Genomic DNA, 230,686 nt, shown 5'->3' on the forward strand with positions numbered 1-230,686 from the left:
CGATCCGGCCGACGTCGGGACGTGACCCGGCGCCGAGACCTTCGGTGACGTCTGCGCCAAGCTGCACGCGGCGGTCCGTCTTGGCCCGGACCAAAGCTTGCGCATCGGTGTTGGCAACGACGAAATCGACGCCCTGCAGTTCCTTGGCGATCATGTTATTGACGGCATTGCCGCCGGCGCCGCCAACACCGAGTACGGTGATGCGCGGCTTCAGTTCCGAGGTATCTCCGCCCCCGGGGACGCTAATATTGATACTCATGTCAACCTCCGCTCCTATCGGTTTGATGTGACCTGGTGACCTCGTTTCCCCGCGTGAATATGCGGGGACGCCGGAATTCCTTGTTGTTAATACTCATGTTAAAAATTCTCCCTTAACCAATGCCCGATGCGGCCCAGCAACCCGGACGGCGGCTGCGCCATGTTCATGTCCGTCTCCATTGGCACTTCGGCGACGGCGACGGCGTACTGCAAAAGCCCCGAAGCGGCCGAGAACGCCGGCCCGGCGACAGCTTCGGCCAGTCCCTCGATAGGGCGCGGACAGGCCAGCCGGACGTGATGCGAAAACGTCTGTGAGGCCATTTCCACCATGCCGGTCAGCTGCGACGTCCCGCCGGTCAGCACGACACGCCCGGCAAGCTGGGCGAACCCGGCTTTCTCCAGACGCTCGTGCGCCAGATCGAGAATTTCCTCGACGCGCGGACGGATGATGCCGACCAGCATTGAGCGTGGCACTTGCACGGTGCCGGTCTCGTCGTCTTCGCCGACCAGCGGCACCTGGATCACCTCGGCGTCGTCGGATGCCGACGCCAGGCATGTGCCGTAAAGATTTTTCATGCGCTCGGCGTGACCGAACGGGGTCGACAGGCCGCGCGCGATATCGTTGGTGATGTGATTGCCGCCGACGGGAATGATGTCGGTGTGCACAAGCTCGCCATCGAAGAACAGCGCGATGCCGGTGGTGCCGCCGCCGATATCGATACACGCCGCACCCATTTTCTTTTCATCGTCGACAAGGCACGCCAGCGCCGAAGCGAACGGCGAGACGACCATTGCATCGACATGCAGATGACAACGCTCGACAACTGCATGCAGATTTCTGAGCGGCGCCGTCTGCGCCGTGACCACGTGAACGTTGACGCCCAGCGTTTCGCCGAACATGCCGATCGGGTCGCGGACGCCGCGATTGCCGTCAACGCTGAAGCCGACCGGCAGTTTGTGGACGATTTCGCGGTCTTCGGGCATGTCCTTCAAAAGCACCGCCGGATCCAACAGCCGGCGCATGTCGTGTTCGGTAATTCCGTGGCCGCCGATGGAAACATCGCACGCCACCAGCTTCGATTTCGGCTTACCGACGGAAACATTGATGACGACACGCTCGATGTTGTCACCGGCCATCTGTTCGGCGCGTTCGACGGCGGCGCGAATGGCGTGCTCGGCGGCGTCCATATCGACGATGGCGCCATTGCGAATGCCGTGTGCCTGGTGCGTGCCGATGCCGACGATCTTCGGCCCGCCCGTGCCATAGGGACCGCGTTCCACGTTTGGCTTGGCAATCAGGCAACAGATCTTCGTGGTGCCGATATCAAGCGCGGCGACAAACCCCGATCTCGGTTTCAGCGTTGCGCCGTTTCGTTTCATTCGTGTCACTCTCTCGTTCCCAACTCAAAACACCGGGTTCTTCCCGGATAATTGCCCCGTTATGTTTCCTGGCCGCTACCCTTGGGCCCGGTCTTGACAATCAGCCGGTCCGGGATTCGCAAATCCAGAACCGTCACGTTCTTGTCCAGAACCCGGTGATTGCGGTGATATGTCGCCAGCCGCGCCCATGCCCCCTGGGCGTCGTCTTCGGGCAGACGCACGTCGATGCCACCCTTGAGATGCAGGTTCCAGCGCCGTTCGCCGACCCATGTCGCGGCCTTGACCTGCGTCATCAGCGTCGGTTCGGAGCCGATCATCGCGATCAGGGCAGAGGCCTGCGCCTCGGCCCCCGCGCCGACGACGACCAGCAGGTCGGCATAAGGCTCAAGGTTTTCGGTCTCGATCACCGCGCCTTCGGCATCGATCAGATGCAACTTCTCGTCTTTCTGCCACAGTGCCAGCGGTTCGCGCTCGACGATGCTGACAAGAATGGTATCGGGCAGCATGCGCTCGATGGTCGAGGCGCGAACCCACGGCAGCGCCTCCAGGCGTCCCTTCGCTTCGAGAATGTCGAAAGCCAGGATCGGGGCGCCGCGTGAAACGTTCAGCGCCTTGATCAGCACGTCGCGTTTCGTCTGCTGACGGCCGCTGACCATGACTTCCTGCACCCTAAAGCCCATTGAAGCCGTCGCCGAAATCGCCGACCAGCGCGCGCTGTCATAAAGCCGTTCGGCGCTGCCCGACGAAATCGCCCACCAACCCGCGCCCGAAGCGGTCCCCATGATCACGGCACCGATTAAAGGAATAAACCAAGTGCGGCGCCATAACGGGCGGACGCGCGGACGCGGCTGCGAGCGAGTTCCCTGCGCTTCGGCTTTCTTCTTTTGCTTACGCGCAAAAATCATGCATCGCACTCCGCGTTATCGACCATCCAGGTCACCAGTTCGGGGAAGGATATGCCCACGTACTCTGCTTGCTCGGGCACCAGCGACGTCGCCGTCATCCCGGGTTGCGTATTGACTTCCAGGAGATACAGCCGTTCCCCGTCGTATCGGAAGTCGGCCCTGGAAACACCCCGGCATCCGAGGGCCCGATGCGCCTGCAATGCATAGTCAAGACAGGCATCTGTGGTCCCCTGATCGATGTCGGCGGGAATCACATGTTTCGATCCCCCCGTTACATATTTAGCCTCGTAATCGTAAAAATTTCGTTCCGTTGAAATATCGGTGACGGCGAGCGGCCGATCGCCCATCACGGCAACGGTGAATTCACGGCCTTCGATGAACTCTTCGACCATGACCCGATCACCGTGCGGCCAGCCGGTGCCTTCGAAGCTGAGCGCATTGTCGCCCTGACGAACGATATGAACGCCGACGCTGGAGCCCTCGTTACAGGGCTTGATGACATACGGGCGCGGCATCGGATCGGCGGCACGGATATCCTCTTCGCTGGCGACCACGTGTTTCGCGACCGGCAGCCCGGCATCCTCGAACAACTGCTTGGCCATCGGCTTGTCCATGGCCAGCGCCGAGGCCATCAACCCCGAGTGCGTGTACGGAATATTCAAAATGTTCAGCAATCCCTGTACGCAGCCGTCTTCGCCCCAGCGGCCGTGGAGCGCGTTGAAAACGGCGTCCGGCTTGGGATACAGCCGCGTAATCAGTGCCCCCATATCGCGTTGCACGTCGATCGGCGTGACATCGAAACCGGCTTCCTTGAGCGCCTTGGCGCAGGCAGCGCCGCTCGCCAGCGAGACCTCGCGTTCCGCCGACCAGCCGCCCATCAGTACCGCTACGTGTCTCGTCATCGCTCAACCTCCCGGGGGCCGTTGTTGCCGGGAACGCCCAACCGGCGGATTTCCCATTTCAGTTCGACACCTGAATTTTTCATCACGCGGCGGCGCACTTCCTCGCCCAGGCTTTCCAGGTCGCCCGCCGTCGCATCGCCGGTATTGATCAGGAAATTGGTGTGCGCCTCCGACACCTGCGCGCCGCCGACCCTGAGCCCCCGGCAGCCGGCGGCGTCGATCAGCTCCCAGGCCTTGTTCCCCCAGGGGTTGGCGAAAGTCGATCCGCCGGTTTTTTCACGGACCGGCTGCGAGCGTTCGCGCTGATCCTGGATTTCCTTCATACGCGCCTGAATAATTTCGGCGTCGCCGGGTGTCGCGTTGAACACCGCACCAGTGAAGATCAAGTCTTCGGGCACATCGGCATGGCGGTAGGTAAAGCCCATTGCCGCCGCATCCAGAGTTCGGATCCTGCCGTCGGCATCCAGCGCCGTCGCAGTTTCAAAGACATCGCAGATTTCGACGCCGTACGCGCCTGCGTTCATGCGCAGTGCACCGCCGACGGTGCCGGGAATGCCGACCAGGAACTCCAGCCCGGTCAGGCCGGCCTCGGCGGCGCGGCGCGCGACATTCATATCCGCCGCCGCGGCCCCGGCGTGGATGCGGTTCCCCTCGATTTCGATGCTGGCAAAGGCCTTGCCGAGACGAATGACGATGCCCGGAATACCGCCGTCGCGAACGAGAATGTTCGATGTGCCGCCGATCACGGTCAGCGGGCAATCCGCAGGCTTATGCGACAGGAAGGTTTCCAGATCGGCGAAATCAGCCGGCTCGAACAGTACCTCGGCCGGGCCGCCGACCCTGAACCAGGTATAGCGCGCCATCGGCTCGTTGGCGCGCAGCCGTCCGCGCACGACGGGCATGCGATCGATCAGATGCGGGGTATTGCGCTCAGCCGCCATCATTCGCCGCCTCCCGCCCCTTGCCGCGCAGATGTTCCAGTTCTTCCGGCAGCGCATTGGCCCACGCCGAAATACTGCCCGCCCCCAGGCACACCACGTAATCACCGGCACCGGCGATGGCATTTACGGTCTCGGCCAGCGAGCTTGAATTTTCCAGTGCGATCACGGTCCGGTGCCCGCGTTCACGCAGACCGGCGACGAGTGAATCCCGGTTGACGCCCTCGATCGGCGATTCGCCCGCCGGATAGACTTCGGTCACGATCACCGCATCGGCGGCGTTGAAGCAGGTGCAGAAATCCTCGAACAGATCGCGGAGCCGTGTATAGCGGTGCGGCTGCACAACGGCGATGACCTGGTTTTCGGCGACTTCGCGGGCCGCTTTCAGAACCGCGGCAATCTCGACCGGGTGATGGCCGTAATCGTCGATGATGGTGATGCCGTCGACGGTGCCGGTATGCGTGAAGCGGCGTTTGACGCCCTCGAAACCGCTCAGCGCCTTGTTCAGCACATCGTCGGCGAGCCCCATTTCCGAGCCGATGGCCACTGCCGCCAGCGCATTCAGCACGTTGTGCAGCCCGTGCATGGCGAGATTGAGGCTTTTGATTTCCCGGCTTTCCCCGGTTTTACGATCCGAAATCGTCACGTCGAAGGTGGTGCCGTCGGGATCGATCGTGACGTTGGCGGCGCGAACATCGGCCTGCGGGCTGAAACCGTAGGTGACGATGCGGCGGTCCGATACGCGCGGGATCATCGCCTGGACTTCGGCGTGGTCGATACACAGCGCCGCGAACCCGTAAAACGGAATGTTCTCGACGAAATCGACGAACGCCTTTCTCAGCGCATCGAAGCTGCCGTAATGGTCCAAGTGCTCGGGGTCGATGTTGGTGACGACGGCAATCGCAGCGGGCAGTTTCAGGAACGTGCCGTCGGACTCGTCGGCCTCGCAGACCATCCATTCGCCGTCGCCGAGCCGGGCATTGCTGCCCCATGCATTGATGATACCGCCGTTGATCACGGTCGGGTCCATGTCTGCGGCTTCCAGCACTGCGGCGATCAGGGATGTGGTCGTTGTCTTGCCGTGCGTACCGCCGATGGCGATCGACCATTTGAGCCGCATCAACTCGCCCAGCATTTCCGCACGGCGCACCACCGGGATCAGTTTTTCCCGTGCGGCACGAACTTCCGGGTTGTCGGCCTTGACCGCCGACGAAATGACGACGACCGAGGCGTCGGCAATGTTTTCCGCCGCGTGGCCGATGGCGACATGAATACCCAGATCGCGCAGCCGCTTGACGTTGGCGCTCTCGGCGATGTCGGAACCCTGCACGGTGTAGCCGAGATTCTTGAGGATTTCGGCGATTCCGCTCATGCCGATGCCGCCGATGCCGACGAAATGAAGCGTGCCGATGTTCAGGGGGATCGATCTCATGCCGCGGCCCTTTCGTCTCTGCCGTTTTCGCCGCGCAATGTTTCTTCGACCAGTGTCGCCAGCCGTTCCGTGGCATCGGGGCGCCCGGCCTGGCGTGCCGCCGCGGCGGCTTTTTCCAGAACCATCGGCATGCCGAACATGGATTGCAGTCTTGAAGCCAGGCTGTCTTCGGTAAAGTCGGTCTCGGGGATCAGCCAGCCCGCGCCGATCTCGTCGACCGCGTGCGCATTCAAGGACTGATGATCGTCGATGGCATAGCGGTACGGCACCAACAGCGCCGGCCTGCCGACCGCCAGCAGTTCGGCGACCGTAGAGGCGCCGGACCGCGCGATCACCAGATGCGCCGCCGCCAGCCGTTCCGGCACGTCGTCGAAGAAACTGTCCAGCACGGCATCGATCCCGAGCCGCTTGTAAGTACCGCGCACTTCTTCAAGGTCTTCGGGGCGGCACTGCTGGGTAATATGCAGGCGGCCCTTGAGTTGGTCCGTCAGCTTGGAGACGGCCTGCGGAATCACCTCGCTCAGGATGCGCGCGCCCTGCGAGCCGCCCAGCACCAGAATGTTGAACGGCCGGCCGTCGGTGAAACTCGGATACGGCGTGTCACGCACCGCCAGCACACGGCTGCGGACCGGCATGCCGGTATGCGTCACCTTGCCGTGCGATCTTTGCGGAATGCCCCGGCTTTCCGGGAACGATACGGCGATGGCCTTGGCGCGATCGGCAAGCAGCCGGTTGGCGCGGCCGAGAATGGCGTTCTGTTCGTGCAGGACCGTCGGCATCCCGGCCAGGCTTGCCGCCATCATGGTCGGGATCGAAGCATAGCCGCCGAAACCGACGACGGCGCTTGGCTGCATCTGTTTCAAAAGCCCGCGCGCCTGCAACGTCCCCAGGCCAAGCTCGGCGATGCTGCGGATTTTCGCCAGCGGTCCCTTGCCGGCAATGCCGCCGGCCCGTATCTGATGCGTCTCGATTTCGCCCAGCGCGCCGCCATAGGCATCGCCCCGGCGGTCGGTCAGCAGCGCCAGACGATGGCCGCGCCCGATCAGTTCGCGCGCCAGTGCTTCCGCCGGGAAGACATGCCCGCCGGTACCGCCGGCGGCGAGAACGATCAGGCGATCAGCGGTCATATCCGCCACCTCCCGTCTCTGGCCGTTCGCGGGTCAGCGCCAGCACCATCCCCATGCCGACGGCGAGCGCCAGCGTCGACGAGCCGCCGTAGGAAATGAACGGCAGCGTCATGCCCTTCGGCGGGATCAGGCTAACACTCGATGCCATGTTGATCAGCGCCTGCACGGCGAACTGCGACAGCAGGCCGGTGACGGCAAGCAGAACGAACAGGTCGTCGCGTTTCATGACCCGCCCGAAACCGCGCAGCACGACGAAGGCGAACAGGCCGACCAGGATCAGGCAGGCCAGCAGACCGAATTCCTCGCCGGTCACGGCAAAGATGAAGTCGGCATGCGCATCGGGCAGCACTTCCTTGACCCGGCCCTCGCCCGGTCCGCGGCCGGCGATACCGCCGCGCTGAAAAGCCTCGATCGCGCGCGAAGCCTGATAGCCGATATCCGCATCCGGACCGAAAAACCTGTCCACACGAAGCTGCACGTGATCGAAAGTAAAGTACGCGCCGATCCCGGCGCCGATAAACAGAACGGCAATCATAGCGACGAAAATCAGCGGCAGGCCTGCAACGAAGAACTGCGTGCCCCAGACCACGGAAACGACGATGGTCATGCCGACATCCGGCTGCATCAAAAGGATCGCCACCGTCACCAGATAGACGGCGATGGACATCTGGAAACCGGGGAAGCGTTCATCCATGCGCTGGCGCGCGAACAGCCAGGCAGCCACCACGGCAATCCCCGGCTTGACGAATTCCGACGGCTGCAGCGAAAACCCGGCAATCGACAGCCAGCGCGTCGCGCCCTTGATCTCGGCGCCGAAGAAAAGCGTCAGCAGCATCAGGAACAGCGAAGACAGCGTACACAGGATGGCGAGCCTGCGAACCCCCTTCAGCGACATCAGCGAAACACCAAAGATGGTTAATGCGGCAAGGCTTAAAAAAACCGCCTGGCGCTTGATAAAATGAAACGATCCGACGTCGATGCGCTCGGCCACGGCGGGCGAAGCGGCGAGCGTCATCACCGCGCCGAACGCCAACAGCAGCGCGACGGCGGCAAGGGTCCAGCGGTCGACGGTCCACCACCATTTGCCGAGCAGACTGGTATCGGTACGATGCAGCGCACTCATGCGGCACCCCGCGATCCCGGGAACACGCCCGGTTCCTCGAACGGATCCATGTGTTCGCCGGGCAGCGCCTCGACGACGTCCTTGAACGCGTCGCCGCGCGCTTCGAAATCGGAGAACTGGTCGAACGAGGCACATGCCGGCGACAGCAGCACCACGGCGCCCGGCAGGCCCGATTTCCTGGCTTCCTGAAATGCATCGCGGGTCGCGGTTTCGATGTCACCGGACATGACGAACGGCACCTTGCCGTCGAGTTCCTGGGAAAACTGCAATGCGGCCTCGCCGACGAGAAACGCCTTGCGGACCCGATCGAGATACGGGGCGCAAGCCATGAGCCCGCCTTCCTTGGGCCGGCCACCGGCGATCCAGTAAATATCGTCGTAACACGCCAACGCGCGGGCAGCCGCATCGCCATTGGTGGCCTTGGAATCGTTGACGAAGCCGACGCCGTCGACGATCTGGACCGGCTCCTGGCGGTGCACGAGGCCCGGATAGCTGTTGATGCAGGCCATCACCGCGTGCGGCGCAATCCCGGTCATCTTGCACGCTGCATAGGCGGCGGCCGCGTTCTGCCAGTTGTGCACGCCTTGCAGACTGGCCACCGTCTTCAGGTCCATGACCGGCGTTTCCTTGCCTTCGGTGTCGTCATGCAGGATGCCGTCGATGACATAAACGCCGCCGTGCACCCGCTCCTTGGCGGAAATACCGACGACGAGCTGCTCGTCGGCCTCGTAAAGCTCTTCGTAGATTCTCCGGCTGAAATCGTCATCGATACCGATGACCGCTGTTCGCGGCTTGGTCTGACGATGGAAAATCTGCCGCTTGGCGGCGATGTAACCGTCCATCCCGCCGTGCCGCTCCAGATGATCGGCACTGATGTTCAGCAAAACGCCAACATCGAAGGTGATCGAGAACGTCAGTTCCAGCTGATACGACGACATCTCGAGGATATAGGTCCCGTCCGGTCCCAACGGTTCCAGCGCGCAGGCCGGCATCCCGAGGTTGCCGCCGATTTCCGCTTCCCGGCCGGAAACCTGAAAGATATGCCCGATCAGTGCCGTCGTCGTCGACTTGCCGTTGGTGCCGGTGATGCCGACATAGGCGGCGTCACGCTGCGTGCGCGCCAGCAGTTCAACGTCGCCGATGATCTCGCAGCCCGCGTCTCGCGCCATGCGGACAATCGGGTGCGGTTTCGGATGGGTATGCGGAATGCCGGGACTGAGGATCAGAGACGTCACCTCGCGCCAGTCGATGGTCGCAAGATCGACGATCTCGATGCCTTCTTCCTCGGCGGCACGGTTGCGAGAGTCCTCGTTGTCGTCCCAGGCCCAGACCTCGGCGCCGCCGCGATAAAGCGCACGCGCCGCCGCCAGGCCACTGCGGCCCAGCCCCAGAACCGGGGTCGGCAAACCATCGAACGGGAACACTTCAATCATGTACGGCTTACCTCAACTTCAGTGTGGCCAGACCGGCCAGCGCCAGGATTGAGGCGATGATCCAGAAGCGGATAACGATGGTCGATTCCGCCCAGCCCTTTTTTTCGAAATGATGATGCAGCGGCGCCATCGCAAAGACCCGCTTGCCGGTCAGCTTGAATGACACCACCTGTACGATCACGGAAACCGTCTCGAGCACGAAAAGACCGCCGACAATGGCCAGCACCAGTTCATGCTTGGTGACGACGCTGACCGCGCCAAGCGCGCCGCCAAGCGCCAACGATCCTGTGTCGCCCATGAAGACCTTGGCCGGTGGCGCATTGAACCACAGAAACCCGAGCGCACTGCCGACCAGCCCGCCGCACAATACGGCAAGCTCGCCGGCGCCCGGCACATAATGAATTTGCAGATAGTTCGAGAAGATGGTGTTGCCCGACAGATACGCGATCATGCCGAACACCGCGGCGGCAATCATCACCGGCACGATGGCGAGGCCGTCCAGCCCGTCCGTCAGGTTGACCGCATTCGACGAGCCGACCATGACGAAAATCGCGAACATAACGAACATCCAGCTGAGATTGATCAGCAGGTCCTTGAAGAACGGCACGGCGAGGGTCGTCTGCAATCCGGCCGGAAGATGGCTCAGCACCCAGAACGCGGCGACCGCCGAAATCGCCAGCTGCATGGCCAGCTTGAGCTTGCCGGACAGACCCTTGGTGTTGCGCTTCGAGACCTTGAGAAAATCGTCGAGGAATCCGATCACGCCGAAACCGACGGTCACGCCCAGCACTGCCCAGATATAGGGATTGGTCAGGTCGGCCCACAGCAGCGTCGCGCTGCAAACCGCAAACAGAATCAGCACGCCGCCCATGGTCGGCGTACCCTTCTTGGTCAGCAAATGGCTTTCCGGCCCGTCGTCGCGGATCGGCTGGCCCTGTCCCTGACGCGCGCGCAACAACTCGATCATCACCGGCCCGAACAGGAAGCTGACGATCAGTGCCGTCATCATCGCGCCGCCGGTACGGAACGTGATGTAGCGGAATACATTCAGGGCGCTGAATTGTTCGGCAAGCGGGTAAAGAATATGAAACAGCACGCTCAGGCACCCCCTTCGCCGGAGGTGACGTCACCCATGGCACGGATTTCATCGATGACTTTCGACATGTGTGCGCCCGCCGATCCCTTGACCAGAACAAGGTCTCCGGCGCGGATTTTGGCAGTGACCATTTTCGCCAGTTGCGCCGATGTGCCGGCACGGCCGCCGTGCAGGTCCTTGGGCAGTTCGTCGAGGATGTCGGACATATACTGTCCGCAGGCGAAAACCAGATCGAAGTCGAGCTTTTTGATATCCTCGACCAGCCCCATGTGCGCTTCGATAGCATGCGGGCCCAGTTCCAGCATGTCCCCCAGCACCACGACGCGGCGTCCACCCCGGCCGGGCCTTGTCGCCGCCAGCACATCGAATGCGGCGCGCACGGCGACCGGGCTTGCATTGTATGTTTCGTCGATGACGCCGAGCGTGCCGTCCGCAAGGGCGACCTGGAAAAACTGTCCGCGCCCGCGGCTCGGCAAGACACCGGCCAAAGCCCCGGCGGCAATGTCCAGATCCGCGCCGAGCGAGCTTGCCGCCGCCAGCACGGCGATCGAATTCAACGCCCAGTGCTTGCCGCGCATGGCGATGCGGTACTTCATATGCTGCGAGCCGACGGTCGCCTCGACCCGGGCGCCGTTGGCATCCGGTTCATACGCCAGAAGCCGGGCGTTGGAGAACGAATGTATACCGAAGCCCCAGACCATCTTGGCGCCGGCGTCACGTGCCTTTTCCGCAAGCTGATCGAAATGCGGATTATCGCGGCTCAATACCGCGGCGCCGCCTTCGACCAGACCGTCGAACACTTCCGCCTTGGCCTCGGCGATGCCTTCGACGTTTTCGAAATATTCAATATGCACCGGCGCCACGGTGGTGATGATTGCCACGTGCGGCCGGGCGATCTTCGACAGCGGCGAGATTTCACCGGCATGGTTCATGCCCATTTCGAAGACGCCGTAATTGCTGTCGAGCGGCATACGCGCCAGCGACAACGGCAGGCCGTAATGATTGTTGAGGTTGCCCGCCGTCGCCGTGACCTTGCCCTGCGCGGCAAGGGCGGCGGCGAGCATTTCCTTGGTGCCGGTCTTGCCGACACTGCCGGTGATGGCACAGATTTTGGCGCCGCTGCGATTGCGCGCCGCCGCTGCCAGATCGCGCAATCCCTGCGCCGTGTCCCTGACCGACAAAAGCTGCTTGCCCGGCAGATCTGATTCGAAGCGATGTTCGACCATGGCCGCCGCCGCCCCTTTGGCGAGCGCGTCGGCGACATGATCATGTCCATCGTGATTCGGCCCCTTGAGGGCAGTGAAAAGGTCGCCCGGCTCCAAAGACCGGGAATCGATGGACACGCCGTTTGCGACCCAATCGAATTCCACCTTGCCACCGGTTGCCTCGGCAGCGTCCTTGGCCGTCCACAGCGGGTCGCGGGCGTTGTCTGCCATGTTCATACGCCTCTCTCGCCGGTTCCGAGCGCGCTCTGCACTTCCTTGACGTCATCGAACGGCAGTACCTGATCGCCGACGATCTGGCCCTGCTCGTGTCCCTTGCCCGCGACGACCAAAACGTCGCCCTTCTGCAGATTGGAAACGGCCGCGCGAATGGCTTCGTGGCGGTCACCGATTTCCGTCGCCCCGGCCGCGCCGGCTATTGCCTGTCTGCGGATTTCCGCTGCATCTTCGCTGCGCGGATTGTCGTCGGTGACGATCACCACGTCGGCATAGCGCAACGCGGCACTGCCCATCTCGGGGCGCTTGCCGGGATCACGGTCACCGCCGCAGCCGAACACCAAATGCACGCGACCAGAGGCATGCGGGCGCACCGCCTTGAGGACCGTTTCCAGCGCATCCGGGGTATGTGCGTAATCGACATAAACACCGGCACCGCTGTCATGCGCACCACAGAACTGCATGCGCCCGGGGGCTGCCTGCAGATGCGCCAGCCCCGCCACCGTGCGCGACGGATCGACACCCAACGCAGATACCAACGCCAGCGCCACGAGGGCGTTGGAGGCCTGGAAAGCCCCGATCAGCGGCAACTGCATGTCGTAACGCACGCCTTCGATTTGAAAATCAAGATCGAGACCCGTCGCCGCCGGCCGCACATCGAGAATGCGGAACGGACAGGTTTCTGCCGTGCCGACACCGATCACTTCAAGACCGCGGCGTTGCGCGGCACTGGCGAATGCCTCGGCAAAGCGGGCATCCATGTTGACCACGGCCTGTCCGCCTTCGACGGTCAGGGTGTCGAACAGGCGCAGCTTGGCGGTCAGATAGGCGTCCTCGGTGCGGTGATAATCCAGATGATCGCGACTCAGATTGGTAAACGCCGAGGCGCGAACGCGGACCCCGTCCAATCTGCGTTGATCGAGACCGTGGCTCGATGCTTCGAGCACCAGATGATCGACGCCCGATTGTTTCAGCGTTTTCAGATCGCGATGCAGGTCCGACGGGTCCGGCGTCGTCAACGCGCCCGGCACTTCGGCCAGCACATCCCCGTTGGCGGACGTCCCCAGCATGCCGAGCGTCCCGGCGCTGGCAGCCGGCAGACCGGCGGCATTCAGCAGCTGACGCGCAAACCAGGCGACGGAAGTCTTGCCGTTGGTGCCGGTCACGGCGGCGATATGCCCTGGCTGTGCGCCATGGAACGCGGCCGCCAGCTGTGCATAACGGCGGCGCGGGTCGAACGCGCGAACAACGGGAATATCAAGTGACGGCAACGCGCTCTCGCCCATCGGCACGATGATCGCGGCGGCGCCGCGCTGCACCGCTTCGTCGATGAACCGCAGACCGTCGGTTTTCGATCCCGGCAGGGCGGCGAACACGAAGCCCGGCTCGACACGCCGCGAATCGCAGGTCACGCCTGTGATCTCGATACGGCTGAGTGCGTCGTCCATGGCGTTCAAAGTGTCTTCATCCCAATTGTCATTCGGCCATAAATCATTGAGCCGCAAAGGCCTGCTCCAGCGCTTCACGGGTCTTTCGGGCAATTCGTTCGTCCGGCGTTTCGTCCGGTGGCGGTTCGGCACGTTGCTTCGGCACAGACCCCGCCGGGACCTGCTTCGGTGTCTGGGTCGGCGTCGACGCCGGCGGCTTCAACGCCCCGGACGGCCGGATCACGCCCGACGAGACGGAAGCCTTTTTAACCAGCCCGGTTCTCGCCGCGATCTTCGGTGCCTTGCGCCGTTCATCATCGATCAGCGGCAGGTGCAGCGGTTCGTCGCCGGTCATATCAGGCGCGATTCCCAGAAGCGGCCCGATTTGCGAAACGACCCGCCCGACCACGGGCGCCGCGACCCAGCCGCCGGTGGCGTAATTGAAGGTACGCTTGTTGCCGACCGGCTCATCGAGCATGACGAACACCACATAGCGCGGATCCTGTATGGGAAATGCACCGACGAACGACGACATCAGCGCCTTCTTGCGATAGCGTCCGCCGAACTGTTTCTCCGCCGTGCCGGTCTTGCCGCCGACGAAATAACCCGGCGCCTCGGCCTTGCGGCCCGTCCCCTTGGCCACGACCAGACGCATCAGTTGACGCATCTTGTCGGATGTTTCGTGCGACAGAATAGTCTCGCCGGCGACCGGCACCGTATCGTCATGGCGCAAAAGCGTCGCCGGGCGCAGCACGCCGCCGTTGACCAGCGAGCCGATGGCCGCCGTCAATTGCACCGGGCTGACGGCAATCCCGTGCCCGTATGAAATCGTCATGGTGTTGATCTCGCGCCACGTGCCGGGCACCAGCGGGCGGCCGATCTCGGGAAGCTCTAGTGCTGCTTCGCGCAGCAGGCCGAATTTGCGCAAATACGCCTGCTGCCCAGCACCGCCGACGTCGACGGCCATCTTGGCGGCACCGATGTTCGACGAGTGCACAATGATCTCGGGCACGCTGAGCCAGCGCTTCTCGGCGTGGAAATCGGAAATGGTGAAGCGTGCGATCTTGATCGGCTGGGTCGCGTCATAGCCGCCCTTCATATCGACGGTGCCGCTGTCCAGCGCCATCGCCGCGGTGAACAGCTTGAAGGTCGAGCCCATTTCATAGACGCCCTTGGTGGCGCGGTTGAAACGCGCCTCGCCCTGATAGGTCGAACGGTCGTTGGGATCGAAATCGGGCAGCGATACCAGCGCCACGGTTTCGCCGGTCCGCACGTCATAGACGACACCGGCACCGCCGAGCGCCTTGAATTCGGACACTGCCGCCGAAAGCTCGGCGCGCAGGATCGACTGCACACGAACATCGAGCGACAACGCCAGCGGCTTTTCGCTCTGGCGCAGGCGCTGATCGAAATAGGCTTCGATGCCGGCAATTCCGTTGCCGTCGATATCGGTGGCGCCCAGCACATGTGCGCTCAAAGGTCCATGCGGATAGATGCGGCGCTCTTCGGCGATAAAGTCGAAACCCGGAAGACCGAGGCGGTTGGCGGCGAGTTGCTGTTCCGGCGACAGGTTGCGCTTGATCCACACGAAGCGGCCCTTGCCGGCAAGTTGTTTGGCCAGCTTCTCTGTTTCGATTTCAGGAAATACGGAAGCGATCTTTTTCGCCGCTTCCTCGGGATCGATCACATCCTTCGGATCGGCATAAAGCGATGCCGTCGGCAGGCTGGATGCCAGCACCACGCCGTTCCGGTCGACGATGTCGGCCCGGCTGACGAGCGGCGGCGGCTGTGTCGTCAGGGTCGCGCGGTCATCGCGTTCGTTTCCGCCGATCACCGCGAGATCGATCAGGCGCGCGCCGATGCCGCCAAACGCCAGCGCGATTACGGCGGCGGTCACCAGAAGCCGGTTGCGGCCGGTCTCGATCGCCTGTTTACCGAAACCTTCGATGCGGCGGTGTTCACTCGCGGGTGGCAGTTGGCGGGTGGTCATTGCACGCCCTCCACCTTGGTGATTTCCCCATCTTTGGCAGCCTCTTCGGCGCGTTCGGGCAGCGTATCCAGAAGGCGCTCGGCACCGCCGATGCGTTCCGCATCCAGCGGCCCGACTTCCAGATATTTGCCGGCCAGCAGACGCAGCCGCGCCGGCTGATTGAGGTGCGCCCACTCGGATTTGAGGACGTGAATGTTTTCCTGCGTCGAGACGATTTCACGGCTGAGATCGCGCATCTGGTCGTCCAGGTCCTGGACCCGGTACTTGATGACGAACAGCGACACGCTGGCCGCGGCGGCCAGCAACAGCAACATAAGCGTGGAGCGTTTGATGATCATGTCTGCCCCCTCATGCCGCTTCCGAAAGCGGCGCCGATGTGCGGACACCCCAGCGCAACCGCGCCGAACGGGCGCGCGGATTGCGCCGAATCTCGTCGTCCGACGGCACCCTGCCGCGGCGTTCCGGCACATCGAAAACGTTGTCGCCCGCGTCGCTGCTCATCGGCATGTGACGGGACGGCTGCGGGCCAGAACCGCTCCGCTCCTGAAAGAACGTCTTCAGACGCCGATCCTCCAGCGAGTGGAACGAGACCGCGGCCAGACGGCCACCCTCGCGCAACAGCGCGGCGGCGGCAGCCAGGCCGCGGTCCAGCTCGGCCAGCTCCTCGTTGACGTAGATCCGGAGCGCCTGAAACGTGCGCGTGGCCGGATCGATGCCATCCTTTGAACGCCGGACCACACGGCGCACCAGTTCGGCCAACTGGCCGGTGCGGGTGATCGGCGATTGTTCGCGTAGTTCGACGATGGCGCGGGCGATCTTCCTGGATGCGCGCTCTTCGCCGTAGCGATAGATAATGTCCGCCAGTTCCTTCTCGGCGAGGCGGTTGACGGCGTCCGCCGCGCTCAGGCCTTCCTTTTCCATGCGCATGTCGAGTGGCCCGTCGAAGCGGAACGAAAAGCCCCGGCCCGGTTCGTCGATCTGCATGGAGGAAACACCAAGGTCGAGCGCGATGCCGTCGACCTGCGTGACGCCGACACCGGCCAGCAGTTCACGCATGTCGCCGAAACGCCCCTTCAGGACCGTCAGGCGCTGGCCGTAATTTGCCGCCATCTCGTTGCCGGCGGCAGCCGCTTCGGGATCGCGATCGATACCCCAGACGGTGCAGTCGGCGGCTTCCAGTAATGCACGCGAGTAACCGCCGGCACCAAATGTCGCATCCACGTAAACGGCCCCGTCGCGCGGTGCCAGAACGTCGACCACGTCATCCAGCAGGACGGGGATATGTTTTTCCGTCATCGCTCAGCCCTCCCCGCCGTTACCGGCTTGCGAAGGACGGCGCAGTTTGAGGGTGAGGCCGCACGTCCGCGCGCGCTCGAAAGCGGGCTTGCGGGTGTCCTTATAGGTCCCGGGCGCCCACATCTGGAACGTGCGGCCGCGACCGACAAAGGTGATCTCGTCCTTGATCCCGACCTCGCCCAGGAAGTCCTCGGGAATGATGATCCGCCCTTCGGTGTCGAAGGACAGGCGCTGTGCGCTTTCGACGATGATCGACAGGTCGTCCTGCTCGTCGGAGAACATCGGCAGGTCTTCCAGACTGTCGACGATTCGCTCCATGAAGCTCTCGGCGCAGGCCTCGAGCGCAGGCTGACGAAACGACGGAAACACGAAAACGCCCTGAAAGCCTTCGCCCTCGAAAAGCGCGCGAAAAGTCTTCGGCACCGAAACCCGGCCCTTTTTATCGACTTTATTCGTCTGTGTTCCCGTAAAGACGCCCATTTAGGGCTCCTTAATTCCAACGCGTTATAAACGGCTTCTGCCGTCACCCCCCGGGACGCGCCGCCTATTTGGCCGCACTTACCCTTTATGGGATAATTTGGGATATCATGGGTTTTTATGGGCGTCAATGGGTTCTGTTGCCTTATGGTTAACGCAACGCAAGGATTTCCGCGCTTTCCAGCGTGTCTTTGTCGCAACCTTCGGTGTCAAAATGATGGGTGGATTTGGGTCTTTTCGGGGCGGCTTTAGCGCGCGGATAAAAATTCGTCATTCCCTCGCACGAAGTCTGCCTGTCTGGACCCCGGCCTTCGCCGGGGTGACGAGAACCAAACATCGTCTGTCATTCCGGCGCAGGCCGGAATCCAGAAACTGACAAACATGGTGCTGGCAGGATCTATGGCCTGATATCGCTGGGTCCCCGCTTTCGCGGGGATGACGATATAAATATTCAAAGTGTTTCGTCATTCCCGCACATGCGGAAACTCAAGATAAAAAAAGAAATAGCCAGACGGTCTGTAAGCCGGGTTCTGTCCGCGCCCGAAGGCGTTGGATGACCATTCATCTGGGACGCCCGTTGCCGGACGCCTCGCGCAACCTACCCGGACGATAGCGCGGGGATGCGCCTGTGCCGAAGCACCATCGTCCCTATTCGGTTTTGCTCCCGGTGGGGTTTACCATGCCTCGCGCGTTGCCGAACGAGCGGTGCGCTCTTACCGCACCCTTTCACCCTTACCCGCATAAATGCGGGCGGTTTGCTTTCTGTGGCACTTTCCCTAAGGTCGCCCTCGCCGGGCGTTACCCGGCACCGTATCCCCGTGGAGCCCGGACTTTCCTCCCTCCGCACCTTTCGGACAGCGAAGAGCGGTCATCCAACCGTCTGGCCCGCGGACATTATATAAGTGCATGCACGGCGGCAAGTGCGCGCAGGGTTTCCCGGTCCGGCTCACCGTCGAGGCGATGCGGGGCGAAGTGCCGCTGGAACGCCGTGAGCGCGGCGGTTTCATCGGCGGTATCGTAGCCGATCTCGGTCAGCAGGGCCGGTGCCGCTGCTGCGTCGCACGGGTCGGCGGTCATATCCGGCCACAGCCCGATGCCTTCGGCCGCCAGCCTTGCCCAGTCGAACAGCTCACCGGGATCGGTTTTGCGCAACGGCGCGACGTCGGAATGACCGACGACATTGCGGGCCGCAATAGCGTGGCGCGCGACGATGTCGCGGCATAGCGGCATAAGGGCCTGCATCTGTGCTTCGGGGAAGGCGCGGTAGCCGAATTCATGGCCCGGGTTAACCAGTTCGATGCCGATCGAACGGCTGTTGATATTGCTGCCGCCGCGCCACGATGCGACACCGGCATGCCAGGCGCGCGCGGCTTCGTCGACCAGTTGATACACCGTGCCGTCTTCGTCGATCAGGTAATGCGCGCTGACCTCGGCTTCGGGATCGCAGAGCTTTTCCAGCGCATCCCCACAGTTCTTCATACCGGTGTAGTGCAATACCAGCATGTCGGGCGCGACACCGTCGCGGCTGTTGTAATTCGGCGATGCGTAATCCTGCCTCATGCCGGCGGCCCCTCAAGGCTTGCCGTCATCCGCCGGCGGCGCGCCAGCACGATCTGGCGGACCGTGATCAACGCCACCCCGCCGAGGATCATGCCGCCGCCGATCAGCTTGGTCAGCGTCAGTTCGTCACCCATGATCGTCACGCCGCTGGCGACCGCGATCAGCGGCACCAGCAGATTATAAGGCGCCACCGCCGTCACGTCATAGCGGTTCAACAGCCAGTACCACAGGCCATACCCGGCGATCGAGCTGGCCAGCGTCATGTATGCCAGACCGTACCAGAACGCAGGCGGCGCCGCTGTCAGGCGAGCGACCTGATCGGCCTCGAAGGCAAAGGAGAGACCGAGCGCCACCGGCGCGACGATCAGCCCCATCCAGGCAATCAGACTGAACGTCGACACGCCGGTGATCTGCTTGGCGCGGATCGAGCCGTAGGCCCACATAAAGGCGGCGACGACCAGAACCAGCAGCGACGGCACATCGACACCGGCCGTCGGCACCCCGATCAGGATGACGATCCCGGTGAACGCCAGCGCCATGCCCCCCATGCGCCAGACGCCGAACGTCTCGCCCAGCATCAGCCACGCCAGCAGCACGACGAACGGCGTCCCCAACTGCAACACGATCCCGGTCGTCGAGATATCGAGAAACTGGATCGCATAGAACATGATCGAAAAGTGGCCGACCCCCATGATCAGCGCATACCCGGCGATATCCCTGGCGCGCGCCTTCGGCACGCGAAGAAACGGCGCCAGCAGGATCGCCAGCAGGGCGAACCGCATGGACGTGACGAAATAGGGCGGCACCGCCGTCACCGCGATTTTGACGGCAACGAAATTGCAGCCCCACAAGGTCACGGTCGCAAGCGCGGCGAGGACGCCGATCAGCGGCATGGGCTTTCCTTCTTAGTCACCACCTCGCCCTTCGGGACAGAAGCTTTGTTGAATCTCAGTTGAACCCGCGCGCTTTCTTGATGCGGTCATAGGCATCGTTGATCTTGGCCAGTTTCTCGTTGGCCAGCTCGATGAATTCCTCGGGCATGCCCTTGGCCATCAGCGTGTCCGGATGGTTCTCACGGACCAGATTGCGGTACGCTTTTTTAATGTCTGCGTCGCTGGCATCCTTGGAAACGTTGAGGATCTCAAAGGCGTCGTCGGCCCGGACCGAGCGCCCACCCTCGCCCTTCCAGCCGCCGAGGTAAATCGTCTGAAGGCGGTCGAAATCGCGATCGGAAAATCCGAACAGCAGGGCCACCTGGCGTAGATACTGCACTTCGCCGGGATGGATTTTGCCGTCGGCCTTGGCGATATGGAACAGCGCGCCGATGATCTCTTCGAGCACCCGCCAGTCGCCCCGGAACATCTCACCGATCTGCTCAGCGAACGGCTCGAACCCTTCCGACGTGCCTTTCGCCTCGTCGAAGATGCTGGCGACCGTCGGCATGTCCTCGGGCTCGATATGAAACAGCTGCTTGAAGGCGTTGACCTCGTCACGGGTGACATGGCCATCGGCCTTGGCCATCTTTGCCGACAGCACAATTACCGCAGTCGTGAAGGCGACCTGCTTGTCATCCTGGTTGAGCGAACCGGATTGCTTTTTCTTGTCGACGACATGATGCCCCGCGACGGCACCGATCACGGCACCGATCGGACCGCCGACGGCAAACCCGGCGACGCCCCCGATAACCTTGCCCCATACACTCATGATAAGCGCTTATCCCCCGCTCATGTTGTTGTTGCCGATACGCCCGGCCAGCGGCAGCTTGAGCGCCGGTTCGGCCAGATCGACACCGAAGGTAAGGCCGAGAATATTCACCTCGAAGCCCTCTTCCCTGGCGGCGAGCACACCCAGCAGGCCGAACAGGGACACCTGATAGCCGGTGCCGCTCGGTGCTTCGGCGAACAGTTTGCCGCCCGGAATGTAATCCTTGCCGATGGCGGTCGGCGGCAGATCGAGCCGCAGTTCCGGCACCGCGCGCGCAACGTGCGCAACGAAGGTGTTGGAATTCGGGCCCGGCCAGATGGTGTAGGTCCCGTTATACGGATAGGTCTTCACCGCCGCTTCGATTTTGCCGATCAGGGCATCGACGTCGCTGCCGCGAATATCGGCCAGGATCGATGGCGCGGCGCCGAACCAGCGGCCATCGGGGGCGCGTTCGGAAACCGCCACCGCATCGCCACCCCGGCGCGCCCGCCAGCCCATGACCTCGTAAACCGTGAAGCGTTCGGCATCGGTCCGTTTCACGGCGATCCACGTGTGAATACCGAAATAGCCGCGCCAGTTATAAGCCCTGGCGCCATACACCTGAATGATGGCCTCGCGCTGGATCGCGGGGTCGGGCGCGATGCCGGTCGGCTCGCGCGAAGCGGTGCGCCAGTCGGCGTGCACGCTATGCCGGTCCAACGCCGTCAGGGCGGAACCCGCCACGACGAGAACGAAAATCAAAGCCACCCGGCGCCAGAATTTCCAAGTTCGCAACATCCTCTCTCCGTGTCCTGTGCCTGAAGCGTTTCGTCTCAGCGCAGCAACCGCCGGAATACCGGCTTTAGAATAATCGGCATTATGTAGATAGGAAACTGTCCGACCGCAAAAAAGAGCGGCAGGTCGGAATCCACACTGGCCGGCAAAACCGCCAGAATTATGGCAAGATTACGTGTTCCCGATATAAACCCGGCACTAAGTGCGCCGCGCCGTCCGGCAGCCGGTATGGCAATCAGGAATACCACCGAGCCCAGCACCATCATACCGATATAAACCGCGAACGACAGCGCCGCGACATAGGCGATGTCCGCCGGATCGCCGATCAGCCTTTCGGTGACGCCGGCCATGATGCCGACGGCAAAACCGATCAGCAAAAGCACCGACAGTCCGTCCATCAGCGGTGCGGCTCGCGCGACACGTCCCTCGCCGATCACCTTGCGCGTGATGCCGGCCATGACGGCCGCGGAAATCACCAGCACGACCATCCGCACCATCATCATCATCGGGTCGGCACCCATGTCGAATCCCATAAGAGTCAGCGCCGCAATCGGCAGGGTAATCGGCACAAGCAGGGTCGCGGCGACTAGAACCAGCAGAAGCAGCGCTCCGTCGAGACCGAACATCACGCCGAGCGCCGGGGTCGAGAACAGCGACGACGATGCCGCCGTCAAAATCATCGCCGCTTCCAGGCCGGGACGCAGTTCGACCGTCATCAGGATCAGCGCCATTGCCACCGGCGAGATCACCAGCATCCACACCAGCAGGGCCAGAACCATCATTGGGCGGCGCATCCGCTCGACCAGGGCCAGCCATTCGATCCTGAGCATCGCCAGATACAGCAATCCCCACACGGCAGCAGCCAAAAGCGGGCGCAGGGTGTGTGCAAGATCGGGCAGCAGCAGACCGACGAACACCCCTGCCGCCATCGCCTGGGGCGCATAGCGTCCCAGAAACGCCAATACCGAATTCAGTAACCCCAAAACCTCTCCCCCACCTTGCCGTCACAGACGATTTCGTGCATCGATTGCAGATCGCGCAGATACGCCGTTCTCAACGCCGCCGCAAGTGGAGACCGTCCCGGCCCATGGATCAAGCCCCGGAGAATCAATTCAAGAAGGTTCACGACCCGGCCGATGCGGAAACGCACGCGTTCGCTTTCAACGGCACGCGGCCTGCGTTCGCAAGGCTGCTGGCGATCAATACACTGCTGACACTGCTGACAATCGGTATCTACCGGTTCTGGGCGAAAACCAAAATCCGCCGTTTTTTCTGGCGCAATGTAACCTTCCTCGACGACCCGCTGGAATACACCGGCACCGGCGGCGAGCTTTTCGTCGGCTTTCTGATCGTCATCGCCGTGCTGTTTCCGCTGGGTCTGATCTACAGCGCCATCGGCGCCGTGGTGCCGCCCGCGCATCCGGAACTGGAGATCGCCCTCGAGGTCGCCTATTACATCGTCCTCTTTGCCCTGCTGCAGATCGGCTTTTACCGCATGTGGCGCTATCGCATGAGCCGCACGATGTGGCGCGGGGTCAGGTTCGGCCTCGACGGATCGACCTGGGCATATCTCAAGCTTTCGGCGGGCTGGTCGGTCCTGACGGCGCTGACGCTGGGCGCCGCGTATCCGTGGATGAAAATAGATTTGTGGCGCTATCAGATACGCCATACCCGGCTCGGCGATCAGGCGTTCCGCTTCGAGGGGAATGCCAAGGCCCTGTTTGCTGCGTGGTCGCCGGTGTTCGTCATCGGCCTGCTCTACATCGCCACGCTTATAACGTTCTTATACAATTTCGGCTTCGAGCCGGCCGAAATCGCCCGCGCGCTCAGGGAAGATCAAAACGGGCTTTTTAAAACGATCATGTTTGTCTTTGCCGGCCTCGGGCTGCTGTCGATAATAGCGTATTTCCATTACGCCATCCGCCAGGCCAGATTCCAGATTTCCGGGATACGCCTGGGTGAGGCCCGCTTTCATTCCGGCTTGCCGTTCAAACGGCTTTTCTGGTTTGCCGCTCTGACCATCTTGATATTCGTGCTCGCACTGGCAGCGGTTTCAGGCACTTTCGGTATAACCATTTACAGCGGCATCAGCCATTTGCCGGGGGACGGGCTGCAAGCATCAGCGGCTTCAGCCGTGGTTGGCTTGTATGTCATTGTATTCGTGATGCTGCTGCTGATCGCGCCCTTCGTCTGGGCGCTGGTTTTCAAGTTCGAGCTCATCAAGCAGACCGTGAAGACCACCGCCGTAACCGATCCGCATGTGCTTGAGAACGCTGCACAGATAGCGGACCGGGGCCCGCGCACCGGCGAGGGGCTGGCCGATGCGCTGGACATCGGGGGATTCTGATTTTGACCCACGCCATTTCATTCAACGACGGCAAGACGGCGCAGCGACACAAGGCCGCCGCCAGGATCGACGCCGACACGCTCGTCATCGCCAACGAAGCCGGCGGTGAACTCGCGCGCTGGTCGCTCACGGATATCCGCTATGCCGACCCGGCGCACCGCACGCCGCCGCTCCGGCTCAGAAATGCCGGCACCGATGCCCGCATCACCCTGCCCGCCGATGACGACGGTGCATGGCTGACGGCGCATTGCGCAAACCTGACCAGGCGCGATGCCGGCGCCGTCAAATGGCCGACGTGGGTGGCGGCGGGCATTCTCGCGCTTGCCTCGATTACCGGGATATTTATCTATCTGCTGCCGGCCGCGTCGAGCGCCATTGTCCGGATTGTCCCAGCCGCACTGGAACAGCGCATCGGCGCCGAGGCCCGCGATCATCTTCTGAATATATTCGGCCAGTTGCGAGAGAACGGCACGCCGCTTGTCTGCCACCACCCCGATGCGCAAGCGATCCTCGACACCCGCGCCAACGAACTGGCGACCTTGATGGAAAGCCCGTTCCCGGTCCGTGTCACGGTGGTGCGCTTTCCCGTCGTCAATGCCCTGACCCTGCCCGGCGGTGAGGTCATTATCCTTTCGGGGCTTCTGGACAAGGCCGAAAACGCGGACGCTGTAATCGGCGTGCTGGCGCATGAAATCGCCCACGTCGTGCGCCGTGACCCGCTGCAGGTATCGATCAAGCAGACCGGGGCGGCGCTGATGATCAGCCTTGTCGTCGGCGATGTCTTCGGCGGCGCCGCACTGGGCGGGCTGGCATCGGGGCTGATCGAAAACGGCTACAGCCGCGATGCCGAGGCGGCGTCGGATTTCCTCGCCGTCACCGCGCTCAATCAGCTCGGCCTGACGGCGCTGCCACTGGCCGACTTCGTCGCCGGGATGGGCAAGGAAGACCCCATGGCCGGGGTGGTGCCGTCGTTTCTGAATACGCATCCGGGCGGCGATGAGCGTCGGCGCGACATCACCCGCCTTTCGCAAGGCATGGGCCGGGCAATGAGCAGTTACGAGTGGAAGACCGTCAAGAACATGTGCCGCTGACAAGGTTAATTTTTATATCCGGACCCTGTGCGGTTGGTCACAGACAGCAGGCCCGCCTTCACCTTTAATGGTTAACGTCCAGATAGAGATCGTGTTCAGAACGAGCACGGCTCCAAGATACAGGAGGCAATTATGAAGTTACGAATGAAAGAAATCATAAACGAAACTGTCGGTGCCGCCCTTGGCACGAGTGTCGGCGTCTGTGTTATCGGCTACGGTATCCTGAGCCTGGTCACGAACAGCCTCGAAGTTCTTTTCTAAATTCCCGCGAGAGCCGGATAGGCGTTGCCCGCGTGGCATCTGTCCGGCCGATCGCTCACCCCTGCAAGCCGCGCGGCCCCAGGACACGAAGCATTTCCGCGACCTCGCGTTCACGTTTTTCATCGTCCTGGTTCGCGTCGAACTGCAAAGCGAACCCATCCGGGATACGGCGCCTTACATAGCCGCACTGCTGGCCCATGCCGGCCATGTGCAGTTGCACGAACTGATCGTTCTCGAAGACGACATCCGCAACGCCGGTAATGGCGGCGCCGGTGGATGAGATATCATGGAGCCGGCCGACGAACGGCTGCTCGCCGACACGGCCCTCAATCGGGGCGTCGACGAAATAACGTTCCGCTGCACGTTTATCGGCGTCGCTATCGGCCAACGCTGCCTTCCCCCTCAGGCCCCGCATCATCCCACGGGCGCATGCCCGCATTCATCCCACGGGCGCATGCCCGCATTCATCCCACGGGCGCATGCCCGCATTCATCCCACGGGCGCATGCCCGATGATCCGCGTGTGCCGCTCGACATACGCATCCCAGCATGACGGATTGACGAGACGCGGCGCGCGCTTGCCGCCCAGAACTTCGACCCACTGCTCGGCCCCCCACTTCGCCATCTTGTAATTGCAGACGTCGGTGATCCCCGCCGCATGCGGTGTCATCAGGACGTTTTCGAACTGCATCAGCGGGTGGCCGGGGCCTGGCGGCTCGTCATCGAACACATCGACGCCGGCGCCGTTCATCTGCCCCTTGGCGAGGGCTTCGACCAATGCCGCCTCGTCATGCACGAAATGCCTGGCCGTGGTGATGAAATACGCCTCCGGCTTCATCATCGCGAAGGCTTCGGCGCCGATCATCCCGCGCGTTTCAGCGGTCAGCGGGCAGTGCACGGAGATAAAGTCGGACGTCCTGAAAACGGTTTCGAAATCGGCCTTTTCGGCGTTTCGCTCGGTAAAGTCGGCATCGGAAATATACGGATCATAGGCAATGACGTTCATATCCAGCGCGTGGCGGGCGATCTTCGCCGTGCGCCGGCCGATGTTACCGAGACCGATGATCCCCAGCGTCTTGCCGGTCGCTTCGAGGCCCGGATAGGCCATGCGGTCGAGACCCGGGGCCTTACGCATCATGCGGTCATGGCGGATCATGTTCTTGCCGAGCGCCAGCAGCATGCCGATGGCGTGCTGTGCGACGCTGTCGGAATTGGCACCCGAATTGTTCATCACCATGATGCCCATGTCCGTCGCCGCCGCATCGTCGCAGGCATCGTAACCGGCACCGAGGGACGAGATCGCCAGCAGGTTCGGACACTTTTCCATGAACGCCCGGTCCGGCCGCCAGCGCGGCTGCATTTCCGTCTTGGCCAGCATCTGATAGCCGTGTGCGCCCTGCATGACCTCGAAGACCCTGGCCTCGTCTTCATCCTGATCGAGACGGATCAATTCGATTCCGGGCGCGTTTTCCAGGATTTCCACGGCGACCGGATGCGCCCAGGTATCGAAATAGACAAGACGGCGGGTATTGGCGTTCATTGATAAATATCTCCCTCGTGAGGGCGATAAAGTGAAACCGCGCCGCCGTTGCGTCAAGCCTGTGCCGTGCCGGCAGCCGAAATCGTCTGCGCCATCTCGGCAACACGGGCCAGGATTGGACGCGAGGGGTCAGCGATATAGGATGCCGTGAAGTTCAGCGCCGTCGGATACCAGTCGCTCTCTATCTCGATCAGGCGCCCGTCATTCAGGGCGTTCTCAGCAAACACCCGGGGCAGCGAGCCGATACCGACGCCGCGCTCGACCATGCGCTGGCATGCCGACAGCGAGGTTGAGGGAAACAGCCGCGGCACTTCGCCGGTTCTGGCCCGCATCGCTTCGGATATTTCGAAATACGGCCGGGTGTTTCTGGGGAACGTCAGGATCGGGTATTCCCGCATTTCCTTGAGCGTCATGCGCAGTTTGCCTTTACGGCCCGGTTTCATATCGCTCGGCGGGCGCATCGCCCAGATCAGCGGAAAACTGTTCAGCGGCGTGTTGGTCACGGTGTATTCCGAAACCGGCCCCATCAGCAGCGCGACGTCGATGGCGTGTTCGACCAGTTCGTTGCGGAGGGTCGCCGTCACATCGACGGAAATCTCGACGTCCAGCCCGGGGTAATTTTCGCGCAACTCCGCCAGCAGATCGGACAGCCAGGTCTGAACAATGGTCTCCGAAACGCCGAGGCGCAGGATCCCGCTGATCTCCGCCGGCACGCCGGCAAGATCGCGCATCGCCTGCACAGCGCCAAGGGCATCCTCGGCCAGTCCGAGCATCTCGAAACCCTTTGCGCTGAGACGCACTTCTCCGCCTTCCCGATCGAATAATTGCACAAGAAGCTCGGCCTCGAGATTTGCGATCCGGCTTGAGATGGCGGGTTGTGTCGTAAACAACCGTTCTGCCGTTTTCGAGAAACTTCCCAGCTTCGCTACCCAGAGAAAAGCTTCCAACTGTTTGAGATTCATAATTGTTTTACCCTGGATTTCGATTTTATTAGCTTATAAATTTTTTTTATAACTTTCATTAAAAAATATAAATTCGACTTTTTCCACTCTTTTTTGCATAGATTACTATCGACAGGGACTGCCAGATCGGTTGCCATAGCGCCAACTAATTATCCGGCGAGCTCAAAGCCGGATACACGGGGGATAAATGGGAAGCGTTGCCGAAGCCCACGGGTTAAATCAGGGCACTCACACGTACATGGATTATACGGACTTTGACGGCCTGAGCGCAGCCGAAGCCCGCAAACATTTCCGCGCCGGCGAATACATCGGACATACCGCCGGGATCGCGCCGGGCATGCTGCAGGGCAACGTCGTCATCCTGCCGGCCGAATATGCCCTCGATTTTGCGCGTTACTGCCAGCGCAATCCGCAACCTTGTCCGCTGATCGGAGTTTCCGATACCGGCGACGCGATGATGCGCACACTTGGGAACGATATCGACATCCGCTCGGACGTGCCCGCCTACCGGATTTATGAAGACGGTGAGCTGAAGGACGAGGTTGCCGACATCCGCCACATGTGGCGTGACGATTACGTGGCGTTCGCCATCGGCTGCTCGTTCTCTTTTGAAGATGCGCTGATCGCCGACGGAATCCGGCTGCGTCATATCGAAGAGAACAGGACCGTCGGTATGTACGTCACCAACATCGAAACGGAGCGGGCGGGTCCGTTTTCCGGCGGCACCGTGGTTTCCATGCGTCCGCTGAAAATCAAGGATGCCATCCGTGCAAGCGCGATCTGCTCAAGATTCCCGCATGCACACGGCCAGCCCGTGCACATGGGCGACCCGGCCGAGATCGGCATTGGCGATATCGACGCCCCCGACTGGGGCGACAAGACTGAATTCAGAGACGGTGAAATTCCCGTCTTCTGGGCCTGCGGTGTAACGCCGCAAAATGCTGTCAGATCGGCACGTCCGTCGATCTGCATTACCCATGCCCCTGGCAGAATGCTGGTAACAGATGTTCCGGCCTGGGCCACGGATTCGAAAATACCAAATTCTTCAAACTAAGGGAGACTTATAGTCATGAGACGTCTTACATCAATTGGACTTGCCTGTGCATTCGGCATTGCGGCCATGTCGGCCTCGACGCCCGCATCGGCTGCCGACGTGACCATCAAGGCCGTCGGCACCTGGGGCAATCTGACCAACTACCAAAAACACGAAGGCCCGTTCTGGAGCGACGTCATCGGCAAAGCGTCCGGCGGCTCCATCAAGGGCGAAATCAAGCCGCAGACCGACCTTGGCCTTAAGGGCTTTGAAATCATGCGCCTTCTGAAGCAGGGTGTGTTCAACTATGCGCACGGCGTCATGGGTTACGTGTCGGCTGAAAACGCCATGTTCGACGGTGTCGATCTGTCGTCGCTGGCGCAGGATATCAAAACCGAGCGCAAGGTCGTCGATGCCTACATGCCGATCATGGCCAAGAAGTTCGAGGAAATCTACGACTCGAAGCTGATGCAGCTGTACCCGTTCCCGAGCCAGAACCTGTGGTGCAACGCCGAGATTAATTCGATTGACGATCTCAAAGGCAAGAAGGTCCGTACCTACACCGCCTCGCTTGCCGACTTCGTGCAGGGCGTCGGTGGCACGCCTGTCACCGTGGCGTTCGCGGAAGTCATCCCGGCGCTGCAGAAAGGCGTCGTCGATTGCGGCATCACCGGCACCATGCCGGCCTATAACGCCAAGTGGTACCAGGCCGCAACGCACGCCTACACCATGCGCGTGGGTTGGGGCATCGCGTTCGGCGCCATCAGCCTGAAGACGTGGAACAGTCTGTCTGCCGATCAGCAGAAAACCCTGCAGAGCGAAATCGACAAGCTGACCGACCGCATGTGGACGGAAACCGCCCAGGAAGACGCGCTTGCCATTCAGTGCCTGACCGGCAAGGAATGCCCGCTGGGTCCAGTCGGCGGCATGAAGCTGGTAGAGCCGTCCGCCGAAGACATCAAGAAGCAGAAGAAAATCGCTCAGGATGTCGTCGTCAAGAACTGGGCGGACCGTTGCGACGCCGAATGTGTCACGACCTGGAACAAGGTCGTCGGCCCGATTGTCGGCATCACCGCCAAGAAATAAGAAACGCTTTATCGGGGCCGGGGAGATTTCAGTCTCCCCGGCCACGGTTTTTCAGGGAGCTCACTGATGAATTTTCTCGATAAGACCTTAAAGGGCCTGGACGGGATAGCCTTACGCCTCGTGTGGTTTGGCGGTGCGCTTCTGATCCTGGCCGCGTTGATCGTCACCGTCGATGTCATCCTGCGGAAACTGTTCGGCATCTCAATGGCCGGTTCGGATGAACTCAGCGGCTACGCCTTCGGCATCGCCACCAGCCTCTCGCTGACCTATGCCCTATTACACCGCTCCAATATCCGCGTCGATGCACTGTACCAGCACCTGCCCGAGTGGCTGCGCTGTACGCTCGATATCGTCGGCAATATTTTATTGATCTCTTTCATCGGCTATGTGTCCTGGCGCGCCTCTCTGCTGCTCGCCGACACCTACGCCAACCAGTCGCGGTCGATTTCACCGCTGCAAACCCCGCTCGCCATTCCGCAGACGGCCTGGTTCGTCGGCCTTCTACTGTTCGTCGTCACCGGGATCGTCATGATCATTTCGTCGCTGATCTCGTTTTTCAAACGGGACTGGACCGCCATTCAGCAGATGTTCGGCATCAAGTCCCTCGACGAACAAATTGAAGAAGAAAGCTGAACCCCCGCCATGATGATACAAGCAATCCTGTTTCTGATGGCGCTGGTCATTATCAGCGTACCGATTGCCGCCGTTCTCGGCTGGCTCGGCCTGTTCATGTCGAATTTCCATTCGTTCATGCCCCTGCATCTCGCGATCGGCGACATCTTCTGGCAGAACAGCATTGAATTCCTGCTTGTCGCCATTCCGATGTTCGTCCTGATGGGCGAGATCCTGCTGCGTTCCGGTATCACGGCGCGCATGTACGAAGGCATGGTGCAATGGCTCGGCTGGCTCCCCGGCGGCCTGATGCATTCCAACATCGGCGCCTGCGCGCTGTTCGCGGCAACCTCCGGTTCCAGCGTCGCGACGGCGGCGACCATCGGCACCGTGGCGCTGCCGGAAGTGGAAAAGCACAACTACAACGAACGCCTGTTCCTCGGCACAATCGCAGCGGGCGGCACGCTCGGTATCCTGATCCCGCCGTCGATCAACCTGATCATCTACGGCCTGCTGACCGACACCTCGGTGCCGGAGCTGTATCTGGCGGGATTCCTGCCGGGTCTGTTGCTGGCCGGCCTGTTCATGACGACGATCGCCATCGCATGTTTCTTCAAACCCGAATGGGACGGCGATCCGGTGCCGCAGGATTGGTCGGCGAAGGTTCGTTCCCTTTCCGGTCTGTTGCCGCCGCTCGGTATTTTCGTCGTCGTCGTCGGCTCGATCTATGCTGGCGTCGCGACACCGACCGAAGGCGCATCGCTCGGTGTGATTGCGTCGCTCGGCCTGGCCGCGCAGAACCGCACGCTGACCGTCGAAATGCTGAAGCGCGCCATCGAAGGCACCATGCGCACGACCGCAATGATCATGCTGATTATTCTGGCGGCGATCTTCCTCAACTTCATTCTGGCCGCAGTCGGCCTGACGCAGGCATTGGCGGATTTCGTCACCGGCCTCGGCCTGACGCCGATGCAGACCATGTTCATGATCGTGTTGTTCTACATCATCCTCGGGTGCTTCATGGAGACGCTGTCGATGCTGCTGACCACGGCGCCGCTGATTGCACCGGTTGTCGTGCAGCTCGGCTTCGATCCGGTGTGGTTCGGCGTTCTGCTGATGGTACTGCTGGAGGCGGCACTTATCACACCGCCGATCGGCATCAACCTGTATGTCGTGCAGGGCATCCGCAAGCAGGGCGGCCTCAACGACGTGATGATCGGCACGCTGCCGTTTGTACTCGCCATGTTTGCGATGGTCGGCCTGTTATTGGCCTTCCCTGAAATCGCACTCTGGTTACCGCAACTGTTCTACTGACTTTAAACCTATTAAGGGGAAAGCACGCCCGAAGTGCGCCCCGAACTCAAGGAGAGACTTGCCATGTGGCAGATCTGGATCGACCGGGGCGGCACCTTTACCGACCTCGTAGCCCGCAAACCGAACGGTGAACTGCTGACCCACAAGCTGCTCTCGGAAAACCCGGAACAGTACGAAGACGCGGCCCTGCAGGGCATCCGCGATCTGCTGGGGATCCCCAAGGGCGAACCGATCCCGGCGGGTAAGGTCGAGGCGGTCAAGATGGGCACCACGGTTGCCACCAATGCGCTTCTCGAGCGCAAGGGCGACCGCACGGCGCTGGTCATCACAAAGGGCTTCGGCGATGCGCTCAGGATCGGTTATCAGAACCGCCCGCGCCTGTTCGACATGAACATCAAACTGCCGGAACTCGTCTATGAGCAGGTTCTCGAAGCGGACGAACGGGTCGCGGTCGACGGCGAGATTCTGGCGCCGCTCGACGAGGATGCGTTGCGCGACGGCCTGCAGAAGGTTTTCGAAAGCGGTATCCGATCCGTCGCCATCGCCTTCCTGCACGGATACAAACACAACGATCACGAAATCCGCGCCGGCGAGATCGCACGAGACGTCGGGTTCACCCAGATTTCAGTGTCGCATCAGGTCAGCCCGTTGATCAAACTGGTGTCGCGCGGCGATACCACGGTGGTCGATGCCTATCTGTCGCCGATTTTGCGGCGCTACGTCGACCGCGTCGCGGCGGATCTGGAAGCCGAAGGCGGCGACGGCCCGCGCCTGATGTTCATGCAATCGAACGGCGGGCTGACCGACGCCAAGCTGTTTCAGGGCAAGGATTCCATTCTGTCTGGACCTGCGGGTGGTGTTGTCGGCATGGTCCGCACGGCGCAGATCGCCGGCTTCGACAACATCATCGGCTTCGACATGGGCGGCACATCGACCGATGTCGCGCACTTCGACGGAGAATACGAACGCTCGCTCGAAAGCGTCGTCGCCGGGGTGCGCATGCGGGCACCGATGATGAATATCCATACCGTTGCCGCGGGCGGCGGGTCGATCCTGATGTTCGACGGCGCGCGGTTCCGCGTCGGGCCGGAAAGCGCCGGCGCCAATCCAGGACCTGCGTCCTATCGCCGCGGCGGCCCGTTGGCCGTCACCGATTGCAACGTCATGCTCGGCAAAATTCAACCGCAGTACTTCCCAAGCGTGTTCGGCCCGAATGCCGACGAACGCCTTGATGGTGACGTGGTAAAGGCGAAATTCGAAGAGCTGGCCGACCGTATCGCAGCGGAAACCGGCGAAGCCCGGCGCACGCCCGAAGACATCGCCGAAGGGTTCCTGACAATCGCCGTCGAAAACATGGCCAATGCGATCAAGCAGATTTCCGTACAGCGCGGCTACGACATCACCCATTACGTACTCAACTGCTTTGGCGGTGCCGGCGGACAGCACGCGTGTCTGGTCGCCGATGCGCTCGGCATGAAGACCGTCTTCGTACACCCGTTCGCCGGTGTGCTGTCGGCATACGGCATGGGTCTCGCCGATATCCGTGCGCTTCGTGAACGCTCGGTCAACGAGCCGGTCGACGACGACGCGATCGGGCGCCTGCAAACGTTGCTCGACAACATGGCCGCCGATGCCCGCGCCGAAGTCAGGTCCCAGGGGATCGAGGAAAAGCAGATAACGGACCATCGCCGCGCGCACTTGCGCTACGAAGGCACCGACAGCGCCCTCGTCGTCAACGTCGCCGACGCGGTGACGATGACAAAGGAATTCGAAGAACTGCACCGCCAGCGCTTCGGCTTCGTACCCGAAGGCCGCAAGTTGGTCATCGAGGCGCTCGACGTCGAGGCTGTCGGCGCCACGGAAGGCATGATCGATCCGGAAATCGACGCCATGCCCGATGCGGCTGCGATGCGCCCGCGCGACACCGTGCGGATGTATTCCGGCGGCGAAAACCACGACACACCGATCTACGCGCGTGAAGCGTTCCTGCCCGGGGATACTGTCGAAGGCCCGGCGATCATCACCGAAGACACGGCGACCACGGTCGTCGAACCCGGCTGGCAGGCGTATCTGAACACACGCGGCCATCTGATCTTGAAGCGCGTCAAGGAACGCCCGCAAACCTATGCTGTCGGCACCGAAGCCGACCCGGTGATGCTGGAGATCTTCAACAACCTGTTCATGTCCATCGCCGAGCAGATGGGTGCGACGCTGGCCAATACGGCGTATTCCGTGAACATCAAGGAACGTCTCGATTTCTCGTGCGCGATCTTTGACATCGAAGGCAATCTGGTCGCCAACGCACCGCACATGCCGATCCATCTGGGATCCATGGGCGAAAGCATCAAGACCGTGATCCGCGAGAACGCAGGTACGATCAAACCGGGCAACGTCTATGCGTTGAACGCACCGTACAACGGCGGCACGCACCTGCCCGACGTCACCGTCATCACGCCGGTGTTCGACGACAACGGCAAGGACATCCTGTTCTATGTCGGCTCGCGCGGTCATCAGGCCGACATCGGCGGGCGCACACCGGGCTCCGCACCCCCGGATTCGACGCATATCGAGGATGAAGGTGTGCTGATCGATAACTTCCTTCTCGTCGAGGAAGGCCGGCTCCGCGAGAAGGAAACCTATGAACTGCTGAAGTCCGGCAAGTATCCGTGCCGCAATCCGATGCAGAACATGGCCGACCTGACGGCGCAGATCGCCGCCAACGAAACCGGCGTACGCGAGCTGCGCAAGATGATCACGCATTTCGGTCTCGACGTTGTGCATGCCTATATGGGCCATGTGCAGGACAACGCCGAGGAATCCGTCCGCCGTGTCCTCGATGTGCTGGCCGACTGCGAATTCAACTATCCGATGGACAACGGCGATCAGATTCAGGTCAAGATCACCGTCGACCGCAAGGCGCGCGAGGCACTGATCGACTTCACCGGCACCTCGCCACAAGGCAATCACAACTACAATGCACCGCTCGCGGTCTGCAAAGCGGCGGTGTTGTATGTGTTCCGTACGATGGTGGATGACGAGATCCCCTTGAACGAAGGCTGCCTGAAACCGCTCAAGATCAAGGTGCCGAAAAAATCGATCATCAGCCCGGAATACCCGGCGGCCGTGATCGCCGGCAACACCGAGGTCTCGCAGTGCATCACCGATACGCTATACGGCGCACTCGGCGTATTGGCATCGTCGCAAGGCACGATGAACAACTTTGTCTACGGCAACGACGTCCATCAGAACTATGAAACCATCTGCGGCGGCACCGGCGCGGGTGACGGTTTCGACGGCTGCGATGCCGTGCACTCGCACATGACCAATACGCGGATGACCGACACGGAAGTGCTGGAAAACCGCTTCCCGGTCCGGGTCGAGGAATTCTCGATTCGCAAGGGGTCGGGTGGTGACGGCAAGAATCACGGTGGCAACGGCGTGATCCGCAGCATGCGGTTCCTGGAAAAAATGACCGCCACCGTGCTGTCCAGCCACCGACATACAGACCCGTTCGGTCTTAAAGGCGGCAAGGCCGGCGAGCGCGGCGAGAATTTCGTGGTCCGCGCCGACGGCAGCATCGACAAATTGCGCGGTAACGACGAGACGGAAATGAATCCGGGCGACACCTTCGTTCTGAAAACGCCGGGCGGCGGGGGGTACGGGACGCCGGATTGACCGGCGGAAAGGCAGACCGGGCCAACCGGGCCGGATAGAATTTGTGATGATTTAGGTGATTTTAACGCAAAATCTTGTATGCAGAACGCCAAACCGGTATTTTTGAGGCGAATCGCTTTGCAGGCGAACAGTCTTTCAACAAGACCCGGCTGTTCGATGCAGGCCTGTAACGGTCGGGATACTCTGGGAGCGTGGCATTGCCATTTAAACGGCTGACAATTTGCCTATCCGTTGCCGCCGCTTGTCTGGCGGCGGTTCCGGTACCGGGCATGGCCAATCCCATCGAGATTGAACTGACCGGCTTGATTACCCAGCATCCGCAGATCAAGGCCGCCGAAAAATCCCTGCAGTCATCCCGTCAGGGTGTGAAGTCAGCGATCGCCAATTTCTATCCGACGGTTTCGCTAACGGGCGATGCCGGTTACGAACATATCGACAGCCCGTCCGCGCGAAGCGACAATGCACCGGAAGGCGACGCATACGGTCGCACGCGCAATACCGCATCGCTGACCGTGACGCAGAATCTGTTCAACGGCTATGCTAACGCCTCGGCGGTAAGAACGGCGCGGCTCAACCGGGAATTGGCACAGATTTCCTTCGAAGGCACACGGCAGAACACCATATTCGAAGGCATCCAGGTCTATATAGATGTGCTGCGCCAACGCCGCCTGATCGAACTCGCCCGCGAAAATGAAGCGACCATCCAGCGCCAGCTCAATCTCGAAGACGAACGCGTGCAGCGCGGCTCCGGTGTGGCGGTCGATGTGCTGCAGGCCAAGTCCCGGCTGCAGATCGCCAAGGAACGGCGCGTCAATTTCGAAGGCGCGCTGGAAGACGCCATCAGCCGCTATACACAGGTCTTTGCCCATCCGCCGGATATCGAAGCAATGCTCGATCCCGAACCGCCGATCGACCTGATCCCGAGCGAACTGTCCAAATCGATCGATATCGCCATCGTCGAAAATCCTGCCGTCGGTAACTCCGGGACCACCGTCGAAGTCGCCCGAGAGCGCCGTCGCACAGTCCGTGCCGAGCTGTTCCCGACGGTCGATCTGGAAGGCACCTATAACTACGAGAAGCACAACAACGCGACGCTCGGCACCCGGCGCGATTACTCGCTCGTTGTCTCCAGCACGTGGGAGCTTTTCTCCGGGTTCTCGACCCGCGCCTCGATGGCGCAGGCGGCTTACGATTATCATGCCAGTAAGGACCAGCACGAGTACACGGTCCGCAAGGTGGTCGAGCAGAGCAAGCTCGCCTGGCAATCGCTTCTGACCGCACGCGAACGCCTTGAACTGCTTGAAAACGCCGTCAATATCGCATCGGAAGTATTCGAAAGCCGCAAGAAACTGCGCGAGGCCGGGAAAGAAACCGTGATCAACGTTCTCGACGCCGAGAACGAGGTCAACAACGCGCAGATCAACTACACCTCAGCCTTCTATGACGAACGCCTCGCCGTCTATCAGCTTCTCCTCGCCATGGGCCGGCTCGACAGCAAGAACCTCGCGCTCGGTTTCTAGCCCGAAAGACCTTAAATCCATGTCCCTTCTCGTCAGCTTCGAAGATATTCAGGATGCCCGCGCGCGGCTGCACCCTTCCGTCCGCCGTACGCCGATCCTTCCCGTAGCCCGTGACAGTCGCGAAATCGGCGCAGAGAAACTCTCTGTCAAATGCGAGAACCTGCAGGTCACCGGGGCCTATAAAATACGCGCCGCTTTCACCATGCTCGACCGGCTTTCAGCCGCTGAGAAAGCGAAAGGCGTCGTTCTGACCTCAAGCGGTAATTTCGCCCAGGCTTTCGCATTCGCCGGCCGACTTCTCGGCGTACCGATCTGTGTCGTCATGCTGAACGAAACCAGCGCCTACAAGGTGGATGCGACCCGTGATCACGGCGCCGATGTCGTCTTCTGCGACGATGCCCTGGCCCGTCAGCCGATGGTCGGACAAGTTGCCAACGAGCGCGGCATGACCGCCATCGACACCTGGGAAGAATACTGGATTACCGCCGGTCATGCCTCACTCGGCATGGAAATCTGCGAGGACGCGCCGGATGTGCAGCAGGTTCTGGTCCCGGTCTCGTCCGGCGGCGTCGCCGGCGGCACCGCCGCCGCGGTCAAGCACATACGCCCGGACGTCAAGGTCATCGGCGTGCAGCCCGAACGCGCCAATGCGGCTTATGTCTCGCGGGCGGCCGGCGAACCGACGGCCATCGATTACTGGGACAGCATCGCCGACGGCCTGTCGGCACGGCGTCCTGGCGAACGGCCGTTCGCGCATCTCGAAGCCTATATGGACGATATCGTTTTGGTGTCGGAAAACGATATCGGCCGCGCCTTCGTCACGCTGCTGACCCGCGCCAAGCTGCTGGGTGAAGCCGCCGGTGTCGTTGCCTCGGCGGCGTTTCTGGCGGGCAAGGTCGATACCTCTTTGAATACCGTCGCCGCGCTGACCGGCGGCAATCTGACCCGCGAAAGCATGGACAAGCTTTACGCCCTCGCCGAGGGCTGAAACCCTTTACCCGCCCCCGGACGCAGAAAGACCCGGCCGAAGCCGGGCCTTTCCTCGGGAACGCCGGGTTAGCTCCGACGCCCTGGGGGAAATCAGGAACCCCCGTTGAGCGCAGAACCGGCGAGGGTCTCTCCCGAAACCCGGTTGGTCGCATCGGCACAGGTCAGGGATTCGGCCGCCCTCACCCGTCCGTCGATATCGCTGGCATTGAAATATATGATCATCGTCACGGCACTCACTTGCAGGCGACTTCGGCGTCGTACTGGAACGGCCGGTTATACCAGGATGGCTCCACGAACAGGCCGATGTGTGCCGCACCGATATTTTTCATGCGGAAAGACGCTTTCTGGCCGCGCGCAAAACGCATCTGACGTGCGGAGACCTCCTTCGTCTGTCCCTCAAGGATGTGGTAAACCTTGAGCTTGCCAAGTTGTGGCCACTTGTCGCCGAGATTGACAATCTTGAAGGTGGCAGTGCCCTGCACGCAGGCGCTGACGATTTCCAGATTGACGTTATCACCGCTCGACTGGGTCAGGTTGAGGATATTGACCTCGGCCCCCTGACGCTTTTCCAAAGGCAGCGGGACCGCGCGCTGTTGCGCCGCGGCCAAACCGGCAATACCGGTGACAAACGTAAACACTGAAATGATCGCAAGCCGTCTTAGAATCACGGTTCCACCCTCAAGCTTTATTCGACAAGCCCCGCCCGTCGTTGGCTTAAGGTATAAAACCGCTTTGTAAGCGTCGTATGTCGCCGCTGTTAGAGAATGTTACAAAATGTGAATGCCAACTTAGTTGTCGAGCGATGCCATGACACGGCCCAGCAGCCCGTTGATCTCGCTCTGCTCGATCCAGCGGAATACACCGACAATATCCAGTTCCTGATCGATCCAGATCAGGTTCGATCCGGCGCCGAGCGCGAAAAAGCTCGATGCCGGCGCATCCGGATAATACGCACGGTCCGTATTCAGCCACCACAGGAAGCCGTAGACCTTGTAGATGTCGATGGCGGTGTGCATCTGCCGCACCCACCCCGCGTCGAGGATCTGCTTGCCTGCCCATGCGCCGTTGCGCGCGATCAACAGACCGAAACGCGCATGATCGAACGTATCGATCCACATGCCGCCGCCCCAATGCGTGCCGCCGGGGACGGAAATCATCGGCTTGTCGTCGACCAGAACGCCGGAATTTTCATAGCCGTGCCACGTCCAGCCGTCGGATGCGCCGATCGGATCCATGACCCGTTCCTTCAATACCTCCGGCAAGGGGCGCTTGAAGACATGCAACAGCGCCAATGAGAACACGTTGACCCGGACATCGTTGTATTCCCAGAACGTTCCCGGGTTCTGCAACGGCCGCGCCTGGCCTTTGCGCTCGTTGGTCGATCCGGCGCCGACCTCGCGGTAATGATCGACCTGGTCGGGTTTGTCGAACAGGGTGCCGGACCATTCACTGGTCTGTGTCAGCAGATGGCGCCAGGTGATGGCGGCATTATGAGCGCCCTGAAATTCCGGAATATCGATATCGCCCGAGACAGGTGCATCGATGTCCTTGATCAGGCCGTCGCCGACGGCGATGCCGCAAAGCACGCTCAGATAACTCTTGGCGATGGAAAACGTCATGTCGACCCGCCCGGGATCGCCCCAGCTCGCGGCGATCTCTCCGTGCCGCAGGATCAATCCGGCCGGACCGCCGCGCGGTTTCAGGGGGCCCAGGAACTGGTTCCACGGTTCCGGTTCGATCTGCGTCAGCCCGGGGACGCTGCCGGCATCCTCCAGGTCGCGTGGCCACGAGCTTTCGCTGGCTTCGGCGAACGCAATGGCTGCCTTCATTTTTACTGTATCAAAGCCCAGTTCCCGTGGCTCGCGCTTGCTCCATTCGCCGGCACCGGATGCGGGCGGCACGTATGTCGAGGCTGTCACGTCAATTCTCTCCCGGAAGTAAATCAGGCATGAAATCTAGCACAGCGGTCCGGCCAACCAAGGGCGGAGTTTTGTATTCCGAAGATCAACATGTTTGCCTATGATGACATAATAAAATCAGGGAGGCTTATATGCAGTGGATCACAAGGCTGGGTTTGTCGGCATTAATACTGTGTCTTTGCGGCTTGGGCCCCCCTCCTGCGCAAGCCAAGGATTTGCGCTTCTTCAAGATCGCATCGGGGTCGAGGGGCGGCACATACTTCCCGATCGCATCCGCCCTGGCCAAGGTCATATCAAACCCGCCGGGCTCCAAATCTTGTGAGAACGGCGGCAATTGCGGCATCCCGGACGTGACAGCCACGGCCCAAAGTACCGGCGGTTCCGTCGCCAACGTCGATGCCCTGTTGGCCAGGAAGTTTCCCTCTGCCATTGCCCAATCGGACGTCACGTACTGGTCCTATAGCGGCACCGGCCCGTTCCGGACGCGCAAACCGAATACCAGCCTTTGCGTGATCACCAGCCTGTATCCGGAAGACGTGCATCTGGTCGCTGCCAAATCGGCGGGGATCGGTAAAATGGAAGACCTGTCCGGCAAGCGCGTCGCACTGGGCGAGCGGGATTCCGGCGCGTTGCTGGGCGCACAGCTTCTTGTCCGCGCCTACGGTCTGCAGGAAGGCAAGGATTTCACCCCGTCATTCGTTAATTTCTCCGGCGCAGTGGATGCGCTGAAGGCCGGAAACGTAGATGCCTTCATCACCGTCGCCGGCCATCCGAGCAGCAGCATCACGAAGATATTGAAATCGGGACAAGCGCAACTGGTGCCGATCGTCGGCAAAGGCCGCGAGGTTCTGGCGGAAAAATCGCCTTTCTATGCACTCTCGGAAATACCGGCCGGCGTTTATCCGGGGCAAAGAAATGTCGTCGAAACGGTCGCCGTAACCGCGCTCTGGCTGGCGAGGACCGATCTTGATCAGAATTTCGTCTACAAACTGACCAAGGCGTTCTGGAGCAACAAATTCGCCCGCTCGATCCTCGATGGCGCGCATCCCAAGGGGAAATCCATCACCATGGACTCATCCTTCGACGGCGTACCGATCCCGTTATGCGTCGGTACACAGAATTACTACAAGGAAATCGGCCGACTTAAATGACATCACCAAACCTGCTCAATGCCACCGATGCCCGCGCGGCCATACGGTCCGGGAATATGTCTTCACGTGATCTGGTCGACGCGTGCCTGGCCCGTGCCGAAGCCCGCGAAGCCGATGTCGGGGCTTGGACCTACCTGAACCCCTGCCTTGCCCGCGAACAGGCCGATGCCTGCGACGAAGCCATGGCCGCCGGGCGCAATCTGGGTCCGCTGCACGGCATTCCGGTCGGGCTCAAGGACATCATCGACACCGCCGACATGCCGACGGAAAACGGCTCGGCGCTTTTCGAAGGCCGCCGCCCGGTCACCGACAGCACCATCGCCCGTCTGCTGCGCGCCGCTGGTGCCGTGGTCATGGGCAAGACCGTCACCACGGAGTTTGCGCTGACCGCGCCCGGCAAGACGAAAAATCCGCATAATCCGGCTCATACGCCGGGTGGATCGTCATCGGGGTCCGCCGCCGCCGTCGCCGATCACCAGATACCGCTTTCCGTCGGGACACAAACCGGCGGCTCGATGATCCGGCCCGCATCTTTTTGCGGGGTCCATGGCTTCAAACCGACCTTCGGATCGATCTCTCGCGCCGGCATGTCGCCGCTGGCCCGGCCTCTGGACCACCCCGGCATTTACGCCCGCTCGCTGGCGGATATCGCGCTTGCCGGCGATGTCCTGATGGTCAAGGACCCGGCGGATTTGGACATGCGCGGCCACCCGCGCGGCAAGCTTGTCGACGCGCTTTCATCGCCGTCCGTGACGCCGCCGCGCATCGCCTTCGTCAAGGGGCCGATGTGGGCTGACGCCGAACCGTACATGGACGGCCTGTTCGCCGACGTTATGGACAAGCTGGGCAATCACGCGCGCGAAGTTGAAATGACCGGTGTGTTCGACCAGGCGCTGGCATGCCATTCGACCGTAATGATGGCGAATGTGCGCGCCAATATCGGCGATTACTGCCGTGACCATGCGGACAAGGTGCGCGACGAAACGATACGCCGAAATGCCCAGGGCGCGGGAATCGCCGCGGAAGCCTATGTGCAGGCAATCGAATTCAGGGATACCCTTGCCGGCGCACTGGACAGGATGTTTGAAAATTACGATGTGTTGATCACCGCAGGTGCCCCCGGCGAAGCGCCGCGCGATCTGAGCAACACGGGGAATGCCGTTTTCCAGAAGATCTGGACCCTGACCGGTGTACCGACCGTCACGTTGCCGAAACTGACGGGGCCGACGGGACTGCCTGTCGGGCTTCAAGTCATCGGCCGGTTTGCCCACGATGGTGAACTTCTGCGCCACGCACAGTGGATCGAGGATGCGTTTTGACGACTATTGTGAACAAAGACCGGTTATGGGATTCCCTCATGCAGCTTGCCAAGATCGGTGCCACGTCCAAGGGTGGCGTATGCCGGATCGCGCTCAGTGAGGAAGACCGGCGCGGGCGCGATCTTTTCTGCAGTTGGGCACGCGATGCCGGATGCGATATCCGCATCGATGCGATCGGCAATATTTTCGCCCGCCGTCCGGGCCTGGATGCAGGTGCCGCCCCGGTCGTAACCGGCAGTCATATCGACAGCCAGCCGCTGGGCGGCAAATTCGACGGTGCCTTTGGCGTCATGGCCGGGCTTGAGGTGATCCGCGCACTGAACGATGCAGGTATTGAAACCCGCGCCCCGATCGAAGTCGTCGACTGGACCGATGAAGAAGGTGCCCGCTTTGCCGCCGGATGTATCGGTTCCGGCACCTTCGCCGGACATCGCGAACTGGATCAGGCGCTGGCGCTCAGGGATGCCGACGGCATCAGCGTCGCCGACGCCCTGCAGAGCATCGGCTATGCCGGTTCGTCCCCTGTCGGCGGCAGCCCGATCAAGGCTTATTTCGAGGCCCACATCGAGCAAGGGCCGATACTTGAACAGGCAGGGCTTGCTGTCGGCGCCGTCGTCGGCGCGCAGGGACAGCGCTGCTTCATCATCACGGTGACGGGGACGGATGGCCATGCCGGCACATTGCCCATGAACAAGCGCCAGGATGCCTTTGTCGGCACCGCGAAAATGACCGTTGCATTAAACGAACTGGCGGCGACCTACGAGCCGGCGGCGGTGATCACCGTCGGCTATGTTCGCGTGCAGCCGAATTCCCGAAATACCGTCCCCGGAAAAACCGTCTTCACTATCGACAGCCGGCATCCCGATCTGGATATCCTGGCGCGGATGGAAACGGACATGATGCGCATCTGCCAGGACATCGCCGATGCATCCGGATTGAAGCTGGAAGTCGAAGCCATTACCCGCGCCGAACCGGTTGTCTTCGACCCTGATTGTGTCGATGCCATACGCAACGCGTGCACGGACAGGCAGATCCGCTATATCGACATGCACTCGGGCGCAGGACACGATGCCTGCAAGCTCGCCGCCGTGTGTCCCGTCGGCATGATTTTCGTACCGTGCGAAGGCGGCATCAGCCACAACGAGCTGGAAAGTGCCAGCGCCGGGGACCTGGCCACCGGCACACAGGTGCTGTTGGATGCGATGCTGAAGGCTGCGGGCTAATACCGGTCCTTCGAGACAACGTTTAGAGCACTCAGGAATCCGGCTGGGACTTTTCCGTTACATCGGTCATTTTCTTGGCGATCTGTTCGTATTGATAATCCGGAATGATGTAGGCCCAGCCCTGAGTGCGCGCGGCAATGGCATTGGCCTGCTTGGCGGCGTCGGAATTCGCGTCATCGCCGATATATGCCGCCGCGACGGTCATGTAGTGCGTCTTGTCTTGCTGCCACATGCGCGTCGTCACATGAATGGCGTCGACACTGAAGAATTCGGTGACATAGGCATCTTCGGGGGCGAGCGCGACATCGGCCGCCGGACGAACGTCATTCAGCACGAAACCGTTCAGGACCGCGGCAATGTTGCGCGGCGCAAACTCGCTCTTGAGCTTCATGCCTTCGGGCATGTTTTCAAAAGCGAAACTGCCCGTGACACCCTCTTTCGGAATAACGATCAGCTTCTCGCCGTCCGGCTGCGTTACTTCGGCGCGGACAATGCGCTCCGGTTTGATATCGACGATATCGCGAATCAGCCAGTCGCGCGGCTCAACGCCGATATCGACGAGGCCTCGCACCAGCCAGGTCTGATCCTCGCCCGGACGGCGCACGTACATGCCGCCGGTCGTCGTTTCCGGCAGGAAGAAGTTAGCTCTGCCGATGACCAGATCCGCGATCATCTCACCGCTGCTGCTTTTCAGGGTAACCTGCTGGGCGCTCGACTTTTTCTTGGACGGATCGCCGAGATTCAGTTCAGCGAAAAGCTCGGGCTTCCTGGTTCGCGGTTCCAGCAATTCCATGTTGGACAGGCCGAAAATCACCTTGTTGACCAGATTGGCATGCACCGGATAGCCACCGCTCTGCTTGAGCGTCCAGATATCGTCCTTGCGGATGAACGTCATGGTGTCGCCATTCTGCAGAAGTGTCACTTCGCCGACGTTCCCGGCATTCTCAAGAAGTCCCGGGAACAGCCGCTCGCCCCTGAAATCGGTGCTCTGATAATCGACCCGCGTCGACACACCATAGGTGGCGGCCGCAACACTGATGATCGCGGTCAAAAGCAGAATGCTGACGGTTCTGGGTGTCATGCTCGCCCCCTATCCTTCGTGCTTCGCCAGAGTGTAGCGGCGCGCGCGTCTGGCCCGCCCGATCAGCAGCCAGACCAGTGCAATAGCGCCCAGCAACAGCGGGATCGCCGCGATATTGATGAATTTCAACAGCGCATCCAGATCGTCGATGTCCTTCCTGAGTTCGTACTGCACATCGCGCAATTCCTTGCGCAGGCGGACCATCTCGTGGCGGTATTCCTCGGCCTTCGCCTTGTCGGCCGGGCCGATGACAAGCTCGCCGCCGGCCTGTTCGCGGTTCAGAAGCTCGGCCAGCTCGGTCTTGATGTTGTCGATCTGCGTTGCCAGTTGCTGTTCCTTGTCGCGGAACTGGCGCTCGGCGTTCTTGCGCACATCGTCGACATAGGTAAACGAACGCACCGCTTCGGTGCGTGCGCGCAGGCTCATCAGCGCCGTCCCGCCGCTCAGGTTTTCCAGCGAATTGACGGCGAAATCGGCGTTGTTGGCGAACGGTACATTGAAGGTCTGACCGAAAAGCTGGCGCGACTGCATCCAGAACTGCTCATGCAGCATGTCGACATCGGAAACGACAATCACGCTGATGTCCTTGTCGGCCTTGGCCAGATGATCTTCGGCTTTCGGCATGTCCGGGAGCGCGGTTTCGCCTTCCTTCAACGCAGGCGGACCGTCCGGGAACGCCGTCGACGGCGTCCCCAGCACACGCGCGGCAACGATTTCACGTTTGCCGGACGGCTTGAAGTCGCGGAACAGGGAAACCACGTCGGGGTTGGCGCGAACCTTGGCGACATCGATTTCCATCGACTGCGGAGACGACTGGATCAGCGGCACCAGCGTCGTCCCCTTGCCGTCGAGCGGCTTGAGAATGCCTGCGTTGGCCAATGTGATCCGTTGCAGATCGGCGGTGATGGCATCGTCGCTCTTAAAATTCCTGGGCAGATACGACAGCCAGGTCACGTAATCCGTAACCGCCGTCTGGCCACGAAGGTTGACGTTGACGCGGCGCGCCCCCTCCAGATCGCCGAGCACCTTGCCCTCGACCAGTTCAACACCCCAGGCATTGAGCATCTTGTCGAAATCCGACGGACCCGCATCGCCCCGGCCGCGCGCCATGGCAACATCGATTTCCGAGTTCTCATCGACATAGACCAGCGCTTTGCCGCCCTTCAGTACGAACTGATCGATCCCGTACATCAGATGCTCGCTAAGACCCTTCGGGTGCACGATGAGCAAGGCATCGATGTTGCCGGGAATCACTCTGTCCGTGGGATTGAGAATGGTGACGTCGAAGAATTCACGGACCTGCTCGACGAACGCCCACGCCTGGCCGCCCTGCACGCGCGGCCCACCGGCAATCGGCAGACCGGCAATCAGACCGACCAGCGGTTTCTTATTCTGCGACAGCTTGAAGATCATCTTCGACAGATCGTATTCAAGGAAGCTTTCGCGCTCAGGGCTCAGGTACGCAATGCGTTCCATCTTGTCGACGCTGTTGGTCGCAACGAGACCGAAATACCCGAGATCACCGGTGTTATCGAGCGGCACACCCTGCAACCCGAAAGCGACGGCCAGATCCTCCTCGTCGGTGAACGGTTCCGGGCTGTACAGCTCGAGCTTTATCTTGCCGCCGGAGATGTCGACATAGCGTTCCAGCAACTGGCGGATGCGGTCGGCATACGTGGCGTGCCCGGAATTCAGCTCGACCAGCCGTTTCGAGACGAACAGCCGGACGGTAATCGGCTCGTCGATGCTTTTAAGGATATCGCGCGTGCCATCGGACAGCGTAAACAGCTTCTCTTCGGTCAGGTCGACCTCGAGCCCACGGAACGTCGTGTTGGCGAAAATATTGACGGAAAGAAAAATGACCACTGCCAGCACAGCCGACAGCCCGGCCAGTTTTCCGCGATCGATGTTGGCGAAGAAATTCATGGTGCGCCCCTCATCGTCCCTTGTTGATCTCGACCGCGAGGATGTTCAGAAACAGCCACATCACGATCAACGACCCGAAGAAAATCACGTCCTTGAGATCGATCACGCCACGCGTGACCGCATCGAAGTGGGTCAGGAAGCTCATCGAGCGCAAGGCCTCGACGAGCACATCCGGCGCCCACGCCTGGAAGAAGTTCAGAACCAGTTGCGCGCCGGACATGGTGAACAGGAAACACACCGTCGCGGCGATGATGAAGGCGATCACCTGGTTCTTGGTCATCGCCGAAATGCAGGCGCTGATCGCCAGGAACGCGCCGGCCATAACGAAGCTGCCGATGTAGCTTGTGAAAATCACGCCGTTATCCGGGCTGCCGAGCACATTGACCGTGATCCACATCGGGAACGTCAGCGCCAATGCCACGCCGCAGAACGCCCACGCCGCCAGATACTTGCCGAGCACCGCATCCAGGGTCGAAACCGGCAGGGTCATCAAAAGCTCGATGGTGCCGGATTTGCGTTCCTCGGCCCACAACCGCATGCCGATGGCCGGCACCAGAAGCAGGAACAGCCACGGATGATAGGCGAAGAACGACGTCAGGTCGGCATTGCCGCGGCTGAAAAAGCCGCCGACGTAAAACGCGAAGGCGCCGGTCAGGGCCAGAAAGATAACAATGAAGACAAGCGCCAGCGGGGTCGCGAAATAGCCCTTGAACTCGCGCTTGGCAATGATCGCGATATTACGCATGGCTCGCCTCCGCCGGTTTTTTCTCTGGCCCGCGCGTGATGTCGCGGAACACGGCATCGAGGGCGCCCTTCTCGGTCTTGAAGTCGCTGACCGGGTGTCCCTTGTCCTTGAGCATCGCCGCCACGTCGGGCGCAATCGGCGCGCCGGATTTCGAGGTGACGCTGAATTCGCAATAGCCGTCGAAATCGTTGCCCCTTGTTACGTCGCCGACCATCGCCAGTGCGCGCAGATCGCCGGCAACGGCTTCCGCCTGCGCCACCTGGACACGCACGTGCACGGCGTTATGCAGTGGCGAGCGTTTCAGCAGATCGTCCGGCGTGCCGTCGGCAAGAATTTTGCCGCGCGCGATAACAACGGCGCGGGTACAGACGGCTTCGACTTCTTCAAGGATGTGTGTCGAGATGATGACGGCCTTATCGGCGGCCATTTGCTGAATCAGATTTCGAACCTGATGCTTCTGGTTCGGGTCCAGCCCGTCCGTCGGCTCATCGAGGATCAGCACCGGCGGATTGTGCAGGATCGACTGGGCCAAGCCGACGCGGCGTTTGAAGCCCTTGGAAAGCGTTTCGATGGGCTGATCCATCACGCCGGCGATTTCGACCCGCTCGACGGTCTGCTGGATGGCGTGCTCACGCGCCTTGCCGGACAACGCCCGCACATCGGCAATAAAATCGAGAAAACTTGTCGGCGTCATGTCACCGTAACACGGTGCGCCTTCGGGCAGATAACCGATGCGCTGTTTGACGCCAACCGGATCCTTCGTCACGTCGATCCCGTTGACCAGAGCGCTGCCTTCGGTCGGTGTCAGAAAGCCGGTGACCATTTTCATCGTCGTCGACTTGCCCGCGCCGTTCGGCCCGAGAAACCCAAGAACCTCGCCACGGCTGACGGTCATGTCGATCCCGTCTACGGCCGTTAAAGGTCCAAACCGCTTTGTTAAGCGCGAAAGGGCGATCATTTCCGCCATGCCTTCGAACTCCCTGCGTTTTGTTTTCGGACAAGAGATATCTTGCCAAATGCGCGTTTCAAGCCCCTTTGCGGAGCCCATGCAATTGCGCGGTGAATGGACTTAACATATTGACCCGAAAAGAAAAGACCGGACTTTCAATCTAAACAAATTGTAATCCCCGGACCGCCCTTCCCTAAAGGATGGACTGGCCGGTCTTTTCCCAGTCGGCAAGAAACGCCGCAAGCCCCTTATCGGTCAGCGGGTGCTTGAACATCTGCCTCAAAACCCCCGGCGGCACGGTCGCAACGTCTGCCCCCATGCGCGCCGCGTCAACGACATGCATCGGATGGCGGATCGAGGCCACCAGCACTTCGGTGGCGAAATCGTAATTGCTGTAGATCTCGCAGATTTCCTCGATCAGGCCCATGCCGTCCTGACCGATATCATCAAGCCGGCCGACAAACGGCGATATGAAGGCGGCACCGGCCTTGGCCGCCAGGATTGCCTGCGCCGACGAGAAACACAGCGTCACGTTGACCGAGGCGCCGTCGTCCGACAGCGCCTTGCAGGCCTGTATGCCCGCTTCGGTCATCGGCACCTTGATCGTCACGTTATCGGCGATGGCACGCAGCTTGGCGGCTTCGGCCAACATACCGCTGACATCCGTCGCCGTGACTTCGGCGGATACCGGGCCCGCGACCATGTCGCAGATTTCCTTGATCGCTTCGGACATGTCGCGGCCCGATTTTGCGATCAGCGACGGGTTCGTGGTCACGCCGTCGACGAGGCCCAGCTCGTTCAGGGCGCTGATTTCCGCAACATCGGCGGTATCGACGAAAAATTTCATTTTATTGGTTCCTCCCAGTGCCACGCATCATCCGGAATGGCGGGCCGGAAATCAAGCCCAAGCACAGACCGGACCGCCTAGTCGGTTTTCGCGGGTTTCAGCCACGGCTGCGTCTCGCAGCCGGTCATATCGGCATCCGGCCACAGGCTTTTCAGGGCGCAGGTAAAGCGGTCCCCCTCTTCGCTGGAAGACAGGAAGGCGAACACGCCCAGCCAGACGAAAAACGTCGCCACCACCACCGCCTTGAAGACAGAGGCGACTTTCTCGCGCGCCAGAAAAACCGCCAGCCGCTTGCGGTTCTTGGCAAACGTCTCCATCACCCACACAATCATGTTGAACGGTTGGCGCAGATACGCGATCAGCCAGGATTTCAATTTGCTTTTGTTCATGATCGGTTATCCGGTCATTCGATAACGGGAGACGGCCCTTGCTGACGATCCAACGCCTGTCCTATGACGACGCGGCCATTCTTATAAGCGGTGCCGAGGCGAAAGCCCAGGAAATCGGTATCCCGATGTGTATCGCCGTGGTTGACGACGGCGGGTACCTGATCGCCTTCAAGCGCATGGACCATGCCAAGGAATTGTCGACGACACTGGCGCAGGACAAGGCCTTCACGTCGGCAATCTCCAAAAAAACGACCGCCGACTACAACGAGGCGGCGGTCCCGGGCAGTCTTGTGAACGGCATCCAGAGCGCGGCGGGCGGGCGTTTCTCGACCGTGGGCGGCGGCGTGCCGGTGCTCATCGATGGGGCGGTTGTCGGGGCGATCGGGTTGTCGGGCGGCGCTGCGGAGCAAGACATGGCCTGTGCCGATGCCGGCCTGCGGGCATTCCTCAAAACACAGGGTTGAGCGTCATTCCTGCTTGTTGGACTGTTCCGACTTGATGTCTTCGTAAAGACCATAGAGAGCCGCGGCGCAGACGATCACAACGATGATGATAAACGGTGGCGCACCGATCGATTCCGCCAGACCACCGACGAAAAGCAGGAAGATTGCCACCCCGATAATGCCGCTGATGATGCTATCCATGTGTTTCACCCTTTTCCTTCGTCATATTGTGACATAACCGCCGCATGCTGTCGTCTTTCAATTGCCGGGCGGTTTGAAATCAAGCCTCGTCCGCCGCGTCGACACGACGCGTCAGCCATGCCGCGGTCCTGAGCAGGCGCTCGTCGTCGCCTTTTTTGCCGACAAGCTGCACACCCAAGGGCATGCCCGCCTCGCCGCTCATCAGCGGCAGGGTGATCGCCGGCATGCCGGTATAGGTCCATAGCGTGCAGAATGCCGGATTGCCGGTCGCATCAAGCCCGGGCGGCGCCTCGCCCGGGGTCGACGGCGTGATGATGGCATCGAAATGTTCGAACACCACGTCCAGGCCGTCGGCAAACAGCTTCTGGCGTTCGATCGCGATATTGTAGTCGACGGCCAGAACCTTGCGGCCGCGCTCGACCATCTCGGTCAGTTGCGGGCTGATCTTTTCTGGTGCGCGCAGGAAATCGGCCGCGAAATTCTTCGCCAGATCGGCCTCCATGACGCGGCGCTGCAGCTCGAAGATCTCGTCATAAACCTCGGCCAGCGGCACGTCCTCGCAACGCTCGCCCAGAAATTCCGTCAGCTCGGCGAACGCCGCTTTGGTCCCTTCCTCGGCCTGATCCCAGGCCGGCGTCTTCAGAAAAGCGAGACGGGGTTCGATCTGCGGATCATCGGCCTGTGCCGCCACCAGACGCGGTTTCGCCTGTGGGCGCATATACCCGTCTTCGGCGTCGAAACCGATGATGGTCTCGGCCAGCAATGCCGCATCCTCTATCGAGCGTGCGAATACGCCGACCTGATCCAAGGGCGGGGACTGACGCAGGATACCGCTTCGGGAAATCAGGCCGAACGTCGGCTTGTAGCCGACGACGCCGCAGAACGACGCCGGGCGAATGGTCGAACCGTTGGTCTGCGTCCCCACGGCCCCCGGCACCATCATCGCCGCGACAGCAGCCGCCGAGCCGCTGGACGAGCCGCCTGGCGTCCGCGTCGGGTCATGCGGGTTGGTGGTCTTGCCGGGTGCATAGACGGCGAATTCGGTGGTTACCGTCTTGCCCATGATCACGGCGCCGGCTTCACGCAGCTTTGAGACGACGAAGGCCTCGCTCATCGTGTTGCGGCCGGCGTGAATGGGCGAACCCAGTTCCGTCGGGTAATCGATGGTGTCGATGATGTCCTTGATGCCGAGCGGCACGCCGTTCAGCGGCCCCGTCGGCTTGCCCTCGTAACGCAGCTTGTCGCAGACCTGGGCCTGCTCGAGCGCGTGCTCCTCGTTCAGGTTTACCCATGCCTGAACCGTGGGCTCGAACTCGCGTGTCCGGTCAAGGCACGCCTTGACCAGTTCTTCCGACTTCAATTCACCATCGCGGATGGCGCGCGCGGCCTCGGCGACGCCTAAGGTGGATGCTCCTTGCATGACAGCGTTACCCCGTACCCCGGATCAGCCCGGACCGAACAGGTATTCGGGCAGCCACAGTGCAATCCCCGGGAAGTTATAGAGCAGCACCATCGAGAAGATGACGATCAGCAGATACGGCATGATACCGGCAAAGATGTCCATCAACTGAACGTGCGGTGGCGCGACCCCCTTCAGGTAGTACGCCGCCATTGCCATCGGCGGTGTCAGGAACGAGGTCTGCAGGTTCAACGCCACCAGCATGCCGAAGAACAGCGGATCGACCTGGAAATGCTCTAGCAGCGGCAGGAAGATCGGCACGAAGATGATGATGATCTCGGTCCATTCCAGCGGCCATCCCAACAGGAAGATGATGGTCTGCGCCAAAATCAGGAAGCCGACGGTGCCGACTTCGAGATGCAGGAACCAGTCCTTGATGATGTCGTGACCGCCAAGATAAGAGAACACGGACGCGAACGTCCACGAGCCGACGAACAACCAGCACACCATGGCCGATGTCTTGGCCGTCAAATACACCGCTTCCTTGAGCCGCTCCCACGTCAGCGAGCGATACAGAACGGCCAGCACCAGCCCGCCGGCAGCACCCACGGCTGCCGCTTCGGCCGGTGTCGCAAGCCCCATCAGGATCGCCCCCAGCACCGACATGATCAGCACCGCGAGCGGGATGAACGAGGTCAGCAGCTCATAAGCGACCCTGCCGATGGTGACGTCGACGTCTTTTGGCTTCGGCGCCAGCTTCGGGTTGATGGTGGCGCGCGTCACCACATAGATCATGTAGAAACCGGCCAGCATCATCCCCGGGAACAGGGCGCCCGCATACAGGCGCAGCGGCGAGATCTCGGCAATCGCCGCGTAGACGATCAGCATGATCGAAGGCGGGATCAGAATACCGAGGCAGCCGCCGGCGCAGATCACACCGGAGGCGAACTTGACGTCGTACCTGGCTTCGAGCATCGCTGGAAAAGCCAGCATGCCCATCAGGGTCACAACGGCGCCGATAATCCCGGTCGCCGTCGCGAACACTGCACAGGTCGCGAGTGCCGCCACCGCCATCGACCCCGGCAGGTGACGCGCCGCAAGCTGGAAGCTGAAGAACAGCCGGTTGACGATATTCGCGCGTTCGACCACGTACCCCATAAACAAGAATAGCGGCACCGCGACCAAAACATCGTTAGACATCACCGAGAATGTGTTTTGTACGAACAGATCGAAAATGCGGTTGTCCAACAGACCTTTCATCCGCAGCGGATCGAAGTACGCGTAATAGCCGAAGCCCAGGCCCATGGCGATCAGTGTGAATGCAATCGGGAATCCCAGCAGCACCACGAGAATAAACAAGCCAAGCATCATGATGGCAATTTGGGGATCGGTCATTGCGGCATCTCCGGATGGGCCTTGAGGTCTTCTTTTTCATGCAGAAGCATGGCTTCGGTTTCCTGCACATCATGCAGCCGTGGCGGCCATTTCCCGTCGCGCATGCACTGCACGCAGCGGACAGTTTCGGCGATGCCTTGCAAAAGCAGCAGCAAGCCGGAAATCGGGATCAGGGTCTTGAAGAAGTAAATCTGAATACGCGACGGGCTGGACCAGCTGACTTCCTTGTAGAACCAGGATTCAGCCGCTTGGTCATAGCCATAATAGACAAGGCATATGGCGCCCGGGATCAGGAACGTCAGGTACAGGACGAAATCAACGCCGGCCTGCCACTTCAATGGCATCAGACGATACACGACGTCGCCACGGACATGGGCATCCTGCGACAGGGCATAGGCGCCAGCCATCATGAACAGCGCGCCGTACATCTGCACGCTCATATCGAAAGCCCATACCGTCGGGTTGTTCAGCACATAGCGAACGAACACCTCGTAGCAGGTCGAAAGCGTCAGGATCATGATGCACCAGGCGAACGTCTTGCCGCTCCAGGCGCTCAGGCTGTCGATAAAATGAAGGATACGGGTCATGTCACCCAACCTCGGTCTATTACGATTAAATATTCAGGTGGAAGGGCGGCGCCGAAACCGGCACCGCCCCAACCATCTTGCACTCTGATCACTTGGCTCAGAAAGCCTTACCGAAGTAATGCTCGTAAGCCGCCTGATAATCCGGCGCGTTCGTCAGCGAGTAGGCACCATGGCGCTTCGCCCATGCTTTCTGGGAATCGATGACCTTGGCGAAGAACGGATCGCTCTTGGAGATGCGGTCGACAACGACGTCCCATGCCTTGAGCTGGTCTTTCATGACCGACGTCGGCGTGCGGTAAACGTTGACGCCGAACTTCTCTTTGAGGACCACGAGGTCTGCCGAGTAGCGCTCCATCGCCTTCCATGCCATGTCCTGAGACGCGGCTTCGGAAGCGTATTCGAGGATCGAACGCTGCTCTTCGCCGAGATTGTCGAAAAGCGTCTTGTTGAAGATGATTTCGAAGCATTCCTGCGACTGGTGGAAGCTCGCAAGGTGATAGTGCTTGGAAACATCCTGCATACCGAAGTCCTTATCGGACGTCGGGTTGTTGAATTCGGCCGCATCGATGAGGCCCGACTTCATGGCCGGCTGAATTTCACCGCCCGGAAGCTGAACGACGGACATGCCCATTTCCTGCAGGACGTCGGCGGCAAGACCGACGGTGCGGTACTTGAGGCCCTTCATCTGCGAGGAGTCCTTGATCTGCTCCTTGAACCAACCCAGAGGCTGTGCCGGCATCGGGCCGGTGAAGAAGCCGACGAGGTCGAGGCGCAGTTTGTCGTGCATCAGTTCGTAGTAGAGTTCCTTACCGCCGCCATAAGCGATCCAGCCCATCAGTTCGTTGGCCGACCAGCCGAAGCACGGACCGGTACCGAACAGCGAGGCAACCGGTGATTTCGAATACCAGTAAGCCGTCACCATGTGCGCACCGTCGAGCACACCCTTGTGCACGGCGGTCTGCATTTCTGCGGTTTTCACGACCGCGCCGACACCGAGCAGGTCGATTTTCATGGCGCCGCCCGACATCTTGTTGACGCGATTGACGTAGTCCTGAGCCATTTCGAGGAAGATACCACCACCCCACGCGGCCTGAACTTTCAGGGTCGTCGCGGCTTTGGCGATATGCGGTGCCGCAACGGTCGCTGCGGCTGCGCCGGTCGCGGCAAGGGCGGAACCCTTGAGAAACTTCCGGCGTGAGACGGTTTCGGTTTTCTTGGACATTGATGTTCTCCCAAAGTTTCGTTAGCCCCGTATTTAAGTCCGGTCGAAAACCGGGATTCACACGGAACCTTTTTTCATGAAGAGAGCCGAAAGTGTTCAACCCTCCTGCTACGGGCCTTTTACAAGCATCCGCAAGTTTTCGGATAATTGACGGGGGCCCAACCCAGTTTTCAACGCGCTTACTGTTGATTCAGTACTATCTCATTATTGTTACATAACCTACGTCTGTTGCTCACAAGCGTCAACGCCAAGTGGTATACCACCGACCATGTCAGGCAACCCTGTCGCCAGGTTCGCGGCCGGCAAAAATGGCATCCAGATTGTCGAGGGCCCGGAATCCCATACCGTCACGGGTTTCCCTGGTGGCGCTGCCGATATGCGGCAACAGGAACACGTTTTCGAGAGCACGGTAGCCCGGATGAATATCCGCCGGCTCGCCATTGAACACATCGAGCCCGGCAGCCGCCAGTTTCCCGGATTTGAGGGCGGCGATAAGCGCATCGTCATCGATCACCGCGCCACGGCTGGTATTCACGACAATGGCGCCGTCCGGCATCAACGCGATTTTTTCGGCGTTCAGCAATCCCTTGGTTTCCGGAGTCGCCGGGCAGTGGATCGACAACACGTCGGCGTGCGCCAGCAGCGCATCGACATCGGCGTGAAACACGGCACCCTTCTCCAACTCCGGATCAAGGCGCTTGCGGTTGTAATAATGAATTTCCATGTCGAAGCCGCGCGCACGCTCGGCGGCAACGCGGCCGACCCGGCCCATGCCGATGACGCCAAAGCGTTTGCCGGTGACCTGTGTGCCGACCATGAACGACGGCGACCAGTCTTTCCATTGCTTCGAACGCACCAGCCGTTCGCCTTCCGACGCACGCCGCGCAGCAGCCAGCATCAAAAGGATGGCGATCTCGGCGGTGGCGTCGGACAGCACATCGGGCGTGTTGGTGACGATAATACCGCGTTTTTTTGCGGCTTCGGTATCGACGTGATCGTACCCGACCGAAAAATTGGCGATGGCTTTGATACGATCCGGCAGCCGGGCGATAACATCCGCCGTGAAATGCTCGGAATGGCAGGGCAGAATTGCATCGGCCTGCTGGCAAAGCTCGATCAACTCATCGGATGAATAGAGCTTGTCGTCGGGATTGAGGATCGGATTGTAGTCTCGCTTGAGCCGTGCTTCGACAGCTTCCGGCAGCTTGCGTCCGACAAGTATGGTCGGCTTATCCGGCATTATCCCCCCGATCTGTTCAACGACACGTTATACGCATGTCTTGGCTGGTTTGTGCTTTTTAAACGCCTTACCCCATATGTTGTCGCCCCGCCCTGCAGGGTCAATGATTTTTTTACGCCGTACGGCCGCTTTTAAGGGCCGTTACAAATAGCGGCCGCGTTCGAGGATTTCGAGCGTGTATTCGTGGTAACTCATGCCCAGTTCCCGGGCCCGTTTCAGGCGCCTGAGGACGATTTCACGGGGCGGCGATTTCCAGGCCTTCTTATGCGCACGCGCCCAGCACCAGCGCCGCCAGCTACGGCCTGGAACGGCTTCCAGCAACGGTCCGCCATTGTGTCCGACACCGGCCGGGGTCAGCATGGAAGACGCACCATCGGGCGCCAAAACGGGATATGGAATTGGCATGGTCATACCTGGATAATTCCATTAAGATCACTACATGTCTACTATAATAGAAAACACATCAACCCCGTCCGAAGAAGACCGGTTAAGCCTACGCCTGGCGGCGCGTATCCGCCATGAACGCAATGTGCGCGGCTGGTCAATCAATGAACTGGCGGCGGTATCGGGGGTATCGCGGGCGATGATCTCGCGCATCGAAAGGGCCGAGGCCAGTCCGACGGCCGCTTTGCTGGGCAAGCTTTCCGGTGCGTTCGGCCTGACCATGTCGACGTTGCTGGCGCGGGCCGAAGCCGATGACGGCGATGACCGGGACGGCCGGGTATCGCGTGCCGGCGATCAGACGCGTTGGAACGATCCGGAAACCGGCTTTACCCGCCAGACTTTGACGCCGCCGGGTGCCGACCCGGAAATGGTTTTGGGCAATCTGCCGGCGGGGGCGCGCATTGCCTATCCGGCATCGGCATATACCTTCATGCGCGGCCAGTGCGTTTGGGTGATGCGTGGACGGCTTGCGATCCGTGAGGACGAAGAGGTTTCGATACTCAGCGCCGGCGACTGTCTGGCCTTCGACCTTGCAACGCCGAAGAACTGTGCCTTCGAGAACCCGTCAAAAACCGAACCCGCTACATATGTGGTGAGCCTGGTCCGACGCTGAGCCGTGCTGCGCGCCTTGGTAACGAAGACGAATGTCGCCCTTCAGCCGAGCGCGGCGACAAGATCGCGGAGTTGATGGATCGTACTTTCATTGAGCGAGTTGGCCAGGGCATCGCGCCGGACCTTGTTGACCATCGTCGTCCTGATCCCCGCAAACAGATCGCGCAGCAGGTTCCGCGCGGCGGTTTCCGAAAACGACCAATCGGCCCCGGGTCGTGTACTGCCGATGGTTATGAGGTTACCGTTGATGAAGGCGATCAGCCAATCTATCCGCTTCTCAACATCCTTGAAATTACGTGCCATCAGTATTTCTGCGCGCAACGCGATGCGGCGGCCCTCCTTGCTCGCATAGACCTCGGCCCAATCGAATTTATCGCCCAGTTCGCTGCGAAGGCGCGCCGCCAGCGCATCGGCCTCGCGATGGCATTTGGCAAGATTATCCTGCCCGATCATCAGGGAAAGCATACTGAAAAAGCCCGGCAGCATGCGCCGCGACAGACGGTCCGGGGTTTTGTCGAGCGCCGTATCCGGTGCCAGCCGGCCTTCAAAACGGTGAACCATCAAACGATGAAAGGCGCCCTTTCTGTGTTCATCGTTCATGCTGCGCTGGCTTGCGTTCGCATAACTTTTGACCGCTTCCATGAAAATCGTTCTGATCTCGCCCATCTGCGCATGGAATTCCGTGTGCATTTCCGCAAGATCGTCTTCGTTCAGGCGACCGTCACCGTCCGCCAGCCGTTGCCTGAGCAATCCCATGAATTTTTGCTCGATCAGATCGGCAATATCCTCGGCATAGTCTTCCGCCGATGCATCAGAACCGGTGGCCGGGCGCTCGCTCGATGAACTTTCGTTCTCCGTTGTGGCAGCATCACCTGTTTCGTGCGGCGCCTTCGCCGGGTCGATGTCAGTCTGCCTGCACTGAATTTTGCCGTTATCGTCATAGAAAATCGCCAGCGCGTCATCCGCACCGAGATCGTTAGCGCGGCCACCCCTAGCCTGCGCTTCGTCTTTGTTCGCATTCATCACATTTGCTCCTGCGGGTGAGAACAGCTTTTCCCAGCCGCACCTGATTTCCCCGAGGGCATAAAACGTAACATATGCATTAAAAAAATGCATCCGGGCAGCGCCGCAATCAAGTCGCACCCTTGAACCTGTATTTATAATTAAGTCGCATGACCAGCCCGGTTCGCATTGCGCGCGCCCCTGCGCGGTGGGGTCTTCCGCAAGCGGGTGGACAAGTCCGCCCGGCATGCCGTCCTTAGCATCCAGGATGACAACGCCGGCATCCGATGCCCGGGCATTTTCCAGCGGCAGCAACGCAACAACAACGGACACCAGCAGGGCTACGCAGATGGCCGGGTTTGATCATCATAAGTGCTCGCAACTCGCACACGCGACACGCAACCTGAACCGCATAGCCGGCTTATTCATACGTTTAGGTGCATCCGGCAACATTCTTAACAAAACTCAGCAGTGGAAATAAACTGACTTGCTGAAGCGGACGATTGAAGATGCCCAAACCGTGATGCGACAGATTAAGGTCGTCAGGATTGAATTGATGGCGCACGTCAAAACTATGTCCCATGTGATCCTGGATGGGCGTGAAACGCTTTCGGATCGGCTTGACAATCCATTCGCATGACAGTCGGTTAGTTACAAATGTACAACATCAATGACCCGTTCCGGTTTTCCGACCTTCCCATCTTCCGCGTGGCGGCGATCGTGGCATTGTTGTTATTGATGTCGATGCCCTCCGTCGCCAGCGACTTGAGCGGGCGGCTGATTATCGTCACGTCGTTCCCGGAGCACATGTTCGAAAGATTCATTTCAGCTTTCCAGTCACAACACCCGAAGTTGAAGACCTTTGTTCGATCGAAAAAGACCTCCGCCGCGATTTCTTTTATCCAGGAGAGGGAAAGCGATCCGGTAGACATCATCTGGGCATCGGCACCCGATGCCTTCGAAGTCCTTAAGAAATCCGGACACTTGGCGCAAGCGTTCCCCGCACCTCAGGGAGAAAATCACCGCATTGGCGGATATCCGTTGGACGACCTTGGCGGTTACTACCGCGGGTTCGCCGTATCAGGGTATGGGATCATGTGGAATACGCCCTATCTAGAGCAATCGGGCCTTCCCGTGCCACGAACATGGGACGATCTGCGAAATCCGGTTTACGCGGGACACCTGGGAATCTCGGCGCCATCACGCTCCGGCACCATGCACCTGATTATCGAGACAATCCTGCAAGGCAAGGGCTGGGATGATGGATGGGCTGCGCTGCTCGAGATTGGCGGCAATCTGGCAACGGTGACAGCGAGAAGCTTCGGCGTTCTTGACGGAGTAAGGCGCGGACGTTTCGGCGCCGGTCCCGTGATTGATTTCTTCGGCCTGTCCGCGATTGCGACCGGGGCGCCGGTCGGTTTCGTATACCCGGATGCGACGGTGTTCCTCCCCGCCAACATCGCCCTGGTCACAGGCGGCGAGAACCCCGAAGCAGCGAAGGCTTTTGTACAATTCATACTCTCGCCGGCAGGACAGGAGATCCTGCTTGAGCCCGAGATCAGCCGTCTCCCCGTTCTGCGCGATACTTACAAGAATGCGCGCCCCGGATTCCCCAACCCGTATGACGACGATCTGACCCGAAAAGGCATTCCCTTCAACACGGAACTTTCCAGAACTCGATACCACCTCGTCAACGCGTTGTTCGACGCGATGATCACATACCGCTTACGTGGGCTGACGCAGGCCTGGAACGCGCTGCACGAAGCCGAAGCAGCCTCGGCGAACGTGAGCGATGAAAACATTGCCCGTCGCCTTGCCGAGGCACGCCATCTGCTCACGCGTGTGCCCGTGAGCAGTCAGGAGGCATCGGACCTGAAGTTTGCGTCCGGTTTCGTTCACCGTCGGTCGGGCCTGCCTGTACCGTCACTCCAGGTCAAGCTGGAGGCCGAATGGGAACGCATGGTTCAAGGCAATCACGAGCAAGCGATCAAGCTATCGCGCGAAATCCTTGGTGTCGTGGAATCAACACCCGTGACGCGCCCATGAGTACGTTTCGTCTTGCCGGTATCCGTGGGCGACTGTTTCTTGCCTTCGGAAGTGTGACGGCAATGACAGTCGCGGCGACGGTCGTTGCCTGGATTTCATTTGGCGGCGTAGGGGACAGCCTCAATCGATTGGTTACAGACAATATCCCGACAATCGTGCTGGCGGCACGCCTGGCGGAGAAAGGTGGCGTTATCAGCGCAACCGCACCTGCACTGGCGTCTGCTGAGAGCGAGCAGGCCCGCGAACGCGCATGGTCGACACTGACCAGCAACCTGCAAAGCATGAACAGAATACTCAGTCAGGTAGAAGCGCCACTGATCGACGATGCCGCCAAAACGTCCTTGCACGGGATCATCGATACGCTGCAGGCGAACCTGCGGTCACTGGGGACGAATGTCCGCCGGCGTTTCTGGTTCCAAGACCGCAATGCCGAACTTGTCGGTCGACTGCGCTGGGCACATGCCGATTTTCTCGATGAAGTCGAACCCATGATTGCCGATGCCCGTTTCCGGATCGATATCGCTGTGGAACAAGCTTCCGAAGCAAACACGTCACCGGATCAGCAAAAGATTTTGCAGTTGGAGACGCGCCGCCAGACCGCGCTATTGCGTCTGAATGCAGCTGGCAACCTGGCCGTCGGCTTGATCGCCCGCGCCGCAAGTCTGCCCGATGAGTCATCTCTCAACGACACTGAACTTTTCCTCAGCGAGGTCCAAGGGAATATCAACAATGATATAGATGTGCTCGAAGCATTGCCCGAAGCTCTCTCACTGCGTCAGTCTCTGCAGGACGTCATGGCTTTTGCGTCCGGCGACGATGATCTGTTTCAGCTCCGTCGTGACGAGCTGAAGACGCTTTCCGACGGGCAGAAGTTGGTGGCAGCGAACCGGGATCTGGTTGAGCAACTGCAGGCGCTTATCACCAGACGTGTCGAAGCCGGCAACGTCACATCACAGGAAGCCGCGCGTCAGTCCGGTATTTCCATCGAGCGTGGAAAGTTCCTGCTTCTTGCCGCCGCCGGATTCAGCATTGTTGTGGCGATCCTCGTAGTATGGCTTTATGTCGGTCGCAATCTTGTGCGCCGGATTACATCTCTGGATCAATCGATGCGTGCCATAGCCGATGGCAAACTGAATACGCACGTCGTTACAGATGGCGATGACGAGATTTCAGATATGGCGACCTCATTACGAACATTCCGTGACACACTGGCCGAAACCCAGGCAGAACTCGTGCAGGCGGGAAAACTGGCGGCCCTGGGACAGCTGTCAGCAGGTGTCGCACACGAACTGAACCAGCCGCTCGCTGCCATTCGGTCCTATGCGCACAACGCCCATCGGCTAATGGAGAAAGGGAACGCTGATGCGGCCACGGACACGATCGGGCGGATATCGAAACTCGTAGATCGAATGGCCGGCACAGTCGATCACCTCCGAAATCTTGCCCGACGCCCCTCGCCCGACATCGAGACCGTTAACCTCTCGAAGGTAACCAATGACGCGCTACAATTGATGGACAGCCGAATTCGTGACGCGGGGATCGACGTTGTGAACAGGCTCATGACGGATGCCATCCAGGTGCGCGCTGAAACCATCCGCCTGGAGCAGGTTCTCATCAACCTGATCGGCAACGCCATCGACGCAATGGAGGAACAACCGGTCAGACGACTTGTGATCTCAGCCGAGGAAAGTGGAAACACGGTCACGTTAATGCTGGAGGACAGCGGCGCCGGAATCGCGGAAGAGACACTCGAGAAGATTTTCGAACCATTTTTCACGACCAAGGAACAAGGTCAGGGCGTCGGACTCGGGCTTGCTATCTCGTACAACATTATCAAGGATTTCGGGGGATCGGTACGGGCCAGCAGCGCACGCGGCGGCCCGACCGTTTTCAGGATCGCACTCAACCGGGCCATGACGGACGAGGAATAACCGATGGGTATCAGCGAATGGGGCAAGGTCCTCTTCATCGACGACGAGGAAGATGTCCGGATTTCCGGTGCTCAGACACTGGAGATAGAGGGCTTCGAGGTGCTGACGCTGGATAACGCCCAGGCGGCGCTGGACGAACTGTCGGCCTCGTCCCCGGCGATGGTCGTCACCGACGTCAAAATGCCCGGGATGAACGGGATGGAACTGCTCAACCGTATCGTTGCCGTCGACCCCGATCTGCCTGTGGTCCTGATCACAGGACACGGCGATGTGCATCTTGCGGTCGAGGCGATACGTGCCGGCGCATACGACTTCATCGAGAAACCGGCCGATCCGGAACGTCTGATCGACGTCGTACGCCGTGCGCTGGAAAAACGTCGCCTGGTCATCGAGAACCGGAGTTTGCGCCTGGCGCACGATTCACAAGGAGAGATGGAACGCCGGATCATCGGCTCGACGCCGGTCATGGCCGAACTGCGACATACGATTGCCGATCTCGCGAATACGGACGTCGATGTACTGATTCACGGTGAAACCGGGACAGGCAAGGAACTGGTGGCAAGGTGTCTGCACGATTTCGGCATGCGCCGCGACAGGCGGTTTGTCGCATTGAACTGCGGTGCGCTGCCCGACTCCGTTATCGAAAGTGAGTTGTTCGGCCACGAGGCCGGTGCCTTCACCGGCGCGAACAAACGACGGATCGGCAAGATCGAATATGCCGAAGGGGGTACTCTTTTCCTCGACGAGATCGAGAGCATGCCGCCCGCGGTACAGGTTCGTCTGTTGCGCGTTTTGCAGGAACGCACGATCGAGCGACTTGGCGGGAACGATCCTATTGCCGTCGACATCCGCGTCATTACCGCCGCCAAACTGGATTTGCGTGAGGCTGCAAACGACGGGACGTTTCGCGAGGACTTGTACTACCGGCTTCATGTCGCCAGCGTGGATCTCCCCGCTTTGCGCGATCGACGTGAAGACATCCCCCTTCTATTCGGGCAATTCGCCGAGGCGGCAGGGGCACGATTCCACCGTCCGGTACCGGCCATCGACAGTACCAAAATAAACGAACTACTGTCTCGGTCATGGCCCGGCAACGTGCGCGAATTGAGAAATGCCGCGGAACGCTTTGTACTCGGGATGGCGGCATCGCAAGGGAACGGCCGTAACCCCGGCGGTCCGCACGCCGTCGGCGCAAGCGAAGCGAATACACTTGAGCAGCGTATGGCGGATTTTGAACGCGATACCATCAAGGTTGCACTGCGTGACAGCCAAGGACGCGTCGGCAAGGCGGCGGAAGCTCTGGGCATCCCCCGAAAACGGCTTTACCTGCGCATGCAGAAGTACGGTTTGAATGCGGATGCGTTCAAGGCCTGAATGTGTCAAGCCTAACTCAATCCTTCCAAGACCTGGGTCACCAACGTCTCAAATTCTCCTGATGCCGAAATTTTAAAACTCCCGGAAAGCCCTGCTTTCTATGGGTTTTCTCCATCTTCTCCGTGTTGGCACAGAGCTTGCTCTTACCAACGTCGATAGCCCGCTCGCATTAACGGGGCGGGATAATTGTTGGGAGAGAAACTATGAGACGTTCTACTGCGTTCGGCACTGCCGCGCTTTTGATTACCCTAGCCTCCAGCCCGGCCTCGGCCCTCGAGGGCAGCCTGACGATCGTCACATCGTATCCGCCGGATACGACGACGACCTTCGAAGAAGCGTTCGAGAAAAAATACCCCGGCGTCAATGTGGAGATGCTCAAAAAGAAAACCTCAGCCGGGATCAAGTACCTGCAAGAAACGGCAGGTAACAACAAGGCCGACATGTTCTGGGCGTCCGCGCCTGATGCTTTCGAAGTTCTCAAGAGCGACAACCTTCTGCAGAAGTACTCGGTGAAGGTCGGCGGCATTCCTGAAAAGGTGGGAGCCTTCCCGATCAACGACCCGGACGGTTACTACAAGGGGTTTGCCGCATCGGGATACGGGATCATGTGGAATACCCGCTACATGAAGGCCAAGGACTTGCCTGCGCCGAAAGAATGGTCTGACCTCAAGAAAGCCGTCTATTTCGGTCACACCGGAATGAGCGCACCGTCACGTTCCGGGACCACGCACCTGACCGTCGAAACCCTTCTGCAGGGCCTCGGATGGGAAAAAGGCTGGGCCGAATGGAAGGCAATTGCCGGTAACTTCAAGACTGTCACCGAGCGCAGCTTCGGCGTACCGGACGGTGTCAATTCCGGGGCTTTCGGTGCGGGGATCGTGATCGACTTCTTCGGTCTGTCGTCGCAGGCCTCTGGGTTCCCGGTCGAATTCGCCTATCCGACGGTAACGACGCTGGTGCCCGCCAACATCGCGATCGTCAAGAACGCGCCGAACCAGGAAGCCGCAGCCGCATTCATCGAGTTTCTGCTCTCGACCGAAGGTCAGGAACTTCTTCTCGATCCGAAAATCCGCCGCCTGCCTGTTAACCCGGCGACTTATGCCAAGGCACCGGCAGACTTCCCGAACCCGTTCAAGGACAAGTCGATCGGCGCTGCTGTGAAGTTCGACCTGGATCTGTCGAAAAGCCGCTACAACGTGATCAACTCGCTTTTTGACGTGATGATCACGTACCGTCTCGACGATCTGGTTGCCGCCACCAAGGCCATCCAGAAAGCCGAAGCCAAACTCGCCGGCAACAACAATGCCGAGGCCGCCAAGCTGATTGCGGAAGCGCATGCACTCGTCAACGCCGTACCGGTTACCGCCGCACAAGCGAGTGAGAAGGACTTCAACAAGATCTTCAAGAAGAAACGGAAGAAGGCCGACACGAAGGTCACGGGCCGCCAGGCCGAGATCGAGCGTGAATGGGACACCGTTACCAAAGCGAATTACGAGAAGGCTAAGGAGTTGGCCGAGAAAGCAGTCTCCCTGCTGTAACGATCTCCTACCTCGGGAGCCGCCTTCTGCGTCGGCGGCTCCCTACTTTTTCTTCAATTCGTTTTATGGCGAGGCTGATCATGGCTCTACCCCTCTCATCCGTACAACGGGGCCCCGCGGCTGCCGGCGTGCTGATCACGCTCTTCTTGCTGCTATTCCTTGTGGTGCCGGTTGCCAAGGTCGTCTTCGTGGCGTTCCAGGATCCTAATACCGGTGCGTTCACCCTCATCAACTTTGCCGATTTCTTCCGGAACTCGCTGTTTCAGGAATCGTTCTTTAACTCGTTTTACGTGTCTGCGATGTCGGTGCTTCTTTCGACGATCATCGCGATGCCACTCGCCTATTTCACGACGCGCTTCAACTTCGGCGGTGCGATACTCATTCAAACGCTTGGGGTGATCCCCTTGATCATGCCACCTTTTGTCGGCGCCGTTGCCATGCAGTTGCTGTTCGGCGCCAACGGGTCGGTCAACCTGCTTCTCGATGAACACCTTGGTATTACCATTCCGTTCATGAGAGGTCTGAACGGCGTCATCCTGGTCGAAAGCATCCACTACTTTCCGTTTATCCTCATCAACCTGTCCGCAGCACTCAACAACATCGACCGCGCGATGGAAGAGTCAGCGCAGAACCTCGGCGCGAGCGGGCTTCGCTTGTTCCGCAGGATCGTATTCCCGCTTTCAATGCCCGGCTATGTCGCCGGCGCGGCGCTGGTCTTTATCAAGGTCTTCGACGATCTCGGCACGCCTTTATTGCTGAACGTTAACAACATGCTTGCGCCGCAGGCTTACCTCAGGGTGTCGTCGATCGGCATATCCGATCCCATGGGGTACGTCATTTCCGTGATCCTCGTCGGATTTTCACTGCTCTCACTCTGGGTGTCGTTGCTGGCCCTGAAAAACAAGGATTACGCAACCGTGCAGAAAGGGGGCGGCGGACTAATGCGCCGTGACCTCAGAACATGGGAGAAGGTCGGCTGCTATGCGGTTGTGATCGTCATTCTGCTATTCGTGCTATCACCGCATTTCGGACTGGCCCTGCTTTCTTTCGGTACGGTGTGGTCCTACGCCGTCCTGCCGGATGCTTACACTTTCGATCACTACCGGGAGGTCTTCGGGAGTGCGTCGCAGTACATCTCGAATACACTGCTTTACGCCGGGATCGCCGCATTACTGGACGTCATCTTGGCAACGGGGATAGCCTACATCGTCTGGCGGACCAAGCTGATCGGCCGAAAGTGGCTCGATTACGTGGCCTCGGCGGCGTTGGCCGTGCCGGGTGTGGTTCTGGGTATAGGTTATCTGCGAACCTATCACAGCTTCGACATTCCGATCATCGACGAGCCGCTGGCATCATGGTGGGTCATCATCGTCATCGCCATGACGATCCGCCGGCTGCCATATGCCCTGCGTGCATGCGTTGCCGCCATTCAGCAAGTCAGCGTCATGCTTGAGGAAGCGGCGGAAAACCTGGGAGCTACAAAGGGCCGGACCGTCTGGCGCATTGTCATTCCCTTGATGTCAGGCGGAATCCTGGCCGGTTTCGTCACCAGCTTTGCAACCGCGTCGGTAGAGTTGTCGGCAACCATCATGCTGGTCGCCAAGAATTCCGATGCACCACTGGCGTTCGGCATTTACGAATTCATGCAATCGGCCGCAGGCCGTGGACCGGGTGCGGCGCTGGGGATCATCGCCGTTCTATTCGTCGGCATCGGCACTTACATCTCACATGTCATCATCGAGCGCAGCAATAAGGCGCGCGAGCAAAGCACCAACGTTGCGGAAGGAGCCGCCCAATGAACCCGAACACTGGTAAATCCGCCGGCGTCGTCATCGAACAACTGAACCTATCGTTCGGCGATGTCCACGTTCTGAAAGGCGTCGACCTTTCTATCGAGTCTGGAGAGTTTTTTGCCTTCCTCGGGCCGTCCGGTTCCGGGAAATCAACGCTCCTGAGATGCATCGCCGGGTTCGGGCCGACGCCGACGGGGCGTATCCTGATCGATGACAACGATGTCGCCGGACGTCCGCCATGGCAACGCGATGTCGGCATGGTTTTCCAAAGCTACGCGCTGTGGCCGCACATGACGGTACGCAAGAATGTCGCTTTCGGCCTCGAAGAGCGCCGGATAGCAGCATCGGAAATCCGCGACCGCGTCGATGCCGCGTTGGATCTCGTGGGGCTGCGGAACCTTGCGGAACGCCGGCCCTCGCAGCTTTCGGGCGGCCAGCAGCAACGCATCGCACTGGCGCGGACGATCGTCGTCGAACCCAAGGTCCTGCTTCTCGATGAACCGTTATCCAATCTGGATTCGAACCTGCGGGTTCAGATGCGTCGGGAAATCCGTGAACTTCAGCAGAAACTCAAACTGACGACAATCTTCGTTACCCATGACCAGGAGGAAGCGAATACCACATGCGACCGAATGGCAGTGCTCGAAAATGGGGTCATCCAGCAGATCGGCTCGCCCGTGGAACTTTACGACAACCCCTCCAACCTGTTCGTCGCCAAGTTCCTGGGAACGGCAAACATCATCAACGGCACCATTCATGTATCGAACGGAGGGAAGGTCTTCCACACGTCATCCGGCGCGACAATACCGCTCGGCGACGATGCAGGGGATGGACAATCCGTTGTCTTCCGGCCACAGAATGTCGACATCGTGGAGCCCGGTCACAAACCGAGCGGCGAGTGCGCCTCCATCTCAGGAACGGTTGAATACACCGAGTTTCTGGGTTCAACGGTGCGATATGGCGTCGATGTCGCAGGCGACATGATTATGGTCGACCATCCGCATCGCAGCAACGAACGTGTTTTCACTGGCGGCGACAAGGTCGATCTGATGATCGACCGGAAGAGCATTCTAGTGCTAGCGGCATAGCCGGAAAGATCGTCGATGGATACACATTCACCCGGGCGTGAGGACGGTAAATCTCAGGTCAGTCGCAGAACGAAAATCGTTGCGACTCTGGGACCGTCCTCATCGTCACCTCAGATGATAGAGGCAATTTTCAAAGCCGGGGTCGAGGTTTTTCGTCTGAATTTCAGTCACGGTAGTCATGACGATCACGCCGAGCGCGTGGCGATTATCCGGGATCTTGAGAAATCCACGGGAAGGCTGACCTGTATTCTGGCCGACCTGCAGGGGCCCAAGTTCCGTATCGGCAATTTCATGAACGGTCGGGCAAAACTGGAACCGGGCGCATCGTTCCGTTTTGATTTGTCAGACGCTCCCGGCGATACCACTCGCGTCCAGTTGCCTCACCCCGAGATATTGAAAGTCGTGCAGCCAGGCCATCATGTTCTACTGGATGATGGCAAGGTCCGGGTGCGAATAGAGGAGGCCGGCGCGGACTATGCACTCGGGCATGTGTTGGTCGGTGGCATTCTTTCAGATCACAAAGGCTTTAACGTCCCCGATACAAGTGTCGACGTCCCCGCGTTAACAGCCAAAGATAAAATTGATCTCGCTTTCGCATTGTCACTGGGTGTCGACTGGATTGCACTATCGTTTGTTCAGTCTGCGCAGGATGTTCAGCAAGCCAGGCTTCTTGTCGGCGACCGTGCCGGCATCATGGTGAAACTTGAAAAACCAAGTGCGGTACATGATCTGGCGAAGATTCTGGATGTTGCCGATGCTGTGATGATCGCACGTGGCGACCTGGGCGTGGAAATGTCGGCGGAAGAACTCCCCGCCATTCAGAAGCGCATCATCATGGCGGCGCGGCAGATGGGGAAACCCGTGGTCGTCGCGACGCAAATGCTGGAATCAATGGTCAACGCCCCGGTTCCAACGCGCGCGGAAACGTCGGACGTCGCGAACGCGGTATATGACGGAACCGATGCCGTGATGCTGTCCGCGGAAAGTGCTGCAGGCCAGTTCCCCCTTGAAGCCGTTCAGACCATGGCCCGTATTCTTAAAATGGCGGAGCGCGATGCCTCCGGTTTTGCCATTGACCCGCTGCTTCTTGAGGATGCTGCCATGCGCCGGGCAGCAGTCGTAACACGCGCAGCCTGTGCATCCGCGACCGTGCTGCAGGCGGTGGGCCTGGTCACTTTCACGACATCCGGATCGACCACCCTGTGCGCCGCACGAGAGCGAGTGCCGCTTCGGCTGCTTTCGTTGTCACCCAGGCTCGAAACCGCGCGCCGCCTGGTGATTTGCTACGGGGTAACAAGCGTGAGCTGCCCAGACGCCCAGTCGTTCGGCGACATGGTGGATATCAGCTGCAAGATGGCCACAAGCACAGGGATAGCAAAACCCGGCGACGAGCTCGCCATCATTGCCGGCGTGCCATTCGGCACACCAGGGACGACGAATGTCATGCGCGTGTTTGTCGTGCCACCGGCAAAAGAGTCGAACAGGATTTAAATCCTTACACCCAGGCCCGCATCGCTGCAGCCGAATGCATGCAGCGCATCCGGGTCTGCAGCAAATGTTCTCGTCGTCCCGTTTTCGAGAAAATAGATCGTGGATTGCGGATCGTTACAGGCGAAGATTTCGTCTGTTCCCATCCCGGCATAAATGCCACGCAGAACACGCCCCGAACCACCATGCGCCATCACGATGAGCGGCTGGTCCGCCGCACGCTCTTCCAGCCAGCGTCCTAAGCGGCTAGCAACGTCGGCGAAACTCTCACCGCCCTCCGGGATGGCAAACCCCCATCGGTCCTGGTGCTCGCGGGCCAGATCGTCCGCGTAACCCGCGGTGATATCGTCTCGGGTCAGACCTTCCCATCGGCCGTAGTTCCTTTCTTTCAGCCGGTCGTCGAAGTGCACCGCCCCATAGGTCACGCCCAGCTCATCACAAAGGATCGAGACCGATTGGCGGGTCCTTGCAAGCGGGCTCGCCCAGACTTGATACATGCTAAGATCGCCAAACTGCGCCTTAAGCGTCTCCGCCACTGCGCGTACCTGACCAATGCCGGTTAGGCTCAGCGGAGAGTCCTGCTGTCCCTGGTATCGGCCCTCTCGGTTCCACTGTGTTTCGCCATGACGGAGCAGGAGCAAGTCTGGTGCCGGCATGAGTTCCATCTCTCTTGATTTACTGGATACTTTGCGGGTTGGTTTAAGACGCTTATTCTCTCATTTGTAGACACCGGCTTCAAATCGAACCAATGCGTCGGGAAAATTATTTGTACGCAATTCAGCTCGACGGCACCTCGATTACCCGCATCACGTTCGTTGCGCCGGGCGTCCCAAACGGGACGCCGGCAATGATGACGACTTCGTCACCTGCCGCAGCTGCACCGACCTCAGCAGCCATCGCATAACTTATCACCACCATGTCGTCGAACGAGCTGGCATCGGGGCAATTGACACTCATCGCGCCATAGCAGACGGCAAGTCTGCGTGCCGTTTCCAAAGACGGTGATAACGACAACACGGTGAGCGGCATGCGCTCCCGCGTTGCGCAAAGCGTGGTGGAGCCGGACGTCGTGAACGTCACCAGACAAGCAGCCTGCATTTCCGTTGCCGCATGGCATGCCGCCCGGGTGACGACGGCAGCACGCCGCGACTTCCTGTCCGCCAACAATACCGGCGGCATCTCAATGCAGCCGACATCCTTCTCTGCGCTGACAAGGATTTTGGCCATCATTCGCACGGCTTCCAGCGGATAACGTCCCGCAGCACTCTCGGCCGACAGCATCACCGCATCCGTACCATCATAAACGGCATTTGCAACGTCGGATGTCTCCGCGCGTGTCGGCACCGGTGTGTTGATCATGGATTCCAGCATCTGCGTCGCAATCACAACAGGCTTGCCTGCATGTCGCGCCGCCCTGACGATCCGTTTCTGAATGGCGGGGAGTTCCTCCGCCGGCATTTCCACCCCAAGATCGCCTCGTGCAACCATGACTGCATCAGCCGTGTCGATGATTTCGTCGAGTTCACGAATGGCACTCGGCTTCTCCAGCTTCACCATCAAGCCTGCCTTGTCGCCGATCAGCGTACGCGCATAGATCACATCCTGTGGTGACTGGACGAATGATAGCGCGACCCAGTCAACACCCAGTGACAATGCAAACGCCAAATCCTCCTCATCTTTGGGCGTCAATGAAGAGACGGCCACTTTCGTATCCGGTATGTTGAACCCTTTCCTGTCGGAGAGGGTGCCGCCGTTCACGACCCGGGCAATAACTTCGCCTTTCGACACATCTTCGACACATACACGGATCTTACCATCGTCCAGCAAAATAAAATGACCGGGCCGCAATGCATCGAGAACTTCCGGATGCGGCAAGTACACACGGCAGCCGTCCCCTGGCTTATCCGATGCGTCGAAACGAAACTCTTGATCAGGGCTGAGTATCACTCGACCATTTTCAAACGTACCAATGCGGAACTTGGGTCCTTGCAGGTCGGCCAGCACGCAAGTGAGCCTGCCGGTTTTCTCTTCAAGTGTCCGGATTTCCTTGATGCGGGCGGCATGATCGGCATGAGTACCGTGACTGAAGTTAAGCCGAAACACGTCGGCACCCGCCTCGAATAACTTCTCGATCATATTCGGTGAGGAAGATGACGGACCTAAAGTCACGACAATTTTGGTGCGGCGGCAGAACCCCGGCATCAGCGCGGTCCTACTCCAGCGGTGAGCGCATCCTTAGGATCGACAAGAATCGCCCGAAAATCGTTAACATTCGTCAACGTCGGCCCGGTTTTGATAAGATCGCCAAGCGAGTCGAAGAAGCTATAACCGTCATTTTCTTGCAGGAATGCCCGGGCAAACATTCCTTTCGAAAGAGCGCGCGAAATCGTCGTGGGATCAATACAGGCACCGGCATTGTCTTCGGTGCCGTCAATACCATCCGTATCGCAGGCGAGAGCAAATATGCCCGGTCTGCCATCGAGTGCATTGGCTAGGGCCAGCAGAAATTCCGCGTTGCGACCGCCGCGGCCCTCACCGCGAACAGTCACCGTGGTTTCGCCGCCGCTCAGGATTACCGCCGGCACGGGAAAAGGCTGAGACCGTTCCGCGACCTGCGAGGCGATTGCGGCATGGGCCAACGCAATGTCGCGCGCTTCGCCTTCCATTCGGTCACTCAGGATATATGCGTTCACACCGGCTGCTTCCGCGACATTGGCAGCAGCCTCAAGCGCTTCCTGCGGCGTTACAATGACCTTCGTGGTCGCACGGGAAAGCTCAGGCGCTCCCGATTTAGGCGTTTCTGTGTCGCCAGACTGCAGACACCGAATTACATCTTCGCCGGGATTGATCCCATACCGATCCAGAATTTCCAGTGCGTCGTCGCAAGTCGTTGGATCGGCAACGGTCGGTCCAGAGGCGATTACCGCCGGATCGTCACCGGGCACATCGGAAACAGCGAGTGTTACTGTTCTTGCCGGGTAAGCCCGCGTAGCAAGGCGCCCCCCCTTGACCGACGAAAGGTGTTTTCTTACACAGTTCATTTCGGAGATTGTCGCGCCGGATTTCAGCAAAGCACGTGTAACGGCACGTTTGTGCTCAAGCGTAATGCTCGGTGTCGGACATGTCATGAGTGCCGAGCCGCCACCGGAGATAAGAGCAATTACCAAATCATCGGCGCCGAGCTCGTCGACACTTTCAAGGATCTGTTGCGTCGCCAAGAAGGCTGCATCGTCCGGCACCGGGTGCCCGGCTTCGACGACCTTTATGTCTCGGCATGGCACGGCGTGCGCGTAGCGCGTAATAACAAGCCCTTCCAATTTGCCAGGCCAATTTTGCTCAAGGGCGGCAGCCATCGCTGCCGCAGCCTTGCCTGCGCCGACGACAACTGTGCGGCCTTTCGGCGGCTCAGGTAAATACGTTGCCAGTTTCTCCCACGGTGACGCTGCACGCACAGCGGCGGTGAAAAGATCGAGTAGGAAATCCTTAGGTTCAGGCATTATGTGATTCCAAAAAAAAGCGGTGTCCCGGCTTGACCCGGGGGGATCTGCACCGGGACACCGACAGGCCAGGGAGAACATCGGCCTGGGAGATTACTCTGCTGCGTCCGCCTTGGGGGCCGGCCCTGCAATAGGGTGATTTGCCATGAGCTCCAGGGCACGAACCATCCCTGAATGATCCCATGAAGCCCCACCATTAGCCGCACAAGCGTTGAACAGTTCCTGTGCCGTCGCCGTGTTGGGTAGACTGAGACCGAGGGCCTTCGCACCCTGCAGCGCGAGGTTCAGATCCTTCTGGTGCAACTCGATCCGAAAGCCGGGATCGAATGTCCGATTAACCATACGCTCCCCGTGGATCTCGAGAATCTTTGAAGATGCGAAACCACCCATAAGCGCCTCGCGAACACGCGCGGGGTCGGCGCCTGCCTTTGACGCGAACAACAGCGCTTCACCGACGGCCTCGATATTCAAAGCAACGATAATCTGGTTCGCGACCTTGCATGTTTGTCCATCGCCGTTGCCGCCGACTAGGGTAATGTTTTTGCCCATGGTATCGAACAATGGCTTGGCCTTTTCGAAGGCCTTCTCCGGACCGCCCACCATGATCGTCAGCGTCCCGGCCAAGGCGCCCACCTCGCCACCCGAGACCGGCGCATCGAGGTAATCGCAGCCGAGGTCGTTGACCCGTTTGGCAAACGCCTTCGTCTCGATCGGCGAGATCGAACTCATGTCGATGACGAGCTTGCCCGCACCAAGACCCTCGGCAACACCATTTTCTCCGAACAGAACGTCGGCCACATGAGGTGTATCCGGGACCATAATGATGACGACATCCGCCGCTTCCGCAGCGGCCTTACCATTAGGCACGGTCACACCGCCTTTGGCGACAAGCGTTTCCGGCACATCGGGTTTGCTATGCAGGTAAAGCTCATGGCCCGCGTCAATCAAATGAGCCGCCATGGGGGCGCCCATGATCCCCAGTCCAATGAATGCAATCTTGGTCATATCTTCCTCTCTCTAAATGTGGGAATGCGTACCGTTCAGGCAGCTGTTGCCGAGGCAAGCCAGCCGAGGCCCTCGCGTGTGTCTCCGGCGGGTTTGTATTCACACCCGATCCAACCGTCGTATCCCAGCTCGTCGATATAGTTGAACAGGAAGCCGTAGTTAATCTCGCCCGTCCCCGGCTCGTGCCGGCCCGGTGTATCTGCGAGCTGGATATGCTTGATCACGTCGAGGTTGTCGCGAATGGTCGGCGCCAAATCCCCTTCCATGATTTGCATGTGGTAGATGTCGTACTGGATGAACAGATTGTCCGCCCCGACTTCATCAAGGTACGCGCGCGCCTGACTCGTGGCGTTGAGAAAGAACCCCGGAATGTCCCTGGTATTGATCGGCTCGATCAGCAGGCAGATGCCGGCTTCCTTCAACTTCATGGCCGCATACTTCAGATTCGAGACAAAAGTCGCGTGTGCGACGTCGGGGTCCGCGTCTTCCGGCAGCACCCCGGCAAGGCAGTTCAGTTGCGTGCAACCCAGTGCCGTTGCATACCTGATCGCTTCGTGAACGCCTTGGTGAAATTCCTCGACCCGGCCAGGATGACAGGCGATGCCTCTTTCGCCGGCGTCCCAGTCGCCAGCCGGCAGATTATGCAGCACCTGCTGCAGGCCGAACGCCTGTAGACGACTGGCCAGAACGTCTGGGTCGTAGGCATACGGAAAAAGATACTCCACGCCCCTGAACCCGGCTTCCGAGGCGGCCTCGAAGCGGTCCAGAAAATCAAGTTCCCCGAATAACATTGAAAGGTTTGCCGCGAATCTAGGCATTGGTCTCTCCTGTATCATAGTGCTTTTGTACGTGTGTTAAGCAGTCACCGTCTCGCGCGGCACGCTCGGAAGATCGACGATGTCTTCAAATTCGGTGATGTCGTTGATCTCGGTTCCCATCGCGATATTGGTAACTCGCTCCAGGATCACTTCGACGACAATGGGTACCTTGTGCAGGTCGCGCAGACGCTCGGCCTCCCTCAGCGCCGCGTTCAGATCGTTTGGATCCTTTACCCTTATCGCTTTGCAGCCGAGCCCCTCGACTACAGCCACGTGATCGACACCGTATCCCTGAGCATCATGTGCATTGATGTTGTCGAATGAAAGCTGGACCTGATAGTCCATCTGGAATCCACGCTGTGCCTGCCGGATAAGACCCAGGTACGCATTGTTCACCAGGACATGGATGTAAGGCAGGTTGAATTGTGCGGCGACCGCCAACTCTTCGATCATGAACTGGAAATCGAAATCACCACTCAGGGCGACGATTTTCCGGGCCGGGTCTGCGGCGGCCACACCGATTGCCGCCGGCACGGTCCAGCCCAGCGGGCCGGCCTGTCCGCAGTTGATCCAATGGCGGGGATGATAGACGTGCAACATCTGCGCCCCGGCGATCTGGGAAAGGCCGATCGTGCTGACGTAGCAAACATCCTTACCGAACACGTCATTCATTTCCTGATAGACGCGCTGCGGCTTGATCGGTTGATTATCGAAATCGGTACGGCGAAGCATCGTGCGCTTGCGTTCGGCACAGCTAGCTGCCCATGCGCGCCAGTCCGGAAGGCGGCTCTCGGCCTTTCGATCCGATGCACATGCACGCAGCATTCTCAACGCCACTCCGGCATCTGACACCACCCCGTAATCAGGCATGAACACACGGCCGATCTGAGTTGGTTCAATGTCAATATGAACGAAAGTCCGGCCCTTCGTGTAGACATCGATACTGCCGGTGTGCCGATTGGCCCACCGGTTGCCAATTCCGAGCACGAAATCGGATTCGAGAAATGTCGCATTGCCATAGCGGTGTGCGGTCTGGAGTCCGACCATACCCGCCATCAACGGATGATCGTCGGGGATCGCACCCCAGCCCATGAGCGTCGGCACAACCGGGACACCCGCAAGCTCGGCGAACTCAACCAAAGTCGTCGCCGCATTTGCATTGATGATACCGCCACCAGCGACGATCAATGGGCGTTTCGCCTTGGACAGCATATCCATGACCCGAGATATCTGGGCAGAAGATGCCTCGGGCTTGTATGGATTGAGTGGCTGGTAAGTATCCGGATCGAATTCGATCTCCGCCATCTGCACATCCAAGGGAAGATCTATCAGAACCGGGCCGGGCCGGGATGACCGCATCAGGTGGAAAGCCTTTTGCAATGTCCAGGGCACCTGAGCCGGCTCCTGTACCGTAACGGCCATTTTGGTGACGGGTGCAGCGATCGAAGCTATGTCGACGGCCTGAAAATCTTCCTTGTGGATACGGGCGCGCGGCGCCTGTCCGGTAATGCAAAGAATTGGGATCGAATCCGCTGAGGCCGAGTAAAGCCCGGTGATCATGTCCGTGCCCGCCGGCCCCGACGTACCGATGGCAACACCGATATTGCCCGGGTTCGCCCGGGTATAACCTTCCGCCATATGTGACACGCCTTCCATATGGCGGCCAAGAATATGATCGATGCTCTCGCGATGGCGGAGCGCCGCGTAAAGCGGGTTGATTGCGGCTCCCGGAATCCCGAACGCGCACCTTACGCCTTCGTGTTCAAGAACCCGGACCACTGCCTCCGCTGCCGTCATCTTCGCCATCACACACTCCGTCATCTGCTGTCGTTGAACGATGACAACATTTCACAGTCGGAGCATTGAGTCTATTATTTTAAAACTAATTCCGTATCGTGAGATGATCTATTAATTTTCTTATTATTCAACATGTTATTAGTTTTTACATTATTGACTTAAAATCATAACTCATAATCCCAACAGGCATCTGGGGACACAATAGCACTCATGTTTTAAGCCAACGTCACACGCGCACGCCACAGCCGAGCTCATGCGAAATCGCCGAGGCGGCACGACGCACCAACTCGCCCAGCACGGGGATTCGATCGGTCACTACGCGTGCGGCCGGACCGGATACTGAAATTGCAGCAACAGCTGTATCGTGCTCGTCGAAAATTGGCGCCGCGACGCAACGCAATCCAACGGCGTGCTCTTCATCGTCAACTGCATAGCCGTTCTCGCGAATGATTTTCAGTTCTTCCCGCAGCGTCTTGGGCTTAATGATGGTTTTTGCCGTCAACGCATGAAGCCCGCGCTTTTCAAGAATCTTCGTTAACCGTGGATCGCTCATATAAGCCAGCAACGCCTTACCAACCCCTGAGCAATGCATAGCCGCCCGCGCCCCTTCGGGGACCAAAGCCCGCATAACCTGCCGACATTCGATCTGGCAAAGGAAGATAACTTCACCGCCGTCTTCCACTGCCAGATTGACCGTTTCACCGCTTTCTTCCATCAACTGACGCATAACAGGACGCGCGAACTGCACCAGATTACGCGTCCGTACGAACGCGTGGCCGATGGCAAAGGCCTGTACACCGATAAACCATCGAGACTGCTCTTGGTCGAAACGGACATATCGCTGGAGTTCAAGGGTCGACAGCAACCGGTGCGCAGTCGACGCAGCCAGACCAACCTGCTGAGAAAGCTCCGTCAGCGTGGCGCCGTCGTCACTCTCGGAAATGGCATTCATCAGGCCCAGCGCCCGTGTCAACGACTGGACCTGTCCCGTCGATGCCGCCGTCGCCTTCTTTGCGCCTGCGCCGCGGCGCGCTGCTCGTGCTGTGGCCACCTTGAGTCTCCCTCCGAAATCGGTTTTAGAAAGTCTGTTCACGATATGGAAAACCTCTCTTCCGGGCAAACCCGCTGTTGCGTTTGCGAGACAAAGGCGTATTTAGCCGATCTTCGCGGGCAACGTTTGTTCAGGGACGGGCAAAGCATCGCAACGCGCGCAGATTCGCTCATATGCGGCGCGGATTTCATCGACCTTGTTTTCGGACTCTGCGATCAGTGGCGACAATGTGCCATGCCGGTCGGCAATCTCGGCGATTAACGACGCCTCGTCGATTTGCGTGAACTTTCCGTCACGCAAGACCGCCTCACCAGCGACATATATATCCCTTACCGCGGAACAATCTGCAGCGAATACCAGCTGATGCAGAGCATTGTTTAATGGCGTAAACGCAATCGAGTTCAGGTCATAAACCGCAAGATCGGCCGAGTAGCCTTTCGCAATGCAGCCCAGTCGACCCGCCTGACCGATGGCCTTTGCGCCACCTGTCGTTCCGGCTTGCCACGCTTCACGTGCGCCCACCCATCTGGCACGATCCTCAGCCCGCAATTTGTTGACGAGTGCGGCCATATTCACGGTCCGCAGCATGTTCAGCGTTTCCGTTGATCCACAGCCGTCGGTCCCCAAACTGACGTTCACGCCGGCATCCAACAATGCACGCACCGGCGCCACGCCCGAGCCCAGTTTCAAATTACTGGTCGGGTTGTGCTGTACGCTCGCCCCGGCGTTCGCCAACAACCCGATGTCGTCGGGCGTCAACCATACGGCATGGATCAGACTGGTGTTCGCGTTCAGGAATCCGAGGTCCGAAAGGTGCGCAATCATGGTTTTCCCGTAGAATTCCTGTGCTGTTACCGCCTGCAGACGTGTCTCATGTACATGGATCATCGCCGGAAGGTCGAACTCGTCGGCCAGCGCTCGCGTCTGTAAAAGAAATTCATCACTGCATCGTTGCGGTGCCGACGGCGCTACGATGTATCCGACCCGGTTTTCACGCGGATGACGCCTTGTGGCAAGTTCTCGAGCAAATGCCAGAACCTCCGAAGGCGGCGTTGATTTTCCTGCCGCCAGTTTGGCCTGCAATTCGCCCGAAATTTCTTCATCGACGAACGGCATGGCACGATAAAACGGCTTGTCAAACAGGCTGATCCCGACGAGGGAACGAATACCGATATCTTCGTACGCCTGGAACACCGCTTCGACATGATCTGGGCGCAGGATAGGACTCACATTAAGATCGTCCATCAGGGTGGTGGTGCCGCTTCTGATAGCCTCGATCGCGCCTACCATCGTCCGTAGATATACATCCCTGGCCGTAAGTGGCAGCGGCTCGGGCGGACGCATATAATTCATCCACAGTTCAAGTGGAAGATTGTCGTACCGGCCCTTGTGAAAATGTTCGTGAGAATGATGATGTCCGTTGATCAGCCCCGGCGTGACCAGACAGTTCCGCGCGTCAATCACATCGCCGCCGGGCGCGCGCGTGTCAGCAGGCCGAACATCCGCAATAAAGCCGTCGGCAACCTCGATATCGAATGTTGCGGCTTGCTGCGCACCGGCATCGAATTCAAGCAGTCGGCAACCGGTTAAAGTAAAGTGAGCCATCACGAAAATCCGTCCTCTGGTTCGCTTCAATAAAGAAAAGGGCGGAGGGAACAACTCCCCCCGCCCATCAGTTTGCTAGCTTTGGGAGTTACTTTTCAATTTTTGCGTAAAGTTCCTTGAGCTCTTTCTGTTCACGCGCCAGAAGCTCACCGAACTCTTTATAGCCCAGAAAACCGATTCGCGAGTTGATCTTGCCGATCAAGCGCTGGAAACCTTTGTCTTCAACCAGCTTGGCAAAACCATCGCTGAGGATCTTGATCTTGTCCTCTGAGACGCCTTTCTTGACCAAGGCCCCGCGCCAGAAGTGCCAGACAACGTCATATCCAGCTTCCTTACAGGTCGGCACGTCAGGCAGCGTTTCCCAACGCTCAAGATCGGTTGCACAGATGGCTTTGACCTTGCCGCCCTTGATGTGCTCGCCAACGACACTCGGCGCCCCCGCGTAGGCCATGGTGTTGCCGCCCAGAAGCTGCGCAATGGCCGGACCGCCGCCGCCGAAAGTAATACCTTTCATCTTGGCGCCGCTCTTGAGCTTCAGCATCTCAAACGCAACGTAAGTGAACCCGTTCACGTTGTCCGAGCTGTAAACCAGTTTGTCCGGGTTCTTCTTCGCGTAGTCGACCATCCCTTTCAGATCGTCAAACGGCGCATCCTTGGCGGCGATGAATACCGCCGGGGAATAGTTAATACGCGCCACCGGCACGAAATCATCCACTTTGTAAGGCAGGTCCTCGACTTGAGGACGCAACGAATTGATCGTCGGATCGCCGAACAGAATGGTGTATCCGTCCGTATCACCCTGCGCGATCTGCGCGGCAGCCACTGCACCGCCGCCGCCGGCACGAATGACAGAGATCATCGGCTGCTTGAAGTAAGGCTCTGCAACCGTGGTGATGATGCCGGCATGCAGAGAATGCGATCCGCCCGGTGGATACGGTGTCACAAAACGAATGGGTTTATCGGGGAACTCCCCCGCGATCACGGGCGCTGCTGCAACACCTGCAAGTACTGCCCCCAAGATAAGACTTTTAAACTTTCCCATTATTAACCTCCATTGGTTGTTGATTCAGTTTGTTGTGCCGATTGGTTCGGCATCGAATTAATTTTTCGTTTCCTCATTGTGCTGAAGCCGGCGAGCAGGATTGCACCGAACAGCAAGGCAAAGATGCCGGCGCTGATCGGACGGGTGACGAAAATCGCGAGACTTCCGTCGGAAAACGCAAGCGACTGGCGCAGTGCGCTTTCAAGGCCGGGTGCCAATAGCATCGCGATGACGAGCGGTGGTATCGGCACACCGGTTTTTCGCATCAGGTAACCGGCACCACCGCCGGCCACCATGATAATAAGGTCGAAGAAGCTGGAGTTCACCGCAAACGCGCCTGCAAAACACATCACGGTAACGACCGGGTACATCAGCCCACCCGGGATCAGCGCAATGCGGCGTAGATAGCGGATCGCAAAATACCCGAAGAAGACGAGCAACACGTTCGTGAAAACCAGCAACGCAAAAAGGCCATAAAGCACATCGCCGTGCTTCTGGAACAGTAGGGGACCGGGCAAGAGACCCTGGGCCATGAAAGCTCCCAGAAGAACTGCAGTAATGGTGTCCCCGGGAATGCCGAAAACCAGCATCGGAATAAGCGCAGCCGGGCAAACGGCGTTGTTGCCTGCTTCAGCGGCTGCCACGCCTTCTATCGAGCCCTTTCCGAATTCTTCCGGTTTCTTAGACCGTTTCTTTGCAAGTCCGTAAGAGATCCAACACGAAATCTCGGCACCGAGTCCAGGCAGAGCACCAAGCGCAATACCAACGCCTGAAGATCTGAAAATAGTTACCAAGGACGATTTTATATCCTGCCACGACACGCCCTTTTGATTCTCCTGCAAACCGGCGACATCGAGCTTTCTAACGCCCTTCTCCGCCTGCAACAGTACCTCGCTGAGTGCGAACATGCCGATCAACAGCGGCACGAGCGACACGCCACCCATCAAATCCGTACTTCCAAACGTGAAGCGCATCGAACCCGACATCGGATCGAGACCAACTATCGCAAGACCAATACCGAGAGCCGTCGCGATCAGCCCCTTGATAAGGCTGTCGCCACTAACGGCCGCCACCATGGTCAGCGAGAACAGGAACAACATCGTGAATTCTGGCGAGCTGAATTTCAGCGCCACCGTCGCCAACGGCGCGGCGACGAAGATCAGAACAAGCGTCGCCAACATGTCGCCAATGACGGATGCATAGAGGCTCATCTCAAGCGCACGCCGCGCCTCGCCGCGCTTTGCCAGAATATGGCCGTCGATCGCCGTCGCCGCAGCGGCGGCAGTGCCTGGCGTATTGATCATGATCGCCGGGATCGAGCCACCGTAAATTGCGCCCTTGTAAACGCCGAGCAGGAACGGAATGCCGATCGTAGCATCCATAAGGAACGTGAATGGCACCAGAACAGCGACCGCCATCGTCGCCGTGAGCCCGGGTAATCCACCGACTATAATACCGGCTGCCAGGCCAGCCAGTGCGGCGCCAATACTGACCGGATTGGCAACAAGTTCAACGCCCTGAAGTAATAAATCAAACATCTCAGAACAGTACTCCGTGCGGCAGAAGGATCTTCAGCAGATGCTCGAATAGGACGTAGACGAGCGCCGGAAAAACCACCGCACTTATCAGAATGTGTTTCTTGTTTTCGTATTGCAGAATGAACGCCATCACGGCGATCAGGATGATCGAGGAAACCATCATGCCGACGGTATCGAGTGCCAACAGGTACACGACGAACAGTACGAACACCGTTGCCGTCCGGGTAAGACTTACCGGCTCATCGTCCGGCTCGACTGCAGTTGTCATGAAGACTCCCTGCCCGGCCGTCGCAGTGAAAAAAAGCCCCCCTCCGCAGATGAACATGAAGATACCGGCAAGGGCGGGGAAAAAAGCACTCGACCCCATATCGGTAACAGCAAGGATGGTTTCACCCGGGACCTGAGCCGGTATGGAAAACAACACGAACGCGCCAGCTGCGAGCGCTGTAAGTGCGACCCATATATCAGCATTTACTCTGGTTCTCGTATTAGCGGACATCAACATTTCCTCTGGCGCGAAACCTAAACAACGTTCGTTCCCCGGACATGCTCGGGCCGTTCGCAACGCAGGAATGCGCCACGCCCCTTCTCGGCGACCAGATCACCATCACGGCACACCACGTCTCCCCTCGACATGGTCAACACCGGCCAGCCAGTGAGCGTACGACCCGCATAGGGCGTATAATCAACGTTATGATGCAGAAGCGTATTCGTAAGTTCGACCGTTCGGCGCGGATCCCAACAAACAATGTCGGCATCCGCACCGACTGCAATCGTGCCTTTCCGCGGGTACAAACCGTAAATTTTTGCAGGCCCTGTGGCCGTGAGTTGGACGAAACGCTGCAGGTCGATCCGGCCCTTCATCACACCTTCCGAGAAAAGCAAAGGCATGCGCGTTTCCAAACCGGGAATGCCGTTCGGCACGTGGTTGAAGCAGGCGTGGTCACCATTCAGTTTCTTCCCCTTTGCCGAGTCGAACTTGAACGGCGCATGGTCCGACGAAAACACCTGGAACACGCCACTTTGCAGTGCGGTCCAAACCGCTTCCTGGTTCGACTTGTCGCGTGGTGGCGGCGAGCAGATGTACTTGGCGCCCTCGAACCCGTCGCAGTCTAGATCCTCCGCAGTGAGGAAAAGATACTGCGGACATGTTTCTCCATATATACGTGCGCCGCGTGCCTGACCTTCTCGGATTTGACGGATCGCGTCTTCACCGGAAACGTGTACGATCAATGCCGGCACATCGACAATCTCGGCAAGCGTTACCGCGCGGTGTGTGGCTTCTCGCTCAACCAATGCAGGGCGAGATGCTGCATGGTATTTCGGGCTCGTATGTCCGGCGGCTATCAGTTGCTCGGTCAGCCATTTGATGCAGTCCGAATTTTCGGCATGAATCATGGTCATGCCGCCTTCGCGTTTTGCAACGGCGAGGACGTCTAGGATGTCCTTGTCGTCGAGTTTCATATCGTCATACGTCATGTAGATCTTGAAAGACGTGTAGCCGTCGTCGATCAACGCCGGCAGTTCCTGGCCCAGCACGCTTTCGTTGACATCCGATACAATCAGGTGAAACGCGTAATCGATATAGGCCATGTTGCCGGCGCGTTCATGATAGTCGGTCACCGCAGCGCGCAGCGTCTGCCCCTTCATCTGGCACGCAAAAGGTATGACCGTCGTCGTTCCACCGAAGGCGGCTGATAATGTACCGCTCTCGAAATCGTCGGCCATCTCGGAGCCATCACTCATCGGCTGATCGAGATGACAATGTGCATCCACACCGCCCGGCGTCACGATCAAGCCGGTTGCGTCGATCTCGTCGGCACCTGGCGACAAGCCGGCACCAAGCGCGCGTATTTTCCCGTCGCGGATACCTATGTCGCATGACATGGTGTCCCCGGCTGTGGCCACGGTTCCGTTGCGAATGACGACGTCGAATTCCTGCATCGGCTTAAATCCCTCCCCGGCGATCAGCGGACGACCGATTTGCGTTCACCTTCGGCAACCAAATCGAGTTCAAACAATCGGCCCCATCCCTTGATGCGACTGGTCGGCTCGCCAATCAGGCGCAACCCACTCCAGATCGCGAGTGAAACTGTGTCGAATATCGGAATACCGATTTCGGATTCCAACTCGCTAACGATCCTTGCTCCACGCAGATTCGTGCAGAAAATGGTGATTGCCTGCGGTTTGTCCTTGGCAACTTCACGTACCATTTCGGCGATGGTTTCTTCGGAAAACTCGGAGAACGAAAAGTTGCCCGGGTCGTTCAGGTGACGCTCGGAAATACATTCGAATCCCTCCGACGCGAAAGTCGAGACCACCTTCTCCTGAATTTCGTCCAAATACGGCGTTACAAGGCCGATCTTCTCTGCACCCTGCGCGCGGAATGCATCGGCCATAGCCAGAACTGATGTCGTCGCCGGAATTCCGGTCTGCGCATAGATCTCCTGACAGAGCCTGAAATCGGCATCCAAGCCGAGCCAGCCCGCAGACGTGCCGTTCCAGCAAATCGACTGTACCTTGGCGTCCGCGAGAAGTTCGGCAGCGGCAATCATGGGGCCGTTTTCGAACTGCTGAAGCGCTTCTTTCTTCGCTGTAATTTCAGTGACCTTGAACCGGCCGAAATGCACCGTGATATCCGGACAATTGGCGACAATTGCCGATGACATTGGTTCCAGCACCGTATTCGACGACGGCGTCAGCATCCCCAGAAGTTTTCTATTCATAACGTTCGTGTTCCTCTCTTATATTTCGCCTTTTCGGCTTATAAATCCGTCAAAAACCCAGATACTTCGGCAGCGCCAGGACAAGATCCGGGAAGATCATGCACAACGCCAGAACGACGAACTGCCATATCACATATGGCCAAACCGCATGAATCAGGGACGTCATCGGGATTTTTGTGATCCCGCACATAACGAACAGCAACACGCCCACCGGCGGCGTCATCATGCCGATAACGAGGTTGTACATAAACAGGAAGCCGAAGTAGAGGGGATCGATACCGAAGCTCAGCGCTACCGGCGCAAACAACGGCACCAGCATGATGTAAGCGGCGTTCGATTCAACGAGCATGCCCACCACGATCAACAGCACCATTACCAGCAGAATATAGGTCAACGGATCGGAGGTAATGGCCTGCAAAAGGTCCGAAAGCTGTTGTGGCACGAGGTCGATTGTGAAAATGAACGTTACGGCCGAAGCAAAAGCGATCAGAGCACCAACCATCGATGCCGTGACGGCACCGCGGAACAGGCACCCAGGTAGATCGGCGACCGTGAGGGTACGGGTAACAAAGAACCCGACGAGCACCGAATAGGCGACGGCGATGGCGGCGCCTTCGGTAGCTGTAAAGATTCCGACAACGATACCGCCGACGACAAGAATCGGCATAACGATAATGATGAAAGCCTTTCTGCCCTGTCTTAGAACTTCGTGGATACTGAACGACTTGCCCGTATGTTCGTAGCCCCGGCGTTTCGAAACGATGGAGGCTATCACCATGAAACCGATGGTCAGGATGATCCCCGGGATAATTCCCGACATGAACAGTCCGCCGACTGACACGCTAGACCCTGCCATAAGGGCATAAACGATCATAGCGTTGCTCGGCGGAATGACCGGGCCGAGGTTCGCCGCGGAAGCAACGACCGCGCTTGAATAATCATCGTCATAATGCTTGCGCAGTGCTGGCACCAGCGTATTGCCGAGCGCGCTGGCACTGGCGACGGCGGCGCCGCTGACCGATGCCAGGAACATGCCTGACAGAATAGTCACATGCGCAAGGCCCCCATGAACGCGGCCGACCAGCGCATTCGCGAAATCAATCAGACGGTGAATAATTCCGGCCTTCAACATCACCTCGCCCGCCAGCATGAAGAGCGGGATCGCCATCAGTGGAAAACTGTCAACGGCATGCATCATGCGCTGGGCAAGGACCGTCAGTTCGATGCCCTCGTACCAGAGGGCGCCGAGCGAAGCCATGCCTAGAGCGAATGCGAGCGGCATTCCGACAGACGCAAACGCACAGAACAGAATAAGTACGACAGCGGTCATTGTGTCACCATGTCATCGGTATCATTCGTTTCTTCCCAGGCGCGATGCCCATGAATAACGAGGTAAAAAAGATGCAGGAAGGAGTGACCGGCACAGATCACCACTGCTGCATAGTAAAGGCCTGCTGAAATCGGCAGCGTCGGCATCAATTCGGGCCATTTGTCCATGGTCGCTTGCCATCCGATGACAAAGACGAACCCCATAAGCACCGCTGAAACCAGATTGAGTGCACGAGCGAGGTTGTCCTTTATCGATTCGGCAAGATTGCGGACGAACAGGTCGATACCGACATGGATGCCGAAACGCACGCCGTGTGGGATCGCCAGGAAGATCGACCAGACAAAAAACAATCGCGACAATTCGTCTGCGGAATCGATCGAGTAGTTGAATACATACCGGAACACGACCTGCATCGAGACGATCGACGCCATCGCTCCCATGACGAACACGATTGCCCAATGAGAGACCTGGTCTATCCGCTCAAGAATGCTACGAAACATTTTTTATTATTCTCCGTTTCGGGGACGGGGGCGGCCCGAAGACCACCCCCTACTTCCGAGGCAGTTACCGTCAACCGGCTTCAGCAGCCTTAACCGCCTTCAGAACATCGTCCACGATGCTGCCGCCGACGCGATCGCGAACCTGGTTCACGATATCCTTCGTCGCTTCACGCAGCGCCTTACGGGTATCCAGAGAAATCGGGGTGAACGTCATGCCGCGCTTGACCAACTCATCGCGCCGCTGGAGATCCTGATCGGCCGCGGTTTTCCGTTGCCAGGCAACAGCTTTCGCCATGGCATCGCGAATAGCCGTCTGCCATTCCGGCTTCAGCTTGTCGAACTTCTTCTTGTTTGCGACAACGTTGATAAAGTCGAAGAAGTGGCCGCTGTCGGACAGATGTTTCTGCACTTCGTCAAAACGGCGCGTTGCAATGATGTTGTATGGGTTTTCCTGACCATCCAGCACGCCCTGCTGCAGCGCAGAATACACTTCCTTGATGTCCATCGCGGTCGGATTGGCGCCCACGGCACGGAATGACGCGATATGCGTCTCGCTCGGTTGGAGGCGGATTTTAAGACCGGCGAAATCGTCGATGGTTTTCAGCGCACGAACATTGTTGGTGACGTGCCGGAACCCGAGCTCCATGTACCCCAGGTTCTCGAAACCTTTTTCGCCAAGCTTTGCATCGAACGTCCGGCCAACGGGGCCATCCATCACCTTGAAGGCCACATCACGCGACGAGAACAGAAACGGCAGGTTGACCGCATCCAGTTCGGGGACACTGCGCGTGAAGTACGCGATACTCGTGAACACGGCGAAAATCGTGCCTGAACGCACCTGGTCGACGTTTTCCTGAGCACCGCCCAATTGCATGGCCGGGAACAAGTCAGCGACCACTTCACCCTTTGTCGATTTCTCAAGCTCTTCCTTGAAAATCTTCATCGCGCCAGTTGCCGTATGCTCCAGCGGGAAATTCCCGGCGATACGCAGGCGTTCCGCGGCAACCGCATCGGATACCGCACCAAACGTCAGGGCACTTGCAACGCATAACGCAGCCACACCAGCGCCCCGGAAACTTTTTTGACTCTTGAATAATCCAAACATCTCTCTTCTCGTCTCCATTTACTTTGCCAGATTCGGCTTGCCAGAACCCGACCATGCGTCAATCCGCACAGCCGGCTTTTTCAAAGCAATGGCAAGCCCGATGAAACCCGGCGTGGTTGAAGGCACCCGTCAGCCCGGCACACGTCGGCCTTCCGTGGCCCGGTGCCCGAACTCGGGCTGGGCACAGAAACAGAACGAAAGACCTGATGTGTGGGAATTCCAAAGAACATGACGCAAGCCCCGTGTTGTTGATGGTTTTGTGCCGCCTTCATTTTCCGGACAGCTTGGCCAGCATCGTACCGCCAGCATAAATGTAATATATAATTTATAATTATAAATGCAATATTAATTTTGTTTTCAATGACTTCGCGCGATTGCTCAACGCCAAGCTATTGATTCTTCGTTAGAAAATATTGCTATACAGCTTCACGGGCACGTTGCCACAAGGCCTGCGCTGCGTTCTCTGCGTCACGAATAATCTCATTCGCGTCGACTTTCGTCGGCTTTCCGTCCTCTACCACGATGTCCCCTTCGACGACGACCATCTCGACATCTCGACCGTGACCGGTATGGACGAGGTTCCCCAGCAGATCGAGTTTCGGCGTCAGATGCGGTCGGCGGAAGTCGAACAGAACCACATCCGCGCGCTTACCAACCTCAATCGAGCCAACCTCGTTTTCGAGCCCCATCGCCTTGGCACCGTTCATGGTCGCCATCTGAAAAACGTCTTCGGGTTGCCAGAAGTCGGTAACTCTTCCCTCCTTCAACCTGCCGACACAAAGCGCCCAGCGCATGACTTCAACCATGTCAGCATGCATGTTGTCAGTGGCGAGGGTCAGATTCGCGCCGGCGCGACGGAGTTCCGTCGTTGGCGCCATCGTGCCGCCCGTCGCATTTCCTTTTGCGATATTGATTGCGTTCACACCGGCAGCGCCGATCCGCTGGATATCCGCATCGTCGACAAATATGCAATGTGCCCCCAGCAACCGGTCGTCGAGCAACCCGACGTCGTCCAGAAATTCAGGCGGGCGCATCCCTTCGCGCTCCAGAATTCGTTCAACCTCGATACCGCTTTGGGATAGATGAGTCGTCACACGCAATCCCTTGTCGTCGCGCACTTCGCGGATCGCGCACAACAACTCACGTGAGCACGTGTCCGGTGCATGCGCTGCGAGTTGCACGCCCATGCGTCCGTTGTCAGCACCGTGATACTTCTCGGCCAGGTCCACCGCCAACCCCAGTGTTACTTCACCGATCTTGGGATCCACTTCCCAGATTTTCTCATGCACGCGGGAAAAATCGACGTCATGAATCCGGCCGCACGCATAGACACGCAGCCCAACCTCAGCCATTGCGGGCAAGGTCAGGTCCTGATGTACGTACGTGTCGTTGATAAGCGTTGATCCGAACATCATTGCTTCAAGCGCGCCAAGACGCCCGAGCGCAACAGCCTCATCCGGCGTGACCTCGTGACCGTGTGGCACGCCAGGTGTGTATGCCGGCGCAAACCCCATGTCTTCGGCAACGCCACGCACCATGCTGAGGATGGCGTGTGTGTGAACGTTTACGAACCCCGGTGTCATCACACGTCCCGGCAGCGATATGCTGCGCGTCGCCCGAAAATCCGTTTCAACGACATCGGTCTTTCCGACCTCGACAATGCGGCCGTCTTTTACGGCGACATAACCGTCTTTAATGACGGACTGTTCCCTATCGCCGGTGAGAATATCGATATCCTTGATGATCAGATCGAACGTTTCGCCCATGTCAGCCACGCTGGTGCCTCCTGAAATTGGTAGCGCCGGGTGATGGCGCCGATGTTGTTCTCCACCAATCAATATCAGGCAAATGATTTTTTTATCAATAATTTTTAATTATATTTTTTGCATCTTATTGTTTTAAAACATTTTTATTAAAACATTTTGCGAAAAATAACTGAGTCTGCGCACGCACTGTCACGGGCAGCTTCAGCTTGCAGGGGGAATCAGGTATTGGAAACGCGACTTAGGGCGTCGAGGACGAACTTAGCGGTCAGGTCGCAGTGTTCACGCATCCTTTCGGCAAGCAGGCCGGCGTTCCGACTGCGTAACGCCTCCATGATGCCCTCGTGCTCGCGCGCCGATTCGTCCCAACGGACCTGGTCGAGGTTGGCAACGGACCGACCGCGCATGATCTTCCGGGAATAGGCTTCGTACGTGTTCATAAGCACGGGGTTATGCGTCAGGCTGGCGAGTCGAAAATGAATGTTCTGGTTCTGGCGGAAATAAGAAGTTCGGTTGCCATCCGCATGAGCCGCCATCATCTTCTCATGCATCTTGTCGACTTCGGCGATATCTGTATCCGTCGCCCTTTCGACAATCAGCTTGCCGATTAGCGCTTCAAATGAAGCCATGGCTTCGAACACTGCTGAAATTTCATCGATGCTGACTTCCGAAACCATGCTTCCGCGACGGGGCAGCAGGACGACCAGCCCCTCCGACGCCAGCACCTTGAGCGCCTCGCGTAGCGGTGTACGCGATACGCCCAGATCCTCACAGATCGCGACTTCGGGTATGCGGGTACCCGGTGCGAGTTCCCCTTCCAGGATCATATCCCGCACTGTGACGACCAATTCGTCATGCAACGAAGGCCTCGACCTGAAGCCGCCTTTTCTGCCACCGCCTTTGACCGTCGAGTTGGATTTCATTCGTTGTATTTCCTCCGACAAGAATGCCTCTTATCACGACGAAGATGCAAATATCTAGCGGATTGTCATATTTCGGGCGCCATCTCGGCACAATCACTGGGTGCCCGGTGCTTGGAATCAGCCGTGCTGCTTCCAGATTTCCCTGCATTAACAAAGCCACGATGATATCGCTCCAAACAAACAAAGCATTGAATTATTCAGGCGACGAAACCATCTGCCAGTGATTCAGTTAAAAACACATAGAAATCGGAGGAGATGGTTAGTGACAAAGGTTTTGGTAACAACCGGGCCATTCACATTCGACGGCGTTCTCGAGACGAAAGCCGCACCGCAGACGTGCGCGCTGATCGAGAAACAACTGCCGCTGGACAGCAAAATTATCCACGTACGTTGGAGTGGAGAAGGCGTCTGGATTCCGTTCGGCGACGATCATTTCGACGTCGGTTACGAAAACCATACCAGTTATCCGAAGCCGGGGCAGATGATCCTGTATCCTGGCGGAATCAGCGAATCGGAGATGCTTCTGGCATATGGCGAAGTGCGGTTCGCTTCGAAATTCGGGCAACTCGCCGGCAATCATTTTCTGACGATCGATGACCCGGACGGAAACCTTTATGAACTTGGACGAAGCGTTTTGTGGGAGGGAGCAAAAGGAATTTACATCGAACGCCGAGGGTGACGGTCCCCCGCGCGTCGGTTTGGTGGTATTAGGAATTCAGTGAACCATGTCCGTCTTTGTGTGCGAGACGGGCAGCAAGCGCAGCAGTCAGGCCCACCGATTCTTTGGCGGCAGGCCGCATGAAGTTTCCGGATTCCGCTTTCCGGAATTTCAAGGCGACAAGAAGTTCGAGCTGTTTGATTGCCGCTTCGGCACAATCAACAACAGGCACGGGGATGCGATCGCGAACGCGCGATGCCAATCCGGCAAGCGGGGCGCCGGCTAGAACGACCACATCCGCACCATCCCGAACGACGGCATCGTTCGCAAGCTCGGCCAGCAGATCTTCCTTTTCTTCGCCGACATCGTTGATCGACGTGAATGGCTTGTCGAGCGTCCGAATGCTGACGCAGCGACTTGATAATTTGTGCCAGTCGACGCACTCCTGATACCAGGATCCCAGCGCCGTTGCGAATGTCACAATGGAGAAATTGCGGCCAAGCATCGATGCCGTGACCATCCCTGCTTCGGCAAGCCCAATGACTGGAATGTCGAACATTTCGCGCGCACCGCCGAGTCCCGGATCACCAAACGCCGCGACAATCGCGCCATCGGCGTTAGCGGATTTCTCCGACAGAACCTCCAACACCACTTGACCGCCAATGAGCTCCTCGGCGCGGGTGGAGATGTAAGGAACTCCTTTTTTGGCGGTAACAGGAATAATTTCCGTGTCCAGCGAAGCGACCGCCGCCGCTGCAGAATGCAGCCGAGCCGTGACGCACTCGCTGGTGTTCGGATTAATGAGAAGAAGTTTCAAGATTTTTCTCCGTATTGAGTTTCGGCTTCATTACCGACTGTCCATATACAGGCGAAGCGGCCCCGTTTCCATAGGCGCGAAGGAAACAAAGACGACAATCTTCATTTTCTGGCTATTGCGTTCGAGGGTCGAGTCCGTCGCCTGCGCCGATCAATGTCCACTGCCTTCTCATCTTTCGCGGACAAGTTGATAAGGTCGTCATTGTGCTCCGACACACCGATGAGTGGCTTCATACCGGCAGAACTCTGCGCCCTTGAGGACATCGGCCTCTGGCCGGTCCTGCGTTAGGAGCAAGGTCACCTATTGGAATCGAAACCTATGCATTCAACCCGGTCGGATAAGCGTCTTGCATTTTGCCTATGCATAGTGGCGGCTACTCCATACGCAATACTCGCTGTTGCAAGTCTGCACCAACGATCGGAGTGAAGATATTATCGTTGAGTCAGCTATCTATTCTTAAGTGCACTGGCAAGCTCATCGGCGATCTTGTGAGCACACGCCACATGATCCTCGCGATAAAAACCCGCTTCATCCAGTAAATTCATCGTTCCTAGGGTTTTGCCGTCGGCCCTGATCGGCATGTTCAGGACGGATTCCAGTCCAAGGTCGATGATCACCGCATAGTCATTGAAATTGGCGCGGATATCGTCGGCATTGTAGCCGATGAAAGGTCGCCCTTGCGTCAGAACTTGGTCGCCCCACGCAGTAAAGCGTTTCTTCTTTCGTCCGCCCGTCGGATATTTGTCGGGATTGCTTGAATAACAGCGCTCCACTTCCATGCTCTCGCGATGCAACGCCATGACCGTAAACAACCGGTGGCCGATCAGGTCTGCGGCGGCTCTTTCTGCCAAGCGGAACGCGGTGTCGGCGTCCGGCGCTTCGGCGACCGCTTTCGCATAGGCATCAAGAGCTTGGAGCATTGCCGCATCCTCAATCGTTTCACCCGACATTTTCAGACCCCGCCGGCGGTGCCGGCACGCCGGGGATCGGCCCCAGCCGTCAACGCCCCTGTTTCGGGATCACGTACCACCGCAAGCACACCGCCGGCTTTCCATGTGCCGTCCTGCCAGCGTTCGAGCATGTGGCCGCGGGCCGAAAGGTCTGCGGCGACATGTTCGGGGATGCTCTGTTCGACCATCAGCAGGCCCGGGAAATAGGCGTTCGGTGCGAATGAGGACGGGAAGCTGTAGGTCGCGAAACGCGGTGCTTCGACCGCTCTCTGGATGTCCATGCCGAAATGGAAGCGGTTCAGATAGACCTGGATCATCGCCTGAATCTGTACATCGCCGCCCGGTGTGCCGAACACCATCAGCGGCTTGCCGTCCTTGATCGCCAGGGCCGGATTGGGGGTCAGGCGGGGACGCTTGCCCGGTGCGACGGCGTTTATCGAGGCGCTGATCCCGCGCGACTGCGAACCCCTGGATGACGGACACAGCCCGGTTCCGGGAATGACCTCGGTATCGGCGGATGTGTCACTGGGGGTTGCCGAGAACATGTTCCCGGCGGCGTCGATCACCGACACATATGACGTGTCGGCGGATGCCGGGTCGGCCATCTTATGTTTATCAACGGGACGGGTGTCATGCGGATCATCTGCCGGTCCGTTCACCGCATCCGGTTGGGTCCCGGCTGCTTCTTCCAGCACGGCCCGCATATTGACGGGATCGCCCGCGGGCGGCATGGCGTCGAACGCACGGACGGGATCGATCAGCCCGGCCCGCAACGCGAGATATTTTTCATCCAGCATGCCGCTTACCGGGACATCGACGAAGGCCGGATCTGCGACATAAGCTTCGCGATCCGCAAACACCAGTTTGAAGACCTCGGTCAGGGTATGGATATAATCGGCGGAATTATGTTCGAGACCGGACAGATCGATGCCGTCCAGCATTTTGAAGGCCTGCGCCAGCGAAATCCCCTGGCACCACGCGCCGCAGGTATGGATTTCCGCATCCCCGAATTTGACCTTGAGCGGGGCTTCGAAACGGACCTGAAAATCGGCCAGGTCATCGGCCCCGAGAAAGCCGCCTTTGGCGGCGTGGTAATCGACGATCTTGCGGGCGATGTCGCCGACATAAAAGGCATCGCGCGCCGCCTTTAGCCCCTGCAAGCGGTCGCCGCCCGCGGCCTGTTCCTGGTCGATCATGTACTGGATCGTCGCTGCAAGGTCGGTTTGGACGAACATCTCGCCGACTTTCGGCGGGCGGCCGTTCGGCAGGTAAATCTCCTGTAACGCCGGGGTCCGGCGGTAAGCGGCTTCATTGGTGGCGATAAAATCAGCGAACACCGGATAGACGGGAAACCCGTCCCGGGCATAGCGAACGGCGAACTGCGCGACATCGGCAAAGCGCATGGTGCCGAATTTCCCCAGCGCAGCGATCCACGACGCCGGTGCCGCCGGCACCACGGTCCGCATCAGCCCCTGCGGCATGGCACCGCCGTGTTCACGCTCGAAATACTCAACCGACGCCCGTTTCGGCCAGACACCAAGGCCGTCGATGGTGATCGTCTCATCGCTGTCCGCCATCCGGATGATGATCGGCGCGACGCCGGCGAAATTGACCAGATCCGAGTGCAGCACGCCGATGGCCAGTCCCGCCGCGACCCCGGCGTCAACCGCATTGCCGCCGTTCTCGAGGATTTCCATCGCTGCCCGGGTGGCAAGCGCGTGCCCCGCCGAGACGGCATATTTCCGGGCATGAACGACGGGGCGGGCTTTGATCATCTTGTTAATCCTGTTCAGTCGATCCGGTGCGGCAAATCTACGTTCAGTGACAGTTTCATCAGATCACGGCCGATAATGATATTTCCGGAAAACACGGTTTTCATCTCCGTGACCATTTCTTCAAGGACGCCCGGACTGTCGAGCAGATGGATGAAGTGTGTGAGCACAACCGTTTTAACATTGGCACGTTTCGCCACTTCCGCAATATCCATGTGATTGCCGCTGGCCAGCCGGTAGGCCTCGGTCGGTTCCATCCCGGAGGCGAAATGGCACATGTGGATCAGCATGTCGCAATCGCGGGCAAGCTCGACCATGCTGTCCGGGACCCCGCCGCTGTCACCTGAATAGACCAGCGTGCCTTCGTCGGTTTCGAGACGGAAGCCGAGGCAATCCATGATCGGCTGAAAATGTGCGGCCTCGCCGACGACGATCCGCCAGCCGTCCCCCTCTACCGTATCGCCGGGCGCGACTTCATTGATTTCCGGTGCCGGCTTGGCCCGGGGCAGCACGCCGCCGCGTGATACGTACACGTCCTTGCTGGCCTGATGCGAAACCCGGGATTCGATATCCAGTCCGAACGCACCGTCCTCGCCGATCAGGCGCTCGGTGATCCGCGCCAGCGGCTGCGGGCCGTAGACCTTCAGTTCAGGAATTTTGCCGGCCCCCATGTCCCAGCGCTGCAGGACCAGACGCGGATAGTCCATGATGTGGTCGTAATGCATATGGCTGAGGAAGGCGTGCGTGACTTTGGTCGGGTGGGATCCGGCCTCAAGCAGACGGTGCGCCGCACCGGGGCCGTGGTCCATGATGATGACATCGTTGCCGATCTCAATGAGGTAGCCGGAACTCTGGCGTGTCAGTGAGGGCGCGGGGGTACCGGTCCCCAATAGGGTGATTTTCAAAAGTCGCCTCCTCGTGCCAGCGGGTGAAACAGCGTGTTGACGGTGTTCTGTTTTTATATACTATATAGTATATTAATTAAAACTATTAAGTATATGGAGCCGCATGTCGACCCAGGAAATTGCCATTGATGCGCTATTGCAATCCGTCGGTGACGGCATGCCGGCCAATGGCATCCCGAAATACCAGCGGCTGGTGGAAGCGTTTTCCGAATGCGTGATTTCCGGCTGCTTCAAGCCCGGCGAACGGGTCCCGACGGAAACGTCGCTTGCGGAAAAGCTTCCGGTTAGCGTCGGGACCGTGCAAAAGGCTTTGGCGCAACTGGTCAGCAATGGCCTCGTTGTGCGCCATCGCCGGACCGGCACGTTCATCGCCGACCGTAGCTCACTGGTCAATGAAGTCTTCGTCTACCGCTACAAGGATCCCGATACCGGCAAATACATGATGCCCTTTGTGCGGACCCTTGCCGTAAATGCGGATACCAACCCCGGACCGTGGCAGGAATCACTGCGGGTCGAAAGATGTGTGCGCGTGGACCGGCTGGTATGGTTCGATCAGCAGCCCCCGGCGTATTCGAGCGTTTATTTCACTTATGAGCATGGGCAGGTTTATCTGGACCGTGCGATCGAAGACCTCAATGGCTCGTCCCTGCACCGGATGCTGATCGACCGCTTTAACCTTCCGACGATTCGCATGGAACACGCCATCAGTTGCCGCACCCTGGACGACCAGGCGTGCCATCATCTGCTTCTGCCCGGCGGCACCACGGGCACGATCTGGGACATCAAGGACTTCACCATTCACGATGCCCCGATCCTGTTCCAGCGCTATCAGCTGCCGCCCGGCCACAGGCCGGTCGAAATTACCGAGTCCTACGGGATGTAACAGGGACAAACAAGAAAGACGGAAGAAACTTGAGTACACGACCAAACATAAGCGACACTTTAAACCAGAGGAGAGCACGTCAATGAAACGCTTATTACCCTTACTCGCAGCGCTTGCGCTGTTTGCCGGTCCGGCGCAAGCCGAATGGGCACCCAAAGGCCCGATCAAGTTCTGGATCGGCTTCGGCGCCGGCGGCGGTACCGACACCCAGGCCCGCGCCCTTGCCGAAGAACTGGAAGCCCTCAAGGGCTGGCGCATCATCCCGGAAAACAAAGCCGGTGGCGGCGGTGCCGTAATGGCAGCGCAGTTAAAGAATGAACCCGCCGACGGTCAGACGGTTGGTCTCGCAATCAACACCACCTTCGACTTTGCGACCATCGGCAACGAGAACATTTCGATCGATGATTTCACCTACATCACGATGACGGCGGGTTCGCAAATGGCCGTGCTGGCACGTGCCGACAGTGGCTGGAAGTCGCTCGACGACATGGTCAAGGCCGCCAAGAGTGGCACCAACATCGTCTGGGCCAACTGGGGCAACCAGGTTCAGGCCGGTGCTGAAATGGTGGCGCGTCATTATGGCATCACCGTCAACCATCTGCGCGGCAAGGGCGGCAAGTCCGCAATCAACGCGCTGGTGGCCAAGGACGCCAATGTCGGTTGGGGCGGCGGTGTTCAGGGACCGCTGGTCGCTGCGGGCGAACTGGTGATCCTGGCTTCCGCGGAACCCAAGCCGCTGGTACAGGCACCCGATCAGCCGACGTTGATCGATCTCGGCGTGATGGAAACCGGTCTCGGCTTCCAGTTCCTGCTGGCCGGTCCGAAAGGCATGAGCGACGATGCGCGTGACACCTTCGCCGCAGCAATCCACGAAGTTCTGAAGAACCCGGAATCGAAAACCGCCAAGTTCATCACCAAGCAGTACCCCCCGGGTCCGCTGATGACGTCCGGTGCGGCGCTGGAGGCTCAACTCAAGAAGAACCTCGAAGCCAACAAAGAACTGGTCAAACTGGTCAAGTGAGCGTGAACGCTTCCGACAACCAAAAACATACGGCGCCGGACCCCTGGGATATCGGGTTCGGCGCCGTTATTTTCGTCGCCTCGCTGGCGGCGATTTTCGTGTGGTTTCCAAACGACATGCGCGGCGGGTTTTTTTTCGTCAATCCGATTGGCAAGACCGAACCCGGCGACGCCTTTTTTCCGACCCTGCTGGCAGCTACGCTGGCCCTGCTGAGCGGGCTGCAGCTTTTCCTGTCCCTGACACGGGGATCGCCGCCGGCTAGCCCCGGCGCGCAGGGACATCTGACCAAAGACAACATCCGCTTCCTGATCCTTTTCACGGCGATCTGCGTCAGCGGACTTCTTATTATGTATTTACTGGGACCGGCCGCGGCGTGGGTGATGCGCAGTTTCGGCCTGATTGATGTCGAGTACCGCTATCTTACGGATACGGCCCCATATAAATATCTCGGATACGTCACCGGCGGGTTTCTGATGACTGTCACCCTGATCGGCTGGACCGAGGGCCGTCTGCGGCGCGTCGGCATCATCTCGGTGCTGACCGTGATCGTGGTCTCGATCATCATTTTCGATCAGCTGCTGACCAACGTCCTGCTGCCCCCCAATGCCGATTACTAACCGGGAAAACTGATGGAACTGGTTCTCGAATACGTGCTGCGCGGTATCGCCGATGTGTTTACGGCGTCGGACGGCAGCCTGGACTGGATGCCGCTGATCATGGTGTTCGCCGGACTGATCGTCGGCATCATCGTCGGCGCGACGCCCGGCCTTAACGGCCCCTTCGCCATGGCGCTGTCGTTGCCGGTGCTGATCTGGGTGTTCGGGGTCAGCGATGATGCGTTGCTGCCGATCCTCGGATTCCTGATCGGCCTGATGAAGGGGGCCACCGTCGGCGGTGCGGTCCCGGCCATTCTGTTCAACACGCCCGGCACGCCGGATGCCTATCTGACGACACTCGACGGTCATCCGATGGCGCTCAACGGCCAGGGGCCGAAGGCGCTGAAGGTGTCCCATTTCAGTTCCGTCTGCGGCGATACTTTCAGTGACATGGCGCTGTTCCTGACCGCGCCGGTGCTTGCGGTGCTGATCGAAAGCGTTCTCGACCTGCCCGAGAAAGCGGCGTTGATCATTCTGTCGCTGTCGTTCATGGCGGCCGTCGCTGGCAGTGCGCCGCTCAAGGGCCTGATGATAGGCGTGCTCGGCATGCTGTTGGCGCTGATGGGCTCCACCCTGTCGGGGAACGGCCCCCGGATGACCTTCGGGATTGCGGAACTGGGCAACGGGTTGCCGCTATCGTCGGCCATTCTCGGCGTGCTGATCGTCGGCGAGGTCTTCATCGGCATCGAGGACGCGGCACGCCACCGGATAGCCAATAAAAAGCCCATTCAGAACAAGGCCCACGGCGACAACCGCTTTCGATGGGCCGATATCAAAGCCATCATGCCGGTGATCTGTTCATCGTCGCTGATCGGCACCGTGATCGGCGCCCTGCCGGGGATCGGCACGACCCTGGCGGCGACCCTCGGCTACGACTTCGCCAAGCGGTTCTCGAAAAAACCTGAAAGATACGGCACCGGCATTCCCGAAGGCGTGGCGGCGACGGAAGCGGCCAACTCGTCGGTGTCCGGCGCCAACCTGATCCCGGTCATGAGCCTCGGTATTCCCGGCAACTTCGCCGCCGTGTTCATCATCCTCGCCGTGGAATCGGTTGGCGACTTCACCCTTGGCCCGCAGGTCTTCCGGTTTACCGAGATCAAGGAGATCGAAGGTTACGGCACCATCATCAACAAGGACCTGGTCATCGCCTTTGCCATGTTCACGCTGATGGTGATCGCCAATGCCTTCAACTGGACCGTCGGTGGTGTTCTCATGCGCTCACTGGGCGTGCTGGCGCGTATTCCTAAATCAATCATGCTGCCGGTCGTCCTGCTGATTACCCTTACCGCCGTGTATGCACAGGACGGCGGGTTCGTCGCCATCTGGGTGGTGATGGTCTTTGGCCTGATCGGCTATGTCCTGCGCAGACTGGATATCTCCATCCTGCCCTTCGTCATCGGTTTTCTGCTGTCACCCCGGCTCGAAGAGCTGATCCGGGGCGGCTATTCGGCGTCCGGGGGCGATCCGCTGTTCCTGTTGAAATCGCCGATTGCGCTGGCGTTTCTGGTCATGGCGGTGCTGATCCTGTTTTTCGCGAACCCGAACAGGCGCATAGCCAAAAGTTAAGCGCACCAAGACGCGCGGCTCTCAGGATGGTATGACGGACAATTTTCTAAACTATCCGTGTGGAACCGGTTAAAGGTGTAAGCTCATAACTGTGACAGTTATGCCCTCCTGGAATTCGATCATGATTTGGCCGACCACGAGGCATAATCTGCCCCCGCCAAACGCGGAGACTAGGCAATCCTTTTCGGGACAGTATCAGATCAAACGAGCTTGAGCAGAACAAGACCGTTCCGTAGCCTCGGCGAACGAATAATCCATATCGCTATTTCAAAATTTCGCCAGAGGTCCTTAGTCAGGAGCTGCTGAAATTCCTAAAATGCGCAATGAAGCGGCGGCCCCGCTGTTATTGTCACAGACGGGCTCCGATCATACCGGGCGGCGATGAACGTGTTTCGCAATTTGTCTATCCATCGACCTCGCCGAGTGGTGACGGCTTGAAGCATATTCATCTGACAACGCCTCGTCGCGAGCTTTGTTCACATACCGTTACCTTGACAAGGCTGTTCTGTGTTCTGATTTTCCAGCCGCCCGTCCCGCAAATGGAAAATACGGTCGAAGCGGTCGAATATTTTCTCATCATGCGTGACGGCAAGAATTGCTGCATCCTGCTCAACAGCAACCTTGCGCAACAAATCCATCACGATACCCGCTCGTTGGGAATCAAGCGCCGCCGTGGGTTCATCCGCAAGGATGATCCGCGGACGGTTGGCGAGCGCGCGGGCGATCGCTACCCGTTGAGCCTCCCCACCCGAAAGATTTGCCGGCATAGCATCTTTACGGTGACCTACTTCCAGATAATCCAGCAACTCAATCGCCCGCCGTTTCGATTCATCCTTGTCGAACCCGGCAAGGCTAAGTACCACGGCGACATTATCGGTGATGTTTAGGAAGGGCAGCAGGTTGTGAAACTGGAAAATGAAACCGACTTTTTCCAGCCGAAGCTTGCGCAGATCAGGTCGCAGCCAGTGTCCGTCATAGACAACTTCACCGTCGAGGCTGACCCAGCCTTTACTGGGCTCGACGATGCAGCCGATGACGTTCAGGAGCGTCGTTTTCCCCGATCCGCTGGGGCCAAGAAGCGCAACCACCTCGCCAGGATGGACCTTCAGACTGACATCGCGCAACGCATCAACGCGGGTTTCCCCTTCGCCGAAATATTTCGAGACATTCCGCACATGCACAAGCGGCAATTCGCTTTTAGGGGGGCACATTGCTAGCTCCCCAATGCCGCTGCTGGATCGACTTTGAGCGCCAGCCGCACGCCGAGGGCACTGGAAAGAACGCAGACAAAGATGACTGCCGCAGCAAGCGCAAGCCCGTCTTCTGGCTGGAGCACGACGCGGCGCGGAAAATAGTCTTTGATACTCGTAATCAGCAACGCGCCGAACCCGAAACCGATCGTGCCCATCGCTAGGGCTTGCTGCAGAATCAGCCAAACGATGGTGCGATCTGCCGCGCCAATCAGTTTGAGGGTAGCGATCTCCCGAAGTTTATCCATAGTCATCGTGTAGAGGATCAGTGCGATGATAACGGCCGAGACGATCATCAGCAGAGCTGTGAACAGCCCGATCTGCTTGCGCGCGCGTTCAACAACAGAGCGCGTCAGGATAAGCTCCTGTTCATCATGGCTCATGGCCGCAAGGTGTTTCCAGCGCCGCGCCGCTTCTGCCACGCTTTCCGGCGGCACATTCGGGGAGACACGGGCGACAACAGCATTGATCGTATCCGTGTCACCGGAACCGGCACCTCGTGCGATTTCCCGTCGCGCCGCTGGTGGTGCCAACTCGAATTGAAGCTGTTGGGAATCTTTCAGCGTGATGTAAATTACCGGATCTCCCCCGGAAGATACCTGCCCGTCGGTAAGGCCGACAACCGTGAACGTGTCGCGGCCCAGTTCCACACGACTGCCGGGTAACAGACCTGTCCGTTTGTCTGCCACCATTTCATAGTGGCCCCGGCCAATCGGTCGCCCCGTGGAGATCGTATCAGGCCCGCCGGGACGTCCGGGTTCGTAACCGACGACATAAAGCCGCAGCTTTTGACTGCCGTGACGCGTCTCGACGGATTGATAGGTCACACTGCCTGCCGCAATGACACCATGAAGCCGGGCGATGGCTTCGCGTGTATCACCGGGAATACGGGACGATTCGGCGAAAGGTCCGCGCGTACCGGATTCCACGACCCAGACATCCACAACAGGTGTACGAACCAACGTTAGCGCATCCTCCACCAACCCCCGGTAAATCCCGATCATGGACAGGACGACGCCCAGCAACAGGCTTAGACCGAAGCAGGTGAGCAGAAAACGCCCGAGATTGTGCCGGATATCCCGATAAGCTAGGTTCATGGCAACGTACCTTCTTGCACCTTCGCCGCACGGCCCTCGCGCAGCCCTTGGCGTGGCGCAATAATGACGCGCGCGCCTTCCGGCAGGCCATCGGTGATTTCAAGTCGGGAATCGAGTGTTCTACGACCAAGCACGACCTCCCGGCGATACAATTCGTCATCCTCCACGGTCCAAACCGTACCTTTGGTCCCGTCAAAATTCACGATTGCCGTTTCCGGAACCAGAAGCGCTTTGTCGACGACGCCGGTCGTAACGAAAATTTCTGCCTGTTCGCCGAGATAAAAACGATCAGGGCAACGGTCGCAGGCGATATAGACCCGACGCTCTTCGCTCACCCGGTCGCTTTCAATGTCGATACGGACCACGTGGCCAGGGAATTTTTGCCGAGGAAGGGAACGAAGGCGAACCTCGGCGGGCTGACCAACCCGCAGATCACCGGCGCGCGATTCATCGACATAGGCCAGCGCCCAGATGGTTTCCGGGGCAACTAACGTAAAAAGAGCTTCGCCGGGGCTGAGAACGGAACCCAGCTCTTTGTGGCGTTGGACGATGATGGCGTCATAGGGTGCTTTGAGTACGTGATGATCCAGAAGCACTTTCTCCACGTCGAACTGCGCGCGGGCATCTTCTAGGACGGCCTTTGCAACATCCACGTCGCTGATTGCCACAACCAATTCGGCGTCAGCCACGTCTTGTTCCATTTGCGCTTCTTCGGCGGTTTCGACAGACACCGTTTGCCGAGCGATAAGTGCCTTTTTGCGTTTGTTCGTCTGCTTCTTCTGAGCAAGAACGGCGCGCGCCTTGCCGACGGCGGCTTCAGCCATCTTTACCACCGCTTCGGCATTGACCATTCCGGCCTTGGCCTTGGCCACGCGGGCCGCCTGTTCGGCGCTGTGCAAGCGCGCGAGGACATCGCCTTCTTTCACCCGGTCGCCATGATCGGCATTTAGTTCAACAAGCGCGGCACCGGCCTCGAAACCTATTTTAGAGAGGATACGTGCCTCTACCGTGCCAAGGCCGAAGACCTGTATCGGTACATTTTCAGCGGGCCTCGCGACCTTCACCGGTATTGGTCTGATAAAAATGAACAGTAATATGGCCGCCCCGACTGCGCCGACCCCCAGTAGGAACAAAACATATCGGACAAAACGTTTTCTCATGATGCACCACTTTCTCCGTCAGGCCCCGCGGTTCCGTAAGCAAGGCCCATTAGTTGCAGTTCAAGAAGGCGGTTTCCCTCTTCTATCAGATCGAAATTCCGGCCACTGATAGACCACCTTACGGCAAGGCCCTGCACCAGCCCGATGATAAGATAGGCGGAATCGTCTGGATTGAGATCGTCGCGCAATTCACCCGCTACGCAGGCTTGCGCCACCAGATCGGCAATCAGCTTATGGAAGCGGTTCATCAGTCCAAAGAAAGCTCTCCGCAGGCCCTTGTTCTTGCTATGGAGTTCCCGTGAAAAAAGAATGGCGGGGATCGCCGGCGTTGACTGGATCAAGCGCAGTTGCGCGCCGATCAGTTGACGTATCTTCTCTCTGGAGGTGGTGTCTCCGCTCTGAGCATTCTTCCAGCAAGTCTCCATCATTGACCCAACGTGGGCGGCCACCGCCTCCCATAGATCGTGCTTCTTCGGAAAGTGTCGGAATATCCCCGGCTGGGTAAGGCCGACGGCAGTCGCAATTGCATCGGTCGTCAGCCGGTCTGGCCCAAGTTTGTCGGCCAGGCGAAGGGTAACGTCAATAATCTCAGCCTTCCGGACTGCGGCAGATTTTCGGACACGCATGATACCCAGCCTTAGTTAGTGATTAATTACTAACTAAGGCTGGGTACAGACTTTGTCAACCGCCGGCATTGTCACGTTACTGGCTATATAATTGACCGGCACCGTATATGCCGCACTGTAAGTCATTCTGCCTGCAGAATATTATGCCGAATATCAGGAAAGTTGATTAACGTGACAATGCCGTTCAAGCAAAGCCTGACCGCAAGATCGAAAATCTACGAAATTGGTGGGCGCACAAGGACTCGAACCTTGGACCCGCTGATTAAGAGTCAGCTGCTCTACCATCTGAGCTATGCGCCCCCAATGTGGGCCGGGCGTCGTCTGCCGTGGTCCCATGGAGAGCGGCGGATATAGCAAACCCCGCGCCCAGCCGCAAGGAAACTCGCGCTGGCTCCGGGGCCCGGGTCTTACAACCCTTCCGCCTCGCCGCGGCGGCCGACCGGCACGTCCTTGTGCACGCCGACACCGATCACCAGCCCGAAGCCGATCATCAGCGTCAGCATCACCGTGCCGCCGTAGCTGACCAGCGGCAGCGGCACGCCGACCACCGGAATCAGCCCGGTTACCATGGCGATATTGATGAACACATAAAGGAAGAACGTGGTCGTGATTCCACCAGCCACGAGGCGACCGAACTGGTTACGCGATTTCACCGAAATGATGATGCCGTATGTAATGATCAGCGCATACAGCACGATCAGGGCGAGTCCGCCGACAAGGCCCATTTCCTCTGCCAGCATGGTGAAAATGAAGTCGGTCTGCATTTCCGGCAGAAAATGCAGGTGGCTCTGCGGGCCGAGCATGAAGCCTTTGCCCGTCAGCCCGCCCGACCCGAGCGCGATTTTCGACTGAATGATATGATAGCCGGCACCGAGCGGATCTGTCTCGGGGTTGAGAAACGTCAGCACCCGCTTCTTCTGGTATTCATGCAGGAACTGCCAGGCGATCGGCGCCGCCGCCAGCCCGGATACCCCGATTACGGCAAATTTCCATAGCCGCACCCCGGCCAGGAACATCACAGCACCGCCCGTCATCGCCACCATGATCGCCGTGCCCAGATCGGGCTGGCGCAAGATCAGCGCCGCCGGAGCGGCAATCAGGGCGATCGGCACAATCAGCCGAGGGATCGACCCGATATCCTCGATCGCACCGGCGTTGAAATAGCGTGCCAGCGCCAGCACCAGAAAAATCTTCATCAGTTCGGACGGCTGGATATTCACGAACCCCAACGAAATCCAGCGTTGCGCACCCATGCCGACATGCCCCGCAACCTCGACCCCGACCAGCAGTGCCAGCGCCAGGAAATACAGCATGTATGCATAGCGGAGCCAGATACGGATATTGATGGTCGCGATCACGATCATCACCGTCAAGGCGACGCCGAACCGCAGCATCTGGCGTTCCGCCCAGGGCTGCATCGAGCCGTCGGCGGCAGAATACAGCATGGCGAAACCGACCCCGGCGACCATGCCGATCAGCAACACCAACAGCCAGTTGATGGAAATCAGCTTGCGTCCCAACGTCAGTTCGGGTGTCGAAAGGCCGGATCGCATCATGTCCCCCCGTCCGTGCGGGCGACGACTTTCGCCGGCGCGGCGGTTTCTTCGCTGTGGGCAGCGTCGCCTACAGGGTGCGCCTGTGCGGCGGGCGCGGCGGCGATTGCGATGCCGGGACCGGCGGACCGGCGGTTATAGGCTTCGATCAGCACGTCACGGGCAATCGGCGCCGCCGTTGACGAGCCGCCGCCCCCGTGTTCGACGACAACGGATATCGCATAGCGCGGGTTGTCGACGGGCGCAAAGCCGACGAACAGCGCGTGATCGCGGTATTTCCAGGGCAGATCGTCGTTCTTGCGCACGCCCTGCTCGCGTTCCAGCTTGGAAATGCGCCGCACCTGCACGGTGCCGGTCTTCCCGGCCATGGGAAATTCCTCGATCCCCGTTTGCGACCGTCTGGCAGTCCCGGTCGGATGATTGACGACCCTGTCCATGGCCTTGGTGACAATCTCAAGGTGTCCCGGCGGGATATTCAGCGACGGAATATCCGCCGCCGACTTCTGGTACTCGGGCGTACCGCCGATGGCCCGCGTCAGCCGCGGCGTAATCGCCCGCCCGCCGTTGGCAAGGCGTGCCGTCATCAGCGCCATCTGCAGCGGCGTCAGCAGAACGAAGCCCTGCCCGATCCCGGCAATCACCGTCTCGCCCTGATGCCACGGTTCGTCGCGCGTTGCGCGTTTCCAGTCCCGGGTCGGGATCAGGCCGCCCTGTTCGCCCGGCAGGTCGATGCCCGACGGCGTATCCAGACCGAACTTGCGCGCCGTTGCCGCGATACGGTCGATACCCGTACGCTTGGCGACCTCATAGAAATACACATCGCAGCTTTCGGTTATCGCTTCCTGGGCATCGACGAAACCGTGCCCGTGCCGTTTCCAGCAGTGGAACTTGGCATCGCCCAGTTCGTACTCGCCGGAACAGTGGATCTTGTGATCGGGCGAGATCACGCCCTTTTCCAGTGCTGCCAGCAGCACCATCATCTTGAAGGTCGACCCCGGCGAATAGACGCCGGCGATGGATTTGTTGATCAGCGGCGAGCGTTCGTTATTGACCAGTTGCTGCCATTCGGCGGAACTCAGGCCGCGGTTGAAGTCGTTGGAATCGTAGCTCGGGTTCGAGACCATCGCCAGCACGTCGCCGTTACGCACATCCATGACCACGACCGACGCACTTTCCTGGCCCAGCCTTTTGGCGATGTATTCCTGCAAGCCCATATCGAGGGTCAGCATGACCTCGGCACCGGGCTGGCCCTCGCGGCGGCTGAGTTCACGGATCATCCGGCCGAAGGCATTGACCTCAACCTCGGAGCTGCCGCCGGTGCCGCGCAGCTCCAGATCGTGCACCTTTTCGATGCCGGCGCGCCCGACACGAAAACCGGGCAGTTTCAGCAGCGGATCCTCGTCCAGGTCTTTTTCGGAAACGGACGCCACATAGCCCAGTACGTGCGCCGCCTCGGCACCATAGGGGTAACGCCGGCTGCGCCCGACGTCGATCATCAGACCGGGCAGGTCGGGGGCGTTGATTTCGATCTTCGCCACTTCCGTCCAGCTCAGGTTTTCCTTCAGCGTCACCGGCACAAAGGCGCGGTTGCGCCGTACCTCGCGCACGATTCTGCGTTTGTCGCCTTCGCTCAGCGTGACGATCTTCTGCACATGCGTCAGGACTTCGTCGATCTCGCTGCCCTTGACGTCCTCGGGGACGAGTTGCAAGCGGTAGTTCTGCTGGTTTTCCGCCAGCGGGCGCCCGAAGCGGTCGATGATGCGCCCGCGCGGCGGCGCCAGAAGACGCAGGTTGATACGGTTTTCATCGGCCAGCGTCGCATAGCGGTCGGCTTCGACCACCTGCAGGTAATACAGCCGCCCGGCAAGCGCCGTCAGCAATACCGCCTTCCCGCCGGCCAGCATCGCGGCGCGGCGGGTAAAAATCTTCTGGCGGTCGGGATCCCTGTTCACCCCTGTTTATCCCCTATTCATCCTATGACGTCTGCAGGAAAGCCTGCTGCCATCGTGTGAACATCCACGACAACACCGGGAACACGGCGACGGTCAGACCGAACTGGTAAATCGCCGAGCGCGCCTGGATCAGTTCGCCGGTCACGATCGACAGCAACAGCCATTCCAGCGCCAAGGCACCGGCGGCAACGAAGACAAAGCCGATCCACACGATGACGAATGACTTGCCGGAAAAGAAAGACCGCTGCGCCAGCGCCGCGCCCAGAACGAGTAAAAAGATCAGCGCACTGACGCCGACCGGCAGGCCGGACAGAAAATCGTGGATAATACCGATCAGGAACACGGCTGCCGCCGGCATCAGGTCCGGCCGGTACACGGCCCAGAAATAAATACCGATCAACGGCAGCATCGGCGCCACCTGCGCAAAGCCCGGGATATGAAACGGGATCGCGCCTATCACCAGCAAAACGAACGTCAGCGCAAAGGGGGTCAGATCACGGGCAAAGCGGTCGACACGGTGCCAGAATGACGGTTTCATCGCGTTACCTGGCCCCTTTGTCGGCGCGGCCGGACTTGAACTCGATAATCCCGTCGAGGCCGTAATCCAGGACGTGCACGATCTCGAGCCTGGCCGGGTCGACGAACGGCTCGACCTCGATCCCGCTTTCACCGGCGACGCTGACGATGCCGACCGGCAGTCCCTGCGGCAAGGCGCCGCCGTGGCCGGAGGTCACGATCCGGTCACCTGGCGTCGCTACGACGTCCGGCGGCAGATGCACAAGGCGCAGCGTTTCGCCGTTGGTCCCGGCGACGACGCCGCGCACGCGCGAGCTTTCAATGACGATGGGAATGCGCGAGTTCAGATCCGACAGCAGAAGCAACCGGGACGAACGCAGGCCGACTTCCTGAACGCGGCCGACCAGACCGGCGCCGGTGATTACCGCCTGGCCCTTGCGCACACCGTCGCGCGAACCGGCGTTGAGGATCATGGTGCGGGCAAAGGCGCCGCCGGAATCGCCGATGACCCTTGCGGAAATGGTTTTCGTGCCGGGTGCCGGGACGAAGTTCAAAAGCTCGCGCAAGGCCTTGTTCTCGGCTTCCAGCTTGCGGGCGATCGCCTGCCACTGCAAAAGCCGGTCGTGTCCGGCGCGCAGACGGGCGTTTTCCTCGCGCAGCGCCAGCAGGGTCTTGCCCTCACCGACCATGTCGTGAATCGCATCCAGCGGCCGTGAAACGAAATCGAGGATGGGGGCAACCGCGTCCGTCACCTGCGCGCGCGCGCGCTCAAAGGCTGCCGGCTCCATTTTTCCGACAAGCATGAGCGCTGCCGCGGTGACGATCAGGCCGATATACGCAAATCGTTGCGCAAAGGTTTTGACCGGCGCGGCAATGCGGCTGATGGAACGTTCGCGGTCGTTCAAACCGTATCACCCAGTCTTCGCGTTGATGCCCAGGTTTCGCGGCCGAACCGCGAAGCTCATCCGGCCACAGTAAACGACAAAAACCTGACCGTTACATGACGCCGCTCCAGCTTTCGCCGGACGGTTCAGTACATGGTGGTCAGCACGTCTTTCAGACGCTTCATTTCCTCAAGCGCGCGGCCGGTGCCCAGCACCACGCAGCTCAACGGATCATCGGCAATCGATACCGGCAGGCCGGTCGAATGACGCAAAACGAAATCGATGTTGCCCAGCAGCGCCCCGCCGCCGGTCAGCACGATCCCCTTGTCGACGATGTCGGCGGCCAGTTCCGGCGCCGTATGTTCGAGTGCGACCTTGACAGCCTCGATAATGGCGCCGACCGGCTCGGCAAGGCTTTCGGCGATCTGCCGTTCCGAGATGACCAGTTCCTTCGGCACCCCGTTCATCAGATCGCGGCCCTTGATTTCCATGGTCCGGCCGTCGCCGTCGTCGGGCGGACAGGCGGAACCGATCTCTTCCTTGATGCGCGCGGCCGAGCCTTCACCGACAAGCAGGTTATGATTGCGGCGGATATAGGCGATGATGGCTTCGTCCATCTTGTCGCCGCCGACGCGCACGGATCTGGAATAGACGATGCCGCCCAGCGAGAGCACCGCGACCTCGGTCGTGCCGCCGCCGATATCGACGACCATCGAGCCCGTGGGCTCGGTCACCGGCAGACCGGCGCCGATCGCGGCGGCCATCGGTTCCTCGATCAGATAGACCTTGCGCGCGCCCGCGCTCTCGGCCGATTCCTGAATGGCGCGGCGTTCGACCGCGGTCGATCCGGACGGCACACAGACCACGACCAGCGGGCTGGCGAAGGTGCGGCGATTGTGCACCTTGCGGATGAAATACTTGATCATTTCCTCGGCGACTTCGAAGTCGGCGATGACCCCGTCGCGCAGCGGCCGAATGGCGCGAATATTGCCGGGCGTTCGGCCCAGCATCTGCTTCGCTTCCTCACCGACGGCGAGGACCTGTTTCTTGCCCTTGACCTCGGCGATGGCCACAACGGAAGGCTCGTTCAGCACGATCCCCCGGCCCTTTACATAGACCAGCGTGTTCGCCGTCCCCAGATCGATCGCCATATCGGCGGAGAGAAATCCGAAAAGTCTCGAAAGCATAGGCTCAAAAATCCAATACAGCCTTAAGGTTCACCGTTACCGACCCCCCGCACTTATAGAAAGCGAGGGGCGGAATTACTAGGCCGAAAGCGCTTCCGGCGCGGTTTTTTGTCTTTTTACCAATAGTTTGTTCAAAGCCATAATATAAGCGCGGCAACTTGCCACCAGGGTATCCGTATCGGCGGCCATGCCGTTGACGGTACGGCCGTCTTCTTCAAGTCGTACAGAGACCTCGGCCTGCGCGTCTGTGCCCTGGGTCACAGCATGAACCTGGTAAAGCTGCAGGCGCGCTTCGTGCGGGAACAACTCCTTGATGCAGTTGAAGGCCGCGTCGACCGGGCCGTCGCCGGTGGCGTCGCAGGATTTCTCCTCGCCCTGCACGTTCAGCGTCATCGACGCTTTCGGCGGGTTGTGCACGGTGCCGCAGTTGACCTCGAGCGAGACCAGCGAGATCTCGTCGACGACACCGACCCCCTGATCGTCGATCAGGGCGATGATATCCTCGTCGAATATCTCTTTCTTGAGATCGGCCAGATCCTTGAAGCGCTTGAATGCGGTCTGCAGCGCGTTGTCGCCCAGATCGTAGCCGAGGTCCTTGACCTTGTCCTTGAACGCGTGGCGGCCGGAATGCTTGCCCAGCACGATGTTCGACTTGGTCAGGCCGACCGATTCGGGGGTCATGATTTCATAGGTTTCGGCGTTTTTCAGCACGCCGTCCTGGTGGATGCCGCTTTCGTGCGCGAAGGCATTGGCGCCGACGATGGCCTTGTTGGGCTGCACCTGGAAGCCGGTGATCGACGACAGCAGCCGCGACGCCTTCATGATGTGTTCGGTCTTGATATTGGTGGTGTACGGCAAAACATCGGCGCGGGTGCGGATCGCCATGACGATTTCTTCCATCGACGCGTTCCCGGCACGCTCGCCGATGCCGTTGATGGTGCATTCGATCTGGCGTGCGCCGGCGTTGACGGCGGCCAGCGAATTGGCGACGCCGAGCCCCAGGTCATTGTGGCAGTGCACGGAAATGATCGCCTTGTCGATGTTCGGCACACGGTTCATCAGCATCTCGATCAGCGCCGCGAACTCGTCCGGCACCGCATAGCCAACGGTATCGGGGATGTTGATGGTCCCGGCGCCCGCCGCAATCGCGCTTTCGACGCAGCGGCACAGGAAATCGTGCTCCGTGCGGGACCCGTCTTCCGGCGACCATTCGACATCGTCGGTGTGCGTGCGCGCATGCTTGACGCTGTCGATGACCGCCTGATGCACGTCATCGGGCTCCATCTGCAGCTTGTATTTCATGTGCAACGGCGAGGTCGACAGGAAGGTGTGGATTCGCTTGCGCTCGGCTGGTTTCAGGGCTTCGGCGGCGCGGTCGATGTCGCCCTTGGTGGCGCGTGACAACCCGCAGATGGTGGCGCCCTTGACGGTCTTGGCAATCTCGTTGACGGCCTCGAAGTCGCCTGCGGAGGCGATCGGGAAACCGGCCTCGATAACGTCGACGCCCATGCCCGCCAGAACCTCGGCAATGCGCAGCTTTTCCTCGAGATTCATCGAGCAGCCCGGCGACTGCTCGCCGTCGCGCAGCGTGGTGTCGAAGATGATAACGCGGTCTTTGTCCGTCACTTGTGCCATGACACACCTCTCATTCGTCCGAAACCGGAACAGTTCCGTCCCCGGACAGTCTCAGAATTGGGTTTCCATAAGCTTAACGCCCGAAAACGCAAGAAAAAAGGCGGGATTGGGGGATGGAGGTACGTTTCCGCTGATTCATGTCTCGGAAGGAAGTGCAGGGTGACGGGCAAGCAGAATAAACGGCCCCGGTTGCCCGGGGCCGTTTTTGTTTGATCCGCCCTCTCCTTCGAGACGCGCTGCGCGCTCCTCAGGATGAGGGTTTTATTCATTTCGCCTCATCCTGAGGAGCCCCGGACACTGTCCGGGGCGTCTCGAAGGATGGGGACGACGATAGCCTGATCGTCGAGATCCCGGCCTGCGCCGGGATGACGCCTGCGGCGTCAGTTCTTGGTCTTGTCGACGAGCTGGTTCTCGGCGATCCACGGCATCATGGCGCGGAGCTTTTCGCCGACCACTTCGACGCCGTGTTCGGCGGCGATGCGGCGGGACGCCTTGAAGCTGGCCTGACCGGTCATGTTCTCGGACATGAAGTCACGCACGAAGCGGCCGGTCTGGATGTCCGTCAGGATGTCCTTCATGGCTTTCTTGGTGTCGTCGGTGATGACGCGCGGGCCGGAGACGTAATCGCCGTATTCCGCCGTGTTCGACACCGAGTAACGCATGTTGGCGATGCCGCCTTCATAGATCAGATCGACGATCAGCTTCACTTCGTGGCAGCACTCGAAATAGGCCATTTCCGGCGCGTAACCGGCTTCGACCAGCGTTTCGTAACCGGCCATGATGAGATGCGACAGACCGCCGCACAGCACCGCCTGTTCGCCGAACAGGTCGGTTTCGCACTCTTCCTTGAAGGTCGTCTCGATGATGCCGGAGCGGCCGCCGCCGATGGCCGAGGCGTAGCTGAGCGCGACTTCGAGGGCATTGCCCGTGGCGTCCTGGTTGACCGCGACCAGGCACGGCACACCGGCGCCGCGCTGGTATTCGGAGCGCACCGTGTGGCCCGGGCCCTTCGGCGCGATCATGAAGACGTCGAGGTCGGGACGCGCTTCGATCAGCTGGAAGTGGATGTTGAGACCGTGCGCGAACGCCAGCGCCGCACCTTCCTTGAGGTTGGCGGCCAGGTGATCGCGGTACAGTGCGGCCTGACCTTCGTCCGGCGTCAGCACCATGACGACATCGGCCCAGGCGGCTGCGTCGGCCGGGCTGAGCACCTTGAGGCCTTCGTTTTCCGCCTTCTTGGCGCTGGAGGAACCTTCGCGGAGCGCGACGGCCACTTCCTTGACGCCGCTGTCGCGGAGGTTGAGGGCATGGGCATGGCCCTGGCTGCCGTAGCCGACAACGGCCACTTTCTTGCCTTTGATCAGATTCACATCCGCATCACGGTCGTAATAAACTCGCATTTTTCTCTCCCCTGAGATCTGGGTGTTCTTGAATTAAATCCGGTGTCGCTGAATTTGCTGGGGGGGTTTTACAGCCCCTCGGTCCCGCGGGCAATGGCGGCGACGCCGGTACGTGAAATATCCGCAAGCCCCAACGGCCGCATCAGATCGATAAAAGCGTTCAATTTGCCGGTGTCGCCGACGATTTCGAAGACGAAACTCTCGTTCGTGCTGTCGACCACGCGGGCACGGAAGATATCGGCGATACGCAAGCTTTCGACGCGTTTGTCACCGGACCCGACCACCTTGACCAGCGCCAGCTCGCGGTCCACATGCGGGCCGTCGAGGGTCAAGTCGGAAACCCGGTGCACAGGCACCAAGCGGCCCAACTGCGCCTTGATCTGCTCGATAATCATTTCCGTACCGGAGGTGACGATGGTGATCCGCGACAGGCTTTTTTCGATATCCACCAAGGCGACGGTCAGGCTTTCGATGTTGTAGCCACGGCCGGAAAACAGGCCGATGACGCGCGCCAAAACGCCCGGCTCGTTGTCGACGAGAACGGAGATGGTGTGAAAGTTGATCTTTTTGTCGATGCTCATGCTTCTGGTCCTTGAATTGAGGTGATGGTTTTCCACGCCGGCTTTAGACGAGGACCATCCCCTCTTCCGAAATCGGTTTCTCGGCCTTGTCGTCCGGGCCCAGAAGCATTTCATTGTGCGCCGCGCCCGACGGAATCATCGGGAAGCAGTTTTCCGTCGGATCGATCTGCACGTCGGCGATCACCGGTCCGTCGGTTTCGATCATTTCCTTCAACAGGTCCTCGACCTCACCGGGTTTGGTCGTACGCAACCCCTTCATACCGAAGGTGTCGGCCAGTTTGACGAAATCCGGCAGGCTATCCATGTAGCTTTCCGCATAGCGCCCGCCGTGCAGCAGCTCCTGCCACTGACGCACCATGCCCATATAGAAGTTATTGAGGATCAGGCACTTCACCGGCAGACGGTACTGCGCGATGGTGGAAAGCTCCTGCATGTTCATCAGGAACGACGCCTCGCCGGAGATATCCACGACCAGGCTTTCCGGATGCGCGATCTGCACGCCCATGGCGGCCGGCAGGCCATAGCCCATGGTGCCGAGGCCGCCCGACGTCATCCAGCGGTTCGGCTCTTCGAAGCTGAGATACTGCGCTGCCCACATTTGGTGCTGCCCGACTTCGGTGGTGATGTAGGTGTCCCTGTCGCGCGTCAGATCATTGAGTGTCTGCAACACGTACTGCGGCTTGATGATGTCGCCGGACTGCTTGAATTTCAGCGATTCGACGGCGCGCCAGTCGGCGATCTGCGCCCACCACTTGTCGAGCGCGGCGAGATCGGGGTGATGCTTCTTGGCTTTCCACCCGGCGATCAATTCCTTGAGGACGTGCGCGACATCGCCGACGATCGGGATATCGACCTTGACGTTCTTGTTGATCGAGCTGGGGTCGATGTCGATGTGGATTTTCTTTGAATTCGGCGAGAACGCATCCAGACGCCCGGTGATGCGGTCGTCGAACCGCGCGCCGACGCAGATCATGACGTCGCAGTCGTGCATCGACATGTTGGCTTCGTAAGTGCCGTGCATGCCGAGCATGCCGAGGAACTGCTTGTCCGACGACGGATAAGCCCCCAGCCCCATCAGTGTCAGGGTGCACGGATAATTGGTCATGCGCACGAATTCGGTCAGCAGCCTGGAAGCTTCCGGACCGGAATTGATGACGCCGCCGCCGCAATAGAACACCGGCTTCTTGGCCGACGCGATCAGTTCGACCGCTTCGGCGATCTTGTCGGACTCGGGTTTCAGGCGCGGCTGATACTTGGCCAGCGAGATTTCTTCCTTCGGCGTGTAGTCCTGCTTCGCCATGCAGACATCCTTGGGCAGGTCGATGACGACCGGGCCCGGACGGCCGGAACGCGCGACGTGAAACGCCTCGTGCATGACATGCGACAGATCGGCAACGTTCTTCACCAGATAGTTATGCTTGGTGCAGGGGCGCGTGATACCGGTGGTGTCGCATTCCTGAAAGGCGTCGTTGCCGATCAGATGCGTCGGCACCTGACCGGTCAGGCAGACAACGGGAATGCTGTCCATCAGCGCATCGGTCAGGCCGGTTACCGCATTGGTCGCACCGGGACCCGACGTCACCAGAACGACGCCGACCTTGCCGGTCGAACGGGCATAGCCTTCGGCGGCATGCACGGCGCCGCCTTCCTGACGGACAAGGATATGGCGGATCTGGTTCTGGTTGAAGATCGCGTCATAGATCGGCAGGACCGCACCGCCCGGATAACCGAAGATGACTTCGACACCCTGATCGGCCAATGCCTTCAGGATAATCTCTGCTCCGGATATTTCTGTCGTGCTCATCGAACCGTTCCTTGTGCGTTACACCAAACAATAATTGACGGTCGGCAACCGCGGCCCCCGACCGTCCTGAACCTTGTGTTAGAGCTCCAGCCCAGCAGGAGCGGGGGGAACCTAGAGGCTCATGCCCCGGGGGTCAATAAAAACTTGCGAATAAATGAAAAGATTTTTTCTTCATCTCTTTCCGAATATTTCTCTTCAACGCACAAATCTGTACGAATCTGACGCCTGAACCAGGTCATCTGCCGCTTCGCAAGATGGCGGGATGCCGTCTTCGCCTTTGTGACAGCCGTTTCCAGGTCCCATTCGCCGTTCAGGGCCCGCATCAGCTCGGCGACACCGACGGCGCGTGCGGCCGGCAGATCGGGCGCCAAACCGAGGGCCGCGAAAGCCTTGACCTCGTCGAGCGCCCCTGCCGCCAGCATGGCGTCGAAGCGGGCATCGATGGCGGCGTACATCTCGTCTCGCGGCGGCATCAGGACGATCGTCAGATAGCGTGCCGGATAGCCCGGCGCATCAGCCTGTTCGCCCTGCCAGTCGCTGAGCGTACGGCCCGTGGCGGCGAACACCGCGGCGGCCCTGATCAGGCGCTGGCGGTCGCTGGCAGGCAGTCTGGCGGCGGCTTCGGGGTCCACGGTGCCAAGCTCGGCGCGGAACGCCTCACCGCCGATGTCGTCGAGGTGCGCGGTCATCTGCGCAACCATTTCAGAGGGCACATCGGGGACCGGCGCCAGCCCGTCCGTCAGCGCCTTCAGGTACAGACCGGTGCCGCCGGCAACCACCGGCACGCGGCCGCGGGCATGGATATCCGCGAGCGCCGTCTGCGCCATTTCGAGCCAGCGCCCGGCCGAGCAGCGTTCCGCAACGCTCAGGCAACCGAACAGATGGTGCGGTACGCGCTGCATTTCGGCCGGCCCTGGGCGCGCGGTGAGGATGCTCAAGTCTGCATATACCTGCATGCTGTCCGCATTGACCACCTCGCCGTTAAGCTTTTCGGCGGCCTTCAGGGCCAAATCGGTTTTTCCGCTCGCCGTCGGTCCGGCGATGATGACAACGGGCGATAAATCGTCCAATTTGTGCCTCCCAGTAAGCATGCAGCGCGCATGCAGAATTCTAAACGCCCGGAGCCCGCCCGTATGCAATCCGTCGTGACCCTGATCGCACCCGAGGACACCCCCCTTGGCGAGAGCATTGTTGGCGAAGTTCGCGCCGCCCTCAACACCCTCGGTGCAGAAACATCGCAACCGGTATGGCTTTGCGATGCGATTGCCTGCGATATCGGCTTCGAGCATATCGCCGAAGACCAGGCCGACGCGGCGGCCAGAAGCATCATTGCCGCGCGTCCCGTCGACGTCATCGCGCAGGAAACGCTGAGCCGGCGCAAGTCGCTTTTGCTGGCCGACATGGACAGCACCATCGTGACGTCGGAGACGCTGGACGATCTGGCGGCGCATGTCGGGCTCAAGGAAAAGATCGCCGCGATCACGGCCAGAGCCATGAACGGAGAACTGGATTTCAAGGCCGCGCTCAGAGAGCGGGTCGGTATGCTGAAGGGGCTTTCCGCCGGGGCACTGGACGAGGCCTGGGCCCAGATCGAACTTTCGCCCGGCGCCGAGACTCTGGTCCGTACCATGGCGGCGCACGATGCCCGCTGCGTTCTGGTCTCGGGCGGCTTCAAATTTTTCACGTCCAGGGTCGCGGCGCGCTGCGGCTTTCACGAAGACCTGTCGAACGATCTGATCATCGAGGACGGCAAACTGACCGGGCAGGTAACGGAACCGATCCTCGACAAGGACGTGAAGTTGCAGACTCTGATCGCGCGCGCCGCCAGTCATGGCCTGTCGCTTGCCGAGACGCTCGCTGTCGGCGACGGCGCCAATGACCTGCCGATGCTGAAAGGCGCCGGGCTCGGCGTTGCCTACCGAGGCAAACCGAGCGTCCTCACCGAAGCACCGGCACGGCTCGATCATGCCGATCTGAGCGGGCTTCTGTATGCGCAGGGCTACCGGGTGGAAGAATTCGTCGGGTAAGCCCCTCTCCCTCCCACGCGCGGACGCGCGGGTCCCACCCTCTCCCAAGGGAGAGGGTATCTAGGGGAAATCAGCCCTTGTCGATGCGGATCGCGATGAATCGCCGCCCCTGCGCGCTTCCGACGCGCAGCAGCACCGACTTTCGGCCCTGCGCCTTGGCTTCATCGACCTTGCGCGTCACGTCGGCGGGTTCGCTGACATCCGACTGACTGACCTGAATGATCACATCGCCCGGCTGCAGCCCCTTTTCCGCGGCCGGCCCGTCGGCATCGACGTCGGTCACAACAACACCCTTCACCGTGTCACCAAGCTTGAAACGTTCGCGCGCGTTGTCGTCGATCACCGCGACTTTGAAGCCCAGACCGTCGACCGTGCTTTCGGCACCGACATCCTTGGTATCGACAGCGGCGACTTCGACCGGCGTATCCTTGAGCACCCCGACCTTGACCTTGAAGGTCTTTTTCTTGCCGTCGCGCCAGACCACGATTTCGACTGTGGTACCAGGGTCGACGGCGGCGACGAGCTTCGGCAAGCTGTGCACATCCGCCACCGCGACTCCGCCGAATTCAATCACTACATCGCCGGCCTTGATGTCAACCGATGCCGCCGGCCCGTCATCGAGGACACTGGCGACCATTGCGCCCCGGGGGCCATCGAGGCCCAGACTTTCGGCGATTTCAGGCGTTACCGACTGAATATGCACGCCAAGCCAGCCGCGCCGCACTTCGCCGTTATTGATCAACTGACGGATCACCGGTGCGGCGGTCGAGGTCGGCACGGCAAAGCCGATACCGACACTGCCGCCGGTCGGCGAGATAATCGCGGTATTAATACCGATCACCTCACCACCCATATTGAACATCGGCCCGCCCGAATTGCCGCGGTTGATCGAGGCGTCGGTCTGCATGAAATTGTCGTAGGGGCCGGCATTGAGGTTACGGTTAATCGCCGAGATGATCCCCGCCGTGAGCGTGCCGCCAAAGCCGAAGGGATTGCCGATGGCAATCACCCAGTCGCCGACTTCGCTGGCATTCGAATCGCCCAGTTCGGCGACCGGCAGATCGCCGTCGTAATTGACCTTGAGCACCGCGATATCGGTTTTCGAATCGCGCCCGACCAGTTCCGCCTTGAGCCGCGTGTCGTCGTGAAGGATCACGGTAATCTCATCCGCACCATCAATAACGTGGTTGTTGGTGACGACGAAGCCCTTGGCATCGACGATGAAGCCGGACCCCAGCGACGTCGCCTTGCGCGGTCGCTGCGGCTGGCCATTGCGCTCGAAGAAGTCTTTGAAGAAATCCTCGAACGGCGAGCCCGGCGGCAACTGCGGTATATCGAACCCGTTGCGCCCTTCGACCATCTGCGTCGTCGAGATATTGACGACTGTCGGCAAAAGCTTTTTCGCCAGACCGGAAAAACTGTCCGGCGCGCCCTTGGCAAATGCGCCCGACGCCTGCAGAGCAATCGCCAGCGCCGTCAGAACGGCGAACAGCCGCATCGCCCAGATGACGGTTTTGGACGTGTCGTCCGATTTAACGGCGGCTCGGGTCGTCACTCTGGCGTGTCTCATCGTTCGCTTAAACCTCATATCAAAAATCCGTATACTAATGTGCATAACCTATAGCACTTCGTCTATGCATCAAATGTGTCTGCACTATGGCCGTGTCCAGTGGTGGGGTGAAATTGGACCGATTCACGGCGAATTGATGTCAGAGGCTTCATCTATCGAGACGCTTTCTAACGTTCGCGCCTCAAGATGAGGCGGCAAACGCCCACCCCCGCGCGTGTCGGTGTCCCGCTATGGCAGGTATAGACTCCAACCTTCCTCAGAAAGGCACGTTAGGTTTTGTAGAAATCACCGATTTTCTAGAATGAATAAAGAAAGCCCCGCCAAATTGACGGGGCTTTCCAAATAAACTTTACATTACTCTACGTCACACTGCCTTACTCTACTCAACAGATATGAACACACTTAACCGCGTCTTCCATATCTGCAACTTCGTTCTCATAGTGACTTTCCTACCACTGTCTGTAGCCAGAGTGATTAAGCTTCTGGCCCAAAAAAGCAGCGCGACTAAAATGACGACAAAGACTATGGCCGGTAGCCACAGCCCTATGTCGTTCATGGCAGGTCACCTCACTACGCTGTTCCAAATAGCCATATTCGATACTCCATTTAAACAAAGCATGCGAATCAAGTTGCAAATATAAATATAAGCCTGTTTTGGCCGAGAGTCGAGAAAGCGAAAGCGGGGCCCCCTCTGCGGAAGGGGCACAAAATGCCATAGGACTGCTTCCCCTGATCGATCGCTTCCAGTACAATCATTGCGCGTGTTGTGCGATTTCTGCGCCTGCTTCATTTATGGCGGAAAATCCCCAGACGAATATGTACAATCGTCAATGGCAGAGCGTTGCGATGAAGAAGATCAAAACCTATCTCGACTATCTTCTAGACATTTCCGTCACCGTACACTTCTTCAACATGTTGGCCGACATATTCATGTTCCCCTCCCGGGCCAAAAAAATTCAAAAGGAGGAATCGGACGGTTTCGACCAATTCCATTTGATGGACTCTGAATACGACGACGAATTGAAAGATAATATTCCAAGCAACAGATGGGCCTGCTTTGAGCCGTTATGGCCTTTTTATCAACCGCGAGAAATCGGCACAAAAAAGCCCCCACCTGATAAGGAATAATCAACGAAACACCACCCGTTGTTCACTTCAGGCGCATCAAGTACAAGCCCGTTAGCGCGGGTCGACCCGAACCTATGGAGCAGGTCACGCTAAAATAGCTTCGCTGCTGCCTGTAATTCAGACCGTCGTTCCTTGGCTATTCGCAAGTTACATGCTGCATGAAATCTGTTCCGTATCGAACCGCCGAATGAAAAATCGTAATACAGACCGCAATTAAGTTTACGAAATTTGCGCCAAGCATCCTGGGATTGAACCAAGGCGCTTGCCGGATTACCAATGATTGAGGGCTCACTAGAAGGTAGTTCTTTGAAAGATTTTTCTGATGCTGCGGATAACTGTTTGATGAGTTCATCTATCTCCGCATCTATCGATGTCGTCTGCGAGACAAGGCATTTGCGGATATCCGTTTTGTTGGGTGCGCCATCGTACTTGCAGGCAAACTCTTCACTCTTACTAACGGCGAAATATGGCAACCAGGAATTGTTCTCGCCAGCACTTGACGGCACTGGGAACAAATAGATGAGAAAGGCAAGCGCCAGAAATCTGACTACAGCTGTATCCTGTTGCATCACTCCCTCTCTCATACTCTTCTTGGTGGCACCCACTGGAAATATACCCGGCAGCCCAATGAGTTAATATAGATTGCCGGCTTTGAGGACAACCGGAAGGCTGAACCCACTCACCCGGCGATCAGCCGCCAGAGCCGGCCGATCTGTTCGCGCGCCTGTTCGCGGTGCGTACGGTATTTGACGTGCTGGGCGGGTGCCGCTGCCGGGTCCAGTTCGATAGAAAAAAGCGCGCTGATCTCGTTCGGCACGAAGGAATAACGCACATCGACAATGCGGTTCGGGGTTGCCGGGTCCGGCGCGGAAAACCCGTCGCTGAACCGGTTAAAGCGAGCGATGTCGCGTGCCTGTTGCGTCGCCGGATCGAGCCAGGGAAAATCCCGGCCGGCATCCAGTTTGACGACCGACGTGCCTTCGTACACACGCGGTGCCAGACGCACGCGCAAGGCATCGACGTAAAACCTGCCGTCCGCCTCATAGATACTTTTCCAAACAACGATGTTGCCGAAGCTCGGCTTTATCTCGAAGCGCACCGGCGCGTGACCGCGTGATACCGCCAGTGCCGCCGCCATTGCCCGTGCGTCCTGATGCTGCGCCCACCCCGCCGCCAGATACAAAAGCGCCCAGACCAGTCCGATGCGGGCCGGGCGCGGGTCGCTCTGCACCGCCGCCATGACGACGGACGCCAGCAACGGCAACGTGAACAGCGGATCGACGATGGAGACGATGCTCCACGAATACCGGGTTTCGACGAACGGCCACAGCAGCATCGTGCCGTACGATGTCGCACAATCCAGAAGCGCGTGCGTCGCGTACCCCAGCGAACAGAAAAGCATGGTCTGGCGGAAGCTCAGATGCCAGCGGCGGCGCAAAAGCCCGTGCAGCACCAGCGCCACGAGCAGGCCGCCGATGGGAATGAAAATCAGGGAATGGGTGAATTGCCGGTGATAGGTCAAAAACAGCAGCGGATCGCTGTCCGACGCAATCAGGATATCCAGATCCGCGGCCATGCCGCCGAGCATGCCGATGAACCCGGCAATGGCGAGCTGATAGCGGTGCTTGCCGAGCGACTTCGCCCATGTCGCTTGCGGCAATGCGGCGCCCAACGCGCCCTGCGTCAACGGATCCATGGGACGTCAGTTACCGCGATGTTGGGGCAAGCATCATCCCCTAGCCCCGGATCAGCCAGATGATGACGACGCCGGCGATCGCCGCGCCGATACCGAACGCGCGCAGCGTCGAGGGCGGCTGGCCGATCACCTGCAGCATCATCTTTTTCATGGCGTCGGGGAACAGCGCATAGCAAACGCCCTCGATCACGATAGCGAGACCGAGGGCGGTTAGGAACTCTGTCATGCCGATCCTAGATCGTTTTCAGAGGTTTAGTTATAGGTTTTCGGCGTCGGTGTGGCCTCGTTGAAATACCGGAAGAATTCGCCATCCGGCGACAACACCATCGTCGTGCCTTCATCGAACGCGCCTTCATAGGCTTCCATGGAGCGGTAGAAGTTGAAGAACTCGGCATCCTGACCGAACGCGTCGCCCAGAATCTTGTTCTTCGTCCCTTCGCCTTCACCGCGCAGGATCTGCGAGGTGCGGTTGGCTTCGGCGAAAATAACCGTCCGCTGACGGTCGGCCTCGGCCTGAATGGTCAGCTTCTGCTCCTCACCCTGGGCGCGGATTTCAGCGGCCTGGGCGATACGGTCGGAACGCATCCGGTTATACACGGATTGCAGCGTGGCATCCGGCAAATCGGTGCGGCCGATCCGAAGATCGACCAGCTCGACACCGAAGTTCGGTGCCTGCGTTTTCAGGATCTGGAAGATCTGATCCATCACCTCGGCACGTTTCGGCGACAGAATTTCCGCCAGCGATACCTTGGCGACCTCGGCACGCACCGCGGAATTGAGCTGCGAGCCGAACACCTGACGGAAGTTGCGGTCCGTCTGGGCGGCTTTCAGGAATTCCAGCGGATCGACGATTTTATAGCGTGCAAAGCTGTCGACGTTGATGCGCTTCTGATCGGCCAGCAGCACTTCCTGCGGCTGCGGGTCGAGATCGAGAATACGGCGGTCGAAGTAGGTGACGTTCTGAATGAACGGCATCTTGAACTTCAGACCGGGTTCGCTCTCGACCCTGACCGGATTACCGAACTGCAAGATCAGCGCCTGCTGCGTCTGGTGAACGGTGAAGGCGGCGCTATAGGCGGCGATAGCCGCGATAATGGCGAGAATGCCCAGAATTGCCAAACCAGGTTTTTTCATCACTGGGTTCCTCCACTCTTCTTCTGCAGTTCATTCAGGGGAAGATACGGCACAACGCCCTGACCGCCCTCGACACCCTTGTCGATGATGATCTTGTTGGCGCTGCGCAACACCTGTTGCATACGTTCCAGATACAGACGTCGTGTCGTCACGTCCTTCGACGTCTTGTAGGTTTCGTAGACCGACAGGAAGCGTGCCGCTTCACCCTCGGCTTCCTTGATCACCTGTTCCTTGTAGGCGCGTGCGGCGGCGAGGCGTTTTTCGGCTTCACCTTTTGCGCGCGGCACGATGTCGTTCTTGTAGGCCGTGGCCTCGTTGACGGATCGTTCCTGGTCCTGCTTGGCCCGCTGCACATCGTTGAAGGCGTCGATCACTTCCTGCGGCGGATCGGACTGCTGCAGTTTGGTCTGCGTGATCAGGATCCCGGCGCCGTAATCGTCGAGAATTTTCTGCAGCAACGCCTGGGTGTCGGTTTCCACTTTCTGACGGCCAGTGGTCAGCACGGTTTCCAGCGACGCCTGACCGACGATTTCGCGCAGCGCGCTTTCGGCGGCGATCTTGATGGTGCCTTCGGGGTCGCGGATGTTGAACAGGAAGTCGGCGGCACTCTTGATCTGCCACTGCACGTCGAAATCGATATCGACGACGTTCTGGTCACCGGTCAGCATCAGGCTTTCGCTCGGCACATCGCGGTTGGCGCGGCTAGAGCCGCCCTCGCCCCGGTAGCCGATCTGCGTCGTGTTGACACGCGTCACGTTCGGCGTGAAAACCTCACCGATCGGCGACGGCAGCCAGTAGTTCAGACCAGGCTGGGTCTGCTTGACGAATTCGCCGAACAACAGTTCGACACCCTGCTGTTCCGGCTGCACGCGGTAGAATCCGCTGGCGAACCAGATGCCGATCACGGCCACGACGATCAGGACGATCCCCTTGGCGCCGCCCGAGCCGCCCGGCAACATGCTTCTGACTTTTTCCTGGGCACGCCGCAGCGTTTCCTCGAGGTCGGGGGGCTGCATACCGCCGCCACCACCGGGTCTGCCGGGGCCGCCGCTGCCCCATGGGCCTTGACCGCCACCACCGCCACCCCATGGGCCGCCTTGTTTATTCCAAGCCATTTAAATCCTACCCTTGCTTTCCAGCCAGCCGATCTGCATGCATATGCTTGTGCAGGCGCTGGTGTCTTGTAATTTTGCCCATTCACGTTAACTACTGGGGCGAACGGGCGGTTCGCGTTATAGGCCAGCGCCGCCAAACTGCCAAATACAGTCGGACAATACCACCCCTGATATCGGTTTACATTCTGGAGTTTGCAACCATGCCCGAGATTACAAATGACATCATCCTCGATGCCCTGAAGAAAGTCACCGACCCGATCAGCGGCAAAGACCTTGTCAGCGCCGGTATGGTACAGGGTTTGCAGACCAAGGACGGCAACGTCGCCTTCGCCATCGAAGTCCCCGCGGAAAAGGGCGCCGAGCTGGAACCGCTCAGAAAACAGGCCGAAGATACGGTCTTTGCGCTCAGCGGCGTCGTCTCCGCGACCGTCGTGTTGACCGCCGAACGCCCCCAGGGATCAGACGCCAAACCGGCCGCCGATGCGCATGCCGGCCATGATCACACCAAACCGGGCCAGCCGGTCCCCCCCGCCGGTCAGGGCGAACTGCTGCCGGGCGTCAAATCGATCATCGCGGTCGCATCGGGCAAGGGCGGCGTCGGCAAATCGACGACCGCCGTCAACATCGCACTGGGCCTTGCCGCCGGCGGCCACTCGGTCGGATTGCTGGACGCCGATATCTACGGGCCCTCGATGCCGCGCATGATGGGGATTTCCGGACGGCCCAACTCGGTCGACGGCAAGACGCTGGATCCGATGGAAAATTACGGCATCAAGGTGATGTCGATCGGCTTCATGGTCGACGAGGAAACGCCGATGATCTGGCGCGGCCCGATGGTGCAGTCGGCGCTTGAGCAGATGATGCGCGACGTCAACTGGGGCGAGCTGGACGTTCTGGTGGTCGACATGCCGCCGGGCACCGGCGACGCGCAGCTGACCATGGCGCAGCGCGTGCCGCTGACCGGGGCCGTCATCGTCTCCACGCCGCAGGACATCGCGCTGCTCGATGCGCGCAAGGGCCTCAACATGTTCCGCAAGGTCGACGTGCCGGTGTTCGGCATCGTCGAAAACATGAGCTATTTCCTGTGCCCCGATAACGGCAAGCGCTACGACATTTTCGGCCACGGCGGTGCAAAGCGCGAAGCCGAGCGCCTGGGCGTCGATTTCCTGGGCGAGGTGCCGATCGAAATCGCCATCCGCGAAATGTCGGATGCCGGCACGCCGATCACGGTGGCCGACCCGGAAAGCCAGAGCGCGGCCAATTACCGTGCCATCGCGGCGACGGTTTGGGATAAGATCGAAACCGCCATCGGTGGCGAAAGCCGCGCGCCGAAGATCGTTATTCAATAGGAACCGCGTTCATGCTGACCACGCCCGCCCCCCAGAAAGTTGCGATCCGGGCCGGGATGCTTGGTCTTCTTACGGGGCTTTGCCTGTTGCTGGTCATGTTGCTGGCAGGCGTTTCCCAGGCCCGTGCCGAGACCGTCGTCGCGCTGCCCGGCGCCGAATGCCGCGATGTGCGCGCAACGCTGGAGCTCTACGTGCCGATTGCGCCGGGCTTCCGCCAGCTTGAAATGCCGTTCCCGGAAAATGCCGAAAAGATCGAAGGCACGCTGTGCCGCCTCGTCGCGGTGGGCACCGGTGTACATATCGAGAACGAGCGCGTGCGCACGCTGAAAGACATGCAGCGCTATGTCAAAGGCGCGCTGACCGAAGCCGGCTGGCAGGAAACCGAACAGACCAAGCGCTTCGCCGGGCGCTCCAAGCATGGCCGCCATGTGTTTGCCGTGACCCGCAACAACGCCATCTGCGTCGCCACCATTCAGGTCGACATGGTGCCCGGCGCGGAACCGTCACGCGCCGCGCTCGACGACGGCACCGTCTATCTCGGTTCGCTGAAACCGCACGAGCGCGAATGGTGGGTCGCCGTCGACTGCTTCCATTTCTGATTGCCAGTTCGGCTCATCCGGCGACGCGCATGCCCTTGTGCAGGGCCGGCATGAGATCGAAATAAGGGCGGATAACGGGCGAGGTCGCGGCCTCGAAAGCGGCATACGGTCCGTCGAAGTGGACGCGCCCTTCATGCAGCATGACGACACGCGGCTCGAGGCGGATCAGAAGATCCTTGTCATGGGTGATGATCAGCGTCGTCCGTTTGGGATGGCCGGGCGCGGTCCCGACGTGGGTTTCATAAATCAGGTCCTGTACCTGCGCCGCGCTGGTCGGGTCCAGTCCGGTCGTCGGTTCGTCATAGAGGATCACATTCGGGTCCATGGACAGCGCGCGGGCAATGGCCAGGCGCTTCGCCATGCCGCCGGACAGGCTTTCGACGGGGCTGTCCATGAATTCCTCGTCGCACGGCAACGAAACCGCCTTCAGGGAGTCCAGCGCAATCGGTTCGATTTCCGCTTCTTCCAGGTTCTTGATCTCGGTCAGCCACAGCGCGAAGTTGGCATAGACGGTTCCCGAAAACAGGGCGTTTCTTTGAAACACGACCCCCCAATGGGTGTGGATGGCATCCATTTCCCGTTCGTCGATTTTCGCCAGATCAACGAGCGGTGTTCCGGCCCGGTTGTAGTCCGCGACCCGGACCCGGCCTTCGTCCGGCGTCAATTGCCCGAGGATGTGGTTCAGCAACACCGTCTTGCCGCACCCCGAGCCGCCGACGATGGCGACGATCTCGCCCCGGCATATGCTAAGGTCGACGCCGGTCAGCACCCGGTGATCGCCGAACGCCTTGGACAGTCCCTCGACCTCGATTTCGACGTTTATCGCTTCGGCGGGTGCGGTGGGCTTGACGATTTCCATGCTTCAGTTCCGGCTCCCCAAAGGCCCGCGCCAGCGTCGGGCAGACACACACCCCACACTCATACAAATCTAACACACCGCCCTGAAAACACTTTGATAAAAACCAAGGGGCTGTAACCGATATCCGTTAACGCACTTCTCAGGACCAAGGCAATGCATTAAACGCCAACCGCTGCAATCATCGGGAACAGCCTTTATTTATTTGAACGGCTATGTTCAGGGCTGGCGTCTCCGTTGCATTGGCACGCAATCGCAGTGTGACTTGCCGTGCATCAGTGAACCGATCCCTTAAAGGATCCATGGTGCAGCGGTAGCAAGATGCGGATTATCGTACCTTCACCGATGGCACTTTCAACGCTCATCGTCCCCCCGTGCGCCTCGGTCAGTCCCTTGACGATGGACAGGCCCAGCCCCGTGCCTTCATGGCGCCTCGAGAGCACGTTCTCAATCTGGTGGAATGGTTTGGCAATTTTATCGATATCGTTAGCGTCAATCCCGATGCCGGTATCGGCGACAGATATTACCAAATCGTCGCCATTCCTGATCGCACTGATGGTGATCTTGTCATTTTCCTGTGTGAATTTAATCGCGTTCGAAACAAGGTTCAGCAATATCTGCCGCAAGGCCCGCTGGTCCGCCTTGATGCACGTATCAACATCGACTGCGCCAAGTTGCAAGAAGACCTTTTTGATTTCTGCGTTCGGCCTCGCGATATGAATAATAGATGAAATTTCATCCGCGACATCAACGTCAGCAAAAGTGAGCTCGTACTGGTTTGCTTCTATCTTGGAAATATCAAGAATGTCGTTCAGCACACTCAGGAGGTGTTCTCCGGAAATGGCTATATCGTTCAGATAGTCCGCCTGCTTCTCGTTAATGGGGCCGCCGATACCGGTTTGCAGCGCCTGGGTGAAACCGAGAATGCCATTGAGCGGGGTGCGGATTTCATGGCTCATCACGGCAAGGAACCGTGTTTTCGCCTTGTTTGCTTCTTCAGCCTCGATTTTGGCGGCATTCAATTCGATCGCGCTTTGAATGTCCGCGGTGATATCGGTGCCGATGCCGCGAAACCCCCGGAACTCATCGGTGTCCGAGAAATACGGCTTGCCGTTCAGGCGGATCGCGTGCACGTCACCAAGAGGCGTACGAATATCGAAGATCAAATCCTTGAAGCCCGAAGCTTCGGAGAGGCTCCTTTCAAGTTCTGCGCGATGGTCTGGCTGTCCGGAAATCAAAAACCCGTTAAGTTCGGTGCCGATAATTTCGTGCGGTTGGATGCCATGAACTTCCTTGATGCTATCGCTCACAAACCGGATCCGATGATCCCTGTCGGTTTCCCAGAACCAGTCGGACGCGGCCTCGGCAAAGTCTCTGAAACGTGCCTGAAGCGTATCGATCTCCGCGGTTGTCTGTGTGCGTACAGTATCTGGCAGCTTCTCGCGTAACATGTCGGCGATGAGCTTCGGCAATCGCTGATATGTGTCCCTGCTTTTTACGAGATAGTCGTTCGCGCCACGCTTGATGGCGTCCACCGCCATTTCTTCGGAGCCGAATCCCGTTAAGGCCAGGATAGGAATGTCTGTCGCTTTGCTTCGTATGAAGACGATGACATCAAGTCCCGAGCCGTCCGGCAGAGCAATATCGGTCACCACTGCGTCGAACTGATCGGCATTGAATGTTTCAAGTGCTTTTTTGACGCTTTCTATCGACATCACCGTGACATCGGATGTGCGCCGTGAGAACTCGGTTTCAATCGTTGCGCGATCGAATTCGTTATCCTCGACAAGCAAGAGGCGAAAATTCTGAATCTCAGGGGCGAAGCTGTCAGCGATCATTGTACACGCCTTTCATGCAATTGACCTTGCACCAATAGTCATGAAGAGATTTTGCGACGTACGTAAGTTCGCTGGAGCGTACCGGTTTGACGATGTAGCTGTTGGCACCGAGGTCATATGCACGTTGGATGTCGACCGGATCGGACGATGAGCTGAATACCACTATGGGGATTTTCTGCGTCAGATTACTGGTTTTCAGCCGGTGTAAGACCTCATGCCCGTCCATCCGACGCAGTTTCAGGTCAAGAACGATAAAATCCGGCTTCGGTGGAACGATATCGTCGTTGTCCGGGATCAGGAACGAAATGGCGTCATAGCCGTCTTCGACAACGTCAACATCGACATCGGATGCCGATTTAGAAAACGCACGCTGCAGCAATGTCGAATCCGCGATTTCATCTTCAACGATTAGTACTCTGCATGATGCCATGATACCGCTGCCCCCTGGTTACCCAGTCCATATGTTAGTGGCTCACTCGTGCTTTCTTTTCGGCAAAGCGACAGTAAAGATCGTTCCGCCCTCCGGTGCTGCCGATAAGGTGATGCGGCCCCGGTGAAGATTTATCCCTTTTTTGACGATCGCCAGTCCTATTCCCGTTCCTGCGTATTGAGTTCGGCCGTGAAGCCGGTGGAAAATCTGGAAAATCTTGTCCCGGCAATCGTCGGGAACGCCAATGCCGTTATCACTAACAGAAATCTCTATCTCGTGAATGTGATCAACCGCACGCACCTCAACCACCGGCTCGGTTCCAGGATGGGAAAACTTAAGTGCATTGCCGATCAGGTTCTGGAAAATGCCTTCCAAGGTGGTTTCATGCCCCTCGATCTTGCCCCAATCGCCTTCGACGGTTACCTGAGCATCCTTTTCTTCGATCGTTTGGCGGTGGGCATTGATGACATTGTCGATAACGCGTTTCAATGGAACCGAATGAAACGGGAGTTCGTCGCGCCCAACGCGACTGTATTCGAGCAAATCATCGATCATATTCCCCAGGTGTGTAACACCGTTGGCTATGTGGCCCAGATACTCCTGCGCGGCACCATCCAGTTGTTTGCCGTAGTCTTCTGCCAGCGCGCTGGAAAACCCCTCGATCGCACGAAGCGGCGCCTTGAGGTCATGGGCGACAGAATAGGAAAACGCCGCCAGTTCACGAACGTTTCGTTCAATTTCATGTTCCGCGGCTTTTCGTTCCGTGATATCGCGAATGATGCCGACGAACACGGGCTGTCCGAGCTCGCGCGCTTCGCCGACGGACAGTTCCATGGGGAATGTCGATCCGTCGCTGCGCTGTCCCGTCACTTCGCGGCCAATGCCGATGATCTTTTTGATCCCGGTGGTACGATAATTCGAAACGTATTCGTCGTGCTCTTCCCGATAGGGAGCCGGCATGAGCATCTTGACGTTTCGGCCAATAACGTCTTCTGCGCAATACCCGAACAAACGTTCGCAGGCCGGGTTGAATATTCGGATGCTGGCATCGCCGTCAATGATGATTACGCCGTCCACGGCCGTATCGATAACGGCGCGAATACGCGCTTCGCTTTCGCGCAACGCCGCTTCTGCAGCCTTGCGTTCGGTGATGTCGCGAATGATGCCGACGAATATTCGCCCCTCATCCTGATTCGCTTCACCAACGGATAGTTCCATCGGAAAGGTTGTGCCGTCTTTCCGCATGCCGGCCACTTCTCGGCCGATGCCGATGATTTTCTTCTCGCCGGTCGTGCGGTAGTTGGCAAGATAGCCGTCGTGCTCCTCAAAATAGGGCTGCGGCATGAGGACCTTGACGTTTTTACCGATAACGTCTTCGGCGGTATGACCGAAAAGCTTTTCGCACGCAGGATTGAAAACCTGTATCGTGCCCATGTCGTCAATAAGAATAACGCCATCGACAGCCGTCTCTATAACAACGTCCAACCGGTCAGCAGCATCTCCGACTTTGCGAAAGTCGTCATTGTGCATTCAAACTTCCTGACATCGCCATGACCACACCCAAATCCAAACGAGGCGCGATCCTGCACTACTATAGGTAAATGGATTTCTCCAGATCCCGCCGGCCCGCCATGAAATACTATTAATATCAATCAGTTAAATTTTTATTTTCAGCTGCTCTATTTCTACCTGCACAAATCACCATACCTATGATTGTGCTGACTTTAGCTCACAAGAAAGCGCGCTCAAAAAAAAATTGGGTCAACCGTCGTGCTGAATTGCCAGGCATAACGGATCACTCGTTGTACCAACTGGTTGCTTGGCAGTTGATCCGGATCTCGGCTAACAAGGCCAGCAGCACGTCTAACCGGGAACGCCGCTGGGAAACCCAGCCGTCGGGCATGTTCCTTCCTGGATTGGCGTGATTCCGTCTGTCTGAATATAGCTGTGAAGCGGTCGAAGCACTGCTTCCGTCACAAACCCCGTTTTGCCGGATCGACGGTGGATTTTTCACCGAGGGATTTGCTGTGCCGGCGCAGACAGTTGGCGGTCGCCGTCCGCACGCGCCTGGTGCGGGCTTCGGTGGCATTGATGAACAGCAAGCGGCGGTGCGGGGCGGAATAAACCTTGGTCTCTTGCGTGGACGTTTCTTTGAAAACGTCCCTGTCGCAGCCGATATCCCTGTCGCAGCCGGGCAGTTCGTCAGCGCGTGCCGGCGGTAGGGTGAATTCCCGGGTTGCTGATGACGGCGCGAAAGCCATGTGCGGCGCGCACCATCGCATGGGTAACGCTGCGAGTGGCATGCACGAACATGCCGCGGATGGCTTCGGCCCGCATAACCTCCGCCTCGTGCTGGAAGCGCGTAATATCTTCCGTCGTCATGTCCTTGTAAGATATCTCGCCAATAATGGGTTTCATGGTCATAAGCTCCAGTGCTTGCGTTTATATCTATATTGCGTTGCAACATCGTTGTTGCATTGCAATATAATTGACGTAGGCTTTCTGCGGAATCCCCTGCTTTGACATAACCCTTTTGCGCCATGCGCACATGTAATTGAAAGAGTCATGGATATATCTAACCAAATGATATTGTTTGCAAAAGTCGTTGAAACCGGTGGTTTTTCGGCGGCGGCGCGTGAATTGGGCCTGACGCCCTCGGCGATCAGCCGTCAAATCGGCAACCTCGAGGACCGGCTTGGCGCACGCCTGTTGAACCGCTCGACCCGGCGCATTTCCCTGACCGAAGTCGGGCGCGAGTTTCACGGCCGGTGCGCCGATATCGCCAAAAGCGTCGAAGATGCGGAGGCTTTGGTGGCCTCCCGGCTCGATCATCCGCAGGGAACGCTGCGGATCTCCGCCACGTCGGCCTTCGCCAAGGTGCAATTGCTGCCGATTTTGCCGCAGTTTCTGGCAAAAAACCCGGACCTCAAGCTGTCGCTGGAACTGACCGACCGCGATATCGATCTGATCGGCGAGCAGATCGACGTCGCGATCCGCTTTACCGAACAGATATCGGACACGTCGATGGTGGCGCGGAAGCTGGCCTCCAATACCCGCATTTTCTGCGCCGCGCCGAGTTATATCAAGGCACACGGCGAACCGAAGACGCCAGAAGACCTTGCCGATCACAACTGCCTGCGCCTGTCCACGGTCGAAAAGTTTAACAACTGGCAGATGAACGACGGGCACTCCCGGGTCGCACGGCGCATCACCGGCAACTTCGAAACCAACAGTTCGGATGCGCTGCTGCATGCGGCGCTGGACGGGCTCGGTATTGCCAAGCTCTCGACCTACCTTGTGCACGATGAATTGAGCGACGGCCGTCTGGTCCGGGTCCTGCCCGACTATGCCGAGGATGCGGCCGATATCCTCGCGATCTATCCGAACAGGCGCAACCTGTCGCCGAACGTCCGTGCGTTCGTCGATTTCCTCGCCAACGCGTTCACCGGCGTGCCACCGTGGGAACGTGAGCCCCTGACGGACGCCAACGCCGCCTAACCGCCGAACATCTTCTTCAGATTGTCGAACCCGGCCTGATAAACGTCGGCGATTGCCTTCAGCGCATCGTTCTCAGCCGATCCGGCGGCTTCAAACTCGCTCGACCATTCGACGCTCGAATTGTCGCCCTCGCCCGTGACTTTCAGTGTCGCCGTATAGTTTTTCACCGGCAGCGGACTGTCGACAATGGAATAAGTATAGGTGCGCGAGTTGTCGTCCTTGTGCTCCAGCTTCTCAATGATCGTCCCGCCGCCGGCGAGGCTCAGCTTGCGGGTCTGACCTTCTTCCTTCAATTCCGAGCTCTCGACCCCCGGATGCCAGTCGGGCAGCGCGTTGAAATGACCGATCATCTGCCAGAGCTGATCGGCGGAAACGTTCAAATCCTGAGACATTGAAACTTTCGGCATGAATAATCCTCCACTCCTTTGTTTTCAGGTGATGCGGGATTATAGCCGAAAATAGGGACAATTGGATGACTTGGATCAATCGGCGGAGTCGTGCCGGAACGCGCTAGGGGCGTCGCTCGAGGCGCACGAAACTGAAGGCCGGGCCGCCCGGCGTTTCCGCGGGATGGCGTTCGCGACGGGTTTCTTCCCATTCTTCCGGATCGATTTCCGGAAACAGGGTATCGCCGTCGATCACCGCATGGACTTCGGTCAGCTCGATCACGTCGGCATCGTCGAAGATTTCCGCGTAAATCTGCCCGCCGCCGATGATCATGGCTTTTTCGGCGCCGTCGTCGCGGCACAGATCAAGCGCACCATCAATGGTGCCGACCTTGTCCGCCCCTTCGAACGTAACATCCGGATTGCGCGTGATGACAATGTTGCGGCGCCCCGGCAGCGGAAACGGCAGGCTTTCCCACGTTCGCCGCCCCATGACCACCGGATGGCCCATGGTGACGCGCTTGAAATGCTTGAGATCGGCGGAGATTTTCCACGGCAGGTCGCCGTCGCGGCCAATGACCCGGTTCTCAGACACGGCGACGACAAGAACGATTTCCATCAGACCGCGATCGGGGCTTTGATGTGCGGGTGGGATTCGTACCCTTCGAGGGTGAAATCTTCGTACTTGAACCCGGCAATGTCGGTGACGTCCGGGTTCAGGCGCATGGTCGGCAACGCAAGCGGTTCACGCGAAAGCTGCAGATCCGCCTGATCCAGGTGATTGGCATACAGATGCGCATCGCCCAGCGTGTGTACGAACACGCCCGGCTTCAGCCCCGTCACCTGCGCCATCATCATCAGCAACAGCGCATAGCTGGCGATGTTGAACGGCACCCCCAGAAAGACATCGCACGAACGCTGGTAAAGCTGGCAGTTCAAGCGCCCGTCCATAACCTGGAACTGGAACATGCAGTGGCACGGCGGCAGCGCCATGTCGTCGATGTCGGCCGGATTCCAGGCGCTGACGACCATGCGCCGCGAATTCGGCCGCTCGCGGATTTCGCGGATCACCCAGTCGATCTGATCGATGCTGCGCCCGTCCGGCGTCGCCCACGAGCGCCACTGGCGGCCGTACACCGGGCCAAGCTCGCCGTTCTCGTCGGCCCATTCGTCCCAGATCGAAACGCCGTGCTCGTTCAGGTACTTGATGTTGGTGTCGCCGTTCAGAAACCACAGCAGCTCGTGAATGATCGACTTCAGGTGCAGTTTCTTAGTCGTCAGAATGGGAAAGCCGTCGGCCAGGTCGAATCGCATCTGATAGCCGAATACGGCCTGCGTGCCGGTGCCGGTGCGGTCGCCGCGGAAGGTGCCGGTGTCGCGAATGTGCCTGAGAAGATCGAGATACTGTTGCATGGGCGGATTTTACGCGCCCCCCGCGCGCCGTGCCAACACCTCGCGTGCCGCATCCAGCGCGCGCGCCGGCGTGATCTGCGTAAGGCAATGATATCGCCCGTTTTCCAGCGGATGAATACACTGCCCAAGGCATCCGGCACAGTCGATGTCCGGCACCTCGAAGCGGACATTTTCGGGTGTCATCCGCGAATCATACGGCACGCTGTCGACGATGTGCGCGGCCGACGCCAGACACAGCGTCGGCGTCCCCACCCCCACCGCCAGATGCATGATCGAGGTATCGACGCTGACCGCCAGCGCCGCGCCGCGCAGAAGCGCCGCCTTGGTGCGCAGGTCGCTGACATCGACACGGACCCCCGTCATCGCCGCCAGCGCCGCATGCCGTGGCGCGCGCTCCAGGTCGTTCGGCCCCGCCGACAGGACGATGTCGTGGGTGCCCCGGAACGCCTCGGCAATGGCCATGAATACTTCGGGCGCGGCCTCGCGTTCGGCGATGGCGGAAAACGGATGCAACACGATGTGCGGGCGCGGGCCGGTGACGGCATCGGGCAGGCGCGCCGTATCGAAGCGGACCTTCGGTACAGGTGCTTTTTCGCCGCTGAGCGCGTTCGCCAGTTCCCACCAGCGGATCAACCGGTGTGCCATTTGCGGATCGGGATCGACCCAGCGCGTGTACCAGTTCCTGTGCTTTTGCAGCGCCGTGTCGTGCTTGGGCCAGCTTCTGGGCGACAGTGCAGCGCGCTCGGTGGCGCCCGACGCCATGATCATCACGTCGTCGACCGTCGGCAGGCGCAGGTGATCGGTGCTGATCGCGCTACGGACGCCGAAATCGCGGATCTGGCGGCTGACGCCGATCCGGTACGCCGCGTTTTTGATGAAGCGGCGGTAATCGATGGGCATCATCCTGACCCGGTCGGGAAACAGGAAGCTCGCAAACCGGCTTTCGGCGCGGACCACCAGCGTCACGTCCTCGTCATCGGGGACCAGTGCCATGAAGCGTTCGGCCATCAGCGAGAACAGGATCGTGTCACCGAGCCCACCCGATGAGACCAGCAAAAGCCCGCGCTTTTCAGCCCTGGCCTTGGCGGCGATCCCGGCGATGATGTTGTCGGTGATTTTCTGGATGATGGACAGCCGCTCTCTCCCCTTTCCGGCATTCTAGCCGCCAGCGGGCGGCGCGCAATCGGTACGATGCCCCCTGACCCACGTCACCCCAAACTTGATTTAGGATCCATACGGCTCATTCAGCGCGGCCGCCCATGGGTCCTGAATCGCGTTCCGGACGGCGTTCATATTCCTAAGCACACTTCCCTGCGCCTATCCCCCTGTCCCCTTGCGAAAATGCGCCGTTAAGCGCATATTAGCCGTGCTGGCTTGTCCAGCTATGGTGATAAACGCTTTTCGGAATAAGCGTTGCGGACCCGGGGGCGGTACCCGGCACCTCCACCAAGTTTTCCTGTCCCGATACGGGGCAAGTTGATGGGGGTGAAACAGGATCGACGCGCGTAGTAAAGGTTAAGTTTTCACTCGGCATGGTTCCGCCGTTACCGGGCCATTTTCACAAGTGCCAACGACAATCAAGCACTTGCAGTCGCGGCCTAACACGCCATAACGACTACGGGGTTCGGGGGGCACCTGGCAACAGAAGCCCCCCACTTTATTTGTCAAATCCCCTCTCCGTTTGACCGAGGTCAAGGCCCCGCCGCCATTGCGGTGCTAATTTCGATCAGGTTCAATCACGGAGGTCCCGATGGACGTTCATACAGAAGATCACGGCCACATCGGCCACAATTCCCGGGACATCCCGATCATCGTCCGCGCCAAGATGTTCAACTCGGTCCGCGCCGCCGACGGTGGGCCGCGCCTGCGCGATCTCGCCATGCAGGCGGGTGACACGCTGGCAGACCTGGTGCGCACGCTCGGCATCGAAAAAAGCGCGCTGTTCATCGTCTGGGCCAACGGCCGCGACGTCAGCAAACGGATGTGCGGCGAGATCAATCTGGACTACGTCATGCAGGACGGCGACGAAATCGCGCTGTCCGGCCCGATTCCGTATAGCTGGGGGTACGGCTCGCCGGTAGTATAAGTATCCGGCCTGTCCCATTCTGTCTTTAACCATCGGGGCGTTACGTCTACATTACCCCTATGATAGACGAAGACAGCGATATCCTGAGATACGATCTGTGGATCGAAGACGCCCTTCGCGGCGTGATCCGCCGTTCGCTCACCACCATCGAAGAGATGGGCCTTCCCGGCGACCATCATTTCTATATCACGTTCAGGACCGATCATCCGGACGTCAACATCGCCGACTGGCTCACCGCCGAATACCCGGAAGAAATGACCATCGTCCTGCAGCACCAGTTCGAGGGTCTGAGCGTCAGCGACGACGGCTTCACGATCAAGCTCCGCTTCGGCGGCCGGCCCGAGCATCTGTCGATCCCGTTCGACGCCATCACCTCGTTCGCCGATCCGTCCGTCAGCTTCGGTCTGCAACTGAAGTCGGTCGATCTCGACGACGAGGACGAAGACGCAGACGAACTGACACCGGAAGAACTGGGCATCGACCCGGCGGCACGGCTGAACGATACCGGCATGGAAGATTCCACCGCGGACGATGACGACAAGAAAACCGGCGAAGTCATCGCGCTGGACAGCTTCCGCAAAAAATAACCCGATCCGGCGCCCATTGCGGCGTATTCAAATACAAGAGCGAGCAAGTCATGAGCGATTACGTGCACCACACCATGTTCCCGCTGGGACCGGACGAAACCCCTTACCGTAAACTCACCGACGACTACGTGAGCGTCGAAAAATTCGGCGATCAGGAAATCGTCAGGGTCGATCCGGAAGCGATCAAGCTGCTCACGTTCGAGGCTTTCAAGGATGTCTCGCACCTGTTGCGCCCGGGACACCTGCAGCAGCTCAGAAACATTCTCGACGATCCCGAAGCATCGGATAACGACCGCTTCGTCGCGTTCGATCTTTTGAAAAACGCCAACATCGCGGCGGGCGGTATCCTGCCCATGTGCCAGGACACCGGCACCGCCATCGTTATGGGCAAGAAGGGCCAGAACATCTGGACCGGCGGCGGCGACGAAGCGGCGATTTCCGAAGGCGTGCGCAAGACGTACCTGGAAACCAACCTGCGCTATTCCCAGGTCTCGCCCGTCGACATGTTCGCCGAAGTGAACACCGGCGATAACCTGCCCGCGCAGATCGATCTGTATGCCGACGAAGGCGACGCTTACAAGTTCCAGTTCGTCGCCAAGGGCGGCGGGTCGGCCAACAAGACATTCCTGTATCAGGAAACCAAGGCGCTGCTGAACGAAGCCCGGCTGATGGACTTCCTCGACGAGAAAATCCGCACGCTGGGCACCGCGGCCTGCCCGCCTTATCACCTTGCCATCGTCATCGGCGGCACCTCCGCTGAAACCTGCCTGAAGACCGTCAAGATGGCGTCGACGCACTATTACGACGCGCTGCCGACCCATGGCGGCAACCATGGCGAGGCGTACCGCGATCTGGAATGGGAGGAACGCGTCCTCAAGATGACCCAGGACATGGGCATCGGCGCGCAGTTCGGCGGCAAGTACTTCTGCCACGATGTGCGCGTCATCCGCCTGCCCCGCCACGGCGCAAGCTGCCCGGTTGGCATCGGCGTATCGTGTTCCGCCGACCGTCAGGTCAAGGGCAAGATCACCAAGGACGGCGTGTTCCTCGAACAGCTCGAACACAATCCGGCCAAGTACCTGCCCGACATCACCGACGCCGCGCTGGGCGGTGACGTCGTCGATATCGACCTGCGCCGGCCGATGGCCGACGTTCTGGCCGAGCTGTCGAAGCACCCGGTCAAGACCCGTGTATCGCTGACCGGCACGCTGATCGTGGCGCGCGATATCGCGCACGCCAAGCTCAAGGAACGGCTCGATGCCGGCGAAGGCCTGCCGCAGTACTTCAAGGATCACCCGGTCTATTACGCCGGTCCGGCGAAGACGCCCGAAGGCTATGCCTCGGGCTCATTCGGGCCGACCACGGCGGGGCGCATGGACTCTTACGTCGAACAATTCCAGGCGGCGGGCGGTTCCATGATCATGCTCGCCAAGGGCAACCGCTCACAGGCCGTGACCGACGCCTGCAAGAACCACGGCGGGTTCTATCTCGGCTCCATCGGCGGCCCGGCGGCGCGTCTGGCACAGGACTGCATCACCAAGGTCGAACTGCTGGAATACGAGGAACTGGGCATGGAAGCGATCTGGAAGATCGAGATCGAAAACTTCCCGGCCTTCATCGTCGTCGACGACAAGGGCAACGACTTCTTCGCCGAGTTCAAACGCCCGGTGCCGGCGTAAGGCAGAAATCCTTATTCTTCGAGACGGCCTTCGGCCTCCTCAGAATGAGGATTCTCTAGTAACCTCCTCATCCTGAGGAGGCCCGGACCCTGTCCGGGGCGTCTCGAAGGATGACGTTGGGAGATATACGCAAGTGACCGACAAACGCATAGAGACCGACAGCATCGGCGAGATCGACGTTCCGGCGGATAAATACTGGGGCGCGCAGACCGAACGCTCGAAGCGCAATTTCCCGATCGGCGACGAACGCGAGCGCATGCCGGTCGAACTGATCCACGCCTTCGCGATCCAGAAGGAAGCGGCGGCGCGGGCCAACGTCGCGCTCAAGGTGCTCGACGAAAAAATCGGCGCGGCCATTTCACAGGCGGCATCCGAGATATCCGACCGCAAGCTCGACGACCATTTTCCGCTGGTGATCTGGCAGACCGGGTCCGGCACCCAGACCAACATGAATTTGAACGAGGTCATCGCCAACCGCGCCATCGAGATCATAGGCGGCGAAATGGGCTCGAAGACGCCGGTGCATCCGAACGATCACGTCAACATGTCGCAATCGTCGAACGACAGCTTCCCGACCGCCATGCACATCGCGCTGGCGCTGGAAACCACGGAGCGGCTGATGCCGGCCATGGACGGGCTGCAGAAAAGCCTCGAAGCCAAGACAGAAGCATTTGCCGATCTGGTCAAGATCGGCCGCACGCACCTGCAGGACGCGACGCCGATGACGCTGGGCCAGGAATTTTCCGGCTATGCGCACATGGTGGCGGAAAACATCGAGCGGCTGAAGAAGTCGCTGAACCAGATTTACGAACTGGCGCAGGGCGGCACCGCCGTCGGCACCGGTCTCAACGCGCCCGAAGGCTTCGACACCCTGTTCGCGGAAGAAGTCGCCTCGATCACCGGCCTGCCGTTCCGCACCTGCCCCAACAAGTTCTATGCATTGGCAAGCGAGGATGCGCTGGTCAATCTGGCCGGCAAGCTCAACACCATCGCCGCCAGTATGATGAAGATCGCCAACGACATCCGGCTGTTGGGCTCCGGCCCGCGCTCGGGACTGGGCGAGTTGATCCTGCCCGCCAACGAGCCCGGCTCGTCGATCATGCCGGGCAAGGTCAACCCGACGCAGGCCGAAGCGCTGACGCAGGTCTGCTGTCAGGTCATGGGCAACGCGACGACCGTCACCGTCGCCGCCTCGCACGGCCATCTGGAACTCAACGTCTTCAAGCCGGTGATCGTTGCCGCGTGCCTGCGCTCGATCCGGCTGCTGGCCGACGCCATCCAGAGCTTCCGCGTGCGTTGCGTCGACGGCATCGAAGCCGACGAAGCGCGCCTCAAAGAACTGACCGACCGCTCGCTGATGCTGGTGACGGCGCTGACGCCGGAAATCGGTTACGACAAGGCCGCCGAGATCGCCAAGAAGGCACACACCGAGGGTTTGAGCCTGAAACAGGCCGCCCTCGCCCTCGACTATCTGGATGAAGCCACGTTCGACAATCTGGTCCGCCCGGAAACCATGGTCGGGCAGAAGGGGAGCAGCGATGACGCCTGACGCCAACGATCCGGGACATTTTTCCAACTCGTCGCTCGACACCGACGAGATCCGTCAGGCGCGCATCGATCTCGCGGCGTGTTTCCGGATGGCGGCCAGGCTCGGCATGCACGAAGGTATCTGCAATCATTTTTCATACATGGTGCCGGGACGCGACGACCTGTTCCTGGTCAACCCCGACGGCTATGCCTTCAGCGAAATCACCGCGTCGAAGCTGTTGATATGCGATTTCGACGGCAACGTGATCGAGGGTAACGGCACGCCGGAAGATACCGCGTTCTTTATTCACGCACGGCTGCACATGCGCCACCCGACGGCGCGCGCCGCCTTTCACACCCACATGCCGAACGCGACGGCGCTGGCCATGCTGGAAGGCGAACCGCTGGTCTGGGCCGGGCAGTCGGCGCTCAAATTCTATGGCCGCACCATCGTCGACGAAAATTTCAACGGCCTCGCGCTGAACACCGATGAGGGCGACCGCATTGCCGACGCCATGGGCGACAAGGCAGTCGCGTTCCTCAAGAACCACGGCGTGATGGTCACGGGGCCCTCCATCGCCAAGGCTTGGGACGATCTTTATTATCTGGAACGCGCCGCGAAAGCGCAGGTCATCGCCATGAGCACCGGACGCCCCTTGAAGGCCGTGTCACCGGAGATCGCCGCCAAGACGGCGCACCAGATGACGCTCGGTCATCGCGACAGCGCCGGCCTGCACCTTGAGAGCATCAAACGTATCCTGAACCGCGAAGAACCGGATTATGCGGACTGACAATTAACCGAGAACCGAGGGGAAGAACATGGCAGGCGTCACCATCGTCACCGGCGGATCACGCGGCATCGGCGCTGCGACCGCGAAACTCGCCGCCAGCCACGGCGATGCGGTCTGCGTCAATTACGTGAGCGACAAGCAAGCCGCCGACGCCGTTGTCGCCGAAATCATCGCGGCAGGCGGCAAGGCCATCGCCGTCAAGGCCGACGCATCGAACGAGGCCGAGGTCGTGGCCATGTTCGAACAGGTCGACAAGGAACTCGGCCCCGTCACCGGGCTGGTCAACAACGCCGGCAGCAACGGCCGCTATTGCCGGGTGGAAGAGCTGGGCGCCGACGAGATCAGCCGGCTTCTGGACATCAACATTACCGGGTGTTTCCTGTGTGCGCGCGAGGCGATCAAGCGCATGTCGACGAAACACGGCGGCAACGGGGGCGCCATCGTCAATGTATCGAGCCGCGCGGCGGGGACCGGCAACCCCGGTCTCGGCGTGCTCTATGCGACATCGAAAGGCGCCTTGAACTCGTTCAACATCGGCCTCAGCCAGGAAGTCGCGGGCGAAGGCATCCGCGTCAACGCCGTCTCGCCGGGCATGACCCGGACCGACATGCCGAGTGCGGAACGCATCCGCGAACAGGCCGCAAACATCCCCATAGGCCGCGTCGCCGAACCGCTTGAGATCGCCGAGGCGATCTGGTTCCTGCTCAGCGATGCCGCCAGCCATATCGCCGGCGCCAATATCCGGGTCACCGGCGGCAGACTTTAAAACGCAAACAAACATGAAAGGCCTTACATCATGAGCGGTGTTACCATCGTCACCGGCGGATCGCGCGGCATCGGCGCTGCAACCGCGAAACTCGTCGCCAGCCACGGCGATGCCGTCTGCGTCAATTACGTGAACGACAAGCAAGCTGCCGACACCGTTGTCGCCGGGATCACCGCAGCGGGCGGCAAAGCCATCGCCGTCAAGGCGGATACCGCGAACGAGGCCGAGGTCGTGGCCATGTTCGAACAGGTCGACAAAGAACTCGGCCCCGTCACCGGGCTCGTCAACAATGCCGGCATCAACGGCAACAGAAAACGGGTCGAGGAACTGACGCCCGGCGAAATCACCCAGCTTCTCGCCGTCAACGTGACGGGCTGCATGATCTGCGCGCGCGAAGCCATCAAGCGCATGTCGACGAAACATGGCGGCAAGGGCGGCGCCATCGTCAATGTCTCAAGCGGGTCGGCGAACCTGGGCAATCCGGGGATAGGCGTGCTGTATGCGACGTCCAAGGGGGCGCTGAATTCGTTTTCCATCGGGCTCAGCCAGGAAGTCGCCGCCGAGGGCATCCGCGTCAACGTCGTCGCGCCGGGGATGACCCGCACCGATATGCCGGGCGAGGACAGGCTCAAGGCGCAGGCCGAGAAAATCCCCATGGGCCGTGTCGCCGAGCCGGAAGAGATCGCCGAGGCGATCTGGTTCCTGCTGTCCGACAAGGCCGGCTACATCGCCGGGGCCAACATCCGCGTCGGTGGCGGGCGTTTGTAATTGCCGGAAGCGCTTTTTTATCCCGTTCACCGAACAATCCTGTAAAGTCATTCCCGCAATTATAGAATAAGCATTGAAGGGAACGGTCGGGATGGAAGAGTTTTTTCAGTTTTTCAGTGGTTTCTCGGTGTTTGCCGTGGCCGTGCTGGTGCTGGCGGTCATACTCGTTTTTCTCGGCGTCAAAACCGTGGCGCAGGGATATGAATATACGGTCGAGCGATTCGGCAAATATACCCGCTCACTGTCTCCCGGCCTGCATCTGATCATTCCAATGATCGACCGGATCGGGCGTCATATGAACATGATGGAACAGGTGCTCGATGTGCCGTCGCAGGAAATCATCACCCGCGACAACGCCATGGTCACCGTCGACGGGGTCGTGTTCTTTCAGGTCCTCGACTCTGCCAAGGCCGCATACGAGGTCAATTACCTTGAAAATGCGATCCTCAACCTGACCATGACCAACATCCGTACGGTGATGGGATCGATGGACCTCGACGAGCTGCTGTCCCAGCGCGATCACATCAATACCAAGCTGCTGACCGTCGTCGACGAAGCGACCAACCCCTGGGGCGTCAAGGTCACGCGCATTGAAATCAAGGATATCTCGCCACCGCGCGATCTGGTCGACGCCATGGCGCGCCAAATGAAAGCCGAGCGTGAGAAGCGGGCCCAGATTCTCGAGGCCGAAGGCAGCCGTCAGGCGGCGATCCTCAAAGCCGAAGGCGAAAAGCAATCGCAGATACTCGAAGCCGAGGGCCGGCGCGAAGCCGCCTTCCGCGACGCCGAAGCCCGTGAACGCGAAGCCGAGGCCGAGGCCAAGGCGACGGCAATGGTGTCGGAAGCCATCGCCAAGGGTGACGTGCAGGCGGTCAATTACTTCGTCGCGCAGAAATACGTCGAGGCCCTTCAGGAAATCGGCACCGCCAATAACGAGAAGGTCCTGTTGCTGCCGTATGAAGCGACGAGCCTGCTCGGCTCGCTGGCCGGTATCGGCGAACTGGCGAAAAGTGCATTCGGTGAAGGCGCGAAGCGCACCGGCCCGTGGGAGGATAAATAAGCCGCATGCAGGAAGGTTTCGACATTCACACCGTCATGAGCGGCATCACGTTCTGGTACTGGTGGATTCTCGCCGTCGTGCTGGTAATCCTGGAACTGATGGCACCCGGCGTGATTTTCCTCTGGCTCGGCGCTGCCGCCGTTGTGTCGGGGTTTATATTATTCGCGGTCCCCGACATTGCCTGGCAGCAGCAGTTCCTGATTTTCGCCGTGCTGTCCGTGGTCAGTGTTGTCGCCGGGCGTCTCTGGTGGGCGAAACGTTCACCGACGGAATCCGACCATCCGACGCTCAATCGGCGCGGCCAGCAATACATCGGCCGTACTTTCAAGCTCAACACGGCGATTGAAGACGGCGTCGGCCGCATCACCGTCGACGACACCACGTGGCGCGTGAATGGTGATGACATGCCGGCGGGCACGCATGTGACGGTCACCGGTGTCGACGGCGCCACGTTCAAGGTTGAGCGGGTCGCACTGAGCGAAGAATGAGCCATCCCGACTACCTCATCGACGGCCCGAAATCCGCGCCACTGACGCTGGCGTTGGCACACGGCGCCGGAGCACCGATGGACTCGGACTGGATGAACAAGGTTGCTGCCGCCGTTGCCGCGAAAGGCTTCCGTGTCGTGCGCTTCGAATTTCCCTACATGGCGGAGCGCCGCGAGACCGGCAAAAAACGACCGCCCAATCCGGCGCGTGTGCTGGAAGAAACTTGGGCGAGCGTGATCGCCGATCAGGGCGCGGACAAGCTGGTCATCGGCGGCAAGTCCATGGGCGGGCGCATCGCCAGCATGGTCGCCGACGACGCGGGCGTTCGGGGGCTTGTCTGTCTCGGCTATCCGTTCCATCCGCCGGGCCGCCCGGAAAAGCTGCGCACCGAGCATCTGGCGGCGCTCAAGACGCCGACGCTGATCTGTCAGGGCGAGCGCGACCCGTTCGGCACCATCGAAGAAGTGCCGGGGTTTACGCTGTCGAAAAAGATCAAGCTGCACTGGGCACCCGACGGCGATCACGGTCTGAAACCGCGCAAGAAATCCGGATTCACGGAAGAGCAGAACATCGCCGATGCCGTCGACGCCATCTGCGCGTTTATAGGGAAATTGTAATCGCACGACAAACCGTCACCCTGAACTTGATTGGGGATTATCCCCTTGCGTCATGTAAGTGGATTTGCTATTATCTCTGTATTGGAGGTAACAGAAATGACCACGCAATCCGTACTTCAGTTTTTCGAACGCTTCCCGAACGACGATGTTTGTTTGGAACACCTTTGGAACGTCCGCTTTGGCAATCAGGGCGAATGCCCGAAGTGCGCCAAGCCGAGCAAGTTCCATCGTGTTAAGAAGCGCCCGGTTTACGAATGCGCGTGGTGCGCTCACCAGATCAGCCCTATGGCCGGGACGCCGTTTGAGAAGTCCCGTACCCCGCTGCAAAAGTGGTTTTATGCTATGTACCTGTTCACCACGACGCGGCACGGTGTCAGCGCCAAGGAATTGCAGCGCCAGCTTTCCGTGACCTACAAGACGGCGTGGCGGATCGGCCACGAAATCCGCAAGTATATGGGCGACGTGGACGGCAACGCCCCGCTTGGCGGTGTTGGCCATGACGTTGAAGTCGATGAAACGCTGATCGGCGGTTCCGTCAAAGGCAAGGGTCAGGGTTACAAGGGCAACAAGACGTGTGTTGTCGGTATGCTTGAGCGTGGCGGCGAGCTTGTGACCAAGGTTGTCAGCGCCCGCGACAAGGTGTCCATGAAGGGCGTGATCCTCTCCAACGTGCTTCCGGGGTCCACGATCCAGACCGACGAATTTGGCGGCTACAAGGATATCGACCAGTCCGGTTACAACCACGTCAAGGTCAACCACAAGCTTGGCGAATACGCGACCAAGGACGGCGCGGGCGTCAACGGGATCGAAGCCTTCTGGGCGCAGTTGAAGCGTGGCATCAACGGTACTCACGTCCACGTCTCCCGTAAGCACCTGCCGAAGTACCTTGGCGAGTTCGAGTTCCGGTACAATCTCCGCAAGCGCCCGGACCTCATGCTTCCGGCCCTTTTGCAGGCGTTTTAGGCTTAACCATCCGGTCAAGGAGACGGTCAAACGTCTCCTTTTTGCCCTCGGACGGGTGCTCCTTGCAGAACTGGTCTAACTTGTCCTGCTCTCGGGCCTCTTCAAGGCTTAAGAATTTTCCTCGGGACATGTCATCTCCGTGGTCTGCCAATCTTTGGTGTAGTTCAACACCAAATTAATGGTTTCAGTTGGGGTGTTTGGTACGCTCGATGCGACTTGAACTCTTAATCTGTATGATCCTGGATTAGAAAACAGCTTGGATATTGAGTTTGGAATCCGCCCCCCCACGGTCTTTAAATGGAACGCCCCCCCTTGGGTAATAAACCCAATGTCCAGAAATTCGGGCGTCCCGCTTATTAGCACCTTTGATGTAGCATCGGCGTCCTCGCTGGCAGCAAATGGCAGTGGCAGGCTATTCCCAAAGCCTCCTTGTGTGTTGTCGCCAGTAACGTCAACAAGGCGACCGAAACAACCAGAGAGCGTCCCTGTCCCAAGGTATTCGACGCGGACCCGATAATAGATCGCGTTCGGGCCTTGATTGAGGTTTGTTTGCACACGGCACCCAGTAACTTTAGGGTCAAAAGTAAGCCGTAATACAGGGTCGAATCGGCTCTTTAGTTTAGCGACTTCTTCCTGCCCTTCTGCCCACATTCGAAATGGCGTGATAATCACCATTAAAAGGAGAAGCCATCCAATAGCGATCCATGAAAGCACCCTCTGGAAGGCGTCACTTATTGCTGATTCAATGACGCCGATCCCGGCAAGCGCAAGAATCGCGATTGCAAAGTAAGAGGCCAGCGCGAACCAAGTGTCAGACCCTCCCCAATGCATAATGCTGCGCTTGAGTACGGTCACGGCGTAACGCTCAAAAGTTGGCTCTTTTGTGTCCATACCTCACATCCTGCCCCAAACCCGGGGCGGGAGTCTCCAGTCCAGTTGCTACTGGTTTTCAGCATAACCCTGAATCTCCATCATGTACATGACGCAAGGGGATAATCCCCAACTTGATTCAAGGTCCATGAACATAGGTGCCCATTGTGCCGGGCCCCATGGGTCCTGAATCGAGTTCAGGACGACGTAATGAGTGTGTTGGCGGATTGCGGTTATCCGAATAAGATTCCCCGCGACGGAGGAACGGGACCATGAAGCTCGATCACATCAACGTCTGGACCGATGACCTTGAGGGCACGACGGCATTTTTCACCGAAGTGCTCGGCCTCGAAGCCGGATACCGGCCGCCGTTCAAATTTCCCGGCGCCTGGCTGTATGGCGACCCGGACACGCCGGCCATCGTTCATCTGGTCGAAGCCGCACCGCAGGACGGTGGCACCGGCCCGCTCGATCACGTGGCATTCAAGGCCGACGACTTTGAGGGCCTGAAGCAGCGCCTTGAGGCACATGGATATGAATATGAAGTCCGCGTCATCCCCGCCAGCGGCGACCGGCAGATATTCTTCACCGCGCCCTTCGGCCTCAAGATTGAGGTCAACTTTCCGCCTGCGGACGCCTAGATGGAAGACACCGGCGGCGATCCAACCATCATCAAGAAGCGTTCTGTCAGTATTGCCGGACATGCCACCAGTATCTCGCTGGAGGATGCCTTCTGGACCCGGCTCGGCACAATCGCCAAAAGGCGCGGTCAAAGCCTGAGCGCGCTGATCCGCGATGTCGACGAGGCGCGTACCGGCAACCTGTCGAGTGCGCTCCGCGTTTTCGTTCTGGAAAACAGCGCGCCGGAATAGAGAAACAGGCTTACTTGAACAGCTTGTTCAACAGATCGGCGGGATTGATCGTTTGCTGCTGTTGTTGCGGCGCGGGCTGCGGTGGTGGCGTCGCACCGCTGTCGCCCGTGGAGCCGCTCTGCGGCGGCGGTGCCGTTTGCTGCTGCGTCGACGAACCGCCGCCGAGGATTCCCTGCAACAGATTGCCGACACCCGGCACTTTCTTTTCCAATTTGTCGAGGCCCGGCACCTTGATGCCCTGGCCGCCGGCGCTGCCGGCACCGCTGAACGACTGTATCTTGACGTTCGGCTTGTCGATGTTGCCGGTGACCTGGAACGGAATTTCGCTCGGCAGGCGCGCAACATTGGCCAGCACCGCCCCCAGCAAACCCTGATCGACCTTGACCGTGCCGCCGATATTCATCGACCACAAAGGCAGGTTGATATCGCCGGAGATATCCCCCTCGTAGATATTGGAGAGGATCTTGGTGTCCTTGGTGTTGATGGTCCCGTTGGCAATGGTGAACGAACTGGTGACATCGGTCTCGCCGATTTTGGTCTTGCCGCCGGCGCCGATCAGCCCGCCAAGGCCGCTGTTCAGAACCTCGAAAATCTGCATCAGCGGTCCGAGCGCCAGACCGATCACCGGCATGTCGTTCAGCGACGACTGCCCCTTGATGCCCTTGACCTCGATCGCCCCCTTGCCGTTCAGTGCACGGACCCAGTCGGCGACGCTTTGTCCGGCCGTGGACACATCGATACGCGTCGTCAGATTCCCCGTTGTCCCGGCGATCCCGGCGGCCTTCGACGCCGCGCCGATGTCCATGTTGCCGACCGTGACCCGTCCCGCCAGCATCGGTTGTGCCCCCGCGGCATTGACCGTCGCCTGCGACTGTACGGCACCGCCGAAGACGACACCGGAAAATTCGTTGACCTTGAGGACGCCGTTCTCGACACCGCCCAGCAGCTTGGCGCCATCGAGATTGTACTCGTGATAGGAAATGCGCGGCGACGTCAGTGTGATATCCGCATCGGCGGCCGTCAGCGCCGACAGATCGATCGGCGTCGTCGGCCAGCGCTCCGACACCGAGGCGATCAGATGCCTGAGGTCGGCTCTGCCGCTTTCCGGCACGATAAAGCGCGCCGGGATCACACGGGCCGGCGCATCCGGTTTGAGCGACGCGGATTTCTTTGCCGGCAGGAACGGATCGATGACGACATTCCCGGTGCTCAGTGTCGTCGTGATTTTCGGCCGCGCCCCGGCAAGGCGAACCGTCCCTTCGCCGTTCACCTGAACCGCGCCGATGGCCGCCGTCAGCTTGGAGAACGAGAATGCATCCGCACCGCCCTTGAGCGTCGTCGTCAGATCGAGCCCACCGATATCCCCGGCCGGTCGGTAAGCCGCGCCGAGCTTGCGCAGCAGGCCCGCCGTGTCGCCATGACGCACGCGTACACCGAGATCGAACATGTTCGCCGGATCGAGCAGCTTGAGCCGGCCATTCGCATCCAGCGTCGCCGCCATCGCCTTGATGGTTGACGTCAGCGACGGCTGGGTCAGGTCGCCGTTGATATCCGTCGCGACACTGACTTTGCCCAGCGTTTTCGCCGGAACAGGCAGTTCCGCGCCGGTCAGGGCGGCAATTTTACCCAGATCGCGCAACTCGGCGCGCACCGCCAGCGCCTTCGCCGTCGGTGTGCCGTCAAGCCCGAGGATCGCACCGGTGATCGACACACCCGACGACAACGCGTCGGCAACGGAAATCTTGTTGATCGTCAAATCGCCCTGCACGAGGCTGATGTCGGCGGCGATATTGCTGGCAGCGATGCCGGCCACCTTCAACTTACCGACATTGGCGCGCAGATTGGCATCGAACGAACCAAGCGGCCTCAGGGCATCGAACATCCCGCCGTCCGGCCCCGGCCCGGCATCGCCCGTGGGGGCGGCGGTCCCGCTCTCGGCGCCTGTGTCCCGGGGCGCGGGCTCATTCACGGCGGCGGGCGTATCGGCCAGATAGGCATCGAGATCGATCTGGTCGACAACCACAGACGCACCGATACCCGGGCGCGCCCTCAGCGCAATCGTCGCCGCACCGCTGATATTCGTTTTGTCGAAAGCCAGCGACAGCTTGCGTACCGACACCGCATCCGGTGTCGCACCGGCTTCGAGATTGAGGCTCAGCGCACCTGGCTTGCCCTGTTTCAGGGCGGCGGTGTCGGCCCCGGCCCATTTCATCAGGGTCTGCGGCTCGGCGACCTTCGCCTGTACCTGACCGTCAAAGGCAGGCTTGCCGTCCTTCGCAGAAAGGAACCCGAAAACCGCCAGATCGGTGCCGCCTGGCCCCTGCAGGGACAACTGCGACAGGGTCAGTTCGCCATTTGCCAACTCGGCATTAAGCACGGCGTTGCGGATACGATCGCCTTTCAGCGACACCTCGCCGATGCGGAACGACAACGAAGCGGCGATGCCCGAGGGCAATGCGAACGGCGCGGCAGCAGCATCGGAAGCGGCGGGCATTGCCCCGCTCACGGCCGATGCGGCCCCCCCGCCATCGACTGCGGCGGCCTCGGATGTTTCCGGCACGGCCTTTAACCATGGATCGGCATCGATCTTGTCGATGCTCATCGTTGCGGTGATCTTCGGCACGCCGCTGAAGCTGCCCGCGACCTTGCCTTTGCCCTTGGCGCCGCCGAAGTCGAGACGCAGGTCATCGAGCGCCAGCGACTGTGCCGAGGCATCCAGTGACCCTGCCATCGACAGCGGCTGGCCCAGCGGCGCCGGCAACGATGCGCCATCGGCAAGCGCACTGACGACCTTGCCGATATTGGCGCTGGCGAGGTTCAGCGTGCCACGGAAGCGCGGTGTTTCGTTCAGATTGAGGACCGTGCCTGAAAGGCTCAGCTTGGCGCTTTCGCCGCCGATCATGACGGACAGATCAAGCGGGAACGTGCTGGCGCCGATAATCTCGCCGATGTCGGCACTGATACCGAGGCGCATCCCCTTGGCGACCAGCGATCCCTGCGCGCGGAACGGCCCTGCCGTCAGCGAGGCGGCATCCAGTGTGAGATCGATGTCGGTAATCGTTTCGTGCGTTTTCGAGGCCGCGTCCTTGTAGGTCAGCGATCCGTCGACGATTTCAAAATTGCCGAGCGCAATGTCAGGTCCGCCGCTTGAGCCGTTCCCCGATGCCGGTCCTGCCGTCGCCGTCTCGGCTTTATCGGCGGTATCGGTTTTTGGCACGGCAATGTCCCAGGACGTGCGGCCATCCGCCAGCACTTCGAGGAAAATCTGCGGCTCGACGAGACGTACCGTCTCAACGCTCAGGTTGCCGCCCAGCAGCGGCGCCAGCGCGATGCGCACCTCCACCGAACGCAACGACGCCAGATCGGGCGACTGTGCGCCTTCAATGCTCGACAGCGAGACCTTCTCGGCGATCAGCACCGGGGACGGCAGAATTTTGAGGTCGATATCACCGGCGATGACCAGATCGCGGCCGGTCAGCTTCCGGACTTGTTCGGAAATTTCGGGCTTGTAGGAATTCCAGTCGATGACGTTCGGCACAACCACGACCGCAATCACCATGAGGCCGATCAAACCACCGATTGCCCACAGAATTTTCTTCACGGAGTCGTCTCCAGTCCGGATAAAGCTTATCTCTTCAGCGCGCAAGATACATTGCCGAGGTGCATATGGTAACGACTCATCGGGACACGGGCAATCGGCTGCACGTAACGGTTACGTGACAACAATTGCCCGGAAATCGTTGACGTTCGTATATGTCGGGCCGGTCACCAGAAGGTCGCCGGTGTTATCGAACAAGGTGTATGCATCGTTGTTCGCAAGCGCTGCGGCGACGCTCAGGCCGGTCGCTTCGGCACGCGCCAGTGTGGTCGGATCAATGAACGCGCCGGCATTGTCCTCGCTGCCGTCGACGCCGTCGGTATCGCAGGCCACGGCATAAATACCGTCCGCCCCGCCGAGCCGCGCGCAAACCCCCAGCAGGTATTCCGTATTGCGCCCGCCGCGGCCGTTGCCGCTCATCGTCACGGTCGTCTCGCCGCCCGACAGAATGACGCAGGGCGCTTTCGCCGGGCCGCTTCCGTCCCGGCATTTCAGCGCCAGCGCGGCGTGCTCGCCGCCGACATCCCGAGCCTCGCCCTCGACCAGGTCGCCGAGATCGACCACCGCGTACCCGGCCGCCCGGGCCACCTCCGCCGCCGCTTCGATGCTTTTGTCGGGCTTCGCGGCGAACACCAGTTCGTTCCCGCCGAACACCGCAGAGTCCGGTTTCGGGGTTTCGTCGGCGCCGGCTTCAAGATGGCGGCGCACGCTTTCAGGCAACTGCATTTGATACTTTTCGACCACCGCCAGGGCATCGGCGAAGGTCGTCGGATCCGGCACCGTCGGCCCTGAACCGATGACCGCCGGGTCGTCGCCCGGCACATCGGAAATCAGGATGCTCAGTACCCTGGCCGGGTGCGCCGCGGCGGCAAGGCGGCCGCCCTTGATGGCCGAGATATGTTTGCGGATCGTGTTCATCTCGACGATGTCCGCGCCCGAGCGTAACAGCTGTCGGTTGACCTCCTGCTTATCGGCAAACGAAATTCCGTCGGCGGGCGCCGTCAACAGCGCCGAACCGCCGCCCGACATCAGCGCGATGACCAGATCGTCGGCACCTGCGCTTTTCGCCATTTCCAGAATACGCCGCGCCGCCTCACGCCCGGCATCGTCCGGGACCGGGTGCGCCGCCAGCACGATTTCGATGTGCGCGCATTCCACATCGTAGCCGTAACGCGTGACGACGATGCCGGACAACTCGGTGTCGGGCCACGCCTGTTCGATCGCCCGTGCCATCGCCGCCGACGCCTTGCCCGCGCCCAGCACGATGGCTTTCTTCGGTTGCGCGGGCAGGATCGGCGGGACACGGACGGCGGGATCGGCGGCGCGGATCGCGGCATCGGCCAACTGACGGAGCAGGTCTTTCGGTTCAGGCATAACGGGGTCGTCCTATCGTCGGAATGTTTTCTTACTCAGGGTGTTCTACAGGCGGATGATCTTGCCCGGATTCATGATGTTCCCGGGATCCAGCGCACGTTTGATGTCGCGCATCACCGAAAGCGCTTCGCCGTGCTCGGCCTCGAGGAAACCGATTTTGCCGTAGCCGACACCATGTTCGCCGGTGCACGTCCCGTCCATGGCGAGCGCGCGCATGACCATGCGTTCGTTCAGGGCCTCGGCGCGGGCCATTTCATCGGCATCGTCGGGGTCGACGACCATCACCAGATGGAAATTGCCGTCGCCGACGTGGCCGACGATGGGCGCGATCAGACCGCTTTCGGCGATATCCTTCTGCGTTTCGAGGATGCATTCCGCCAGTTTCGAGATCGGCACGCAGACGTCGGTGGCGATGCCCTTGGCGCCGGGACGCAGCGCGATCCCGGCATAATACGCATCATGGCGGGCCTGCCACAGTTTCGAGCGGTCTTCCGGTTTTTGCGCCCATTTGAACTCGGAGGCGCCGAAATCCCCGGCAATCCCCTGCACCTGCTCGACCTGTTCGACGACGCCGCGCTCGGAGCCGTGAAACTCGAAAAACAGGGTCGGTCGCACCGGATAGTCGAGGCCGGAGTACTTGTTGCAGGCATCCATCTGCACATCGTCCAGAAGCTCGATGCGCGCCACCGGGACGCCGGACTGAATGGTCAGGATGACCGTGTTGACGGCGCTTTCCATATCCGGAAACGAACATACCGCCGCCGACATGGCTTCGGGAATGCCGTAAAGCCGCAGCGTCACTTCGGTAATCACGCCAAGCGTGCCTTCGGAGCCGACGAACAACCGTGTCAGATCGTAGCCGGCGGAGGTTTTCTTGGAGCGTCTGGCGGTACGAATAACCCGTCCGTCTGCCATGACGACTTCAAGCGACAAAACGTTCTCGCGCATCGTGCCGTAGCGCACCGCATTGGTCCCCGACGCCCGGGTCGCGGTCATGCCGCCCAGCGACGCATCGGCGCCGGGGTCGATCGGAAAGAAAAGCCCCGTATCGCGCAGGTATTCATTCAGCTGCTTGCGCGTGACGCCGGGCTGTACGCGGCAATCCAGATCCTCGGCATGCACTTCCAGAACCCGGTTCATCTGTGAAACGTCGATGCTGACGCCGCCTTCGAGAGCCGCGACGTGGCCTTCCAACGAAGTGCCGGTGCCGAAAGGAATGATCGGCACGCCGCGTTCGGCACAGGCGCTGACGACCCTTGAGACCTCATCGGTGGAATGCGCGAAGACCACCGCATCGGGCGGAATACAGGGGTGGAACGACTCGTCGCGGCCATGCTGCTCGCGGATCGCGTCGGCCGTCGTCACCCGCTCGCCGACAATCTGACGCAGCACGCCCAAAAGCGCATCGTCGAACCGGCTTTGCACGGCTGTTTTCATCGAAAACCTCTCCATTCGCAGTGTTGCGCCCCAATTTAGGGCGCGCGCGGGGATTCCGCAAAGCCCGATCACATGTTAGCGTGCGCAAATGCTGTATTTGATCCTCGCCGTACTGTGGCCGCTTGCCTTTGTCGGGCTGTATTTCGGCTATCCGCTGGTCTTTCCGGACAAGACGCCGCCGGACGAGGCGATTTTGTTCATCGCGGCACTGCTCGGCATGGCGGCATTCACCTTCGCCGGTGCCTTGCGCATACTGGGCTTTCTGCGCGACGACAAGATGCGGCGGGAGAAATCCCGCGACGACGCCGCCAACGACGGGCCCGGCTGATCCCCGTACCCGCTAATACCGTGCAAATACCGTTTTGGCATACTCAGGTTTTCTTGGCGGCGATGATGTCGCGCAGTTCGCGCATCCGTTCATCGAGACCGGGCATGCCGGGATAGATTTCCTTGACCTGGATCAGTACGTCGAGCGCCTGTGCTTCCAGGCCGATAGTCTGATAGATCAGCGCCAGGCCCGACAGGGCGCCGAAATGACGCGGCTCAAGCGAGAGGGTTTTGCGGATGTCGAGCACCGAACCTTCATAATCGCCAAGGTAATAGGCGACCGTTGCCCGCTTGTTCCAGCCTTCGGCGAAATCCGGTGCCGTTTCGATGACGTTACTGAACAGTGCGCGGGCCTGTTTCAGCTTGCCCTCGTTCATCGAAATCACCCCCTGCGCGAAAGGGATGCTTGCCTTGCGGTTATCGGGAAGGCTCCAGATCCGCCAGATCTGACGCTCCGTATCGGCGACAGCGACGGGATCGGTCACGATTTGCAGTTGCTTGAAAAGTCCGGCCAGCATCGGGCTCTTCTGATCGGCACCGGCTGTACCGGCGCTGAACAGCAGAAGCATGAGACCCGTGAAAAAGAGAGTGCGCATTTTCCTGATATGGGAACTCCGGTTTTTGCGGCAACACCCCCAGCTTACACGTTTTGGCGTGGCAGGGTGACCGTAACCCGGGTGCCGACACCGGGTGCGCTTTCAATCGACAACCGCCCGCTGTGCGCTTCGACAAGCGACTTGACGATCGTCAATCCGAGTCCGGTACCGGTCCCGGCAATATGCGGATTGCTGTGCGTTTGCGAAAACGGCTCCGTAATCGTCGCCAGATTCTCGGTGGCAATACCGATACCCGTATCGCTCACACTGAATGAAAAATTCTTATCGTCGTACGATGCTTCAACGGTGACACTGCCGCCCGGTTCGGTGAACTTTACCGCATTCGACAGAAGATTGAGAACAATCTGATAGACAGAACGTTTGTCGGCGTGGACATCGGGCAGATCGGCGGGCAGGTCCTGATTCAGGGTCAGGTTCTTCTGTTGCGCCTGGGTTTCCACATTGCGAATACCGTCCCTGAGGATGCCCGCAAAGGAGAAATTTTCCATCAACATCTGCCGCTTCGACGCCTCGATCGCCGAGAAATCGAGGATGTCGTTGACGAGGTCCAGCATGTGCTTGCCGCTGCGATGGATGTCCGCCGCGTAATCGAGATAATTCTGGGCGCCAAGCTTGCCGAAGTATTCCTCCTTGAGCATTTCGCTGAAACCGATAATCGCATTCAACGGTGTGCGGAATTCATGGCTCATGGTCGCCAGAAATTCGGACTTCGCGCGGTTCGCCTCTTCCGAAGCGACCAGGGCGTCATTCAGGGCTTTCTGGTTGGTCCTGCGCTCGGTGATGTCCTGACCGACGCCACGGTAACCGATAAAGTCGCCGTTTTCGTCATACGCCGGCCTGCCGCTGATCGATATATAGGTTTTAATACCGTTGGGTTTGATGCGGGAATGCTCGAAGTCACGGAACGGCAGGCGGTGCTGCATGTTGTCGAGCATCGCCTGATACTGATAGGGATCGGCTTCCGGCGCCCCCACTTCCTCGCGCGTCTTGCCGATAAAGCGGACCGGTTCCACGCCTGAAACTTCCTCGAAACGGGACGAGAAATACGAGAAGCGCAGTTTGTTGTCCGTTTCCCAGAACCAGTCGGAGCTGATATCCGCAAAATCGGCAAGCCGGCGCTGGGTGGCGCGAAGTTCGGCGTTCCGGCGCAACAACTGAAACAGAATCAATGGCAGCAACAACGAGAAAACAAGACCGAACAGCAAGATGAGATTGTTGCTGGCGGTTGAATAATCACTTCGGCTCAGGACGGTCGGCGCTGTCGAGATTGTCCAGGTCCGGGTGCCCACTGCGAAGCTCTTGAGATGCGGCTCGATTATATGCGTCGCCTTGTGATTCTCATAAACGAGCTTGTCCCCGTCATAAATGTGCAGGTCGAAATCCTGTTTCCCATCGACGGGCAGGGCGGAACGGATAAAAGCCTCGGCACGAAACACCATGTTGATGAAGCCCGTGATGCTTCCGCCGTCGATAACCGGCACGTAAATCACGAAACCGCGTCCGCCCTGGGCAAGTTCGAACGGTGCCGTGATCTGCGGCACGCCGGTACGTTCCGCATTTCTGAGTGCGGCGTTCGGCACGGCAAGCTTGCGAATATCCAGGCCCAGCGCCCCCTCGTTGCCCTGCAGGGGATTAACCCAGCGGATGACGCCATCGGCACTGACCCAGTTGATGGCCTGAAAATCCATGAAGCGCTGCAGCTTGGAGTTGACGATCGCCGTGAATGCCTCGGGAGTATGCAAGTAGGAATCGAGCCATTCCTGTCGGATCAGTTCGCCAATAACCAACCTGACATCCAGATGCGCCTCAAGGTGCGCCGAGACGAATTCAAGGGACCGGTTGGCGTCGGAAACCTGCTGCGCGAGATGATATTTCTTTACCTCCAGCCAGACATACCCGGTTGCCGACAGCAAAAGCACGAACACCACGACCGGCACCAGCACCATGTGCTGAACCATTCTCGTGAAAAGGCGTCTGTCTTTCAGCCCTTCCGCACTTTTCATACCCCAGGCCCTCTAGAGGTTGCTTGCCCGTATACGGTTCGTTTCAGGTCAAATCACTGGTAACGGCCGGATAAAGGCAATCGTGCCACGATTCGGCATAAATGACCATGTTGTGGAAATCCGAGCCCCCGGACACCAATGCGCAGGCATACGCGAGGCAGAGGCTGCCGACCCGGCGTTAACGGACTGAAAGCATTGCCGGTTTCGGCCCGCCCGTGGCCCAGTCGAGAAGCTCGACCGTGTGCAACACCGGCGGATCCCCGGCATCCGACATGGCCGAGGAGATCTGCGTCAGGCAGCCGATGTTGCCGGTGGCGATACAGGCCGCGTCCAGGTCCCTGAGATGCCCGGCCTTGCGCGCACCGAGTTCCGCTGCCCATGACGGCTGCATGATGTTGTAGGTCCCGGCCGAGCCGCAACACAGATGCGATTCCGCCGGTTGCACGACGTCGAAACCGGCGGCACGGAGAAGCTCGACCGGTTCCGTCTTCAACTGCTGGCCATGCTGCATGGAGCATGCCGAGTGATAGGCAACCTTCGGCCGTGGCTCGCCGGTCAGATCCTTGAGACCCAGTTGCAACAGCACCTCGCTGACGTCGCGGGTCTTGGCCGAAATCGCGGCCGAACGCGCCGCCCAGCCCGCTTCGTTCCTGAGCATCCAGCCGTAATCCTTGACCGTGGTGCCGCAGCCCGACGCGTTGATGACGACGGCGTCGATGGCGCCATGAGCCTTTTCGGCATTTTCCCACGCCGTGATATTGCGTTTCGCCGCATCGTGACCTTGTCGTTCCAGCCCCATGTGATGTACCAGCGCGCCGCAGCAGCCCATGTTCTCGGCGATCACCACCTCGCAGCCGAGCCGGGTCAGCAGCCGGACCGTGGATTCGTTGATCGACGGGCGCAGCACCTGCTGCGCACAGCCCGACAGCAGCGCGACCCGCATCCGCGGCGCGCCTTCGGGGCGGAACACGCCGGGACGGTCGGCATCACTCGGGCTCGTCACACTGGCCGGCGCCAGTTCCAGCATGGCACGCAAGCGGCCCGGCAACAGCTTGCGGAACGGCCGCCCGAGCCGGGCGCCGATCAGCGACAGCCGGAACATGCCGGGATACGGCAGCACCTTGGCCAGCACCCAGCGCAGCAGTGTATCGTGCAGCGGACGGCGGTAGGTTTCAGCGACGAAGGTGCGGCCGTAATCGACCAGATGCATGTAATCGACGCTGGCCGGGCACGTCGTCATGCACGACAGGCACGACAGGCAGCGATCCAGATGCTTGGCCAGTTTCGGCGTTGCCGGCCCCCCGCTCTCGAACGCTTCCTTCATCAGGTAGATGCGCCCGCGCGGACTGTCCAGTTCGTCGCCCTTGAGCACGAACGTCGGGCACGTCGCCGTACAGAATCCACAGTGCACGCATTTGCGCAGGATATCGTTGGCGGCCGCGAGGTTCGGATCGGCCAGTTGCGCGATGGAAAAGTTGGTTTGCATGGTGCGGCTTAAACCCCCGGATACATACGACCGGGGTTGAGCACCGCTTCCGGGTCGAAGCCTTCCTTGATTTTCGCCGCCACCGTCATCTCGGCATCCGACAGCGGCTGGAATACTTGAACCTCGGCGCGGATATCCGCCGGCGCGCGGAGCAGCGTCGCATGCCCACCGACGGTGGATACATGGGACCGCACGATATCGGCACCGGCATCGGCGACCGCAGCCAGCGCCAGCCACACCTGCCCGCCGCCCCAGTCGTAGAACACTTCGCCCTTGAGATCTTCGAGGATCGACAGCGCGACCTTGGCGCCCGATGCCGGCGGCACCGACAGCCGCCACACATAAGGAAGCTCGGCCCGGCCTACGAACGGCTTGACGTCACGGACCTCGCGCCAAAAGGTTTTCGAGTTGCTGGTATGCAGTTCTTCGATCGCGCTGAATTCAGCGATCTCGGACTTCAGCGCCGCTGTCCGGTGTTCGACCGACGGTGCCGGTCCTTCAATTCTCAGCGCCGTCACCCCGCCGCCGCTGCCCGACACATAATCGACCGCCGATGTGCCCGCCGCAATCGCCGGCAGGTGCGCCGCTGCGGACACGTCGTGCGCGCTGCCCAGCGCTTTCGACATGACCTTCATGGCGCCGTGATCGTAGACCCCGTCGGCACGCCAGCGGACCAGCAGCGTGCGGACCTTTTCCGGTTGCGGCAGGGTTTTCAGCGTCACTTCAGACATCACCGCCAGCGTGCCGAACGAGCCGGCCAGCAGTTTCGACAGATCGAAGCCTGTGACGTTCTTGACCACCGTGCCGCCGGACTTGAAAACCTCGCCCCGCCCCGATACCGCATGAAAGCCGAGCACATGATCGCGCGCCGCGCCTTCCTTGATGCGCCTGGGGCCTGCCAGGTTGGTGGCGACGATCCCGCCGATCGTCGCCTTGTCCGCGTCCGCGCCCAGCAACGGCCCGAAATCGGGCGGCTCGAACGACAGATGCTGGTTGGCCTCATCGAGCGCCTTGTTGACCGCCGCCATCGGCGCGCCGGCCGCAAGCGTGATGAACAGCTCTTCAGGTTCGTACACCTTGATCGCCGACATCGCCGACATATCCAGCGTCGCCGCCGTCTGCATCGGCCGTCCGAAGGCGCGCTTGGTGGCACCGGCAACGATCTCCAGCGGTTTCTTCTCGCCAACCGCCCACTTGACGGCCTCAAGAAGCTGATCTTCGGTTTCGGGCTTCAGGGTATCGGTCATGGGCAGGTTCTAGAATCTCGGAATGTCGGGGAACGGCAGCTTGCCGTGGTGCACGTGCATCTTGCCCAGCTCGGCGCAGCGGTGCAGCTCGGGATAGACCTTGCCGGGATTGAGCAGATGGCCGGGGTCGAAAGCGCATTTGAGCCGCTGCTGCTGCTTCATGTCGTCTTCGGTAAACATCGCGCCCATCAGGTCGCGTTTTTCGACGCCGATGCCGTGCTCGCCGCTGAGCACGCCGCCGACCTCGACACACAAGGTCAGAATTTCGCTGCACACGGCTTCCGCAGCTTCAAGCTCGCCGGGCACGTTGGCGTCGAACATCACCAGCGGGTGCAGGTTGCCGTCCCCGGCATGGAACACGTTTGCGACACCCAGCCCGTGCTTGTCGGAAATGCCCTGCATACGGTGCAGTACCTCGGCCAGCTTCGTCCTGGGGATCGTGCCGTCGACGCAGATGTAGTCGGGCGAGATACGGCCGATGGCGGGGAAAGCGTTCTTCCGTCCGGACCAGAAACGCAGGCGTTCCTCCTCGCTTTCGCTGATCCGGATGGTGCTGGCGTTGGCTGCCTCGGCGATGGTCCGGACCCGTTCGACCAGGTAGGCCACCTCGGCCTCGGGACCGTCCAGCTCAACGATCATCAGCCCCTCGACATCCAGCGGATAGCCGGCGTGCACGAAATCCTCGGTGGCGTGAACGATCTGTTTGTCCATCAGTTCCATGCCGCCCGGAATGATCCCCGCCGCGATGACGTCGGCAACGCACTGCCCGGCATCGACCATGGTCGGGAAACCGATCAGCAGGGCGCGCGCCACTTCGGGTTTACGGAGAATCCGTACCGTCACTTCCGTAATCACGCCGAGCAGACCCTCGGAGCCCGTAATCACCCCCAAAAGGTCATAGCCGCCGGCATCCAGATGCTTGCCGCCGAGACGGATGATATCGCCGTTCATCAGCACCAGTTCGACGCCGAGCACGTTGTTGGTGGTCAGTCCGTACTTCAGGCAATGCACGCCGCCGGAATTTTCCGCCACATTGCCGCCGATGGAACACGCAATCTGCGACGACGGGTCGGGCGCGTAATAAAAGCCCGCATGCTCGACCGCCTGTGTGATACCCAGATTTGTCACGCCGGGCTGGGTCACGACGCAGCGGTTCTCATAATCGATTTCGAGGATTTTCTTGAATTTGCTGAGGCCCAGCGTGATCGCATCGGCGAGCGGCATGGCGCCGCCGGAAAGGCCGGTTCCCGCGCCGCGCGGCACGATCTTGACGTTGTTGGCGTGGCAGTATTTGAGGATCTCGGAAACCTGCTCTGTGGTTTCCGGCAAGACCACGATCAACGGCAACTGCTTGTAGGCCATCAGCCCGTCGCAATCAAAGGCGCGCAGTTCCTCGTCGGTATCGATGACACCTTCGCCCGGCACGATCCCGCGCAATGCCTGGGCCAGTTCGGCGCGGCGCGCGATGACGCTTTCGTCAGGTTTGGGCATCTGCATGGCAACGGCTTCCCGCAAATTTTCTTATACGTGATTATTGGTGCCGCAGTGTGCCACGTAAAAAGCGTGCCGTCACCCGTGCAAAGGCATTATCGGAAGTGTGCCCCGCCATGATACAGCGGTAAATCCGGGCACCGCGAATCAGCGAATAATTGTCACCGGTAACATTCGACCGATGCGTTCATGGTGCACGATTTCAAACTGCAAGTTTGACGCTACATTTGACTTAATGATTGATTTTAATGCAGTCTTTCTACTTTTAATGGTCATACAGAAAGGAAGATCGATGGCCTTATACAAACACAGTGAGTATTTGGAGAAAGTAGACGACGAAGGATTTGATGAGGAATATTCACCCGGAACGGATGCACCGTATTCCGGCATTTACCGATGCATGGGGTGCAATAAGGAGGTTGCCTCTAATGAAGGCGAACCATTGCCGCCGCAAAACAGCGACCAGCATTCCCCATCCCAAGGAAAGGTAAGGTGGCGGTTGGTTGTTTATGCTGATCACGAAGGTTAATTGGGAAACAGCGTTTCCAGATACCGGAGCACTTAAGATTCGCCGGATTAATTTCGATCCCATGGCGCAGACAAACGAAAACCGCGCCCATGTCCGCATGGGCGCGGCCAGAGGATCGCTCAGACGCGGGTCAGACCCGGCTAATCACCCTTGGCGGGCTTTGAAACGCGGGTTGCGCTTGTTGATGACGTAGACCCGGCCACGGCGGCGCACAATACGGCAGCCTTTTTCACGCAGCTTGGCCGACTTCAGCGAGTTTCTGATTTTCATAACTCGATCCCCGGCAAACAAAAAATGGCGATACAAACAAATACGCCCCCCAGACCACCCGGGAGACGAAAGCGCGCGGAACATACGGTCCGCATCGGGCACTGTCAACGGGGAAAGCGTGCTTTTAGCACCCGAAAACCCTTAAATTCGGCGTCTTGCATCGGCCAAACCGTCAGCTATGCTGACCTTCGATCCCCGGAGGACCCTGTATGTCAGACCCGACGCCCGCCACGCCAGACGCCGGGAACACGGCCAGCAATGAAGAAAAGAAGGCGGCTGAGAATCTGCGCGGGATACTCTGGATGCTCGGTTCGACGCTCTGTCTGGCCTCGATGCACACCACGATCAGTTATGTCTCCGACACCGTGCACCCGTTCGTGGTGGTGTTCTGCCGGCTTCTGTTCGCACTGATCGTCGTCATTCCGTTTTTCGTCAAACAGGGGACCGCGCCACTCAAGACCGGCCGGCTCGGCTTTCTGATCCTGCGCGGCGTCCTGAATTTCTGCGCCATGCTGGCATTTTTCACCGCGCTCAGCCTGTCGCCGATCGCAGATGTCACGGCGCTGTCGTTCACGGCGCCTATTTTCGCCACCCTGCTTGCCGTGGTCCTCCTCAAGGAACGGCTCGGCTGGCGGCGCATCGCGGCCATCGTCGCCGGATTCGTCGGCACCATGATCGTGCTCAGGCCGGGATTCGAGGAAATCGGCACCGGCAATGTCCTGGTCCTGATCGCCACCATATTCTGGGGTGCGTGCGTGATCATCATCAAAAGCCTGAGCAAAACCGAATCCTCGGTCACCATCACCACCTATATGTCGCTGGTCATGGCGCCGCTGGCGCTGGTCCCGGCGCTGTTCGTGTGGTCATGGCCGAGCACCACCGATCTCGCCTTGCTTGTTCTGCTCGGTCTGTTCGGCGGCTGCGGCCAGTTGATGGTCTCGCAGGCGCTCAAGCACGCCGAGACCCATGTCGTCATGCCGTTCGATTTCGTGCGTCTGGTCTGGGTTTCGATCAGCGGCTACATCCTGTTCGGGGAAATCGCCGATATCTATGTCTGGAGCGGCGGCGTGCTGATCTTTGCATCGACCGCCTACATCACCATCCGCGAGCACCAGAAACGCCAGCGCATCAGCGCTGCGGTCTCGGCCAGTGACGAGGTTATCCGCTAGAGCGTGATGAAGTCAGTCGGTCAGAATGGTTCAACCTGACTTCATCACGCTCTAAGCTCGTCCAGCCATGCACGGGTTCTGAGCGCAAGGCGTTCGAGAAAATCGTCCGGGTTACGGCTGAGGAACGTTTCCGCCAGATTTTTGCGGCGCTCGCCGTCGGCCGCCAACCGCTCGACGATCACCCAGCGGTTCCATTCGACAACGGCGCCCCAGCCGGGATCGGTGAAGTTGGTATTCGGCAGGCGGTAGTGATAGGTCGGACGGGCCTTGATCAGCGGATCGTCCAGCCGGGCGCGGACCCGGTCCTCGTCGAGATGCGCGAACAGCGGCAGCATGTCGAGTTCGCGGTTGCGGGTCGGATTGCCGCTCAGATAGTCATCGATCAGCGCGGCGATATCCGGTGCATAGTCCGGATCGAGAATCTTACGCGCATAGGCCAGCGGGAACGGATCGACATAAGGCAGCAGCCGGCGCATCGGATCGACGTCGATGCGTCTTCGCAGCAACGGCGACATCAGCACATACGCCTGCAGGGTGGCGAGAATATCGCCGGCGTCGAGCGACGCCACTTCCGGGTTGAGTTGCAGCCCGAAGGCATAACTGATGCCGTCCTGCGTGCCCTCGGCCCCGGCCTTGCGGAGTGCATCGATCAGCCGGTCGAAATCGTCCAGCGATTGCAGCGGCGCCGGCGGACCGACGATCTCCGTCGGCACGAAACCGCTCGACAGATCCCCCGCCAGTTTACGGGCCTTGCGTTCGATTTCGTCGTCTTCCGACTTGGGGTGCACAAGCTGCGCATCCAGTTCGATCCCGAAGTCGCCGATCCCGGTCCCGCGGACAGCGCGGACATGCGCACTGGGCGCGCCGATCTCGCCACCGAAAATTGCACGGACCAGTCCGGCCGCCTGGTCGAGGTCGATGCCGCCGAATTCGATCTCGACGCCGATGCGGCGCGGTTCGCCTTCGGCGTTGGTGGTTTTCGGTGGTTCGCGCCGTTCCGTCATGGCCCGACTATACAGGGACAGGCACGGACTCGACAGCCCCCCCGAACCTGCATAACGTGACGCATGGACACAGCATCCCCGCCTCTCGGCAGCCAACGCCACCTGTTCGACATCGAAGATGGCGTCGTGTTTCTCAATGCCGCGTCGAAATCGGCATTGCTGAAAGCCTCGCTCGAGGCCGGACGCATCGGAGTCGGCGCCAAGGGCCGGCCATGGGCCATCGACGAGCCGGCCCGTTATGTTCAGGCCGACGATATTCGCGAACGCTTCGCCAGCCTGATCGGCGCCACGGGCGACGACATCGCCATTCATCCCGCCGCCAGTTACGGCATTACCACGGCGGCGAAGAACCTGAAACCCCGGGCCGGGTCGCGGATTCTGGTGATCGAGGGACAGTTTCCCTCAAACGTCTATGCCTGGCAGCGTCTGGCCGCGGCCTCGGGCGCCGACCTCGTGACGGTGCCCTGGCCAGAAGACGGCGACTGGACAGCCGCCGTGCTCGCTCAGATAGACACCGACGTTGCCATCGCCGCGCTGCCGCCATGTCACTGGACCGACGGGTCGCTGCTCGATCTTTCGCGGATCGGCCCGGCGCTGAAGGATGCCGGTGCGGTGTTCGTCGTCGATGCCACGCAGTGGGTCGGCGCATTGCCGATCGATGTCAACGAAATCCATGCCGACTATCTGGTGTGTGCCGCCTACAAATGGCTGCTCGGTCCTTATGGCCTGTCGTTCATGTACGCCGCCCCCAAACACCAGGACGGCCTGCCGCTCGAAGATCACCTGTTCAACCACGGCGGTGTCGACAGCATCACCGGCGGGCTCGGTTATCCGCAAGGTTTCACCAAGGGGGCGCGGCGCTACGATGCCGGCGAATACCTGAGCCTGATCACCCTGCCGATGATACAGGTCGCCCTGAAACAGCTTCAGGACTGGCGGCCGGAACGGATTTCCGCCGCGCTGGCGCCGCTCACGGCACGCATCGCCGAGGGCGCGGCTTCGCTGGGGCTGCGCATCGCACCGGCCGAATTCCGCACGCCGCATATTCTCGGGCTGCGCCTGGACGGCGGTTTTCCGGCCGATATTCTGGCCCGCCTTGAAGCCGAAAAGGTTTACGTCAGTTCCCGTGGCGGCGCGATCCGGGTCAGTCCGCACCTGTGCAACGACTTGGCCGACGCGGATGCTTTCGTGGCGCGAATCGGTAAGGTGCTGCACAACACCTAGATCGGCCGCCCTTTACGCTTATTTAACCCTGTTTTCTAATTCCACATACTTCGAATGGCCATTTTTATTAGTTTTATCAATATGTTAAATGATCGAGAATTATTCTCATAATGTGATATGGCGCACAGCCAAACGACCGGGGAAATACTATAAATGGTGTCATCAAGGTTCGGGATGGCATATATCCCCGGGACCACGAACAGGCAAACCGCCGGCGACGGCGGGGCGCAAAGCCACCGGCCTCAAAAACAAAAAGAAATGAGGCAGCGGAGCTACCGAAGGGAAAGGGAATTTGAAAATGTGGATATCCGACATCATCTCATCGAAGCGCTGGTTCATCATAAGCCTTCTCATCACGCTCATGATCCCGGGCGCGGTCCTGGCGACACTCAGCTTTTATGCCGAGGACATGACGCAGGAAGAAGCGCTGGAGGTCGCCGCCGTCGCGGTCAAGAATTACATCGACGAGAACCCGCCCCGTCAGGGCTGGCAGGCGACCAACATCTACATCAACGAGGACATGAACCTGATGGTCGACGTTCATGTGCCCCGGTTCGATCATGCCGAAGTCATCCGCACCCGATCGGAGCGGATTCGCTATTCGTACCTGAAACTGGCCTGTCCGCCGGCAGACGCCTGGGTTTATGAATGGCTGCACGGCCGTGACCGCATCTGGATCAACCTGCACCACCACGGCAAGTCCCTGATGCAGGCCCCGTGCCCGAGCAACAACAAGAACAGCTTCTTTTCCTGACCGCCTGTCAAAAGAGGCCCGAGACTGAAAAGGTCCGCTGAACCGTAGCGGGCCTTTTTCGTGCGCGTCCGGCATTGCCTAAGGACCGGGAGACGGGCTTATATGTCGACCTGACAGAAAGGACGGCACATGCGCGCAATGGTATTCAAGACCCCGGACGGCCCCGATGCCCTGACGGCGATCGACAAACCGATGCCCGAGCCCGGCCCCGGCGAGGTACTGGTCAGGATCGGCGCGGCGTCGATCAATTACCGTGATCTGCTGATCGCCAAGGGCGGCTACCGCTCGCGCCAGAAACAGGCCGATCTGGTGCCGCTGTCGGACGGCGCCGGCACGGTCGAAGCCGTCGGCGCGGGCGTGCATGAATTCAAACCAGGCGACCGTGTCACAGCTTGCTTTTTCCTCGACTGGCCGACCGGCACCGCAACCGAACACGCCATGGAAAGCGACAGCGGCCGTGCTGTCGACGGCATGCTGCAGGAATACCGGGTGATCCCGGTTTCCGGTCTGGTGCACACGCCCGCCCACCTGAGCGACGCCGAAGCGGCAAGCCTGACCTGCGCCGGGTTGACGGCATGGTCGGCCATCGTGCGGCTGGGCCGGGCCGAGCCGGGCGACGCCATCCTGACACAGGGTACCGGCGGGGTGTCGCTGTTCGCGCTGCAATTTGCCAAAATGAACGGTTGCCGGGTGTGCGTCACCTCGTCATCGGACGCCAAGCTGGAACGCGCCCGGACCCTCGGCGCCGATCACGGCATCAATTACGCCACGACCCCCGAATGGGGGCCCGCGGGCAAGGAATGGGCCGGCGGTGACGGCGTCGACAACGTGATCGAACTGGGCGGCACCCAGACCATGAAACAATCGCTGATCGCCGTCCGTCCGGGCGGCACGTTGAGCCTGATCGGGGTGCTTTCCGGCGCCACCACGGGCAATGTCCTGCTGCCGTTCATCGTCAGCCGCGATGTGCGCCTGCAGGGCGTCACCGTCGGCCCCAGGGACGCCATGCAGCAAATGTGCAAGGCGATCGAGGCGGACGGCATGAAACCGGTCATCGACAAGGTTTTCGCCTTCGAAGATGCCGCCGAAGCTTACCGCTACCTGCAATCGGGCGCGCATTTCGGCAAGGTCTGCATTTCCGTTTCGCAAAGCTGAGCCGCGTGGACGCACCGGCCCCCTTCGTCCAGCGCCAGTTACGCGGCGCGCTTTTCATGCTGGCCGCCGCGGCGCTGCTCGCGGCCACGTCGATGCTGGCGAAATTGCTCGGCAACGACCTGTACGGTCCCGCCCTGCATCCGCTGCAGGTGTCTGCCGGGCGTTTCGCGTTCGCCTTCGCGGCGTTGCTGATCGTCGCGCCGTTCATGAAATTGCGTCTCGACAGGACAACGCCGTATCGCTGGCATTTCCTGCGCTCGACCCTGGGCTGGCTCGGCGTCAGCTGCACCTTTGCCGCGGCGGCGCGGATGCCCCTCGCGGAAGCCACCGCGATCAGCTTTCTGAGTCCGATCTGCACGATGATCTTCGCGATCCCGTTTCTCGGCGAGAAGGTCGGGCCGGTGCGCTGGTCGGCGGCCGCCATCTCGATGCTCGGCGCGCTGATCCTGATCCGCCCCGGCACCGATGCCTTTCAGGTCATCGCCCTGGTGGCGCTGGCGTCGGCGGTGCTGCTCGGCCTCGAGATGGTGGTGATCAAGCGCCTTTCGGGCGCAGAACCGGCGATCCGTATCCTGTTCATCAACAATGCCTTCGGGGCCACCATATCGATCACGGCGGCAACCTTCGTCTGGGTCCCGCCGAGCCCCGATCAATGGCTTTTGCTGATCGCGCTCGGCCTGATCATGGTGAGCGCGCAATCGTGTTTCATTCAGGCCATGAAATCGGCGGACGCCAGCTTCGCCGTGCCGTTTTTCTATATGACACTGGTTTTCGCCGCAGCTTACGATTTCGGCCTTTTCGGCGTGATCCCGGAAATGCTGAGCTGGATCGGTGCCGCCGTGATCATCGCCGGTGCATTGTTCCTGGCTTATCGGGAACGCCAGCTCGCCATGCGCCGGAATGTTTGCGGCTAACGCCCGTTGGGCTTCGGAAAATCGATGCGGACGGTCAAGCCGGGGGCATTGTCGCCCAGGCTCAGCGTCGCCTGATGCAGCTTTGCGACGGCGGCGACCAGCGACAGGCCGAGACCACTGCCCGGTGTCGAGCGACTGCCTTCCAGCCGCACGAAGCGGTCCAGCACGCGGTCGTGTTCGGCAGGCGGAATGCCGGGGCCGCTGTCGCTGACGGAAACGAACGGCTGGTCGCCTTCAACCCCCGCCTCGATACAAACCCTGCCGCCCTTCGGTGTGTACTTGAGGGCATTGTCGAGCAGATTGACGACCGCCTGCGAGATCAGGTTCGGGTTGCCCCGCACGCCAAGCCCGTCGGCGATATGCGCTTCCAATATCAGGTCGGCTTCTTCCGCCGCCGGTTCGTACAGTTCCACCACATCGCCGAGCCGTGTCGTGAGGTCGACCCATTCCAGCTTCGAGCGGTCGAGACCGGATTCCGCCTCGCCGATCAGCAATAACGCGTTGAAGGTTTTCAGAAGCTCGTCGGTTTCCGCCATGGTTTCGCTCAACGCATCGCGGTAGACCTGATTGTCCTGATCCGACATCAATGTCACTTCAAGGCGCGTCCGCAACCGGTTCAGCGGCGAACGCAGGTCGTGTGCAATGTTGTCGGTGACCTGGCGGAGGCCGGTCATCAGCGCCTCGATGCGATCCAGCATGTCGTTCAGATTGCGCGCCAGACGGTCCAGTTCGTCGTCGGTACCGCTCAGCGGCACGCGTCTGGACATATCGCCGTCCATGATCTCGCCGGCCGTCTTGTTGACGCTGTCGACACGGCTCAGCCAATGCCGGGCCATCAGAAGCCCGCCGCCCAGACCGAGCACCAGCGCCAGCGCACCGATCCAGATCATCGAATGGCGCATGCGCTGTTCGAGCCGCACCTGGTCCTGCACGTCATAGCCGACCAGCAGGTGAAATCCGCCCGGCAGCACCAGATGACGCGCATGCGCGCGGTGCTCGACGACGGCGCTGCCGATCGGGCGCTGATAATCGAAATCCAGCCATTCGCCGGGTTGCGTATTGGCCGGCCAGGAATTCAGGTTGCCGGCGATCGGGCGCCGGTTCGGATCGGTCAGCAAATACAGACTGAGCCGCTGCCCCTGGGAGCGTTCCTGAATGACCTCGGTCAGTCCGAACAGCCCGGCCTGGCGGTAATGCTCGGCAAGGCCGGTGATTTCGGCCTCGATGGTTTCCTCGGTCTGCTCGGCGACGAATACCGCCGTGTTCCAGTACAGAAACGCGAACAGCATGGTCACGGAAACGATGGAAAGGACCGCATAACCGAGCGCCATGCGAAACCATGACGTGCGGATCAGGCGCGCGTTAATCAGGCGCATGCAACCTGTATCCGGCGCCGCGCACCGTTTCCAGCAGGGGCTGGTCGAATCCCTTGTCGATCTTGCCGCGCAGGCGGCTGATATGCACATCGATGACGTTGGTCTGCGGATCGAAATGATAATCCCAGACGTTTTCCAGAAGCATCGAGCGGGTCACCACACGCCCGGCGTTCCTGAGCAGGTATTCGAGCAGTTTGAATTCCCGGGGCTGCAGATCGATCTTCGTGTCTGCACGCACCACTTCGCGGGCAATCAGATCCATTTCCAGATCGCCGCACACCAGTTTGGTCTGCGTTTCGGGCGCCCCCTTGCGCCGGCCCAGTGCTTCGACACGGGCCAGCAGTTCCGCCATGGCGAACGGTTTGACCAGATAATCGTCACCGCCCGCGCGCAGACCGGCAACCCGGTCATCGACCTTGCCGAGCGCGCTGAGAAACAGCACAGGCGTCGCAACACCCTGGGCACGGAGCTGTTCGACCATCTGGATGCCGTCGAGTTTCGGCATCATGCGATCGACGATCATCACCTCGTGCGCCTCGTTTGCGATCGCCAGCGCATCCTCGCCATTGCCGGCGACGTCGACCACGTGGCCCGCCTCGCCCAGCGCCTTGGCGATAAACGTTGCCGCATCCTTATCGTCTTCGACTACCAGTATCCGCATCGAATTTTCCTGTTCTTCCTTAAACATTTAGGCCGATTGACGCCGCAGCGCCAAGCTTGAAAGCAAAATAATGGCCCCGGGCACGATAAAAAAAGAGATGAGCGGCGCCGGCAAACCTGACCGGACGCCGCCCATCTTCGGGGGAGGAGAAACTACGGGGCCGACTGAACGGGGGGAATTCAGCCGGCCCCCAGGGGAGAGGCCGCCTCTTCAAGCGGCCCCTACGGGGAGAGCGACAAAGCGTTGTTCGGTGCCGCGTTTGACCAGGGCGAGAACGGATTTCCGGCCGTCCTTGCGCGCCTGATCGAGACGCTCGGCAAGCTCGCCGGGCGAGGCGATATCCCGGCCGCCGGCCTTGGTCACCACGTCACCGCGGCGAAGGCCTTTTTCTTCCGCCGGGCTGCCCGGCTTGACCTCGACCACGACCACGCCCTTGGTGTTTTCCGGCATGCCCAGCTCACGGGCGATATCCGGATTCAACTCCTGCAGCGCGAGGCCGACCTGATCGGTGGACGTTTCGGACGGCGTCGCGGATGCGATTTTCTTGCTCGCCGGCTGCGTGCCGATTTTCACATCCAGGCTCTTTGAGGAGCCGTCGCGCCAGACCGTGACGTCGCTTACCTTGCCGGGATCGATATCGGCGATCAGACGCGGCAGTTCTTTCAGTTCCTTGATGGTCCGGCCATCGACGGCAAGGATCACGTCGCCTACCTTCATGCCCGCCTTGCTGGCCGGGCTGTCGGCGTTCACATCGGCGACCAGGACACCCTCGGTGGATTTCAGACCCAGTCCCTCGGCGATATCATCGCTGAGCGACTGAATGCTGACACCGAGCCAGCCGCGTTCGACCGTGCCGTTGGTCTTGAGTTCGGCAACCACCTTCGCGGCGATTTCAGACGGGATTGCGAAACCGATCCCGACGTTGCCGCCGTTGGGCGAGAAGATCGCCGAATTGACGCCGACCACGTTGCCGCTGACATCGAAGGCCGGGCCGCCCGAGTTGCCGCGGTTGATCGGCGCATCGATCTGCAGGAAATCGTCATACGGTCCGGCGCCGATGGTCCGGCCGCGTGCCGATACGATGCCGACGTTGACCGAATGGCCAAGGCCGAACGGGTTGCCGACGGTCAGCACCCAGTCGCCGACGCGCACGTCATTCGACTTGCCGAAATTCACATACGGCACCGGTTTGTCGGAATCGATCTTGAGCAATGCCAGGTCGGTCTTGTCGTCGAGACCGATCAGCCGCGCCTTGGCCGACGTGCCGTCCTTGAAGGTCACGGTAATCTCGTCGGCGTTATGAACCACGTGCTCGTTGGTGACGATATGGCCTTCGGCGTCGATCACGAAGCCGGAACCGGCACCGATACGTTTTTCACCCTGCCCGCGTCCGTCGGGCGCGCCGAAGCGCTTTGCGCCGGGTTGATCGGGCATGTTGAAATAACGCTCGAAAAATTCACGCATGTTCGCGGGTGCGTCCTGCATCTGCGTCATCACCGGACTGGCATGCGACGTCACCTGAATATTGACCACCGCCGGCGAAACCCGTTCGACGATGTCTGCGAAGCTGGCCGGCAATACGCTGTCGGTCTTTCCCAACTGAACAGGGCTTGGGGGCGTTTTTGCCTGCAACGGCACCGAGAATGCGCTTGCGACCATAACCGCCGCACCCAGCGCCACGACCGCGACAATGCGCTTCTTGTAGCGGCGGCGCGGGTGTAATGCCGGTCCTTTTTGCTTATTCTTATATGCCAACATGTTCTGTCTTCCTTGCATCTGGTTCGTGGATTTCTTCACCACACATCGAGAAAATAGCGAGGCCGACATTACGAGGGTATTTCCAGAGCATTAATTCTCGTTCATGTTCCCATGATGCAGGAACTGGAAGGCGTACTCGGCGCCACAACAATCGTCGTTCTGTCCGCGCTCGGGCTGCAGTTCTGGACCCTTGTCCGGTCCGCGAGGCATCTCGAGGACAAGGTTTCACTGACTTTGTTTGCGGCATCGGCGGCGCTGGCGGCCCGGGGCATTGCCGCGCTCTCAGGCGTACTCGCGGTCGAAATGATGGGCGATATCCTGATTCTGGCGGTCTCGGCGGCGCTGCTGGCTGTAAGTTATCTGCATAAATCCGCCATCGTCGATCTGGACTATTTGGCCCGCACCCTGATGGACAGGTCACCCAATCCGATCATGATCAAATGTGCCGACGGCACCTATGAATACATCAACCCCGCCTTCGAGACGGCATTCGAGGTCTCGCACGCCGATGTCATCGGACGCAAAGCCGAAGAGATCTGGGACGACCAACTGAGCAATGCCGCGATTGAAGCAGATCAGCGTGTGATCGAAACGCGTGCGCCGTCGATCCACAAGGTCCAGTTCCAGACGTCCGATGCTCAGGTCAAGGACTGGCTGGTCTCGAAATTCGCGATGCCGATGCCCAGCGGCTTGCTGTGCATTGCCACCGTCTATACGGATTTCTCGGAACATGTCGAACTTGAAAAACGGCTGGCGGAGAGTGAAACGCGCATTCAGACGCTGCTCGATAACTCGCCGGCGCCGATTTATTTCAAGGATCAGAACTTACGCTTCATCATGGCCAACCGCCGTTATCTGGAAGTCTACGGCGTCACCCTCGAACAGATACGCGGCAAGACATCCCTCGAAGTGTTCGACGATAGCTGGGGCCCGGCATTCATTGCCCATGACCGGGAAATCCTCGAGAAACGCCGGCTGATCATGCACGAGGAGAGTATCAATAAAGCCACATTCCTGACCGCCAAGTTCCCGATCATCAACAATAGCGGCGAGTTGATCGGTGTCGGCGGCATCGAAACCGATATCACGGACCGCGTTGCCGTGGAGCGGGCATACCGCAAGGCCCGCGACGAGGCGGAAATGGCGAACCGGTCGAAATCCGCGTTCCTCGCCAACATGTCGCATGAATTACGCACGCCGTTGAATTCGATCATCGGCTTCTCGGACAGCCTGCTGGCCGGCACGCTGGGCAACGTCGAGAACCCGTTGCATCGTGAATATCTCGAGATCATCCGCACCGGCGGCGAGCATCTTCTGCAGTTGATCAACGATATTCTGGATCTGTCGAGAATCGAGGCCGGCAAGCTGAAACTCGAGGAACAGCCGACCGACCTGCATGTCGTGTTCAGCGACTCGATCCGCCTGACCGCCGAACACGCGGGAGCCGAGGGCATCTTCATCGACAACCGCATTCCCGACGATCTGCCCCTGCTAATGGCGGACGAGCGGCAATTGCGTCAGGTGCTGATCAATCTGCTGTCCAACGCGATCAAGTTCACCGATCCCGGTGGCAAGATTACGGCGACGGCCAGACGCATGGAAGGCGGCGGTCTGGAAATCAGGATCGCCGACACGGGCGTCGGCATCGACCCGGAAAATCTGAAACTGGTCCAACAGCCGTTCGTTCAGGTCGCCGATGCCCTGACCCGTAAACACAAGGGCTCAGGCCTCGGTCTGGCCATCGTGCAGTCGATCGTCACATTGCATGGCGGCACCTTCACCCTTGAAAGCACGGTGGGCAAGGGGACGGCGGCAATCATCGCCCTGCCGCCCGAACGCGTTCTGCCATAACCTTTCCGCAACACCCGGGTGCGCGCCGTGACGATTTCGTCGCTGCAGCAATCCGAACCGCATAAGCGCACGTATCAGGGGCATGCAAACACGCAGCCGGCATATCATGACATTCGCGGTCCCTGTTGCGGCGGTCTTGATGACTGTGCCGGCACTGCCGGGACATGCCAGCATCAATCAGCCCTGGCAAGACGCCCCGGCGCGCGCAACCGTCCCGTTTGACCCCATCGAAGCATATGGCGAAGAGATCATCTTCGATGTTTACCGCAAGGGCGAACGGATCGGCAGCCACACCGTCCAGTTCGTGCAAGATGACGCCTTGTTAACCGTGACCAGCCTGTTCGACATTTCCATCCGCCTCCTCGGCCTTTCTCTATATGCCTACAGCTACACCTCACGTGGTTCGTGGCGTCACGGTGAACTTGTCGCGATTGAAGCAGAAACCAATGATGACGGCACTGTAAGCCGTGTGGTCGCCGGGCTGCGCGATGATGCGCCCGGCGAAAGCATGCTGAGCGTATCCGGGCCGGACAGTCAGTCCCAGGTTCCTGCCGGTATATATCCGACTACGCATTGGAATCCGGGCGTGATCGGCGCCACGAAAATCCTGAATACGATCACCGGTCATGCAAACACCGTCTCTATGTCGGATCTTGGTGTCGAGGTTGTTGAAACCGGTGGGGCACAACGCCGGGCCCGGCATTACGCTTACCGGGGGGAGCTTGAAAACCACGTATGGTACGATAGCAAAGGACGCTGGGTAAAAATGCGCTTCCCGGGGAAAGATGGTATCGACATAGAATACAGATGCCGTAAATGCGGCGCAGATATACCGCCGCATCATTCCGAAACGAACGCCGGACACCGGCAAACTCAGGGGCAGGCTTCGCGATGACAGCGGGATTTGACACATACTGCGATTATCTGCAGCGCATGGATGGCACGAACGTCGGCGAGTTGACGGACCACGTGTCGCCCGGCGTGCATTTCAAGGACCCGTTCAACGATGTGCACGGCGCCGGCGCCATGCGCGCCGTCTTCATCGACATGTTCGAACATCTGCACGATCCGGACTTCACCATTCACCACCGCATGAACGACGGCGACATCTGCGTCATTGTCTGGACCCTGTCCGGGCGCCTGATGAACCGAGACTGGTCGGTGGACGGTGCCAGCCAGCTCCGCTTCGACCAGCAGGGCATGCTCAGCGAACACATCGATCACTGGGACGCGGCATCCGGATTGTACGAAAAAATCCCCGCCGTCGGCTGGTTCATACGATACCTGCGAAAACGGCTTGAGGTCGCCCGCTGATCAGCCAGGGCCGTGCAACATGATATGCTTCTTGATGAGGTCCGCCAGATTGCGGGCTTTCATTTTTTCCATGACCTTGGCGCGGTGCACTTCGACGGTCCGCTGCGAGATATTCAGATCATAGGCAATCTGCTTGTTCATCGCGCCATTGACGACGAGCCGGTAAACGTCGATTTCGCGCGGGGTCAGCGATTTGTAAGCTGCCGTTGCCTGCGCTTCTTCCTCGGCCTCCAGGGCCTGCGCCTTGCGTTGTTCCAGCGCGCGGTTGACGCTTTCAAGAAGGGCCTGGTTGTTGATCGGCTTTTCGTGAAAATCGAAAGCCCCCTGTTTCATGGCCTGAATAGCCATCGGCACATCGCCGTGCGCGGTCGCCAGAATAACCGGCACACGAATGCCGTCTTCATTGAGTTTTTCAAGCAGCTGCAGACCGCTCATCCGAGGCATCCGGACATCGAGAATCAGGCACCCGGCCGGTTCCGGGTCGAAATTTTCAAGGAATTCGATGGCGCTGACGTGGCTTTCCCAGGGCAGGTCGACGGAGTCCATAAGGTCCTGAAACAACTCCATATTGGCCTTATTGTCTTCGACAATGTGAACGATAAATTCTGTATTCATAAAAGCTTGCCCAACCGTTGGTCCAGCACCTCGTTCACGGCACCGAGAAATTCATTCACCTTGAACGGTTTGGCAAAAAATTTGTCGATCCCGGCCTTTTCGCAGCGCTCCTGGGTGGTTTCCTGAACATCGCCGGTCAACACGAAGATCGGAATGTTCCTGATCGATGCGACATTGCGGATATAGCGGGTTGCGTCGATACCGTTCATGCCGCTCAGGTTCAAATCCATGATAATCAGATCGGGAAGCTGATCCAACGCCATGGCGATACCCTCTTCGGCCGTCGGCGCGGTCAAAACCTGAACGTCGGTATATTCGCTCAGCATGTCTTCCATCAAAAGCACGTTGGAAGCGATATCCTCGATATACAAGACCAGCCCCTGCGGTCGTTTGCCCAGATTGACCGGCGTCATTTCAAGCTGGGCATCGGCTTCAGCCGGTTTTTCCGTGATCGGCAGGTCGAACCAGAAGCGCGATCCCTCACCTTCCCTGCTTTCGAAATCCAACACCCCTTCCATGGCGTGAACAAGCAGCCGTGTCAGCACCAGCCCAACGCCACTGCCTTCAATATCGGTTTCTTCGCGACCGAGGCGGGAAAACGGCCGAAACAGTTCATGGTGTTTGTTTTCAGGGATGCCGAGACCACTGTCGCCGACCGTGATCCGCAGCCATTGATCCTTGAAAACCCGAGCGTCGATCCAGACCTTGCCGTCCGGCTTGTTGTACTTGCAGGCATTGCTCAGTAAATTGATCAGACACTGCTTGATGCGCAGGAAATCGCCCAACGCACCGGGCATATCGAACCCGGGGTCGATGCGGTTTTCGAAGGTCACGCCGCCTGTGCCGATCAGCGGCGAAATCATCTGCAGGCTTTCGGTGATCACCACCTCCATGTCGACGGCTTCGATATTGAGATCCAGATTGCCGTTTTCGATTTTCGACAGATCGAGGACATTGTTGATCAGCCCGAGCAGATGCCGGCCGCCGCGCAGAATATGGCGGACCTGTTTTCCCTGCCGCTCGCTCAGGACTTCTTTCTTGCTGTCCAGCAGCAGTTGCGAAAAACCGATGATCGAGTTCAGCGGCGTCCTCAGTTCGTGGCTCATCTCGGCCAGGAATTTGCTTTTCGCCGTGCTGTTCAATTCGGCTGTAATTCTGGCGTGTTCAAGCTCGGCGGTGCGCTGCTGGATCAGCATGTCCAGATCGCGGTTGGCATCTTCCAGCCGGACGACGGAACTGCGCGCATTGCCGAGGACATTGTTGATCTGTGCTGCCAGCAACCGGATCGCGGGGTCGTCCGTCTGCGGGTCGACACGCATGAGGCGCCCGTCAAGCTGCGTCTGCCGCAACTGCTCGGCAAGGTCCTCGATCCCGGCGCTCAGGCTGCCAGTCACATTATCCATGTCGGCAACGTCGCTCATTGGCGCGTATCCCTGCGAAGGCTTGCACACACGGCGCCACGCCGGCACCGCAAGACGAATATTCTAGCAAGGATTGCCGCAACAACAACTTATGGGTGATGCAGGGGCTTTATACGCCGGCTCCGCGCCCGCGCGCTTATGCGCGCAAAATTGAATACCCGCGCTTATGCGCGCTCACATCCATATTTGTCGTGCCCACAAGAAAACAAAAACCCAGGCTTTTGGCCTCATACAATGACATTGGGTTTTTCATGGTGGGCACGCCCGCGCGCTTATGCGCGCTCTCATCCATATTTGTCGTGCCCACAAGAAAACAAAAACCCAGGCTTTTGGCCTGGGTTTTTCATGGTGGGCACGACTGGGATTGAACCAGTGACCCCCTCGATGTCAACGAGGTGCTCTCCCGCTGAGCTACGCGCCCTTCAAACCGCTCTAAAACAACGATTTTTCGGAATGTATGCCGCGAAGGCACACTTCGGGCACACGTTGTACTGAAATGCCTCCGGGAAAACAAGCCGTTAGATTTGAAAAGTGGCCTGTCACCATCCCCGTCAAGTGGGAACGCACGGGATTGGCACACATCGTATCACGCAGGCATCTTATATCGGCACAACTTATACGCCATTCTTGAAATCGGCCCTTCTTGGAACGTAAGATTGATCTTCATACACGTTAACCCGTTTCGGTTGCGAACGGTGTATTATGCTTACGTCCATGGCTCTTTCTTTTAAGGGTTTGAAAACAAGGAGGGTTCAATGCTTAAAAAAACTGTCTGCGTCGGTTTGCTCACGGCAACTTTAGCCGCTTGCCAAACCACGGGCGGCTATGAACCGGTATCGGATAAGCTTGCGTCACTGTCCGTTGCCTTGGCCGATCAGGCCTGGACCGGCGGACAAATTCCGGATGGACAGCAGTGCAAGAAATTCGGCGGTAACGGCGCAACGCCGGCGTTGACGGTTTCCGGTATTCCCGCCGGCGCGAATGCAATCATCGTCGAATTCAATGACGAGTCATATACCCCCCTGAGCACGAACGGCGGTCATGGCAAGATCGGCTTTTGGATAAAAGGCGGCAGCACCGCTCAGCTTCCCTCGGTGCCGGGCGCCACCGATACGCTGACGGGCAATGCTTTTGTCGAAGCAAGAAACCGTGCGACGGGTTCCTACACATCTGCCGGATATCTGCCGCCGTGTTCGGGCGGCAGAGGCAACACCTACTCGGCGGATGTTAAGGCTGTCTATAAAGCCAAAGCCGAAGGTGAGAAATCCAAGCTTCTGGCAAAGGGCTATATCGTCATCGGTAAATATTAAAGCCGGGGCCAGTGTCACCTCTGCGCGACGGTGGAAAGAAAATCATCCGATCTTGCCAGTCCGCGGCGAGGGCGGTTTAATTGTCGGCGATTCCGTCCCGGGCATTTCGCGCCTTGCTGTACCGGGGACGTTCTTGGACCAAATAACCAGCAGAGCGGACGGCCCCACGCATGAGCGGTGACGACATACAGCCCAGCCATTTCGACGACGCGCTGACGCCCGGTTTCGACATCCAGCGCCCGGATGTGCTGGGATCGCCGGTGATCTTCGCCTCGCCGCATTCCGGCCGGCGCTATCCCGTGGATTTCCTCAAGGCGTCCCGGCTCGACAACCGGGCGATCCGCCGCTCCGAAGACGCCTTCGTCGACGAGCTGTTCGCCGCCGCCCCCGAATTCGGCGCGCCGCTGTTGCGCGCACACTTCCCGCGCGCCTATGTCGACGTCAACCGCGAGCCGTACGAGCTCGACCCCGGCATGTTCAACGCCGCATTGCCGGGTTGGGTCAACACCACCTCGCCCCGGGTCGGCGCCGGGCTCGGCACGGTCGCCAAGATTGTCGCCGGGGGCGCCGAGATCTATGACCGCAGGCTCGATTTCGAGGACGCGGTGCAGCGCATCGAGACCCACTACAAGCCCTATCACGCGGCCCTGCAGGGGCTGATCGACGAGGCGCTGGACGCGTTCGGGCGCTGCCTGATCGTCGATTGCCATTCGATGCCGTCGATGGCGCTGCCCAGCGCCAACACCAGCTTCGGCAACCCCGACATCGTGCTCGGCGACTGTCACGGTTCGTCATGCGTGCGTGAAATCACCCACATCGCCGAACAGACGCTGCGCGATCTGGGCCTCAGCGTACAGCGCAACAAGCCCTATGCCGGCGGCTTCACGACGCGCCATTACGCCCGCCATCACGCCGGCGTGCAGACCCTGCAGATCGAAATCAACCGCGCGCTTTACATGGATGAAGTGCATATCCGCCGGACTGCCGGTTTCGACCGTCTGGCCGAACGCATGCGGCTTTTGATCGCGCGCCTCAGCGATCTGGCGAGCGATGTCCTGGCGCCGCCGCTGGCCGCCGAATAACGGCCCCGGCCATGCAGCCCCCGCTTATTCGCCCGCGCACCGATGCCGACATGGCGCAGATCACCGCGATCTACACGCATCATGTCCTGCACGGCGCATCGAGCTGGGAACTGACGCCCCCGGATGAAATCGAAATGATCAGGCGCGCGCACGCCATCGAAGACGCCGGATATCCGTATCTGGTCGCCGAACGTGACGGCGTGGTCGCCGGATATGCCTATGCAAGCGCCTACCGGCCCCGCCCGGCGTACCGTAATACCGTCGAGTTATCGATCTATATCGACGACACGCAGCGCCGCGCCGGCATCGGCAGCGCCCTCATGACAACCCTGATCGACACCTGCACCGACATGGGATTCCGCCAGATGATCGCCATCATCGGCGATTCGCAGAACCGCCAATCCATCGATTTCCACGAGAAAATGGGTTTCGTTCACGTCGGCAAGGTTCACGAGATCGGCTACAAGTTCGGCCGCTGGATGGATCAGATCATCATGCAGCGCCCGCTCGGCGCGGGTGCCTCAACGCCGCCGGACAGGCCCTGAACGGCGCCTGAGATCCCCCTGGACACCTGTCCGCCCCGTATTCGGCAATAATCCGTACTAAGTGCGCCTTCAGGGCCCGCAGAAGATCATCTATACCGCAGCGCAAAAAAGGGCCGTGCCTACGGCACGGCCCGAGTATTTGGGAGGAAACATCCAAGTTTGCAGCAGCTTACCGACAATATGAAATCACCAGTTCGTTGCTGCAATGCACAAATTAAAGGCTTTTCTCGCAGATGCAAACAAAAAAGTCATTTTTTTTAAATCTGCATATTCATCCCGTACCGATGTGACGTTTTTGCCACGCAATTTCTACCTAGCGCGCCGCTCTTTGCCGGTGTTATTTCCGCCCGCCTTCACCCGCACGTTAATAGTTCCTTGATTTTATTGCGCGATTCTTGGTTAACGCGGCGATGCGCACTTGGCATCGCTCTTGCTTCGTTCGGGGTGGGTTAAGGAGCGGGACAGTGAGATTCAACAACGAAACACGGCCCTGGCTGATTTTGTTCAGCGCCACCGTCGGCGCCGCCATCATGATCCTGGTCACGGCATCGGTCGCTTTGTCGGACACCAACCTGTCGGCGAACGCCGAAGAGCGGGCATTCGCCGTCTGCGAGCGCGCCACGACCCGCTGGGAGCGGATTTCCGAGGTGCCGGACAGGCTCCTGCAGGCCATTTCACTGGCCGAATCGGGCCGCTGGTCGAAGACCCGTAAGCGCGTCCGGGCCTGGCCGTGGACCGTCACATCGGGCGGGCCCGGCAATTATTTCGCAAGCAAGGCCGAAGCGATGGCCGAGGTGCGGCGCCTGCAGGCCGCCGGTGTCGAAAACATCGACGTCGGCTGCATGCAGGTGAACCTGCATTTCCACGGTCACAACTTCAACAATGCCGCCGAGGCCATGGACCCGGATATCAACGTCGCCTATGCGGCGCAATTCCTGACGGCGCTGCGCGACAGTGCCGAAAACTGGGGCGAAGCCGCCGGCTATTATCATTCCAGAACCCCGGAACGCACCGATTACTACCGCGGCAAGGTCGAGAAATTCTGGGCCGAGCTGACCGATGGCCGGTCCGCCGAGACCAGCGTCGCCGCCCGCAGCCCCCGCAGCGAACCCGCCCCGGCGCCCGATGTTTACAGAATTACCCCCATCGACCGCAGCCGTACGGCGGCGCTGAACGCGCGTTTCACAAAGCTCAAAACGGCGGCACGCAAGCTGCGCGACGACCTCGACCCGGAACTGCGGCGCCAGAAGCAGCTTGAAGCCTGGCGCACCGCGCGCGGACGTGCCGAGCAGCTCCAGCATCTGCTGGCGGTCCGCAAGGCGGAACTGGAGGACAAACGCAAACGGGAACTGGAAAGCGCCTTCAAAAGAGACCGCGCGTCCAGGTTCTCGGAAAACCGCCGCCGCCAGCTCGCCGAATGGCGTGAACGGGTCACATCGGGCGTCCTGCCGATCCCGAATTAACGCAGCACCGTCATCCCGGGCACGACTTTCGTCCGATCAATGATCGGCAAGGAAAGTCAGCGACCCGGGACCTATTCCTACGATGGGCACCGGTATGTCCATGGGTCCCGGCTCTCCCCCGGATCTTGACCGGGGTTCGGCCGGGATGACGGGTGGGGGACTAGAAAGACCGGGGCATGCCGAGCACGTGTTCGGCTATATACGACAGGATCAGGTTGGCCGAGATCGGCGCCGTGCGGTACAGCCGTGTTTCGCGGAACTTCCGCTCGATATCGTATTCCTCGGCAAAGGCGAAACCGCCGTATGTCTGCATGCAGGTATCCGCCGCGTGCCACGATGCGTCGGCGGCTAAAAGCTTGGCCATGTTGGCCTCGGCGCCGCACGCCTCGCCGGCATCGAACAGATCGGCGGCCTTGGCCGACATCAGCGCGGCGGCTTCGGTGTTCGCGTAGGCCTGCGCGATCGGAAACTGGATGCCCTGGTTCTGGCCGATCGGCCGGTCGAACACGACCCGCTCTTTCGCATAGGTGCTGGCCTTTTCGATGAACCAGCGCGCATCGCCGATGCATTCATGTGCGATCAGGATGCGTTCCGCGTTCATGCCGTCGAGGATATAACGGAACCCCTTGCCTTCCTCGCCGATCAGGCTGTCTGCGGGAATACGCATGTCGTCGAAGAACACTTCGGTCGAGTTGTGGTTGAGCATGGCGCGGATCGGCTTGATCGTCAGCCCCTTGCCCAGAACTTCGCGCATATCGACAAGAAAGATCGACAGCCCGTCGTGCGGCTTCTTGCCTTCGTCGCGGGGCTGCGTGCGCGCCAACAACAGCATCAGATCGGAATGCTCGGCGCGCGACGTCCAGACCTTCTGGCCGTTGACGATAAAGTCGTCACCGTCGCGGACGGCGGTGGTGCGGATGCGCGACGTGTCGGTGCCGCTGGTCGGTTCCGTCACGCCGAATGCCTGCAGACGCAACGCGCCAGACGCGATGTCCGGCAGATAGGTCTGTTTCTGCTCTTCCGAACCGTGCCGCAGCAGCGCACCCATGATGTACATCTGCGCGTGGCACGCGGCGCCGTTGCCGCCCGAGCGGTGCACGGTTTCCAGTATCGCGGCGGCTTCGCGGATGCCGAGGCCCGAACCGCCGTATTGCTCGGGGATCAGGCAGCCCAGATAACCGGCATCGGTCAGCGCTTGGACGAACGCCGTCGGATAGCCCCGTTCGCGGTCCAGTTCACGCCAGTATTCGCCGGGAAAATCCGCGCACAGCTTTTCGACACTGTCACGGATCGCTTGTAATTCGTCGTTCAAGTCCTGATCTTTCATGCAACCGGTTTACACCACGCGTCCCCTCATGGAAACTGGGGACAACGCATTCGATAGCGACACGATAACGAGGAAACATCCATGCTGAAACTCTATGATGTGCCGGTTTCCGGCAATTGCCACAAAGTCCGCCTGATGCTGTCCATTTTGGGCATCGATTACGAAAAAGTCCCGGTCAATCTGATGGAGGCCGAGCAGAAAACGCCCGAATACCTTGCCATCAACCCCGTCGGCAAGGTGCCCGCCATCGACGACGACGGCACCGTGATCTGGGACTCACAGGCGATTCTCGTCTATCTCGCCAGCAAATACGGTTCGACCGACTGGTATCCAGATGACGCCGAGCAACGCGGCCAGGTGCAGCAATGGCTGTCCCTCGCCGCCAACGAAATGTTCAACGGCCCGGCCATTGCCCGCGCCATCGTGATCTTCAACCGCGAAGGCGATCAGGAAAAAGTGCGCAAGGCCGGCGAAGCGACGCTGGCCATCCTCAACGGCTGGCTGGAAAACCACGACTGGCTGGCGTGCGGCCGCCCGACCATCGCCGATATCGCCGTCTATCCGTATGCCGCCATGGCCTGGGAAGGTCACGTCGACATGTCGGCCTATCCGGCCATGAACGCATGGATCGAGCGGGTCGAGGCACTGCCCGGCTACGTCGGCATGAAGAATATGCCAAGACCGGCGTAACAAACGTCGTCATTCCCGCCTGCGCGGGGGTGACGACTTAAGCTGCTTTAGTCCTTCAACCGATATCCGGTTTTGAAGATCCACGCGATCAGCGCCAGACAGATACCGAGGAACACCACCGACATGGCGACGCTGGCAAGAATGCTGACGTCGCCTTTGTCATAAAAGGCCCAGCGGAAACCGCTGATCAGGTAGACGACCGGATTCAAGAGGCTGATTTTCTGCCAGATCGGCGGCAGCATATCGATGGAATAGAAGGTGCCGCCCAGGAACGTCAGCGGCGTGATGACCAGAAGCGGCACGATCTGCAGCTTCTCGAACCCATCCGCCCAGATACCGATGATGAACCCCAAAAGCGAGAACGTGACCGAGGTCAGCAAAAGAAAGCCCAGCATGGCGAACGGGTGGGCGACCTGCAGCGGCACGAAGAAGCCCGCCGTCGCCAGAATGATCAGGCCGAGGATCACCGATTTCGTCGCCGCCGCGCCGGCGTAGCCGATGACGATTTCCAGATACGACACCGGTGCCGAGAGAATTTCATAGATGGTGCCGGAAAAGCGCGGGAAATAAATCCCGAACGACGCGTTCGACACGCTTTGCGTCAGCAACGACAGCATGATCAGGCCCGGCACAATGAACGAGCCGTAACTGACGCCGTCGACCTCGGTGATGCGCGACCCGATGGCGGCGCCGAAGACGACGAAATACAGGCACGTTGAAATTACCGGCGAGACGATACTTTGCATCAGCGTGCGGGCCGTGCGCGCCATTTCGAAGCGATAGATTGCGAGGATGCCGCGGACATTCATGCGCCGTCCTCCGCTTTTTCTTCGTGTACCAGATTGACGAAGATATCTTCGAGCGAGCGTTCCTGCGTCGCGATGTCGGAAAAACGGATTTCGGCATCGCCAAGATCGCTCAGCAGACCGGTGATCCCGGTGCGTCCCTTCGCCGTATCGTAGGTATAGACCAGCGTTTCGCCGTCGCCCGACAGGGCAAGGCCATACTTTGTCAGCGCCGCCGGAATTTTATCCAGTTTCGATTGCAGATGAATGGTGAGCTGCTTCTCGCCGAGCTTGCGCATCAGCGTGTCTTTCTGTTCGACCAGAATGATCTCGCCCTTACGGATGACGCCGACGCGGTCTGCCATCATCTCCGCTTCCTCGATATAGTGCGTGGTCAGGATGATGGTGACGCCGCTTTGCTGCAGCCCGCGCACCACGTTCCACATGTCCTTGCGCAATTCCACATCGACGCCCGCCGTCGGTTCGTCGAGAAACAGGATCGACGGTTCGTGCGACAGCGCCTTGGCGATCAGCACGCGGCGTTTCATGCCGCCCGACAGCGTCATGATGCGGCTGTCTTTCTTGTCCCACAGCGAAAGCTGCTTGAGGATTTTTTCAATGTGCGCCGGGTCCTTGGGCTTGCCGAACAGCCCGCGCGAAAAGCTGACGGTCGCCCAAACGGTTTCGAACGCATCGGTGGTCAGTTCCTGCGGCACGAGACCGATGCGCGACCTGGTCTCACGGAAATCCGCATCGATATCGAAGCCATCGACCGTGACGGATCCTTCTGTCGCGTTGACGATACCGCAGACGATGCTGATCAGCGTCGTCTTGCCGGCGCCGTTGGGCCCCAACAGGGCGAAGATCTCGCCACGATTTATGTCGAGATTGATGTCCTTGAGCGCCCGAAAGCCGCCCTCGTAGGACTTCTGGAGATTCTTGATCTGGATGACCGGTTGCATGAGGGGTTAATTAATCCCTCAAACCGTGGATGGAAAGCCCTTGGATAGAAAACACCATTAATTCGTCATCCCCGCGAATGCGGGGACCCATCAGCGTTCAGTTGCCTGACGTTTCCATGGGTCCCGGATCGCAAGCCTTGCCGCCGAAATCCAAAGGATTTCGGGCGCGGCTACCGTCCGGGATGACGACGTGAGGTTAGCCCCAAAGCTCGGGTTTCGGCGGATGGATCATGCCGCCGGTGAAGTCGAGGCCGGGTGTGCGGTCTTGCTTCAGCAACAGCGGCCCGTCGAGATCGACGATTTTCGCCCCCTGCGCGACCAGCACCGCCGGGGCCATGGCCAGCGACGTGCCGACCATGCAGCCGACCATGATGCCGAAGCCCATGCTTTCGGCCCGGGCCTTGAGCGTCAGCGCCTCGGTCAGGCCGCCGGTCTTGTCGAGCTTGATGTTGACCATGTCGTACTTGCCCTTGAGACCTTCGAGGTCCGCCGAGGTATGCAGCGCTTCGTCGGCGCACAGCGCGACCGGGCTATCGATCCCGCGCAGACCCTCGTCATCGCCGGCGGGCACCGGCTGTTCCAGCATTTCGACACCGATCCGTTTCAGGTATTCGCCCTTGGCGGCAACGATCTCGGCGCTCCAGCCTTCGTTCGGGTCGACGATCAGCCGCGCCGCCGGCGCCGACGCCTTGATCGCATCGAGGCGGGCTTCGATGTCGTTGGCGTCCATCTTGATCTTGAGCAACGGCGCATGCGACAGCTCCGCCGCCCGTGCACCCATCTCGCCGGGCGTGCCGATGCCGATGGTCTCCGCCGTGATTTCCGGCCGCAACGCACCCAGTCCGCACAAATCCGCGACCGAGGCATGCGCTTCCTTGGCGCGCAGATCCCACAGCGCACAATCAACGGCGTTGCGTGCCGCCCCGGCGGCCATCAACTCCTGCAGGGTCGCGGGCTGGATATCGCCCTCGACGGCGCGGCGCACGGCTTCAATCTCGGCGACGACGCTTTCGGTGGTTTCGTTGTAGCGCGGATAGGGCACGCATTCGGCCCAGCCGCGCGTCCCGTTCTCGACGATCTCGACGACGACCACGTCGGCCGCCGTCTTGACGCCGCGCGAGATGGCAAACGGACGCGCCAGCGGCCAGCTTTGCACCGTTACGGTGAGTTCACGCGCCATGATCAGTCGAGCGTATCGACGATTTTGGCAACACCCGTGCGCACCGCATCGACGGTCGGCAGACCGAGACTGTCCTCGGTATCCTTCATCAGTTTTTCCGCCGCTGCGTCATCCAGACTTTTGGTATTGATCGAAATCCCCACCACCTTGGCGTCGGGATTGACGTTACGGGCCGCCCACAACCCGGCGTCGATGACTTCCTGGAAGCTCGGCAACCCCTTGTCGCCGAGCCCGCGCGCCGTCTTGCGGGCCGCATCGTGACAAATCACCAGTGCGTCCGGCTGCGAGCCGTGGATCAGGCCCAGCGTCACGCCCGCATAGGACGTGTGATACAGCGAGCCCTGCCCCTCGACCACGTGCCAGTGATCCGCGTCGGCGTCGGGCGACAGCCACTCGGCGGCCCCGGAAATAAAGTCGGCGATCACCGCATCGACGGAAACCCCGTCGCCGCCGATGAAGATGCCGGTCTGCCCGGTGGCGGCGAAGGTCGCCTTTCTCCCCCGGTTTTCCAGCTCACGCCAGATCGCCAGCGACGTGTACATCTTACCGACCGATACATCCGTGCCGATGGTCAGCAGCCGCTTGCCGGTCCGCTTCTTGCCGCTGGCAACGTCGAAGTCGCGCGTCGGGTGACGCACATCGGTCAATGTACGGCCATGCTTTTCGGCGGCTTCGGCGATTTTCGGATTGCTTGCCAGCTTGCGGTGCAGACCGCTCGCCACGTCCATGCCGTTTTCGATGCACTGTACGATCGGGTCGACCCAATTGTCGGGAATGATGCCGCCGCGGTTGGCGATACCGACGATCAACGTGCCGCAACCGGCCTGGGCGGCATCGGCGGGTGTCATCTCAGGCAACCCCAGATCGGCCTTGCATCCGTCGAGCCGAAGCTGGCCGACGCACCATTCCGGTCGCCAGTCCTTGACGCCGATGGCGGTTTTGGCGGCCAGTTCATCCGGCGCGTCCCCCAGGAACATTAAATACGGTGTGCGAAATGCCATGCCTCGTCCTCTCCTCTACGCGATTGCTGTTTCGGCGCAGTGTGTCGGATTGCCCCTGCCCCGTCCAGAGTCCAGTCTGCGAGCATTGTTGGTATCAATGCATGAACGACATTGACCCGGCGGTGAAATACGGAGATAAAAAGCTCATGGTAAATGTCATCAAAATTCCCGAACCCGTCACCATTCCGGTCGCCGGTTCGGACGATTCGTTTCCCGTCCACCGCATCTTCTGCGTGGGCCGGAACTACGCCGAACACGCCCGTGAAATGGGTCACGACCCGGACCGCGAGCCGCCGTTCTTTTTTGAAAAACACACCAGCTCTTTGCTGTTCGCGCCGATGCCGGACGGGGCCGAATTCCCCTATCCGCAGCAGACATCGGACGTACATCACGAAGTCGAGCTTATCGTCGGCCTGGCCAAGGGCGGCAACGACATATCCGTCGAGCATGCCTTCGATCATGTCTGGGGTTATGCGGTCGGCATCGATATGACACGCCGCGACCTGCAGGGCGTTGCCAAGAAAATGGGCCGCCCCTGGGAAGTCGGCAAATCGTTCGACAATTCGGCACCCATCGGCATGTTCCATTCGATCGCCGAAGCCGGCCATATGAGCGAGGGGCATATCCGTCTCGACGTCAACGGCGAACGCCGTCAGGACGGCAACATGGATGCGATGATCTGGAAAATCCCCGAGACGATCAGCTATCTTTCCGGCCTGTTCACGCTGCAGCCGGGCGATCTGATCATGACCGGCACCCCCGCCGGCGTCGGCCCGGTTCAAAAAGGCGATGTCCTTGAAGGCCATATCGAAGGGCTGAGCAGCATCAAGATCACCGTCACCTGATTTAAGTCCGGCCGCGCGGCTTCCGCCCCGGGCCGGTAATATTTCAGCCACGCCGGTTTCCAGAAACGGCGCACCGACAAGGAACTGCATACGTGAACAATCATCACAGAGACCGATCGCGTCTTGGTGTCCTTGTCCCGATTTCGATTACGTATCTTGCCATAACCTTCCTCATACGACTCAGCCTGCTGGTTTTCGAAGGCAACTGGGCGCTGTTCTCGCCCCTGCCGCTGGCACGGATCTTTTCCATCGGCCTGCTGTACGATGTCGCCGCGCTGTCGTGGATTCTGATCCCCTTCGTCATCAATGCGCTTGTCTGGCCGGATCGTCCGTGGGGCCGCAAGGCGCATACCAGTGTGGCAATCTTCCTGGTCATGACGGGGGCCGTTATTTTCGGCGCCAACACGATCGGCGAATTTCTTTTCTGGAACGAGTTTTCCGCACGCTACAATTTCATCGCCGTCGACTACCTGATTTATACCCGTGAAGTCACCGGCAATATTGCCCAATCATATCCGATGGTCTGGCTGGTGCTGGCCTGTGCCGGGATTATCCTGGTCATGATGTTTGTGACCCTGCCGTATGTCTGGCGGCGCGCGCGGGGTGCGGCGCCCGCTCTGAAACGGCGCGCGATCATCGCCGTCGGTTATGTATTTCTGTTGTGCGGCGTCTTTTTCGGCGTCAATGAAACCCCGCACACCTGGATGCACGGGGCGGCCGAGAAGGAACTGGCAAGCAACGGTCACTATGCGCTTTTCCGCGCCTTCCGGAACAACGATCTCGACTATGAAAAGTTTTACGCAACGCTCCCCGAAGACGCGGCATTCGCAACGCTGCGCCGGCAGTTGAAGAATACCGGCCTGACGCCCGATGAAACCGCGCAAAACAACGGCTTTGCCCATGTGGTCGAGCAGACAGGGACGCCGAGCGGTAAAAACATCGTCATGGTGACGATTGAAAGCCTTGGCGCCGACTATGTCGAAGCATTTGGCGGGGCCAAGGGGATAACGCCTTATCTGAGCGCATTGGCCGATGAAAGCCTGATCTTCAGTAATTTCTTTGCAACCGGTCTCAGGACCGTGCGCGGGCTGGAAGCCGTCACGCTGTCGATGCCGCCGACCCCCGGCCGTGCGGTGCCGATCCGCAAAAACAACAAAGGCCTCATGTCGCTGGGATCGGTGCTCGAAGAGAACGGCTATGAAAACCTCTACATTTATGGCGGTTACAGCTATTTCGACAACATGAAGGATTTCTTCGGCGGCAACGGTTACGAGGTTCTGGATCGCACCGACATCGACGACAAGGACATCCATCACGAGACCATATGGGGAGTCGCCGACGAGGATCTGTTCACGCTGGCACTCAACACGCTCGATGAAAGAACCAAGGCGAGCCGCCCGGTTTTTGCCCATATCATGACGACCAGCAACCACCGGCCCTATACCTATCCGGAAAACCGGATCGATGTCCCGTCAGGCAGCGGGCGTGGCGGTGCCGCCAAATATACAGACTGGGCAATCGGGAATTTCCTCGAACAGGCCAAAACCAAGCCCTGGTTCAAGGATACGATCTTCGTGATCCTCGCGGATCACACCAGCCACGGACGCGGTCGCACCGACCTGCCGCCGGAGCATTATCAAATCCCATTATGGATCTATGCTCCTGGAATGATTGCGCCAGGAAATATCAAGCAGTTGTCTTCGCAAATCGATGTGCCGCCAACTATTCTGGGTCTGCTCAATATCGGCTACACGTCATCGTTCTTCGGCCAGGACATTCTCAGGGAAGGGCAGCAGAATGAACGCGCTTTCATGGCCAATTACCTGACCGTCGGTTATATGAAAGACGGTATGATTGTCGAACTTGCACCGCAGGGACGTGTCAAAACCGTCCGCGCCAATGACGGCCGCCTTGTCGACGCCGACGACCCGGCGGTAAAGCAGATTGTCAAAGAAGCGATCAGCTACTATCAGACCGCTTCGCATGAGATTAAACGGCTGACGCGCCCCTGATCAGGTCCGGTGTTTCCCGTTTCGACCGATCAGGCATCCGAAAGGTAACGGCCCCGATGCACAACCGTGAGCAGATATTTCCCTCCGAACAGCCGTTCCCGCTGGGCCGGCTGTTCCGGCGCCGTTTCATCCCCGCGTTTCTCGGCTTTACCGGATTGTTTCTGGTTCTGCTGGGGATTACGGCCAGGCATGTCATCGAAGAGATTTACCTGGAACAGGCGCAACGCCGCGCCCAGACCATCGCCCGCGCCGTCGCTGACATCGCGCCCGCGCCTTGGGCGCACCTGATGGCCGGGACGACCCTGGCCGAACTGCAGAACTCGACCGATGCGGCTGTCCTATCCAAGGCATTCACCGATGAAGTCCGCGAAATGAACCTGCCCGAGCTTAAGGTTTATGACATGGAGACACGGGTACTGTTCGCAACCAAAGCCGGTGAAATCGGCTCCACCGAACCCGCGCAGGCGCTGCGCAACACCATCGACAATTCGACATCGAGCATCGTCACCAAAAAACTGCCGGACGGGACCAGTCAGTATGAGCTGTATGTTCCGGTGTTTGACGATAAGCACAACGTGCGTACGGTTTTCGAGCTATACGAGCCGGTGACGTACCTCAACGCCATCCTGATCAACGCCGCGATCCCGACGATGGCTGTCCCGGCGGGCCTTTTGCTGCTGTTGATCTTTGCCCTGAATGTGCTGGTCGGCCGTGCGCAACGCGATATCGATGCCCGGACATCGGCACTGAAGGCATTGCAGGACAGGCTTTCGTCGTTCGTCTCGTCAACAGCGATCAGCGCCGCCCGCAGCGCCGGCCAGGACGGCGGCATCAAATCGCAAAAGGTCGAGACGACCCTGTTCTATTCGGATATTCGCGACTTCACAGGGTTTTCCGAACAGAATCCGGCGGAAACCGTGGTCAGCTTCCTGAACGACATCATGACCCTGCAGGTCGATGCCATCAAAAAACACGGCGGCGATGTCGACAAGATGATCGGTGACGCCGTTCTGGCCCGCTTCGACGGCGACGACGGCGATGCCCGCGCCATTGCCGCGGCGCGTGAAATCCAGAGCGCGATCAAGGCAGGCAACTACCCGCGCAAGCTTGGTATCGGGATTCATACCGGCGAGGTTATCTCCGGTGCCATCGGCCCCGAAGACCGCCGCGATTTCACCGTCATCGGTGATGCGGTGAATATTTCCGCGCGGCTGTGCGCGCTGGCCAAGGCCGATGAAATCGTCGTCGATGCGGATATGGCCGATGACGCTTTCAGTACGTCCGAAACCGTCCAGGTCAAGGGCCGGGTTCAAGGCATCGCCATCAGAAGACTCGGCTGAGATGACCGACCACGAGCAGCCGTCCGCGGGACAAGTCAGCATTGCCACAGCCATGCTGATCATGACGCCCCTGTTCTGGGCCGGGCACAGCGTCGTCGGGCGGATCATCGCCAATGAAATCCCGACATTTACGCTGGTCAGCATGCGCTGGCTCATGGCCTTCGCGATCCTGATGGTCTTCATCGCACCCAAAGTCTGGGCCGAACGCTGGCTGCTGATCAAGCACTGGCGCTATGTCCTGCTGACGGGATTGATCGGCCCGGCGCTGTTCCCGTGCCTGCTGTACACCGGGCTGAAGACGACAACCGTCACCAACACCTCGATCATCCAGACATCGGTGCCGGGGCTGGTGCCGTTCATCGCCTGGCTGTTGCTCAAGGAACGGGTCGCGCTGCAACAGGTGATCGGCATCGGTATTTCCAGCATCGGCGTCGCGCTGATCGCCACGCAGGGTAACCTTCTGGCCATTGCCGAGGTTGAATTCGTACCGGGCGACCTGGTGATCCTCTGCGCGTTTACCGCCTGGGCGATCTATACGGTGGTCATCCGCCTCAAGCCCCGGCAGATGCATGCCAATACACTGCTGGCATCGAGCATGGCGATCGGCGGCCTTGCGACGCTGCCGTTATGGCTGTGGGAATTATCCGAAGGTAAAACCTTCCCGGTCACCGAACAGTCGATGTGGGCTTTCGGCTACATCATGCTGTTCCCGACCCTGCTGGCGTACTTCTTCTATAATCACGCCATCAACATCGTCGGTCCGACCAAGGCCGGGCTGGCCTCGCATCTGGTGCCACCGCTCGGCATCTGCCTCGGCGTGATCTTCCTGGGCGAAAATTTCGAAATCTTCCATGCCGTCAGTTTCGCGGCGATCCTGAGCGGCGTCGTTCTGGTTATTCGGGGCGGGCACGCTTCAGGAAAGCCAAAACCCGCGTAAGCGTCTCGTTGCGGGACATACCCGGCGTGATGTCCTTTTGATACAACGCCCGCAACAACCAGCGGTCATGCTCCGTCAGTTCGAAATAACGGCTGGAATCGTTGAAGATCGAAGGTTTGACGGCATTCGAGTCGTTCGGCAGCCCGAGGATCTGGGTGATTTCCTCGACCGCGCAGGCGCGAAGGTAGCTTTCCGGGTGGCGTGACGGAAAAACGATGACGGCGGCAACGATCTCGCCCTTGCGGGTAAAATAATTGGCGAAGCAGGTCGAATTCTGCACCATCCAGCGGACTTTTTCCTGATCGCCTTTCCAGTACTTCGCCAGCGCCGCAGGAATTTCCTCGTCACTCATGTAATACAGAATGACGTTGACGTTGTTCCGGTCGAAATCGGCCGGCAGTTGTTTTGCCTTCTGTTTGGCAAAAGAATAATACAGCTCGATCCGGTGTCCCGTCAGTTGGTTCAGGTCATGCGCCACGTCATCGATGAAGGCTTCCAGATGGGCCGGATAGTTCTTGCCTTGAATGCCCATCAGCATCGGCTTCGCCCACTTGCGAACGATGTCGTACTTCTTGCCGGTATATTCGTTGCCGAACGCGATGACGTCGAAATTACGCAGCAGATCGGCGTTGGAGAAATCCTCGTCGGCATGGGACGGGACAGCGGATAAAAGCAGGGAAAGGACGAATAGAATACGCTTCATCATCCGAATTTGCCCTATTTATCAGGCACATGCCAGCACATTGAGAAGTTTATTACGGCCCCGCCTGCCTGCAAATTGACGCCAAATTGCCTTATTCCGACCCGCAAATCGCCACACCCGGAGGCGAGCCTTGTCATGGGTAAACAAGCGTCCCCCGCGCTTGGTTTCTCCATCTCTCCCCCAACCGACTGAGGGGATCGCCAAACGGCGGTCCCCTCTTTTTTTAGGCGTACCGAGCGAGCCGGATGAAGGCTTAGCGCGCCAGTTCCAACAACAGCTTCGCCACTTCGCGCGGGCGTTCGATCATCATCATGTGGCCGGTTTCCGGCAACACCGTCAATGCCACGTCCTTGAGCGCGTCGGCCAACGGCCGGGCGTTCTTGAGCGGTGTCATCTTGTCTTCGTCGCCGGATATCAGCGCCACCGGCGCATCGATTTTCGCCGCCGCCGTCAGCGCATCCTTATAGGCATCGCAGGCCTTCAGATCGACGGCCAGCGCACCCGGCCTGGCATCCGCCAGCAATCGTTCCGCGGCGCCCATCGCCCACAATCCGGGCAATAGATGCCCACCCGTGTGCGCGATCGTGCCGAAGCCCCAGTCGGTGATCAGTTCCGGGGCCAGCATGCCGCCGTCTTCCGCCGCCTTGATCAGATCCGGGTGCACCGGCATTTCCGCCGCCGCGCCCAACAAGCCGACCGCGCGCACCTTTTCCGGATAGCGCGCCGCGAAATCCAGCGAGATCAGCGCCCCCATGGAATGCCCGGCCACGCTGGCGGTCTCGACGCCTGCCGCGTCCATGAAGGCGGCGATCCAGTCCGCCATGTCGGCGATACTCGCCAGCGGATCGCCGTCGGAATGACCGTGCCCGGGCAGATCAACGGCCAGCACCCTGATGCCCCGGTGCGCGATATAGCGGCTTTGCAACTGCCAGACCGTGCCGTCCATGCCCGCACCGTGGATCAGGATCAATACCGGCGCTTCGTCGCCGCCCATTGTGGTGCCGCCGGTGACGGCATGCGCCTTAAGGCCGTTTACCTTCGTTTCCATGGCTTAACCCCGCTGCGAGGCGCGCAGCCCCGCCTTCAGATCGGCAATGATATCGCCGGCGCTTTCGATGCCGACCGACACGCGGATCAGGTTTTCGCCGATCCCCGCCGCGTCGAGCGCCTCGGCGCTCATCTGCTGGTGCGTCGTCGAGCCGGGGTGAATGACCAGCGTCTTGGCGTCGCCGACGTTGGCCAGATGCGAGGCCAGCTTGACGTTCTCGATAAACTTGCGCCCGGCTTCCCTGCCCCCCTTGATCCCGAAGCTGAGGATCGCGCCCGCGCCCTTGGGCAACAGTTCCTTGGCCAGTTCGTGATCCGGGTGTGACGGTACCGACGGGTGATTGACCCATTCGACTTCTTCCGCCGCATCCAGAAACGCCGCAACCTTGAGCGCATTTTCCACATGCCTTTCCATCCTGAGCGGCAGGGTTTCCGTCCCCTGTATCAGATGAAAGGCGTTGGCCGGGCTCATGCAGGCGCCGAAATCCTTCATGCCCTCGGCGCGCATCCGCATGATCAGCGCCTGGGTGCCGAATTCCTCGGCAAAGTCGATCCCCGCATAGCCGTCGTAAGGCTCGGTCAGGGTCGGGAACTTGCTGCCCGCTTCCCAGTCGAACGCACCGGAATCGACGACAATCCCGCCGATGGCGACCCCGTGCCCACCGATGAACTTGGTCAGCGAGTGCATGACGATATCGGCACCGTGTTCGAACGGCTTCATCAGGTACGGCGTCGCGAAGGTGCTGTCGATCATCAACGGCAGACCCGCATCGTGCGCGATATCGGCGATGACGGGAATATTCAGCACCTCGATCCCCGGATTACCCAGGGTCTCGCCGAACACCAGACGCGTCTTGTCGGTGATCGCCGCCCGGAAAGCATCCGGGTCGCGCGGATTGACGAACGTGGTCTCGATCCCGAAGCGCGGCAGCGTGTAGCTGAACAGGTTGTGCGTGCCGCCGTACAGCGAACCGCTTGAAACGATATGGCCGCCCTTGTCCATCAGCGTCGCGATGGCGAGGAAGATCGCCGCCATGCCGCTGGCCGTCGCGACCGCACCGACGCCGCCTTCCAACGCGGCGATGCGTTCTTCGAGCACGGCCACCGTCGGGTTCGACAGCCGCGAATAGATATGCCCCGGCTGTTCCAGGTTATACAGCGACGCCGCATGGTCCGTATCGTCGAACACATACGATGTCGTCTGATAGATCGGCACGGCGCGCGAGCCCGTTTCCGCATCGGGTTTGTGACCCGCATGCAGGCTGAGCGTCTCGAAGTCGTAGAATTTCGGCTGGACCATGGTCCCCCCTTCGTCGCAATGGACTTTACAAAATCTGTCCTCCTCATTAGGCAGAAGCTTCGGAACCGTCAAACGAAAGTCCTGAAAGAGAAAAACATGAGCCGTGAGATCAAATCCGTCGCCGTTCTGGGCGCGGGCACCATGGGCACCGGCATCGCCGGGCTGGCCGCCGAAAAGGACTGCAAGGTCCTGTTGCTGGACGTCTCGATGGAAGCCGCCGAAAAGGCGCTCGATAAAATCGTCAACGGCCGCCCGCCGGCCATCGACACGCCGGGCAAGGAAGCCAACATCACGCTCGGCACGCTGACGGACGATCTCGAAAAAATCGCCGACTACGACTGGATCTGCGAAGCGGTGATCGAGGATGTGGCCACCAAGCGCAAGCTGTTCGAGCGTTTCGAGCCGCTCAGGAAGGACGGTTCCGTGGTCTCGACCAACACGTCGGGCATTCCGCTCAGGGACATCACCGAAGGCATGCCGGACCGGTTGCTGAAGGACGTCGCGGTGACGCACTTCTTCAACCCGGTGAAGATCATGAAGCTGTGCGAACTGGTGCCGGGCGAAAAGACCGACGCCGACGTCATCGACGCCTTCCGCGCTTTCCTCGGCGGCGAAATGGGCAAGGGCGTGGTCAACGCCAAGGACACGGTCAACTTCATCGGCAACCGCATCGGCTGTTTCTGGATGCTGCGCGGTCTGCACGCGGCGACGGACGCACGCGCTGCAGGGTTGTCGCAGGAACGCATCGACGCGCTGATGTCGGCACCGATGGGGCTGCCGCCGACCGGGCTTTACGGGCTGATCGATCTTATCGGTCTGGATATCATGGATTTCGTCGGCAAGAACCTCGCCATCAACCTGCCGAAAGGCGACATGGGCGAAGCCTTTACCAAGTTCCCGGCCGCCGAACAGGCGATGCTGGAAGCCGGCCAGCTCGGCCGCAAGACCGGCGGCGGGTTTTATAAAATGATCAAGCTCGACGACGGATCGCGGAAAAAGGAAACCTTCGATCTGAACACCGGCGAATGGCGCGATGGCCTCGACGTTGCCGTCGATGTTTCCGCCGATGTGATGTTCGCGGACAGTGCCGATGGGAAGTTCTGCTGGGACATCATGGGCTCGACGCTGGCCTATGCCGCCGATTTAATCCCGGAAATTTCCGACGATATCGTCAACGTGGATCGCGCCATGCGTTGGGGCTTCGCGTGGGGCAAGGGGCCGTTCGAGCTACTGGATGCCGTCGGGCCGAAACGCTTCGCCGAGAAATGCCGCGAAGGCGGTGCGGTGCCGAAGATGCTCGACGTGCTGGAAAATGCCGGCGCCGAGACGTTCTATCGCAACGGCGGGTCTGAATACCTTGGCCTCGACGGCGCATATCACCCGGTGCCTGCGGAATAATAAGCCCCCTCTCCCGGCTCACTCCGTTCGCCACCCTCTCCCAAGGGAGAGGGGAAGTGCGATCCTGCCCTCTCCCTTGGGAGAGGGCGCGTTACCCCAACGCCCGGGGATTGCTCTCCGTGAGGGTGGCGCGGACTTGGGCGAGTAACAGAGCATGATCTACGGCCGTTCCTTCGCCTGAGCGGATTCTTGACGCCAGTGCCGCCGCATCCGCGTTGCCGGCGCTATCCGCGCCCCCGATCTGGCGCATGACGATGCCGAGCGCGTTGGCCGCCATCAGCGCCTTGTAGCGCGCCTCTCCGTCGAGCACGTTGGCCAGATCGCCGCGCACGATGTCCCGCGCAATTCCCAGCAACGCATCCAGCGACGGCTGTGGGCGCACCGGTTCAATGCCATCCGGCAACCGCGCCGGGTCGGCGGGGGCGGTCTCGGATAAAATCTCCAACTCAAGCTCGGGCACGATGTGCGCCGTCAGCGCCAGTTCCAGATTGCGCTCGCCGCCGCTGACGAAACGGTCGGCTTGTTGTAGCGCGATCACCGCCCAGCGCATGGTCGCCATGACCTGCCAGTAGCCGACCATATCGCGGTCGACCGTGCGGCCGCTTTCCGCCTCGTAGCCTTCGATCAGCGCATCCAAGGAGCCGACACCACCGCAAACGCGGTCATTGGCACCGAAGCGCCAGCACTTCGCCGTCAGCCAGCCGATATCCTCCATCGGGTCGGACCAGCCGGCGAATTCCCAGTCCAGCACCGCCGTCAATTTGCCGTCGGCGACCATGTAATTGCCGGTGCGGTAATCGCGGTGACAGAACACCGTTGCCGAATTTTCAGGCGCGTTCTCTTCGAGCCAGCGCAGACCCCATTCCAGCGCCGGATGCGACCCCGGCAGCGCGTCCAGATGGCGACGGTATTCGGCGACCGACGATGTTGCCGGCGGCCCGTCGGGCTTGTCGACGAAGGCCAGATCGGGGGCGTCGGCAATCGTGTGGATGCGCGCCAGATTACGGCCCAATTCGGCGGCGAGCGCGTCGTTGGCATCCATCTTCGCGAGCTTGTGACCGGCCGCCGTGCCTTCGGCGCGGTGCATGATGAAGAACGGCGTGCCGAGCACGTCCAAATCCTCACACAGTACACACGGCACCGGCACCGTAACCCCGGCTTCATGCGCGTGTTTCAGGATCGTGAATTCCTCGGCGCGGCCATGCGAAACGGCGACGTTCGACGGTGCGTCCTTGCGCAACACCAGATCGTGCGACCCCGGCCAGTCGCCGCCGTCCAGGTCCAGCTTCAGCGCCCAGTTTTCCTGAATGGCGCCGCCGGAAAGCTGTTTCAGGTCGCGCACCTGCGCGCGGCCGCCGGACTGGCGCGCCAGCCAGACCTCGAGCCGTTTGATGGCGTCCCGGTCCATGTTGGTGACGGCGTCGTCGTTGCGCCCGCTCACTGTTCAGGCTTTCCCCATGACCAGAAGTCCATGCCGCGTTCCTTAAGCGCACCCGCCAACACCATCTTGTGCACCTCGGACGCGCCGTCGACCAGCTTCGCCTGACGGGCGTAACGGTAAATCCATTCCAGCACCGTGTCCTTGGAATAACCGCGCGCACCGTTCAACTGGATCGCCGTGTCGACCGCCTTGAACAGCACATCGGCGACGGCGACCTTGGCCATCGAGACCTCGGTCCGCGCCCGCGATCCCTGATCCAGCGCCCACGCCGCCTTCATGGTCAGCAGACGCCCGACCTCGATATCCATGGCCGCATCGCCGAGCAGAAGCTGCACGCTTTCACGCTTCGACAGCTTCATGCCGAAAGCTTCGCGGTTGGAAATATACTCGTCGGCGATTTCGAGCGAGCGCTTGGCCAGCCCCAGCCAGCGCATGCAGTGCGTGAGGCGTGCCGTGCCGAGACGTATCTGTACGCACTTCATCCCTTCGCCGACGCCCATCAGGCGGTTCTCGTCGGGGATTTCCATGCCGTTGAACATCAGCTCGCAATGCCCGCCGTGTTCCTCCGGCCCCATGATCGGGATGCGCCGTTCGATTTCCCAGCCGGGGGTGTCCTTGTGGAAAAGAAATGCCGTCAGGTTGCGGCGATCTTCGTCTGACGTGCGCGCCAGCAAAATGAAATGATCGGCGACACCGGCCCCGGTGATGAACCACTTGCGGCCCTGGATGACCCATTTGTCGCCTTTCTTCGTGGCGCGGGTCAGCATCATGCCGCCAGGATCGGAACCGCCGCCCGGCGCCGGTTCGGTCATGACGATGGACGATTTCACCTTGCCGTCGATGATCGGCTGCAGCCACTGTTCCTTTTGCGCGTCGGTGGCGACCTTGTTCAGCACGTACATGTTGCCGTCGTCGGGGGCGGCGGCGTTGAAGCACACCGGGCCGAAGATCGAACGGTTCATTTCCTCGTAACACGCCGCCATGCCGACGGTATCGAATCCGCGCCCGCCCCGCTCCTTCGGCATCGACAGGCACCACAGGCCGGCAGCACGGGCATCCGCCTGTATCTGCTTGGCCAGATCGAGACGGATGTTCTCGTGATCGTCATAGCTGGCGGGGTCGTCTTCCAGCGGCAGAATGCGCTCGGCGACGAATTTACGGATGGCGAGGCGCGTTTCCTCGACCTCGGGCGATAATGTGAAGTCCATATTGTCCTCTCAGGGCGGTGTTACCTGATTTTGGCCCGCGCGCGTCGGGGTCTCAAGGCAAAGCCGCGCGGCTAACGCGGCCCGATCCCCGCATAATTGCCGTCAAAGGCTTCGCGCACCGGCCACACACCGGCGCGGGTCTGTTTCAGGAAGTCGTCGATCTCGGCGTTGAAGGTCGCCGGGTCTTCAAGATTGATCAGATGGCCCGACTTCGGAAATACCCTGAGTCCCGCCGTCGGCATGGCGCGCTTCAGCCATACGTTCACATCGAGACACACATCGTCCTCGTCGCCGACCATCAACAACGTCGGCACCGGGCAGGCGTTGAACTCGGCCTCGAAATCATACAGCGACGGGCGCTCGCCCTGCACGTGGCGCAGCGTATAGGCGGCGCCGATGGCCGGGTGTTCGGCCAATTGATCGCGGAACTCCGTCCAGCCGCGGATGTCCTTGCGCTTCAACTGGGTGCGCGTCGGGCCGTTGGCGAACGGGTCCGCCAGCATCTTGCCGGCGTCGAGGTATTCTTCCGAGCGCGCATAGGCCTCGTCATGGAAAACCTGCTGCTGCTCGCGCGGCGAGCCGGCACCGCCCGAGGCCGCGACCAGCGCCGTGACGCGGTCCGGATGATGAATGGCCAGCCTGAGCCCGGTGTAGGCGCCCATGGAAAGCCCGATCACGGTGGCCTCGGCAAGGCCCACCGCATCCATCACGGCGATGGCGTCGGCGTTGGCATGATCCTGACCGTAGAGGGATTCGTCTTCCGGCACGTCGGACGGCGGATAGCCGCGCGAACACATGACGATGCAGCGGTGATCGCGGGAAAAATGCCGCACCTGCGGCTCCCAACTGCGCTTGTCGCCGCCGTATTCGTGCAGGAACAGGATCGGCGCACCGCTTCCGGTTTCCTCGTAATAGATATTCACCCCGTCACGGTCTGCGTATGCCATTCGTTCGATCTCCCTAAAGCGTGTTCACCAGATGCCCGCCATCAACGGGAATGACCGCGCCGCTCATGTAGCTCGAGGCATTGGACGCCAGCAAAAGCAACGGCCCGTCGAGATCGTGCAGCCGTCCGCAGCGGCGCATCGGGATACGCTTGATCATCGTCTGTCCGGCATCCGATTGCAGGTAATCCTCGTTCAGGTCGGTTTCGATATAGCCCGGCGCCAGCGCGTTGACGCGGATCTGATAGCGCGCCAGTTCCAGCGCCAGAACCTTGGTCATCTGGATGACGGCGGCCTTGGATATGGCATAGGGCGCGACCCCCGCCGATACGCGCAATCCCAGGATCGACGCCGTGTTGACGATGTTGCCACCGCCGTTGTCACGCATCCGGCGCGCGGTTTCCTGGGCCACGATCCACGCCCCTTCGAGGTTGGTGTCGATGACCTTGCGCCAGTCGGCATCGGTGACGTCGAGGGCCGGGCCGCCCGCCGCGACCCCGGCGTTGTTGATCAGCACGTCGGGGACGGCCAGATCGGTGGCGATTTCATCCAGGGCCGCGGTGACGCTGTCACGGTCGGTGACGTCCATGCCGACGGCCAGCGCCGTGCCCCCGGCTTCGGCGATTTCGGCGGCGAGATTTTCCAGCCGGTCGCGGCGCCGGGCCGTCACGGCAACCCTGGCCCCGGCCGCCGCCAGGACGCGGGCAAAGTGCAGGCCCAGCCCCGAGGACGCGCCGGTGACCAGCACCGTCTTGCCGCCCATCAACATGGAAGTCATCTAGTCGTCCTTCTCGTCAGCAATGTCAGCGGCGATTTCCCTGGCCCGCTCACGCAACACGAATTTCTGGATTTTGCCGGTCGAGGTTTTCGGCAGCGGACCGAATTCGACGCGCGTCGGCGCCTTGAAGCGTGCCATGCGGTCCTTGCAGAAATCGATCAGTTCCTTGGCGTCCAGCGCGCCTTCGGCGGCGGCGGTCGTGGTGACGAACGCCAGCGGGGTCTCGCCCCACTTTTCCGACGGCATGGCGACCACGGCGCAATCCATCACGCCGGGGTGCTTGTACAGACATTCCTCGACCTCCAGCGACGAGATGTTCTCGCCGCCCGAGATGATGATATCCTTGGCCCGGTCCTTGACCTCGATATAGCCGTCCGGGTGCTGCACGGCCAGATCGCCGGTGTGATACCAGCCGCCCCGGAACGCGTCCGCCGTGGCCTTTTCATTTTTCAGATACCCGCGCATGACGGTGTTCGACTGGAACATGATCTCGCCGATGGTCTCGCCGTCTTCGGGTACAAGTTCCATTGTCTCGGGGTCGCGCACCGACTGATGGAACTGGGTCGGATAGCGCACGCCCTGGCGCGCCATCTTGGTGGCTTTTTCTTCGAGCGGCAGATCGGCCCATTCGTCCTGGAATACGCACACCGTCGACGGCCCGTAGGTTTCGGTCAGGCCGTAAAGATGCGTCACGTTAAAGCCCATATCCGCCATCCGCGATATCACGGTGGACGGCGGCGCGGCGCCGCCGGTGGCGACCTCGATGGAGTGAGTGAAGGTGCGTTTTACGCTGTCCGGCGCATGCACCAGCATGTTGAGCACAATCGGCGCACCGCACATGTGCGTCACCTTGTGTTCTTCGATCAGCGGAAAGATCAGCGCCGGATCGACATCGCGCAGGCAGACGTGCGTGCCGCCGACCGACGTCACCGCCCAGGTGTAGGTCCAGCCGTTGCAATGGAACATCGGCAGCGTCCACAGATAGACGCTTTCCGGGCCGAGGCGGAATACCAGCGCATTGCCGAGCGCATTCAGATAGCCGCCGCGATGATGATAAACGACACCCTTGGGGTTGCCGGTGGTGCCGGACGTGTAATTCAGGCACATCGCCTGCCATTCGTCGGCGGGCGGCTGCCAGACATGATCCGGATCGCCCTCGGCCAGCAACTCCTCGTAGGTTATCTCGCCGAAAAGCTGCCCCCCCTTGGCCAGCGGATCGTCGACGTCGACAACCAGAAGATCCGGATTATCGAGGATCGTCACCGCGTCCTTCATCACATCGGCATACTCGCGGTCGGTGATTAGCACCTTGGTTTCGGCATGTTTCAGGATAAACGCGATGGTCTCGGCATCGAGCCGGTAATTCAGCGCGTTCAGCACGCCGCCCGACATCGGCACGCCGTAATGCGCTTCCAGCATCGCCGGCGCGTTCGGCGACATCACCGACACCGTATCGCCGACGCCGATGCCGCGTTTTTGCAGCGCGCTCGCCAGACGGCGGCAGCGGACATCGAACTCGGCCCAGGTGAACCGGTGCGGCCCATGGATCACCGCGGTCTTCGACGGGAAAACGCGCGCCGCCCAATCGAGGTACGACAGCGGCGTCAGCGGCTGGTAATTGGCCGCGTTCTTGTCCAGTCCCTGCGTGAATATGTTTTCATCCGAAGATGCGTCGGACATCCCCATTCCTCCCAGATTGGCGCCATTGGATCATTGGTAACACTTGCAACGCCTTGCCGAAAGTTTAGCGCGGCTGGACAGCTTCGCAACGTCATGATTAAACGAAGCGACGAATGGGAGTGCAGAAATGACCGATACCTTCAAGATCGCCCTGGTGCAGACTTCGGCACAGGCAGATATGCATACGACGCTGGACCGCGCCGGTGAAATGGCCCGCGACGCGGCCGCCCAGGGCGCGAACATGCTGCAGTTCGCGGAATTCTTCTCTTGCTACAATGTCGACGAAAAAGGCATTCACACGGGCCCCCTGCCCGAGGAATCGCATCCGGCCATCGTGCAGTTCTCGAAACTTGCGGACGAACTGAAGGTCTGGATCAACTTGGGCTCAATCACCGTGCCGGCGCCGGATGGGCGGGCCTATAACCGGCAATACATGATCGACGATCAGGGTATCGTCCGCGCCACGTACGAAAAGATTCACCTGTTCGACGTCAATCTCGCCGACGACGACCGCTACCGCGAAAGCGCCAGCCTTTGCCCCGGCGAGCGCGCCGTCATCGTCGACACGCCGTGGGGCAGGACGGGCCTCACGATCTGTTACGACGTGCGCTTTCCGCACCTGTACCGCGACCTCGCCAAGGCCGGCGCGGATTTCCTGACCGTGCCGGCGGCGTTCACGCACCGCACCGGACAGGATCACTGGCACGTCCTGCTGCGTGCGCGGGCGATTGAGACCGGTTGTTTCGTCTTTGCCACCTGCCAGTCGGGCAAGCACGGCAAGGCCCGGACCTACGGCCATTCGCTGGTCGTCAATCCGTGGGGCGAAATCATCGCCGAAGGACCGGAAGACGACGAAGCAATTGTCATCGCCGAAATCGATCCCGCAGAGGTGGCCCAGGCACGGTCCCGCATTCCGGCACTGGAGCACGACAGACCCTATGCCAAACCCGCCCCGGCCAGCGCAGACGCCGCCGAATAACGACTGACAGGCATCATGGACATATTTGACTTTCTGCCCGGCACCTCACCGCTGCTGATCAACGCGCCGCACCCCGGCACGCATATCCCGGACGACATCAAAGCGCGCATGACCGAAGAGGCGCTACGCGTGCCCGATACCGACTGGCATATTCCGATGCTGTACGACTTCGCGCCGGCCATGGGGGCGCACTTCCTGGCGGCGACGCACAGCCGGTTCTGCATCGATCTGAACCGCCCGCCGGAGAATATCAACCTGTATCCCGGTCAGGACACCGAGGGGCTGGTGCCGCTGAAAACCGGACAGAACGAGCCGCTCTACAAACCGGGCCAGGAGCCGGACGACGCCGAAATCGCCGAGCGCACCGAGCGCTATCACGCGCCGTATCACGCCAAGCTGGCCGAGACGCTGGACGCTATTAAGGCCGAACACGGCTATGCGCTTTTGTGGGACGCGCATTCGATCAAGAGCGAGCTGCCGCGCTATTTCGACGGCAAGCTGTGGGACATCAACCTTGGCACCAACAACGGCGCAAGCTGTGCTCAGCGTCTGCAGGACGACCTCGAAGCCGTTGCCGGTGAGGCGGCGGGATATACGTGGAAAATGAACGGCCGTTACATCGGCGGCTATATCACGCGCCACTACGGCGATCCCGAGAACAACGTGCATGCGGTGCAGCTCGAGCTGAGCTGGGCGACATATATGGACGAGATTTATCCTTACAGCTACCGCGAGGACTTGGCAGCGGGCATACGCCCGGTGCTGCAGCGCTTCATCCAGACGATGCTGAATTTCCGGGGTTAACACCCCTCTCCCTGTCCCTCTCCCTGGGGAGAAGGTGGCGAACGCAGTGCGCCGGGATAGAGGGCTTAAACCCTGCCGCCCGCGACCGGCAGCACGCAGCCGGTGATGTACGACGCCTCGTCGGTACACAGCCAGTAGATGCCCGCCGCCACTTCTTCGGTGGTGCCGATGCGGCCCAGCGGGACTTCGTGGCGGAACTGCTCGAAGCGCGTCGCGATCTGTCCGGCGATGGACATTTCCGTCAACGTGTAGCCGGGCGCCACGGCGTTGACGCGAATACCCTCCTCGCCGACCTCGCGGGCCAGCCCCTTGGTCATGATATCGATGGCGCCCTTGCCCGCCGCATAGTCGATCCACTGGTTTGGACTGCCCTGCAGCGTCGCCGTCGACGACAGGTTGACGATGGCCCCACCCTTGCCGCCGTGCACGGTGGACATGCGTTTGACGGCTTCGCGGCACATAATGACGCTGCCCGCGACGTTGACGCGCAGAACGTCCATCACCGTATCCCATGTGGCTTCGTCCAAGCGCCGCTTGGGGCCGGTGATGCCGGCATTGTTGACGACGGCGTCGACATAAATGCCGTCGTCATCCAGCGCCTTGAACAGGGCCAGAATATCCGCTTCGGCGCCGACATCGCCCTTGATGGCGCGGGCCCCGGTCTCGTCGGCGATCTTTCCCGCCGCGTCATCGTTCGAGACATAAGTGAAGATCACGCGCCAGTCCTCGGCGGCGAAGCGCTGCACGACGGCGGCGCCGATGCCCCGGGACCCGCCGCTGACCAAAACCGTCTTTGGCGCGCTCATCTCATGATGAACGGGTTGGGCGTTTCCGTCGCATACGACATCCACACGGATTTGGTCTGCATGAATTCATAGATCGCGTCCTGACCGTTTTCACGCCCGACACCGGACTGCTTGTAGCCGCCGAACGGCGCCATGTAGCTGACGGCGCGGTAGGTATTGACCCAGATCGAGCCGGCGCGAAGTTGCTGCGACATCGTGAAGGCGCGGCGCATGGACTGGGTCCAGACCCCGGCGGCAAGGCCGTAAACCACGTCGTTGCCGACATGCAGCGCCTCTTCCTCGTCCTTGAAGGGGATCACCGACAGAACCGGGCCGAAAACCTCTTCCTGGGCGATGCGCATCCGGTTGTTGACGCCGGTGAAGACCGTCGGCTCGACGAAATAGCCGTCGCCGCATTCCGGGCGTTCGGCCTTGGCGCCGCCCATGCGGACCTCGGCGCCCTCGTCCTTGGCAATGTCGATGTAGCTGAGGATCTTCTCGTACTGCGGCACCGTGGTGACGGGGCCGACCTGCGTGTCCATCAGCATCGGATCGCCCATCTTCGCCGTCTTCGCCAACTGGATCAGCTTGTCGACGAACTCGTCATGGATGCTTTCCTGCACCAGCAAGCGCGAACCGGCGATACAGGTCTGCCCGGTCGCCGCGAAGATGCCGGAAATCGCACCCTTGACCGCATTTTCCATGTCGCAGTCGTCGAACACGATGTTCGGCGACTTGCCGCCAAGTTCCAGCGAAACACGCTTCAACTGTGACGCGCCTGTGGCATAGACCCGCTTGCCGGTTTCCGGGCCGCCGGTGAAGGTGATCTTGTCAACGCCCGGATGCTCGGTCAGCGCCGCGCCGACCTCGTGGCCGAAGCCGGTGACGACATTGACGACACCCGGCGGGAAGCCCGCTTCCTCGAACAGGCGCGCGTATTCGAGCGAGGACGCGGAGGTGAATTCGGACGGCTTGAGAACCACCGTGTTGCCGGCCGCCAGCGCCGGGGCCAGCTTCCATGCCGCCAGCAACAGCGGCGAGTTCCACGGCGTGATCGCCGCCACAACGCCGAGCGGCTCGTGGCGCGTGTAATGGAAGTGATCGGGCTTGTCGATCGGTGTGACGCCGCCTTCGATCTTGTCGGCGAGACCGCCGAAGTAATAGTACCACTGCGGCACGTACTTGAGCTGCATGCCCATTTCGGCAAGCAGCTTGCCGTTGTCGCGGACCTCGGTTTCAGCCAGCGACTCCGCATGCTGCGCCACCAGATCGCCGAGCTTCCTGAGCAGGTGTCCGCGCTGCGTCGCCGTCATCTTCGGCCAGTCGCCCGTGGTAAACGCCTTGCGGGCCGCCGCCACGGCGCGATCGGCATCGTCCGCCGTGGCGCGCTGGAATTCAGCCCAGTTCCGACCGGTATAGGGGTTCATGCTTTCGAATGTCTGACCGCCGGACGCGTCGACCCATTCGCCACCGATCAGCATTTGATATTTTTTGAGGTCGCTCATGCTTCTTCTCCCCCGGATTGATTTAAGCCGCCGATTGTTCGGCGTGATCCTTGATCATGACGCATGTCTTGGAAATGATCTGCCACGTCCCGTCGAGTTTCAAAACCGACAGGTAGTCGACGAATTCGCGGGTGCCGACCAGCACCTCGACCTTGACCATGACCGTATCCGGCCCGGCCTCGTCCATGGAAACAATGCGTTCGCGCCGCTCGGCCCCGGAGGCCTTGGGTGACGGACGGCTTTCGATGACCTTGCGGAAGTCGTCCATCGGCCAGTCGACGAAACCGCCGCCCAGATTGGCGGCATAAAGGTGTGCATTCGGATGAAACACCGAGCCCATCAGCAAATCGGTGTCGCCGCTGTAAAGTGCTTCAAAATAGTTCTGGATGCATGCCTCGACGGCACTCATGTCCTGAGCGTTCATGATACCCTCCCTGTTTGATCGGCGCATGCTAGCGCATCTGGCACCGGATTCCAGTATCTGCTGCAATTCATCCTTCGAGGCGCGGCCCAAGAAAGTTTCGGGGTGCTCCTCAGGATCAGGACGGAATGCTAAACCGCGCCCGGTCCCAGCAGTTCGGCACGGAAGCGGTTCTTGAGGTGCACCCCGTCCTTCGACGGCAAAACGAAATCGAGCGGCTCGGCACGCACCTTGATGACCCGGAACACCGGGCCTTCCGCATTGACGATGGCATCCAGATTGGCGGCGAGCGCATCCTCGTCGGCGATCACCTGGGCGTTCTTGATGCCGAGCCCCTGCGCCGTCAGCGCCAGATCGGCGACGGATGCGGTGTGCGTCGTCTGCATCCCGGTTTCGCCGTAACGTTCATTGTCGAACACACAGATGGCGAGGTTCTTCGGCGCCTGCACGGCAACCGTCGCCAGTGCGCCGATGCCCATCAGCATCTCGCCGTCGCCGGTGCAGACCAGCACGCGTTTCGACGGCTGCGCCAGGGCAAGCCCCAATCCCATCGGCACGGCGCCGCCCATGGCGCCCCACAGCGGAAAGATGCGCGCGCAATCGCCGGCGGCGGTAAAGTCCCAGTTGGTGGAGCCGAGACCGGTGACGATCAGTGAATCGTCGCGGGCATTCAAAAGCGTCTTGGCGACGTCGCGGCGGTGAAGCGGAAAACTCTCTGCACGGTCACTCATGATTTCTTCCTCACTTGCCGAAGGTTTTGACGGGCACGAGGCGCTGGCTCAACAACAGCACAGCCGACTGCTGACCGACGAAGGCCTTGTGCAACGTCGCCGCCGCCTTGGCGCCGACATCGGCCGGGTCCTCGACCTCGTCGACGAGGCAGCCCGCCGTTTCCAGCGCCTGCTTTGTCGTTGTGCCCATCGGCATCTGCCACGGATTGAACTCGTGCCACTGGCCGCGCATGGTGACGAAGGCAGCGAACGGGAAGCGGCAGGTCTCGATCAGCGACAGCATGTTGATGCAGTTGCCGACACCCGACGACTGCATCAGCATCACGCATTTCTCCCCGCCGAGCCAGGCACCGGCGCTCACCGCCACGCCTTCTTCCTCGGTCGTCAGCGAGACCGCCTTGATGTCATTGTCGGCGATACAGGCATTGATCAAAATCTTATGACCGGCATCCGGCACATACGCGACCTGACAGACACCGGCGTCCTTGACCGCCTTGTAGATATCGTTACCCCACTCCATGAATTATCCTTCCGACAAACGATGGCCTTCCGCATCCGCTGGATCGACTTTCCAGCCACGGCGGTGAATTTTGAACAACATATAAGCTGCGATGAGAAGTAGCAGCCCCCCCAGAATCGGCCGGACGGTGCCGACCATCATGAACATTGGCAGTGCCAGCGCCGCGAGCAAGCCCGGCGTGAAAAAAAGCGTCCAGGTTTTGCGTCCGCGCTGTGCCTGATAGCCCGAGAAAAACAGCGAAAACACCGACAGGATCAAAAAGAACAATGACCATGGATGCGTGAAGAAAGGTGTGATCTCGGTCGAAATCGCGGTTGCGCGCGAAAGCCACAATTCAGCAATCCGGCCCAGCACCACACCGAGGATCATCGGCGCCAGCGGGAAACCCAGATTGCGCATGACGTAGCCGACAATCCCGAACCAGAACAGCGTCCACATATCGAACGTGACGTTGTTGAGCGCAAAAATACCGATGCCGCAGTAGGCGAGGATGATCGATGCCAGAATATACATCCGGACCTTGGTCACGAGAACAAACAGCCTGAGCGCACCCGACTGCAATATCAACATCATGAAATTGGCAACGAAGAAGGCGATAAAAATCGAGTACGCCAGCACCGGTGTATCGCTGATGAAGCTCGGGCTCGGGATCACATCATGAATCAGCAGCGCCCCCAGCATCACGGCGGTCACGATGTCGCCCGGGATACCCAATGCCATCATCGTAATCAGCGCACCGCCGGCCGTCGCATTGTTGGCGGATTCCGGCGCGATGATCCCCTCGGCATGCCCCGTGCCGAACTTTTCCGGTGTCTTCGATGCTTTCTTCGCCTGATCGTAGGCAAGGATATTGGATATCGTGCTGCCGGCAGCGGGCAGGATGCCGGTAAAGACTCCGATGAAAGATGAACGGAAAAGATTAACCCAGTTTTTCAGCACCATGACAGCCGCCTTGCGGTGCTCGATCCTGGCGCTGACGGCTCCGGTTTCCGTCAGGGCCTTGCGGGCACGGACCCGGTCTTCGATATCCGACAGCAACTGTGAAAAGGCGAACAACCCGATCAGAACCGGCAGGAAATCGAAGCCCTGCAGCAGCGCATCAGAGCCGAAATTGAATCGTGCTATGCCGTTGATACTGTCTTCGCCGATGGTCGCAACCAACAGCCCAAAGGCGGCCGCCAGCAATCCCTTGATCAGGTTCTCGCCCGCCAGACTGGCGGCAATGGTGAGCGCGAACATGATCAGTGCGAAATAATCCCAGGGCTGGAATTCAAGCCCGATGCGGGCCAGTTGCGGCGCCAGCGTCACCAGCAACACGGCCGAAATCGTCCCCCCGAAGAACGAGGCCCAGACCCCAAGCCCAAGCGCCAGTCCCGGATTCCCCGACCGCGCCATCGGGAAACCGTCGAATGTCGTCGCGACGGAACTCGGCGTGCCTGGAATGCCGATCAAAATCCCCGACATCAAACCGCCAGACAGCCCGCCGACGAAAACCCCGATCATCGTTGCCAGCCCCTGCGCAGGCGGCATGCCGAATGTGAACGGCAACGTCAGAACCACGGCCATGGCAATGGTAAAGCCGGGAATGGCACCTGCGATCAGGCCGGCGATCGTCCCGACGGCCATCAGCAGAACCGTTTTGATGGTCGCCAGTTCCTGAACCGCAGCGAGAATATTTTCCAAAATCATCTGCGGCTCCTACAAGGTTGTGAAGATCATGCCCTGAGGCAAAATCACGCCAAGCGCATAGGTGAAAAGCGCCCACATGCCGGTTATCGACACCACCGCAATGACAGCATGTATAAGCAGATCGCGCGGTGTTCTTTCGCCGAGAACCGTCAACAGGCAGAAAACCAGTGCAACACCGCCGATCAGCATGCCGAGAACCGGCAGCGTCAGCAAAAATAGGAAATAAAGCGCATAGCACCAAAGCGGGTTGTGATATTTGCGGAGCCAGCCCCGAACCGTGAAAGGCTCATCCGCAACCGCATCCGGCCCGGCCTTGATACTTTGAAAAAGATAGACTGCCGTCAGGACAAAAAGGATAATCAGGATACCGCGCGGCCACACCTCGGCCCCCATGGTACCGTAGTCGATTTGACGAAAATCGAAACTGGCCCAAAAAAAGACAGACCACACTATCATCAAGAGTATTGCGATAAATGTATCGCGATTAATCCGGCTCATAGCCGATCACCCGGAAATGTTTAGAGGAAAGGTGATCGGGGATGGCCAATCCGCCACCCCCGACCCAGGTTGCTAACCGGCTTACTTCTTGTACATGCCGATCTTGACGGCGACACGCTCGTGGTCATCATATTCCTTTTTGAACCACGCAGCATAATCCTTGGGACCAAGCCACTTAACGTTCGTTCCCTTGGCGTCCAGCTGCTTCTTCAAATTGGCGTTTTCGGCAGCCTTTTTGAAGACCTGCGACCAGTGATCGATAATGTCGGCCGGTGTTCCCTTCGGTGCGACGACACCGCGAACCAAGGCATAGTTCATATCGACGCCCAGTTCCTTCAGCGTTGGCAGGTCCGGCAGGAACTTGGAACGCTCGTCGTCGGCAATAGCATAGGCTTTCAGCTCACCGGATTCGATGTACTTGCGGCCCGATGCAACGTTGATGGTGCCGAGATCGACCGTGTTCGACAACAGTGCCGTCATGCGTTCACGCGTCCCGTCAAAGGGCACATACTTGAACTTCATACCGGTCAGGTCTTCGAGAAGCAGCCACATGAACTGGCTGGTCGAACCGAACGTCGCGCCGGTTTTGGCTTCGCCGGGGTTTTCAATGCCGAACTTCTTGAATTCGGCGAAATTTTTCCACGGCGCCTTGCCCGACGCACCCAGAATTTCCGGGGTCGAGGTGACTTGCGCCACCATGTCGAACGCATCCCAGGTGAAATCGACGCGACCGTTCAGATAGCTGACGATGGCGCTCTGGTGAATGGCGAACAGCGTGCAACCATCGGGCTTTGAGCTTTTTGCTTCCTTGGCCCCCTTGTTGCCACCCTGGCCGCCAATCGTCACGACCTGGATTTTCGGTTCGGCTTTCACCTCGTTATTTATGATGTTTTCAAAAATATTGAAGATCACCGCGGTGCCGCCACCAGCTTTCCACGGCACGATCAGTTTTGCTGTCGAACATGGAATCTTGGTTGCCGCTTCGGCGCTTCCCGGTGCAATCGCACCGAATGCACCGATAAGGGCAGCGGCACAGATACTGCTAAGGACTGACTTTCTCATAAGGCTATCTCCCTGAAGTTTGATCATCGACACAACAACCGGACGCCCGGCTGAATTTTCTTATTGAAGAAACTTTAACTCAGGAATTTTGACCTCGCCAGCCCAGTGACGATAATAAATACCCTTGGCAATCACTTTGTTCTCACTACATACAAGAATTGGTCTTTTTATCGATCCCACTAACTTAAGGAATCCCTATGCGCGATTTGGAGAAACCCGGCCGGTCACCGGCATACGGCAAACACGGCATGGTCGCCACATCTCATGCGATTTCGACCGCTGTCGGTCTCGACATCCTTCGCCGGGGCGGCAACGCCATGGACGCCGCTGTCGCGGCGTGCGCCGTGCAGTGCGTCGTGGAGCCTGAATCGACCGGGATCGGCGGCGATAATTTCTGCATCTACGCCCCTGAAGGCTCGATCAAGGACATGGTCACCTTTAACGGGTCGGGCCGCGCGCCTGCCCGGGCGACGCCGGAATGGTATGCAGATCAGGGCATCACCGAGATCGCGCGCCAGTCGCCGCACGCGGTCATCGTGCCGGGTGTGATCGATGCGTGGGAAACCCTGATCAGGGACCACGGGTCCATGGATTTCGGCGAATTGCTGCAGCCGGCGATTGAGTATGCCCGTGACGGCTATCCGGTCTCGTCGCGGGTATCGGTCGATTTCGCGAGCCAGATCGAACTGCTCAAGGGCGATCCCAATGCGTCGCGTGTGTTCATGCCGAACGGCAAGACGCCTGCTGCCGGGGAAATGCATTCCCAGCCGGAACTGGCGACGACACTCTCGAAGATCGCCGAACAGGGCCGCGATGCGTTCTACACCGGCGACGTCGCCGAGGACATGGTGTCCTATCTGCAGTCGCTCGGCGGGCTGCATACCCTGGACGATTTCAAGAACGCCAAAGGCGAATACGTGCAGGCGATTTCGACCAATTACCGCGGCTACGACATTTACGAATGCCCGCCGAACGGTCAGGGCATCATCGCGCTTTTGCTGCTGAATATGCTGAAAGACGTACCGACGGACGGCGTCGATCCGCTGTCGGTCGAACGCCTGCACATGGAAATCGAGTACGGCCGCCTCGCCTATCAGGACCGCAATTTCTATTGCGCCGATCCGAACCAGGCCGATGTCCCCATCGACTGGCTGCTGTCCGATGCGCACGCCAGGGAACTGGCCGCACACTTCGACCCGGCGAAAGCGCTCAATCCGCTGCCGCCGGTATCGGCACCGGTCAACGAAAGCACGGTCTATATCTCGGTCGTCGACAAGGACCGCAACGCGTGCAGTTTCATCAACACCCTGTTCTCGAATTTCGGCACCGGTCTGATGGCGCCGAAATCGGGTGTCATGCTGACCAACCGCGGCCAGGGCTTCACACTGGAACAGGGGCATATGAACTGCATCGCACCGAACAAGCGGCCGATGCACACCATCATCCCCGGCATGCTCGGCGACGGCGACAAGGCGGTGATGCCGTTCGGCGTCATGGGCGGCCAGTATCAGTCGTTCGGCCACATGCAGTTCCTGACCAAGATGCTCGATTTCGGCATGGACATTCAGGAAGCGCAGGATGCGCCGCGGGTGTTCCCGATCGCCAACACCATGGACGTCGAGATGGAAGGCACACTGCCCGCCGAGACCATCGCCGCGCTTGAAAAGCTCGGTCACAGGCGCATCAAGCCCGCCAAGCCGATCGGCGGCTCGCAGGCGATCTGGATCGACTGGGAACGCGGTGTGCTGACAGGCGGCTCGGAACCCCGCAAGGACGGCTGCGCGGTCGGCTACTGATCCGTCCGGCCATTTGCTTCCATCGTCATCCCAAACTTGATTTGGGATCCATAGCACCCGTGCACTCTTCGCGTGTTGCTTATGGACCCTGAAACAGGTTCAGGGTGACGAAAGGAGTATTGAATGGTTAGGCCGATTCCCCCACACTCCGCCCATGAGTGACGAGGAATTTTCCAAGATATCCTGCGACATCGATCTTGATGCCGAGGGCAAGCACCATGGCGCGCTGATCGTGCCGTGGTCGCGCGACGAATCGTCGTGGGGATCGATCCCGCTGCCGATCACCGTCATCCGCAACGGTGACGGCCCGACGGTGCTGTTCACCGGCGCCAATCACGGCGATGAATACGAAGGGCCGATTGCGCTGACGAAACTGCGCGCCAGCCTGCAGGCCAAGGACATCCGGGGCCGCGTCATCATCGTCCCGGCGCTGAACCTGCCGGCGTTCCGCGCCGGTGCACGCACGTCCCCCATCGACGGCGGCAACATGAACCGCGCCTTTCCGGGGGATGCGCGCGGCACCATCACCGACATGATCGCGCATTTCGTCACCACCCGGCTGATCGCCCGCGCCGATGTCGTCGTCGATATTCACGCCGGCGGACGGTCCATGAACTTGCTGCCGATGGGTATCATTCACGACCTGCCCTACCCCGCCCAGATGGCCGCGACGCTGGCCGCGCTGAAAGCCTTCGGCGCGCCCTACGGCATGATCCTGACCGAACTCGATGCCGTCGGCATGATCGATACCGTGGTCGAGGAAGCGGGCAAGGTTTTCGTCTCGACGGAACTCGGCGGCGCCGCATCGTCAACGGTCGAAACCATCGAAATCGCCGAGCGCGGCGTGATGAACATTCTCAAACACACCGGCGTCGTTGCCGGCGAACCGGATATTCCCGAACCGTCGCAGCTTATACACACGCCAAAGGGCGGCTGCTTCATCAGTGCGCGTACCGAAGGCCTGTTCGAAATCTGCAAGGACCTCGGCGCGCACGTCGCCGCCGGAGACGTCATCGCCCGCGTGCATTATCTTGAAGACCCGGACCGCGAACCGGCACATCTGATCGCCGAGATTCCCGGGCAGATCGTCTGCCGGCATGTGCCGGGTCTGATCCGCCGCGGCGACTGTGCCGCCGTCCTCGCCGAGCCGTGGCCGAACCAAGGGTCCGGCTAGTCATGGCGGCCCAGCGACCGGTCACGCTCAGCGATATCCGCGACGCGGCCGGGCGGATTGCCGGATGTGTCACACGCACCCCGCTCAGGCTGTCACCGTACCTGAGCGAAAAGCACGACCATCCGGTACGGCTCAAGCTCGAAACCATGCAGGATACCGGGGCCTTCAAGCTGCGGGGCGCGACGAACGCCCTGCTGGCCTTAAGCGAAGGCGACCGCAAAAAAGGGGTCATCGCCGTTTCGACGGGCAATCACGGACGCGGCGTCGCCTATGCGGCACAACAGCTCGGCATCGCATGCGCCGTCTACATGTCGGCACTGGTCCCGGCGGTGAAGGTCGATGCCATCCGCGCGCTCGGCGCCGAGGTGGTGATCACCGGCCGCTCGCAGGACGAAGCAGAGGCCGAGGCCATGGCGCGGATCGAAAAGGACGGCCTTATATACATTCATCCCTTCGACGATCCCGCCGTGATCGCCGGACAGGGCACCATCGGGCTGGAAATTCTCGAAGACATGCCGGACGCCGCCAACGTTATCGTGCCGCTTTCCGGGGGCGGGCTGTTCGCGGGCATCGCCACCGCCGTCAAGACCATGAAGCCCGATACGCGGATGTTCGGCGCGACGATGGAGAACGGCGCGGCGATGATCTCGTCCCTGAACGCAGGCAAGCCGGTCCCGGTCGAGGAAGTCGAGAGCCTCGCCGACAGTCTGGGCGGCGGCATCGGCCTTGAAAACGCCTACACCTTCGACATCACGCGCAAGCTGATCGACGGCACCTTGCTGCTCAGCGAAGCCGAAATCGCCGCCGCCATGCGCACGCTGTTTCTGCACGACCGCATCGTCGCCGAAGGCGGCGCGAGCGTCGGCGTCGGCGCCCTGCTGTCGGGCAGGCTCGATCTGAAGCCCGGGCCGACCGTCATCATCGTCTCCGGCTGCAATGTCGATATGCAGCGGTTTCTTGAAATTGTCGGGTGATCGTTTCAGGCGTCATCCCAAACTAGATTTGGGATCCATGGGCCAGCAGCACCAAAGCCGGTATTTTATGGACCCTGAATCAAGTTCAGGGTGACGGTGAACGAATTATGTTAGGGTTGTCCGCACAATGAGCGAAGAAAACACACCTCTCGTCATCGGCGAGACTAAACTGCGCGAGGCCATTCCCCTCGATACCGCCGTCATCGATTGCATCGCCGATGCCTTCAGCGCGCTCAATGCCGGCAAGGTCGTCATGCCGCCGATTCTGCGGCTCGACATCCCGGATAAAAACGGCGAGGTCGACATCAAGACCGCCTATATCGACGGCTTCGATTGTTTCTGCGTCAAGATGAGCACCGGGTTTTTCGACAACCCGGAGCGGGGCTTGCCGTCGCTGGGCGGGATGATGACCGTGCTCGATGCGAATACCGGGCATGTCCGGGCCGTGCTGCTGGACAACGGCTATCTGACCGATATCCGGACCGCCGCCGCGGGCGCCGTGGCGGCCCGGCATCTGGCCCCGGAAGGGCCGGTGCGCGCCGGAATCATCGGCACCGGGGTGCAGGCACGGTTGCAGTTGCAGGCGCTCGCCCTTGTCCGCGATCTGGCCGAGGTGCGCGTCTGGGGGCGCGATCCGGCCAAGGCGGAAAGCTTTGCCGCCGAGTTGCCGTTCGAAATCGAGGTCTGCACCGACATCGACGCCCTGGTCGGCACCAGCAACGTCATCGTCACGACGACACCGGCAACGGCGCCGCTGTTCGAGCGCGCCGGCGTGCAGCCCGGCACGCACATCACCGCCATGGGATCGGACGCACCCGGCAAGAACGAGCTGGACCCGGTCATCTTCCTCAGCGCCAATCTGGTGGTCTGCGACAGTCCGGTTCAGTGCGCCGAGTACGGCGAGCTTCGCAGCGCTCTCGATGCCGGGTTTGAAGACAGCATCGTCGAACTGGGCATGATCACCGGCGGCGGACATCCGGGCCGCACCGACACGAACCAGATCACCGTCTGCGATCTGACGGGGTGCGGCGTCCAGGATACGGCAATTTCCGATCTGGCGGTGCGCCGGCTCGGCTCGGATTAATCGGAAACAGTGGACGCGCCGACCCGGTAAAGGGTCATCGGTTCCGGCACACCCTTCATTTCGAATTTCCCGGCTTCGAGCAGTTCGACGCCCTGCCCTTTCGATAGTTCCAGAACGTTCCCGGTGACGAATATTTCGCCCTCGCCCGCCTTGTCGCAGACCCTGGCCGCCAGTTGCACGGTAGTGCCGAAGAAGTCGTCTTCTTCCTGCACCGCCTCGCCGGCGTTGAGGCCCATGCGCACGCGGACCTGAAGCGCATCGTTGCGGGCATTATGCGTTTCCAGGGATTCACGGATCTGCATACCCGCGCGCACCGCGTTGGCGGCGGACGTGAAGCTGGCCATGATTCCGTCGCCGGTATGCTTGACCTCGCGCCCGTGATGCCCGGCAAGGGCGGTGCGGACGATGGCATTATGGATGCGGACGATTTCCTGCGCGCCGTAATCGCCGCGTTCGTGCGTCATCTGCGTCGAGCCGACAAGGTCCGTGAACATGATGCAGACAATCCCCTGCGCCTGTGCACGGGCCGCCGAGTCAGACGTCCACATGTTCAAAACATCGGCAAAGTCCGCAAACGGGGTGCTGTCGCCTTCGATGCTTTTCGCCATCGTCGCGCGGCCGGCGTTGATCATCATGCGGTAACGCTCTTCGGTGCGGTATTGTTCGTAATTCCGGCAGAACGCATCCACACGTTCCTCGGAATTGCCGAGCGCGCCGATCACCTCGCGCACCAGGACAAACGCCTGCATGCGCTTGAGCCCCGCGTGCTCGCCATACCGTTCCGCCGCACCGGCGCCGAACAGGTTCAACCCGAAATTGACGTGCTGGTTCATCTTCGGCACTTCGTCCTTGATCGCGGCCAGCGCACTGGCGAGGAACTGCAACACGGCGCGGCGCATCTGTTCCGTCAGACCGCCGCCCGGCGGCACGGACGATGCGGCGTCGGCATCGGTGTCTTCACGTGCGCCTGATTCGTCCGTTGCGCCAGCGCTGTCGTCCCCGCTGTCCGTGTCCTGCGCATCCGGAACCGGTGACGCTTCGGATTGCGGCCGGCGCGGCAGATCTACGATGTCCGGTTGCTGTCGGCGGACGGCGGATACGGGTTCTTCCGGGGCTTCGTATGCGGCGATGCGGTCGATCAGGGCACGGTATTCCCGGTACACCCGCACCATCAGGAATGTCGCGGTGAGCACAAAGATCAGAACCGAAATGCCGAAAATGGCATTCTGTACCCCGGCACCGGCGAGGCCGAAATTCGGCCCGAAATTACGGATCAGCGCCGAAACCGGCACGAACAGGACCGCCGTGATGCCGAGCGCGATGGCGCCTGCACCGAGTATCTTGCCGAGCGCGCGCATGTCCTCGTTGCCGTCGGGTATGTTCACCGGCGGCTGGTCCGATGGCTTGTTCGCCGTGCTGGACGGCGCGGTCGGCGTCGCGCTCGGGCCCTGTTCTTCGACGAGCGATTTCACCGAAGCTACATTTTCCACCGCCGCCGCTTCAGGAGGGGTCGCGGCTTTTCCGGCGGCGGCAGCGGAATTCGCCATCTGCCGTTTAACGGCGGCCATCTTGTTCAGATGCGGGCTGATCCAGGCAAGGGTTTCCAGCGGCGCGCGGCCCGCCCCATATTCGACCACGGCCATGGCACGCACGCCGTCGAATTCACCGCCGCCATCGAGTTCCGAGGACCGAAGCACAGCGGCTTCCTTTTCAACGCCGGTGAGTTCTTCGTGGCGGCGCCAGCGTCCCCCCTGACGCACGTATATGTCGTAACGAGTCGGCGTCACCTGGCTTCCCTCAATATTTGCTGCCTGGGATTGTCCCGTTTGCGGTCAGCAACTTACGGTATTTTTCCCGTTTCAGGATCATTTTATTGATCTTGCCCCATATAAAATCGCCATCCGCAAGCATCCCCGGCTGATCGTATACGCGATGCGCGCGCGGTTTTTGTTGCGGCGGATTTTACTTCCGCTTTAAGTGGAGCATCAGGATTACCTGATAAAGATCAAGTCACGTCCCGCACGTGCGGGAAAAAATCCGGAGACGGGCCGCAAGCGCCTGACGGCAGCATCCCCCCGTTGAAAGTTGCCGTCATTATTGCGGAACCCCCCGTCTCCGGTTTTCTTTATTTGTAATTAGTCGAACCGGTAGGCGGCCGTCTGGCGCATTGACTGAAATGCGCCTTCAGCGCAGTTTTGCCGTCTGATGCGCAGACATATTCACATCACGAAACTGGCCGGCATTGCGGCCCTGACGGCGATGCTGTGTAGCCCCTTGGCGGCGAGCGCGGAAATCGCACTGCGGCACATCGAACCATTGCTCGGGGTTGCCTGCGACGCGCCCTATACCGATCCGGGGCGGTTTCGCAGCGCCCTCGCCGACATCCGCATCATCACCCATGACATCGACGATTTCGCCGGCGTGCCGGGCCGGGCCAGAACCGTGATGTTGCTCGGCGACGGCACACGGCTCGAGGCCAATGCCCTGTTCCCCGGCGGGCGGTTGCGCCGCATCACGTTCGAATGGCAAAGCGACAAACCGCTCAGCAGCCTGTCCGTCGATCATACCTGCCGCATCACCGAGGCCAGGGAAATTCTTTACGACGACGCCGGGCGGGCGCAATCGATCCGCGTCTATGCAGGCGATCTCGAAACGGTGCTGGACGACATCGCCCTCAATCCACCGCCGCCGGCCGCCGTCGATCCGGGCGGTGTCAGCGTCGGCCTGATCGACAGCGGCGTGAATTATACCCTGCCGCCGTTTGCGGACCGGCTCGCGCGGACCGCCGACGGGCAGCTTCTCGGCCGCGATTACTGGGACGGCGACGACCGCCCCTTCGACGCCGACACCGGGCGTTCCGCGTTCTTTCCGCTGCATCACGGCAGTGCGGTGATGAGCGTGCTGATCGCCGAAGCGCCGATGGCACGGGTCGTGCCGGTACGTTATCCCAGGCCCGACATGACGAAGATGGCCGACGCCGTCGACTGGCTGGCGGCGCAAAACGTCCGCATCGTCAGCATCGCCATGGGCTCGAACGATATTGAAGAATGGCGCAACTTCGAGGCGGCGGCGAGACGCCATCCGCGCCTTTTGTTCATCGTCTCGGCCGGCAACAACGGGCGCGACATCGACCGCCAACCGGTCTATCCGGCGGCGCTCCGCCTATCCAACACCCTCGTCGTCACGTCATCAGAGCCGGACGGCCGGCTGGCGCAGGGATCGAACTGGGGGGCGGAAAGTGTCGACATCATGACTCCCGGCGAGCGGATCCCCGTCACCGATCACCGCGGCGCACCGGGCAAGGCGTCGGGATCGAGTTTTGCCGTGCCGCGCATCGCCGCCCTTGCCGTCCGGGCATTGGCGAAAAATCCTGACTGGCACGGACCGGAATTGCGCGACTGGATCTTAAAACGCGCCCGGCCGCTGAGCGGTCCGAAACAAACCCGCTACGGCTGGATCCCCGATCCGACGGACGGCCCGTAAAGTCTAGGGTCGCAGCTTCGGTGCCGGTGGCGGTGCGTCGTAAAACCGCCGTGCCGCCGGCGCCATCTGCGGCAGCACCGCTTCAATCCGCCGCATAGCCTTGTCGGCCAGCGCCTGATCGCCGCCCCATATCCCGGCCTGCAATGCCAGCCTGAGAATCTGCGGCTCGTCCGGCAGGATTTCCAGCGCGTGATGGAGGATCGGGATTTCATCCTTGAAGCGCCCGGCGATGTGATAGGTCACGGCCAGCGAGATCAGCGCATTCGGCGCATTGGGGTCGATACGGTAAGAGGCTTCCAGCATGACAAGCGCGCGTGCAAGATCGCGCCGCATGCCGAACACCTTGCCGGCTTCGTCCATCAACTGGCGGTTGGACGTGGCCAGGCAGGCATCCTGGATTTCAACCGCATCGCCGTCATTCAGCGGCCCCGCCGCATGGCGCACACTGTCCAGCCGCTCGACGCAGCGGCGATAGGCGCGGCCGATGAGCAACGAAGCGTCGAGCCTGTCGGGGCCGGTCATTTCCCTGAGACGTGCGATCTCGGGAACGGCGATGGCCTCGTTCCGGCCCTCGCCGCCCGAGGCGACGATCCCGACGAGACGGCCTTCGGCATCGACCAGCGCACCGCCGGAATTTCCGGGCAGCGAACGCGCATCGTGATGCAGTCTGGCCAGCGGTGTTTCGGCGCGGGGTGCGATCAGCCGGCCCGGCGTGTAGACCCGCACCGCCTGACGGCCGACATCGAAGCCGATCACGTAAAGCTCGCTCTGCATCGTCGGTTGGCCGTTTTGCGGCAGCGCGGGCGGGTCGATCCCCGCCGCGACGAGCGCGACCAGGTCGCCCGGATACGCCGTCGGGGCCACCCGCGCCTGCACCTTGCGGCCGTCGGCGAGGGTGATTTCCACCGCCGCGTTGTCCGCAACCATATGCCGGTTGGTGACCAGCAGTCCGTCACCGATGATGACGGCGCTGCCGATCGGCTCGAACGACGAAATCATCACGACGTTCCCGGCCGCCCGGCAAACCGGCTCAGGCGCAGTGCAGGACGGCGCCCCGCTGCTCTGGGCCTGAAGGCCCGGCGCCAGCGCAATCAGCACGGCAAATGCGATCAAGCATGGCCGCATCGTCAAAGCATCCCCTGTGTCCTGGCCCAGACAAGAAGCATGAAGACGCCTGCGGCGGTCAGCGTGCCGGCGCCGATATGCTTTTTGAAGGCAAAGAATACCACAAAGCCGAGCGCCGTTGCGCCTAGCCGGTCGACCAGTTGCGTGTTTTCCAGAATGCCGACGGGCAGAAACACGATGCGCGATATCAGGGCCGCCAGCAGGCCGTAAGCAACGCAGGCGACCCATTGCAGAAAACGGCTTTCCGGATCGAGCCGCGCGGCAATGACACTGCCCATACCGCGCCACAGATATGTCGCCGCAATGGCCATGAACAGCAGCGCCCACGGCCCGATCGCGCCCAGACTTTGCCCCGCCCCGTTCATGCGCGCACCTTCAAAATCCGGTCGGCATAATACCCGACACTGCCGGCGATAATCCCGGAGATCGGCAGGCTCCAGTCCGGCGTCAGCAGATAGATCAGCGGCCCCGCCACCGCCCCAGCGGCGAACGCCAGCAGGCAGGCCCGCACCCGCATCGCCGCGAACACGAAGGCGAAATAGATCGGATTCAGAAACACCAGCGATACGGTGACATAAAACGGCAGCGTCTCGGCCATCAGGTAGCCGGTGGAAACGCCGACGACTCCGGCGATCATGCAGTTGGTGGAAAACCCGGCAAAGAACGGCGCGCGCTGATCGGGGCTCAATTCCGGGATACGCCTGAGCAATCCGATCCAGGTGTTCACGGACATGAACTGCACCCACAGATAACGCCAGCGCCAGCCGGTCTCTGAACCGCGGAACATCGGCACCAGCGACAGGCTCATCGGCAAAAACCGCATATTGGCCAGCGACACCGCTATCATCATCGAGACCAGCGGCGCGCCGAGCAGAATGTATTCGACAAACGCCACCTGCCCCGGCAAGCCCCAGATACCGAGGGTGGAGACGATGGCGATGGGCAAGCTCATGCCCGCCGAGTGGACCATGGCGCCATATCCGAGCATGCTGGCGGCGACCATGAACGCCGGCAGGCCGAAAGCATCGCGCATGCCCATGCGAAACAAGGCCCAAACGGCGATTTCTTGATTTTGATCGGTGGAAATGGTGACGCCCCCTTTACCGGCCCCATGCTGTCGTAAAGCGGGCGTCGCATCAACAACCTGATTTCTGTGTCACTATTACAAATATCGAGACAAATTTAGGTTATAATTTGTCAGAAAGATGCATTTCTGCTTTGCTTTTCCTGTCTATCGACGGGAGGGGGAAAGAAAATATGCCCGACGGCACATCGCTTTCACACATTGTTCCACCGGACATGGGTTCCGCCCTCGGCAAGGGGATGGCCGTCCTTTCGGCGATTCTGACAGCCAAAAGACCGCCCAGCCTCAACGACATCGCTGAGCAGACCGATCTGCCGCGGCCGACCGTGTTCCGGGTCGTCAGGCAGCTTGAGGAAACCCTGCTGATCACGCGCGCGCCGGATGGCGACAAATATCTGGTCGGCCCGAACCTGATGGCACTGGCGACCAATGCCATGTCGGCCTTCATGCACGCCTCGCCGGTGCGCTCGATCCTCAGCGGTCTCGTCCACGACGTCGGCGAAACCTGTAACCTCGGCGTGCTGGAACGCGACAGCGTCGTCTATATCGACCGGGTCGAATGTTCGTGGCCGCTCAGGCTGCAGATCGGCATCGGCTCGCACGTGTCGCTGCATGCCACCGCGATCGGCAAGCTTCTGGTCGCCCACATGCCGACGCGCAGCCGCCGCCGGGTCATCAACTCGACGCCGCTGGAACGCTTCACCGAGAACACCATCACCGATCCGAAAGCCCTTGAAGCGGAATTCAAGAAAATCCGCCGCGAAGGGTTTGCCCGCAACAACGAAGAAAACACCTTGGGCCTGATCGGCATCGCCGTGCCGGTCTTCGACATCCGAAACCGCGTCGTCGCCGGGCTGTCACTGCATGCGCCGGTGGCGCGGATGCCGATGCAGGTTGCCGTATCGAAGCTGGAACGCTTTCGCGACACCGCGCGGCAGATCGAGCAGGCCATGCGCGACATGCTTGAGCCGCAAACCGCAACCGGGGAGGCCGCCGAATGACCCTGACACCCGAACAACGCGCGGGGATCACACTGATCACCGGTGTCATCGGCGCTGACACGCATATCGTCGGCAACCGTATTCTGTCGATGGCGCTGGAAAAGGAAGGCTTCAAGGTCGTGGCGCTCGGCGCCCTGACGCCGTCCGAGGATTTCATCAAGGCCGCCGTCGAGACCGATGCCGACGCCATTCTGGTGTCATCGCTGTACGGTCAGGGGGAACTGGACTGCCGCGGCTTTCGCGACATGTGCATAGAGGCCGGACTCGGCGATATTCTGCTGTATGTCGGCGGCAATCTGGTTGTCGGCAAACAGGCATGGGATGACGTCGAGCAACGCTATATCGACATGGGCTTCGACCGTGCCTTCCCGCCCGGCACACGCACGCCGGATGTCGTCGCCATGCTGGATGAAGACATGAAAGACAAGGTGGAAGGCGCTGCCGCATGACGGCTGAAAGCGCTCTTCTGATCGATTTCGGCAGCACCTATACCAAGCTGCGCGCCATCGACCTCGAGGCCGGCACGATCCTCGGCGCCGGACAGGGGCCGTCGACCGTCACCAGTGACGTCAACATCGGCCTCGACGCGGCGCTGGCCGATCTTGAACGTACACTGGGGACGCTGCCCGACTTCACGCACCGCCTCGCATCTTCCAGTGCCGCCGGCGGTCTCGCCATGATCACCGTCGGACTGGTCAAGGAACTGACGGCCGAAGCGGCCCGCCTGGCGGCGCTCGGCGCCGGGGCCAAACTGATCGGTGCACATGCCTACAAGCTGACGGAAAAGGATGCCGCGGGGATTGCCCGGCAACGGCCGGATATTCTTCTGCTGGCGGGCGGCACCGATGGCGGCAACGAGGAAACCATCCGCTGGAATGCGGACAGGCTGGCGCAAGCCGGACTTGAATGCCCGGTCATCATCGCCGGCAACCGGGTGGCCTGCGACGATGTCGCGGAAACGCTCTCGGCCGCCGGGATCGATGCCCGCATCTCGGGCAACGTCATGCCGGAATTCAATGTGCTGGACGTGGAACCGGCGCGCGCCGCGATCCGCGACGTCTTCATCGAACGCATCGTCCACGCCAAGGGCATCGACAAGGCCGAAGCCCGCTTCGATGCGGTGCTGATGCCGACCCCCGCCGCCGTCATGGAAGGTGCCAGGCTGCTTTGCGACGGCACCGCCACCGAACCCGGCTGGGGGCCGTTGATCGTCGTCGATGTCGGCGGCGCCACCACCGACATCCACTCGATTTCCGACGGCGCGGCGACGGAAGGCGGCGTCATTCAGTACGGCCTGCCGGAGCCTTACGCCAAGCGAACGGTCGAGGGCGATCTCGGCATGCGGCACAATGCGCGCAGCATCGTCGAGTCGCTCGGCATGGACGCCTTCGCCCGGGACTTCGGATTCAGCAACGATGACATCGAGACCTTTCTGGGCGCGATCGAGGCCGATGTCGAACGTCTGCCGGAAACCGCAGCGGAACGGGATTTCGATACCGCGCTGGCCCGCACCGCCGTCGCCCGCGCCATGAAACGCCACGCTGGACGGATTGAAATCAAGCAGTCGGTCAGCGGCCCGGTCGCGGTGCAATACGGCAAGGACCTGACGAAGATCGAAACCGTGATCGGCACCGGCGGCGTGCTGGTGCACGGCGCGGCACCGGAAGAAATCCTGCGTGCGGTGCTTTTCGACGCCGACGCGCCGCACGCACTGCGCCCCAAGAACCCGCGCCTGCTGATCGACGAAACCTATGCGCTTTATGCCGTCGGCCTGCTGGCCGGCGTCGCCCCGGACGCCGCGCTGCGTTTCGCGCACAACAACATCGACGCCACGCAGACCCCTCGGAAGGATGAAATCCATGGCCGCTCTCCCGCAGCTTGACGCCGACGATATACCGTTTTCGGATACACGAATCCCCGACGATGCGTTCGACGCGATGCGTAAAAAGAACCTCGCCCGCTGGCCGACCGGCGCCGAGATCGATCTTGAAGAAGCCGCCGCCTATCACCGCGCCATGCCGAAGCACAAGCAGCTCGGCTGGGTCATGCGCCAGGCCGACGCCGAGGGGCGCTGCCTGACGCAACCGCGCGGCGGCTTCGGCACGCTGGAATTGCAGAAGGAACTGATGGTCTGCCTCGACAAGGAAGGCCACGCCGACATCGTGCCGACGACAACCGACAGCTATACCCGCAACGAACAATGGGAAAACGCCGCGCGCGGCATCGAGGAATCGAAAAAGGCCGGCCGTTCCATGCTCAACGGCTATCCGATGGTCAACTACGGCCACAAGGTCACGCGCCAACTGATCGAAGCCATCGACAAACCGGCCATCGTGCTTTCCGGCACATCGATGCCGCGGCTGACCTGCGAGATCGGTTTCGCCAGCGGCTATTCCGGGTATCTGGGATCGGGGCTGGCCTATACCACGTCGTATACCAAGGAACTCAGCATCGAGCAGGGCATCCGCAATTACCAGTACCTGGACCGTCTCGCGGCGCGCTATCAGGAACTGGGTGTCGAGTTGCACCGCCGTCAGCCGGGTTTCCTGACCGGGACCAATATTCCGCCGTCGATTGCGATCCTGACCTGCATCATCGATGCCCTGCTTGCCGTCGGCCAGGGCGTCAAGAACTACGGCCTCGAACTGGGACAGACTTTGCATCTGGTGCAGGATGCGGCAGCCATCAAAATGGCCCGCGAGTTAACGCAGGAATACCTGACCAAGCTCGGCCATGACGATATCTTCACGCCGGTCACATCGCTGCACTGGATGGGGGCGTGGCCTTATGACGATGCGCAGTGCGAGGCGCTGGTTGCCTATGGCGGCACGCTCGCGGCGATCGGCGGTGCGGTCAGCGTCACCACCAAATCGTCGCATGAAGCGTTCGGCATCCCGACGCCCGCCGCCAATGCCGCCGGCCTGCGCTCGACCCGGATGGCGATTTATCTGGCCCGCCATATCCGTCTTGATTCCATGCCGGAGTTCAAGACCGAGTGCGACATGATCGCCAGGGAAGTCCGCCCGGTAATGGACAAGATACTCGAGATGGGCGACGGTGACATCGCCATCGGCACCATCCGCGCCTGCGAAGCGGGGGTCATGGATATTCCCTGGTCGCCCAACAACTATATGAAAAGCCGCGTCATGCCGGCCCGCGACGCGGACGGGTATCTGCGCATCTACGATTGCGGCGACATGCCGATGGACAAGGATGTGATGGACTACCACCATGAAAGGCTGCGCAAACGCGCCGAACGCGACAACGTGGCTTTCGATCACGAGCTGGCGGTTTCCAGCGTCTACGAACTGTCGGAAAGCCTTGAGACCCTGATCCCGTTCCCGTGGGCCGCCGAATAATTTTCAGGAGACGTTTTACATGTCGATGCATGCGATCCGCGTCAGCGCCTATGGCGGCGGTGTGGTCGAAGCCGTCGACAACGTACGGACCGGCGAGCAGCTAGCCTGATAATCGGCGTTTAGTTTCCGGCAACGATCTCGACGTAGGTTTCCTGCTTACGGTGCATCAGTTCCAGCGCCTCGCGCGAGAAATCGACGACGACGATAATATGATGGATATTCCAGTCATCATTGCTGAGCGGCAGACGCAGTACCGAGTGCGAATGCATGTACCCGCCTGCGGCGAGGAAAGAATAATGCCAGGCCAGGGGGCGCTTCTTCTCAACCACGGCGCCATGATCTGCCAGAAGCTGCTGCCCGAATTCATACGGCTGCAGATCGTAGGGACACCGGGCCGTCATGTCTTCGCCGTGTATTTCGGTCAGCCTGCTACCCCAGTAACGGAATACGCTGTCTTCGAGCGGTTCGTGAACGTCAACAATCATCGTCGTCGGCAAAAGTCTGGCCGGAAAGCGGACGAGTTCCACTTCCGACCACGCCGGCGCCATGCGCGCACACCGCAATTCGTCCCAGTACTCAAGGACGTCCCGCAACCCTGAAGGCAGATCTTTCAGCTCGGCGGCTAAGATGTGCATTTTGCCCTGCATTCCCGACGCCGGCGACCCGGCATGTATCCAATTTAGAATATACTGTCGAGAGACTAGCCCGAGAAACGTGACCGCAACCTTACATCCCCATCAGGGCCCGCCGGATCATGTTCAGGCCGAACACGAAGATCGTCAGCAGCAGGAGCCTGCGAAACAGCGCCTCGTCGATGTAGCGGCGCAACCGTTCGCCGATCACGATACCGGCCATGCCCGGGATGCAGGCAGCCACCGACAGCCACAGCATATCCCCGCCAAGGACACCGTTCTGCAGATAAAACAGCATCAGCGGAATCCCGCCCAGCAAATACAGCCCGGTGATGGAGCGCACCCACATGTCCTTGTCCATCTTGAGCATGAACAGGAACATCATGATCGGCGGGCCCCAGACGCTGGTCATACCGCCCATGAGGCCGGAGACGATCCCGACGAAGGGGCCTAGAATCTTTTCCGTTCGCGGATGGAGCGGCGGGGCATCCGGTTTATAGAATTGCGAAACCGTGAACACGATTGCCGTGATGCCCATGACCGCAAACAGCACCGGCGCTTCGAACACGTTGATCAGCTCCGAGCCGATATAAAGGCCGATCACCAGCATCAGAGCGACCGGCCAGAACCGTTTCAGCGGCCTGATGAAATCACCGCCGCCGAATGTCTGCCAGATGTTCGTGACGACGATCGGCAGCGATACCAGTGCCAGACCGACGCGCGGCTCGACGAAGTTCAACGCGATCGACAGCGCCACGATCGGCAGCGCGACACCGCTTATGCCCTTGGCGAGACCGCCGGCAAAGATCGACAAAGCAAGCCAGGCGACAATATCAGGCGGCAGGCCAAACACGCTCAGAGCTGACCCAGCATGGCACTGTCCTTAACGGCTTCTTCGTGCGCGCGGAATACCGGCATGCCGGACGGCAACCGGACAGCACCGTTTTCAACGCGTAACGGTTTGGAAAACAGCGGATGGACCGGTTTCAGGAAGCCATTCATTTCACCCGCATTATTGATCATCCGATGTGCGACACAACACTCCATCCAGCAACCGAGATCGGCGGCGACACCGTTACCCAGCACCGGCTTCATGCCGAAATCGCGGATCATCTGCAACTGCGCCATCAGATTGTCGATACTGCCGGCTTTCATCAGCTTCAGTTTGACGTAGCTGACACCGCCAAGTTTCGCCGCGCGTTCGATTTCGCGTTCACCGTATATACTTTCATCGAGCATGAACGGCACATTGGTCGCCCTGGCGATGGCCGCCGAGGCGTCCCAGTCGTCCATGTGGCAGGGCTGTTCAAGCAGCTCGACGTTTGCCGGGTCGACGCGCGAAGCGAACGCCACGCCGTCCTCTTTCGAATATCCCTGATTGCCGTCGATACGGATGGTGACGCCCGGCGGCAGGCAGGATTGAATGAATGCCGTGCGTTTCAGGTCGTCTTCGAGTTCCCAGCCGATCTTGACCTTGATGGTTTTGTACCCGGCGGCAGCATGCGCGGCGACTTCGGCTTCGATCCCGGCCTCGTCCATGGCGCTCAGGATCGCCAGCAATGGCACGTCGATACCGTTGCCCGGCGACAGCACCGGGTGGCCTTCAAGCATCTCGACCGCCGTCGCCAGCGCCGTCACCGTGAAAGGCGCGTCATGATGATGCGCGAGCGCCGCAGCCTTTGCTGCCGGCAGGGGCTGAGCGATCATCTCCTTTGCGATCCGCTGCATCGACTGCCAGCAGCCGGCAATGGTTTCCGGGGTGTACCCGGTGAGGATCGTCGCCTCGCCGAAACCCGACCTGCCGTCATCATTGATGACCTCGGCGATCACCGTGTCGAACGCGGTGACCGGCCCGAAGGCGAGCTTGTAGGGAACCGTGAGCGGCAGTTCGAGACGCTCAAGACGAATAGCGGCGATACGTTCGGATGACATTCCCCCCCCCCTTCCGGCACAGGTTGCCTCGGCGCCGGCCGATGCCTAACATCGCCAGCATAATCAAGACGAAAGGCGCGGTCATGCCCCGAGGAATAGATCATCTCGTTTTATGCGTTAACGACCTGAAAAAGGCGCGTGCGCAATATGAAAAGCTCGGCTTCACCATGACCCCAGAAGCCCAGCACCCGTTCGGCACCGGCAACACGCTGGCCCAGCTCGACGGCTGTTTTCTGGAAGTGCTGGCGGTAACGAAGCCTGAAGACATCACCGAGGCTGAGGGCGATAATTTTTCGTTCGCCGCCTTCAACCGGGATTTCCTGCAACACGGCGAAGGCATGTCGATGCTGGTGCTCGACAGCACCGACGAGGTTGCCGACCGGAACGATTTCAAAAGCAAGGGCCTGCATGTCTATGCGCCGTTCGATTTTCAGCGCCTCGCAAAGCTGCCGGACGGCAGCGATCAAACGGTCGGCTTTTCACTGACATTCACCGCCGATGCGAGCCTGCCCGATATGGGGTTCTTCACCTGCAAGCAATGGCGCCCGGATCTGTTTTGGAAGGAAGAATATCAACGCCACGCCAACGGGGCGGCGTGCATCGACGAGGTGTTCATCGTCGCACCGGACCCTGTGGTGCCGACGGCGTTTCTCGCTGCTTTCGCGGATTCTCTCGACATCGCGAGCGGGGACGGCTTTGCGAAGGTCGTCACCACGCGCGGCAAATTGGGCGTCTATACCCCCGCCGCCTTCGATGACAAGTTCCCCGGTGCGTTTCCAGCAAAGTCACTCACCAAGCCCAGCTTTACCGGCTTCGCCATCGAAACCGCCGATCCCGGCGCGGCTGCCGCGCTATGGAGTAAGAACGGCTTCGACGTTCAGGGCGGCGGAAAAAAGACTTGGCTCGGCCCTTGCGAAGGGATGGGCTGCGTGATTGCGGCTGTATGAAGCGCCTTATTTGCATGAGTAAAATTTATGTATCTGTATGATAAATCAATATAATTTCAAGTTTTCAACTGGCATTCGCAGCGCCCGGAGCGTATAACCGTGTCATGAGCAACAACATCAAAGTATCGGTCTGGCGCGGCGCCAAGGACGGGGAATATCAGACCTTCGAGGTCCCCCGCCAGCCGTCGCAGACGGTCCTCGACGTCATTACCTACATCCAGCGCAACATCGATCCGACGCTGAGTTACCGTTTCGCCTGCCGGGTCGGCGTCTGCGGGTCGTGCGCCATGACCGTCAACGGCCGCCCGCGCTGGACCTGCCGCACCCATGTCGACAAGGTCGCCAGCGACGGCACGCTGGAAGTCGCGCCGCTCAGGAATCTTGAGGTCGTGAAAGACCTCGCCTGCGACATGACCGATTTCTTCGACAAGATGAACCGGGCCGAAGGCAAGTTCCATCCGACCAAGACGCGGCATGACGACTTCGCTTTCATCGACCCGAACGACAAGAAGCGCAAACAGGCTGCCGCCGGGATCGAATGCATCGGCTGCGGCGTCTGTTACGCGGCCTGCGATATCGTCGACTGGAACAAGGATTATCTCGGTCCGGCCGCGCTCAACCGCGCCTGGACGCTGGTCAACGACGAACGCGACGGCGGCAATGAAATACGCCTCGCTGCGGTATCCGGCGATGCCGGTTGCCATGCCTGTCATTCGCAGCAAGGCTGCGTCGAGCACTGTCCGAAACACCTGAGCCCGACGCACGCGATCACCGGGCTCAAGCGCGAAACCGCCAAGGC

General features: G+C 60.1%; 215 protein-coding genes, 2 tRNA genes, 2 other RNA genes and 1 riboswitch (2 of these 220 cut by a window edge). Of the genes, 79 read left to right on the plus strand and 140 right to left on the minus strand.

All coding sequences use genetic code 11. From position 1 onward, the window contains the following. From ftsZ to L2D14_15720, 22 genes are all read right to left on the minus strand, one after another. A protein-coding gene (ftsZ, locus tag L2D14_15615; GenBank protein ID WNJ99285.1) for a cell division protein FtsZ crosses the window boundary here: on the minus strand, positions 1-259 show its 5' end (the start). 1,631 nt of this gene lie to the left of the window's left edge; only the first 259 of its 1,890 coding nucleotides appear in the window; the start codon lies at positions 257-259; its stop codon lies off the left edge, out of view. Between the two features lie 98 nt (positions 260-357). Beyond that, positions 358-1,638: a cell division protein FtsA gene (ftsA, locus tag L2D14_15620; protein WNJ99286.1), complete on the minus strand. Its 1,281-nt coding sequence runs from the start codon at positions 1,636-1,638 to the stop codon at positions 358-360. 59 nt (positions 1,639-1,697) lie between these two features. Then, positions 1,698-2,543, minus strand: a complete 846-nt coding sequence (locus L2D14_15625) for a cell division protein FtsQ/DivIB (GenBank protein ID WNJ99287.1) — start codon at positions 2,541-2,543, stop codon at positions 1,698-1,700. Continuing rightward, complete coding sequence (locus L2D14_15630; GenBank protein ID WNJ99288.1) at positions 2,540-3,445, minus strand: D-alanine--D-alanine ligase; 906 nt, start codon at positions 3,443-3,445, stop codon at positions 2,540-2,542. Before L2D14_15630 ends, L2D14_15625 begins: the two co-directional genes overlap by 4 nt. After that, complete coding sequence (gene murB / locus L2D14_15635; protein ID WNJ99289.1) at positions 3,442-4,389, minus strand: UDP-N-acetylmuramate dehydrogenase; 948 nt, start codon at positions 4,387-4,389, stop codon at positions 3,442-3,444. Before murB ends, L2D14_15630 begins: the two co-directional genes overlap by 4 nt. After that, positions 4,376-5,815, minus strand: a complete 1,440-nt coding sequence (gene murC / locus L2D14_15640; protein ID WNJ99290.1) for a UDP-N-acetylmuramate--L-alanine ligase — start codon at positions 5,813-5,815, stop codon at positions 4,376-4,378. The genes murB and murC overlap by 14 nt, the downstream gene beginning before the upstream one ends. Next, complete coding sequence (gene murG, locus L2D14_15645) at positions 5,812-6,942, minus strand: undecaprenyldiphospho-muramoylpentapeptide beta-N-acetylglucosaminyltransferase (GenBank protein WNJ99291.1); 1,131 nt, start codon at positions 6,940-6,942, stop codon at positions 5,812-5,814. Before murG ends, murC begins: the two co-directional genes overlap by 4 nt. Next, positions 6,932-8,065: a putative peptidoglycan glycosyltransferase FtsW gene (locus tag L2D14_15650; protein ID WNJ99292.1), complete on the minus strand. Its 1,134-nt coding sequence runs from the start codon at positions 8,063-8,065 to the stop codon at positions 6,932-6,934. Before L2D14_15650 ends, murG begins: the two co-directional genes overlap by 11 nt. After that, complete coding sequence (murD, locus tag L2D14_15655; protein WNJ99293.1) at positions 8,062-9,498, minus strand: UDP-N-acetylmuramoyl-L-alanine--D-glutamate ligase; 1,437 nt, start codon at positions 9,496-9,498, stop codon at positions 8,062-8,064. Before murD ends, L2D14_15650 begins: the two co-directional genes overlap by 4 nt. A 7-nt stretch (positions 9,499-9,505) precedes the next feature. After that, positions 9,506-10,594, minus strand: a complete 1,089-nt coding sequence (mraY, locus tag L2D14_15660) for a phospho-N-acetylmuramoyl-pentapeptide-transferase (protein WNJ99294.1) — start codon at positions 10,592-10,594, stop codon at positions 9,506-9,508. Between the two features lie 2 nt (positions 10,595-10,596). Then, complete coding sequence (gene murF, locus L2D14_15665; protein WNJ99295.1) at positions 10,597-12,030, minus strand: UDP-N-acetylmuramoyl-tripeptide--D-alanyl-D-alanine ligase; 1,434 nt, start codon at positions 12,028-12,030, stop codon at positions 10,597-10,599. A 2-nt stretch (positions 12,031-12,032) separates the two neighbouring features. After that, on the minus strand, positions 12,033-13,481 hold the full coding sequence (locus L2D14_15670) for a UDP-N-acetylmuramoyl-L-alanyl-D-glutamate--2,6-diaminopimelate ligase (protein WNJ99296.1): 1,449 nt from the start codon (positions 13,479-13,481) through the stop codon (positions 12,033-12,035). A 43-nt stretch (positions 13,482-13,524) separates the two neighbouring features. After that, positions 13,525-15,450, minus strand: coding sequence for a penicillin-binding protein 2 (locus tag L2D14_15675; protein ID WNJ99297.1), 1,926 nt, complete (start codon positions 15,448-15,450; stop codon positions 13,525-13,527). Next, on the minus strand, positions 15,447-15,788 hold the full coding sequence (locus L2D14_15680) for a hypothetical protein (protein WNJ99298.1): 342 nt from the start codon (positions 15,786-15,788) through the stop codon (positions 15,447-15,449). The genes L2D14_15675 and L2D14_15680 overlap by 4 nt, the downstream gene beginning before the upstream one ends. Before the next feature lie 10 nt (positions 15,789-15,798). Then, a complete protein-coding gene (gene rsmH / locus L2D14_15685; GenBank protein WNJ99299.1) occupies positions 15,799-16,746 on the minus strand; it encodes a 16S rRNA (cytosine(1402)-N(4))-methyltransferase RsmH in 948 nt (315 codons plus the stop codon). A 3-nt stretch (positions 16,747-16,749) separates the two neighbouring features. Beyond that, complete coding sequence (locus tag L2D14_15690; protein ID WNJ99300.1) at positions 16,750-17,226, minus strand: division/cell wall cluster transcriptional repressor MraZ; 477 nt, start codon at positions 17,224-17,226, stop codon at positions 16,750-16,752. 500 nt (positions 17,227-17,726) lie between these two features. Next, positions 17,727-18,107, minus strand: an RNA gene (gene rnpB, locus L2D14_15695) — RNase P RNA component class A. Between the two features lie 10 nt (positions 18,108-18,117). Beyond that, positions 18,118-18,783 carry an N-acetylmuramoyl-L-alanine amidase gene (locus tag L2D14_15700; protein WNJ99301.1) on the minus strand — a complete coding sequence of 222 codons (666 nt, stop codon included), beginning with the start codon at positions 18,781-18,783 and terminating at the stop codon, positions 18,118-18,120. After that, positions 18,780-19,676 (minus strand): EamA family transporter, encoded by an 897-nt coding sequence (locus L2D14_15705; protein WNJ99302.1) that lies wholly within the window; start codon positions 19,674-19,676, stop codon positions 18,780-18,782. The genes L2D14_15700 and L2D14_15705 overlap by 4 nt, the downstream gene beginning before the upstream one ends. A gap of 55 nt (positions 19,677-19,731) precedes the next feature. Then, the gene (locus L2D14_15710; GenBank protein WNJ99303.1) at positions 19,732-20,487 is read right to left on the minus strand and encodes a TerB family tellurite resistance protein; all 756 of its coding nucleotides are present in this window, start codon (positions 20,485-20,487) and stop codon (positions 19,732-19,734) included. A 9-nt stretch (positions 20,488-20,496) separates the two neighbouring features. Next, positions 20,497-21,264: a DUF3750 domain-containing protein gene (locus tag L2D14_15715; protein WNJ99304.1), complete on the minus strand. Its 768-nt coding sequence runs from the start codon at positions 21,262-21,264 to the stop codon at positions 20,497-20,499. Positions 21,265-21,299: 35 nt separating this feature from the next. Further along, positions 21,300-22,244: a hypothetical protein gene (locus tag L2D14_15720; GenBank protein WNJ99305.1), complete on the minus strand. Its 945-nt coding sequence runs from the start codon at positions 22,242-22,244 to the stop codon at positions 21,300-21,302. A gap of 104 nt (positions 22,245-22,348) precedes the next feature. On the opposite strand from L2D14_15720, the gene L2D14_15725 reads away from it, so the two are divergent. After that, positions 22,349-23,608 carry a YjgN family protein gene (locus L2D14_15725; GenBank protein WNJ99306.1) on the plus strand — a complete coding sequence of 420 codons (1,260 nt, stop codon included), beginning with the start codon at positions 22,349-22,351 and terminating at the stop codon, positions 23,606-23,608. A gap of 2 nt (positions 23,609-23,610) precedes the next feature. Further along, positions 23,611-24,699: a M48 family metallopeptidase gene (locus L2D14_15730; protein WNJ99307.1), complete on the plus strand. Its 1,089-nt coding sequence runs from the start codon at positions 23,611-23,613 to the stop codon at positions 24,697-24,699. Positions 24,700-25,015: 316 nt separating this feature from the next. Here the strand turns inward: L2D14_15730 and L2D14_15735 are convergent, their stop codons facing one another. The 3 genes from L2D14_15735 to L2D14_15745 form a co-directional block, all read right to left on the minus strand. Next, positions 25,016-25,348, minus strand: coding sequence for a PilZ domain-containing protein (locus L2D14_15735; GenBank protein WNJ99308.1), 333 nt, complete (start codon positions 25,346-25,348; stop codon positions 25,016-25,018). A 101-nt stretch (positions 25,349-25,449) separates the two neighbouring features. Then, the gene (locus L2D14_15740) at positions 25,450-26,499 is read right to left on the minus strand and encodes a hydroxyacid dehydrogenase (GenBank protein ID WNJ99309.1); all 1,050 of its coding nucleotides are present in this window, start codon (positions 26,497-26,499) and stop codon (positions 25,450-25,452) included. A 53-nt stretch (positions 26,500-26,552) separates the two neighbouring features. Further along, positions 26,553-27,461 carry a LysR family transcriptional regulator gene (locus L2D14_15745; protein WNJ99310.1) on the minus strand — a complete coding sequence of 303 codons (909 nt, stop codon included), beginning with the start codon at positions 27,459-27,461 and terminating at the stop codon, positions 26,553-26,555. A gap of 238 nt (positions 27,462-27,699) precedes the next feature. On the opposite strand from L2D14_15745, the gene L2D14_15750 reads away from it, so the two are divergent. The 7 genes from L2D14_15750 (at position 27,700) to L2D14_15780 (ending at position 37,689) form a co-directional block, all read left to right on the plus strand. Continuing rightward, the gene (locus L2D14_15750) at positions 27,700-28,515 is read left to right on the plus strand and encodes a putative hydro-lyase (GenBank protein ID WNJ99311.1); all 816 of its coding nucleotides are present in this window, start codon (positions 27,700-27,702) and stop codon (positions 28,513-28,515) included. A gap of 15 nt (positions 28,516-28,530) precedes the next feature. Then, on the plus strand, positions 28,531-29,580 hold the full coding sequence (locus tag L2D14_15755) for a TRAP transporter substrate-binding protein (GenBank protein ID WNJ99312.1): 1,050 nt from the start codon (positions 28,531-28,533) through the stop codon (positions 29,578-29,580). A gap of 66 nt (positions 29,581-29,646) precedes the next feature. Next, positions 29,647-30,213, plus strand: a complete 567-nt coding sequence (locus L2D14_15760; protein WNJ99313.1) for a TRAP transporter small permease — start codon at positions 29,647-29,649, stop codon at positions 30,211-30,213. Between the two features lie 9 nt (positions 30,214-30,222). Continuing rightward, positions 30,223-31,506: a TRAP transporter large permease gene (locus L2D14_15765; GenBank protein WNJ99314.1), complete on the plus strand. Its 1,284-nt coding sequence runs from the start codon at positions 30,223-30,225 to the stop codon at positions 31,504-31,506. A 63-nt stretch (positions 31,507-31,569) separates the two neighbouring features. Then, complete coding sequence (locus L2D14_15770; protein WNJ99315.1) at positions 31,570-35,181, plus strand: hydantoinase B/oxoprolinase family protein; 3,612 nt, start codon at positions 31,570-31,572, stop codon at positions 35,179-35,181. A 269-nt stretch (positions 35,182-35,450) separates the two neighbouring features. After that, positions 35,451-36,701 carry a TolC family outer membrane protein gene (locus tag L2D14_15775; protein WNJ99316.1) on the plus strand — a complete coding sequence of 417 codons (1,251 nt, stop codon included), beginning with the start codon at positions 35,451-35,453 and terminating at the stop codon, positions 36,699-36,701. Positions 36,702-36,720: 19 nt separating this feature from the next. Further along, entirely contained in the window at positions 36,721-37,689 is a 969-nt protein-coding gene (locus L2D14_15780; GenBank protein ID WNJ99317.1) for a threonine/serine dehydratase, read from the plus strand. Between the two features lie 92 nt (positions 37,690-37,781). Here L2D14_15780 and L2D14_15785 read toward each other — a convergent pair whose 3' ends face one another. The 3 genes from L2D14_15785 to L2D14_15795 all read right to left on the minus strand — a co-directional run bounded on the left by L2D14_15785 (position 37,782) and on the right by L2D14_15795 (position 39,610). Continuing rightward, complete coding sequence (locus tag L2D14_15785; protein WNJ99318.1) at positions 37,782-37,919, minus strand: hypothetical protein; 138 nt, start codon at positions 37,917-37,919, stop codon at positions 37,782-37,784. A gap of 5 nt (positions 37,920-37,924) precedes the next feature. Next, the gene (locus L2D14_15790) at positions 37,925-38,329 is read right to left on the minus strand and encodes a hypothetical protein (protein ID WNJ99319.1); all 405 of its coding nucleotides are present in this window, start codon (positions 38,327-38,329) and stop codon (positions 37,925-37,927) included. 150 nt (positions 38,330-38,479) lie between these two features. Further along, positions 38,480-39,610, minus strand: a complete 1,131-nt coding sequence (locus L2D14_15795; GenBank protein WNJ99320.1) for a serine hydrolase — start codon at positions 39,608-39,610, stop codon at positions 38,480-38,482. Between the two features lie 131 nt (positions 39,611-39,741). Between L2D14_15795 and L2D14_15800 the strand changes: the two genes are divergently transcribed. From L2D14_15800 to L2D14_15810, 3 genes are read left to right on the plus strand one after another with little or no spacing between them, the layout of a single operon-like run. Further along, positions 39,742-40,761: a TAXI family TRAP transporter solute-binding subunit gene (locus tag L2D14_15800; protein ID WNJ99321.1), complete on the plus strand. Its 1,020-nt coding sequence runs from the start codon at positions 39,742-39,744 to the stop codon at positions 40,759-40,761. Further along, on the plus strand, positions 40,758-42,080 hold the full coding sequence (locus L2D14_15805; protein ID WNJ99322.1) for an amidase: 1,323 nt from the start codon (positions 40,758-40,760) through the stop codon (positions 42,078-42,080). The genes L2D14_15800 and L2D14_15805 overlap by 4 nt, the downstream gene beginning before the upstream one ends. Then, the gene (locus L2D14_15810; protein ID WNJ99323.1) at positions 42,077-43,303 is read left to right on the plus strand and encodes a Zn-dependent hydrolase; all 1,227 of its coding nucleotides are present in this window, start codon (positions 42,077-42,079) and stop codon (positions 43,301-43,303) included. The genes L2D14_15805 and L2D14_15810 overlap by 4 nt, the downstream gene beginning before the upstream one ends. A gap of 31 nt (positions 43,304-43,334) precedes the next feature. Here the strand turns inward: L2D14_15810 and L2D14_15815 are convergent, their stop codons facing one another. The 6 genes from L2D14_15815 to L2D14_15840 form a co-directional block, all read right to left on the minus strand. Beyond that, the gene (locus L2D14_15815) at positions 43,335-44,384 is read right to left on the minus strand and encodes a DUF4340 domain-containing protein (protein WNJ99324.1); all 1,050 of its coding nucleotides are present in this window, start codon (positions 44,382-44,384) and stop codon (positions 43,335-43,337) included. 9 nt (positions 44,385-44,393) lie between these two features. After that, the gene (locus L2D14_15820; GenBank protein WNJ99325.1) at positions 44,394-46,310 is read right to left on the minus strand and encodes a Gldg family protein; all 1,917 of its coding nucleotides are present in this window, start codon (positions 46,308-46,310) and stop codon (positions 44,394-44,396) included. A gap of 10 nt (positions 46,311-46,320) precedes the next feature. Further along, positions 46,321-47,055, minus strand: a complete 735-nt coding sequence (locus L2D14_15825; protein WNJ99326.1) for an ABC transporter permease — start codon at positions 47,053-47,055, stop codon at positions 46,321-46,323. Further along, positions 47,048-48,022 carry an ABC transporter ATP-binding protein gene (locus tag L2D14_15830; GenBank protein ID WNJ99327.1) on the minus strand — a complete coding sequence of 325 codons (975 nt, stop codon included), beginning with the start codon at positions 48,020-48,022 and terminating at the stop codon, positions 47,048-47,050. Before L2D14_15830 ends, L2D14_15825 begins: the two co-directional genes overlap by 8 nt. A gap of 175 nt (positions 48,023-48,197) precedes the next feature. Then, the gene (gene fsa, locus L2D14_15835; protein ID WNJ99328.1) at positions 48,198-48,851 is read right to left on the minus strand and encodes a fructose-6-phosphate aldolase; all 654 of its coding nucleotides are present in this window, start codon (positions 48,849-48,851) and stop codon (positions 48,198-48,200) included. A 77-nt stretch (positions 48,852-48,928) separates the two neighbouring features. After that, positions 48,929-49,240, minus strand: coding sequence for a hypothetical protein (locus L2D14_15840; GenBank protein ID WNJ99329.1), 312 nt, complete (start codon positions 49,238-49,240; stop codon positions 48,929-48,931). 38 nt (positions 49,241-49,278) lie between these two features. Here L2D14_15840 and L2D14_15845 point away from each other — a divergent pair, with 38 nt between their 5' ends. After that, entirely contained in the window at positions 49,279-49,704 is a 426-nt protein-coding gene (locus L2D14_15845; GenBank protein ID WNJ99330.1) for a heme-binding protein, read from the plus strand. Positions 49,705-49,707: 3 nt separating this feature from the next. Here L2D14_15845 and L2D14_15850 read toward each other — a convergent pair whose 3' ends face one another. From L2D14_15850 to L2D14_15880, 7 genes are all read right to left on the minus strand, one after another. Further along, positions 49,708-49,884 (minus strand): hypothetical protein, encoded by a 177-nt coding sequence (locus L2D14_15850; protein WNJ99331.1) that lies wholly within the window; start codon positions 49,882-49,884, stop codon positions 49,708-49,710. 79 nt (positions 49,885-49,963) lie between these two features. Further along, complete coding sequence (locus L2D14_15855; protein WNJ99332.1) at positions 49,964-51,304, minus strand: amidase; 1,341 nt, start codon at positions 51,302-51,304, stop codon at positions 49,964-49,966. A 24-nt stretch (positions 51,305-51,328) separates the two neighbouring features. Further along, a complete protein-coding gene (locus L2D14_15860; protein WNJ99333.1) occupies positions 51,329-52,678 on the minus strand; it encodes a TRAP transporter large permease subunit in 1,350 nt (449 codons plus the stop codon). Then, positions 52,675-53,265 carry a TRAP transporter small permease subunit gene (locus L2D14_15865; protein WNJ99334.1) on the minus strand — a complete coding sequence of 197 codons (591 nt, stop codon included), beginning with the start codon at positions 53,263-53,265 and terminating at the stop codon, positions 52,675-52,677. The genes L2D14_15860 and L2D14_15865 overlap by 4 nt, the downstream gene beginning before the upstream one ends. 97 nt (positions 53,266-53,362) lie before the next feature. Continuing rightward, complete coding sequence (locus L2D14_15870) at positions 53,363-54,487, minus strand: TRAP transporter substrate-binding protein (protein WNJ99335.1); 1,125 nt, start codon at positions 54,485-54,487, stop codon at positions 53,363-53,365. A gap of 271 nt (positions 54,488-54,758) precedes the next feature. Continuing rightward, positions 54,759-55,727, minus strand: a complete 969-nt coding sequence (locus L2D14_15875; protein WNJ99336.1) for a D-glycerate dehydrogenase — start codon at positions 55,725-55,727, stop codon at positions 54,759-54,761. A gap of 141 nt (positions 55,728-55,868) precedes the next feature. Further along, the gene (locus tag L2D14_15880) at positions 55,869-56,138 is read right to left on the minus strand and encodes a hypothetical protein (protein ID WNJ99337.1); all 270 of its coding nucleotides are present in this window, start codon (positions 56,136-56,138) and stop codon (positions 55,869-55,871) included. A 28-nt stretch (positions 56,139-56,166) separates the two neighbouring features. Between L2D14_15880 and L2D14_15885 the strand changes: the two genes are divergently transcribed. Beyond that, positions 56,167-56,784 (plus strand): XRE family transcriptional regulator, encoded by a 618-nt coding sequence (locus tag L2D14_15885; protein ID WNJ99338.1) that lies wholly within the window; start codon positions 56,167-56,169, stop codon positions 56,782-56,784. 41 nt (positions 56,785-56,825) lie between these two features. Here L2D14_15885 and L2D14_15890 read toward each other — a convergent pair whose 3' ends face one another. Next, positions 56,826-57,806 carry a hypothetical protein gene (locus L2D14_15890; protein WNJ99339.1) on the minus strand — a complete coding sequence of 327 codons (981 nt, stop codon included), beginning with the start codon at positions 57,804-57,806 and terminating at the stop codon, positions 56,826-56,828. Positions 57,807-58,442: 636 nt separating this feature from the next. Between L2D14_15890 and L2D14_15895 the strand changes: the two genes are divergently transcribed. From L2D14_15895 to pyk (L2D14_15925), 7 genes are all read left to right on the plus strand, one after another. Then, positions 58,443-59,831, plus strand: coding sequence for an extracellular solute-binding protein (locus tag L2D14_15895; protein WNJ99340.1), 1,389 nt, complete (start codon positions 58,443-58,445; stop codon positions 59,829-59,831). Further along, entirely contained in the window at positions 59,828-61,762 is a 1,935-nt protein-coding gene (locus tag L2D14_15900) for an ATP-binding protein (GenBank protein ID WNJ99341.1), read from the plus strand. The genes L2D14_15895 and L2D14_15900 overlap by 4 nt, the downstream gene beginning before the upstream one ends. Before the next feature lie 3 nt (positions 61,763-61,765). Further along, positions 61,766-63,136 (plus strand): sigma-54 dependent transcriptional regulator, encoded by a 1,371-nt coding sequence (locus L2D14_15905; protein WNJ99342.1) that lies wholly within the window; start codon positions 61,766-61,768, stop codon positions 63,134-63,136. A gap of 203 nt (positions 63,137-63,339) precedes the next feature. After that, positions 63,340-64,674 (plus strand): extracellular solute-binding protein, encoded by a 1,335-nt coding sequence (locus tag L2D14_15910; protein ID WNJ99343.1) that lies wholly within the window; start codon positions 63,340-63,342, stop codon positions 64,672-64,674. Positions 64,675-64,754: 80 nt separating this feature from the next. Beyond that, complete coding sequence (locus L2D14_15915) at positions 64,755-66,473, plus strand: iron ABC transporter permease (protein ID WNJ99344.1); 1,719 nt, start codon at positions 64,755-64,757, stop codon at positions 66,471-66,473. After that, positions 66,470-67,555 carry an ABC transporter ATP-binding protein gene (locus L2D14_15920; protein WNJ99345.1) on the plus strand — a complete coding sequence of 362 codons (1,086 nt, stop codon included), beginning with the start codon at positions 66,470-66,472 and terminating at the stop codon, positions 67,553-67,555. Before L2D14_15915 ends, L2D14_15920 begins: the two co-directional genes overlap by 4 nt. A gap of 15 nt (positions 67,556-67,570) precedes the next feature. Next, on the plus strand, positions 67,571-69,046 hold the full coding sequence (gene pyk / locus L2D14_15925; GenBank protein WNJ99346.1) for a pyruvate kinase: 1,476 nt from the start codon (positions 67,571-67,573) through the stop codon (positions 69,044-69,046). Here the strand turns inward: pyk (L2D14_15925) and L2D14_15930 are convergent. From L2D14_15930 to L2D14_16015, 18 genes are all read right to left on the minus strand, one after another. Further along, positions 69,043-69,708 carry a histidine phosphatase family protein gene (locus L2D14_15930; GenBank protein ID WNJ99347.1) on the minus strand — a complete coding sequence of 222 codons (666 nt, stop codon included), beginning with the start codon at positions 69,706-69,708 and terminating at the stop codon, positions 69,043-69,045. The genes pyk (L2D14_15925) and L2D14_15930 overlap by 4 nt on opposite strands. 112 nt (positions 69,709-69,820) lie before the next feature. Then, the gene (gene pyk, locus L2D14_15935) at positions 69,821-71,245 is read right to left on the minus strand and encodes a pyruvate kinase (GenBank protein WNJ99348.1); all 1,425 of its coding nucleotides are present in this window, start codon (positions 71,243-71,245) and stop codon (positions 69,821-69,823) included. Next, entirely contained in the window at positions 71,245-72,540 is a 1,296-nt protein-coding gene (locus L2D14_15940) for a glycerate kinase (GenBank protein ID WNJ99349.1), read from the minus strand. The genes pyk (L2D14_15935) and L2D14_15940 overlap by 1 nt, the downstream gene beginning before the upstream one ends. A 93-nt stretch (positions 72,541-72,633) precedes the next feature. After that, positions 72,634-73,545: a 2-hydroxy-3-oxopropionate reductase gene (gene glxR, locus L2D14_15945; GenBank protein ID WNJ99350.1), complete on the minus strand. Its 912-nt coding sequence runs from the start codon at positions 73,543-73,545 to the stop codon at positions 72,634-72,636. A gap of 35 nt (positions 73,546-73,580) precedes the next feature. Further along, the gene (hyi, locus tag L2D14_15950; protein ID WNJ99351.1) at positions 73,581-74,363 is read right to left on the minus strand and encodes a hydroxypyruvate isomerase; all 783 of its coding nucleotides are present in this window, start codon (positions 74,361-74,363) and stop codon (positions 73,581-73,583) included. A gap of 36 nt (positions 74,364-74,399) precedes the next feature. Further along, positions 74,400-76,169 carry a glyoxylate carboligase gene (gene gcl, locus L2D14_15955; protein WNJ99352.1) on the minus strand — a complete coding sequence of 590 codons (1,770 nt, stop codon included), beginning with the start codon at positions 76,167-76,169 and terminating at the stop codon, positions 74,400-74,402. Between the two features lie 217 nt (positions 76,170-76,386). Then, entirely contained in the window at positions 76,387-77,211 is an 825-nt protein-coding gene (locus L2D14_15960; protein WNJ99353.1) for an IclR family transcriptional regulator C-terminal domain-containing protein, read from the minus strand. 102 nt (positions 77,212-77,313) lie between these two features. Next, positions 77,314-78,870, minus strand: coding sequence for an amidohydrolase family protein (locus L2D14_15965; protein WNJ99354.1), 1,557 nt, complete (start codon positions 78,868-78,870; stop codon positions 77,314-77,316). 34 nt (positions 78,871-78,904) lie between these two features. Next, complete coding sequence (locus tag L2D14_15970) at positions 78,905-79,858, minus strand: tripartite tricarboxylate transporter substrate binding protein (GenBank protein ID WNJ99355.1); 954 nt, start codon at positions 79,856-79,858, stop codon at positions 78,905-78,907. 2 nt (positions 79,859-79,860) lie between these two features. Next, positions 79,861-81,396 carry a tripartite tricarboxylate transporter permease gene (locus L2D14_15975; protein WNJ99356.1) on the minus strand — a complete coding sequence of 512 codons (1,536 nt, stop codon included), beginning with the start codon at positions 81,394-81,396 and terminating at the stop codon, positions 79,861-79,863. A gap of 1 nt (position 81,397) precedes the next feature. Further along, a complete protein-coding gene (locus tag L2D14_15980) occupies positions 81,398-81,901 on the minus strand; it encodes a tripartite tricarboxylate transporter TctB family protein (protein ID WNJ99357.1) in 504 nt (167 codons plus the stop codon). 17 nt (positions 81,902-81,918) lie between these two features. Next, positions 81,919-83,340, minus strand: a complete 1,422-nt coding sequence (hydA, locus tag L2D14_15985) for a dihydropyrimidinase (GenBank protein WNJ99358.1) — start codon at positions 83,338-83,340, stop codon at positions 81,919-81,921. Positions 83,341-83,363: 23 nt separating this feature from the next. Continuing rightward, entirely contained in the window at positions 83,364-84,122 is a 759-nt protein-coding gene (locus L2D14_15990; GenBank protein ID WNJ99359.1) for an aspartate/glutamate racemase family protein, read from the minus strand. Positions 84,123-84,171: 49 nt separating this feature from the next. Beyond that, on the minus strand, positions 84,172-85,452 hold the full coding sequence (locus L2D14_15995) for a TRAP transporter large permease (protein ID WNJ99360.1): 1,281 nt from the start codon (positions 85,450-85,452) through the stop codon (positions 84,172-84,174). Beyond that, positions 85,449-85,952: a TRAP transporter small permease gene (locus L2D14_16000; protein ID WNJ99361.1), complete on the minus strand. Its 504-nt coding sequence runs from the start codon at positions 85,950-85,952 to the stop codon at positions 85,449-85,451. Before L2D14_16000 ends, L2D14_15995 begins: the two co-directional genes overlap by 4 nt. Before the next feature lie 70 nt (positions 85,953-86,022). Next, positions 86,023-87,012, minus strand: a complete 990-nt coding sequence (locus tag L2D14_16005) for a TRAP transporter substrate-binding protein (protein ID WNJ99362.1) — start codon at positions 87,010-87,012, stop codon at positions 86,023-86,025. A 461-nt stretch (positions 87,013-87,473) separates the two neighbouring features. Beyond that, complete coding sequence (locus L2D14_16010; GenBank protein ID WNK01697.1) at positions 87,474-88,823, minus strand: amidohydrolase family protein; 1,350 nt, start codon at positions 88,821-88,823, stop codon at positions 87,474-87,476. Positions 88,824-89,041: 218 nt separating this feature from the next. Further along, the gene (locus L2D14_16015) at positions 89,042-89,743 is read right to left on the minus strand and encodes a GntR family transcriptional regulator (GenBank protein ID WNJ99363.1); all 702 of its coding nucleotides are present in this window, start codon (positions 89,741-89,743) and stop codon (positions 89,042-89,044) included. Between the two features lie 262 nt (positions 89,744-90,005). Here L2D14_16015 and L2D14_16020 point away from each other — a divergent pair, with 262 nt between their 5' ends. Beyond that, positions 90,006-90,422: a DUF3830 family protein gene (locus L2D14_16020; protein WNJ99364.1), complete on the plus strand. Its 417-nt coding sequence runs from the start codon at positions 90,006-90,008 to the stop codon at positions 90,420-90,422. Positions 90,423-90,450: 28 nt separating this feature from the next. Here the strand turns inward: L2D14_16020 and L2D14_16025 are convergent, their stop codons facing one another. The 4 genes from L2D14_16025 to L2D14_16040 all read right to left on the minus strand — a co-directional run bounded on the left by L2D14_16025 (position 90,451) and on the right by L2D14_16040 (position 94,845). Then, on the minus strand, positions 90,451-91,218 hold the full coding sequence (locus L2D14_16025) for an aspartate/glutamate racemase family protein (protein WNJ99365.1): 768 nt from the start codon (positions 91,216-91,218) through the stop codon (positions 90,451-90,453). 446 nt (positions 91,219-91,664) lie between these two features. Next, on the minus strand, positions 91,665-92,138 hold the full coding sequence (locus L2D14_16030; GenBank protein WNJ99366.1) for a GAF domain-containing protein: 474 nt from the start codon (positions 92,136-92,138) through the stop codon (positions 91,665-91,667). 32 nt (positions 92,139-92,170) lie between these two features. Then, positions 92,171-93,943, minus strand: a complete 1,773-nt coding sequence (locus tag L2D14_16035; GenBank protein ID WNJ99367.1) for a gamma-glutamyltransferase — start codon at positions 93,941-93,943, stop codon at positions 92,171-92,173. Positions 93,944-93,957: 14 nt separating this feature from the next. Further along, positions 93,958-94,845: an MBL fold metallo-hydrolase gene (locus tag L2D14_16040; protein ID WNJ99368.1), complete on the minus strand. Its 888-nt coding sequence runs from the start codon at positions 94,843-94,845 to the stop codon at positions 93,958-93,960. Between the two features lie 103 nt (positions 94,846-94,948). Here L2D14_16040 and L2D14_16045 point away from each other — a divergent pair, with 103 nt between their 5' ends. The 4 genes from L2D14_16045 to L2D14_16060 all read left to right on the plus strand — a co-directional run bounded on the left by L2D14_16045 (position 94,949) and on the right by L2D14_16060 (position 98,971). Beyond that, complete coding sequence (locus L2D14_16045) at positions 94,949-95,728, plus strand: GntR family transcriptional regulator (GenBank protein ID WNJ99369.1); 780 nt, start codon at positions 94,949-94,951, stop codon at positions 95,726-95,728. An 82-nt stretch (positions 95,729-95,810) separates the two neighbouring features. Continuing rightward, positions 95,811-96,749 carry a tripartite tricarboxylate transporter substrate binding protein gene (locus tag L2D14_16050; GenBank protein WNJ99370.1) on the plus strand — a complete coding sequence of 313 codons (939 nt, stop codon included), beginning with the start codon at positions 95,811-95,813 and terminating at the stop codon, positions 96,747-96,749. A 2-nt stretch (positions 96,750-96,751) separates the two neighbouring features. Continuing rightward, on the plus strand, positions 96,752-97,366 hold the full coding sequence (locus L2D14_16055) for a tripartite tricarboxylate transporter TctB family protein (protein WNJ99371.1): 615 nt from the start codon (positions 96,752-96,754) through the stop codon (positions 97,364-97,366). 12 nt (positions 97,367-97,378) lie between these two features. Next, positions 97,379-98,971, plus strand: a complete 1,593-nt coding sequence (locus tag L2D14_16060) for a tripartite tricarboxylate transporter permease (protein WNJ99372.1) — start codon at positions 97,379-97,381, stop codon at positions 98,969-98,971. 476 nt (positions 98,972-99,447) lie between these two features. Here the strand turns inward: L2D14_16060 and L2D14_16065 are convergent, their stop codons facing one another. The 15 genes from L2D14_16065 to miaA form a co-directional block, all read right to left on the minus strand. Beyond that, positions 99,448-100,182 carry an ABC transporter ATP-binding protein gene (locus L2D14_16065; GenBank protein WNJ99373.1) on the minus strand — a complete coding sequence of 245 codons (735 nt, stop codon included), beginning with the start codon at positions 100,180-100,182 and terminating at the stop codon, positions 99,448-99,450. A 2-nt stretch (positions 100,183-100,184) separates the two neighbouring features. Beyond that, positions 100,185-101,318: an ABC transporter permease gene (locus tag L2D14_16070; protein WNJ99374.1), complete on the minus strand. Its 1,134-nt coding sequence runs from the start codon at positions 101,316-101,318 to the stop codon at positions 100,185-100,187. Continuing rightward, positions 101,315-102,478, minus strand: a complete 1,164-nt coding sequence (locus L2D14_16075) for an efflux RND transporter periplasmic adaptor subunit (protein WNJ99375.1) — start codon at positions 102,476-102,478, stop codon at positions 101,315-101,317. Before L2D14_16075 ends, L2D14_16070 begins: the two co-directional genes overlap by 4 nt. Further along, positions 102,475-103,104 carry a TetR/AcrR family transcriptional regulator gene (locus L2D14_16080; protein WNJ99376.1) on the minus strand — a complete coding sequence of 210 codons (630 nt, stop codon included), beginning with the start codon at positions 103,102-103,104 and terminating at the stop codon, positions 102,475-102,477. Before L2D14_16080 ends, L2D14_16075 begins: the two co-directional genes overlap by 4 nt. A gap of 224 nt (positions 103,105-103,328) precedes the next feature. After that, a tRNA-Lys gene (locus L2D14_16085) sits at positions 103,329-103,404 on the minus strand. A gap of 107 nt (positions 103,405-103,511) precedes the next feature. Further along, a complete protein-coding gene (rodA, locus tag L2D14_16090; GenBank protein WNJ99377.1) occupies positions 103,512-104,660 on the minus strand; it encodes a rod shape-determining protein RodA in 1,149 nt (382 codons plus the stop codon). Then, complete coding sequence (gene mrdA, locus L2D14_16095; GenBank protein ID WNJ99378.1) at positions 104,657-106,609, minus strand: penicillin-binding protein 2; 1,953 nt, start codon at positions 106,607-106,609, stop codon at positions 104,657-104,659. Before mrdA ends, rodA begins: the two co-directional genes overlap by 4 nt. Positions 106,610-106,631: 22 nt before the next feature. Continuing rightward, positions 106,632-107,147 carry a rod shape-determining protein MreD gene (gene mreD, locus L2D14_16100; protein ID WNJ99379.1) on the minus strand — a complete coding sequence of 172 codons (516 nt, stop codon included), beginning with the start codon at positions 107,145-107,147 and terminating at the stop codon, positions 106,632-106,634. Positions 107,148-107,151: 4 nt separating this feature from the next. Beyond that, complete coding sequence (gene mreC / locus L2D14_16105) at positions 107,152-108,030, minus strand: rod shape-determining protein MreC (protein ID WNJ99380.1); 879 nt, start codon at positions 108,028-108,030, stop codon at positions 107,152-107,154. A 125-nt stretch (positions 108,031-108,155) separates the two neighbouring features. Further along, positions 108,156-109,196, minus strand: a complete 1,041-nt coding sequence (locus tag L2D14_16110) for a rod shape-determining protein (protein WNJ99381.1) — start codon at positions 109,194-109,196, stop codon at positions 108,156-108,158. Positions 109,197-109,274: 78 nt separating this feature from the next. Next, positions 109,275-110,831 (minus strand): 2-isopropylmalate synthase, encoded by a 1,557-nt coding sequence (locus L2D14_16115; protein ID WNJ99382.1) that lies wholly within the window; start codon positions 110,829-110,831, stop codon positions 109,275-109,277. 380 nt (positions 110,832-111,211) lie between these two features. Next, positions 111,212-112,231 (minus strand): ketol-acid reductoisomerase, encoded by a 1,020-nt coding sequence (gene ilvC, locus L2D14_16120; GenBank protein WNJ99383.1) that lies wholly within the window; start codon positions 112,229-112,231, stop codon positions 111,212-111,214. A gap of 68 nt (positions 112,232-112,299) precedes the next feature. Then, positions 112,300-112,812 (minus strand): acetolactate synthase small subunit, encoded by a 513-nt coding sequence (ilvN, locus tag L2D14_16125; GenBank protein ID WNJ99384.1) that lies wholly within the window; start codon positions 112,810-112,812, stop codon positions 112,300-112,302. Positions 112,813-112,855: 43 nt separating this feature from the next. Continuing rightward, positions 112,856-114,616 carry an acetolactate synthase 3 large subunit gene (locus tag L2D14_16130; GenBank protein ID WNJ99385.1) on the minus strand — a complete coding sequence of 587 codons (1,761 nt, stop codon included), beginning with the start codon at positions 114,614-114,616 and terminating at the stop codon, positions 112,856-112,858. Between the two features lie 119 nt (positions 114,617-114,735). Continuing rightward, complete coding sequence (gene miaA / locus L2D14_16135) at positions 114,736-115,686, minus strand: tRNA (adenosine(37)-N6)-dimethylallyltransferase MiaA (GenBank protein WNJ99386.1); 951 nt, start codon at positions 115,684-115,686, stop codon at positions 114,736-114,738. Positions 115,687-115,749: 63 nt separating this feature from the next. Here miaA and serB point away from each other — a divergent pair, with 63 nt between their 5' ends. Beyond that, a complete protein-coding gene (gene serB, locus L2D14_16140) occupies positions 115,750-116,643 on the plus strand; it encodes a phosphoserine phosphatase SerB (GenBank protein WNJ99387.1) in 894 nt (297 codons plus the stop codon). 70 nt (positions 116,644-116,713) lie between these two features. On the opposite strand, the gene L2D14_16145 is transcribed toward serB, so the two are convergent. After that, the gene (locus L2D14_16145; protein ID WNJ99388.1) at positions 116,714-118,213 is read right to left on the minus strand and encodes a Do family serine endopeptidase; all 1,500 of its coding nucleotides are present in this window, start codon (positions 118,211-118,213) and stop codon (positions 116,714-116,716) included. A gap of 654 nt (positions 118,214-118,867) precedes the next feature. On the opposite strand from L2D14_16145, the gene L2D14_16150 reads away from it, so the two are divergent. Next, positions 118,868-119,341, plus strand: coding sequence for a hypothetical protein (locus L2D14_16150; protein ID WNJ99389.1), 474 nt, complete (start codon positions 118,868-118,870; stop codon positions 119,339-119,341). A gap of 89 nt (positions 119,342-119,430) precedes the next feature. Here the strand turns inward: L2D14_16150 and L2D14_16155 are convergent, their stop codons facing one another. The 5 genes from L2D14_16155 to hflK form a co-directional block, all read right to left on the minus strand. After that, a complete protein-coding gene (locus L2D14_16155; GenBank protein ID WNJ99390.1) occupies positions 119,431-119,910 on the minus strand; it encodes a lysozyme inhibitor LprI family protein in 480 nt (159 codons plus the stop codon). A gap of 110 nt (positions 119,911-120,020) precedes the next feature. Further along, positions 120,021-121,037: a metal-dependent hydrolase gene (locus L2D14_16160; protein ID WNJ99391.1), complete on the minus strand. Its 1,017-nt coding sequence runs from the start codon at positions 121,035-121,037 to the stop codon at positions 120,021-120,023. Between the two features lie 40 nt (positions 121,038-121,077). Beyond that, the gene (locus tag L2D14_16165) at positions 121,078-121,263 is read right to left on the minus strand and encodes a DUF2065 domain-containing protein (protein WNJ99392.1); all 186 of its coding nucleotides are present in this window, start codon (positions 121,261-121,263) and stop codon (positions 121,078-121,080) included. Positions 121,264-121,289: 26 nt separating this feature from the next. After that, entirely contained in the window at positions 121,290-122,171 is an 882-nt protein-coding gene (locus tag L2D14_16170; protein WNJ99393.1) for a protease modulator HflC, read from the minus strand. Further along, on the minus strand, positions 122,171-123,286 hold the full coding sequence (gene hflK, locus L2D14_16175) for an FtsH protease activity modulator HflK (GenBank protein ID WNJ99394.1): 1,116 nt from the start codon (positions 123,284-123,286) through the stop codon (positions 122,171-122,173). Before hflK ends, L2D14_16170 begins: the two co-directional genes overlap by 1 nt. A gap of 200 nt (positions 123,287-123,486) precedes the next feature. Between hflK and L2D14_16180 the strand changes: the two genes are divergently transcribed. Next, a complete protein-coding gene (locus L2D14_16180; GenBank protein ID WNJ99395.1) occupies positions 123,487-124,635 on the plus strand; it encodes an Mrp/NBP35 family ATP-binding protein in 1,149 nt (382 codons plus the stop codon). Between the two features lie 11 nt (positions 124,636-124,646). Continuing rightward, positions 124,647-125,234, plus strand: coding sequence for a hypothetical protein (locus L2D14_16185; GenBank protein WNJ99396.1), 588 nt, complete (start codon positions 124,647-124,649; stop codon positions 125,232-125,234). A 13-nt stretch (positions 125,235-125,247) separates the two neighbouring features. Here the strand turns inward: L2D14_16185 and L2D14_16190 are convergent, their stop codons facing one another. From L2D14_16190 to L2D14_16215, 6 genes are all read right to left on the minus strand, one after another. Further along, complete coding sequence (locus L2D14_16190; protein WNJ99397.1) at positions 125,248-126,093, minus strand: ATP-binding cassette domain-containing protein; 846 nt, start codon at positions 126,091-126,093, stop codon at positions 125,248-125,250. Between the two features lie 272 nt (positions 126,094-126,365). Beyond that, on the minus strand, positions 126,366-127,928 hold the full coding sequence (locus L2D14_16195; GenBank protein WNJ99398.1) for an ATP-binding protein: 1,563 nt from the start codon (positions 127,926-127,928) through the stop codon (positions 126,366-126,368). Further along, on the minus strand, positions 127,918-128,358 hold the full coding sequence (locus L2D14_16200; GenBank protein WNJ99399.1) for a response regulator: 441 nt from the start codon (positions 128,356-128,358) through the stop codon (positions 127,918-127,920). Before L2D14_16200 ends, L2D14_16195 begins: the two co-directional genes overlap by 11 nt. 42 nt (positions 128,359-128,400) lie before the next feature. After that, on the minus strand, positions 128,401-129,888 hold the full coding sequence (locus L2D14_16205) for a PAS domain S-box protein (protein ID WNJ99400.1): 1,488 nt from the start codon (positions 129,886-129,888) through the stop codon (positions 128,401-128,403). Between the two features lie 443 nt (positions 129,889-130,331). Then, complete coding sequence (locus tag L2D14_16210) at positions 130,332-130,619, minus strand: hypothetical protein (GenBank protein ID WNJ99401.1); 288 nt, start codon at positions 130,617-130,619, stop codon at positions 130,332-130,334. Beyond that, positions 130,561-130,776: a hypothetical protein gene (locus L2D14_16215; protein WNJ99402.1), complete on the minus strand. Its 216-nt coding sequence runs from the start codon at positions 130,774-130,776 to the stop codon at positions 130,561-130,563. The genes L2D14_16210 and L2D14_16215 overlap by 59 nt, the downstream gene beginning before the upstream one ends. A gap of 165 nt (positions 130,777-130,941) precedes the next feature. On the opposite strand from L2D14_16215, the gene L2D14_16220 reads away from it, so the two are divergent. Continuing rightward, positions 130,942-131,856, plus strand: a complete 915-nt coding sequence (locus tag L2D14_16220; protein ID WNJ99403.1) for a LysR family transcriptional regulator — start codon at positions 130,942-130,944, stop codon at positions 131,854-131,856. Here the strand turns inward: L2D14_16220 and L2D14_16225 are convergent. The 4 genes from L2D14_16225 to L2D14_16240 all read right to left on the minus strand — a co-directional run bounded on the left by L2D14_16225 (position 131,853) and on the right by L2D14_16240 (position 134,663). Continuing rightward, positions 131,853-132,263, minus strand: coding sequence for an SRPBCC family protein (locus L2D14_16225; GenBank protein WNJ99404.1), 411 nt, complete (start codon positions 132,261-132,263; stop codon positions 131,853-131,855). The two genes, L2D14_16220 and L2D14_16225, sit on opposite strands and share 4 nt — an antisense overlap. Positions 132,264-132,366: 103 nt before the next feature. Further along, complete coding sequence (locus L2D14_16230; GenBank protein ID WNJ99405.1) at positions 132,367-132,861, minus strand: dihydrofolate reductase; 495 nt, start codon at positions 132,859-132,861, stop codon at positions 132,367-132,369. Continuing rightward, positions 132,861-133,655 (minus strand): thymidylate synthase, encoded by a 795-nt coding sequence (locus L2D14_16235; GenBank protein ID WNJ99406.1) that lies wholly within the window; start codon positions 133,653-133,655, stop codon positions 132,861-132,863. The genes L2D14_16230 and L2D14_16235 overlap by 1 nt, the downstream gene beginning before the upstream one ends. A gap of 9 nt (positions 133,656-133,664) precedes the next feature. Next, complete coding sequence (locus L2D14_16240) at positions 133,665-134,663, minus strand: glycosyltransferase family 9 protein (GenBank protein WNJ99407.1); 999 nt, start codon at positions 134,661-134,663, stop codon at positions 133,665-133,667. On the opposite strand from L2D14_16240, the gene L2D14_16245 reads away from it, so the two are divergent. The 13 genes from L2D14_16245 to L2D14_16305 all read left to right on the plus strand — a co-directional run bounded on the left by L2D14_16245 (position 134,647) and on the right by L2D14_16305 (position 144,987). Continuing rightward, positions 134,647-134,817 (plus strand): hypothetical protein, encoded by a 171-nt coding sequence (locus L2D14_16245; protein ID WNJ99408.1) that lies wholly within the window; start codon positions 134,647-134,649, stop codon positions 134,815-134,817. The genes L2D14_16240 and L2D14_16245 overlap by 17 nt on opposite strands. Before the next feature lie 167 nt (positions 134,818-134,984). After that, positions 134,985-135,312, plus strand: a transfer-messenger RNA (tmRNA) gene (gene ssrA / locus L2D14_16250). Between the two features lie 93 nt (positions 135,313-135,405). Beyond that, the gene (locus L2D14_16255) at positions 135,406-135,741 is read left to right on the plus strand and encodes a hypothetical protein (protein ID WNJ99409.1); all 336 of its coding nucleotides are present in this window, start codon (positions 135,406-135,408) and stop codon (positions 135,739-135,741) included. Positions 135,742-135,800: 59 nt separating this feature from the next. Next, positions 135,801-136,328: a ClpXP protease specificity-enhancing factor SspB gene (locus L2D14_16260; protein WNJ99410.1), complete on the plus strand. Its 528-nt coding sequence runs from the start codon at positions 135,801-135,803 to the stop codon at positions 136,326-136,328. Between the two features lie 50 nt (positions 136,329-136,378). Beyond that, positions 136,379-138,007 carry a fumarate hydratase gene (locus tag L2D14_16265; protein ID WNJ99411.1) on the plus strand — a complete coding sequence of 543 codons (1,629 nt, stop codon included), beginning with the start codon at positions 136,379-136,381 and terminating at the stop codon, positions 138,005-138,007. Between the two features lie 133 nt (positions 138,008-138,140). Further along, positions 138,141-139,556, plus strand: coding sequence for a class II fumarate hydratase (gene fumC / locus L2D14_16270; GenBank protein WNJ99412.1), 1,416 nt, complete (start codon positions 138,141-138,143; stop codon positions 139,554-139,556). Next, entirely contained in the window at positions 139,546-140,325 is a 780-nt protein-coding gene (locus L2D14_16275) for an aldolase (GenBank protein ID WNJ99413.1), read from the plus strand. Before fumC ends, L2D14_16275 begins: the two co-directional genes overlap by 11 nt. A gap of 28 nt (positions 140,326-140,353) precedes the next feature. Further along, positions 140,354-141,091, plus strand: coding sequence for an SDR family oxidoreductase (locus tag L2D14_16280; GenBank protein WNJ99414.1), 738 nt, complete (start codon positions 140,354-140,356; stop codon positions 141,089-141,091). Positions 141,092-141,121: 30 nt separating this feature from the next. Then, positions 141,122-141,859, plus strand: coding sequence for an SDR family oxidoreductase (locus tag L2D14_16285; GenBank protein WNJ99415.1), 738 nt, complete (start codon positions 141,122-141,124; stop codon positions 141,857-141,859). Between the two features lie 91 nt (positions 141,860-141,950). Further along, positions 141,951-142,919: an SPFH domain-containing protein gene (locus L2D14_16290; GenBank protein ID WNJ99416.1), complete on the plus strand. Its 969-nt coding sequence runs from the start codon at positions 141,951-141,953 to the stop codon at positions 142,917-142,919. A 5-nt stretch (positions 142,920-142,924) separates the two neighbouring features. Further along, positions 142,925-143,407 carry an NfeD family protein gene (locus L2D14_16295; protein ID WNJ99417.1) on the plus strand — a complete coding sequence of 161 codons (483 nt, stop codon included), beginning with the start codon at positions 142,925-142,927 and terminating at the stop codon, positions 143,405-143,407. Next, on the plus strand, positions 143,404-144,024 hold the full coding sequence (locus L2D14_16300; GenBank protein WNJ99418.1) for an alpha/beta fold hydrolase: 621 nt from the start codon (positions 143,404-143,406) through the stop codon (positions 144,022-144,024). The genes L2D14_16295 and L2D14_16300 overlap by 4 nt, the downstream gene beginning before the upstream one ends. A gap of 96 nt (positions 144,025-144,120) precedes the next feature. After that, entirely contained in the window at positions 144,121-144,987 is an 867-nt protein-coding gene (locus L2D14_16305) for an IS1595 family transposase (GenBank protein WNJ99419.1), read from the plus strand. Positions 144,988-145,095: 108 nt separating this feature from the next. Here the strand turns inward: L2D14_16305 and L2D14_16310 are convergent, their stop codons facing one another. Then, the gene (locus L2D14_16310; protein ID WNJ99420.1) at positions 145,096-145,878 is read right to left on the minus strand and encodes a hypothetical protein; all 783 of its coding nucleotides are present in this window, start codon (positions 145,876-145,878) and stop codon (positions 145,096-145,098) included. A gap of 251 nt (positions 145,879-146,129) precedes the next feature. On the opposite strand from L2D14_16310, the gene L2D14_16315 reads away from it, so the two are divergent. Continuing rightward, the gene (locus L2D14_16315) at positions 146,130-146,498 is read left to right on the plus strand and encodes a VOC family protein (GenBank protein ID WNJ99421.1); all 369 of its coding nucleotides are present in this window, start codon (positions 146,130-146,132) and stop codon (positions 146,496-146,498) included. Continuing rightward, positions 146,499-146,729, plus strand: a complete 231-nt coding sequence (locus tag L2D14_16320) for a ribbon-helix-helix domain-containing protein (protein ID WNJ99422.1) — start codon at positions 146,499-146,501, stop codon at positions 146,727-146,729. 10 nt (positions 146,730-146,739) lie between these two features. Here L2D14_16320 and L2D14_16325 read toward each other — a convergent pair whose 3' ends face one another. The 3 genes from L2D14_16325 to L2D14_16335 all read right to left on the minus strand — a co-directional run bounded on the left by L2D14_16325 (position 146,740) and on the right by L2D14_16335 (position 153,138). Beyond that, positions 146,740-150,330 carry an AsmA family protein gene (locus tag L2D14_16325; GenBank protein WNJ99423.1) on the minus strand — a complete coding sequence of 1,197 codons (3,591 nt, stop codon included), beginning with the start codon at positions 150,328-150,330 and terminating at the stop codon, positions 146,740-146,742. 111 nt (positions 150,331-150,441) lie between these two features. Then, positions 150,442-151,701, minus strand: coding sequence for a glycerate kinase (locus L2D14_16330; protein WNJ99424.1), 1,260 nt, complete (start codon positions 151,699-151,701; stop codon positions 150,442-150,444). A 45-nt stretch (positions 151,702-151,746) separates the two neighbouring features. After that, positions 151,747-153,138 carry an FAD-linked oxidase C-terminal domain-containing protein gene (locus L2D14_16335; protein ID WNJ99425.1) on the minus strand — a complete coding sequence of 464 codons (1,392 nt, stop codon included), beginning with the start codon at positions 153,136-153,138 and terminating at the stop codon, positions 151,747-151,749. 88 nt (positions 153,139-153,226) lie between these two features. Here L2D14_16335 and L2D14_16340 point away from each other — a divergent pair, with 88 nt between their 5' ends. After that, complete coding sequence (locus tag L2D14_16340) at positions 153,227-153,466, plus strand: hypothetical protein (GenBank protein WNJ99426.1); 240 nt, start codon at positions 153,227-153,229, stop codon at positions 153,464-153,466. Between the two features lie 43 nt (positions 153,467-153,509). Here the strand turns inward: L2D14_16340 and L2D14_16345 are convergent, their stop codons facing one another. The 5 genes from L2D14_16345 to L2D14_16365 form a co-directional block, all read right to left on the minus strand. Continuing rightward, positions 153,510-154,061 carry a hypothetical protein gene (locus L2D14_16345; protein WNJ99427.1) on the minus strand — a complete coding sequence of 184 codons (552 nt, stop codon included), beginning with the start codon at positions 154,059-154,061 and terminating at the stop codon, positions 153,510-153,512. Between the two features lie 44 nt (positions 154,062-154,105). Next, complete coding sequence (locus tag L2D14_16350; protein ID WNJ99428.1) at positions 154,106-156,085, minus strand: ATP-binding protein; 1,980 nt, start codon at positions 156,083-156,085, stop codon at positions 154,106-154,108. A gap of 178 nt (positions 156,086-156,263) precedes the next feature. Continuing rightward, positions 156,264-157,571 (minus strand): glycolate oxidase subunit GlcF, encoded by a 1,308-nt coding sequence (gene glcF, locus L2D14_16355; GenBank protein ID WNJ99429.1) that lies wholly within the window; start codon positions 157,569-157,571, stop codon positions 156,264-156,266. An 8-nt stretch (positions 157,572-157,579) separates the two neighbouring features. Further along, positions 157,580-158,818, minus strand: a complete 1,239-nt coding sequence (glcE, locus tag L2D14_16360) for a glycolate oxidase subunit GlcE (protein ID WNJ99430.1) — start codon at positions 158,816-158,818, stop codon at positions 157,580-157,582. 9 nt (positions 158,819-158,827) lie between these two features. Further along, the gene (locus L2D14_16365; protein ID WNJ99431.1) at positions 158,828-160,315 is read right to left on the minus strand and encodes an FAD-linked oxidase C-terminal domain-containing protein; all 1,488 of its coding nucleotides are present in this window, start codon (positions 160,313-160,315) and stop codon (positions 158,828-158,830) included. Between the two features lie 286 nt (positions 160,316-160,601). On the opposite strand from L2D14_16365, the gene L2D14_16370 reads away from it, so the two are divergent. Beyond that, positions 160,602-160,838 (plus strand): hypothetical protein, encoded by a 237-nt coding sequence (locus L2D14_16370; GenBank protein WNJ99432.1) that lies wholly within the window; start codon positions 160,602-160,604, stop codon positions 160,836-160,838. A 144-nt stretch (positions 160,839-160,982) separates the two neighbouring features. Here L2D14_16370 and ykgO read toward each other — a convergent pair whose 3' ends face one another. After that, positions 160,983-161,108 carry a type B 50S ribosomal protein L36 gene (gene ykgO, locus L2D14_16375; protein ID WNJ99433.1) on the minus strand — a complete coding sequence of 42 codons (126 nt, stop codon included), beginning with the start codon at positions 161,106-161,108 and terminating at the stop codon, positions 160,983-160,985. A 209-nt stretch (positions 161,109-161,317) separates the two neighbouring features. Between ykgO and L2D14_16380 the strand changes: the two genes are divergently transcribed. Continuing rightward, positions 161,318-162,277 (plus strand): DMT family transporter, encoded by a 960-nt coding sequence (locus L2D14_16380; GenBank protein ID WNJ99434.1) that lies wholly within the window; start codon positions 161,318-161,320, stop codon positions 162,275-162,277. A gap of 44 nt (positions 162,278-162,321) precedes the next feature. Here L2D14_16380 and L2D14_16385 read toward each other — a convergent pair whose 3' ends face one another. After that, entirely contained in the window at positions 162,322-163,281 is a 960-nt protein-coding gene (locus L2D14_16385; protein WNJ99435.1) for an amidoligase family protein, read from the minus strand. Positions 163,282-163,344: 63 nt separating this feature from the next. Here L2D14_16385 and L2D14_16390 point away from each other — a divergent pair, with 63 nt between their 5' ends. From L2D14_16390 to L2D14_16405, 4 genes are all read left to right on the plus strand, one after another. Beyond that, positions 163,345-164,505 (plus strand): aminotransferase class V-fold PLP-dependent enzyme, encoded by a 1,161-nt coding sequence (locus L2D14_16390; protein ID WNJ99436.1) that lies wholly within the window; start codon positions 163,345-163,347, stop codon positions 164,503-164,505. A gap of 192 nt (positions 164,506-164,697) precedes the next feature. Beyond that, a riboswitch (cyclic di-GMP riboswitch) is annotated at positions 164,698-164,785 on the plus strand. 18 nt (positions 164,786-164,803) lie between these two features. Beyond that, positions 164,804-165,259, plus strand: coding sequence for a hypothetical protein (locus L2D14_16395; protein ID WNJ99437.1), 456 nt, complete (start codon positions 164,804-164,806; stop codon positions 165,257-165,259). A 129-nt stretch (positions 165,260-165,388) separates the two neighbouring features. Continuing rightward, positions 165,389-166,414, plus strand: coding sequence for an NAD(P)-dependent alcohol dehydrogenase (locus L2D14_16400; GenBank protein WNJ99438.1), 1,026 nt, complete (start codon positions 165,389-165,391; stop codon positions 166,412-166,414). Positions 166,415-166,419: 5 nt separating this feature from the next. Then, positions 166,420-167,328, plus strand: a complete 909-nt coding sequence (locus L2D14_16405; GenBank protein ID WNJ99439.1) for a DMT family transporter — start codon at positions 166,420-166,422, stop codon at positions 167,326-167,328. On the opposite strand, the gene L2D14_16410 is transcribed toward L2D14_16405, so the two are convergent. The 3 genes from L2D14_16410 to L2D14_16420 form a co-directional block, all read right to left on the minus strand. Then, positions 167,325-168,704, minus strand: coding sequence for an ATP-binding protein (locus tag L2D14_16410; GenBank protein WNJ99440.1), 1,380 nt, complete (start codon positions 168,702-168,704; stop codon positions 167,325-167,327). The genes L2D14_16405 and L2D14_16410 overlap by 4 nt on opposite strands. Then, positions 168,691-169,365, minus strand: coding sequence for a response regulator transcription factor (locus L2D14_16415; GenBank protein ID WNJ99441.1), 675 nt, complete (start codon positions 169,363-169,365; stop codon positions 168,691-168,693). Before L2D14_16415 ends, L2D14_16410 begins: the two co-directional genes overlap by 14 nt. Before the next feature lie 210 nt (positions 169,366-169,575). After that, positions 169,576-171,123, minus strand: a complete 1,548-nt coding sequence (locus L2D14_16420) for a Do family serine endopeptidase (GenBank protein ID WNJ99442.1) — start codon at positions 171,121-171,123, stop codon at positions 169,576-169,578. A 111-nt stretch (positions 171,124-171,234) separates the two neighbouring features. Here L2D14_16420 and L2D14_16425 point away from each other — a divergent pair, with 111 nt between their 5' ends. The 3 genes from L2D14_16425 (at position 171,235) to L2D14_16435 (ending at position 174,288) form a co-directional block, all read left to right on the plus strand. Further along, entirely contained in the window at positions 171,235-172,974 is a 1,740-nt protein-coding gene (locus L2D14_16425; GenBank protein ID WNJ99443.1) for a PAS domain-containing protein, read from the plus strand. 106 nt (positions 172,975-173,080) lie between these two features. Then, positions 173,081-173,869 carry a DUF6134 family protein gene (locus L2D14_16430; protein ID WNJ99444.1) on the plus strand — a complete coding sequence of 263 codons (789 nt, stop codon included), beginning with the start codon at positions 173,081-173,083 and terminating at the stop codon, positions 173,867-173,869. Continuing rightward, the gene (locus L2D14_16435) at positions 173,866-174,288 is read left to right on the plus strand and encodes a nuclear transport factor 2 family protein (GenBank protein ID WNJ99445.1); all 423 of its coding nucleotides are present in this window, start codon (positions 173,866-173,868) and stop codon (positions 174,286-174,288) included. Before L2D14_16430 ends, L2D14_16435 begins: the two co-directional genes overlap by 4 nt. Here the strand turns inward: L2D14_16435 and L2D14_16440 are convergent, their stop codons facing one another. The 3 genes from L2D14_16440 to L2D14_16450 form a co-directional block, all read right to left on the minus strand. After that, complete coding sequence (locus L2D14_16440) at positions 174,289-174,903, minus strand: response regulator (GenBank protein WNJ99446.1); 615 nt, start codon at positions 174,901-174,903, stop codon at positions 174,289-174,291. Beyond that, the gene (locus L2D14_16445) at positions 174,900-176,324 is read right to left on the minus strand and encodes an ATP-binding protein (GenBank protein ID WNJ99447.1); all 1,425 of its coding nucleotides are present in this window, start codon (positions 176,322-176,324) and stop codon (positions 174,900-174,902) included. Before L2D14_16445 ends, L2D14_16440 begins: the two co-directional genes overlap by 4 nt. Positions 176,325-176,670: 346 nt before the next feature. Then, positions 176,671-176,745 (minus strand) — tRNA-Val (locus tag L2D14_16450). A 334-nt stretch (positions 176,746-177,079) separates the two neighbouring features. Between L2D14_16450 and L2D14_16455 the strand changes: the two genes are divergently transcribed. The 4 genes from L2D14_16455 (at position 177,080) to L2D14_16470 (ending at position 180,724) form a co-directional block, all read left to right on the plus strand. Then, positions 177,080-177,634, plus strand: a complete 555-nt coding sequence (locus L2D14_16455; protein WNJ99448.1) for a hypothetical protein — start codon at positions 177,080-177,082, stop codon at positions 177,632-177,634. 170 nt (positions 177,635-177,804) lie between these two features. Next, positions 177,805-178,716: an N-formylglutamate amidohydrolase gene (locus L2D14_16460; GenBank protein ID WNJ99449.1), complete on the plus strand. Its 912-nt coding sequence runs from the start codon at positions 177,805-177,807 to the stop codon at positions 178,714-178,716. 11 nt (positions 178,717-178,727) lie between these two features. Continuing rightward, on the plus strand, positions 178,728-179,261 hold the full coding sequence (locus tag L2D14_16465; GenBank protein WNJ99450.1) for an N-acetyltransferase family protein: 534 nt from the start codon (positions 178,728-178,730) through the stop codon (positions 179,259-179,261). Between the two features lie 464 nt (positions 179,262-179,725). Further along, complete coding sequence (locus L2D14_16470; GenBank protein ID WNJ99451.1) at positions 179,726-180,724, plus strand: hypothetical protein; 999 nt, start codon at positions 179,726-179,728, stop codon at positions 180,722-180,724. A gap of 160 nt (positions 180,725-180,884) precedes the next feature. Here L2D14_16470 and L2D14_16475 read toward each other — a convergent pair whose 3' ends face one another. Further along, positions 180,885-182,051: an acyl-CoA dehydrogenase family protein gene (locus tag L2D14_16475; GenBank protein ID WNJ99452.1), complete on the minus strand. Its 1,167-nt coding sequence runs from the start codon at positions 182,049-182,051 to the stop codon at positions 180,885-180,887. 81 nt (positions 182,052-182,132) lie between these two features. Between L2D14_16475 and L2D14_16480 the strand changes: the two genes are divergently transcribed. Next, a complete protein-coding gene (locus L2D14_16480) occupies positions 182,133-182,741 on the plus strand; it encodes a glutathione S-transferase family protein (GenBank protein WNJ99453.1) in 609 nt (202 codons plus the stop codon). 47 nt (positions 182,742-182,788) lie between these two features. On the opposite strand, the gene L2D14_16485 is transcribed toward L2D14_16480, so the two are convergent. The 4 genes from L2D14_16485 to dgcN all read right to left on the minus strand — a co-directional run bounded on the left by L2D14_16485 (position 182,789) and on the right by dgcN (position 186,669). After that, complete coding sequence (locus L2D14_16485; protein ID WNJ99454.1) at positions 182,789-183,550, minus strand: ABC transporter permease; 762 nt, start codon at positions 183,548-183,550, stop codon at positions 182,789-182,791. Further along, positions 183,547-184,488, minus strand: coding sequence for an ABC transporter ATP-binding protein (locus L2D14_16490; protein ID WNJ99455.1), 942 nt, complete (start codon positions 184,486-184,488; stop codon positions 183,547-183,549). The genes L2D14_16485 and L2D14_16490 overlap by 4 nt, the downstream gene beginning before the upstream one ends. Positions 184,489-184,684: 196 nt before the next feature. Then, complete coding sequence (gene dgcA / locus L2D14_16495; GenBank protein ID WNJ99456.1) at positions 184,685-185,668, minus strand: N-acetyl-D-Glu racemase DgcA; 984 nt, start codon at positions 185,666-185,668, stop codon at positions 184,685-184,687. A 2-nt stretch (positions 185,669-185,670) separates the two neighbouring features. Beyond that, positions 185,671-186,669: an N-acetyltransferase DgcN gene (dgcN, locus tag L2D14_16500; protein WNJ99457.1), complete on the minus strand. Its 999-nt coding sequence runs from the start codon at positions 186,667-186,669 to the stop codon at positions 185,671-185,673. 101 nt (positions 186,670-186,770) lie between these two features. Here dgcN and L2D14_16505 point away from each other — a divergent pair, with 101 nt between their 5' ends. The 4 genes from L2D14_16505 (at position 186,771) to L2D14_16520 (ending at position 191,803) form a co-directional block, all read left to right on the plus strand. Then, on the plus strand, positions 186,771-187,514 hold the full coding sequence (locus L2D14_16505) for a fumarylacetoacetate hydrolase family protein (GenBank protein WNJ99458.1): 744 nt from the start codon (positions 186,771-186,773) through the stop codon (positions 187,512-187,514). A 92-nt stretch (positions 187,515-187,606) separates the two neighbouring features. After that, positions 187,607-189,526 carry an LTA synthase family protein gene (locus L2D14_16510; GenBank protein WNJ99459.1) on the plus strand — a complete coding sequence of 640 codons (1,920 nt, stop codon included), beginning with the start codon at positions 187,607-187,609 and terminating at the stop codon, positions 189,524-189,526. A 56-nt stretch (positions 189,527-189,582) separates the two neighbouring features. After that, entirely contained in the window at positions 189,583-190,866 is a 1,284-nt protein-coding gene (locus L2D14_16515) for an adenylate/guanylate cyclase domain-containing protein (protein ID WNJ99460.1), read from the plus strand. A gap of 1 nt (position 190,867) precedes the next feature. After that, positions 190,868-191,803: a DMT family transporter gene (locus L2D14_16520; GenBank protein WNJ99461.1), complete on the plus strand. Its 936-nt coding sequence runs from the start codon at positions 190,868-190,870 to the stop codon at positions 191,801-191,803. Here L2D14_16520 and L2D14_16525 read toward each other — a convergent pair. The 3 genes from L2D14_16525 to L2D14_16535 form a co-directional block, all read right to left on the minus strand. After that, positions 191,760-192,509, minus strand: a complete 750-nt coding sequence (locus tag L2D14_16525; protein WNJ99462.1) for a DUF2927 domain-containing protein — start codon at positions 192,507-192,509, stop codon at positions 191,760-191,762. The two genes, L2D14_16520 and L2D14_16525, sit on opposite strands and share 44 nt — an antisense overlap. Positions 192,510-192,759: 250 nt before the next feature. Beyond that, positions 192,760-193,554 (minus strand): alpha/beta hydrolase, encoded by a 795-nt coding sequence (locus L2D14_16530; GenBank protein WNJ99463.1) that lies wholly within the window; start codon positions 193,552-193,554, stop codon positions 192,760-192,762. A 3-nt stretch (positions 193,555-193,557) separates the two neighbouring features. Continuing rightward, complete coding sequence (locus L2D14_16535) at positions 193,558-194,853, minus strand: O-acetylhomoserine aminocarboxypropyltransferase (GenBank protein ID WNJ99464.1); 1,296 nt, start codon at positions 194,851-194,853, stop codon at positions 193,558-193,560. A gap of 96 nt (positions 194,854-194,949) precedes the next feature. On the opposite strand from L2D14_16535, the gene L2D14_16540 reads away from it, so the two are divergent. Continuing rightward, complete coding sequence (locus L2D14_16540) at positions 194,950-196,251, plus strand: 3-hydroxyacyl-CoA dehydrogenase family protein (protein WNJ99465.1); 1,302 nt, start codon at positions 194,950-194,952, stop codon at positions 196,249-196,251. Between the two features lie 91 nt (positions 196,252-196,342). Here the strand turns inward: L2D14_16540 and L2D14_16545 are convergent, their stop codons facing one another. The 5 genes from L2D14_16545 to L2D14_16565 form a co-directional block, all read right to left on the minus strand. After that, positions 196,343-197,692 carry a phosphotransferase gene (locus L2D14_16545; protein ID WNJ99466.1) on the minus strand — a complete coding sequence of 450 codons (1,350 nt, stop codon included), beginning with the start codon at positions 197,690-197,692 and terminating at the stop codon, positions 196,343-196,345. Continuing rightward, entirely contained in the window at positions 197,689-198,900 is a 1,212-nt protein-coding gene (locus L2D14_16550) for an acyl-CoA dehydrogenase family protein (GenBank protein WNJ99467.1), read from the minus strand. Before L2D14_16550 ends, L2D14_16545 begins: the two co-directional genes overlap by 4 nt. A 71-nt stretch (positions 198,901-198,971) precedes the next feature. Then, on the minus strand, positions 198,972-199,847 hold the full coding sequence (locus tag L2D14_16555; protein WNJ99468.1) for an alpha/beta hydrolase: 876 nt from the start codon (positions 199,845-199,847) through the stop codon (positions 198,972-198,974). Positions 199,848-199,860: 13 nt separating this feature from the next. Beyond that, positions 199,861-200,622 (minus strand): glucose 1-dehydrogenase, encoded by a 762-nt coding sequence (locus L2D14_16560; protein ID WNJ99469.1) that lies wholly within the window; start codon positions 200,620-200,622, stop codon positions 199,861-199,863. Then, the gene (locus tag L2D14_16565) at positions 200,623-202,302 is read right to left on the minus strand and encodes an acyl-CoA synthetase (GenBank protein WNJ99470.1); all 1,680 of its coding nucleotides are present in this window, start codon (positions 202,300-202,302) and stop codon (positions 200,623-200,625) included. 127 nt (positions 202,303-202,429) lie between these two features. Here L2D14_16565 and L2D14_16570 point away from each other — a divergent pair, with 127 nt between their 5' ends. Beyond that, positions 202,430-203,281: a carbon-nitrogen hydrolase family protein gene (locus L2D14_16570; GenBank protein ID WNJ99471.1), complete on the plus strand. Its 852-nt coding sequence runs from the start codon at positions 202,430-202,432 to the stop codon at positions 203,279-203,281. Between the two features lie 15 nt (positions 203,282-203,296). Then, positions 203,297-204,085: an N-formylglutamate deformylase gene (gene hutG, locus L2D14_16575; protein ID WNJ99472.1), complete on the plus strand. Its 789-nt coding sequence runs from the start codon at positions 203,297-203,299 to the stop codon at positions 204,083-204,085. 65 nt (positions 204,086-204,150) lie between these two features. On the opposite strand, the gene L2D14_16580 is transcribed toward hutG, so the two are convergent. From L2D14_16580 to L2D14_16615, 8 genes are all read right to left on the minus strand, one after another. Then, positions 204,151-204,891, minus strand: coding sequence for an SDR family oxidoreductase (locus L2D14_16580; protein WNJ99473.1), 741 nt, complete (start codon positions 204,889-204,891; stop codon positions 204,151-204,153). Beyond that, on the minus strand, positions 204,888-206,375 hold the full coding sequence (locus L2D14_16585; GenBank protein ID WNJ99474.1) for an aldehyde dehydrogenase: 1,488 nt from the start codon (positions 206,373-206,375) through the stop codon (positions 204,888-204,890). The genes L2D14_16580 and L2D14_16585 overlap by 4 nt, the downstream gene beginning before the upstream one ends. Positions 206,376-206,397: 22 nt before the next feature. Then, complete coding sequence (locus L2D14_16590; GenBank protein WNJ99475.1) at positions 206,398-206,799, minus strand: nuclear transport factor 2 family protein; 402 nt, start codon at positions 206,797-206,799, stop codon at positions 206,398-206,400. Positions 206,800-206,927: 128 nt separating this feature from the next. Then, positions 206,928-207,527 carry a thiamine pyrophosphate-dependent enzyme gene (locus L2D14_16595; GenBank protein ID WNJ99476.1) on the minus strand — a complete coding sequence of 200 codons (600 nt, stop codon included), beginning with the start codon at positions 207,525-207,527 and terminating at the stop codon, positions 206,928-206,930. A gap of 10 nt (positions 207,528-207,537) precedes the next feature. Beyond that, positions 207,538-208,047: a phosphonopyruvate decarboxylase gene (locus tag L2D14_16600; GenBank protein ID WNJ99477.1), complete on the minus strand. Its 510-nt coding sequence runs from the start codon at positions 208,045-208,047 to the stop codon at positions 207,538-207,540. 3 nt (positions 208,048-208,050) lie between these two features. Further along, positions 208,051-209,736: a tripartite tricarboxylate transporter permease gene (locus L2D14_16605; GenBank protein ID WNJ99478.1), complete on the minus strand. Its 1,686-nt coding sequence runs from the start codon at positions 209,734-209,736 to the stop codon at positions 208,051-208,053. 9 nt (positions 209,737-209,745) lie between these two features. Continuing rightward, complete coding sequence (locus L2D14_16610) at positions 209,746-210,234, minus strand: tripartite tricarboxylate transporter TctB family protein (GenBank protein ID WNJ99479.1); 489 nt, start codon at positions 210,232-210,234, stop codon at positions 209,746-209,748. An 81-nt stretch (positions 210,235-210,315) separates the two neighbouring features. Continuing rightward, positions 210,316-211,296 carry a tripartite tricarboxylate transporter substrate binding protein gene (locus L2D14_16615; GenBank protein ID WNJ99480.1) on the minus strand — a complete coding sequence of 327 codons (981 nt, stop codon included), beginning with the start codon at positions 211,294-211,296 and terminating at the stop codon, positions 210,316-210,318. A 197-nt stretch (positions 211,297-211,493) separates the two neighbouring features. On the opposite strand from L2D14_16615, the gene ggt reads away from it, so the two are divergent. The 4 genes from ggt to L2D14_16635 all read left to right on the plus strand — a co-directional run bounded on the left by ggt (position 211,494) and on the right by L2D14_16635 (position 216,324). Then, positions 211,494-213,092, plus strand: coding sequence for a gamma-glutamyltransferase (ggt, locus tag L2D14_16620; protein WNJ99481.1), 1,599 nt, complete (start codon positions 211,494-211,496; stop codon positions 213,090-213,092). Between the two features lie 154 nt (positions 213,093-213,246). Beyond that, entirely contained in the window at positions 213,247-214,266 is a 1,020-nt protein-coding gene (gene doeB / locus L2D14_16625; GenBank protein ID WNJ99482.1) for a N(2)-acetyl-L-2,4-diaminobutanoate deacetylase DoeB, read from the plus strand. A 2-nt stretch (positions 214,267-214,268) separates the two neighbouring features. Next, positions 214,269-215,240 carry a hydroxyectoine utilization dehydratase EutB gene (gene eutB, locus L2D14_16630; GenBank protein ID WNJ99483.1) on the plus strand — a complete coding sequence of 324 codons (972 nt, stop codon included), beginning with the start codon at positions 214,269-214,271 and terminating at the stop codon, positions 215,238-215,240. A gap of 127 nt (positions 215,241-215,367) precedes the next feature. Continuing rightward, on the plus strand, positions 215,368-216,324 hold the full coding sequence (locus tag L2D14_16635) for a cyclodeaminase (GenBank protein WNJ99484.1): 957 nt from the start codon (positions 215,368-215,370) through the stop codon (positions 216,322-216,324). Here L2D14_16635 and L2D14_16640 read toward each other — a convergent pair. Continuing rightward, complete coding sequence (locus tag L2D14_16640) at positions 216,321-218,111, minus strand: adenylate/guanylate cyclase domain-containing protein (protein WNJ99485.1); 1,791 nt, start codon at positions 218,109-218,111, stop codon at positions 216,321-216,323. The genes L2D14_16635 and L2D14_16640 overlap by 4 nt on opposite strands. 418 nt (positions 218,112-218,529) lie before the next feature. On the opposite strand from L2D14_16640, the gene L2D14_16645 reads away from it, so the two are divergent. After that, on the plus strand, positions 218,530-219,807 hold the full coding sequence (locus tag L2D14_16645; GenBank protein ID WNJ99486.1) for a S8 family serine peptidase: 1,278 nt from the start codon (positions 218,530-218,532) through the stop codon (positions 219,805-219,807). A gap of 3 nt (positions 219,808-219,810) precedes the next feature. Here L2D14_16645 and L2D14_16650 read toward each other — a convergent pair whose 3' ends face one another. The 3 genes from L2D14_16650 to L2D14_16660 are packed head-to-tail and all read right to left on the minus strand — an operon-like array spanning position 219,811 to position 221,971. Further along, complete coding sequence (locus tag L2D14_16650) at positions 219,811-220,920, minus strand: trypsin-like peptidase domain-containing protein (GenBank protein ID WNJ99487.1); 1,110 nt, start codon at positions 220,918-220,920, stop codon at positions 219,811-219,813. Positions 220,921-220,934: 14 nt separating this feature from the next. Further along, a complete protein-coding gene (locus L2D14_16655; protein WNJ99488.1) occupies positions 220,935-221,297 on the minus strand; it encodes an AzlD domain-containing protein in 363 nt (120 codons plus the stop codon). Beyond that, positions 221,294-221,971: an AzlC family ABC transporter permease gene (locus L2D14_16660; protein WNJ99489.1), complete on the minus strand. Its 678-nt coding sequence runs from the start codon at positions 221,969-221,971 to the stop codon at positions 221,294-221,296. Before L2D14_16660 ends, L2D14_16655 begins: the two co-directional genes overlap by 4 nt. 218 nt (positions 221,972-222,189) lie before the next feature. On the opposite strand from L2D14_16660, the gene L2D14_16665 reads away from it, so the two are divergent. The 4 genes from L2D14_16665 to L2D14_16680 are packed head-to-tail and all read left to right on the plus strand — an operon-like array spanning position 222,190 to position 226,376. Continuing rightward, positions 222,190-223,017 carry an IclR family transcriptional regulator gene (locus L2D14_16665; GenBank protein ID WNJ99490.1) on the plus strand — a complete coding sequence of 276 codons (828 nt, stop codon included), beginning with the start codon at positions 222,190-222,192 and terminating at the stop codon, positions 223,015-223,017. After that, positions 223,014-223,466 carry a methylaspartate mutase subunit S gene (gene glmS / locus L2D14_16670; GenBank protein ID WNJ99491.1) on the plus strand — a complete coding sequence of 151 codons (453 nt, stop codon included), beginning with the start codon at positions 223,014-223,016 and terminating at the stop codon, positions 223,464-223,466. The genes L2D14_16665 and glmS overlap by 4 nt, the downstream gene beginning before the upstream one ends. Then, positions 223,463-224,899, plus strand: a complete 1,437-nt coding sequence (gene glmL / locus L2D14_16675; protein ID WNJ99492.1) for a methylaspartate mutase accessory protein GlmL — start codon at positions 223,463-223,465, stop codon at positions 224,897-224,899. Before glmS ends, glmL begins: the two co-directional genes overlap by 4 nt. Further along, positions 224,877-226,376 carry a methylaspartate mutase subunit E gene (locus L2D14_16680; GenBank protein WNJ99493.1) on the plus strand — a complete coding sequence of 500 codons (1,500 nt, stop codon included), beginning with the start codon at positions 224,877-224,879 and terminating at the stop codon, positions 226,374-226,376. Before glmL ends, L2D14_16680 begins: the two co-directional genes overlap by 23 nt. 119 nt (positions 226,377-226,495) lie before the next feature. On the opposite strand, the gene L2D14_16685 is transcribed toward L2D14_16680, so the two are convergent. From L2D14_16685 to L2D14_16695, 3 genes are all read right to left on the minus strand, one after another. After that, complete coding sequence (locus L2D14_16685; GenBank protein WNJ99494.1) at positions 226,496-227,011, minus strand: PAS domain-containing protein; 516 nt, start codon at positions 227,009-227,011, stop codon at positions 226,496-226,498. Positions 227,012-227,102: 91 nt separating this feature from the next. Beyond that, complete coding sequence (locus tag L2D14_16690; protein WNJ99495.1) at positions 227,103-227,861, minus strand: sulfite exporter TauE/SafE family protein; 759 nt, start codon at positions 227,859-227,861, stop codon at positions 227,103-227,105. Positions 227,862-227,863: 2 nt separating this feature from the next. Continuing rightward, on the minus strand, positions 227,864-228,940 hold the full coding sequence (locus L2D14_16695) for a mandelate racemase/muconate lactonizing enzyme family protein (protein WNJ99496.1): 1,077 nt from the start codon (positions 228,938-228,940) through the stop codon (positions 227,864-227,866). An 83-nt stretch (positions 228,941-229,023) separates the two neighbouring features. Here L2D14_16695 and L2D14_16700 point away from each other — a divergent pair, with 83 nt between their 5' ends. After that, positions 229,024-229,887: a VOC family protein gene (locus tag L2D14_16700; protein ID WNJ99497.1), complete on the plus strand. Its 864-nt coding sequence runs from the start codon at positions 229,024-229,026 to the stop codon at positions 229,885-229,887. 104 nt (positions 229,888-229,991) lie between these two features. Beyond that, positions 229,992-230,686 carry the 5' portion of a succinate dehydrogenase/fumarate reductase iron-sulfur subunit gene (locus tag L2D14_16705; GenBank protein WNJ99498.1) on the plus strand. The gene runs 34 nt beyond the window's last position, so the window shows 695 of its 729 coding nt (coding positions 1-695); the start codon lies at positions 229,992-229,994; its stop codon lies off the right edge, out of view.

It is taken from the genome of Thalassospiraceae bacterium LMO-JJ14 (assembly GCA_021555105.2).
GTDB lineage: Bacteria > Pseudomonadota > Alphaproteobacteria > Rhodospirillales > Casp-alpha2 > UBA4479.

Excerpts from the sequence above, each read along its gene's own strand:
- L2D14_16115 (WNJ99382.1), bottom strand. The coding sequence starts at position 110,831 with ATGGCACAAGTGACGGACAAAGACCGCGTTATCATCTTCGACACCACG.
- glcF (WNJ99429.1), bottom strand. The coding sequence starts at position 157,571 with ATGCAAACCAACTTTTCCATCGCGCAACTGGCCGATCCGAACCTCGCG.
- L2D14_16155 (WNJ99390.1), bottom strand. The coding sequence starts at position 119,910 with ATGCAACAGGATACAGCTGTAGTCAGATTTCTGGCGCTTGCCTTTCTC.
- L2D14_15840 (WNJ99329.1), bottom strand. The coding sequence starts at position 49,240 with ATGAACAAAAGCAAATTGAAATCCTGGCTGATCGCGTATCTGCGCCAA.
- L2D14_16300 (WNJ99418.1), top strand. The coding sequence starts at position 143,404 with ATGAGCCATCCCGACTACCTCATCGACGGCCCGAAATCCGCGCCACTG.
- L2D14_16520 (WNJ99461.1), top strand. The coding sequence starts at position 190,868 with ATGACCGACCACGAGCAGCCGTCCGCGGGACAAGTCAGCATTGCCACA.
- L2D14_16310 (WNJ99420.1), bottom strand. The coding sequence starts at position 145,878 with ATGGACACAAAAGAGCCAACTTTTGAGCGTTACGCCGTGACCGTACTC.
- L2D14_16060 (WNJ99372.1), top strand. The coding sequence starts at position 97,379 with ATGGAACTGGTTCTCGAATACGTGCTGCGCGGTATCGCCGATGTGTTT.
- L2D14_16170 (WNJ99393.1), bottom strand. The coding sequence starts at position 122,171 with ATGAAAAAACCTGGTTTGGCAATTCTGGGCATTCTCGCCATTATCGCG.
- L2D14_15775 (WNJ99316.1), top strand. The coding sequence starts at position 35,451 with ATGGCCAATCCCATCGAGATTGAACTGACCGGCTTGATTACCCAGCAT.
- L2D14_15875 (WNJ99336.1), bottom strand. The coding sequence starts at position 55,727 with ATGCCGGATAAGCCGACCATACTTGTCGGACGCAAGCTGCCGGAAGCT.
- L2D14_16340 (WNJ99426.1), top strand. The coding sequence starts at position 153,227 with ATGCTGTATTTGATCCTCGCCGTACTGTGGCCGCTTGCCTTTGTCGGG.
- L2D14_16290 (WNJ99416.1), top strand. The coding sequence starts at position 141,951 with ATGGAAGAGTTTTTTCAGTTTTTCAGTGGTTTCTCGGTGTTTGCCGTG.
- L2D14_16390 (WNJ99436.1), top strand. The coding sequence starts at position 163,345 with ATGGACACAGCATCCCCGCCTCTCGGCAGCCAACGCCACCTGTTCGAC.
- L2D14_16195 (WNJ99398.1), bottom strand. The coding sequence starts at position 127,928 with ATGATCGCTGACAGCTTCGCCCCTGAGATTCAGAATTTTCGCCTCTTG.
- L2D14_15890 (WNJ99339.1), bottom strand. The coding sequence starts at position 57,806 with ATGAATGCGAACAAAGACGAAGCGCAGGCTAGGGGTGGCCGCGCTAAC.
- L2D14_16700 (WNJ99497.1), top strand. The coding sequence starts at position 229,024 with ATGCCCCGAGGAATAGATCATCTCGTTTTATGCGTTAACGACCTGAAA.
- L2D14_16685 (WNJ99494.1), bottom strand. The coding sequence starts at position 227,011 with ATGCACATCTTAGCCGCCGAGCTGAAAGATCTGCCTTCAGGGTTGCGG.
- L2D14_16205 (WNJ99400.1), bottom strand. The coding sequence starts at position 129,888 with ATGCACAATGACGACTTTCGCAAAGTCGGAGATGCTGCTGACCGGTTG.
- L2D14_15830 (WNJ99327.1), bottom strand. The coding sequence starts at position 48,022 with ATGGCGGAAATGATCGCCCTTTCGCGCTTAACAAAGCGGTTTGGACCT.
- L2D14_16080 (WNJ99376.1), bottom strand. The coding sequence starts at position 103,104 with ATGCGTGTCCGAAAATCTGCCGCAGTCCGGAAGGCTGAGATTATTGAC.
- L2D14_16695 (WNJ99496.1), bottom strand. The coding sequence starts at position 228,940 with ATGTCATCCGAACGTATCGCCGCTATTCGTCTTGAGCGTCTCGAACTG.
- L2D14_16285 (WNJ99415.1), top strand. The coding sequence starts at position 141,122 with ATGAGCGGTGTTACCATCGTCACCGGCGGATCGCGCGGCATCGGCGCT.
- ykgO (WNJ99433.1), bottom strand. The coding sequence starts at position 161,108 with ATGAAAATCAGAAACTCGCTGAAGTCGGCCAAGCTGCGTGAAAAAGGC.
- L2D14_16210 (WNJ99401.1), bottom strand. The coding sequence starts at position 130,619 with ATGGCTTTCGCGCCGTCATCAGCAACCCGGGAATTCACCCTACCGCCG.
- L2D14_16460 (WNJ99449.1), top strand. The coding sequence starts at position 177,805 with ATGAGCGGTGACGACATACAGCCCAGCCATTTCGACGACGCGCTGACG.
- dgcN (WNJ99457.1), bottom strand. The coding sequence starts at position 186,669 with ATGGCATTTCGCACACCGTATTTAATGTTCCTGGGGGACGCGCCGGAT.
- L2D14_16070 (WNJ99374.1), bottom strand. The coding sequence starts at position 101,318 with ATGAACCTAGCTTATCGGGATATCCGGCACAATCTCGGGCGTTTTCTG.
- L2D14_16315 (WNJ99421.1), top strand. The coding sequence starts at position 146,130 with ATGAAGCTCGATCACATCAACGTCTGGACCGATGACCTTGAGGGCACG.
- murD (WNJ99293.1), bottom strand. The coding sequence starts at position 9,498 with ATGATTGAAGTGTTCCCGTTCGATGGTTTGCCGACCCCGGTTCTGGGG.
- hutG (WNJ99472.1), top strand. The coding sequence starts at position 203,297 with ATGGACATATTTGACTTTCTGCCCGGCACCTCACCGCTGCTGATCAAC.
- L2D14_16465 (WNJ99450.1), top strand. The coding sequence starts at position 178,728 with ATGCAGCCCCCGCTTATTCGCCCGCGCACCGATGCCGACATGGCGCAG.
- L2D14_16030 (WNJ99366.1), bottom strand. The coding sequence starts at position 92,138 with ATGCTCCAAGCTCTTGATGCCTATGCGAAAGCGGTCGCCGAAGCGCCG.
- L2D14_15905 (WNJ99342.1), top strand. The coding sequence starts at position 61,766 with ATGGGTATCAGCGAATGGGGCAAGGTCCTCTTCATCGACGACGAGGAA.
- L2D14_15745 (WNJ99310.1), bottom strand. The coding sequence starts at position 27,461 with ATGAATCTCAAACAGTTGGAAGCTTTTCTCTGGGTAGCGAAGCTGGGA.
- L2D14_16245 (WNJ99408.1), top strand. The coding sequence starts at position 134,647 with ATGAAGCGTTCGGCCATCAGCGAGAACAGGATCGTGTCACCGAGCCCA.
- glmS (WNJ99491.1), top strand. The coding sequence starts at position 223,014 with ATGACCCTGACACCCGAACAACGCGCGGGGATCACACTGATCACCGGT.
- L2D14_16035 (WNJ99367.1), bottom strand. The coding sequence starts at position 93,943 with ATGATCAAAGCCCGCCCCGTCGTTCATGCCCGGAAATATGCCGTCTCG.
- L2D14_15680 (WNJ99298.1), bottom strand. The coding sequence starts at position 15,788 with ATGATCATCAAACGCTCCACGCTTATGTTGCTGTTGCTGGCCGCCGCG.
- L2D14_15765 (WNJ99314.1), top strand. The coding sequence starts at position 30,223 with ATGATGATACAAGCAATCCTGTTTCTGATGGCGCTGGTCATTATCAGC.
- L2D14_16370 (WNJ99432.1), top strand. The coding sequence starts at position 160,602 with ATGGCCTTATACAAACACAGTGAGTATTTGGAGAAAGTAGACGACGAA.
- L2D14_16565 (WNJ99470.1), bottom strand. The coding sequence starts at position 202,302 with ATGTCCGACGCATCTTCGGATGAAAACATATTCACGCAGGGACTGGAC.
- L2D14_15755 (WNJ99312.1), top strand. The coding sequence starts at position 28,531 with ATGAGACGTCTTACATCAATTGGACTTGCCTGTGCATTCGGCATTGCG.
- L2D14_16045 (WNJ99369.1), top strand. The coding sequence starts at position 94,949 with ATGTCGACCCAGGAAATTGCCATTGATGCGCTATTGCAATCCGTCGGT.
- L2D14_16655 (WNJ99488.1), bottom strand. The coding sequence starts at position 221,297 with ATGAACGGGGCGGGGCAAAGTCTGGGCGCGATCGGGCCGTGGGCGCTG.
- L2D14_16180 (WNJ99395.1), top strand. The coding sequence starts at position 123,487 with ATGCCCGAGATTACAAATGACATCATCCTCGATGCCCTGAAGAAAGTC.
- L2D14_16475 (WNJ99452.1), bottom strand. The coding sequence starts at position 182,051 with ATGAAAGATCAGGACTTGAACGACGAATTACAAGCGATCCGTGACAGT.
- L2D14_16015 (WNJ99363.1), bottom strand. The coding sequence starts at position 89,743 with ATGAAATCCAACTCGACGGTCAAAGGCGGTGGCAGAAAAGGCGGCTTC.
- L2D14_16595 (WNJ99476.1), bottom strand. The coding sequence starts at position 207,527 with ATGAGTGACCGTGCAGAGAGTTTTCCGCTTCACCGCCGCGACGTCGCC.
- L2D14_15650 (WNJ99292.1), bottom strand. The coding sequence starts at position 8,065 with ATGAGTGCGCTGCATCGTACCGATACCAGTCTGCTCGGCAAATGGTGG.
- L2D14_15885 (WNJ99338.1), top strand. The coding sequence starts at position 56,167 with ATGTCTACTATAATAGAAAACACATCAACCCCGTCCGAAGAAGACCGG.
- L2D14_16320 (WNJ99422.1), top strand. The coding sequence starts at position 146,499 with ATGGAAGACACCGGCGGCGATCCAACCATCATCAAGAAGCGTTCTGTC.
- L2D14_16050 (WNJ99370.1), top strand. The coding sequence starts at position 95,811 with ATGAAACGCTTATTACCCTTACTCGCAGCGCTTGCGCTGTTTGCCGGT.
- L2D14_16380 (WNJ99434.1), top strand. The coding sequence starts at position 161,318 with ATGTCAGACCCGACGCCCGCCACGCCAGACGCCGGGAACACGGCCAGC.
- L2D14_15990 (WNJ99359.1), bottom strand. The coding sequence starts at position 84,122 with ATGAATAGAAAACTTCTGGGGATGCTGACGCCGTCGTCGAATACGGTG.
- L2D14_16275 (WNJ99413.1), top strand. The coding sequence starts at position 139,546 with ATGACGCCTGACGCCAACGATCCGGGACATTTTTCCAACTCGTCGCTC.
- L2D14_16160 (WNJ99391.1), bottom strand. The coding sequence starts at position 121,037 with ATGGATCCGTTGACGCAGGGCGCGTTGGGCGCCGCATTGCCGCAAGCG.
- L2D14_16000 (WNJ99361.1), bottom strand. The coding sequence starts at position 85,952 with ATGTTTCGTAGCATTCTTGAGCGGATAGACCAGGTCTCTCATTGGGCA.
- rsmH (WNJ99299.1), bottom strand. The coding sequence starts at position 16,746 with ATGACGGAAAAACATATCCCCGTCCTGCTGGATGACGTGGTCGACGTT.
- L2D14_15930 (WNJ99347.1), bottom strand. The coding sequence starts at position 69,708 with ATGGAACTCATGCCGGCACCAGACTTGCTCCTGCTCCGTCATGGCGAA.
- L2D14_16660 (WNJ99489.1), bottom strand. The coding sequence starts at position 221,971 with ATGGGCATGCGCGATGCTTTCGGCCTGCCGGCGTTCATGGTCGCCGCC.
- L2D14_15820 (WNJ99325.1), bottom strand. The coding sequence starts at position 46,310 with ATGAATTTCTTCGCCAACATCGATCGCGGAAAACTGGCCGGGCTGTCG.
- glmL (WNJ99492.1), top strand. The coding sequence starts at position 223,463 with ATGACGGCTGAAAGCGCTCTTCTGATCGATTTCGGCAGCACCTATACC.
- L2D14_15800 (WNJ99321.1), top strand. The coding sequence starts at position 39,742 with ATGCAGTGGATCACAAGGCTGGGTTTGTCGGCATTAATACTGTGTCTT.
- L2D14_15780 (WNJ99317.1), top strand. The coding sequence starts at position 36,721 with ATGTCCCTTCTCGTCAGCTTCGAAGATATTCAGGATGCCCGCGCGCGG.
- L2D14_16230 (WNJ99405.1), bottom strand. The coding sequence starts at position 132,861 with ATGGAAATCGTTCTTGTCGTCGCCGTGTCTGAGAACCGGGTCATTGGC.
- L2D14_16440 (WNJ99446.1), bottom strand. The coding sequence starts at position 174,903 with ATGAATACAGAATTTATCGTTCACATTGTCGAAGACAATAAGGCCAAT.
- L2D14_15715 (WNJ99304.1), bottom strand. The coding sequence starts at position 21,264 with ATGTTGCGAACTTGGAAATTCTGGCGCCGGGTGGCTTTGATTTTCGTT.
- L2D14_16605 (WNJ99478.1), bottom strand. The coding sequence starts at position 209,736 with ATGATTTTGGAAAATATTCTCGCTGCGGTTCAGGAACTGGCGACCATC.
- L2D14_16600 (WNJ99477.1), bottom strand. The coding sequence starts at position 208,047 with ATGGAGTGGGGTAACGATATCTACAAGGCGGTCAAGGACGCCGGTGTC.
- L2D14_16480 (WNJ99453.1), top strand. The coding sequence starts at position 182,133 with ATGCTGAAACTCTATGATGTGCCGGTTTCCGGCAATTGCCACAAAGTC.
- L2D14_16385 (WNJ99435.1), bottom strand. The coding sequence starts at position 163,281 with ATGACGGAACGGCGCGAACCACCGAAAACCACCAACGCCGAAGGCGAA.
- L2D14_16255 (WNJ99409.1), top strand. The coding sequence starts at position 135,406 with ATGGACGTTCATACAGAAGATCACGGCCACATCGGCCACAATTCCCGG.
- glcE (WNJ99430.1), bottom strand. The coding sequence starts at position 158,818 with ATGACCGATACCCTGAAGCCCGAAACCGAAGATCAGCTTCTTGAGGCC.
- L2D14_16400 (WNJ99438.1), top strand. The coding sequence starts at position 165,389 with ATGCGCGCAATGGTATTCAAGACCCCGGACGGCCCCGATGCCCTGACG.
- L2D14_15995 (WNJ99360.1), bottom strand. The coding sequence starts at position 85,452 with ATGACCGCTGTCGTACTTATTCTGTTCTGTGCGTTTGCGTCTGTCGGA.
- L2D14_16550 (WNJ99467.1), bottom strand. The coding sequence starts at position 198,900 with ATGGACTTCACATTATCGCCCGAGGTCGAGGAAACGCGCCTCGCCATC.
- L2D14_15630 (WNJ99288.1), bottom strand. The coding sequence starts at position 3,445 with ATGACGAGACACGTAGCGGTACTGATGGGCGGCTGGTCGGCGGAACGC.
- ilvN (WNJ99384.1), bottom strand. The coding sequence starts at position 112,812 with ATGAGCATCGACAAAAAGATCAACTTTCACACCATCTCCGTTCTCGTC.
- ggt (WNJ99481.1), top strand. The coding sequence starts at position 211,494 with ATGCGCGATTTGGAGAAACCCGGCCGGTCACCGGCATACGGCAAACAC.
- L2D14_16345 (WNJ99427.1), bottom strand. The coding sequence starts at position 154,061 with ATGCGCACTCTCTTTTTCACGGGTCTCATGCTTCTGCTGTTCAGCGCC.
- L2D14_15805 (WNJ99322.1), top strand. The coding sequence starts at position 40,758 with ATGACATCACCAAACCTGCTCAATGCCACCGATGCCCGCGCGGCCATA.
- L2D14_16200 (WNJ99399.1), bottom strand. The coding sequence starts at position 128,358 with ATGGCATCATGCAGAGTACTAATCGTTGAAGATGAAATCGCGGATTCG.
- murG (WNJ99291.1), bottom strand. The coding sequence starts at position 6,942 with ATGACCGCTGATCGCCTGATCGTTCTCGCCGCCGGCGGTACCGGCGGG.
- L2D14_16265 (WNJ99411.1), top strand. The coding sequence starts at position 136,379 with ATGAGCGATTACGTGCACCACACCATGTTCCCGCTGGGACCGGACGAA.
- L2D14_15815 (WNJ99324.1), bottom strand. The coding sequence starts at position 44,384 with ATGACACCCAGAACCGTCAGCATTCTGCTTTTGACCGCGATCATCAGT.
- L2D14_16455 (WNJ99448.1), top strand. The coding sequence starts at position 177,080 with ATGCTTAAAAAAACTGTCTGCGTCGGTTTGCTCACGGCAACTTTAGCC.
- rodA (WNJ99377.1), bottom strand. The coding sequence starts at position 104,660 with ATGATGCGATCCGGCCTTTCGACACCCGAACTGACGTTGGGACGCAAG.
- hydA (WNJ99358.1), bottom strand. The coding sequence starts at position 83,340 with ATGCAGGAATTCGACGTCGTCATTCGCAACGGAACCGTGGCCACAGCC.
- L2D14_16610 (WNJ99479.1), bottom strand. The coding sequence starts at position 210,234 with ATGAGCCGGATTAATCGCGATACATTTATCGCAATACTCTTGATGATA.
- L2D14_15670 (WNJ99296.1), bottom strand. The coding sequence starts at position 13,481 with ATGGACGACGCACTCAGCCGTATCGAGATCACAGGCGTGACCTGCGAT.
- L2D14_16525 (WNJ99462.1), bottom strand. The coding sequence starts at position 192,509 with ATGATGAAGCGTATTCTATTCGTCCTTTCCCTGCTTTTATCCGCTGTC.
- murC (WNJ99290.1), bottom strand. The coding sequence starts at position 5,815 with ATGAGATCGATCCCCCTGAACATCGGCACGCTTCATTTCGTCGGCATC.
- L2D14_15625 (WNJ99287.1), bottom strand. The coding sequence starts at position 2,543 with ATGATTTTTGCGCGTAAGCAAAAGAAGAAAGCCGAAGCGCAGGGAACT.
- L2D14_16420 (WNJ99442.1), bottom strand. The coding sequence starts at position 171,123 with ATGTTGGCATATAAGAATAAGCAAAAAGGACCGGCATTACACCCGCGC.
- L2D14_16295 (WNJ99417.1), top strand. The coding sequence starts at position 142,925 with ATGCAGGAAGGTTTCGACATTCACACCGTCATGAGCGGCATCACGTTC.
- L2D14_15850 (WNJ99331.1), bottom strand. The coding sequence starts at position 49,884 with ATGGATAGCATCATCAGCGGCATTATCGGGGTGGCAATCTTCCTGCTT.
- L2D14_16635 (WNJ99484.1), top strand. The coding sequence starts at position 215,368 with ATGAGCGAAGAAAACACACCTCTCGTCATCGGCGAGACTAAACTGCGC.
- murB (WNJ99289.1), bottom strand. The coding sequence starts at position 4,389 with ATGATGGCGGCTGAGCGCAATACCCCGCATCTGATCGATCGCATGCCC.
- L2D14_15760 (WNJ99313.1), top strand. The coding sequence starts at position 29,647 with ATGAATTTTCTCGATAAGACCTTAAAGGGCCTGGACGGGATAGCCTTA.
- L2D14_16145 (WNJ99388.1), bottom strand. The coding sequence starts at position 118,213 with ATGAGACACGCCAGAGTGACGACCCGAGCCGCCGTTAAATCGGACGAC.
- L2D14_15940 (WNJ99349.1), bottom strand. The coding sequence starts at position 72,540 with ATGCCTGAACCTAAGGATTTCCTACTCGATCTTTTCACCGCCGCTGTG.
- L2D14_16570 (WNJ99471.1), top strand. The coding sequence starts at position 202,430 with ATGACCGATACCTTCAAGATCGCCCTGGTGCAGACTTCGGCACAGGCA.
- L2D14_15770 (WNJ99315.1), top strand. The coding sequence starts at position 31,570 with ATGTGGCAGATCTGGATCGACCGGGGCGGCACCTTTACCGACCTCGTA.
- pyk (WNJ99348.1), bottom strand. The coding sequence starts at position 71,245 with ATGCCGGGGTTCTGCCGCCGCACCAAAATTGTCGTGACTTTAGGTCCG.
- L2D14_16665 (WNJ99490.1), top strand. The coding sequence starts at position 222,190 with ATGCCCGACGGCACATCGCTTTCACACATTGTTCCACCGGACATGGGT.
- L2D14_16165 (WNJ99392.1), bottom strand. The coding sequence starts at position 121,263 with ATGACAGAGTTCCTAACCGCCCTCGGTCTCGCTATCGTGATCGAGGGC.
- L2D14_15705 (WNJ99302.1), bottom strand. The coding sequence starts at position 19,676 with ATGCCGCTGATCGGCGTCCTCGCCGCGCTTGCGACCGTGACCTTGTGG.
- mreD (WNJ99379.1), bottom strand. The coding sequence starts at position 107,147 with ATGAAACCGTCATTCTGGCACCGTGTCGACCGCTTTGCCCGTGATCTG.
- L2D14_15860 (WNJ99333.1), bottom strand. The coding sequence starts at position 52,678 with ATGACCGATCCCCAAATTGCCATCATGATGCTTGGCTTGTTTATTCTC.
- L2D14_15675 (WNJ99297.1), bottom strand. The coding sequence starts at position 15,450 with ATGACCACCCGCCAACTGCCACCCGCGAGTGAACACCGCCGCATCGAA.
- fsa (WNJ99328.1), bottom strand. The coding sequence starts at position 48,851 with ATGAAATTTTTCGTCGATACCGCCGATGTTGCGGAAATCAGCGCCCTG.
- L2D14_15855 (WNJ99332.1), bottom strand. The coding sequence starts at position 51,304 with ATGCAAGGAGCATCCACCTTAGGCGTCGCCGAGGCCGCGCGCGCCATC.
- L2D14_15870 (WNJ99335.1), bottom strand. The coding sequence starts at position 54,487 with ATGTCCAAGAAAACCGAAACCGTCTCACGCCGGAAGTTTCTCAAGGGT.
- murF (WNJ99295.1), bottom strand. The coding sequence starts at position 12,030 with ATGGCAGACAACGCCCGCGACCCGCTGTGGACGGCCAAGGACGCTGCC.
- hyi (WNJ99351.1), bottom strand. The coding sequence starts at position 74,363 with ATGCCTAGATTCGCGGCAAACCTTTCAATGTTATTCGGGGAACTTGAT.
- L2D14_16225 (WNJ99404.1), bottom strand. The coding sequence starts at position 132,263 with ATGCCGAAAGTTTCAATGTCTCAGGATTTGAACGTTTCCGCCGATCAG.
- L2D14_16645 (WNJ99486.1), top strand. The coding sequence starts at position 218,530 with ATGCGCAGACATATTCACATCACGAAACTGGCCGGCATTGCGGCCCTG.
- L2D14_16010 (WNK01697.1), bottom strand. The coding sequence starts at position 88,823 with ATGGGCGAAACGTTCGATCTGATCATCAAGGATATCGATATTCTCACC.
- L2D14_16535 (WNJ99464.1), bottom strand. The coding sequence starts at position 194,853 with ATGGTCCAGCCGAAATTCTACGACTTCGAGACGCTCAGCCTGCATGCG.
- L2D14_15865 (WNJ99334.1), bottom strand. The coding sequence starts at position 53,265 with ATGACCCGTATCCTTCATTTTATCGACAGCCTGAGCGCCTGGAGCGGC.
- L2D14_16240 (WNJ99407.1), bottom strand. The coding sequence starts at position 134,663 with ATGGCCGAACGCTTCATGGCACTGGTCCCCGATGACGAGGACGTGACG.
- doeB (WNJ99482.1), top strand. The coding sequence starts at position 213,247 with ATGAGTGACGAGGAATTTTCCAAGATATCCTGCGACATCGATCTTGAT.
- L2D14_16075 (WNJ99375.1), bottom strand. The coding sequence starts at position 102,478 with ATGAGAAAACGTTTTGTCCGATATGTTTTGTTCCTACTGGGGGTCGGC.
- L2D14_16220 (WNJ99403.1), top strand. The coding sequence starts at position 130,942 with ATGATATTGTTTGCAAAAGTCGTTGAAACCGGTGGTTTTTCGGCGGCG.
- L2D14_16110 (WNJ99381.1), bottom strand. The coding sequence starts at position 109,196 with ATGCTTTCGAGACTTTTCGGATTTCTCTCCGCCGATATGGCGATCGAT.
- ilvC (WNJ99383.1), bottom strand. The coding sequence starts at position 112,231 with ATGCGAGTTTATTACGACCGTGATGCGGATGTGAATCTGATCAAAGGC.
- L2D14_16305 (WNJ99419.1), top strand. The coding sequence starts at position 144,121 with ATGACCACGCAATCCGTACTTCAGTTTTTCGAACGCTTCCCGAACGAC.
- L2D14_16215 (WNJ99402.1), bottom strand. The coding sequence starts at position 130,776 with ATGAAACCCATTATTGGCGAGATATCTTACAAGGACATGACGACGGAA.
- L2D14_16190 (WNJ99397.1), bottom strand. The coding sequence starts at position 126,093 with ATGGAAATCGTCAAGCCCACCGCACCCGCCGAAGCGATAAACGTCGAA.
- L2D14_16560 (WNJ99469.1), bottom strand. The coding sequence starts at position 200,622 with ATGACTTCCATGTTGATGGGCGGCAAGACGGTGCTGGTCACCGGCGCG.
- L2D14_16490 (WNJ99455.1), bottom strand. The coding sequence starts at position 184,488 with ATGCAACCGGTCATCCAGATCAAGAATCTCCAGAAGTCCTACGAGGGC.
- L2D14_15690 (WNJ99300.1), bottom strand. The coding sequence starts at position 17,226 with ATGGGCGTCTTTACGGGAACACAGACGAATAAAGTCGATAAAAAGGGC.
- L2D14_16365 (WNJ99431.1), bottom strand. The coding sequence starts at position 160,315 with ATGCAGATGCCCAAACCTGACGAAAGCGTCATCGCGCGCCGCGCCGAA.
- L2D14_15725 (WNJ99306.1), top strand. The coding sequence starts at position 22,349 with ATGGATCAAGCCCCGGAGAATCAATTCAAGAAGGTTCACGACCCGGCC.
- L2D14_16615 (WNJ99480.1), bottom strand. The coding sequence starts at position 211,296 with ATGAGAAAGTCAGTCCTTAGCAGTATCTGTGCCGCTGCCCTTATCGGT.
- L2D14_16235 (WNJ99406.1), bottom strand. The coding sequence starts at position 133,655 with ATGCAACAGTATCTCGATCTTCTCAGGCACATTCGCGACACCGGCACC.
- L2D14_16555 (WNJ99468.1), bottom strand. The coding sequence starts at position 199,847 with ATGGCATACGCAGACCGTGACGGGGTGAATATCTATTACGAGGAAACC.
- L2D14_16435 (WNJ99445.1), top strand. The coding sequence starts at position 173,866 with ATGACAGCGGGATTTGACACATACTGCGATTATCTGCAGCGCATGGAT.
- L2D14_16185 (WNJ99396.1), top strand. The coding sequence starts at position 124,647 with ATGCTGACCACGCCCGCCCCCCAGAAAGTTGCGATCCGGGCCGGGATG.
- L2D14_16540 (WNJ99465.1), top strand. The coding sequence starts at position 194,950 with ATGAGCCGTGAGATCAAATCCGTCGCCGTTCTGGGCGCGGGCACCATG.
- L2D14_16430 (WNJ99444.1), top strand. The coding sequence starts at position 173,081 with ATGACATTCGCGGTCCCTGTTGCGGCGGTCTTGATGACTGTGCCGGCA.
- L2D14_15900 (WNJ99341.1), top strand. The coding sequence starts at position 59,828 with ATGAGTACGTTTCGTCTTGCCGGTATCCGTGGGCGACTGTTTCTTGCC.
- glxR (WNJ99350.1), bottom strand. The coding sequence starts at position 73,545 with ATGACCAAGATTGCATTCATTGGACTGGGGATCATGGGCGCCCCCATG.
- L2D14_16415 (WNJ99441.1), bottom strand. The coding sequence starts at position 169,365 with ATGCGGATACTGGTAGTCGAAGACGATAAGGATGCGGCAACGTTTATC.
- L2D14_15740 (WNJ99309.1), bottom strand. The coding sequence starts at position 26,499 with ATGAACGCCAATACCCGCCGTCTTGTCTATTTCGATACCTGGGCGCAT.
- L2D14_16445 (WNJ99447.1), bottom strand. The coding sequence starts at position 176,324 with ATGAGCGACGTTGCCGACATGGATAATGTGACTGGCAGCCTGAGCGCC.
- L2D14_15880 (WNJ99337.1), bottom strand. The coding sequence starts at position 56,138 with ATGACCATGCCAATTCCATATCCCGTTTTGGCGCCCGATGGTGCGTCT.
- L2D14_15700 (WNJ99301.1), bottom strand. The coding sequence starts at position 18,783 with ATGAGGCAGGATTACGCATCGCCGAATTACAACAGCCGCGACGGTGTC.
- L2D14_16280 (WNJ99414.1), top strand. The coding sequence starts at position 140,354 with ATGGCAGGCGTCACCATCGTCACCGGCGGATCACGCGGCATCGGCGCT.
- L2D14_16515 (WNJ99460.1), top strand. The coding sequence starts at position 189,583 with ATGCACAACCGTGAGCAGATATTTCCCTCCGAACAGCCGTTCCCGCTG.
- L2D14_16585 (WNJ99474.1), bottom strand. The coding sequence starts at position 206,375 with ATGAGCGACCTCAAAAAATATCAAATGCTGATCGGTGGCGAATGGGTC.
- L2D14_16485 (WNJ99454.1), bottom strand. The coding sequence starts at position 183,550 with ATGAATGTCCGCGGCATCCTCGCAATCTATCGCTTCGAAATGGCGCGC.
- gcl (WNJ99352.1), bottom strand. The coding sequence starts at position 76,169 with ATGGCGAAGATGACGGCAGCGGAGGCAGTGGTCCGGGTTCTTGAACAC.
- L2D14_16530 (WNJ99463.1), bottom strand. The coding sequence starts at position 193,554 with ATGGAAACGAAGGTAAACGGCCTTAAGGCGCATGCCGTCACCGGCGGC.
- pyk (WNJ99346.1), top strand. The coding sequence starts at position 67,571 with ATGGATACACATTCACCCGGGCGTGAGGACGGTAAATCTCAGGTCAGT.
- L2D14_15915 (WNJ99344.1), top strand. The coding sequence starts at position 64,755 with ATGGCTCTACCCCTCTCATCCGTACAACGGGGCCCCGCGGCTGCCGGC.
- L2D14_16350 (WNJ99428.1), bottom strand. The coding sequence starts at position 156,085 with ATGAAAAGTGCGGAAGGGCTGAAAGACAGACGCCTTTTCACGAGAATG.
- L2D14_15710 (WNJ99303.1), bottom strand. The coding sequence starts at position 20,487 with ATGAGTGTATGGGGCAAGGTTATCGGGGGCGTCGCCGGGTTTGCCGTC.
- L2D14_16680 (WNJ99493.1), top strand. The coding sequence starts at position 224,877 with ATGGCCGCTCTCCCGCAGCTTGACGCCGACGATATACCGTTTTCGGAT.
- L2D14_16395 (WNJ99437.1), top strand. The coding sequence starts at position 164,804 with ATGTGGATATCCGACATCATCTCATCGAAGCGCTGGTTCATCATAAGC.
- L2D14_16260 (WNJ99410.1), top strand. The coding sequence starts at position 135,801 with ATGATAGACGAAGACAGCGATATCCTGAGATACGATCTGTGGATCGAA.
- L2D14_16065 (WNJ99373.1), bottom strand. The coding sequence starts at position 100,182 with ATGTGCCCCCCTAAAAGCGAATTGCCGCTTGTGCATGTGCGGAATGTC.
- L2D14_16335 (WNJ99425.1), bottom strand. The coding sequence starts at position 153,138 with ATGAAAACAGCCGTGCAAAGCCGGTTCGACGATGCGCTTTTGGGCGTG.
- hflK (WNJ99394.1), bottom strand. The coding sequence starts at position 123,286 with ATGGCTTGGAATAAACAAGGCGGCCCATGGGGTGGCGGTGGTGGCGGT.
- eutB (WNJ99483.1), top strand. The coding sequence starts at position 214,269 with ATGGCGGCCCAGCGACCGGTCACGCTCAGCGATATCCGCGACGCGGCC.
- L2D14_16130 (WNJ99385.1), bottom strand. The coding sequence starts at position 114,616 with ATGAGCACGACAGAAATATCCGGAGCAGAGATTATCCTGAAGGCATTG.
- L2D14_16330 (WNJ99424.1), bottom strand. The coding sequence starts at position 151,701 with ATGCCTGAACCGAAAGACCTGCTCCGTCAGTTGGCCGATGCCGCGATC.
- L2D14_15975 (WNJ99356.1), bottom strand. The coding sequence starts at position 81,396 with ATGTTTGATTTATTACTTCAGGGCGTTGAACTTGTTGCCAATCCGGTC.
- serB (WNJ99387.1), top strand. The coding sequence starts at position 115,750 with ATGCAATCCGTCGTGACCCTGATCGCACCCGAGGACACCCCCCTTGGC.
- L2D14_15920 (WNJ99345.1), top strand. The coding sequence starts at position 66,470 with ATGAACCCGAACACTGGTAAATCCGCCGGCGTCGTCATCGAACAACTG.
- L2D14_15980 (WNJ99357.1), bottom strand. The coding sequence starts at position 81,901 with ATGTTGATGTCCGCTAATACGAGAACCAGAGTAAATGCTGATATATGG.
- L2D14_15895 (WNJ99340.1), top strand. The coding sequence starts at position 58,443 with ATGTACAACATCAATGACCCGTTCCGGTTTTCCGACCTTCCCATCTTC.
- L2D14_16580 (WNJ99473.1), bottom strand. The coding sequence starts at position 204,891 with ATGAGCGCGCCAAAGACGGTTTTGGTCAGCGGCGGGTCCCGGGGCATC.
- dgcA (WNJ99456.1), bottom strand. The coding sequence starts at position 185,668 with ATGGCGCGTGAACTCACCGTAACGGTGCAAAGCTGGCCGCTGGCGCGT.
- ftsA (WNJ99286.1), bottom strand. The coding sequence starts at position 1,638 with ATGAAACGAAACGGCGCAACGCTGAAACCGAGATCGGGGTTTGTCGCC.
- L2D14_15910 (WNJ99343.1), top strand. The coding sequence starts at position 63,340 with ATGAGACGTTCTACTGCGTTCGGCACTGCCGCGCTTTTGATTACCCTA.
- L2D14_16425 (WNJ99443.1), top strand. The coding sequence starts at position 171,235 with ATGATGCAGGAACTGGAAGGCGTACTCGGCGCCACAACAATCGTCGTT.
- L2D14_15970 (WNJ99355.1), bottom strand. The coding sequence starts at position 79,858 with ATGGGAAAGTTTAAAAGTCTTATCTTGGGGGCAGTACTTGCAGGTGTT.
- L2D14_16590 (WNJ99475.1), bottom strand. The coding sequence starts at position 206,799 with ATGAACGCTCAGGACATGAGTGCCGTCGAGGCATGCATCCAGAACTAT.
- L2D14_16410 (WNJ99440.1), bottom strand. The coding sequence starts at position 168,704 with ATGCGCCTGATTAACGCGCGCCTGATCCGCACGTCATGGTTTCGCATG.
- L2D14_15750 (WNJ99311.1), top strand. The coding sequence starts at position 27,700 with ATGGATTATACGGACTTTGACGGCCTGAGCGCAGCCGAAGCCCGCAAA.
- L2D14_15825 (WNJ99326.1), bottom strand. The coding sequence starts at position 47,055 with ATGCGTAATATCGCGATCATTGCCAAGCGCGAGTTCAAGGGCTATTTC.
- L2D14_16505 (WNJ99458.1), top strand. The coding sequence starts at position 186,771 with ATGAACGACATTGACCCGGCGGTGAAATACGGAGATAAAAAGCTCATG.